The sequence below is a fragment of the Nonomuraea sp. NPDC054003 genome (genome assembly GCF_055585125.1).
Genome location: NZ_JBVJKR010000018.1, coordinates 1 through 175,697 on the forward strand (window position 1 = coordinate 1; position 175,697 = coordinate 175,697).

Annotated in this window: 158 protein-coding genes and 1 pseudogene; 78 read left to right on the forward strand and 81 right to left on the reverse strand. The window is 70.7% G+C overall.

Translation table 11 applies throughout. From position 1 onward, the window contains the following. Positions 1-89: 89 nt before the first annotated feature. Positions 90-908 carry an amidase domain-containing protein gene (locus tag ACZ6YG_RS36745; protein WP_466020519.1) on the reverse strand — a complete coding sequence of 273 codons (819 nt, stop codon included), beginning with the start codon at positions 906-908 and terminating at the stop codon, positions 90-92. 320 nt (positions 909-1,228) lie between these two features. Here ACZ6YG_RS36745 and ACZ6YG_RS36750 point away from each other — a divergent pair, with 320 nt between their 5' ends. Continuing rightward, positions 1,229-2,911 (forward strand): hypothetical protein, encoded by a 1,683-nt coding sequence (locus ACZ6YG_RS36750; protein WP_466020520.1) that lies wholly within the window; start codon positions 1,229-1,231, stop codon positions 2,909-2,911. A gap of 64 nt (positions 2,912-2,975) precedes the next feature. Here ACZ6YG_RS36750 and ACZ6YG_RS36755 read toward each other — a convergent pair whose 3' ends face one another. The 6 genes from ACZ6YG_RS36755 to ACZ6YG_RS36780 form a co-directional block, all read right to left on the reverse strand. Continuing rightward, complete coding sequence (locus ACZ6YG_RS36755; RefSeq protein ID WP_466020521.1) at positions 2,976-3,587, reverse strand: methyltransferase family protein; 612 nt, start codon at positions 3,585-3,587, stop codon at positions 2,976-2,978. Position 3,588: 1 nt separating this feature from the next. After that, entirely contained in the window at positions 3,589-4,251 is a 663-nt protein-coding gene (locus tag ACZ6YG_RS36760; protein ID WP_466020522.1) for a cation efflux transmembrane domain-containing protein, read from the reverse strand. Then, a complete protein-coding gene (locus tag ACZ6YG_RS36765) occupies positions 4,248-4,622 on the reverse strand; it encodes an ArsR/SmtB family transcription factor (RefSeq protein WP_148036263.1) in 375 nt (124 codons plus the stop codon). The genes ACZ6YG_RS36760 and ACZ6YG_RS36765 overlap by 4 nt, the downstream gene beginning before the upstream one ends. Positions 4,623-4,690: 68 nt before the next feature. Continuing rightward, positions 4,691-5,554 carry a universal stress protein gene (locus ACZ6YG_RS36770; RefSeq protein ID WP_397196619.1) on the reverse strand — a complete coding sequence of 288 codons (864 nt, stop codon included), beginning with the start codon at positions 5,552-5,554 and terminating at the stop codon, positions 4,691-4,693. A gap of 83 nt (positions 5,555-5,637) precedes the next feature. Beyond that, complete coding sequence (polX, locus tag ACZ6YG_RS36775; protein ID WP_466020523.1) at positions 5,638-7,356, reverse strand: DNA polymerase/3'-5' exonuclease PolX; 1,719 nt, start codon at positions 7,354-7,356, stop codon at positions 5,638-5,640. A gap of 112 nt (positions 7,357-7,468) precedes the next feature. Further along, positions 7,469-7,891 (reverse strand): CBS domain-containing protein, encoded by a 423-nt coding sequence (locus ACZ6YG_RS36780; RefSeq protein ID WP_148036260.1) that lies wholly within the window; start codon positions 7,889-7,891, stop codon positions 7,469-7,471. Between the two features lie 182 nt (positions 7,892-8,073). Here ACZ6YG_RS36780 and ACZ6YG_RS36785 point away from each other — a divergent pair, with 182 nt between their 5' ends. Further along, the gene (locus ACZ6YG_RS36785) at positions 8,074-8,712 is read left to right on the forward strand and encodes a phosphoribosyltransferase (RefSeq protein ID WP_466020524.1); all 639 of its coding nucleotides are present in this window, start codon (positions 8,074-8,076) and stop codon (positions 8,710-8,712) included. Positions 8,713-8,715: 3 nt separating this feature from the next. Here the strand turns inward: ACZ6YG_RS36785 and ACZ6YG_RS36790 are convergent, their stop codons facing one another. The 5 genes from ACZ6YG_RS36790 to ACZ6YG_RS36810 form a co-directional block, all read right to left on the reverse strand. Next, the gene (locus tag ACZ6YG_RS36790; protein WP_466020525.1) at positions 8,716-11,622 is read right to left on the reverse strand and encodes an FAD-binding and (Fe-S)-binding domain-containing protein; all 2,907 of its coding nucleotides are present in this window, start codon (positions 11,620-11,622) and stop codon (positions 8,716-8,718) included. A 99-nt stretch (positions 11,623-11,721) separates the two neighbouring features. Then, on the reverse strand, positions 11,722-13,485 hold the full coding sequence (locus tag ACZ6YG_RS36795; RefSeq protein WP_466020526.1) for a glycoside hydrolase family 15 protein: 1,764 nt from the start codon (positions 13,483-13,485) through the stop codon (positions 11,722-11,724). 18 nt (positions 13,486-13,503) lie between these two features. Further along, entirely contained in the window at positions 13,504-14,601 is a 1,098-nt protein-coding gene (locus tag ACZ6YG_RS36800) for an enolase C-terminal domain-like protein (RefSeq protein ID WP_364231721.1), read from the reverse strand. A gap of 40 nt (positions 14,602-14,641) precedes the next feature. Further along, the gene (gene xynC / locus ACZ6YG_RS36805) at positions 14,642-16,357 is read right to left on the reverse strand and encodes a glucuronoarabinoxylan endo-1,4-beta-xylanase XynC (RefSeq protein WP_466020527.1); all 1,716 of its coding nucleotides are present in this window, start codon (positions 16,355-16,357) and stop codon (positions 14,642-14,644) included. Between the two features lie 165 nt (positions 16,358-16,522). Continuing rightward, the gene (locus tag ACZ6YG_RS36810) at positions 16,523-17,566 is read right to left on the reverse strand and encodes a LacI family DNA-binding transcriptional regulator (protein ID WP_219545524.1); all 1,044 of its coding nucleotides are present in this window, start codon (positions 17,564-17,566) and stop codon (positions 16,523-16,525) included. Between the two features lie 345 nt (positions 17,567-17,911). On the opposite strand from ACZ6YG_RS36810, the gene ACZ6YG_RS36815 reads away from it, so the two are divergent. From ACZ6YG_RS36815 to ACZ6YG_RS36835, 5 genes are all read left to right on the forward strand, one after another. Further along, positions 17,912-19,933, forward strand: a complete 2,022-nt coding sequence (locus ACZ6YG_RS36815) for an RICIN domain-containing protein (RefSeq protein ID WP_466020528.1) — start codon at positions 17,912-17,914, stop codon at positions 19,931-19,933. Between the two features lie 57 nt (positions 19,934-19,990). Next, positions 19,991-21,442 carry a non-reducing end alpha-L-arabinofuranosidase family hydrolase gene (locus tag ACZ6YG_RS36820; RefSeq protein ID WP_466020529.1) on the forward strand — a complete coding sequence of 484 codons (1,452 nt, stop codon included), beginning with the start codon at positions 19,991-19,993 and terminating at the stop codon, positions 21,440-21,442. 78 nt (positions 21,443-21,520) lie between these two features. Beyond that, positions 21,521-22,600, forward strand: a complete 1,080-nt coding sequence (locus tag ACZ6YG_RS36825) for a FecCD family ABC transporter permease (protein WP_466020530.1) — start codon at positions 21,521-21,523, stop codon at positions 22,598-22,600. Further along, positions 22,597-23,370, forward strand: a complete 774-nt coding sequence (locus ACZ6YG_RS36830) for an ABC transporter ATP-binding protein (RefSeq protein ID WP_397196613.1) — start codon at positions 22,597-22,599, stop codon at positions 23,368-23,370. The genes ACZ6YG_RS36825 and ACZ6YG_RS36830 overlap by 4 nt, the downstream gene beginning before the upstream one ends. Before the next feature lie 13 nt (positions 23,371-23,383). Further along, complete coding sequence (locus ACZ6YG_RS36835; RefSeq protein WP_466020531.1) at positions 23,384-24,382, forward strand: ABC transporter substrate-binding protein; 999 nt, start codon at positions 23,384-23,386, stop codon at positions 24,380-24,382. Between the two features lie 15 nt (positions 24,383-24,397). On the opposite strand, the gene ACZ6YG_RS36840 is transcribed toward ACZ6YG_RS36835, so the two are convergent. The 3 genes from ACZ6YG_RS36840 to ACZ6YG_RS36850 all read right to left on the reverse strand — a co-directional run bounded on the left by ACZ6YG_RS36840 (position 24,398) and on the right by ACZ6YG_RS36850 (position 27,208). Continuing rightward, positions 24,398-25,057 (reverse strand): TetR/AcrR family transcriptional regulator, encoded by a 660-nt coding sequence (locus tag ACZ6YG_RS36840; protein ID WP_466020532.1) that lies wholly within the window; start codon positions 25,055-25,057, stop codon positions 24,398-24,400. A 4-nt stretch (positions 25,058-25,061) separates the two neighbouring features. Further along, positions 25,062-26,339 carry an MFS transporter gene (locus tag ACZ6YG_RS36845; RefSeq protein ID WP_397196610.1) on the reverse strand — a complete coding sequence of 426 codons (1,278 nt, stop codon included), beginning with the start codon at positions 26,337-26,339 and terminating at the stop codon, positions 25,062-25,064. Between the two features lie 68 nt (positions 26,340-26,407). After that, positions 26,408-27,208, reverse strand: coding sequence for an alpha/beta hydrolase family protein (locus ACZ6YG_RS36850; RefSeq protein ID WP_271276068.1), 801 nt, complete (start codon positions 27,206-27,208; stop codon positions 26,408-26,410). A 114-nt stretch (positions 27,209-27,322) separates the two neighbouring features. On the opposite strand from ACZ6YG_RS36850, the gene ACZ6YG_RS36855 reads away from it, so the two are divergent. Then, complete coding sequence (locus ACZ6YG_RS36855) at positions 27,323-28,444, forward strand: PucR family transcriptional regulator (protein ID WP_466020533.1); 1,122 nt, start codon at positions 27,323-27,325, stop codon at positions 28,442-28,444. Here the strand turns inward: ACZ6YG_RS36855 and ACZ6YG_RS36860 are convergent. The 5 genes from ACZ6YG_RS36860 to ACZ6YG_RS36880 form a co-directional block, all read right to left on the reverse strand. Then, a complete protein-coding gene (locus ACZ6YG_RS36860; protein ID WP_397196607.1) occupies positions 28,416-29,810 on the reverse strand; it encodes a carboxylesterase/lipase family protein in 1,395 nt (464 codons plus the stop codon). The genes ACZ6YG_RS36855 and ACZ6YG_RS36860 overlap by 29 nt on opposite strands. Before the next feature lie 40 nt (positions 29,811-29,850). Next, a complete protein-coding gene (locus ACZ6YG_RS36865) occupies positions 29,851-30,312 on the reverse strand; it encodes a hypothetical protein (protein ID WP_148034948.1) in 462 nt (153 codons plus the stop codon). A 129-nt stretch (positions 30,313-30,441) separates the two neighbouring features. Beyond that, positions 30,442-31,620, reverse strand: a complete 1,179-nt coding sequence (locus ACZ6YG_RS36870; protein ID WP_271276064.1) for an MSMEG_0565 family glycosyltransferase — start codon at positions 31,618-31,620, stop codon at positions 30,442-30,444. Beyond that, entirely contained in the window at positions 31,617-33,167 is a 1,551-nt protein-coding gene (locus ACZ6YG_RS36875) for an FdrA family protein (protein WP_271276063.1), read from the reverse strand. The genes ACZ6YG_RS36870 and ACZ6YG_RS36875 overlap by 4 nt, the downstream gene beginning before the upstream one ends. Continuing rightward, a complete protein-coding gene (locus ACZ6YG_RS36880; RefSeq protein ID WP_222709210.1) occupies positions 33,164-34,117 on the reverse strand; it encodes an amino acid kinase family protein in 954 nt (317 codons plus the stop codon). Before ACZ6YG_RS36880 ends, ACZ6YG_RS36875 begins: the two co-directional genes overlap by 4 nt. Positions 34,118-34,213: 96 nt before the next feature. On the opposite strand from ACZ6YG_RS36880, the gene ACZ6YG_RS36885 reads away from it, so the two are divergent. The 3 genes from ACZ6YG_RS36885 (at position 34,214) to ACZ6YG_RS36895 (ending at position 36,700) form a co-directional block, all read left to right on the forward strand. Beyond that, complete coding sequence (locus tag ACZ6YG_RS36885; RefSeq protein WP_466020534.1) at positions 34,214-34,888, forward strand: hypothetical protein; 675 nt, start codon at positions 34,214-34,216, stop codon at positions 34,886-34,888. Positions 34,889-35,067: 179 nt separating this feature from the next. Next, a complete protein-coding gene (locus ACZ6YG_RS36890; protein ID WP_466020535.1) occupies positions 35,068-36,237 on the forward strand; it encodes an MSMEG_0568 family radical SAM protein in 1,170 nt (389 codons plus the stop codon). Beyond that, positions 36,206-36,700 (forward strand): MSMEG_0567/Sll0786 family nitrogen starvation N-acetyltransferase, encoded by a 495-nt coding sequence (locus tag ACZ6YG_RS36895; RefSeq protein WP_148034942.1) that lies wholly within the window; start codon positions 36,206-36,208, stop codon positions 36,698-36,700. Before ACZ6YG_RS36890 ends, ACZ6YG_RS36895 begins: the two co-directional genes overlap by 32 nt. 32 nt (positions 36,701-36,732) lie before the next feature. On the opposite strand, the gene ACZ6YG_RS36900 is transcribed toward ACZ6YG_RS36895, so the two are convergent. Next, positions 36,733-37,686, reverse strand: a complete 954-nt coding sequence (locus ACZ6YG_RS36900; protein WP_466020536.1) for an AIR synthase related protein — start codon at positions 37,684-37,686, stop codon at positions 36,733-36,735. A gap of 83 nt (positions 37,687-37,769) precedes the next feature. On the opposite strand from ACZ6YG_RS36900, the gene ACZ6YG_RS36905 reads away from it, so the two are divergent. Genes ACZ6YG_RS36905 through ACZ6YG_RS36930 form a run of 6 tightly spaced genes read left to right on the forward strand, consistent with a single transcriptional unit; the run spans position 37,770 to position 44,801 of the window. Then, positions 37,770-38,606 carry a phosphosulfolactate synthase gene (locus tag ACZ6YG_RS36905; RefSeq protein ID WP_466020537.1) on the forward strand — a complete coding sequence of 279 codons (837 nt, stop codon included), beginning with the start codon at positions 37,770-37,772 and terminating at the stop codon, positions 38,604-38,606. Next, positions 38,603-39,517, forward strand: coding sequence for an XcbA family protein (locus tag ACZ6YG_RS36910; RefSeq protein WP_148034939.1), 915 nt, complete (start codon positions 38,603-38,605; stop codon positions 39,515-39,517). Before ACZ6YG_RS36905 ends, ACZ6YG_RS36910 begins: the two co-directional genes overlap by 4 nt. Then, the gene (locus tag ACZ6YG_RS36915) at positions 39,514-40,716 is read left to right on the forward strand and encodes a class-II fumarase/aspartase family protein (RefSeq protein ID WP_219545508.1); all 1,203 of its coding nucleotides are present in this window, start codon (positions 39,514-39,516) and stop codon (positions 40,714-40,716) included. Before ACZ6YG_RS36910 ends, ACZ6YG_RS36915 begins: the two co-directional genes overlap by 4 nt. A 53-nt stretch (positions 40,717-40,769) precedes the next feature. Continuing rightward, positions 40,770-41,801, forward strand: a complete 1,032-nt coding sequence (locus ACZ6YG_RS36920; RefSeq protein ID WP_466020538.1) for a 1-aminocyclopropane-1-carboxylate deaminase/D-cysteine desulfhydrase — start codon at positions 40,770-40,772, stop codon at positions 41,799-41,801. Then, positions 41,798-43,381, forward strand: a complete 1,584-nt coding sequence (locus tag ACZ6YG_RS36925) for a lyase family protein (RefSeq protein WP_466020539.1) — start codon at positions 41,798-41,800, stop codon at positions 43,379-43,381. The genes ACZ6YG_RS36920 and ACZ6YG_RS36925 overlap by 4 nt, the downstream gene beginning before the upstream one ends. Continuing rightward, complete coding sequence (locus tag ACZ6YG_RS36930) at positions 43,368-44,801, forward strand: oxamate carbamoyltransferase subunit AllG family protein (RefSeq protein WP_148034929.1); 1,434 nt, start codon at positions 43,368-43,370, stop codon at positions 44,799-44,801. Before ACZ6YG_RS36925 ends, ACZ6YG_RS36930 begins: the two co-directional genes overlap by 14 nt. A gap of 40 nt (positions 44,802-44,841) precedes the next feature. Here ACZ6YG_RS36930 and ACZ6YG_RS36935 read toward each other — a convergent pair whose 3' ends face one another. The 5 genes from ACZ6YG_RS36935 to ACZ6YG_RS36955 form a co-directional block, all read right to left on the reverse strand. Next, positions 44,842-45,255 carry an OsmC family protein gene (locus tag ACZ6YG_RS36935; RefSeq protein WP_187281463.1) on the reverse strand — a complete coding sequence of 138 codons (414 nt, stop codon included), beginning with the start codon at positions 45,253-45,255 and terminating at the stop codon, positions 44,842-44,844. 80 nt (positions 45,256-45,335) lie between these two features. Next, positions 45,336-46,169, reverse strand: a complete 834-nt coding sequence (locus ACZ6YG_RS36940; protein ID WP_148034931.1) for an amidohydrolase family protein — start codon at positions 46,167-46,169, stop codon at positions 45,336-45,338. After that, a complete protein-coding gene (locus tag ACZ6YG_RS36945) occupies positions 46,169-46,660 on the reverse strand; it encodes an MSMEG_0572/Sll0783 family nitrogen starvation response protein (RefSeq protein WP_148034932.1) in 492 nt (163 codons plus the stop codon). The genes ACZ6YG_RS36940 and ACZ6YG_RS36945 overlap by 1 nt, the downstream gene beginning before the upstream one ends. A gap of 42 nt (positions 46,661-46,702) precedes the next feature. After that, positions 46,703-46,957 (reverse strand): hypothetical protein, encoded by a 255-nt coding sequence (locus ACZ6YG_RS36950; RefSeq protein WP_148034933.1) that lies wholly within the window; start codon positions 46,955-46,957, stop codon positions 46,703-46,705. 1 nt (position 46,958) lies between these two features. Further along, a complete protein-coding gene (locus tag ACZ6YG_RS36955; protein WP_333485759.1) occupies positions 46,959-48,314 on the reverse strand; it encodes an FAD-dependent oxidoreductase in 1,356 nt (451 codons plus the stop codon). 130 nt (positions 48,315-48,444) lie between these two features. On the opposite strand from ACZ6YG_RS36955, the gene ACZ6YG_RS36960 reads away from it, so the two are divergent. Continuing rightward, entirely contained in the window at positions 48,445-49,020 is a 576-nt protein-coding gene (locus tag ACZ6YG_RS36960; protein WP_148036247.1) for a helix-turn-helix domain-containing protein, read from the forward strand. 51 nt (positions 49,021-49,071) lie between these two features. Here ACZ6YG_RS36960 and ACZ6YG_RS36965 read toward each other — a convergent pair whose 3' ends face one another. Then, positions 49,072-49,956, reverse strand: coding sequence for a sulfotransferase family protein (locus ACZ6YG_RS36965; RefSeq protein ID WP_148036246.1), 885 nt, complete (start codon positions 49,954-49,956; stop codon positions 49,072-49,074). Positions 49,957-50,272: 316 nt separating this feature from the next. On the opposite strand from ACZ6YG_RS36965, the gene ACZ6YG_RS36970 reads away from it, so the two are divergent. The 7 genes from ACZ6YG_RS36970 (at position 50,273) to ACZ6YG_RS37000 (ending at position 56,909) form a co-directional block, all read left to right on the forward strand. Continuing rightward, positions 50,273-50,539 carry a hypothetical protein gene (locus ACZ6YG_RS36970; RefSeq protein ID WP_271280234.1) on the forward strand — a complete coding sequence of 89 codons (267 nt, stop codon included), beginning with the start codon at positions 50,273-50,275 and terminating at the stop codon, positions 50,537-50,539. Positions 50,540-50,668: 129 nt separating this feature from the next. Further along, on the forward strand, positions 50,669-52,327 hold the full coding sequence (locus ACZ6YG_RS36975) for a PQQ-dependent sugar dehydrogenase (RefSeq protein ID WP_466020540.1): 1,659 nt from the start codon (positions 50,669-50,671) through the stop codon (positions 52,325-52,327). Between the two features lie 9 nt (positions 52,328-52,336). Further along, on the forward strand, positions 52,337-52,837 hold the full coding sequence (locus tag ACZ6YG_RS36980) for a DinB family protein (protein WP_219545501.1): 501 nt from the start codon (positions 52,337-52,339) through the stop codon (positions 52,835-52,837). A 40-nt stretch (positions 52,838-52,877) separates the two neighbouring features. After that, positions 52,878-54,500, forward strand: coding sequence for a lysine--tRNA ligase (lysS, locus tag ACZ6YG_RS36985; RefSeq protein WP_271280237.1), 1,623 nt, complete (start codon positions 52,878-52,880; stop codon positions 54,498-54,500). Further along, positions 54,497-55,021 carry an AAA family ATPase gene (locus ACZ6YG_RS36990; protein WP_466020541.1) on the forward strand — a complete coding sequence of 175 codons (525 nt, stop codon included), beginning with the start codon at positions 54,497-54,499 and terminating at the stop codon, positions 55,019-55,021. Before lysS ends, ACZ6YG_RS36990 begins: the two co-directional genes overlap by 4 nt. Before the next feature lie 172 nt (positions 55,022-55,193). After that, positions 55,194-55,919, forward strand: a complete 726-nt coding sequence (locus ACZ6YG_RS36995) for a glycosyltransferase family 2 protein (protein ID WP_466020542.1) — start codon at positions 55,194-55,196, stop codon at positions 55,917-55,919. 18 nt (positions 55,920-55,937) lie between these two features. Next, a complete protein-coding gene (locus tag ACZ6YG_RS37000; RefSeq protein WP_148036240.1) occupies positions 55,938-56,909 on the forward strand; it encodes a ketopantoate reductase family protein in 972 nt (323 codons plus the stop codon). Here ACZ6YG_RS37000 and ACZ6YG_RS37005 read toward each other — a convergent pair. After that, a complete protein-coding gene (locus ACZ6YG_RS37005; protein WP_148036239.1) occupies positions 56,875-57,402 on the reverse strand; it encodes a DUF6886 family protein in 528 nt (175 codons plus the stop codon). The two genes, ACZ6YG_RS37000 and ACZ6YG_RS37005, sit on opposite strands and share 35 nt — an antisense overlap. 83 nt (positions 57,403-57,485) lie before the next feature. Between ACZ6YG_RS37005 and ACZ6YG_RS37010 the strand changes: the two genes are divergently transcribed. Continuing rightward, complete coding sequence (locus tag ACZ6YG_RS37010; RefSeq protein WP_364231789.1) at positions 57,486-57,950, forward strand: hypothetical protein; 465 nt, start codon at positions 57,486-57,488, stop codon at positions 57,948-57,950. A 102-nt stretch (positions 57,951-58,052) separates the two neighbouring features. Then, positions 58,053-59,954, forward strand: a complete 1,902-nt coding sequence (locus tag ACZ6YG_RS37015; RefSeq protein ID WP_466020543.1) for a sensor histidine kinase — start codon at positions 58,053-58,055, stop codon at positions 59,952-59,954. Positions 59,955-59,961: 7 nt separating this feature from the next. Here the strand turns inward: ACZ6YG_RS37015 and ACZ6YG_RS37020 are convergent, their stop codons facing one another. Together ACZ6YG_RS37020 and ACZ6YG_RS37025 are read right to left on the reverse strand one after the other, a co-directional pair. Beyond that, entirely contained in the window at positions 59,962-60,702 is a 741-nt protein-coding gene (locus ACZ6YG_RS37020; RefSeq protein ID WP_466020544.1) for an MBL fold metallo-hydrolase, read from the reverse strand. Between the two features lie 10 nt (positions 60,703-60,712). Next, entirely contained in the window at positions 60,713-60,853 is a 141-nt protein-coding gene (locus tag ACZ6YG_RS37025) for a hypothetical protein (RefSeq protein ID WP_187281584.1), read from the reverse strand. Between the two features lie 341 nt (positions 60,854-61,194). Here ACZ6YG_RS37025 and rho point away from each other — a divergent pair, with 341 nt between their 5' ends. The 3 genes from rho (at position 61,195) to ACZ6YG_RS37040 (ending at position 65,189) form a co-directional block, all read left to right on the forward strand. Next, positions 61,195-62,268: a transcription termination factor Rho gene (gene rho, locus ACZ6YG_RS37030; protein ID WP_466020545.1), complete on the forward strand. Its 1,074-nt coding sequence runs from the start codon at positions 61,195-61,197 to the stop codon at positions 62,266-62,268. 61 nt (positions 62,269-62,329) lie between these two features. Then, positions 62,330-63,271 carry a putative RNA methyltransferase gene (locus ACZ6YG_RS37035; RefSeq protein ID WP_466020546.1) on the forward strand — a complete coding sequence of 314 codons (942 nt, stop codon included), beginning with the start codon at positions 62,330-62,332 and terminating at the stop codon, positions 63,269-63,271. 151 nt (positions 63,272-63,422) lie between these two features. Further along, on the forward strand, positions 63,423-65,189 hold the full coding sequence (locus ACZ6YG_RS37040) for a prolyl oligopeptidase family serine peptidase (RefSeq protein ID WP_271279593.1): 1,767 nt from the start codon (positions 63,423-63,425) through the stop codon (positions 65,187-65,189). Here the strand turns inward: ACZ6YG_RS37040 and ACZ6YG_RS37045 are convergent. Beyond that, positions 65,186-66,676: a PP2C family protein-serine/threonine phosphatase gene (locus ACZ6YG_RS37045; RefSeq protein WP_466020547.1), complete on the reverse strand. Its 1,491-nt coding sequence runs from the start codon at positions 66,674-66,676 to the stop codon at positions 65,186-65,188. The genes ACZ6YG_RS37040 and ACZ6YG_RS37045 overlap by 4 nt on opposite strands. Positions 66,677-66,853: 177 nt before the next feature. Here ACZ6YG_RS37045 and ACZ6YG_RS37050 point away from each other — a divergent pair, with 177 nt between their 5' ends. Further along, a complete protein-coding gene (locus ACZ6YG_RS37050) occupies positions 66,854-71,029 on the forward strand; it encodes a HAMP domain-containing protein (protein ID WP_148036233.1) in 4,176 nt (1,391 codons plus the stop codon). A 2-nt stretch (positions 71,030-71,031) separates the two neighbouring features. Next, complete coding sequence (locus ACZ6YG_RS37055; RefSeq protein WP_148037228.1) at positions 71,032-71,661, forward strand: response regulator; 630 nt, start codon at positions 71,032-71,034, stop codon at positions 71,659-71,661. A 4-nt stretch (positions 71,662-71,665) separates the two neighbouring features. Here ACZ6YG_RS37055 and ACZ6YG_RS37060 read toward each other — a convergent pair whose 3' ends face one another. Together ACZ6YG_RS37060 and ACZ6YG_RS37065 are read right to left on the reverse strand one after the other, a co-directional pair. Continuing rightward, positions 71,666-72,874 (reverse strand): NYN domain-containing protein, encoded by a 1,209-nt coding sequence (locus ACZ6YG_RS37060; protein ID WP_148037229.1) that lies wholly within the window; start codon positions 72,872-72,874, stop codon positions 71,666-71,668. Positions 72,875-73,058: 184 nt separating this feature from the next. Continuing rightward, positions 73,059-77,555 (reverse strand): zf-HC2 domain-containing protein, encoded by a 4,497-nt coding sequence (locus tag ACZ6YG_RS37065; RefSeq protein ID WP_466020548.1) that lies wholly within the window; start codon positions 77,553-77,555, stop codon positions 73,059-73,061. Positions 77,556-77,664: 109 nt separating this feature from the next. On the opposite strand from ACZ6YG_RS37065, the gene pyrE reads away from it, so the two are divergent. Then, entirely contained in the window at positions 77,665-78,198 is a 534-nt protein-coding gene (gene pyrE / locus ACZ6YG_RS37070; RefSeq protein WP_466020549.1) for an orotate phosphoribosyltransferase, read from the forward strand. Here the strand turns inward: pyrE and ACZ6YG_RS37075 are convergent. Beyond that, a complete protein-coding gene (locus tag ACZ6YG_RS37075) occupies positions 78,173-78,568 on the reverse strand; it encodes a hypothetical protein (protein ID WP_148036231.1) in 396 nt (131 codons plus the stop codon). The two genes, pyrE and ACZ6YG_RS37075, sit on opposite strands and share 26 nt — an antisense overlap. Before the next feature lie 328 nt (positions 78,569-78,896). Here ACZ6YG_RS37075 and fbaA point away from each other — a divergent pair, with 328 nt between their 5' ends. The 3 genes from fbaA (at position 78,897) to ACZ6YG_RS37090 (ending at position 81,746) form a co-directional block, all read left to right on the forward strand. After that, entirely contained in the window at positions 78,897-79,919 is a 1,023-nt protein-coding gene (gene fbaA / locus ACZ6YG_RS37080; protein ID WP_148036230.1) for a class II fructose-bisphosphate aldolase, read from the forward strand. Positions 79,920-79,953: 34 nt separating this feature from the next. Continuing rightward, positions 79,954-80,364 (forward strand): DUF3151 domain-containing protein, encoded by a 411-nt coding sequence (locus ACZ6YG_RS37085; protein ID WP_148036229.1) that lies wholly within the window; start codon positions 79,954-79,956, stop codon positions 80,362-80,364. 98 nt (positions 80,365-80,462) lie between these two features. Further along, a complete protein-coding gene (locus ACZ6YG_RS37090; protein WP_219545489.1) occupies positions 80,463-81,746 on the forward strand; it encodes an adenylosuccinate synthase in 1,284 nt (427 codons plus the stop codon). Positions 81,747-81,753: 7 nt separating this feature from the next. Here ACZ6YG_RS37090 and ACZ6YG_RS37095 read toward each other — a convergent pair whose 3' ends face one another. Beyond that, entirely contained in the window at positions 81,754-82,401 is a 648-nt protein-coding gene (locus tag ACZ6YG_RS37095) for a GNAT family N-acetyltransferase (protein ID WP_466020550.1), read from the reverse strand. Between the two features lie 85 nt (positions 82,402-82,486). Here ACZ6YG_RS37095 and ACZ6YG_RS37100 point away from each other — a divergent pair, with 85 nt between their 5' ends. Together ACZ6YG_RS37100 and ACZ6YG_RS37105 are read left to right on the forward strand one after the other, a co-directional pair. Continuing rightward, positions 82,487-82,855, forward strand: a complete 369-nt coding sequence (locus ACZ6YG_RS37100; protein WP_466020551.1) for a GNAT family N-acetyltransferase — start codon at positions 82,487-82,489, stop codon at positions 82,853-82,855. Positions 82,856-82,910: 55 nt separating this feature from the next. Further along, positions 82,911-83,816, forward strand: a complete 906-nt coding sequence (locus ACZ6YG_RS37105; protein ID WP_466020552.1) for a glycerophosphodiester phosphodiesterase family protein — start codon at positions 82,911-82,913, stop codon at positions 83,814-83,816. Here the strand turns inward: ACZ6YG_RS37105 and corA are convergent, their stop codons facing one another. After that, entirely contained in the window at positions 83,817-84,827 is a 1,011-nt protein-coding gene (gene corA, locus ACZ6YG_RS37110; protein WP_261809017.1) for a magnesium/cobalt transporter CorA, read from the reverse strand. Between the two features lie 496 nt (positions 84,828-85,323). Between corA and purD the strand changes: the two genes are divergently transcribed. The 5 genes from purD (at position 85,324) to ACZ6YG_RS37135 (ending at position 91,427) form a co-directional block, all read left to right on the forward strand. Further along, positions 85,324-86,538, forward strand: a complete 1,215-nt coding sequence (purD, locus tag ACZ6YG_RS37115) for a phosphoribosylamine--glycine ligase (protein WP_466020553.1) — start codon at positions 85,324-85,326, stop codon at positions 86,536-86,538. Continuing rightward, entirely contained in the window at positions 86,535-87,371 is an 837-nt protein-coding gene (locus ACZ6YG_RS37120) for a phosphoribosylaminoimidazolesuccinocarboxamide synthase (RefSeq protein WP_466020554.1), read from the forward strand. The genes purD and ACZ6YG_RS37120 overlap by 4 nt, the downstream gene beginning before the upstream one ends. A 78-nt stretch (positions 87,372-87,449) precedes the next feature. Then, positions 87,450-88,715: a UDP-N-acetylglucosamine 1-carboxyvinyltransferase gene (gene murA / locus ACZ6YG_RS37125; protein ID WP_466020555.1), complete on the forward strand. Its 1,266-nt coding sequence runs from the start codon at positions 87,450-87,452 to the stop codon at positions 88,713-88,715. Between the two features lie 201 nt (positions 88,716-88,916). Continuing rightward, positions 88,917-90,206, forward strand: a complete 1,290-nt coding sequence (locus ACZ6YG_RS37130) for a GTP cyclohydrolase IIa (protein WP_148036221.1) — start codon at positions 88,917-88,919, stop codon at positions 90,204-90,206. A 273-nt stretch (positions 90,207-90,479) separates the two neighbouring features. Further along, positions 90,480-91,427, forward strand: a complete 948-nt coding sequence (locus ACZ6YG_RS37135; RefSeq protein ID WP_148036220.1) for an EamA family transporter — start codon at positions 90,480-90,482, stop codon at positions 91,425-91,427. On the opposite strand, the gene hisC is transcribed toward ACZ6YG_RS37135, so the two are convergent. From hisC to ACZ6YG_RS37165, 6 genes are all read right to left on the reverse strand, one after another. Next, on the reverse strand, positions 91,414-92,475 hold the full coding sequence (hisC, locus tag ACZ6YG_RS37140; protein ID WP_219545483.1) for a histidinol-phosphate transaminase: 1,062 nt from the start codon (positions 92,473-92,475) through the stop codon (positions 91,414-91,416). The two genes, ACZ6YG_RS37135 and hisC, sit on opposite strands and share 14 nt — an antisense overlap. Before the next feature lie 45 nt (positions 92,476-92,520). Further along, on the reverse strand, positions 92,521-93,186 hold the full coding sequence (locus ACZ6YG_RS37145; RefSeq protein ID WP_148036218.1) for an NUDIX hydrolase: 666 nt from the start codon (positions 93,184-93,186) through the stop codon (positions 92,521-92,523). Between the two features lie 38 nt (positions 93,187-93,224). Continuing rightward, positions 93,225-95,018: a DUF4434 domain-containing protein gene (locus tag ACZ6YG_RS37150; protein ID WP_466020556.1), complete on the reverse strand. Its 1,794-nt coding sequence runs from the start codon at positions 95,016-95,018 to the stop codon at positions 93,225-93,227. Positions 95,019-95,028: 10 nt separating this feature from the next. Further along, entirely contained in the window at positions 95,029-96,120 is a 1,092-nt protein-coding gene (locus ACZ6YG_RS37155) for a glycosyltransferase (RefSeq protein WP_148036216.1), read from the reverse strand. An 18-nt stretch (positions 96,121-96,138) separates the two neighbouring features. After that, a complete protein-coding gene (locus ACZ6YG_RS37160) occupies positions 96,139-97,386 on the reverse strand; it encodes a nucleotide sugar dehydrogenase (protein WP_281429411.1) in 1,248 nt (415 codons plus the stop codon). Positions 97,387-97,516: 130 nt separating this feature from the next. Further along, complete coding sequence (locus ACZ6YG_RS37165) at positions 97,517-99,154, reverse strand: glycosyltransferase family 4 protein (RefSeq protein ID WP_261809016.1); 1,638 nt, start codon at positions 99,152-99,154, stop codon at positions 97,517-97,519. A gap of 103 nt (positions 99,155-99,257) precedes the next feature. On the opposite strand from ACZ6YG_RS37165, the gene wecB reads away from it, so the two are divergent. The 3 genes from wecB to ACZ6YG_RS37180 all read left to right on the forward strand — a co-directional run bounded on the left by wecB (position 99,258) and on the right by ACZ6YG_RS37180 (position 102,960). Further along, positions 99,258-100,388: a non-hydrolyzing UDP-N-acetylglucosamine 2-epimerase gene (gene wecB / locus ACZ6YG_RS37170; protein WP_466020557.1), complete on the forward strand. Its 1,131-nt coding sequence runs from the start codon at positions 99,258-99,260 to the stop codon at positions 100,386-100,388. 65 nt (positions 100,389-100,453) lie between these two features. Further along, positions 100,454-102,490, forward strand: coding sequence for a glycosyltransferase family protein (locus ACZ6YG_RS37175; RefSeq protein ID WP_466020558.1), 2,037 nt, complete (start codon positions 100,454-100,456; stop codon positions 102,488-102,490). A gap of 59 nt (positions 102,491-102,549) precedes the next feature. After that, entirely contained in the window at positions 102,550-102,960 is a 411-nt protein-coding gene (locus ACZ6YG_RS37180; RefSeq protein WP_271278360.1) for a DUF302 domain-containing protein, read from the forward strand. A 22-nt stretch (positions 102,961-102,982) separates the two neighbouring features. Here the strand turns inward: ACZ6YG_RS37180 and ACZ6YG_RS37185 are convergent, their stop codons facing one another. Further along, complete coding sequence (locus ACZ6YG_RS37185; RefSeq protein ID WP_219545478.1) at positions 102,983-103,630, reverse strand: hypothetical protein; 648 nt, start codon at positions 103,628-103,630, stop codon at positions 102,983-102,985. Positions 103,631-103,924: 294 nt separating this feature from the next. On the opposite strand from ACZ6YG_RS37185, the gene ACZ6YG_RS37190 reads away from it, so the two are divergent. The 5 genes from ACZ6YG_RS37190 to ACZ6YG_RS37210 all read left to right on the forward strand — a co-directional run bounded on the left by ACZ6YG_RS37190 (position 103,925) and on the right by ACZ6YG_RS37210 (position 109,289). Continuing rightward, positions 103,925-105,646, forward strand: a complete 1,722-nt coding sequence (locus tag ACZ6YG_RS37190) for an NAD(P)-binding protein (RefSeq protein ID WP_345482733.1) — start codon at positions 103,925-103,927, stop codon at positions 105,644-105,646. A gap of 227 nt (positions 105,647-105,873) precedes the next feature. Then, positions 105,874-107,976 (forward strand): sensor histidine kinase, encoded by a 2,103-nt coding sequence (locus tag ACZ6YG_RS37195; RefSeq protein WP_466020559.1) that lies wholly within the window; start codon positions 105,874-105,876, stop codon positions 107,974-107,976. Then, positions 107,973-108,377 carry a roadblock/LC7 domain-containing protein gene (locus ACZ6YG_RS37200; RefSeq protein ID WP_148036208.1) on the forward strand — a complete coding sequence of 135 codons (405 nt, stop codon included), beginning with the start codon at positions 107,973-107,975 and terminating at the stop codon, positions 108,375-108,377. Before ACZ6YG_RS37195 ends, ACZ6YG_RS37200 begins: the two co-directional genes overlap by 4 nt. After that, positions 108,374-108,736, forward strand: a complete 363-nt coding sequence (locus ACZ6YG_RS37205; protein ID WP_148036207.1) for a DUF742 domain-containing protein — start codon at positions 108,374-108,376, stop codon at positions 108,734-108,736. The genes ACZ6YG_RS37200 and ACZ6YG_RS37205 overlap by 4 nt, the downstream gene beginning before the upstream one ends. After that, the gene (locus ACZ6YG_RS37210) at positions 108,717-109,289 is read left to right on the forward strand and encodes a GTP-binding protein (protein WP_148036206.1); all 573 of its coding nucleotides are present in this window, start codon (positions 108,717-108,719) and stop codon (positions 109,287-109,289) included. The genes ACZ6YG_RS37205 and ACZ6YG_RS37210 overlap by 20 nt, the downstream gene beginning before the upstream one ends. Here ACZ6YG_RS37210 and ACZ6YG_RS37215 read toward each other — a convergent pair. From ACZ6YG_RS37215 to ACZ6YG_RS37230, 4 genes are all read right to left on the reverse strand, one after another. Next, positions 109,286-109,672 carry a DUF742 domain-containing protein gene (locus ACZ6YG_RS37215; protein WP_148036205.1) on the reverse strand — a complete coding sequence of 129 codons (387 nt, stop codon included), beginning with the start codon at positions 109,670-109,672 and terminating at the stop codon, positions 109,286-109,288. The two genes, ACZ6YG_RS37210 and ACZ6YG_RS37215, sit on opposite strands and share 4 nt — an antisense overlap. Then, on the reverse strand, positions 109,669-111,948 hold the full coding sequence (locus ACZ6YG_RS37220) for a sensor histidine kinase (protein ID WP_466020560.1): 2,280 nt from the start codon (positions 111,946-111,948) through the stop codon (positions 109,669-109,671). Before ACZ6YG_RS37220 ends, ACZ6YG_RS37215 begins: the two co-directional genes overlap by 4 nt. Before the next feature lie 62 nt (positions 111,949-112,010). Further along, on the reverse strand, positions 112,011-112,763 hold the full coding sequence (locus ACZ6YG_RS37225; protein WP_466020561.1) for a DUF998 domain-containing protein: 753 nt from the start codon (positions 112,761-112,763) through the stop codon (positions 112,011-112,013). A 54-nt stretch (positions 112,764-112,817) separates the two neighbouring features. Then, a complete protein-coding gene (locus ACZ6YG_RS37230; protein ID WP_148036202.1) occupies positions 112,818-113,525 on the reverse strand; it encodes a TetR/AcrR family transcriptional regulator in 708 nt (235 codons plus the stop codon). 83 nt (positions 113,526-113,608) lie between these two features. On the opposite strand from ACZ6YG_RS37230, the gene ACZ6YG_RS37235 reads away from it, so the two are divergent. After that, on the forward strand, positions 113,609-114,856 hold the full coding sequence (locus ACZ6YG_RS37235) for a saccharopine dehydrogenase family protein (protein ID WP_148036201.1): 1,248 nt from the start codon (positions 113,609-113,611) through the stop codon (positions 114,854-114,856). On the opposite strand, the gene ACZ6YG_RS37240 is transcribed toward ACZ6YG_RS37235, so the two are convergent. After that, positions 114,845-115,030, reverse strand: a complete 186-nt coding sequence (locus ACZ6YG_RS37240) for a hypothetical protein (RefSeq protein ID WP_148036200.1) — start codon at positions 115,028-115,030, stop codon at positions 114,845-114,847. The two genes, ACZ6YG_RS37235 and ACZ6YG_RS37240, sit on opposite strands and share 12 nt — an antisense overlap. A 59-nt stretch (positions 115,031-115,089) precedes the next feature. Then, entirely contained in the window at positions 115,090-115,539 is a 450-nt protein-coding gene (locus tag ACZ6YG_RS37245) for a MarR family winged helix-turn-helix transcriptional regulator (protein WP_261809014.1), read from the reverse strand. 61 nt (positions 115,540-115,600) lie between these two features. On the opposite strand from ACZ6YG_RS37245, the gene ACZ6YG_RS37250 reads away from it, so the two are divergent. Further along, complete coding sequence (locus ACZ6YG_RS37250) at positions 115,601-116,110, forward strand: VOC family protein (RefSeq protein WP_148036199.1); 510 nt, start codon at positions 115,601-115,603, stop codon at positions 116,108-116,110. Positions 116,111-116,170: 60 nt separating this feature from the next. After that, on the forward strand, positions 116,171-116,437 hold the full coding sequence (locus tag ACZ6YG_RS37255; RefSeq protein ID WP_148036198.1) for a hypothetical protein: 267 nt from the start codon (positions 116,171-116,173) through the stop codon (positions 116,435-116,437). Here ACZ6YG_RS37255 and ACZ6YG_RS37260 read toward each other — a convergent pair. Continuing rightward, on the reverse strand, positions 116,434-117,726 hold the full coding sequence (locus ACZ6YG_RS37260; RefSeq protein ID WP_466020562.1) for a TIGR04013 family B12-binding domain/radical SAM domain-containing protein: 1,293 nt from the start codon (positions 117,724-117,726) through the stop codon (positions 116,434-116,436). The genes ACZ6YG_RS37255 and ACZ6YG_RS37260 overlap by 4 nt on opposite strands. A gap of 175 nt (positions 117,727-117,901) precedes the next feature. Further along, positions 117,902-118,825: a prolyl aminopeptidase gene (pip, locus tag ACZ6YG_RS37265; RefSeq protein ID WP_466020563.1), complete on the reverse strand. Its 924-nt coding sequence runs from the start codon at positions 118,823-118,825 to the stop codon at positions 117,902-117,904. Between the two features lie 389 nt (positions 118,826-119,214). Here pip and ACZ6YG_RS37270 point away from each other — a divergent pair, with 389 nt between their 5' ends. Further along, positions 119,215-119,400 (forward strand): hypothetical protein, encoded by a 186-nt coding sequence (locus tag ACZ6YG_RS37270; protein ID WP_219545470.1) that lies wholly within the window; start codon positions 119,215-119,217, stop codon positions 119,398-119,400. Here the strand turns inward: ACZ6YG_RS37270 and ACZ6YG_RS37275 are convergent. Then, entirely contained in the window at positions 119,397-121,412 is a 2,016-nt protein-coding gene (locus ACZ6YG_RS37275) for a CehA/McbA family metallohydrolase (protein ID WP_466020564.1), read from the reverse strand. The two genes, ACZ6YG_RS37270 and ACZ6YG_RS37275, sit on opposite strands and share 4 nt — an antisense overlap. Positions 121,413-121,690: 278 nt before the next feature. Between ACZ6YG_RS37275 and ACZ6YG_RS37280 the strand changes: the two genes are divergently transcribed. Next, a complete protein-coding gene (locus ACZ6YG_RS37280; protein WP_148036195.1) occupies positions 121,691-122,680 on the forward strand; it encodes an LLM class flavin-dependent oxidoreductase in 990 nt (329 codons plus the stop codon). On the opposite strand, the gene ACZ6YG_RS37285 is transcribed toward ACZ6YG_RS37280, so the two are convergent. Next, positions 122,630-123,100: a nitroreductase family deazaflavin-dependent oxidoreductase gene (locus tag ACZ6YG_RS37285; RefSeq protein ID WP_466020565.1), complete on the reverse strand. Its 471-nt coding sequence runs from the start codon at positions 123,098-123,100 to the stop codon at positions 122,630-122,632. The genes ACZ6YG_RS37280 and ACZ6YG_RS37285 overlap by 51 nt on opposite strands. 100 nt (positions 123,101-123,200) lie before the next feature. Between ACZ6YG_RS37285 and ACZ6YG_RS37290 the strand changes: the two genes are divergently transcribed. The 3 genes from ACZ6YG_RS37290 to ACZ6YG_RS37300 are packed head-to-tail and all read left to right on the forward strand — an operon-like array spanning position 123,201 to position 125,953. Continuing rightward, positions 123,201-124,328: a sensor histidine kinase gene (locus ACZ6YG_RS37290; protein ID WP_466020566.1), complete on the forward strand. Its 1,128-nt coding sequence runs from the start codon at positions 123,201-123,203 to the stop codon at positions 124,326-124,328. Next, complete coding sequence (locus tag ACZ6YG_RS37295; RefSeq protein WP_466020567.1) at positions 124,325-124,918, forward strand: response regulator transcription factor; 594 nt, start codon at positions 124,325-124,327, stop codon at positions 124,916-124,918. The genes ACZ6YG_RS37290 and ACZ6YG_RS37295 overlap by 4 nt, the downstream gene beginning before the upstream one ends. A gap of 45 nt (positions 124,919-124,963) precedes the next feature. Next, positions 124,964-125,953, forward strand: a complete 990-nt coding sequence (locus ACZ6YG_RS37300; protein ID WP_466020568.1) for a hypothetical protein — start codon at positions 124,964-124,966, stop codon at positions 125,951-125,953. Here the strand turns inward: ACZ6YG_RS37300 and ACZ6YG_RS37305 are convergent. Then, positions 125,932-126,483 carry a CGNR zinc finger domain-containing protein gene (locus ACZ6YG_RS37305; RefSeq protein WP_466020569.1) on the reverse strand — a complete coding sequence of 184 codons (552 nt, stop codon included), beginning with the start codon at positions 126,481-126,483 and terminating at the stop codon, positions 125,932-125,934. The genes ACZ6YG_RS37300 and ACZ6YG_RS37305 overlap by 22 nt on opposite strands. 86 nt (positions 126,484-126,569) lie before the next feature. On the opposite strand from ACZ6YG_RS37305, the gene ACZ6YG_RS37310 reads away from it, so the two are divergent. The 3 genes from ACZ6YG_RS37310 (at position 126,570) to ACZ6YG_RS37320 (ending at position 129,723) form a co-directional block, all read left to right on the forward strand. Continuing rightward, on the forward strand, positions 126,570-127,823 hold the full coding sequence (locus ACZ6YG_RS37310; protein WP_466020570.1) for an MFS transporter: 1,254 nt from the start codon (positions 126,570-126,572) through the stop codon (positions 127,821-127,823). A 112-nt stretch (positions 127,824-127,935) separates the two neighbouring features. After that, positions 127,936-129,051, forward strand: a complete 1,116-nt coding sequence (macS, locus tag ACZ6YG_RS37315; protein ID WP_466020571.1) for a MacS family sensor histidine kinase — start codon at positions 127,936-127,938, stop codon at positions 129,049-129,051. A 21-nt stretch (positions 129,052-129,072) separates the two neighbouring features. After that, the gene (locus ACZ6YG_RS37320) at positions 129,073-129,723 is read left to right on the forward strand and encodes a response regulator transcription factor (RefSeq protein WP_364231858.1); all 651 of its coding nucleotides are present in this window, start codon (positions 129,073-129,075) and stop codon (positions 129,721-129,723) included. A gap of 6 nt (positions 129,724-129,729) precedes the next feature. Here ACZ6YG_RS37320 and ACZ6YG_RS37325 read toward each other — a convergent pair whose 3' ends face one another. Beyond that, positions 129,730-130,020, reverse strand: a complete 291-nt coding sequence (locus ACZ6YG_RS37325; protein WP_148036186.1) for a YiaA/YiaB family inner membrane protein — start codon at positions 130,018-130,020, stop codon at positions 129,730-129,732. A gap of 133 nt (positions 130,021-130,153) precedes the next feature. Here ACZ6YG_RS37325 and ACZ6YG_RS37330 point away from each other — a divergent pair, with 133 nt between their 5' ends. Next, the gene (locus tag ACZ6YG_RS37330; RefSeq protein WP_466020572.1) at positions 130,154-131,029 is read left to right on the forward strand and encodes a hypothetical protein; all 876 of its coding nucleotides are present in this window, start codon (positions 130,154-130,156) and stop codon (positions 131,027-131,029) included. Positions 131,030-131,039: 10 nt separating this feature from the next. Here ACZ6YG_RS37330 and ACZ6YG_RS37335 read toward each other — a convergent pair whose 3' ends face one another. The 3 genes from ACZ6YG_RS37335 to ACZ6YG_RS37345 are packed head-to-tail and all read right to left on the reverse strand — an operon-like array spanning position 131,040 to position 132,898. Then, positions 131,040-131,495 carry a nuclear transport factor 2 family protein gene (locus ACZ6YG_RS37335; protein ID WP_219545459.1) on the reverse strand — a complete coding sequence of 152 codons (456 nt, stop codon included), beginning with the start codon at positions 131,493-131,495 and terminating at the stop codon, positions 131,040-131,042. Positions 131,496-131,511: 16 nt separating this feature from the next. Beyond that, positions 131,512-132,423 (reverse strand): pyridoxamine 5'-phosphate oxidase family protein, encoded by a 912-nt coding sequence (locus ACZ6YG_RS37340; protein WP_466020573.1) that lies wholly within the window; start codon positions 132,421-132,423, stop codon positions 131,512-131,514. A gap of 22 nt (positions 132,424-132,445) precedes the next feature. Then, the gene (locus ACZ6YG_RS37345; protein ID WP_148036182.1) at positions 132,446-132,898 is read right to left on the reverse strand and encodes a VOC family protein; all 453 of its coding nucleotides are present in this window, start codon (positions 132,896-132,898) and stop codon (positions 132,446-132,448) included. Between the two features lie 113 nt (positions 132,899-133,011). Between ACZ6YG_RS37345 and ACZ6YG_RS37350 the strand changes: the two genes are divergently transcribed. After that, positions 133,012-133,602 carry a CGNR zinc finger domain-containing protein gene (locus ACZ6YG_RS37350; protein WP_466020574.1) on the forward strand — a complete coding sequence of 197 codons (591 nt, stop codon included), beginning with the start codon at positions 133,012-133,014 and terminating at the stop codon, positions 133,600-133,602. Positions 133,603-133,610: 8 nt separating this feature from the next. Here the strand turns inward: ACZ6YG_RS37350 and ACZ6YG_RS37355 are convergent, their stop codons facing one another. Continuing rightward, on the reverse strand, positions 133,611-135,743 hold the full coding sequence (locus ACZ6YG_RS37355) for a DEAD/DEAH box helicase (protein WP_466020575.1): 2,133 nt from the start codon (positions 135,741-135,743) through the stop codon (positions 133,611-133,613). Positions 135,744-136,112: 369 nt separating this feature from the next. On the opposite strand from ACZ6YG_RS37355, the gene ACZ6YG_RS37360 reads away from it, so the two are divergent. The 3 genes from ACZ6YG_RS37360 (at position 136,113) to ACZ6YG_RS37370 (ending at position 137,756) form a co-directional block, all read left to right on the forward strand. After that, positions 136,113-136,298 carry a hypothetical protein gene (locus ACZ6YG_RS37360; protein WP_148036179.1) on the forward strand — a complete coding sequence of 62 codons (186 nt, stop codon included), beginning with the start codon at positions 136,113-136,115 and terminating at the stop codon, positions 136,296-136,298. 110 nt (positions 136,299-136,408) lie between these two features. After that, on the forward strand, positions 136,409-137,161 hold the full coding sequence (locus tag ACZ6YG_RS37365; RefSeq protein WP_466020576.1) for a DUF899 family protein: 753 nt from the start codon (positions 136,409-136,411) through the stop codon (positions 137,159-137,161). Positions 137,162-137,273: 112 nt separating this feature from the next. Next, on the forward strand, positions 137,274-137,756 hold the full coding sequence (locus ACZ6YG_RS37370) for a hypothetical protein (RefSeq protein WP_466020577.1): 483 nt from the start codon (positions 137,274-137,276) through the stop codon (positions 137,754-137,756). Between the two features lie 231 nt (positions 137,757-137,987). On the opposite strand, the gene ACZ6YG_RS37375 is transcribed toward ACZ6YG_RS37370, so the two are convergent. The 16 genes from ACZ6YG_RS37375 to ACZ6YG_RS37450 form a co-directional block, all read right to left on the reverse strand. Continuing rightward, the gene (locus ACZ6YG_RS37375; RefSeq protein WP_466020578.1) at positions 137,988-138,974 is read right to left on the reverse strand and encodes a phosphotransferase family protein; all 987 of its coding nucleotides are present in this window, start codon (positions 138,972-138,974) and stop codon (positions 137,988-137,990) included. A 270-nt stretch (positions 138,975-139,244) separates the two neighbouring features. Continuing rightward, complete coding sequence (locus ACZ6YG_RS37380) at positions 139,245-139,874, reverse strand: histidine phosphatase family protein (RefSeq protein ID WP_466020579.1); 630 nt, start codon at positions 139,872-139,874, stop codon at positions 139,245-139,247. An 11-nt stretch (positions 139,875-139,885) separates the two neighbouring features. Continuing rightward, entirely contained in the window at positions 139,886-140,737 is an 852-nt protein-coding gene (locus ACZ6YG_RS37385; protein WP_148036174.1) for a sulfite exporter TauE/SafE family protein, read from the reverse strand. Beyond that, a complete protein-coding gene (locus ACZ6YG_RS37390; protein WP_466020580.1) occupies positions 140,734-142,125 on the reverse strand; it encodes an MBL fold metallo-hydrolase in 1,392 nt (463 codons plus the stop codon). Before ACZ6YG_RS37390 ends, ACZ6YG_RS37385 begins: the two co-directional genes overlap by 4 nt. Next, positions 142,122-144,422: a xanthine dehydrogenase family protein molybdopterin-binding subunit gene (locus tag ACZ6YG_RS37395; protein WP_466020581.1), complete on the reverse strand. Its 2,301-nt coding sequence runs from the start codon at positions 144,420-144,422 to the stop codon at positions 142,122-142,124. Before ACZ6YG_RS37395 ends, ACZ6YG_RS37390 begins: the two co-directional genes overlap by 4 nt. Further along, positions 144,419-144,895: a (2Fe-2S)-binding protein gene (locus ACZ6YG_RS37400; RefSeq protein ID WP_148036171.1), complete on the reverse strand. Its 477-nt coding sequence runs from the start codon at positions 144,893-144,895 to the stop codon at positions 144,419-144,421. The genes ACZ6YG_RS37395 and ACZ6YG_RS37400 overlap by 4 nt, the downstream gene beginning before the upstream one ends. Next, a complete protein-coding gene (locus tag ACZ6YG_RS37405; RefSeq protein WP_466020582.1) occupies positions 144,892-145,764 on the reverse strand; it encodes an FAD binding domain-containing protein in 873 nt (290 codons plus the stop codon). Before ACZ6YG_RS37405 ends, ACZ6YG_RS37400 begins: the two co-directional genes overlap by 4 nt. After that, entirely contained in the window at positions 145,764-146,378 is a 615-nt protein-coding gene (locus ACZ6YG_RS37410) for an SRPBCC family protein (RefSeq protein ID WP_466020583.1), read from the reverse strand. The genes ACZ6YG_RS37405 and ACZ6YG_RS37410 overlap by 1 nt, the downstream gene beginning before the upstream one ends. 13 nt (positions 146,379-146,391) lie before the next feature. Further along, positions 146,392-146,778: a RidA family protein gene (locus tag ACZ6YG_RS37415; RefSeq protein WP_271276650.1), complete on the reverse strand. Its 387-nt coding sequence runs from the start codon at positions 146,776-146,778 to the stop codon at positions 146,392-146,394. Continuing rightward, positions 146,775-147,596 (reverse strand): sulfurtransferase, encoded by an 822-nt coding sequence (locus ACZ6YG_RS37420; RefSeq protein ID WP_466020584.1) that lies wholly within the window; start codon positions 147,594-147,596, stop codon positions 146,775-146,777. The genes ACZ6YG_RS37415 and ACZ6YG_RS37420 overlap by 4 nt, the downstream gene beginning before the upstream one ends. A 2-nt stretch (positions 147,597-147,598) precedes the next feature. Next, positions 147,599-148,372: an ABC transporter ATP-binding protein gene (locus ACZ6YG_RS37425; protein ID WP_466020585.1), complete on the reverse strand. Its 774-nt coding sequence runs from the start codon at positions 148,370-148,372 to the stop codon at positions 147,599-147,601. Next, positions 148,369-149,169 carry an ABC transporter ATP-binding protein gene (locus ACZ6YG_RS37430; protein ID WP_148036166.1) on the reverse strand — a complete coding sequence of 267 codons (801 nt, stop codon included), beginning with the start codon at positions 149,167-149,169 and terminating at the stop codon, positions 148,369-148,371. Before ACZ6YG_RS37430 ends, ACZ6YG_RS37425 begins: the two co-directional genes overlap by 4 nt. Continuing rightward, positions 149,166-150,194 carry a branched-chain amino acid ABC transporter permease gene (locus tag ACZ6YG_RS37435; RefSeq protein WP_148036165.1) on the reverse strand — a complete coding sequence of 343 codons (1,029 nt, stop codon included), beginning with the start codon at positions 150,192-150,194 and terminating at the stop codon, positions 149,166-149,168. The genes ACZ6YG_RS37430 and ACZ6YG_RS37435 overlap by 4 nt, the downstream gene beginning before the upstream one ends. Next, positions 150,191-151,066, reverse strand: coding sequence for a branched-chain amino acid ABC transporter permease (locus ACZ6YG_RS37440; protein WP_148036164.1), 876 nt, complete (start codon positions 151,064-151,066; stop codon positions 150,191-150,193). Before ACZ6YG_RS37440 ends, ACZ6YG_RS37435 begins: the two co-directional genes overlap by 4 nt. A 3-nt stretch (positions 151,067-151,069) precedes the next feature. Then, complete coding sequence (locus ACZ6YG_RS37445; RefSeq protein WP_148036163.1) at positions 151,070-152,251, reverse strand: ABC transporter substrate-binding protein; 1,182 nt, start codon at positions 152,249-152,251, stop codon at positions 151,070-151,072. Positions 152,252-152,308: 57 nt separating this feature from the next. Beyond that, the gene (locus ACZ6YG_RS37450) at positions 152,309-153,100 is read right to left on the reverse strand and encodes an MBL fold metallo-hydrolase (protein ID WP_466020586.1); all 792 of its coding nucleotides are present in this window, start codon (positions 153,098-153,100) and stop codon (positions 152,309-152,311) included. Between the two features lie 326 nt (positions 153,101-153,426). On the opposite strand from ACZ6YG_RS37450, the gene ACZ6YG_RS37455 reads away from it, so the two are divergent. The 3 genes from ACZ6YG_RS37455 (at position 153,427) to ACZ6YG_RS37465 (ending at position 156,606) form a co-directional block, all read left to right on the forward strand. Then, positions 153,427-154,095 carry a TetR/AcrR family transcriptional regulator gene (locus tag ACZ6YG_RS37455; protein ID WP_148036161.1) on the forward strand — a complete coding sequence of 223 codons (669 nt, stop codon included), beginning with the start codon at positions 153,427-153,429 and terminating at the stop codon, positions 154,093-154,095. 103 nt (positions 154,096-154,198) lie between these two features. Continuing rightward, positions 154,199-155,860: a class I adenylate-forming enzyme family protein gene (locus tag ACZ6YG_RS37460; protein WP_466020587.1), complete on the forward strand. Its 1,662-nt coding sequence runs from the start codon at positions 154,199-154,201 to the stop codon at positions 155,858-155,860. After that, positions 155,857-156,606: an SDR family oxidoreductase gene (locus ACZ6YG_RS37465; protein WP_466020588.1), complete on the forward strand. Its 750-nt coding sequence runs from the start codon at positions 155,857-155,859 to the stop codon at positions 156,604-156,606. The genes ACZ6YG_RS37460 and ACZ6YG_RS37465 overlap by 4 nt, the downstream gene beginning before the upstream one ends. A 14-nt stretch (positions 156,607-156,620) precedes the next feature. Here the strand turns inward: ACZ6YG_RS37465 and ACZ6YG_RS37470 are convergent, their stop codons facing one another. Then, positions 156,621-157,466 carry a TetR-type transcription factor C-terminal domain-containing protein gene (locus ACZ6YG_RS37470; protein WP_364231898.1) on the reverse strand — a complete coding sequence of 282 codons (846 nt, stop codon included), beginning with the start codon at positions 157,464-157,466 and terminating at the stop codon, positions 156,621-156,623. 108 nt (positions 157,467-157,574) lie between these two features. Between ACZ6YG_RS37470 and ACZ6YG_RS37475 the strand changes: the two genes are divergently transcribed. From ACZ6YG_RS37475 to ACZ6YG_RS37495, 5 genes are all read left to right on the forward strand, one after another. Further along, a complete protein-coding gene (locus ACZ6YG_RS37475) occupies positions 157,575-158,609 on the forward strand; it encodes a phosphotransferase family protein (protein ID WP_271276641.1) in 1,035 nt (344 codons plus the stop codon). 1 nt (position 158,610) lies between these two features. Further along, complete coding sequence (locus ACZ6YG_RS37480; RefSeq protein ID WP_148036157.1) at positions 158,611-159,816, forward strand: acyl-CoA dehydrogenase family protein; 1,206 nt, start codon at positions 158,611-158,613, stop codon at positions 159,814-159,816. Positions 159,817-159,895: 79 nt separating this feature from the next. After that, on the forward strand, positions 159,896-161,182 hold the full coding sequence (locus ACZ6YG_RS37485; RefSeq protein ID WP_466020589.1) for an AfsR/SARP family transcriptional regulator: 1,287 nt from the start codon (positions 159,896-159,898) through the stop codon (positions 161,180-161,182). Positions 161,183-161,349: 167 nt separating this feature from the next. Continuing rightward, positions 161,350-162,273, forward strand: a complete 924-nt coding sequence (locus ACZ6YG_RS37490; RefSeq protein ID WP_466020590.1) for a LamG domain-containing protein — start codon at positions 161,350-161,352, stop codon at positions 162,271-162,273. A gap of 66 nt (positions 162,274-162,339) precedes the next feature. Beyond that, positions 162,340-165,126 (forward strand): AfsR/SARP family transcriptional regulator, encoded by a 2,787-nt coding sequence (locus ACZ6YG_RS37495; RefSeq protein ID WP_466020591.1) that lies wholly within the window; start codon positions 162,340-162,342, stop codon positions 165,124-165,126. A gap of 6 nt (positions 165,127-165,132) precedes the next feature. Here ACZ6YG_RS37495 and ACZ6YG_RS37500 read toward each other — a convergent pair. From ACZ6YG_RS37500 to ACZ6YG_RS37510, 3 genes and pseudogenes are all read right to left on the reverse strand, one after another. Continuing rightward, a pseudogene (locus ACZ6YG_RS37500) lies at positions 165,133-165,450 on the reverse strand (TY-Chap domain-containing protein); the annotation flags it as partial. A gap of 21 nt (positions 165,451-165,471) precedes the next feature. Then, positions 165,472-166,380, reverse strand: coding sequence for an ROK family transcriptional regulator (locus ACZ6YG_RS37505; RefSeq protein WP_466020592.1), 909 nt, complete (start codon positions 166,378-166,380; stop codon positions 165,472-165,474). A 305-nt stretch (positions 166,381-166,685) separates the two neighbouring features. Beyond that, positions 166,686-167,117 (reverse strand): hypothetical protein, encoded by a 432-nt coding sequence (locus ACZ6YG_RS37510; protein ID WP_466020593.1) that lies wholly within the window; start codon positions 167,115-167,117, stop codon positions 166,686-166,688. Between the two features lie 320 nt (positions 167,118-167,437). On the opposite strand from ACZ6YG_RS37510, the gene ACZ6YG_RS37515 reads away from it, so the two are divergent. Then, on the forward strand, positions 167,438-169,753 hold the full coding sequence (locus tag ACZ6YG_RS37515) for an NACHT domain-containing protein (RefSeq protein WP_466020594.1): 2,316 nt from the start codon (positions 167,438-167,440) through the stop codon (positions 169,751-169,753). A 70-nt stretch (positions 169,754-169,823) separates the two neighbouring features. Here the strand turns inward: ACZ6YG_RS37515 and ACZ6YG_RS37520 are convergent, their stop codons facing one another. Then, positions 169,824-170,759: a hypothetical protein gene (locus ACZ6YG_RS37520; RefSeq protein WP_148036150.1), complete on the reverse strand. Its 936-nt coding sequence runs from the start codon at positions 170,757-170,759 to the stop codon at positions 169,824-169,826. Between the two features lie 152 nt (positions 170,760-170,911). On the opposite strand from ACZ6YG_RS37520, the gene ACZ6YG_RS37525 reads away from it, so the two are divergent. After that, complete coding sequence (locus ACZ6YG_RS37525; protein ID WP_466020595.1) at positions 170,912-171,574, forward strand: DUF6461 domain-containing protein; 663 nt, start codon at positions 170,912-170,914, stop codon at positions 171,572-171,574. Between the two features lie 595 nt (positions 171,575-172,169). Here ACZ6YG_RS37525 and ACZ6YG_RS37530 read toward each other — a convergent pair. Then, positions 172,170-174,152 carry a hypothetical protein gene (locus ACZ6YG_RS37530; protein WP_466020596.1) on the reverse strand — a complete coding sequence of 661 codons (1,983 nt, stop codon included), beginning with the start codon at positions 174,150-174,152 and terminating at the stop codon, positions 172,170-172,172. A gap of 913 nt (positions 174,153-175,065) precedes the next feature. Between ACZ6YG_RS37530 and ACZ6YG_RS37535 the strand changes: the two genes are divergently transcribed. Beyond that, positions 175,066-175,697 (forward strand): helix-turn-helix domain-containing protein (locus tag ACZ6YG_RS37535; RefSeq protein WP_466020597.1); only part of this gene is annotated, 632 nt, incomplete at its 3' end.

Here is a 175,697-nt window from a genome sequence, read left to right on the forward strand (position 1 = left end):
CAGCCCGAGCAAGGCCGGCCATCTCTGCAAGGCCATTGCCGTCCTTCAGAACCACCGCGTTGCTCAAGCCGCCTGAGGATGAAAAAGGGTCACTGGTCGGGGAGTGTCCGGTTCTCGCCTGGCCAGGAGCCCGTCTCCGCCCAGCCTCCGGCCTTGACTATCTGCGACAGGAAGTTGGTGCAGTCGCCGCCTTCACCGCCGTAGGTCCGGTAGTTCGGGTTGTAGTTGCTCCAGTATTGGAGGGCGTATCTCGTCATCGCGCCGTAGTCGTAGGCGAGTGTGGAGTTTCCGGGAGCACGATAGGTGGGGGACGATTTGTCGGGCACCGTGCCCTGGGACGTCGTCCGTGGCCGGGATGTGCTGCTGAGCTTCTTACTGGATGGAACGGCTTTGGACGGTACGGTTCCTGCGGTGCTCGGGTAGGTGTCGGGAGCGAGGTCTCCCACGCGGATATCCGGCGCGTCATGGCTGAGCACCCACTGGCTTCCTTCCAGGGTGTACGTCAGGGTGTGACGCAGCTGGTATTGCTCGGCCTCCGGACTGCCTGGCGTCGTGCGGGCGTAGAACAACGTGGTGTTCTCGGTCAGCTTGACCGTCGCGGTCTTGCCGCTGGTCGATATCTGCGTGTCGGAGACGGTGACCTCGCCCCGGCTGTGCCCGCCGTTGGCTGATCTCAACTTCTCGCGGCGTACGTCGATCGCGGCGGAGTCGGCTCGGAGCGTCTCCTTGAGCTGCTCGCTCGCCGGCGTCGCGTGGAGTGCGGTGCCCCGCGAGTCGCCGGTCAGTTGGGCGACTCGCGATTTGAGGTACATCAGTGCGGCGGTTTCGAGGTCTTCGGCCGAAGCGTGTGTGTCGGCCGAATATGCGGGTGTGCTGATTGCCATCAGACAAGCGGTGGCCGCGGCCACCCATAAGTGCCGTTTCCTTGTACGCACGATGCCTCCCAGTAACTATTGTCATGACAACCCGTTGATCGCTTCGTAAGGATCTCTTGCGAGGGGATATCCGTCAACACTGCGCATGCCGGAAAACGCATGTCGGTGCCGCATGGACGAGTAACCGTCCGGGGCGGCCAGGGGTCAGCTCCGGTGGTCAATCCTTGATCCGTGCCGCGCTAAGATCATCCATGCTTCCGGATGGTTTCTGGCGGGTTATCAGGATTGGATTAGTAGGTCTGGTTCTTGCGGCGACGGTCGCGGGCCTGCTGATCGGTGATGCCTGGCTCTGGGTGGCCGTCGAATGGGCGCCGCCGGCTTATGCGGGCTTCTCCGGGCGAGAAGGGTTCGACACCCCGACGGTCGTGGCGCTGCTCGTGGCCGCCCCGGTGAAGGCCGCGTTCCTGTGGCTAATCCTGCGCGCTCCTGCGCGGGGGCCGCTCGACCGCCGGGAGAAGGCGCTGCGCGGGCTGCTGTATCTGGCGGTGGCGGACAGCCTCGTGCTGTGGTACCCGATCGCGCTGCTCCCCGACGCGGTCGACACGGCCTTCCAGCTCGCACTGTGGGCCGCGATCGATGTTCTCTTCCTGCTCGTCATCCGCTGGCGGTCCGGCATGCTGCGGGCGGCGGCCGGCGCGATGTTCGCCGTCGAGCTGGTCGTGATGACCGACGAGCTGCTCGACGACCTCGACCTCCCAGAGCTCGGCGCGGGCGGCAACGTCGTACCGATCTTGATGCTGGGCGGAGTGGCGGGGATCCTCATCACGGTCATCGGGCAGTGGCGCGACGGCCGGTGGAGCCGTGGCACGCTGACCGCCGGTTGGCTGTCGGTGGGCGTCTACGCGCTGGTGCTCCCGCTCGACATTCTCCTCGACATGATCCACACCGACGGTCTGGCGGTGTCGGTCCTGATGGAGGCGGTGACCCTCGTCAGCACCGTGTGGATCGCGGCGACCGCCCGTGAAATGCCCAAGGAGGACCGCCTGGCGGACCTTCCGCCCGCGCGGCAGCGCGCGATCCGCGTCGCGGTGGCGGCCGTGGCCGTGCTGCCGGTCATCGCGCAGATCCACCCGGAGCAGGCCGCGCACCTCACCCACACCGGCTGGTCGATGGACTGCTATGACCGGCCCAGCTTCGGCGACCTGAAACCTGAGGAGCGCGAAGCCGCGTTCCTGTGCCTGGCGCGGAGCAGAGACGGCGGGGTTCCGCCCATCTTCCCGGACAGCCTGTCGGACCAGGGCGTCCTCTCGTACGCGCGAGCACTGTGCCGTGCGAAGGACCGCGACGAGCAGACGGCGATCCTGACGCGGGCCGGGAGCGCGCGGCCCGCGTGGGGCGCCGACCCGTGGGACCTCGTCTACGTCTGCCCGGAGATCATCGGCGCGACCCATCCCGAGCTGCTGCGGTCGACCGCGGAGAAGAAGGCGGCGAGCGACGCCTACCTCGCCGAGAGGAACGCGAGTTGCCGCGACCCGTGGCCCCGGACGAAGGGTGTCGTCCAGGCCACGGCCACCTACTTCCTGTTCGCCGACGGCGATGCCGGATATCTGGTCCACGATCCCGGCGACCCGGCGGCCGGCGAGGCGGCGGAGCGGGCGACGGACAAGGTCTACGACGACAGCGCCGGCATCGGGGTGGCCCGCAGCGCGGTGCTCATCGGGCACGTCGAGGACGTCATCGATCTGTGCCTCACCGTGAAGGCCCTCCGCACCGCGCCGCCCCGGCGGACGGCCGGGTGGGATCAGGTCAACGAGGTGCCGATCGTCAGCCGCAGCGGCCGGCTCACCGTGCCGGAGATGGGCGACGGAGAGGTGGGCGCGGGTGCCCCGATGCCGAACCTGGCGATCGCGGGGAAGGGCCGCTACCGGCTCCGCGTCTACGTGCGGGTCGGCGAGGCGGGTGAGGAGCACCTCGTCGTGGTGTTCCCCGGCGCGTCGAGGAAGAGAGTCGAGCTGAAGCGGTGGACAGCTCGGTGATCGCGATCTCCGGTGCGATGGCGCTGCCGACCACGTGGAAACGCCGAGATCTCGTCCATCGTCGTCAGGAGGTGTGCGGCATGCGGCCGATGCCGGGCAGGAAGCGGCCGACGCGCGCCGCGTACCACAGATAGGCGGCGCCGTGCACGCGCCGGAGATACGGTTCTTCGACGGCGCGGACCTGCAGCTCGATCGCCACGACGGCCAGAACCAGCGCGGCCAGGGAGATCAGGTTGGGGACCATGGCGGCCAGCCCGGCAGCGGTGGCGATCATGGCGGTGAAGATGGGGTTGCGCGCGAGGGCGAAGGCGCCGGTGGTGACCAGGTCGGTGGTCTCGCTCTCGGCCACGCCGATGCGCCAGGAGGCGCCCATCGAGGTCTGCGCGGCCAGCGTGGCCGCCACTCCGAGCAGGGCCAGCACTGTTCCGGCCGCCTGCAGGGGCCGCTGGTCGATGCCGGGCAGCGGCGGCAGGCCGGCCAGGGCTGCGGTCGGCCCGGCCGCGCCGGCGGCCAGAGCGGCGACGAACAGGAGTTTCGCCCACCACTGGACGCTGCCACGGGCGAGGGCTGCACCGCGGAAGCCGGCGTCTCCGGTGCGGCGCCACTGCACCCAGCTGCGCAGCCCGAACGCCAGCAGGGCCCAGGCGAGATAGATGACCAACGCGGTGACGGGCATGTCAGTCTCCCGGGCAGGAGCAGCCGGGGGCGCAGGCCTGGGTGGTCACGCAGCAGGCGTGGCCGCGCCAGGCGTCGCGGCCTTCCTTGACCGCGACGGCGGCGATGACCAGGGCGGCGATCGGGTCGGCCCAGGACCAGCCGAAGGCGCTGTTGAGCGCCAGGCCCACGAGCAGCACGGCGGACAGGTACGTGCACAGCAGCGTCTGCTTGGAGTCGGCCACCGCGGCGGGGGAGCCGAGCTCGCGGCCGGTGCGGCGCTGCGCGGCCGACAGGAACGGCATGATCACCAGCGACAGCGCGGCCAGGACCAGGCCGGGGGTGGAGTGCTCGGCCTCGCCGCCGCCGAGCAGGGCGCGCCCGGCGTCGAAGGTGACGTAGGCGGCCAGCGCGAAGAACGAGACCGCAATGACGCGCAGCGCGGCCTTCTCCCGCTTCTCGTGGTCGGCGGCGGAGAACTGCCAGGCCACCGCGGCGGCGGAGGCGACCTCCACCACGGAGTCGAGACCGAAGCCGATCAGGGCGGCGGAGGAGGCGACGGCTCCGGCGGTGATGGCCACCACGGCTTCGATCACGTTGTACGTGATGGTCGCGGCGACCAGGAGCCGGACGCGGCGCCGCAGGACGTCCCGCCGCGCCGGGACGGTGACGTTCGGCGCGGTCACGACACCGTCTCCCCGGCCTCCCGTACGGGACACAGCGCCACGGCGTGGCCGGTGGCGGCCAGCAGCTGCTCGGCCGAGGCGAGCAGGTCCATCAGCTCGGGCCGGGTCAGGGAGTAGAAGGACTGGCGGCCTTCGGCGCGGTAGCCGACCAGGCCGCAGTCGCGCAGGCAGGCCAGATGCTTGGACACCGTGGACTGGGCCAGCCCGAGCTGGGTGGTCAGGTCCACCACGCGGGCCTCGCCGCGCGCGAGCCGCTGCACGATGCGCAGCCGGGTCTCGTCGGCCAGGGAGTGGAACATCGCCGCCGCCGGGGAGACGCCGGCGGCGATGTCCGCGCTGACACAACGGCCACCATCAGAATCAATCGCCATATGGCGATGATAGCCCGATACCACGATGCATATGCAAGAGGCACGGGCTGCGCTCCTGAGCGGGCTGGTCAGCCGGCTCGCCCGCGCGGCCGTACGACGGCGACCGGGCAGGAGGCGTAGTGAAGCACCCCGTGGCTGACCGAGCCGAGCACGGCTGAGCGGATCGCTCCCCTCCCCCGGGAGCCCACGACGACCAGGTCGGCACGCACGGACGCCTCGCACAGCGCCGCAACGGGATTGCCGCGGTAATCCGAAACGGTCGCGGCCACGCCGGGATGCCGCTCCGACCATGGCGACAACATCCTCTGGACCTCTTCCCGCCGCGCCTCGGCGATGATGTCGAAATCCCGTGGGAAGCCCCGGCCCAACCTGCTCGACGGCAGATCCCAGGCGTGCACCACCCGCAGCCGGGCACCATGCGCCTCCGCCTCCTTGAAGGCGTAGTCGATGGCCGGGTGTTCGGGATCCTGAGGATTCAGGCCGGCCACGATCTCGCCCCGCATCATCGCGGGTGAGCCACGGACCACCACCACAGGACCCGCTGCGTGCCCGGCGAGGCCCAGGGCCACCGAGCCCAGCAGGAGCCCGGTGAATCCGCCCAGGCCGCGACTGCCGACCACGATGGCCGAGGCCTCGTCGGCCTGCGCACGCAACACCTCGGCGGTATCACCGTAGAGCAGCTCGGTGCTCACGCGGACGGTGCCGCGGAACCCGGCGGCCACCGCTGCGGCCTCCTGCAGCTGCAGCTCACCTTCCTCACGCGCCGGGTCGTCGGCTGAACGCTCGTATGCCCGCCCGCCGTGGACGAACGGCTCTACGACGTGGACGATACGCAGGTCGCAATCGCGTCGGGCCGCGTCGTCGGCCGCCCACACCACCGCGGCCAGCCCTCCCCGGGAACCGTCCACCCCTGCGACGATCGGTTCGGCCATGTCATAGCCCCCTCCACTCGGTTCCGCCGACCGCCTCGGCAACCGGTCGAGCACGTACGCACCACCTGTCCGATGCCGGGCGGTCACCCTGACCGGAGGAACTCCAGCAGCCGGTCGACCGGCCAGGTGTTGATGACCCGTCCGGCCGTGAGCCAGCCCCGCTGCGCGGTACCGACGCCGTACCGCATGTTGCCCAGGTGCGGGACGGCATGCGCGTCGCTGCCGATGGCGAAGAGCACGCCGAAGTCCAGCGCTCGCCGGACGAGGCCGGCGGGCAGGTCGAGGCGGTCGGGAAAGGCGTCGATCTCCAGAGCCGTTCCGGTGCGGGCGCACGCCCGGAAAACCTCATCCCAGTCCGCGTCGACCGGTTCGCGGCTGCCGATGATCCTGGCGGTGGGATGGCCGATGATCTTGACGTACGGATTCTCGCAGGCCCGGACGATGCGCCGGGTCATCTCGGCCCGCGGCTGCCCGAAGTGCGAATGCACCGCCGCGAGGCACAGATCGAACTCCGCCAGGAATTCCGCCGGCCAGTCGACGTCTCCCTCCGGATCGATGTTCAACTCGGTGCCGTGCAGCAATCGCAGCTCCGGGTAGTCGTCTGCCAGCCGGCGGACCCGTTCACGTTGAGCCAGGGCCTTCTCGCGGGTCATCCGCTGCATGTACAGGTTCGGGGCGTGGTCGGTCACCGCGTAGTAGCCGTAGCCGCGCTTGGCCGCCGCCGCGACCATCTCCTCCAGCGGCGCCACCCCGTCGGTGAGATCAGTGTGGGTGTGCAGGTCGCCGCGGATGTCGGCCTCGCTGACCAGCACGGGCAGTTCTCCCCGGAGCGCGGCCTCGATCTCGCCGCTGTCCTCCCGAAGCGTCGGCGGGATCCATGGCAGGCCGAGCCGGCCGTAGACCTCCCCCTCGTCGGCCGAGACGATCCTCTCTCCGGTCTCCACGTCGAACAGGCCGTACTCCGAGAGCTTCAGCTTCTGGTGCAGTGCGATCTCGCGGGTGTGGATGTTGTGGGGCTTGGAACCGGTGAAGTACTGCAGTGCCGCCCCCCAGGAGTCCTGGTGAACCACCCGCAGATCCACCTGGAGGCCGGCGGGGGTGCGGATCGAGCTCTTGGTGCCGCCACTCGCGATCACTTCGGCGGCGAGGGACGAGCCGGTGAACGCCGCCATCAAAGCCGCGGAGTCCCCGGACGTGGCCAGTACGTCGACATCGCCGATCGTGTCCTTCATGCGGCGCAGCGATCCGACGAACGAACACCGCCGGCAGCCGCCGATCGCCGACAGTTCCGCGACGACCTGCTCGGCGACGCCCATCGCGACATCGATGTGGACGCGCCGGCCCGTCTTGTTCATCAGCTCGATGCCGTGGAGCAGGTTCTCCTCCGTCTTCGCGCCGAATCCGCGCAGCCCGTGCAGGTTCCCGGCCCGGATCGCCTCCTCGAGCGCCTCGACCGAGCCGATCCCGAGTTCCCCGTAAAGGACCATGGCCTTCTTCGGACCGAGTGAGGGAATCGTCGTCAACCGGCGTACTCCGGCCGGCACCTTCACCCGGAGTTCCTCCAGTTGGTGAATGACACCGGTCTGGCGGAACTCCTCGATCTTCCCCGCGATCGACGTGCCGACATTGGGTATGTGGCGCAGTCCGGCCGCGTCGAGGTAGGTGATGTCCTGGGCGTACCCGCCGACCGACCGCGCCGCCTTCTCGTACACCCGGACCTTGAACGCGTCGCCCCCGGTGATCGCTATCAGGTCGGCGTACTCCTGCAACAGCGCGGCGACCTCGTCGTTGATCCGATCCATCTGAAGCACCTCGTTCCGTGCGGCCGGGTCTCATGGACCGCCGGCGCGGCGGGGCCGCCCGCGCGGACGCGGGCGGCCGCCGCGCGTCAGAGATCACCCTGGCGCAGCGGTTTCAGTGAGAGGTCGCCGAGATCGCTTCCACCAGTACGCCGACCTTGTCCTCGGGCAGCTTCGCCGCGAGATCGGCCTGGCTGATGATGCCGACCAGTTCCTCGTTCTCCAGCACCGGCAGCCGGCGGATCTTGTGCTCGGCCATCTGGTGCAGGACTTCCTCGATGTCCGCGCTCGCGTCGATCGACCACACCTGCTCTGCTTCGATGAGCTGCCCGGCGGCGAGCGTGGCCGGGTTCTCGCCTCTCGCGACGCACTTCACGACGATGTCGCGGTCGGTGATGATGCCCTTGAGCCGTCCCTCCTCGCAGACCGGCAGCGCACCGACGTTCATGTCCGTCATCCGGCGCGCCGCCGTGTCGACGGTCTCGTTGATCTGAAGGCATTCACAGCCATGGTGCATGACATCACGCGCTGTCGTCATGTCGCTTCCTTCCCTGTGACGTCCCCTTCGATGTCGTGCTACTCAGCCCGCGGCCCGTGAAACCCGCCGGAAGCATCTTTGACCTGCAATTTCTGCAGCATCCCCATCAAATTTTTGCCGACCGGCCGTGGTGAAGGGGCGTCGAGGTGGGGAGGGTGGCAGCGAACTCAGGAGGTGGACCGGTGTTCGTCGATCGTCATGACGCGGGTGTCCGTCTGGCCGAACGAGTGAGGGAAGCCGTCAGCGACGAGAACGTGGTCGTCGTGGGGCTGCCCCGAGGGGGCGTGCCGGTGGCCTTCGAGGTGGCCCGGGCCCTGGGCGCGCCGCTGGACGTGATCGTGGTCCGCAAGCTCGGGGTGCCGTTCCAGCCCGAGCTGGGGTTCGGCGCCATCGGGGAGGGGGGCGTACGGGTGATCAACGCGGGGGTCGTCCAGATGGCGCATCTGACGCGGGGGGAGATGGCCGGCGTAACCGAGGACGAGCAGGCCGAGGTCATGCGCCGCGCGAGCCGCTTCCGCCGTGATCGGGCGCCGGTCGACCTGGCGGGCCGTACGGTCGTCGTGGTGGACGACGGGATCGCCACGGGTGGCACGGCCCGGGCCGCCTGTCAGGTGGCTCGTGCGCACGGAGCCGGGCGGGTGATCCTGGCGGTGCCGGTGGGCCCGCCGGAGACGATCGAGAGCCTGCGCGCGGACGCCGACGAGGTGATCTGTCTGGAGACGCCGGCCGATCTGTTCGCCATCGGGTTCTGGTACCGCGATTTCACCCAGACCACGGACGACGAGGTGATCGAGCTGCTGGGGCGGTCCACAGGCGGGTGATCCTCAGGCTCGGGCGAGGAGTTCGGCCAGGTGCAGCGGGCGGTGCCGGGTTCCGGCGTGTTCGATCTGGGTGCGGCAGCTGAAGCCGTCGGCCAGGACGATCGTGCCCGGGTCGCTCTGACGGATGGCGGGCAGCAGCTCGTGCTCGGCGCAGGCGAGTGACGTGCGCAGGTGACCGGCGGTGAAGCCGAAGTCGCCGGCCAGGCCGCAGCAGCCGCCGACCGTGCGCAGCTGGACCCCGGCCTGCCGGAGCACCTGCTGATCGGCCTCGTAACCGAGGATGGCGTGCTGGTGGCAGTGCGGCTGGGCGACGGCGGCGAGGTCGATGCGCGGCGGCCGCCAGCCGTCGGTGCCGGTGAGGAGCTCGGCCAGGGTCCTCGTCTGCTCGGCCAGCCGGGTGACGTCGCGGTCGCCGGGCAGCAGGTTCGCGGCGTCGTCCCGGAAGACGGCGGTGCAGCTGGGTTCGAGCCCGACGATCGGGATGCCACGCCGGAGCAGGGGCGCGAGCGTGTCCAGGGTTCGTCGCAGCACGCGGCGGGCGATGCCGAGCTGCCCGGTGGAGATCCAGGTCAGCCCGCAGCAGAGGGTGCGCGGTGGGACGAGCACCCGGTAGCCGGCGCCTTCCAGGACGGTGACGGCCGCGGCCGCGATGCGCGGGGCCAGGTTGTCGGTGAAGGTGTCGGGCCACAGCAGCACCTCGCCGCGTTCGCCGCTGCCGTGCGGCCCCCGTCGGCGGTAGGCGTCGCTGAAGCGGATCCCCGCGAAGGACGGCAGGGGCCGGGACGGCTCCATCCCGCCCAGCCGCTTGACGAGCCGGGCCAGGCCGGGCGCGTGGGTCACGGTGTTGACCAGGCCCGGGGCGAAAGAGGCCAGCCGCGCCCACACCGGCAGCCAGCCCATGCTGTAGTGGGCGGCGGGCCGGAGCCGGCCCGCGTAGTGGTGGGCGAGGAACTCGGCCTTGTAGGTGGCCATGTCCACACCCACGGGGCAGTCATGCTTGCAGCCCTTGCAGGCCAGGCAGAGGTCGAGGGCGTCGTGCACGGCGGTGGAGCGCCAGCCGTCGGTCACGGCGGAGTCGCGGTGCCCGTTCAGCATCTCGAACAGCAGCCGGGCACGCCCTCGGGTGGAGTGCTCCTCCTCCCCGGTGGCCCGGTAGGAAGGACACATGACGCCGCCCTGGTGGCTGCGGCACTGGCCGACGCCGACGCAGCGCATCACGGCCCGCTGGAAGCTGCCCTGGTCGTCGGGGTAGCCGAACTCGGTCTCGGGCTCGGCGGGCGTCCAGGCGCTGCCCAGCCGCAGGTTCGTGGTGATCCCGTACGGGGAGACGACCTTGCCGGGGTTCATCCGGTCATCGGGGTCGAACACCGCCTTGACCTGCTGGAAAGCGCCGACGATGGTGGGCCCGAACATCTTGGGCAGCAGCTCGGCCCTGGCCTGGCCGTCGCCGTGCTCGCCCGACAGGGAGCCGCCGTAGGAGACGGCCAGATCCGCGGCCCGGTCCAGGAAGGCGCGGAAGGCCGCCACGCCGTCGGCGGTGAGCAGGTCGAACGGTATGCGGGTGTGCACGCAGGCATGGCCGAAGTGGCCGTACAGCGCGGCGTCGCCGTATCCGAACTCTTCCAGCAGGCGGCGCAGGTCGCGCAGGTAGTCGCCGAGGCGGTCCGGGGAGACGGCCGAGTCCTCCCAGCCGGGCCAGGTGTCGGGCATGCCGGGGCCGCGCGCGGTGGCGCCGAGCCCTGCCTCGCGCAGCTCCCACAGCTGCTGCTCGGCGGCGGGGTCGTCGAAGAACGCCACGTCCGGGGCCTGCTCGCCGCGGCCGAGATCCTCCACGAGGGCGCGTGCCCGCTGGTCGGCGTCCTCCTGGTCGTCGCCGGTGAACGACACCATCAGCCAGGCGCCGCCTTCCGGCAGACGGGCGACCGCCTGCCGGTGCATGTGTTTGCGGGTCTCGTACCCGACGAGCTTGTCGTCGATGCCTTCCAGCTGGAGCGGCCGGTGCGCGGTGATCCGCGGCACGGCGTCGGCCGCCGCCGCGATGTCGTGGTAGCCGAGCACGAGCAGGCTCTGCGCGGCCGGCACGGGCACGAGCGCCAGTTCGGCGCGGAGCACGGTGACCAGGGTGCCTTCGGAGCCGACCAGGGCGCGGGCCAGGTCGAACGGGCCGCCGGGCAGCAGTTGGTCGAGGTTGTAGCCGGAGACCCGGCGTGGGATGTCCGGGTATCGGCGGCGGATCTCGTCCGCGTTCTCGCCGGCGATCTCGCGCAGCCTGCGCAGGATCTCGGCCGGGCGGCCTCCCTCCGCGGTGATCCGGTCGTACTCCTCGTCGCTCGTGGGGCCCACCCACATGCGCGTCCCGTCGTAGGTGAGGATCTCCAGCCGGACGACGTTGTCGGCGGTCTTGCCGTACAGCTGGGCGGTGGATCCGCAGGAGTTGTTGCCGATCATGCCGCCGAGCGTGCAGTGGGAGTGCGTGGACGGGCGGGGGCCGAACATCAGGCCCGTCGGTGCGAGCCGCCGGTTGAGGTCGTCCAGCACGATGCCCGGCTCCACCACGCAGGTACGGGCCCGCTCGTCGACGGAGACCAGGCGGTCGCAGTACTTGGACCAGTCGATGATCACGGCGGTGTTGCAGGTCTGGCCGGCCAGGCTGGTCCCGCCGCCGCGTGAGGTGATCGGCGCCCGGTGCTCGCGGCAGACCGCCACCGCGACGGCCGCGGCCTCCACCGTGCGCGGCACGACGACGCCGAGGGGCACCTGCCGGTAGTTGGAGGCGTCGGTGGAGTAGGCGCCCCGGCTGCCGGGGTCGAAGCGGACCTCGCCGTCCACCTTGGCGGCCAGGTCCCGTTCCAGGTCGCGGACCCGCACGTAGGGCTGCCGGCTCCTGAGGCCGGAGTCGGGGCGTGTCATCACTTTGAGCGTTTCCGCGACGATACGGGTCACGCCTGCGGTCCTGCCCTGCCCGCCGGAGCGGAATGCTGACGAATGTGGAAAGACTTCGCACGGGTGTCAGGGGGCGGCCAGCGCGGCGGCGGTGTTGATGACGGACACGTGGCTGTAGGCCTGCGGGAAGTTGCCGATCTGCCGACGGCGGGCGGTGTCGTACTCCTCCGAGAGCAGCCCGACGTCGTTGCGCAGGCCGAGCAGCCGGTCGAACAGGTCGCGCGCAGGCCGACGGCGGCCCAGCATCGCCAGCGCGTCGGCCAGCCAGAACGAGCAGGCCAGGAAGATGCCCTCGCGGCCGGGCAGCCCGTCCACGCCCTCGTGCTCGGGCCGGTAGCGGAGCACGAAGCCGTCCTCCACCAGCTCGCGCTGGATCGCGTCCACGGTCCCGGCCACGCGCGGGTCGTCCACTGGCAGGAATCCGAGGCGGGGGATGAGCAGCAGCGCGGCGTCCAGACCGGTGGAACCGTAGTACTGGGTGAAGGTGCCGCGGCCGGCGTCGTAGCCCTGCGCGCACACCTCGTCGTGGATCTCGCGGCGCAGCGCCCGCCACCGGTCCACCGGCCCGCCCAGCCCGAACGCCTCCACCGCCTGGACCATCCGGTCGGCGGCCACCCAGGCGAGGATCTTGGAGTGCACGAACTGCCGACGCGGGCCGCGCATCTCCCACAGCCCGTTGTCGGGCCGCCGCCAGACGCCTTCGAGATAGTCCATGATGCTCCGCTGCAGGTCCCACGCCTCCTCTACCACCGCGAGCCCCGACTGCCTGGCCAGGTGCAGACAGTCGAGGGTCTCGCCGTACACGTCGAGCTGGAACTGGCCGCTGGCGGCGTTGCCGACGTTGACGGGGGACGAGCCCTCGTAGCCGGGCAGCCAGTCCACGCTCCATTCGGGGATGCGCCGGGCCCCCTCGACCGTGTACATGATCTGCAGGGCGGCCGGATGCCCGGCGACGGCGCGAAGCAGCCAGTCCCGCCAGGCGCGGGCCTCGGCGTCGTAGCCGGCCGACATGAGCGCCTGCAGGGTGAACGAGGCGTCGCGCAGCCAGCAGTAGCGGTAGTCCCAGTTGCGGGAACCGCCGATCTGCTCGGGCAGTGACGTGGTGGCGGCGGCGACGATCCCCCCGGTCGGCGCGTACGTGAGGGCTTTGAGCGTCAGCAGGCTGCCGCGTACGGCGGCGCCGTCGTCGCCCCGGTAGCCGCAGCCGCTGATCCAGTCGCGCCACATGCGCTCGGCTCCGGTCAGGGACTCCTGCGCGTCGATGGCGTCCGGGCGCGGCAGCCACGAGTGCTGCCAGGTCAGGACGAACGGCACCCGGTCACCTGGCCCGACCGTGAACTCCGCGGTGGTGCGCCGGGCGTCCTCGTCGACGCACAGAGGGACGGGAGTGCGCAGCCAGGCGGCATCGGGCCCGGCCACGGCGGCGAAGAGGCCGTGCTCGTAGCGCAGCCAGGGCTCGTCGCGCCCGTAGTCGAAGCGGAGCATCAACTCCATCCGCATCCCGACCCGGCCGCGCACGCCCTCGACGATCCGGACCACGTCGGGCGCCTGCCCGCGCGGCGGCATGAAGTCCAGGATCCGCACCGCGCCGCCGTCGCACTCCCATGTGCTTTCCAGGACCAGCGTGTCGTCCAGGTAGCGGCGGGAGGAGCACGGGCCGCCGGACGCCGGAGCCAGCAGCCACCGGCCCGCACCGGGCTCGCCCAGCAGGGCGGCGAAGCAGGCGGGAGAGTCGAAGCGCGGCAGGCACAGCCAGTCGACGGACCCGTCACGGGCGACCAGGGCGGCGGTGTGCATGTCCCCGATGAGGGCATAGTCCTCGATCCGCATCCCGGTCACCTCCTGGTCCTACGCGGTGCGGTACGGCCGCGCGGCGTCGGCGCGCAGGGTCAGGCCGTGACCCGGTTCCCCGGTGACCGGGCCTGCCAGCCCGCCGGTGGGGTCGGCGGCCCCGTCGAACAGCTCGGCCTCGATGCGCTGGTGGTCGTGGAACCACTCGATGTGCCGCAGGTTGGGCGTGGCGGCGGCGGCCGGCAGGTGCAGGTTGGGCGCGCAGTGCGCGGAGACCTGCAGATTGTGCCCGGCCGCGACCGCGCAGGCGGCGAACCAGCCGGTGTAGCCGCCGCAGCGGGTGGCGTCGGCCTGGAGACAGTCGACCGCTTCCGCCTGGCACATGCGGGTGAAGTACGCCACGTCGCTCCCGTACTCCCCCGCGGCCACGTCGGCGGTGACCTGCCCCCTGACCAGCCGCAGGCCGGCCAGATCGTCGGAGGAGACCGGCTCCTCGAACCAGCGCACGTCGTGCTCGCGCATCTGCTCGGCCTGCCGGACGGCCTGCTTGGCGGTGTAGCCGCCGTTGGCGTCGACGTACAGCTCGGCGTCGCCGCCGATGACGCGCCGGGCCAGCGCGATCCGGTGCAGGTCGCGGTCGGGTCTGGCGCCGGACGACTCGCCGATCTTGATCTTGACGCGGCCGATGCCCAGCTCGTGGACCCAGTGGGTGAGCTGCGCGACGGTCGCGTCATCGTCATAGGTGGTGAAACCGCCCGACCCGTACAGCGGCACCCGCTCGCGGGCCATGCCGAACAGCCCGGCCAGGGACGTCCCCAGCAGTCGCGCCTTGAGATCCCACAGCGCGACGTCCACGGCAGAGACGGCGTACCCGGCGACGCCGGGACGGCCGGCGTTGCGCACCCGGCGGATCATGGACGCCCAGATCGCCGGGATCGCCAGGGCGTCCGCCCCCGTGACCACCTCCGCCAGGACGTCGCCGATGAATCCGGCCGCGGCCGCGGGCGCGTACGTCCATCCGGTCCCCGTCATGCCCTCGGCGCGGACCGTGGCGACGACCAGGGTCGTGGCGTCCCAGGCGAGGGTGCCGTCCCCTTCTGGCTGGTCGGTCGGCACCCGGTAGGCGGCGGCGGTCACCCCCTCGATCCTGCTCATGTGAGTGCGTGCTACCCCGTCCTACCTGGACAAACGGGCGTCAGCCGGTCCGCACGAGCTGCCACTGCTGGTTGTTGCCGCCCCAGTCGTCGTACTGGACGATGTTGGCGTTGTCGGCGGTGGAGGCGCCCTGGACCTCCAGGGCCTTGCCGCTGTTGCGGTTGATCAGGCGGAGGTAGCCGCCGGAGTCGGCCGTCCGCCACTGCTGGTTGGCGCCGTTGTGGTCGGCCCACTGGACGATGGAGGCGCCGTTGGCGGTCGACCAGTTGTAGACGTCCAGCACCTTGCCGGAATGGCGGGACTTCAGGCGGTAGTAGCCGCCGCCCGAGTCGACGAACTGCCATTGCTGCTGGTTGCCGTTGTTACGGGTCCACTGGGTGATGCGGCCGCCGTCGGCGGTGGACAGGTTGTAGACGTCCAGGGCCTTGCCGCTGTTGCGGTTCACCAGGACGTACCAGGCACTGGTGTCGATCCCGCCAGGGGACCCGGTCACGCCGGTGACGAAGGTGGTCACGCTCCGGGCGGGGAGCGTGACGGTGAAGGAGCCGTTGGACACGCCGGTCGTGCCCTGGGGCGCGACGTTCCTGCTCGCGTCGGTGAGCCAGGACGAGACGCTGGACGCGGTGCCGTTCGCCAGGGTGAACTGCTGGCTCACCCCGGAGGTTCCCTTGTTGATGGCGACGATGACGACCGTGGAGTCACCGCCCCGGTAGGCCGAGACGTAGACGTTCGACGCCGGGTTCGCCGTGGCCTCGATCCGCACGTACCCGGGGCGGACGAACCTGGCGAACTGCGCCATGTTGGCGCCGCGCTTGCTGATCTGGCCGTCCTCCCGCATGGGGCCGTACCCGCGCCGGATGTACCACCAGATGTAGGCCTGGAACTCGGCGTCCACCATGGCGCGGTGGATGTGCTCCCCCACGTCGAGCGCCTGGGGCCAGAGGTCGGCCGAATCGCTGCTGTTGGGGTAGTAGACCTCGGTCATCCAGAGCTCCTTGCCCGCGCCCTTCTGCTTGAAGAGGGGGTACGGGAAGTTCGCGAACGACGTGCCGTAGAGGTGAGCGCCGATGATGTCCACGTTGGCGAGCGCCGAGGGGTCGTTGAGTATGGGGTCCGACATGTTCTTCAGGTACTGGAAGGACTCGGGCGCGATGACCCTGGTGCCGATCGAGCCGGCGTTCTCCCGCAGGAAACGCACCATTTCGGCGGGAGTCCACCACGTCCATTCGTGGGCGTAGTCGGGCTCGTTCTGCACCGAGATGCCGTACAGATTCACCCCGTTGTTCCGCAGGAACCCGTTGAAGTCGTTCAGGTGCTGGGCGTAGGCGCCGTACATGTCGTACCTGAGGCGCCGGGCGTTGGTCTGACTGCCGCGTACGAAGGTCTCGACCATGTGGGCGGGAGGGTTCCACGGCGAGGCGATGACGGTCGCCCCGAGCTCGATCGCGCGCCGCGCCGTCGCCAGGTCACGGCTCCAGTCGGCCTGGTTCTCGGGGACGGGGATCCTGAGCACGGAGAACCCCAGGCGGCCCTCGCCGGTGCCGAACGCCGTGTCCCGCTGGGCGGCCGTCAGGTCGCCGATCCAGGCGGAGTGGGTCATGCCGCCGAAGCCGCGGATCGTCTGCCGCCCCGCCGACGGATCGATGACCGCCGCGGCGGCGGCCGTCGCCCCCGCGGGCCGCGCCGTGGCCGCGATGACGGGCAGGGCTCCCATCGTGGCCAGCATGGTCCTCCGGCTGACGGGTCCGTTCCGCATGTTGCCTCCTCTTTTGGGAGCGCTCCCATTTCGGCGTACGCACGTACATGTCGGGGAGGGAAGGACTATCTCGGAGCGCCGAGTGTTCGCGCTAACATCTCTGGCTGGAAGGTAGAGCCCTCACCCCGGCGCGTCAACCGTTCACCGGAAGAAACTTAACCAAGATCATGACCGGAGGGCGGCCGTGCTCTGGCGGACCACGAGTTCGGTCCCCAGCTCCACCCGCTTCTGCTGCAGCGTCTCCCCCTCGGCCAGGCTGATCAACATGGTCGCGGCCGTGGCGCCCATCTCGCGCAGAGGCTGGTGGATGGTCGTGAGCGGCGGCTGCGCCCAGCGCCAGACCGGCATGTCGTCGAAGCCGATCACGCTCAGGTCGTCGGGAATGCGGAGCCGCAGCTCGTGGGCCGCGTGGTAGACGCCGATGGCCTGACCGTCGTTGGCGGCGAAGATCGCGGTGGGCGGCTCGGGTAATTTCATCAGCTGATGAGTGTGGGCCACCCCGTCCTCGATCTGAAAGTTTCCCTGACGGATGAGAGCCGGGTCGATCGGCACACCCGCGGCGTCGAGAGCGGCGCGGTAGCCGTCCAGCCGGGCCCGGCTGGAGAGCGCGAACGAAGGGCCGGTGATCATCGCGATGCGCCGGTGGCCGAGTTCGAGCAGGTGACGGGTGGCCTCCAGGCCGCCGCTCCAGTTGGTGGCGGCCACGGACGGCACGCCGAGCCCCGGATTGCCCGCCGGATCCAGCACCACCAGGGGGATCTCCTGGGTCGCGAGGCGCACGCGCTGATCCTCCGCCGGCCCGGAGAACACGGTGATCACACCGGCGGGACGGCGGGTGAGCAGGTCGCCGATCCATTTGGGCTCGGGAGTGTGCCGGCCGCCGAGCTCGGAGACCACCACGCTCAGGCCGTGGGTCCAGGCGACCCGCTGGACCCCCTTGACGATCTCTATCGGGTAGTCTCCGGCGAGCTCGTGGAAGACGACCTCGATGAGGCTCGCGGGTTTGATGCGACGGCGCTGCCGGCGGTAGCCGTGTTCCTCGATGAGCCTTTCGACCAGCGCGCGGGTCGTCGGGCCCACCTCCGAGCGACCGTTGATGACCTTGGAGACCGTGGCGGTGGACACTCCTGCCAGCTCGGCCAGCTGAGTCAGGGTCAGTGGTACCGAAGGTGCCGATTCGCCGATGGGGGGTTCTCCGGTCGAGGCCATATCCGGAGTTTATCCAGGTACTTTTCGGTCGCCTCTCGGAGAGGAAGCAAGTTAACCCGGCGCCTTCGTGGTTCACGGGGGCTGTTCTCTGAAACTTTCACACACGGGTGTCCTGCCGTGTGCGCTCCTTTCCGGCGAATGCGCAGGCGAAGCGACATCCGGACGGCGACACCCCTGTGCGCGAGTGGTGGTCCCTCGTTGACGACGGACGGGGGCATCGGATGTACTCCGCGACAACGTACTCGTCGAAGAAGGCCGCGCGGTTTCACGCGGCAGAGTGTTAGCGCTAACAAGTTTCGTGGTGATTTTCGTCCAGGCAAGCGGCCAACGGCTCTGGAGGTCTCTGTGAGGCGCGTGCTCGCGGTTCTCTCGTCACTGCTGCTGGTGGGCGTGTTCCTCACGCCACAGGCGTCGGCCGCGACGGTCGACACCAACGCCTGGTACGTCCTGGTCAACCGCAACAGCGGCAAGGCCCTGGACGTCTACAACCTGTCCACCGCCGACGGCGGCCGCATCACCCAATGGACCCGCAACAACGGCAACCAGCAGCAATGGCAGTTCGTCGACTCGGGCGGCGGCTACTACCGCCTCAAATCCCGCCACTCCGGCAAGGTCCTCGACGTCTACAACTGGTCGACCGCCAACGGCGGTGCGATCGTCCAGTGGGCCGACCACAACGGCACCAACCAGCAATGGCGGCTCGCCGACAGCCCGGACGGATACGTGCGGCTCATCTCCCGCCACAGCAACAAGGCACTCGAAGTCCAGAACGCCTCCACCGCCGACAACGCCAACATCGTCCAGTACGACGACTGGGGCGGCAACAACCAGCAGTGGCAGCTCGTCCCGATCGGGAGCGACCCGAATCCGGGCGGCACCTACACCAACCCGGTCGTCTGGCAGGACTTCGCCGACGGCGACATCATCCGGGTGGGCGACGCCTACTACTACTCGGCCTCGACGATGCACTACTCGCCTGGCGCGCCGATTCTGCGCTCCTACAACCTGGTCGACTGGGAGTACGCCGGGCACTCGGTGCCGAGGCTCGACTTCGGCTCGGGCGCCTACGACCTCAACGGCGGCCGGGCGTACGTGAAGGGCATCTGGGCCTCGACCCTGAACTACCGGCCCAGCAACAGCACCTACTACTGGATCGGCTGCGTCGAGTTCAACCGGACGTACGTCTACACCGCCTCCGCCGTGGACGGCACGTGGAGCAAGCGCTCGCAGATCAACAACTGCTACTACGACGCCGGCCTGCTGGTCGACACCGACGACACCATGTACGTCGCGTACGGCAACGGCACCATCAGCGTCGCCCAGCTCACGGCCGACGGGCTCGGCCAGGTCCGCGCCCAGCAGGTGTTCCAGACCCCGAGCAGCGTCGGCACCCTGGAGGGCGCCCGCTTCTACAAGCGGAACGGCTACTACTACATCTGGCTGACCCGCCCCGCCAACGGCCAGTACGTGCTCCGCTCCACGTCGCCGTGGGGTCCGTACGAGATGCGCCAGGTCCTGCTCGACATGCCCGGCCCCATCCCCGGCGGCGGCGTCCCCCATCAGGGCGGGCTCGTCCAGACCCAGAACGGCGCGTGGTACTACATGTCCTTCGTCGACGCCTACCCCGGCGGGCGGGTCCCGGCGCTCGCGCCGATCACCTGGAACGGCGACTGGCCGACCGTGCAGACCGTCAACGGCGGCTGGGGCGTCACCTACCCGAAGCCGAACATCCAGACCAGCCGGACCGTGGCATCCATGATCGGCCCCGACACCTTCACCTCGGGCAGCCTCGGGCACCGCTGGGAGTGGAACCACAACCCCGACACCAGCCGCTTCTCCACGGGCAACGGCCTGCGCCTGCAGACCGCGACCGTCACCGGCGACCTCTACAACGCCCGCAACACGCTGACCCACCGCATCCAGGGCCCGTCGTCGACGGCGACGATCGAGCTCGACTACTCGCAGATGAGCAACGGCGACCGCGCCGGGCTGGCCATGCTGCGCGACCAGTCGGCCTGGATCGGCGTCAAACGCGACAACGGCGTCAACCGGGTCGTGATGACCAACGGGCTCACCATGAACAGCTCGTGGCAGACCACGGGCACCGGCACCGAGGCGGCGAGCGCGAACATCTCGGGCGGCCGGCTCTGGCTGCGGGTCAGCGCCGACATCCGGCCCGGGTCCGGCAGGCAGGCCCGCTTCTCCTACAGCACGAACGGCAGCGACTTCGTGAGCCTCGGCCCGGCCTTCGCCCTGAACAACGCCTGGCAGTTCTTCATGGGCTACCGCTTCGGGATCTTCAACTACGCCACCCAGTCACTCGGCGGCGCGGTGACCGTGCGCCGCTTCGACCTCACCACCCCTTGACCTCGACCCCTTGACCTCGACCCCTTGACCTCGACGCAGAAAGGCGCGAACCCGTCCATGAAGAACAGATTCCTGGCCGTCCTCGCGACGGTGGCCGCCTTACTGGCGAGCCTGCTCGTCGCCCTTCCCGCCGCCCACGCCGCCACCGTGGACACCAACGCCTGGTACGTCCTGGTGAACCGCAACAGCGGCAAGGCCCTGGACGTCTACAACCTGTCCACCGCCGACGGCGGCCGCATCACCCAGTGGACCCGTAACAACGGCAACCAGCAGCAATGGCAGTTCGTCGACTCGGGCGGCGGCTACTACCGCCTGAAGTCCCGCCATTCCGGCAAGGTGCTGGACGTCTACAACTGGTCGACCGCCAACGGCGCCTCCATCGTCCAGTGGGCCGACCACAACGGCACCAACCAGCAGTGGCGGCTGGCCGACAGCCCGGACGGATACGTGCGGCTCATCTCCCGCCACAGCAACAAGGCACTCGAAGTGCAGGGCGCCTCCACCGCCGACAACGCCAACATCGTCCAGTACGACGACTGGGGCGGCAACAACCAGCAGTGGCAGCTCGTCCGGGTGGACGGCGGCGGCGGCGACCCGGGCCAGTGCGACCTTCCCTCGACGTACCGCTGGACGTCGACGGGCCCGCTGGCGCAGCCGAAGTCGGGCTGGGTCTCGCTCAAGGACTTCACCGTCGCCCCCTACAACGGCAGGCACCTCGTCTACGCGACGACGCACGACACGGGCACCAGGTGGGGCTCGATGAACTTCAGCCTGTTCACCAACTGGTCGGACATGGCCTCGGCCAGCCAGAACACGATGTCGTCCTCCACCGTCGCGCCCACGCTCTTCTACTTCGCCCCCAGGAACATCTGGGTGCTCGCCTACCAGTGGGGCAGAACCGCCTTCTCCTACAGGACGTCGAGCGACCCCACCAACCCGAACGGCTGGTCGTCGGAGCAGCCGCTCTTCTCCGGAAGCATCTCGAACTCCGGAACCGGCCCCATCGACCAGACGCTCATCGGTGACAGCACGAACATGTACCTGTTCTTCGCCGGCGACAACGGCAGGATCTACCGGGCCAGCATGCCCATCGGGAACTTCCCCGGCAATTTCGGCACCACCTCGACCGTGATCATGAGTGACACGACGAACAACCTGTTCGAGGGCGTCCAGGTCTACAAGCTCCAGGGCCAGAACAAGTACCTCATGCTCGTCGAGGCGATCGGCTCGCAGGGCCGCTACTTCCGCTCGTTCACGGCCACCAGCCTGAACGGTTCGTGGACGCCGCAGGCCGCCACAGAGGGCAACCCCTTCGCCGGCAAGGCCAACAGCGGCGCCACCTGGACCAACGACATCAGTCACGGCGAGCTGGTCCGCGCCAACGCCGACCAGACCTTCACCGTCGACCCCTGCAACCTGCAGCTGCTCTACCAGGGACGCAGCCCCAACTCCGGCGGCGACTACGGGCTCCTGCCCTACCGCCCGGGTCTGCTGACCCAGCAGCGCTGATGGCGTGACCCCGAAGGCGGGCCCTGCACAAGGGCCCGCCTTTGACATGCCGTGCCGCTTCCCTGATGATAAGCGGCAATGAAAACGGTTTTCGTTCCTAAGTGGCCGTCCGAGGCACGCGAAGGCCCGCGCGTCGGCGTGATCGTCGTGTCGCTGGCCGTCGCCCTGGCGGTGTCGGTGCTGCTGGCGATCGGCTCGGGGGCCGCGGCCGTGCCTCCCGGCCAGACGCTGCGTTACCTGTGGGCGGCCGTCACCGGCGGTGCGATCTCCGCCGAGGAGATCACGGCCTACCAGATCATCTGGCAGGTCAGGACGCCGCGGGTGCTCCTGGCCGTGCTGGTGGGAGCCGGGCTCAGCGCGGTCGGCGTGGCGGTCCAGGCCATGGTGCGCAACGCGCTGGCCGACCCGTTCGTCCTGGGGGTCTCGTCAGGGGCGTCGGCCGGGGCCGCCCTGGTCACGGTGTCCGGCGGGCTGGCCGCGATGGGGATCTACGCGGTCTCCGCGGGCGCCTTCCTCGGCGCGCTGCTCGTCTCGGCCCTGGTCTACCTGGTCTCACGTCGAGGCGGCGGGCTGGAGCCGCTGCGCCTGGTGCTCACCGGGGTGGCGATGGCGTTCGGGTTCCAGGCGGTCATGAGTCTGATCGTCTACTTCGCCCCGGACGGCGAGTCGACCAGCACCGTGCTGTTCTGGTCGATGGGCGGCCTGGGCGGGGCGACGTGGGGAGCGCTGCCGGTGGTGACGGTCGTCACGACCGTCTCCGTCGTGGTGCTGCGGCGGCTCGGCCGGAGTCTGGACGTGCTGGCCCTGGGCGACGAGACCTCGATGAGCCTGGGGGTGGACACCGAGACGCTCCGCCGCGGGCTGTTCGTCCTGACCTCGCTGCTCACGGGCGCGATGGTGGCCGTCAGCGGCGCGATCGGGTTCGTCGGGCTGGTGATGCCGCACGTGGTGCGGCTGTGGGTGGGGGCCGCGCACGTGCGTGTGCTGGCCGTCGCGCCGCTCGCCGGCGCCGTCTTCATGGTCTGGGCCGACCTCATGGCGCGGACCGTGGTGGCGCCGCGCGAGCTGCCGATCGGGGTGATCACCGCGCTGGTCGGCGTGCCGGTGTTCGTCACGCTGCTGCGCCGGCGCGGCTACCTCTTCGGGGGCCGGTCATGACGGCCGACCTGAAGGTGGACGGCCTGTCGGTGTCGCTGGGCGGCGTCACCGTCGTCGAGAGTCTTTCGCTCGCCGTCGGGCCCGGCCAGGTCGTGGGGCTGATCGGGCCCAACGGCTCGGGCAAGACGACGGCGTTGCGGTGCGTCTACCGGGCGCTGCGGCCGTCGCGCGGCGCGATCTGGATCGACGGTCAGGACCTGTCCGCCATGACGCTGCGGGACAGCGCGCGCGTGGTCGCCGCGCTCACCCAGGAGGGAGGCGCGGATCTCGACTTCACGGTCGAGGAGGTGGTCGCCCTCGGCCGGGCCCCGCACGTACGGGGCAACCAGGCGCTCGGCCCGCGCGAGCGGGAGCTGTGCCGGCAGGCCATGGAGCGGATGCAGGTCCTGCACCTGGCGGGCCGGGGGGTGTTGTCGCTGTCCGGCGGCGAACGCCGGCGGGTGCTGGTCGCCCGCGCGCTCGTCCAGGAGCCGCGGCTCCTCGTCCTGGACGAACCGACCAACCATCTCGACCTGCGCCACCAGATCCGGCTGCTGTCGATGCTCAAGGGCTCCGGCCTCGGCGTGCTCGTCACCCTGCACGACCTCAACCTCGCCGCCTCCGCCTGTGACCACCTGGTCGTGCTCGCCGCGGGCGAGGTCGTCGCCTCCGGCACGCCCGGCGAGGTCCTCACCGAAGCTCTCCTGCGCGACGTCTTCGACGTCGTGGCCAGCGTCGTCCCCCATCCCCTCACCGGTGTGCCGCAGGTGCTCTACGACCTCGGCCCATGAAAGGAACCACCGCATGATCGCGCGTACGTCCCGCTCCCTCCGTCCGATGGCCGCCGTCCTGACCGGGACACTCCTGCTCGCCGGCTGCGGCGCGCGGATCCAGGACGGTACGGCGTCCGTACGGAAGGTGACCGTCAACCGGTGCGGCGAGCAGGTCGAGTACACGACGCCGGCCCGCGCCGTGGTGTACGAGGCCGGCAGCGCCGACAAGCTGTTCGCCCTCGGTCTCACCGAGCACGTGCACGGCTACGTCATGCCGCCCGCGAACCCTCCGGTCGAGGAGTCCCCCTGGGCCGCCGAGTACGCCGAGGTCGAGTTCCTCAGCGACGACCTGCTCAACCGCGAGCTCGTGGTGGACGCCAAAGCCGACTTCGTGGTCGCCGGATGGCGTTCGGGCTTCAGCGACCAGCGCGGCATCACCCCGGCCATCCTCGACGGGCTGAAGATCCAGAGTTTCATGCACGCCGAGTCGTGCTTCAACTATCCCGGCCACCCCGAACGGGTCACCCCCTTCGAGGGCCTCTACACCGACCTGGAACGCCTCGGCCGGATCTTCGGCGTCGAGGACCGGGCACGGGCCCTGGTCGCCGGATACCGGGAGCGCGTCGAGGCGGTGCGGGCGCGGGCGCCGAAGGGCGACCCCGTGCCGGTCTTCCTGTACGACTCCGGCACCGACAAGCCCTTCACCGCGGGCGCCCAGGTGCCGCCCAACGACATCATCCGCTTCTCCGGCGGCCGCAACGTCTTCGCCGGCCTGGACGCCCGCTGGAGCGAGGTGACCTGGGAGGCGGTGGTCGAGGCGCGGCCGGAGGTCATCGTCATCCTCGACTACGGCGACAAGCCCGCCCGGGAGAAGATCGCGTTCCTGAAGGAGTTCCCCGCCACCAGCGCACTGCCCGCGGTGGTCCACAACCGCTTCTACGTCCTCGACTACAACGAGGGCATCAGCGGGCCGCGCAACATCGACGGTCTGGAAGGCTTCGCCGCCTACCTCCGCGACCTGGAACGGTGACCGGGCCCACCGTCGTCAGGGGCGCCCCGCCAGGGTCAGCCGCAGGGCGAACTCCGCGTAGGCGTCCGCGACCTCCTCGGGTTCGTACGGCATGGCGGAGTCGTACCAGTTGGCCACCCGCATCCCCATCCCGCTGATCGCCGTGACCGCCAGGAAGGCGTCGGGCACGTCGAAGACGCCCTCGCTGATGCCCTCGTCGAGGATGTCGATCAGCAGCTGGCGGCCGTCGGCGCGGAGCATGAGCGCGGGGCCGGCCAGCTCGGCGGAGAGGGCGTGCAGTTCGTTGTTGGCGACCACCGCGAGCATGGGGAACTCGGCGTGGACCAGGACGTGCGCGCGGGCCACGCGGCGCAGGCGCGCCTCGGGGTCCGCCGGCCCCGCGGAGGCCGCCTCGACGAGCCGCCGGTGGTGCTCCTCGTGACCGATGCGGACCAACTCCGCCAGGACGTTCTCCTTGGCGGGGAAGTGGGAGTAGAGGGTCGCCGAGCGGATCCCGCAGGCCGTTCCGAGGTCGCGGATGGACGTGCCGTAGAAGCCCCGCTCGGCGAAGAGCAGCAGCGCCTCGCGCAGGATCCGGCCGGAGGTGCCCTCCAGCAGGACGTGCTCCGGGAGCCGGACCTGGGAGGCGGCGAACCGTCGCTGGGTCGCGAGTGCTGCCGATCGATCGTTAGTCACGACCTCATTCTGCCGTGAGGTCGCTCCGGCTGGTCTCCTTCAGCGCCAGCGTGCAGGCGAGCGACACCAGCAGCGAGGCGCAGACGTAGGCCGCGACGGCCCAGATCCCCCAGGCGGCGAGCAGGGCGGTGGCGATCAGCGGGGCGAGGCCGCCGCCGAGCACCGCGCCGATCTGCCCGGCGACCGAGGCGCCGCTGAAGCGCACGGCCGTCGGGAACTGCTCGGCGATGAAGGTGATCAGCGGCGAGTACATGATGGTCACCAGGCCGAAGGCGAGCGCGTAGGCCAGGTAGATCAGGGTGGCACCGCCGGTGGCCAGCATGGCGAAGAAGGCGAAGCTGAACAGGGCGGTCAGGGCGGAGCCCGTCACGATCATCGGGCGGCGGCCGAAGCGGTCGGAGAGGCTGCCGCAGAGCGGGCCGAAGACGATCACCATGACCGAGCCGATGGCCACCGCGACCAGCGGCACCTGCGCCGGGTGCCCGAGCTGGGTGGTCAGGTAGGAGCCGGCGAAGACGAGCAGCACGTAGAAGATGACGTAGAAGCCGAAGCCGGTGCCCACCCCGAGCAGGACGGTGCGGGTGTGACGGCGGAAGACCTCCAGGATGGGCGCGCTGTGGCGGGTGCGGGACCCGGCGAAGACCGGGCTCTCCGGGGCGGAGGCGCGGATCGCCAGGCCGACGAGCACGAGCACCGCCGAGAGCAGGAAGGGGATGCGCCAGCCGTACGAGAGGAAGTCGGTCTCTTCCATGCCGGCCACCGCCATGATCGCGATCGTGGCCAGGAGCAGGCCGGCGGGTCCGGCGGCGGGGATGAAGCTGCCGATGTAGCCGCGGCGGTGCCGGGGCGCGAACTCGGTGGTCATCAGCACCGCGCCGGTGACCTCGCCGCCGTAGGAGAAGCCCTGGATGACCCGGAGGGTGACCAGGAGCACCGGCGCCCAGATGCCGATCGTGGCGTAGGTGGGGAGCAGGCCCATCGCGGTGGTGGCCAGGCCCGCGACCAGGAGGGTCATGACGAGCATGGACTTGCGGCCGATGCGGTCGCCGTAGTGGCCGGCGACGATCGCGCCGACGGGACGGGCGATGAAGCCGATCGCGAAGCCGGCGAAGGCGACGAGGGTGCTGACGGTCGGGTCGGAGCTGGGGAAGAAGAGCGTGTTGAAGACCAGGGCGGTCATGAAGCCGTAGAGCAGGAAGTCGTACTGCTCGATGACGGTGCCCACGAAGCTGCCGATGGTCACCCGCAGGAGGGCGGGTCTTGGCCGGCTTTCGACGGTCATGGGGGGGTTCCTTTCCGAGCGATCGATCGGTAGGGCGAGCGTAGCCTACCGATCGATCGGCAGGAAGATCAGCGGGGGACGCGGGCGTTGCGGCGGACATCCGACCAGGTGACGCTGTCGACGCAGATGCCGCAGTTCGGCCCGTAGAACAGGGCGCGGGCCTGGAGGTCGTCCATGAGCTGGAAGCGCCACCAGGCGGTGGTGGGCGCGGCGAACGGGCCGGGGTCGCCGACGACGGTGAAGTGGTCGGCGCCGCGCACCTCGCCGTAGATCGCCGGGATGTGGTCGGCGGCGTTGTAGAACGCCTTGACCAGCGCGGGCCAGACGATGGAGTCACGCTGGCCGGCCATCAGGAACGCGGGGCCGTGGACGTCGTCGATGTCGGCCAGCGGGCCCGGCTGGATGGGCAGGATGGTGTCCACGCGGGAGTCCGCGCCGACGACGATGGCGGCCGCGCCGCCCTGGGAGTGTCCCGAGGCGCCGATGCGGGTCAGGTCGACCTTGCGGTGGAAGACGCTCGACGGGTCGGCGTCGCGCTGGGCGAGGGCGTCGATCCCGGCGCGCATGGAGATGCCGAGGTTCGACATCGGGGTGTTGGCGGCGGAGACGATGAAGCCGTGGCTGGCCCACTGCAGGAGCAGGTCGCGGTAGACGAGCGGCGCGCCGCCCGTGCCGTTGCCCCAGACGATCACCGGGTGCCGGCGGTCGCTCCCGGCGATGTCGCGGGGGTAGTAGAGGGTGTTGACCGCGCCGATCTCGACGGCGGTGGCGTAGGGGCCGGGTGCGCCCCAGTTCGTGGTCGCGGCACTGGCGGGAGCCGTGCCGAGGATGAGCACGAGGAGCAGGGGGATGAGCAGGCGTCTGAACAAGGCGGCCTCCTGGCTGGGGGTTCACCCGCCATCCTGGTTGCGCCGGGAGCCGCCGTCTTTGCGCACTTGGGGCAAGGATTGACGGTGCGGTTTGGGCAATGTGACGATCCCGGGATGTCCGACCTCCACAGCCGGATGGCCCCGAGGGTGCGGGAGCTCACTTCCGCGGTGGTCGCCCGGTGCGCCGCCGAGATCCCGTTCTACCGGGACCTGCCGCCGGAGATCCTGAGCGGTGAGGTGACCCGTTCGGTCTCGGCCGTCCTGGCGATGCTGCTGCGCACGCTCCGCAGGCACGACGCGGTGGGGCCGGGCGATCTGACGCGCATCATCGAGTGGTCGGCGCGCCGGGCCGAGGAGCGGCTGCCGCTGGAGGCGGCGGTGAGCGCCTACCTCATCGGCGCCGAGGTCTGGTGGCGGGCGCTGACCGAGGCGGCCGGGCCCGGCGAGCTGGCCGAGGCCGGTGAAGGGCTGCTCGGCTACCTGCGTACGGCGATGCCCGCCGTCGCCCTGGCCCACCAGCAGGCGCAGGAGGACATCAGGAGCGAGGACAAGCGGGTGCGACGGGCGCTCATCGGCGCGCTGCTGAGCGGCCGGCCGTACGAGAGCCTGGCCGAGGCGGCGGGCGTGGAGGTGGGCCAGGCGCACGAGGTGGTGCTCTTCGACTTCGGGCAGCCCGCGCCGCCGGCCCGGCTCGTGCAGTCGGCGATGGACGCGCACACCGGGTCGCTGGTGCTGATGGACCACGTCGACGGGGTCGCGCTGCTGCCTGACGGGTGCCCGCCGGAGCCGCTCGCGGACAGGCTGGCCGACGTCGTGGGACGGCCCCTGCTCGTCGCCGCGGCCCTGGCGGAGGAGCCCGCGCGCATCCCGGAGGCGGCGCGGGAGGCCCGCGCGGTGATGGAGCTGGTGCGCAGGCTCGGCAGGCCGCCGGGCCTCTACCGCTTCGACGACGTGCTGCTGGAGCACCAGCTCGCGCGGCCGGGCGCGGGCCTGTCACGGCTGGCCGCCAAGCTGGCGCCGCTCGACGGCCATCCCCACCTGCTGGAGACGTTGCGCGCGTTCGTCCACCGGGGGCACAACCGCCGCCGGACCGCGCTCGACCTGCACATCCACCGCAACACGCTCGACTACCGGCTGCGGCGGGTGAGCCTGCTGACCGGGCTGGACCTGGCGGTGCCCGCGCAGGCGCGGCTGCTGGAGGCGGCGGTCACCGCTCGCGATCTAGCCAGATCCTGAGCTCCTCGTCCCTGGGGGCGTGGACGACGCCGGAGCCCGGCGAGTCGAAGACCATGACGGGCCGGGAGGAGTCCCACCGCTGCCAGCCCGGGTCGCCGGTCTTGGCGAAGGCGACCCAGGCCCGGTGCATGGCGTCGGCCAGCTCCTGCGGGGCGTCGTCGCCGGCCAGCTCACGGCAGTGCCGGAGGTTGTCGAAGACGAAGCCGATCTCCAGGCCGTGGCATGCGCCCAGGTCCATGACCGGTGAGCGCCAGGCGAACTCGTAGACGTGGGCCCGTTCCACGGAGTCGGCCAGGCGGTTGAGCGGGCCCCGCATGAGCAGGTCGGTGGCCATCTCGCCGAGGATCTCGCCGGGCCTGGCACCGGGCCGGGCGGACCGGTAGAGCCGGGCGGCGCGGGCGGGGATGCGGAACTTCAGCAGGGCCAGGCGCAGGGTCAGGCGGCTGACCCGGTCCACGGCGCCGGTGGGCACGAACCAGAGGCGGTACTCCTCCCGGTTGGCGCCGATGAGGAGGTCGGCCTCGACCGGGGCGGCCCCGGGCTCGGCCACGATGTGGAAGGCGGGGCCGCCGGTGATCGGGTTCGCCTTGCCGACGACCTCGGCCTGGGTGTCGAGCAGCCGCTCGCGGTCGACGGCGGCGAAGGCCCCGGCCGTGGCGGGCACGCCCAGCTCGGCCGCCATCAGCTTGACGATCTTGGCGGCCTCCTCGCGCGTGGCCGTGTGCGGGGGGCCGCTCTGCATGATCGCCCGGTGGAACAGCCTCTTCGCCCGCGGGCTGGTGAGCAGCGCGCCGATGCTGATCGCCCCCGCCGACTCGCCGAACACGGTGACGTTGCCGGGGTCGCCGCCGAAGGCCGCGATGTTGTCGCGTACCCATTCCAGCGCGGCGACCTGGTCGAGCAGGCCGCGGTTGTCCGGCGCGTCCGGGAAGACGCCGAAGCCCTCCACGCCGAGCCGGTAGTTGATCGAGACCAGCACCACCCCGTCGCGGGCGAAGGCGTGGCCGTCGTACAGCGGCATGCTCGACGAGCCGTTGCGCAGGGAACCGCCGTGGATCCAGACCATCACCGGGCGGGCGCCGTCGTCCACGCCCGGTGTCCAGACATTCAGGTTGAGGCACTCGTCGCCGGGGATCGGCTCCTCGGGGATGAGCCGGTCGAGCGGCGGCCGGTAGGGACGCTTGGGCGCGGTCGGCCCGAACCGCAGCGCGTCACGGACCCCCTCCCAGGGGCGCACGGGCGCGGGGGCGCGGAAGCGTTCGGCCCCGAAGGGCGCGGCCGCGTAGGGGATGCCGCGGAAGACCGGGATCCCGTCCTGGAGGTGGCCACGCACCTTGCCGTGCCGGGTGACCGCGATGATGTCCATGGCCCGAATCCTACCGATCGATCGGTCGGAAACAAGGCGCCTACAGGCCGGTCATCACGAGGCTCATGTAGTACCAGTAGCCGCTGCCGAAGATGTGCTGCGGGATCTCCTGGACCTCGCCCGTGGCGAGCGTGGCGCAGGTGAAGCCCCAGGCGGTGACCGAGCCGAGCACGTCGCCCTGGCCGACGACGGGCAGGGTGACCTCGCGCAGGCTGAACAGCGCCGACCCGGTGGTGCCGATGGTGGTGGCCGGGTTGGCGAAGTTGCCGGAATAGGCGCGGTCACCGTTGTTCATGGCGACGTACCGGCCGCCGCCGGGGTACATGTACCCGGCGAGGTTGATCCGGATCTCGTCGCCGTTGTTCTCGTCGGTGTCGTAGGCGTCGACGAAGTTCAGCTCCACCCGGCAGGTGCCGGCCGTGCTCGTCGCGGCGGCCGGGGCCGCGGACACGGCCAGGCCCACCGTCAGCGCCAGCGCGAGGACGAGCTTGTGAGATCGCATGCCGTTACTCCCTCTGGTCGACCGGCGTTCCATGGCGAAACGCGGGCAACCTCAGGGTGCGGCAGGCGGCGCGGCAGGTCAGTGGCCGAATGCACACTCCGTCCGTGCCCTTCGGCGCGGTGAGCGGTGTCAGTGTGCGGTGAGCGCCTCCGGGCTGCCGGCGTACAGCTCCAGGTGCCGGCGGGCGCTGGCGGTCCACGTGTAGCGGTCGGCCAGGCTCAGGCCCGCGGTGCGGAGCCGGGCGCGGAGGGCCTCGTCGTCGAGCACGGCCGAGAGCGCGTCGGCCAGCGCTCCCGCGTCGCCGACGGGGGTCAGCAGGGCGTCGCGGCCGGGGACCAGCCACTCCCTGAACACCGGGATGTCGCTGGTGACCACGGGAAGACCGGCCGCCATCGCCTCCAGGGCGGCCAGGCCGAACCCCTCCTTCACGGAAGGGAACGCCAGCACGTCCGCCGCCGCGTACCACGCCGCCATCTCGTCCTCGGGCACGGTGCCGAGTTCGACGACGTCCTTGCCCAGGGTCAGGCCGAGGGCGTCCAGGCTCGCCAGCACCTTCTCCCTGTAGGCGCGGTGGTCCTGGAAGGAGTGGCCGCCGAGCACGGCCAGCACGGGCGGCGGCGTACGTTCGCCGACCAGCCTGGACAGCGCGGCCACCAGCGTGTCGCTGCCCTTGCGCGGCTCGATGCCGCCGACGGACAGCAGCAGCGGCCGGTCGGTCGCGCCGACCCGGGCCCGCAGCCGTGCCACGACCTCCGGGGAGTGCCGGCTGTAGCGGGCCGGATCCACGCCGTTGGGCACCACGTCGGCCAGGACTCCGTAGTCCTCCCGCAGGATGTCCTGCCAGATCTTGGTGACCACCAGGATCTGGTCCGGCTCCAGGATGGCCTGGCGCTGGCAGTCCATCAGGATCTCGCTGTCGAAGTCGTCCACGTGGTGGACGGTGCGGACGACCCTGCTGGGGATCCCGGCGTCGCGCACGCGGGCCGCCGCACGGGCCGCGATGCAGTCCTGGGTGTGCAGGATGGGGTAGGCGGGGGCGAGGTCGGCAAGGGCCGCCTCCAGGGCGTCGATGTTCGCCGCGACCTTCTCCTCCAGCCCGCCGGTGGTGACGGGCGCGGTGACGACGTGGGTCGGGGCGGCGACCGGCCGGAAGAACCCCTTGCCCGGGTCACCGAGGCCGATGATCAGGACGTCCTGGCCGAGCGCGTGCATCGCCTCGCCCAGCGCCAGCGTGTGCGCGACGCCGCCCCTCGGCCGGGTGCTGTAGGTGATCAGGGCGACGGGAGGAAGGCGGAGGTGTTCTGTCACCGGTGGGACTCCGTTAGTTCAGGGCGGCGGCTCGCGATGGCCGCCGCCGTGTACGCGGCGCGCGCCGCGGTCTCGGTCACCAGGCAGCCGATCCCCTCCAGCGTCGCGCGCTGCCTGGCGTAGCCCTGGGGATCGGTGTCGGAGCCGAGGACGTACGCGACGACCTGCGGGCCGCCGTCGGCCATGATCTCGCCGAGCACCGGTGCGAGCTGCCCCGCCGGGTCCTCGTGCGAGCCGTAGCCGAGCACCACGTCGAGCAGCACCACCGCGACCTCGGGATCGCGGGCCTCCTGGCGGAGGATCTGTATGCGGTTGCCGGGGTCGATCATCGGATGCGGCCTGCCGACGGTGTACTCCTCCGCGCCCAGGTCGAGCAGCACGTTCGAGCCGGGCGGGGCGGGGACCGTGTTGCCGGGCAGGAGCGGCTCGTTGGAGTACACCTCGCCCAGCAGCTCGTTGATGATCACCTGGGCCTCGTAGCAGAGCGTTCCGCCGGAGTAGTAGCCGCGGACGGTGCGCCGCTCGTCGCCCAGGGCGCCGAGCCGCTCCTCCACCTGGGCGCGCAGGCCTTCGGAGGTGGCCGGAGGGGTCTTACCTGCGAGCCGGGCGGCGGTGAGCGCGCCCTCCTCCAGCGTCCGCGCCATCCGCACCCCGGACGGCGGCTCCATCTCCGAGAGGCCGAGGAACGCGGCCACCGCCGGGGTGGACCCGCACTCTTCCAGCACGCTGTGGGCGACCGCCTCGCTCGGCGGCTTGGACACCAGCAGGATCACCTCGGTCTCGGGGTCCTCGTCGAGAGCGCGCACGGCCGCCTTGGCCATCCGCCCGCCGATGGCCTCGGACAGGTCACGGCCGCCGACGCCGATCACGTGCGAGACGCCGACGCCCCAGCGGTCGAGCAGGGCCGACACCTCCTGCGCCCCGGTGCCGGCGGCGGCGACGACGCCGACCGGCCCGCGGCGTACCGCGTTGGCGAACCCGAGACCGGTGCCGGAGATCACCGCGGTGCCCGCCCCCGGCCCCATGACCAGCAGGCCGAGCTCGTTCCCCCGCTTCTTGAGCTCCGCTTCCTCGTCCAGCGAGACGTTGTCGCTGAACAGCAGGACGTGCAGCCCCTGGGAGAGCGCGTGGTGGGCCTCCAGCGCCGCGTAACCACCGGGCACGGAGACGATCGCCACGGACGCGTCCGGCATCTGCGCGACGGCTCCGCTGACGGTGCGGGGCGCGGCGGCGGCGGCCTCACCGGACTCGGCGCGGGCGTCCTCGAACGCGGCCTGCTCGCCGGCGGCGAGCGCGGCCTCCGCCGCGGCCTCGTCACCGGCGCGCACGGCGAGTACGAGGTCGTTCGCCCCGGCCTGGCCGACGGACTCCGCGCCGAAGCCCTCGGCCTCCAGGTTCTCCCGGCCTGAAGGCGTCGCCATCACGGCACCCGCCCAGGTGACGCCGCCCTGTTCGGCCATGACCGAGGTGGCGACGAGCAGCCGGAGCGAGTCGAGGTAGGTGTCACGGACGACGCGGACGCGGGCGAGGTTGTCGTGGGTGCTCATGCGATGCTCATTGCTTCTTCGCTCATTGCTTGCTCGGGAACGATGTGCGTGCCGACACGGTTCTGCGGGTCCAGGGCTTCGAGCATGCGCTCCGCCGAGGTGATGACGGTGGTCCCGCCGCTCTCCCGTACGAAGTCGGTGGCCGCCCGGATCTTGGGCCCCATGCTCCCGGCCGGGAACTGGCCCTCGGCGAGATACCGCTCGGCCTGCGCGAGAGACAGCTCGTGGACGGCGCGGGCCCGCGGGGTGCCGTAGTCGACCATGACCGCGTCGACCCCCGTCACCAGGATCATCATCGTGGCCTTGAGTGATCCGGCGAGGCGCGCGGCCGCCGAGTCCTTGTCGATCACGGCGTCCACGCCGTGATAGCGGCCCTGATCGTCACGGGCCACGGCCACTCCGCCGCCGCCGGCGGCGAGGACCACCTTGCCGGCCGCGAGCAGGGGCGTGACCGCGGACAGCTCCAGCATCTCGGTGGGATGGGGCGAGGGGACCATCCGCCGGAAGCCCCGCCCGGCGTCCTGTCTCATCTCCCAGCCGCGCCGCTCGGCCATGGCCGCGGCCTCCGTCTCGGTGAAGAAGGGGCCGATGGGCTTGGTGGGCGTACGGAAGGCGGGATCGTGCGGGTCGACGACCATGTGCGAGATGAGGCCGACGGCCGTGCCGGGCCCCCGGATGGTGTCGATCGCGCGCACCAGGACGCTGCCGAGCTGCCCTTGTGACATCGCGTTCAGCGAGTACAGCGGCTGCGGTGGCACCAGATCGACGCTCCCCTCCTGTTGGATCGCCAGATGGCCGACCTGCGGGCCGTTGCCGTGGACGACGACCACCGACCAACCCGCCTCGCACAGGTTCGAGATCCCCGACGCCATCTGGGCGGCGTTGCTCTCGATCTGCTCGGCTGTACCCGGCTGATCCGCGCGGGTCAGGGCGTTACCGCCGACAGCCACCACAGCTACGTTGCTCACTGCTTGGTCGCCCCTACCTCAATATCCGATACTAGATGTAACGTTTAGTATAGTGAACTGTCCAGGAGGAAATATCAAATGTCCGAGACTGAGGGTGTGCGGGACCCAGGACCCGCACCCGACGCCCGGCAGGCCGCGAGCGAGCTTCTCCGCCTCTGGACCGCGGCCGCGGAGCGGGCCTTCGCCGGAAGCGCCCACCAGCCGGACATCTACCTCAGGACCACGCGCCTGGTCGGCGCGGTCGCGCAGCGGCTCCGCGAGTCCGGGCGGGGCCTCGAACCGCTGGTCGAAGCCTGGGCCGAGCACCGCGAGCTGGTTCGCCGGGTGGTCGAGTCCAGCGAGCTGCTGACGTCCGACGGCCTGGACGTCGAGGCCGTCGCGGGCGCCGCGTTCGCGATGCGTTACCGGGAGGCGCTCGAGGAGGTCACGCTGGACGACCGCCTGGCCGCCCTCGCGCAGGCCGCCCCGGGCGCCGGATGGCTGGTGCTGGAGGAGTCCGGCTACCGTCCCGGGGACCCGTTCGTCCCGTACCGGCGGCTGGAGGTCGACCCCGCCACCGGGCGGGCGCTGCTCGTGACGACGCGACCGGACGAGACGTTCACCGCCTGCGTGCACACCGTCGAGCGGGGGCGCATCGACCTGGAGACCGGCCGGCTCGCCTCAGGCGAGCCCGGCGACGGGGGACACGTCCTTCACGAGGCCGCCTCCGCGGAGGAACGGGAGGTGTGGGTGACCCGGCTCAAGGACTCCTGATGAGACACGCCACAGACCGGGCGATTGTGGGCATACCCGGTCATTCACTGACGCCTAGTTGCCACTCCCTACATTCTTTCTATAGTAGTCAAAGAGTAGTTTCCTATAGTAAATGCGTCATCCTTCATGGCGGTCTAGCCGAGCACCGTTAAGAGTCGGCCCGGACAAGGAGCCACATCATGACCGAGGCACCCGACACCCACCGGACCCTCGACCAGGAGGAACTCGCCGAGTTGATCGCCCGGTTGCAGAGCCGGGGGTTGCGGACCGAGATCTCCATGGAGGCGCGGAAGGGCGGCGCCGGTCCCGCCGACGCGGGGATGCTGTGGATCGACGGAAGCCCGGCCACGGTTCCCACCACGGCCGACTACGTGCGTGACTCCCCGTACGCCCTGCGGCAGGAGGACGACGGTTTCGGCATCTACGAGGGCTCGGTCCGGTTGGCGGACGCGGCGTTGGCTCCCCGGCCGAAGTACTACGACTTGAAGACGGCCGACGGCGTCCCCTACTGGCAGATCGCGCTCATGCACCTGGACTCCATGGCCAGCACGGTGCTGCAGACCTGCGCCTACTGGGGCAACTCCGACCAGTGCACGTTCTGCGGGATCGGGGTCTCCCTCGCGGCCGGTCGCACGATCGCCAAGAAGACGCCCGAGATGCTCGCGGAGGTGTCGGTGGCGGCCCGCGACCTGGACGGCGCCGTCGACGCCACGCTCACCACCGGCAGCACCGCCACCCCGGACCGCGGCGCCCTCTACGTCGGCAGGTGCGCCCAGGCCGTGAAGGAGGCGTCCGGGCTGCCGGTGCAGGTCCAGTTCGAACCCCCGTCCGACCTCGACGTGATCAACCGGGTCCGCGACATGGGCGTGGACTCCGTCGGCATCCACGTGGAGACCTTCGACCCCGAGGTGCTCGCGCGGGTCGCGCCGGGCAAGGCGCGCTGGGGCGTCGAGGCGTACTTCTCCGCCTGGGAACGCGCGGTCCGGGTCTTCGGCGAAGGACAGGTCTCGACGTACGTGATCCTCGGCATGGGCGAGGACCCCGACCTCACGGTGGACATGTGCCGCCGGGCGGTGGACATGGGCGTCTACCCGTTCATCGTCCCGCTGCGCCCGGTCCCGGGCAGCCTCATGGAGGACGAACGGCCCCCGTCAGCGGACTACGTCGAGGGGATCTACCGGCAGGTCGTCCCGCACATGCTGCGACGCGGCCTCACCGCCACCGGGGTCATGGCGGGATGCGCACGCTGCCAGGCGTGTTCGGGGCAGGCCGCCCTGGAACGTGCCGGTTCTGGTTCGACGAAGGGTGGGGTGCCCGATGGGCGCGTCTCTCTCCCGCTCGTTTTCTGACCAGGCCGCGCCGCATCACGTCTGCCGTACGGTGACGGCGGCGGAGGAGCTGGAGGAGCACCTCCGGATCCGGCGATCGGTCTTCGTGGCGGAACAGTCGCTGTTCGAGCAGACCGACCAGGACGAGTTCGACCGCGATCCCAGCGTCCACCACGTGCTCGCGTTCGCCGACGGCGTGCCGGCCGGCACGGTCCGGCTGTACCGCTACCCCGCGCCCGACGGCGAGAGGCTGTGGAAGGGGGACCGGCTCGCGGTGCTCCCGGAGTATCGGCACCTGTGGCTGGGGGGCCCGCTGGTCAGGTACGCGGTGGAGACCGCCGCGGCCGCCGGCGGCGCGCGCATGATCGCGTACGTCCAGCTCGGCAACGTGAGCTTCTTCCGGCGGCTCGGCTGGTCGAAGGTGGGCGGCCCGGTCGCCTACGTCGGCGTGCCCCACCAGCAGATGAGCATCGACCTGACGTGATCACTTCGTACGTCAGGAAGGCCGGGCATGTGTCAGCGGCCCAGCCGGGTGACGGACTCCTCGTTCAGGTCGAAGACCACCACCGAGCCGGAGGCGTCGCGCAGGCGCACCTCGCCGGTGTCGTCGAGGGTGCCGAGCCGGCGCGCGGTCAGCCCTCGCGCGGTGAAGGCCTTGGCGCACTCCTCGACCCGGTCGTCAGGCGCCGTGAGCAGGAAGGCGAAGCAGGGGAAGCAGGACAGCCAGTCGGCGACCGGCACGCCCTCGGGCACGGGGAGCTCGTCCATGTCCACCTGGACGCCCAGCCTGTTGGCCTCCAGCAGCATGGCCAGCGAGCCGATCATGCCGGCCATGCTGACGTCCTTGGCGGCCACCGCCGCGCCCGACTCCGCCACCTCGGCGAGGGCCCGGACGTCGCCCGCCAGGCGGTCGCCCCGCTCGTCGAACGACGGGAAGAACAGGAAGTCGTCGCGCATGCGCCCGTCGAGGCAGCAGGCGAGCATCAACGCCTGGCCGGGGGCGGCGTGCGTGGCCGACAGCACCTTCTCCGCGGTGCCGAGACCGAACGCCGACAGGCTCGGCGGGCCGTCGCTCTCGGTGAGGTGCCCGCCCACCACGGGCACCTGGTAGGTCTCGCCGGCCCACTTGAGGCCCTCCAGGATCTTCCTGGTGACCTCGCGCGGGCCGACGATCGTGTCGACGATCGCGAGAGGACGGGCGCCCATGGCGGCGAGGTCGTTCACGTTCGCCAGGACGGCCGCCACCCCGGCGCCGTAGGGGTCCTTCGCGACGAAGGAGGGCAGCATCGCCTCCCCGCCGACGATCAGGTTGCGCCCGCGATCGTGCACGACGGCTCCGTCGTCGCCGGGACCGGACCACCAGTCACCGCCGCCGAACACGTCGGTGACCGCCCCGATGGCGCTCTTGGCCGTCACGCCCGGAAGGCCGCGCAGCCGTTGTGCCAGGTGGTCGAGGTCGTTGATCGGCACGATGAGTTCTCTTCCATGCGGTGGGTGGCGCCGGCAGACAGAGCAGGCGCTGAAGACGTCATTCTAGTGAGGAAGCCTTTCCCGTGACAGGACACCCCGTTCGCTACCGTGAAGCGTCGCGCGGCCAGACATCGCAGGTCGCCGGCTTTCTCACCCTTCCGGAGCGCACGACCAAGCCCCGCCGGCGCGGCATCTCGCACGTCCTCGACAACGGCATGTCGGTGGCCGAGGCCGAGCTCCGGCTGTCCTCCGCCGCCGCGAGCATCGACGTGTGGAAGTTCGGCTGGGGCACCGCCTACATCGATCCGGCGCTGGACGCCAAGCTCGACCTGCTGGCCGCGCACCAGGTGCTGGCCTGCACCGGGGGGACCCTGCTGGAGGTGTCGTGGCAGCAGGGCGTGCTCGACCGGTTCATGGACTGGGCCGAGTCGGTGGGGTTCCCGTGCATAGAGGTGTCGTGCGGCTCGGTGGCCATCCCGCGCGACGACAAGAACGCGATGATCAGCGCGGCGGCGTCCCGGTTCGTCGTGCTCTCGGAGATCGGGGTCAAGAACCCCGACACGCCTCCTTCGGCCCGGCAGTGGGGCGCCGACGCGCGGGCCGACCTGGAGGCGGGCGCGCGCTGGGTGGTGACCGAGGGGCGCGAGAGCGGCACCGTCGGGCTGTACGACCCGGCCGGCGAGGTGCGCACGGAGATCGTCGACGCGGTCGTCTCGGCGGTGGGCCTGGAGAACGCCCTGTTCGAGGCGCCCCTTCGCGCGCAGCAGGCCTGGCTCATCCGGCGTTACGGCGCGAACGTGAACCTCGGCAACATCGCTCCGGCCGACGCCCTGGCGGTCGAGACGCTCCGGCTGGGGCTGCGCTCCGACACCATGGGAACTTTCCCTCCGCACGACGCAGGACTGGAGGATTCACCATGATCCCGCATCAGTATCGAACCGTGGCGTTCACCGACGTCCCGGTGGATCTCGACGAGCGTTCCCTGCGGGAGTTCTTCCTGAGCCGTCAGGTGTATCGCAGGACCCGGTTCGTGGTGGCACGCAACGACGACGGACTGGCCCTGGTCGAGGTCACCAAGGCAGGCGAGGAGGAGCTGTTCGTCGACGTCACCGACGTGCGCGTGCTGGCGTCGCCCCAGGAGACGATCCTCGTGGACCGGGCCGACATCGACACCGCCGTGCCCAGCCAGCTGCTGCGCGCGGCGTCCGGGATCGCCGACGCCCCGCGCTGCGTGGTCGTCCGCGGCCGTTACGGGCACGTCAACTTCATGCTGGACGCCGTCCCGCGCCGGGTGCACGTGCTCGACGTCGCCCCGCCCTGGCCGGCCAAGCTGGTCGACCAGGTACGGCGCGTCCTCGACACCGCCGAGGAGCTGCCGGCGACCGAGTGCGTGTCAGAGGTCGTCGACCTGGAGGAGATGGCCGCCCGCGAGCCGGCCGGCCACTACCTGCTGCCGTGCCGAGGGGGCGGCATCACGGTCCCCGGGGCGGAGGTCTCCTATCTCGACGAGGTGCCGCCCGAGGCGGACTGGCTGCTGCTGGGCTGCGCCCGCTCGCGCGCCATCCACGACCACTTCTATCCGGATCGGGCGGCGGGCGTGACCCAGGTCGACATCTGCCCGGCCGCGCTGGCGGCCAGCAGGCCGCTCCCTCCCGGCGAGGCCCGGCTCACCAAGTGCTGCCTGCTGGAGGAGCACATCGAGACCCGCGGCGACACGGTGGTGGTGCCCTGGGGAGCGTCGTTCACCCTGGTCTCGGCGGGGCTGGCCGCCGCCTCGGACCTGGCCGAGGAGCTTCGTACCACCGAGGAAGGGCGGGAGAACGCGACGTGAGCGCGCGCATCTCGGACTCGACGGTCTACTCGCACCTGTGGGGCACCGACGAGCTACGGCAGATCTTCGACGAGCGGGGCCGCCTGCAGGGGTGGCTCGACGTGCTGGCCGCGCTGGCCAGGGCGCAGGCGGCGGAAGGGCTCATACCCGCAGGGGCCGCCGAGACCATCACCGCCGAGCTGCGCGTCGACCGGCTCGACCTGGACCGGGTCGCGCGCGGCACCCGCGAGACCGGCCACTCGACCCTGGGCCTGATCCACGAGCTGCGCCGGGTCCTGCCCGAGCCGGCCCGCGAGCACGTCTACGTCGGCGCGACCGTCCAGGACGTCACCGACACCTGGACCTCGCTGGCGACGCGCGCGGTCGGCGGCATCGTCTGGCGCGACCTGCGCCGGATCGAGGACCGCCTGCTCGACCTGGCCGTGGCGCACCGCGACACCCCGATCGCGGGCCGGACGCACGGCCAGCCGGGGGCGCCGGCCACCTTCGGCTGGAAGGCGGCGTCCTGGGCGGACGAGATCCGGCGGCACCTCGACAGGCTGCGCGAGGGCGCCCCGCGGTGGCTCGTCGGGCAGCTCGGCGGCGGCATCGGGACCCTGGTCGCGTACGGCGACCGCGGACTCGCCGTACGGGCCCGCTTCTGCGCCGACCTCGGGCTGGCCGACCCCGTCATCTCCTGGCTGAGCGCCCGCGACCGGATCGCCGAGTTCGGCGGCCTGCTCGCCCTGGTCACCGGCACGCTGGCGCGGATCGGCGAGGAGGTGTACGAGCTGCAGCGCCCCGAGATCGGCGAGCTGGGCGAGCCGCGTCCCGAAGGGGTGGTCGGCAGCATCACGATGCACCACAAGCGCAACCCCGAGGGCAGCGAGCACCTGAACACGCTGGCCCGGCTGGTCAGGGCCAACGCCGGGGTGCTGCTGGAGTCGGTCGTCAGCCAGCACGAACGTGACGGGCGGGCCTGGAAGGCCGAATGGGTGGCGCTGCCCGAGGTGTGCCTGCTGTCGGGCACGGCGCTCAGGCTCGGGGTCCAGCTCGTCGAGGGACTCGAGGTGCGCTCGGACCGGATGGCGGCCAACCTGCGCACCCACCTGGGCGGCACCCAGAACCCGTCCGACGCCGGCGCGGCCGCCGCCATGGTCGACCTCGTGGTGGCCCGCGCCCGCCGCGCCAGGTCGGAGGAGTCGCCTTCATGGCCGTGACACCGGATCACCGGGAGAACCAAGGGGTGGCACCGCCTCGGGCTGAGCTGGCCGTGTTGCCCACTCCCCTGGTGGAGGCGCCACGGCTGGCCGAGGCGCTGGGCGTGCGCGGGCGGATGCTGCTCAAGCGGGACGACCTCACCGGCTTCGCGGTGGCCGGGAACAAGGCGCGTCAGCTGGAGATGCTGATCGCGGCCGCCCGTGAGTCCGGGGCGCGTGTGCTGGTGACCGGCGGGACGCCCGGTTCGAACTTCTGCCAGGCCGCGGCGGCGGCCGCCGCCTGGGCGGGCCTGCGCTGCGTACTGATCTACGCCGGATCACCTCCCCAGACCTCGCACCCCAACCTGCTGGCGGCCCGCCACTGGGGCGCGGAGATCCGATGGACCCACGACCCTGACCGCGCCTTCGTCGACGTCGCGATCGAGAGAGCGGCCGGCGAACTCGGCCAGGCCGCCTTCGCCGTACCACGCGGCGGCGCGACCCCACTCGGCGCGACCGGCTTCCACCTGGCAGCCCTCGAACTCTCCACCCAGCTCGTACCCCAAGCCGCGCCCCAGCCCGGGGACCAAACCGCGGCCCAGCACGGGCCTCACTCTGAGGGCCGGTCCGGGGCACAAGCCGGGGCTCACGTTGAGGGCCGGCTTGTGGGGCCTGTTGTGGTTGTCGTGGCGGCGGGGTCTGGGGGGACGCAGGCCGGGCTGGTGTCCGGGGCCGTGGCGTCGGGGCGCCGGATGCTGATTCGTGGCGCCTCGGTCAGCCGGCCGCCGGACGAGACCGCGCGGCGGATACTCGAGCTCGGCGAGGGATGCGCCCGGCTGATGGGGACCGAGATCCCGGAGGCGTCCGATGTCGTGGTGGAGGACGCCCGAGGCCCCGGGCACGCCCGCCCCTCGGAGGAGGGCGAGCGCGCCGCGCGGCTGGCGCTGCGCGCCTCAGGGGTCGTCCTCGACCCGGTCTACACCGCGAAGGCGCTGGGCGCCCTCCCGCGCATCCTCGGCGAACGACGCCACGACCCCGACCTGACCACAGTTCTCTGGCACACCGGCGGCCTGCTCGACGCCGTCGCCGGATGGGAGGCACGATGATCGACGACGGACTGCCGTCCGCACCCTCGGCGCACCACCGGGGCGGGCTCGACCGCCTGGGCCCACCGGTGGAAGGCCCGGCCCAGGAGCTGATCGACAGCGGGTTCGCGCTGGAGAACGCCGACTCGCCGCTGCTGCACGCGGGCCTCAACCTCGCCGACCTCGCGCACCTCGTCGATCTGCACGAACGCGGGGTGGTCCCCTACAGCGCCGCCGAGCAGCTCATGCGGGTGCTGCTCCGGGCCGTGCGCACCCCGGCCGAGGACTTCCCCTACGACCCGGCGTTCGGCGAGCCGTACAACTCGCGGGAGCGGTACTTCACCGCCCAGATCGGTGATGACGCCGGGTGGCTGCACGCCGGCCGGCCGCGGCGCGAGGCGGTGCGCATCGCCCTGCGGCTGCACGTGCGGAGCGTCCTGGAGGACCTGATCGAGGCGTCGGCGGAGCTGGCGCAGGCCATCGCGAAGGTCGCGGCGGGCAACAGCACGACGTGGCTGCCCGACCAGACCTACCTGCAGCACGCGCAGCCCTCCACGTTCGGCCACTACCTGGTCAGCTTCGCCTACCCGGTCCTGCGCGACGCCGAGCGGCTCATGGACGCCCTGGCCTGGGTCAACACCAGTCCGGGCGGGGCGGGCTGCGTCAACGGGAGCCGGCTGCTGGCCGACCGGGGCAGGGTCGCCGAACTGCTCGGCTTCGAGGGTTTCATCCAGCACACGCGCGACGCCATGTGGCAGATCGACGGGCTCATCGCGGCGCTGTCGCACGCGTCCAGCCTGCTGACCACGCAGAGCAAGCTGGCCGAGGACCTGGAGATCTGGGCCAGCAACGAGTTCGACTACATCACCATCGCCGACGGGTTCAGCCGTTCCAGCGTGCTCATGCCGCAGAAGCGCAACCCGTACGCCCTCTCGATCATCCGCGGCGCCTCCGGCACCCTGATCGGCCGGCTCACCGGGTTCCTCGCCGTCAGCAAGAGCCCGTCGGCCCGCAGCGACAACCTGATCTACGCGTACGGCGAGATCCCCCGCGCGCTGGACCTGGCGCTGCGTACGACGAGGCTGACCAGCGGGGTCATCCGCAGCATGACGGTGAACGCCGACCGGATGTGGGAGGCCCTGGAGTCGGGCTTCAGCCAGGCGACCGACCTGGCGGAGTTCGTCATGCAGACCTGCCGGGTGGACTACCGGACCGCCTACCAGGTGGTCGGGATCGCCGTGCGGGAGGCGAGCAGGGAAGGGCTGCGCGGCATCGACCTCGACGCGGCCCGGCTGGAGTCCGCCGCCCAGCAGTACGCCGGGATCTCCCTCGGGCTGGAGGGCCGGGACCTCACCGAGATCCTCGACCCCCGGCACATCGTGGAGACGCGGACGCTGGCCGGCGGGGCGGCCCCGCCCGTGGTCGAGGCGATGGCCGCCGACTGCCTCGCGGAGGCGACCGCGTTGCTGGGCCGCGCGCGGACCGCGCGTGCCTCGTTCGAGCACTCCGAGGCCGCGCTGGTCGCGCTCGCGGAGAACTTCATCAAGGGGGACCCCGCCGAGGGGAACGACATCAAGGGAGAAACCGATGAACGCCACTGATACCGCCACCCCGGTGCGCCTTCCCGGGGAGGTGAACGTCGTCAACATCGGCCTGCCGCTGTTCGCCGAGGCGATCGCCGAGCAGAAGCGCCCGGTGGTCCAGGTCGACTGGCGGATTCCCGGTGGCGGTGACGCCGAGGTGGTCGCGGCTCTTCGCCGCCTCTACGGCCGGCACGCGGCGACGATCGACGCCGCCAACAAGGAGGTCTTCCGGCGGCTGGACCGGGGCGCGCCGCAGCTGGTCGGCGTGCGGACCGCAGGCGAGGTGATCCCGATCCTGGCCGAGGGCCGGGTGCTCCTGCACTGCGGGCCGCGCATCGCGATCGAGGACACGGTCGACCCGTTGCGCCGCTCGATGCGCGCCGCGGTCTGCGCCGAGGGGTGGGCGCGCGACCCCGATGAGGCCGACGCCCTGCTCCTGGACGGTTCCGTACGGCTGGAGCCGGCCAACGCGCACGGCGTGGTCGTGCCGATGGCGACGGCGATGGGGCCGGGCACGCCCGTGTGGGCCGTCGAACTCGCCGACGCCGGCGTCACCACCTACGCGCCGATCGGCCAGGGGCCCGGCGACGTGGCGTGGTTCGGCCGCGACACCCCCGGCGCGATCGACCGTCTGGTGCTGCTGCGCGAGGTGGTCGGCCCGGTGCTGGCCGCCGCCCTGGCCGAGGCCGGGCCGGTCGACGTGATGTCGCTGGCGGCGCAGGCGGTCGCCATGGGCGACGACGTGCACGTCCGCACGCAGGCCGCGACCAACCTGCTGCTGCGCAACCTGCTGCCCGCGCTGGTGTCGGGCGACCACCCCCGCCGGACGGAGGCGGCGACGTTCCTCTCGGGCAACCACCTGCTGTTCCTCACGCTGGCCATGGCCGCCGCCCGGGCGCTGACCGCCTGGGCCGCCGAGGTCGAGAACAGCTCGGTCGTGACCGGCATGGCACGCAACGGGACCGACTTCGCCGCCTGGCTGGCCGGGCCGTCCTCCGACTGGCACCTCGCGCCCGCGCCGATGGTGGAGCGCGCGCTCTACCACCCGGGGCGGAGTGAGGCGGACGCCGCCCCGGACATCGGGGACAGCTCGGTGCTGGAGCTCGTGGGCCTCGGCGGCGCGGCCGCGGCCGGTTCGCCGGCTGTGGCCCAGATCGTCGGGGGGACCATGGCCGCCGCCGCCGAGCTGACCACGCAGCTCGACCAGGTGTGCGTGGGCAACTCCAGCCGGTTCATGATCCCGGTGTGGGGGATGAAGGGCTCACCGGTGGGCGTCGACGTGCGCAAGGTCGTCGAGCTCGGCATCACCCCGCAGGTGACGACGGGGATCCTGCACAACGCCGACGGCAGCGGCCAGGTCGGCGCCGGTGTGGCCACGGCGCCGGTCCAGGCGTTCGTCGACACGATGATGGCGCTGGACGCGAAGCTGGGGGGCTGACCCGGAGGCGAGGCGTGCTCCGCGCGGGGCGCGCCTCGCCTCAGGCGCAGATGTCTGCCTGCCGTACGTCGATCTTGGGGACGTGGGCGAGCGTGTTGGAGACGTAGCAGACCCGGGAGGCCGGGGCGAGCAGCGGTTCCAGCTCCTCGATCGGCAGGCTGGTGTTCACGGTCAGCCTGATCTCCTTGAAGCGCGGGCCGTCGTACTCGCCGACCGCCGACACCTGGAGGTCGGGCAGTTCGATGCCGCGTTTGCGCGCCGACCACGCCAGCGCCAGCGCGTAACAGGACGCGAGCGACCCGAGGAAGTAGTCGGTCGGCATCGGGCCGGTGTCGGTTCCGCCGGCCTCCGGGGGCTCGTCCACCGGGAACGAGAACGCCCCGGCCGTGACGGTCGCCCGCCAGTCGCCCTCCCACTTCGCGATGACTTCTTGCGATTCTCCGGATCTTGCCAAATCTGCTCCCTTGGTGCAGCGCATAGATGAGAGACCGCGGGCCCCGGGGCGGCGCCCCGGGACCCGCGGCCCCCTGTGAGTCAGCTGTACAGGCGGTCGAAGTTCTCGTTGAAGACGAGGTCCGCCAGCTCACCGTCGCCGACGGCTTCGATCATGCGGTGGTACTCACCCGCGAAGTCGCCCCACGGCAGGTCGGAGGCGAACAGCACGCGGTCGCCGCCGATCCCGCGCCGCTCGATCTCCTGCGCGAGCCAGTACGGAGCGAACCCGACGGACCAGGTGAGGTCGGTGTAGACCTTCTTGCCGGCCTCGATCCAGTCGAAGAACCTCGTGCCGATGAGCTTGATGTGGCCGCTCACCCCGCCACCGAAGTGGACCAGGTGGACCGGCGTCTCGTCGGCGTACCGGTCCACCAGCTGGCCGACCTTGTCGATGTCCGACTGCGCACCCGGCGAGGTGTGCACGTGGACGACGAGGTTGTTGGCCTTGGCGGCGGCGAAGATCTTGTCCAGCTGGACCTGGCACTCGGCGTCCTCGACGGACCCGCCGAGCAGGAAGCTGATCTTGAGAGCCTTCACCCCGGTCTCGCCGACGAGCGTCAGGGCCTTCTCGGTGAGCTCGGCGTCCTGCGGTCGCGGAGACGCCCACACCGCGGCGCGGAGCCGGTCGTCCCTCGCCGCCGCCTCGACGACGAGCTCGTTGAGCTCGAACGAGTGCTTGGGATCGGGGACCCCGTAGTTCGGGATCACCAGCGCCCGCTCGGTGCCCTCCGCGTCCAGGTCGGCGAGCAGTTCGTCGACGGTGGCGCGGGCCTTCACGTCCGGGTTGACGGGCGGTCCGCCGTAGAACGGGAAGGCGGGCAGAACTCCGATGTGCCGGTGGGCGTCAGAGTGCCGCGATGGTGCTTTCGTCATCACATGGTCCAAGTGTTGAGCTGGAAGTGGCCCTCCCGCCATGCCGTCAGGGCGGAGTCCAGGACGTCGAGCGGGTTGAACGCCTTGATCCCCGGGATCAGGTCGTCCTCCCGCATGCCGTACAGCGCGCCCATGGCGAAGCGGCAGGCGTAGATCGTGGCGCCCTCGTCCAGGAGAGTCTGGAGCTGCCTGTTGACCGCCAGGTTCCCCGGGAACCCCTCCTTGCCGACCGCGGGGTAGCCGCGACCGGCGGCGCCGAGCAGCACGGCGGGGCCGTAGAGGACGACGGTCAGCTTGAACCCCTTGCGCTGCAGGCGCGTGGACGTCATCAGGTTGACGAGGGAGACGGACCCTTCGAAGGGCACCGAGTGGATGAAGACCGTGGCCTTCTGACCCTCTTCGGCCCGGATGTCTTCGAAGACCTTCTCGCTGGTGTCCCAGAGAACGTCGCCTTCGGCGGGAGTCGCGACGGTTACCGTCTTGGTGGACATGTCACTCCTTTGTGAATAACTCGCTCTATGGTTTGTCGGCTGTCAGACCGCGGGTCCCTTTCGCGGCGGTTGCTGCTTCCACTGCTTCTGGTGGCTCCCCGGCATGCGCGCGATGACCGCGTTGCGCAGCTTCAGAGGCAGCCGGTGGAAGACCGGGACGTAGATCCGGCGCCAGAAGATCTCGACGCCGCGGGGCGGCAGAGGACGGGTGGCGCCGAGACGAGCGGCCACCTTGTCCTGCGCGTCGATCATCAGGTAGTGCTCGGACGTCTGGCGTACCCAGCGAGTCAGCCCCATCTCACTTCCCCAGCTTCGACAGGGCGTTCTGCGCCGCGAGCGAGATGGGCTCGTTGAGCGCGCCGATCGGCGGGCTGTAGACGTTCTCCATCGTCGCCAGGTCGTTGATCGTGATCCCGGTGCGCACGGCCATGGCCAGGAAGTCGGCGCGTTCCTTGATGCCCTCGCCGCCGACGAGCTGGGCTCCGATGAGCCGCAGATGCTCGGGCTCGGCCAGGAGCTTGACCTTGACCGGCTTCACGTCGGGGTAGTAGCGCGCCCGGGAGATGCCCTGCGCGTTGCCCACGACGAAGGGGACGCCGAGCGCGGTCGCCAGCGTCTCGCTGAAGGAGACCCCGCCGATCATCCACTTGCCGGCCACCATGCCCCAGGGCACGTAGACGGCCTGGTACTCGCGGGTGCCGCCCGCGGCGTTCACCCCTGCGACCTTGCCCTGCGCGTAGGCGTGGCTGCCGGAGAGCCCCTGGATCGGCACGTTGGAGACGCCGTGCGGGATCTCGGTGCAGTCGCCGGCCGCGTACACCCCGCTCACCGAGGTGCGCATCCGGCCGTCGACGATGAGGCCGCCGCTCATGCCGGTCTTGAGACCCGCGGCGGTGGCGAGCTCGACGTTGGGGACCTTCTTCGTGGCGACGACCACCAGGTCCGCCTGGATGCCGCCCTGCGACGTGGTGACCTCGCGCAGCTTGCCGCCGTCGCCGACGAAGCCGGTGACCTTGGTGTTGAAGTGGAGCTTGGCCCCCATCTCGATCCAGGACTCCTGGACCGGCTCCATGATGTCCGGGTCGGTCGCGGACGACATGGCCCAGGGGGCGGGGTCGACCAGGTGGGTCTCGATGCCGCGGTGGGCGAGCGCGGTGACCATCTCGGCTCCCAGCGGCGTCGCCTCGTCGACGACCGCGGTCTTCACCGTGTCGAGGACCTTGTCCCACTCCATCGCCTGGCGGATGTTCTTGACGTAGTAGATGCCGCCCAGGTCGCTGTTCGGCACGTCCGGGTCGGCGTAGTCGAAGCCGGTGGCGAGCACGAGCGAGTCGTAGCGTTCGACGGTGCCGTCGGTCGTGGTCACCGTCTTGGCCTTGACGTCGATGCTCGCGACGGTCGTCTCGTAGCGGATGTCGATGCCCTGGTCGACGTACTGCTGCTTGGTCGCCATGAACAACGACTCGAAGCTCGCGATCTCGCGGCCGTGGACGTAGGGAATCCCGCAGGGGCTGTACGCGGCGTCCTCGTATCCGGTGAAGACGATGACCTCCGCGCTCGGGTCCGTGCCCTTGGCGGCACCCGCGGCACCCATCCCAGCGGCTCCACCGCCTACAACAACGATTCGCCTGGTCATCTCCCGCTCGTCTCCCATCGGAACGCACCGCGTTGAGCATGCTCAAATTTCTATTCACCATACTTGACGTAGCTCTGAGGTACCGTCAAGGTGTGTACAAGGACTGGTTGAGAACCCGAGAAACGCGTGAGTTTGGCGGAGGGTCTGCGTGATCGCACGAGTGGCCGAAGTCGTCTCCGGTATCGGCCCGAAGATCAAGTCACTCCGCAAGCAGAACGGCTACTCGCTTCAGTCACTTGCCGAGCGCGCCGATGTGTCGGCGGCGACGATCCACAAGATCGAGCAGTCGGACATGGTCCCCACCATCACGACCCTGCTCAAGATCGCCGGAGCGTTCGAGCTCCCCGTGTCCTACTTCGTCGAGGACGACGACGACCACCTGCCGACGGTCCACACCCGGGCCGCCAACAGGCGCCCGATCTACACCTCCCACGCGGGGCTCGATCTGGCCGGGATCACCGGCCCGTACGGCGACTTCCTGATGGCGGCGGCCGTCGCGACGGTCCTCCCCGGCGCGAGCAGCGGCAGCAAGCCGATGGGACACCCCGGCGAGGAGCTGCTCTACGTGATGTCGGGCAAGCTGGCGTTCACGGTCGCCGACACCGCTTACATGCTGGGCGCCGGCGACTCGCTCCACTTCCGCACCCAGCAGCCCCACTCCTGGCGCAATCCGGCGGAGGAAGACTGCGTGGTCCTCTGGATGGCGCTGCGCCCGCAGCAGTGAAGCCGTGCGTCTCCTCCCTGGAGACGCACGGCTTCCGTCGTGCTGGTGACGTCAGGCGTAGCCCCACGCGCCGGCGTACTTGGCGAGCCGGGGCGAGAGCGTGGCGGTGCCGAAGGTGCGGGCCGGCTGGATCCGGCCGGACTTGATGTTGTCGCTGCGGTCGCCCAGGTTCGGCAGGTACCTGCCGTGGTCGTGCTTGCCGTAGTCGAGCATCTCCGGCTCCCACGGCACGCCCAGGTAGTCGCAGACCTCGCGGGTGACCCGCTCGGGCTCGGCGGTCAGCTCCTCGTAGCGGAGCGTCAGGCCGTCGAGGGTGGTGCGGGCCTTCTCCAAGGGCTTGAAGTACTTCAGCGCGTTGGCTTCCAGGGCTTCGCGCGAGCTGGTGTTGCCCTTGCGGTTCTCCAGGGAGGAGACCACGCCCTCCGGGTGGCGCAGCAGGAAGAGGAACTTCGCCTTCGGCCAGGCGTACTTCAGCCGCTCCCAGGTGAAGACGTTGCCCGGGGTCTTGTCGACGATGACGTCCTTGCCGCTGCGCTGCAGCTCCAGGTGGAGGATGCGGTCCCACAGCACGTGCTCCAGCTCCACCTGGTCCAGGCCGAGCTCCAGCATGGATTCCTCGGAGAAGCCGGGGGCCGGCTGCACCCTGAGCGTGCGCAGGTGCAGCTCGTGCGGGGCGCGGACGCGGGAGTGGCTGTTGAGCAGGCTGCGCAGGAGCGTGGAGCCTGAGCGGACCGAGGCGATCACGAAGACGGGCGACTCCACCTGGCGCGGCATGATCGGGACGCTGTAGTCGACGACCTGCACGCGTTTCGGCGGGCGGGGGGAGTCGGCACTCCTCGGCCTGTTCGCGTCCATCGCCTTGGCCGGTTTCGGGGGACGCAGCGCCTCACCCAGAAGCCGAACCCTTCGCCTGATGCCGGTTTTCACGACGCTCATGCGCGACCTGCCGCCTTTCCGTCCGCGTGCTTCCCTCTCCCCCGATTCGGGCGTCCGGAACAAGAGTTACGGTCGCCGTAGTGCGACAAACGTAACTTAAACGGTAGATAACGGCAAAAATCCCCCATGTCAGCCCCACTCGTCCGCGGGGAGATCGTCGGCGGCGTCTGGGCCGGCATCACATACGTCCTTACCTGGGGAGGGTCCCGACAACCTATCTCCGCACCCCCCGCACGGCTATCCGAACGGCTACTACTCCCAGGGAACCTGGAGCCGCCGCTAGCATGCCGGTACGGCGATCAGAAGGAGATCAGCGATGCCCCAGCACTCCCCGGTCCGTCGCACCCCCCTCGACGCGGAGGAACGGGCCCGCGCCGAGGCCGGCTTCGCCTCCCTGGTCACCGAGCACCTCCTCACGAGCGGCCGGTTCAGGGTGAGCGCCGACACCCCGGAGATGGTCGACCTCTTCCAGGGCGTGGCCCGCAGGGTGGGCGAGCGGCTCGGACGGCCCGTGGTCAGCTACGCCAACGGCCGATACATCGTGATCGCCTTCAGCCAGGAAGAGACCGCCGCCCTGGCCTGAAAGTTTCACCTCCAAGACAGGCGTCGTCGCAGGTCGCGGGCTCTGACCTGCCGCGGTCGTTGAGGTCTCGCGCCACCGGTGCCTACGGTGCTGGCGTCCGCATACGACGATCCCGCCAAGGAGCCCGTCATGCGCGCCCGTCTCGTCCCCGCGCTCGTCATGGCGCTGGTCGCCCTGGTCCTCAGCGCCCCCGGGGCGCGGGCCCAGGTGGTCGGCGGGTTCGACTTCGATCGGGCGGAGGTGTCCGTCACGGGGCTGCAGGTGCCGTGGGGGCTGGCCTTCCTGCCCGACGGCAGCGGGCTGGTCTCCGAGCGCAACACCGGGCGCATCATGCGGGTACGCCCCGGCCAGGCGCCCACGCAGGTCGCCACGGTCGCCGGGGTGAGCGCCTCGGGTGAGAGCGGGCTGCTCGGCATCGCGGTCAGGGACGGCTGGGTGTACGCCTACTTCACCAGCACCGCCGGCGACAACCGCCTGATCAGGTTCGAGCTGACCGCGCCGCAGACGCAGACCGTGATCCTCTCCGGGGTGCCCAGCGCGGCGATCCACGACGGCGGCCGCATCGCGTTCGGTCCCGACGGCATGCTGTACGTGGCGACCGGCGACGCCGGCACCACCTCGAACGCGCAGAACCTCAACAGCCTCGCGGGGAAGATCCTGCGCATCACGCCCACCGGCGCGATCCCCGCCGACAACCCGTTCCAGGGCTCCCGGGTCTGGAGTTACGGTCACCGCAACGTCCAAGGGCTGGCCTGGGACGCGCAGGGCAGGATGTACGCGACCGAGTTCGGCCAGAACACCTGGGACGAGGTCAACCGGATCGTCGCGGGCGGCAACTACGGCTGGCCCACCTGCGAGGGCGCCTGCGGCAGCGGTTCCTTCCGCAGCCCGATCGTCACCTGGACCACGGCCGAGGCGTCGCCGAGCGGTCTCGCGTACGCCAACGGCACGCTCTTCGCGGCGGCGCTGCGCGGCCAGCGGCTGTGGGCCGTGCCGCTGAACCCGGACGGCACGGCGGGCACCCCGCAGGCCGAGTTCACTTCCGAGTACGGGCGGCTGCGCGCGGTCGCGGTGGGCCCCGACGGCTGGCTCTGGGTGGCGACCAGCAACCGCGACGGCCGCGGCAACCCGGTCGCCCAGGACGACCGGATCGTCCGCGTCCCACCGGCCTCGACCGGGGGCGACACCACCCCGCCGACCGCCCCGGGCAACCTGACCGCGACGGGCACGACGGCCACCGCGACCACCCTGACGTGGGCCGCCTCCACCGACGACACCGGCGTCACCGGTTACGACGTGCTGCGCGCGCCGGGCTCGTCGGGCGGCTCGTTCGCCCAGGTGGGCACCGCCGCGACCACGACCTTCACGGCCACCGGGCTGACGCCGCAGAGCACGTACCGCTTCCAGGTCCGCGCCCGCGACGCGGCGGGCAACCTCTCCCCCGTCTCCGGCACGGTCACCGTCACCACCACCACGGGCGGCACCACGGGCGGATGCGCGGCGGTGGCCACCACCCAGACGCAGTGGCCCACCGGTTACGTCGTCCAGCCCGTCACGGTGACCAACACCGGGACGTCCCCCATCACCGGCTGGCGGGTCACGGTCACCCTGCCGGCCGGGCACCAGATCACCGGCTCGTGGAACGCCGCCAGGTCCGGCGCGGTCTTCGAGAACGCCCCCTACAACGGCGCCCTCGGCCCCGGCCAGAGCACCACGTTCGGCTTCCAGGCCACCCGGTCAGGCGCCGACGCCGGGCTGCCCTCCGGCTACGCGTGCGAAGTGCGCTAGCTTGCCCGGATGGAACGGACACCACCCATCTTCACCGGTGACGAGCGCGCCGTGCTCAACAGCTGGCTCGACTGGCAGCGCGAGACGCTCGCCGCCAAGTGCGCCGGGCTGAGCGAGGAGCGGCTGCGCGAGCGCGCCGTGCCGCCGTCGGGCCTGTCCCTGCTCGGCCTGGTCAGGCACATGGCCCACGTCGAGCGGGCCTGGTTCCGCCAGATCATCGACGGCGAGGACGTGCCGCGGCTGTGGGGCAAGGACACCCGCCAGGACGCCGACTTCGACGAGGTGGACACCGCCTCGGCCGAGGAGGCGTTCGCCACCTGGCGGGCCGAGATCGCGCGGGCCCGGGAGATCTCGGCCGCCCTGCCGCTGGACGCGCTCGCCAAGCGGCAGCGCCACGGCCAGGACGTGTCGCACCGGCGCACGCTGATCCACCTCATCCAGGAGTACGCCCGCCACAACGGCCACGCCGACCTGCTGCGCGAGCGGATCGACGGCACGACCGGGGAATAGCGCGTTGGCCTCGGCCCCGGGGAACCGCAAGAATGGCGCGATGAGCGTGGCTGACAGCACGGAGACCGACTGGGTGTCCAGGTTCGCGGATGAGGTGATCTCCGAGGCGGAGCGCCGCGCGCCGGGCGAGCCCATCGTGTGCGCCTCGGGCCTCAGCCCGTCGGGGCCGATCCATCTGGGCAACCTGCGCGAGGTGATGACCCCTCACCTGGTCGCCGACGAGATCCGCAAGCGCGGGCACGCGTGCGTGCACCTGCTGTCGTGGGACGACTACGACAGGTTCCGCAGGGTGCCGGCCGGCGTCGACCCGTCGTGGGCCGAGCACGTGGGCAAGCCGCTCAGCTCGGTGCCCGCGCCTCCGGGCAGCGACCACGCCTCGTGGGCCGACCACTTCAAGGCGCCCATGATCGAGGCGCTGGCGGAGCTGGGCGTCGACTACCGGGGCATCAGCCAGACCGAGCAATACACCTCGGGCGCGTACCGCGAGCAGATCCTGACCGCCATGCGCGAGCGCGAGAGCATCGACGCGGTGCTGGCGCGCTACCGCACCAAGCAGGGCGAGGAGCGGCCGGGCGCCTATTACCCCTATCGCCCGTACTGCGAGATGTGCGAGCGCGACCTGACCACGGTCACCGCCTACGACGACGACACCACCGAGCTGGCCTACTCCTGCGCGTGCGGGTTCGGGGAGACGGTGCGGCTGGCCGAGCACGACCGCGGCAAGCTGGTGTGGAAGGTCGACTGGCCGATGCGCTGGGCGTACGAGGGCGTGGTGTTCGAGCCGTCGGGCGTCGACCACCACTCGCCCGGCTCGGCCTGGGTGGTCGGCGGGGAGATCGTCGGCCCGGTGTTCGGCGGCGAGCGGCCGATCGGGCCGATGTACGCGTTCGTCGGCATCACCGGCATGGCCAAGATGAGCAGCTCGAAGGGCGACGTGCCGACCCCGGCCGACGCGCTGCGCATCATGGAGGCGCCGGTGCTGCGCTGGCTCTACGCCCGCCGCAAGCCGTCCCAGTCCTTCAAGGTCGCCTTCGACCAGGAGATCCAGCGGCTCTACGACGAGTGGGACGCGCTCGGCCGCAAGGTCGCGCAGGACGAGGCGCAGCCGGCCGAGCTGGCCGCGCACGCCAGGGCCGTGCGCACCTCGCGCGGCCCGCTGGCCGCCACCCCCCGGCCCGTGCCCTACCGGACTCTCGCCTCCATCGCCGACGTCACGACCGGCGACACCGGCCAGATCGGGCGCATACTCGGCGACCTCGACGGCGTCGCCGCGCTCGACGAGGTCCGGCCGAGGCTGGACCGGGCGCAGGCGTGGATCGACACGCACGTGCCCGCCGACCAGCGCACGCGGGTGCGCGAGTCGCCCGACGAGGAGCTGCTGGGCTCGCTCGGCGAGGACGAGCGCGAGTCGCTGCGCATGCTGACGGAGGGCCTCGACGAGCACTGGTCGCTGGAAGGGCTGACCACGCTGGTGTACGGGGTGCCGAAGCTGCGGGCCGGGCTGGCGGCCGACGCCAAGCCGACGCCCGAGGTGAAGGCGGCGCAGCGGGCCTTCTTCGCGCTGCTCTACCGGCTGCTGGTGGGCCGCGACACCGGGCCGCGGCTGCCGACGCTGCTGCTGGCGGTGGGCGCCGAGCGGGTCCGCAAGCTGGCCGGCGTGTGAGCGCCGTCTACCTGATCACCGGCATCCAGGCGGCCGGCAAGTCGACCGTGGCGCAGGCGCTCGCCGAGCGGCTGCCCAGGGCCGCGCACGTGCGGGGAGACGTGTTCCGCCGCATGGTGGTCACCGGCGGCGTGCCGATGACCCCCGGCGCCGGCGATGAGGCGGTGCGCCAGCTCCGCCTGCGTTACCGCGTCGCGGCCGCCGCGGCCGACCTCTACGCCAGTGAGGGGTTCACCGCCGTGGTGCAGGACGTGGTGCTCGGCCCCGACCTGGAGCTGTTCACCCGGCTGGTGACCACCCGCCCGCTGATGGTGGTGGTGCTCGCGCCGGACGCCGCCACCGTGGCGCGTCGGGAGGCGGAACGCGCCAAGACCGCCTACGGCGCGTGGACCGTGGCCGAGCTGGACGCGGGGCTGCGCCGCGACACGCCGCGCATCGGTCTCTGGCTCGACACCTCCGCGCAGACCCCCGCCGAGACGGTCGACGAGATTCTGGCCCGTACGAACGAAGCCTCGATCTAGCGCATGGGACGGCTCGTTGTCAAGCCGTCATGACCGGATGGACGTTCGCCGGTAAGAACACCTTTTTCCGTATATGTTCGCAGGTCACGGAGTGGTCACCGACACAGAGATCCGCGACTGATGCAAGGCGTCGTCAAGTGTCTTGCATGCGCGTGAAGGGATCTTTGCCTGCATGAACGAGCAGCCCTTCCCCGCCACCGTCAGCGTCATCGTCCCGGCGCTGAACGAGGCAGACAACCTCCCCCACGTCTTCGCCACCCTACCGGCCTGGATCGACGAGGTGATCCTGGTCGACGGCGACTCGACCGACGACACGGTGGCGGTCGCCCGCCGCCTCCGCCCTGACCTGCGCGTGGTCGCGCAGACCCGGCGCGGCAAGGGCAACGCCCTGATCGAGGGAGCGGCGGCGGCGAAGGGCGACATCATCGTCATGATGGACGCCGACGGATCGACCGACGGCCGCGAGATCCGCTCGTTCGTCAACGCGCTCGCCGCCGGCGCCGACTTCGCCAAGGGCTCGCGGTACGCGCCGGGCGGCGGCTCCGACGACCTCAGCCCGCTGCGCTCACTCGGCAACCGGGCGCTCACGGTCCTGACCAACCTGATGTACGGGACGCGCTACACCGACCTGTGTTACGGCTACAACGCGTTCTGGGCACGCCACCTCGACGCGCTCGCCCTCGACTGCGACGGCTTCGAGATCGAGACCCTGATGAACATCCGCGCCGCGAGGGCCGGCCTGGTCACCAGGGAGGTGCCCAGCCACGAGCGCTGCCGCATCCACGGCGAGAGCAACCTGCACGCGCTGCGCGACGGCTGGCGGGTGCTGAAGACCATCTTCCGGGAGCGATTTCGCGCCGCCACGGCCTCCCCGGCCGAGGTGGCGCTCGCCAAATGAAAGGTGACACCTCCTAACATGCGATATATCGTGATCGGCGCGGGAGCGGTGGGCGGCACCATCGGGGCCCGGCTCCACCAGGGCGGCCACGACGTGCTGCTGGTGGCACGCGGAGCCCACTACGAGACGCTGCGCGAACGCGGCCTGCGCCTGATCACCCCCGGCTCCGACCAGGTCATCGACATCCCCGCGACCGACGGCCCGGTGCCGGCGCGCGACGGCGACGTGCTGATCGTGGCCACCAAGTCGCAGGACACGGTGGCCGCGCTCGACCCGTGGCCCCGCCACCTGCCGGTGGTGTGCGCGCAGAACGGCGTGGCCAACGAGCGGACCGCGCTGCGCCGGTTCGAGAGGGTCTACGGCATGTGCGTGTGGCTGCCGGCCCTCCACACCGAGCCCGGCGTCGTGGCCGCCTACGGGTGGCCGCGCTCGGGGCTGCTGCACGTCGGCCGCTACCCGTACGGCTCCGACGAGCTGGCCAAGCAGATCGCCACCGACCTCGACCGCAGCCACCTGGTCGGGGTGACCTCCACCGAGGTCATGCGGTGGAAGCACGGCAAGCTGCTGACCAACCTGACCAACGCCGTCGAGGCGCTGTGCGGGCCCGACCCCGCCGCCCGGCCCCTGCTGGACCAGGCCAGGGCCGAGGGCGTCGCGGTGCTGGAGGCGGCCGGGATCCCGTACTCGACGCCGCGGGAGGAGCGCGAGCTGCGCGGCGACCGCGTCGACATGCGCCCGATCGGCGGCGAGGCGCGCGGCGGCGGCTCGTCCTGGCAGAGCCTGGCCAAGGGCTCGGGCTCCATCGAGGCCGATCACCTCAACGGCGAGATCGTCCTGCTGGGGCGCGAGCTGGGCCTGCCGACCCCGGTCAACGAGGTGCTGCAGCGCGAGGCCAACCGGTTCGCCCGCGAGCGGCGGCGGCCGGGCTCGATGACGGTCGAGGAGCTGACCGCGCTCATCGGCGCGCGTTCCGCATACGGATTCCGCTGAACTCCAGGCTGCTGCCGATCACCTCCTCCCAGAACGGCCAGAGGCTGTCGAGCAGCCGGAGCTGGATGCCCGCCCGCTCGTGCAGCTCGACCAGGTCGCCCACCGGCTCGGGCGGGCCGAGCGGCGTCACGGGCACCGTGGACACCACGGCGTGCGGCGGGTCGCCGATGGGCGCGAAGCCGTCCGCGGGCAGCCGGTAGGCGTAGAGCCTGGTCTCCAGCATGGGCCTCAGCCAGCCGTACTCGATGGCGTGCACCCGGTCACCGCAGCCCGCGCCGATGATCCGTACGGCGTCCTCCGCGGTGGTCCCGGGCCCCGTCCAGGCCAGCGCCCGCGGGCAGGCGCGCGGAAACCAGTAGTCAGGGCACCGGTCGGCCCCCACCGCCCACACGTACGGCTCGCTCTGCCTGGACGTCGGCGCCACGTGGGGGACGAACCGCTCGATCGTCGGATCCTCCGAAAAGTGCAGAACCTCGCCGGGATCGGGTCTCATTCCTTGATCCTCGCGCATATCCCCACGCTCCTTGGGCAGTTGGACGTCGCTTTGACGACAAGGGGTGAGTGCAGATGATCTTCATGGGTCTGTTACTGGTGATTCTCGGCGCCGGCGCGGCCATCCTGGTCCTCGCCGAGGAAGGCACGAGCTACAACCTGTTCGGCTACACCTTCCAGCCGAACCACGTCGAGATGTTCCTCGCCGGCGCGGCCGCGGCCGCCGTGCTGCTGCTCGGGCTGTGGCTGATCGCGCTCGGCTCGCGCAGGTCCGCCAGGCACCGCCGCGCGCTCCGCGGCGCGCGGGCCGACGCCTCCCACCGGGTGGCCGAGCTGGAGAGCGAGAAGCGCCGGCTGCAGGAGAAGCTGGAGAAGGAGCACGCGGCGAACCAGCGCACCGCCGCGGACGAGCGCGCGGCGGACCGACGCACCGCCGCCGACGAGCGCGCGGCGGACCGGCGCACCGCCGCCGAGGAGCGCGCGGCCACGGCCGAGCGCGCCGACGACGACCGCCTCGTGGCCGGCCGTCCCGAGCAAACCAGGCGATGACCGCTCCGGGCGCGGGGGCGTCGAGCCCCCGCGCCGGCGCATGACCCCGGATCGCGCTGGGGTGTAATCTGCGAGGCGCCCGCACATGCCTCCGGAGGTCGCATGCCCCCCACACGTGGCCGTCCCATCGCGATCAAGCTGCTCATCCTCCTGCTCGTCCCGCTGACCTCCCTGGTCGGGCTCTGGGCGTTCGCGGCGGGTCTGACGGCGGGCGACGGCATCCAGATGCTGGAGACCGACAAGCTGACCACCAACCTGGCCGAGCCCTCCAGCGAGCTGACCACTCACCTGCAGAACGAACGGCTGTCCTCGATCCAGTTCATCTCGGCCAAGCGCAATCCGGAGACCCTGTTCCTCCAGCGCACGCTGACCGACGGAGCGGCCAAGGAGCTGCGCGAGCTGGCCGGGCGGCAGGAAGACCTCACCCCCGCGATGAGCGCCCAGCTCAACGCGCTGTTCAGGCAGCTCGACCGGCTCACCCAGATCCGCCGCGACGTCGACGCGCCCAACCCGTCCCAGCTCGACCTGATCAACGGCTACAACCAGATCGTCGACGCCTCCTTCCGCATGTACGACGCCCTGGTCCTGGTGCCCGACCTGGCCCTCTACCGCAACGTACGGGCGCTGGCCATGCTGGCCGAGGGCAAGGAGATGCTCTCCAGGGAGCGCGCGATGATCGCCGTGGTGCTCAGCCGGGGCCGGGTGACCAGCGCGGAGCGTGAGGCGTTCGCCGAGTGGGCGGCGACCAGGCGGCTGCTCTACTCGCAGGCCCTGACGCAGCTCGACGGCGAGCTGCGCACCCCCTACCAGGAGCTGATCAGCTCTCCCCTCTACCAGGAGTTCCTGGAGGCGGAGGACGCGATGCGGGGCCAGGCCGTCGTCAACGGCCTGCCGACGGAGGCGGCCACCTGGCCGGTCGACGCCAACAACCTGTGGAAGGCCGTCGAGGCCAACCAGCGCACCACCAGCGCCGCGTACGCGCAGCGGCTGGCGCCCGCGGCCAACGGCATCCTGATGAAGATCGCGGTCGCGGGCGGGGTGGGCCTGCTGGCGGTGCTCGCCTCGATCCTGCTGTCGCTCCGCTTCCGCAAGCGGCTCGTACGCGAGCTCGCCGGGCTGCGCGACGCCGCCACCCACCTGGCGCAGGTCCGCCTGCCCGAGCTGGTCGAGCAGCTGCGCACCAGCGCCAAGCCGCCGGTCGGCACCGCGGTGGAGCCGCTGGAGGTCAAGGCGGAGACGTCCGAGGTGCACGACATCGTGCACGCGTTCAACGACGTGCAGTCGACCGCCGTCAACGCGGCGCTCAGCCAGGCCAACCTGCGCCACGGCGTCAACCAGGTCTTCGTCAACCTCGCCCGCCGCAACCAGTCGCTGCTGCACCGCCAGCTCATGCAGCTCGACGGCATGGAGCGGGGCACCGAGGACCCGGTGATGCTGGAGGACCTGTTCAAGCTCGACCACCTGACCACCCGCATGCGCCGCCACGCCGAGAGCCTGATCATCCTCTCCGACCAGCAGCCGGGCCGGGGCTGGCGCAACCCGGTGCCGATCGTCGACGTGCTGCGGGCGGCCGTGGCGGAGGTCGAGGAGTACCAACGGGTCGAGGTGCTGCAGCCGCCGCCGGTCTCGCTCCTGGGCACGGCCGTGACCGACGTGGCCCACCTGATGGCCGAGCTGGTCGAGAACGCGACGCTGTTCTCGCCGCCGCGCACCCGCGTCGACCTGCGCACCACCTCGACCCCTCACGGTCTGACGGTCGAGGTGGAGGATCGCGGGCTCGGCCTGCCCCGCGAGGAGCTCGACCAGCTCAACACGCGGCTGGCGGAGAAGCCGGAGTTCGACCTGGCGCAGAGCGACCGGCTGGGCCTGTTCGTGGTCGGCCGGCTGGCGTCGCGTCACGGCATCAAGGTGACGCTCGCGCCCTCGCCCTACGGAGGGCTGACCGCGCGGGTGATGCTGCCGGCGAGCCTGCTGGCCGATCAGCCGGTGCTCGCCGGCCGGTAGATCACCTTCAGAGCCGTACGAACGGCTCCTCGAAGTGGGCGGTGGCCAGCAGCGCCCGCTCGGCCCGCAGCCCGGCCAGCACCTCGGCCCGGGTGGCGGCCGCGCGCTCCTGGTCGTCGTCGTAGACGTAGCGCACGGCCGGGTCGGCGAGCTGCGCGGGGTGCAGCACGAGGTCGCCGGTCATCGCCAGGTCGCCGAGCCGCACGATCTGGTGGCCGGGCGTGTGGCCGGGGGTCAGGTGGACACGCACGCCGGGCGCGACCTCGGCGACGCCGTCGACCACCTGGAGCTGGCCCTTGATCACGTCGATCACCTGGTGGAGCATGGCGCCGCCGGCGGCCTCCAGCTCGGCGTCCTGGAGCACGTAGCGGGCGTTCTCGAACACGGGCCGGCCGTCGGCGACGGCCCCGCTGGCATGGTCGCTGTGCAGGTGCGTGAGGATCACGGTGCCGACGTCGGCGGGCGCGACGCCCGCGGCGGCCAGTTCCCCGGCCAGCGAGCCGGGGACCGGCGCCCAGCTGGACGCCGGTGAGTCGGTGCCGCCTATGCCGGTGTCGACCAGGGTCAGGCGGCCCGCGTGGTCGCGGAGCAGGTAGCAGTGGAAGTGGAGGATCCACGGCTCTTCCGGGAGGTCCGCTCCCGGGAACGTCTCGGCGAGCGGGCGTCTGATCGCCTCGCCCATGGGGCCGACGGCGTCGCAGAGGGGTGTCACCTCGACGCCGGCCACGTGCAGCGGTTGGTGGGGCATACGCCCCAGATTAAGCGGCTACGGGCTGGCGCGGAACGAACTCGTTCTCCAGGTCCGCGGCGAAGACCGCGCGCCGGCAGGTGGCGCACCGGTACATGATCGGGCCCTCGTCGAGCTCGTTGTGGCATCGCGGGCAACGGGTGCTGTTCATGTCATCCCCCAAGGATCGTCTGCGTATAGGTAACCTCGCCGTCATTGCAAAGGTCCTGCAGGGCGCTTGCGGATTCCATGTCCGGATCGGACAGGACGGCGAGAAGAACATTGTTACGGTCCACGGCGCGTTTCACGCGCGAAGACACGAGAATGCCCCGGGAATAGCCCGAGAGGGCTAGACGTTTCATGGGCAGCGACGTGTGGTACGTTGCCGGTGGCGTTCGAGCTCAAGCTCCGCCGCTCTCCTCCCTCCCGATCTGCCCCTTCCGCGGGCCTCGGGTTTCCTCACCTACGCGCGCCGGTGCTTCTCTTACCGGCATGCCCTCAAAGGGGTTCATCATGTCTGTTCACGTCATCAGCGGCTTGCTGGACGTGCGGGACAAATCCGCATTCCTCCGCACCCGCCATCTACCCAGCTCCGGTGACCTGCGGCTGACCGCCGACCGGGTCAAGCAGCTCGGGCTCCGTCCCGGCGACCACGTGACCGCCAAGGTCGACGGCGGCAGGCTCGTCGAGGTCGAGACCGTCAACGGCGAGAGCCACTGGCGCGACCGGCCGCGATTCGCCGAGCTGACGCCGGTGCATCCCGACGAACGGCTCCACCTGGAGACCGAGTCGCTCAGCACCCGGGTCATCGACCTGTTCGCGCCCATCGGCAAGGGCCAGCGCGGGCTCATCGTGGCCCCGCCCAAAGCCGGCAAGACCATGGTCCTCCAGGCCCTGGCCGCCGCCGTCACACGGAACCATCCCGAGGCGCACCTCATGGTCCTCCTGGTCGGCGAGCGGCCCGAAGAGGTCACCGAGATGCGCGCCGGCATCCAGGGCGAGATCTTCGCCTCCACCTTCGACCATCCCGACCGCGACCACACCGCGATCGCCGAGCTCGCCGTCGAGCGCGCCAAGCGCCTGGTCGAGCAGGGCCGCGACGTGGTGCTGCTGCTCGACTCGCTCACCCGCCTGGCCCGCGCCTACAACAACACCGCGCCGGGCAACGGCAAGACGCTCAGCGGCGGCCTCGACGCCGCCGCCGTCTACGCGCCCAAGCGGTTCTTCGGCGCCGCGCGCAACGTGGCGGGCGGCGGCTCGCTCACCATCCTCGCCAGCGCGCTCGTCGACACCGGCTCGCGGCTGGACAACAGCCTGTACGAGGAGTTCAAGGGCACCGGCAACATGGAGCTGCACCTGGTGCGCGACCTGGCCGAGCGCCGCGTGTTCCCGGCCGTCGACCTGGACGCCTCCGGCACCCGCCGGGAGGAGATCCTGCTCCCCGCGCGGGAGCGGCAGGTGGTCTGGCGGCTGCGCCGCTCGCTGACGGGCCTGGAGCGCCACCAGGGCATGGAGATGCTCGTCGGCAAGCTCCGCGAGACCGCGTCCAACGCCGACTTCCTGGTCCGGGCCGCCGCCACCGTCTGACGGCGCTGTCTGACGGCCCCTCGGCGCCCAGGCGCGACAGTAGGCCGCGACAATGGGCCGCATGCTGGCCGACATCGCCGAACACCTCGCCTGCCCCGTCTGCGGGCAGTCAATGCGGCTCGACCCCGGCGCGCTGCGCTGCCCCCGGGGCCACTCCTTCGACGTGGCCAGGCAGGGTTACGTGAGCCTGCTCGTCGGGTCCCGCCCGCCCGGCACGGCCGACAGCGCGGAGATGGTCGCCGCCCGCGACGCCTTCCTGTCCGCCGGTCACTTCGCGCCGCTGGAGAGCGCGCTGGCGGAGGCGGTCTGGAGCGCCCATGCCGAATCGTTCTCACACTCGCCTGACGGCGGGCGCGCGAAGGCGTACGGTGGTTCTGGCCATGGGGCCGAGCCGGTCATCGTCGACGCCGGCGCGGGCACCGGCCACTACTCGGCGGCCGTCCTCGACGCGGCGGGACGCGGCGTCGTGATGGCGTTCGACGTGTCCAAGCACGCCGTGCGGCGGGCCGCCAGGGCGCACTCCAGGGTGGGGGCGTTCGTGGCCGACGTGTGGCGGCGCCTGCCCATCGGAGACGGGGTCGCCGACGTGGTGATGAACGTGTTCGCGCCCAGGAACGGGCCCGAGTTCCGGCGGATCCTGCGGCCCGGTGGGCGCGTCGTCGTGGTGACGCCCGCGCCCGGCCACCTCAGCCCGCTGGTGGAGGAGCTGGGGTTGCTGTCCGTCGACGCCGGCAAGGAGCAGCGGGTGGCGCGGAGCCTGGAGGGGTTCGCCGAGGTGGAGCGGCGGATGGTGGCGTTCGACATGGCGCTCGGGCCTGACGAGGTCCGGGCCGTGGTGGGGATGGGGCCGAGTGCGTGGCACCTGGGCGAGGAGGAGCTGGCGGAAGGGATAACGCGAGTTTTCTCCCGCAATAACGCGAAAAGGCTAGAAAAAGTGGTTACGAAGGCAGAGTTCCACCTATCTACCTTCGAAGTGACACCTGGCGCAAGGTCACCCTCTTGACGGGCATCTGAGACTGGTGTTACTGATGGGGCGTTTAGTACCAAATTCCCCCACATTTCCGGAGTATTTCCGCGACGCAAGCGCAATACTGGACGGCAACCCGTTGCCGATGAGGACGGCGAGGGGCGCCCATGGGAGGGGAGCGCGGCGGATGAAGGCCGAGGAACGCTGGCAGGCCAGGTTCCGCGCGTCGCGCATGTCGCTGCCGTCCTACGCCCCCCTGGCCCCGAACCGCTCGATCTACCGCTCCAACGCCACCGGCACATGGGAGGTCTACGCCTGGGACCGCGCGAGCGGCGCCACCCGCCAGGTCACCGACCGGCCTCTGGGCACCGCCCACGCCGCGATCGACCCCGCCGGCCAGTGGATCTACTGGTTCGACGACACGGACGGCGACGAGTTCGGCATCTGGCGGCGCCAGCCCTTCTTCGGCGGCCCCGACCAGCCCGTCGCTCTGGGAGCGCCGCCCGGCCAGCCGGCCGGCATCGCGCTCTCGTCCACCGGCCTGGCCGCGATCAGCCTGGCCAGCGAGGGCACGTTCCGCATCCACCTGGTGCGCGACGGCGAGCACGTCAAGATGCTGTACGAGCACGGCGAGGCCGCCTGGGCGGCCGGCATGTCGATGGACGGCGAGCTGATCGCGATCAACCACGGCGAGTACGGCGACTTCCGCCACCCCGCGCTGCGCGTCGTGCGCCAGTCCGGCCAGGTGGTCGGCGAGCTGTACGACGGCCCCGGCATGGGCGTCGTCGGGCTCAGCTTCGCCCCGGCGCCGGGCGACTCCCGCCTGCTCGCCCTGCACGAACGCCGCCGCCGCCAGGAGCCGCTGGTCTGGAACCCGGTGACGGGCGCGCGCCGGGAGATCTGGCTGAAGGACGACGGCGAGATGACGGCCGAGTGGTACCACGACGGCCGCGGCCTGCTCATCCAGCGCGGTCACCGGGCCCGCAGCCACCTCCTCCGCTACGACCTGGCGGGCGGCGGGCTGACGCTCATCGAGACACCGCAGGGCGTCATCGAGGAGGCGCGCCCGCGCCCCGGCGGCCACGTGGAGTACTCCTGGTCCAGCGCCTCGCGCCCGCCGGTCATCCGCTCGACCAGCGGCCAGGTCGTGCTCAACCCCGGCGGCCCGGCCGCGCCACCGAGCGTCCCCCTGGAGGACCTGGACGCCGAGGGGCCGGGCGGGCGCATCCACGCCCTGGTCTCCCGCCCGGAGAACGGCGCCGCCCCGTTCCCCGCGGTCTTCCTGCTGCACAGCGGCCCGACGAGCCACGACAGGGACGCCTTCTCCCCCGAGGTGGCGGCCTGGGTGGACGCCGGTTTCGCGGTCGTCCGGGTCAACTACCGCGGCTCGACCGGCTACGGCTCGGCCTGGCGCGACGCGCTGCACGGCGACGTCGGCCAGATCGAGCTGGCCGACGTGAACGCGGTGCGCACCGCCGTGGTCGAGGCCGGCATCGCCGACCCCGACCGGCTCGTGCTGGCGGGCACCGCCTGGGGCGGCTACCTCACGCTGCTCGGCCTCGGCACGCAGCCCGGCCTGTGGGCCGCCGGCATCGCCGCCGTGCCCATCGCCTGCCACCGGACGTCGTACGAGGACGAGGCCGAGAGCCTGCGCGCCTACCACCGCGCGCTGCTCGGCGGCTCCCCGGAGGAGCAGCCGGAGCGCTACGCGGCCAGCTCCCCCATCACCTACGTCGACCAGGTGAAGAGCCCCGTGCTGATCCTGGCCGGCGAGAACGACACCCGCTGCCCGCCGCGCCAGATCCAGAAGTACGTGGCCCAGCTCGAACGGCACGGCCACGAGCACGAGGTCTACACCTACGACGCCGTACGGAGCAACCTGGTGGTCGCGGAGCGGATCGCGCAGACGGCGCTGCAGCTCGACTTCGCCCGCAAGCACCTGGGCCGGCGCTAGCGGGCGCGCAGCACCAGGATCGCCAGGTCGTCGGCGCTGGGCTCGGTGGCGAAGTCGGCCGCGCCCCGGCGGATGCGCTCCGCCACCGCCTTGGCCGACAGCCCCGCGCACTCGGCCAGCATCTTGGCCAGCCCGCCCTCGTCGTCGAGCAGCCGGCCGCCCGAGCGTCGCTCGGTGACGCCGTCGGTGACCGCCAGCAGCACGTCGCCGGGGTCGAGGTGGACGACGTCGACCTCGAAGACCACCTCGGGGAAGACGCCCAGCAGCGACTGCGGGGTGGTGATCGACTCCACGACGCCGCTGGGCTTGAGCCGCAGCGCCTCGGGGTGGCCCGCCGAGACCAGCCGGACCTCCAGGCCGTCGTCGGCCGGGGTGATGTCGCCGTGCAGCAGGGTCAGGAAGCGGGCCCGCTCGCCCTCTTCGAGGATGGCCTGGTTGAGCCTGCCGAGCACGGCCGCGACCCCGTAGCCCTCGCGGGCCAGCAGGCGGAGCGTGTGGCGGGCCAGGCCGGTGACCGCGGCCGCTTCCGGGCCGGTGCCGCAGACGTCGCCGATGGCGAAGCGCCACGAGTCGTCGCCGGCCTTGAACACGTCGTAGAAGTCGCCGCCCACCTCGTTGACCTCGCCGGCGGGCTCGTACACCACGCCGTAGTCGAGGCCGGGCACCTCGGGCTCGTTGGGCGGCAGGAGGCTGCGCTGCAGGGCGCGGTTGGCGGCGGCCTGCTGGGCGTAGACGCGGGCGTTGTCGGCGGCCAGCGCGGCGCGCCTGCCGATGTCCTCGGCGAGCTGGATGGCCTCGTCGGGGAACCGGTCGGGCCGGCCCAGGCACATCACGCCGAGACCTCGGCCGCGGGCGCTGAGCGGGACCGCGAGCACCTCGTTGTCGCCCAGGTGGAAGGTGGAGCTCATCCGGGTGCCGACGGCGCCGACGTCCAGATCGCTGAGCTGCTCGCGCAGCCCGTCGATCCTGGCCTCGTCGGCGTGCCACAGGTAGACGAGGCGGAGCGGCGAGGAGGCGGCGTCGGCGGTGTAGACGGCGCACCAGCTGCTCAGCCGCGGCACCACGACCTGGGCGATGATGGCGGGGACCATGTCGGGGTCGAGGGTGCCGGCGAGCAGGTCGCTGGCGTCAGCGAGGAATCCGAGCCAGTGGGGCCCGCGCCCGCTCTGCCGCTGCCACTCGACGGCTCCCGAGCTGTCGTGCGCGCCAGGTAGCGTGAGTCTGGCCCAATGGACACGGGAATCACCCGAGAAGGTGATCCCCCACTCGTCGACATGGACGGAGGGAGCTTTCTGATCACCATGTGAGGTGTTCCGCTGCTTCACCTCCACCTGGACGGAGCCGCCCAGGTGTCGCCAGAGCATCTCGAAAGGCTCGTCCACGACCTGCCCCGCGAGATCGCCGGCGATCTGCTCGGCGACATGGAGCATGCCGCCGGTGGCCCACGCGGTCATCACCTCGCGCGTGAACCTCATCGCGTCGGTCACAGCCGACTCGCCCGCCGCGAACGTCGCAGCTAGCACCGCATGGGGAGAAGCAGTCATCCTCTCGTGCCTACCACACTTCCCGTTGACTTGGGGTAAATCCAAGGACAGGACTACGAGCTACTCATCGTGACAGACTTGAATCACTCGCCGGAGTCCCCCGCGAGTGAAGGAGGCCCCATGACCACGGCCAAGGCCGCGCCAAGTCCTGAGGAGAGGACATATACCGAGGCGGATCTCGTCCCGATCCTGGAGACCCTGTTCTCATGGCGTGACGGCGACTTCCGGCGCCGGGTCCCGTATGCCCCTCCGGGCATCCTCAGTGAGGTGCGGTTGCTGCTCAACGAGGTGGCCGACCGCCGCGAGCACCTCGCCAACGAGCTGACCCGGGTGCGCAAGGAAGTGGTCAAGGAAGGCCGGTTCGGCGAGCGGCTGACGCCCGGCCCCGGGGTGGGGGCCTGGGCGGAGAGCGTGGAGTCGGTCAACATGCTGATCGACGCGCTGGTGAGCCCCGTGAGCGGCGCGGCCGACGTCATCGACGCGGTCGCGAAGGGTGACCTGTCGCGGCGGATCGACCTCGACCGCTCGGCCCGCGGCGAGGTGCGCCGGCTGGGCAAGGCGATCAACGGCATGGTCGACCAGCTCGCCCTGTTCAACTCCGAGGTGACCCGGGTGGCCAGGGAGGCCGGCACGGAGGGCCGGCTGGGCGGCAGCGCCAACCTGCGCGGCATGTCCGGCAGCTGGCGCGACCTCACCGAGGCGGTCAACACCATGTCGTCCCGCGTGGCCGCGCAGGTGCGCGACATCGCCGTGGTGACCACGGCGGTGGCCAAGGGCGACCTGAGCCGCAAGGTGACGGTCGACGCGGTGGGCGAGATGTTCGAGCTGAAGAACACCGTCAACACCATGGTCGACCAGCTCTCGGCGTTCGCCGAGGAGGTCACCCGCGTCGCCCGCGAGGTCGGCACCGAGGGCCAGCTCGGCGGCCAGGCCCAGGTGCGCGGCGTGTCCGGGGTCTGGAAGGACCTCACCGACAACGTCAACTTCATGGCCAACAACCTGACCTCACAGGTGCGCAGCATCGCCACCGTGGCGACGGCGGTGGCCCAGGGCAACCTGTCGAAGAAGATCACCGTCGACGCCCAGGGCGAGATCCTGCAGCTCAAGGACACCCTCAACACCATGGTCGACCAGCTCTCGTCGTTCGCCGACGAGGTCACCCGCGTCGCCCGAGAGGTCGGCACCGAGGGCAAGCTGGGCGGCCGGGCCGAGGTGCAGGGCGTGTCGGGCGTCTGGAAGGACCTGACCGACAACGTCAACTCCATGGCCAGGAACCTCACGTACCAGGTCCGCAACATCGCCCAGGTGACCACCGCGGTCGCCAACGGCGACCTCACCCGCAAGATCGACGTAGACGCCCAGGGCGAGATCCTGGAGCTCAAGTCGACCATGAACACCATGGTCGACCAGCTCTCCTCGTTCGCCTCCGAGGTGACCCGCGTGGCCCGCGAGGTCGGCACGGAGGGCCAGCTCGGCGGTCAGGCCCAGGTGCGCGGCGTGTCCGGGGTCTGGAAGGACCTCACCGACAACGTCAACTCCATGGCCAACAACCTGACCTCTCAGGTGCGCCAGATCGCCGCGGTCTCCTCGGCGGTGGCCCAGGGCAACCTGTCGAAGAAGATCACCGTCGACGCGCAGGGCGAGATCCTGCAGCTCAAGGACACCCTCAACACGATGGTCGACCAGCTCTCGTCGTTCGCCGACGAGGTCACCCGCGTCGCCCGAGAGGTCGGCACGCAGGGGCAGCTCGGCGGCCAGGCCCGCGTCCAGGGCGTGTCGGGCGTCTGGAAGGACCTGACCGACAACGTCAACTTCATGGCCAACAACCTGACGTACCAGGTCCGCAACATCGCCGAGGTGACCACCGCGGTCGCCAACGGCGACCTCACCCGCAAGATCGACGTCGACGCCCAGGGCGAGATCCTCGCCCTGAAGACCACCATCAACCGGATGGTCGACCAGCTGTCCTCGTTCGCCTCCGAGGTCACCCGCGTGGCCCGCGAGGTCGGCTCGGAGGGCCAGCTCGGCGGCCAGGCCCGGGTCGAGGGCGTCGAGGGCACGTGGAAGCGGCTCACCGAGAGCGTCAACGAGCTGGCCGGCAACCTGACCACCCAGGTGCGCGCCATCGCCACCGTCACCAGCGGCGTGGCCCGCGGCGACCTGACCCGCTCGATCGCCGTCGAGGCGCAGGGCGAGCTGGCGGAGCTGAAGGACAACATCAACTCGATGGTGGCCAACCTCCGCGAGACCACCCAGGCCAACCAGGAGCAGGACTGGCTCAAGTCCAACCTGGCCCGCATCTCCCGGCTCATGCAGGGTCACCGCGACCTGTTCGAGGTGGCCAAGCTGACGATGAGCGAGCTGACGCCGCTCGTGTCCGCACGGTACGGCGCCTTCTACTCGGTCGATCCGGAGAACGAGCGCGAGCTGCTGCTGATCGGCGGCTACGGCGTCCGGCCCGACCGCGGGCCGCGGGCGAAGTTCGCCTTCGGCGAGGGCATCGTCGGCCAGGCCGCCGCCGAGGGCCGCCACATCGTCCTCGACGACGTGCCGCCGAAGTTCATCACCATCGACAGCGGCCTCAGCCAGTCGACGCCCGCGCAGATCGTGGTGCTGCCGATCCTGTTCGAGAACCGCGTGCTCGGCGTGCTGGAGCTGGCCTCCTTCAGCCCGTTCGGAGAGGTCCACCTCGACTTCCTGACGCAGCTGGTGGAGAACATCGGCGTCACCATGAACACGATCATCGCCAACTCCCGCACCGAGGACCTGCTGACCGAGTCCCAGCGCCTCACCCGCGAGCTGCAGGAACGCTCCGACGAGCTGCAGCGCCAGCAGGAGGAGCTGCGCCGGTCCAACGCCGAGCTCGAGGACAAGGCGGCGCTGCTGGCCAAGCAGAACCGCGCCATCGAGATCCAGAACTTCCAGATCGAGCAGGCCCGCCGCACCCTGGAGGAGCGCGCCGAGCAGCTCGCCGTCTCCTCGCGCTACAAGAACGAGTTCCTCGCGAACATGTCCCACGAGCTGCGCACCCCGCTCAACAGCCTGCTCGTGCTGGCCAAGCTGCTGACCGAGAACGCCGAGGGCAACCTGACCCCGCAGCAGGTCGAGTTCGCCCGCACCATCCACGGGGCCGGGTCGGCGCTGCTCCAGCTCATCAACGACATGCTCGACCTGTCCAAGGTCGAGGCGGGCCGGATGGACATCCACCCGACCCAGGTGTCGCTGCCCAAGACGATCGACCTGCTGGAGGCGGCGTTCGGGCCGCTGGCGGCCGACAAGGGGCTGGAGTTCAGCGTCGAGGTCGACCCCGACCTGCCGCAGGAGCTGCGCGCCGACGAGCAGCGGCTCCAGCAGGTGCTGCGCAACCTGCTGTCCAACGCGGTCAAGTTCACCCCCAAGGGCGAGGTGAAGCTGCGGGTCGTCCCGGCCTCCCCGGACGTCGACTTCGACGACGACTCGCTGCACATCGCGCACGACCTGCTCGCCTTCCAGGTGATCGACACCGGCATCGGCATAGCGCCCGACAAGCGCGACGTCATCTTCGAGGCGTTCCGTCAGGCCGACGGCACCACCAGCCGCAAGTACGGCGGCACCGGTCTGGGCCTGTCGATCTGCCGCTCGATCGCGCGCCTGCTCGGCGGCGAGATCCACGTCGACAGCGAGCTGGGCAAGGGCAGCACGTTCACCCTCTACCTGCCGGCCACCTACATCGGCCCGCTGGCCGTCAGCGCCGCCGAGGGGCCGCGCAGCAGCGGGCAGCAGGTCGTGACCGCCTCCGTCGAGGAGCCGCCCACGATCCCCGAGGCGCCCGGCCTGCCGCTCGACCTGCCGCTGCCCGAGCTGGTCGAGGCGCCCGTCGAGACCAGCCAGTGGCAGGGCGACGACCCGCTCAGCGGCGCCAAGATCCTCATCGTCGACGACGACATCCGCAACGTCTTCGCGCTGACCAGCGTGCTGGAGCGACACGGCTCCACGGTCGTCTACGCTGAGAACGGCCGCGAGGGGATCGAACAGCTCGAACGGAACGAGGACGTCGCGCTCGTGCTGATGGACATCATGATGCCGGAGATGGACGGCTGGGCGACGACCTCCGCCATCCGGCGCATGCCCCAGTTCGCCGACCTGCCGATCATCGCGCTGACGGCCAAGGTCATGCGCGGCGACCGGGAGAAGAGCATCGCCTCCGGCGCCTCCGACTACGTGCCCAAGCCCGTCGACGTCGACCGCCTGCTGGAGCGGCTGCGCGGGTGGCTCAGCCGGGGCCGGGCCGCCGACTCTCCGGCCGAAGGGGCGTGACGATGCCAGACCGGGCCAAGATCCTGCTGGTCGACGACCGGGAGGAGAACCTCATCGCGCTGGAGGCGATCCTCAGCTCGCTCGACCTGGTGCCGGTGCGCGCCAGGTCGGGTGAGGAGGCGCTGAAGGCGCTGCTCAACACCGAGTTCGCGCTGATCCTGCTGGACGTGCGGATGCCCGGCATGGACGGCTTCGAGACGGCCGCCCACATCAAGCGCCGCGAGCGCACCAGAAACATCCCGATCATCTTCCTGACGGTTGTCGACAGCGCCCCCGACTACGCCTTCCGCGGCTACGCGGCGGGCGCCGTCGACTACCTCACCAAGCCCTTCGACCCGTGGGTGCTGCGGGCCAAGGTGTCGGTGTTCGCCGAGCTCTACAACATGAACAAGCGCCTGGCCGAGCAGGCGGCGCTGCTGCGCGAGCGGCTCGGCCACGAGCTGCCGCCGGGAGCCGGCGACCAGGCGTCGGTCCTGCCGGAGCTGTCCCGCCGCCTGCTGGCGGTCGAGGAGGAGCTGTCCCGCGTGCGTGAGCTCGCCCAGCAGTCCGACGCCTCCGCGCTGCGGGCCCCCCTCACCGACCTCACGGACCGCGTCACCCGGCTGCGCGCCGGCTTCGACGCCCTGACCTGACCGGTCAGCTGCGGGCGCGCTCCAGCGCGTCCCAGAACCCCCTGCGCAGGGCGTGACGGACCTCGTCGTGCAGCAGGAAGTCGATCGGCAGCGACGACCCCTGCAGCAGCCTGGCCTCCAAGTCGGACGGCATCCGGGGCTTGCGCGCCAGCACCGCCTCCAGCCAGAGGGCGGGCGCGTCGCGGGCCACGGACTCGCCGAAGTCGTGGCCCTCGCGGTGGGCCGCCTTGACCGCGTCGGCCAGCGTCGTGGCTCCCGAGGAGGACGAGGCCGGCTGCTGGGTCACCGGCGCCGGCTGCGGCCCCGTGTAGGGCCCGAGCTGCTGATAGGTGCCCGCGCTCGACGGCGAGGAGAACTGCCCGGTGGTCGGCGACTGCTGCGGCAGCTGCCCGGTCGCCGGCGCGGCCGGCTGCTGCGGCACGGGCGGGTCGGCGGGGAAGGTGTACGAGGGCAGCGACGGAGGCTGCGACTGGGCCCGGCTGGGCGGGGGACTCGCCGGCTGGGGCTGGCTCGCGGAGGAGTGCGGGGCGGCGTGGCTGCCGGTGCTGGCCGGGGCCGGGGGCAGCGAGCCGGTCGAGGAGGCCGGGGGCAGCGATGACGGCGCGGGCGCGGCGGGCAGCGAGTGTGAGCCGTGGCCGTTGCTCATCGGCTGGTGACCGTTGACGGCCTCCGACGACCCGGTCACCAGCGTCACGTACGGCCGCAGATGACCGGCGCCCAGCTCGATGAGGTCGTCGCACTCCTGGCGCAGGGAGCGCGAGGCGGCCCAGCTCCCGTCGGCGGCGATGTGGACCACGGTCAGCCGGACGCCGAGGTCCTGCGCGTCGCAGACGACCTGGGTGAGGTCCTCGTCGCCGCTCACCACGACCGCGTCGCAGATGGCGTTGTTGCGCGCCAGCGTCATCAGGTCGCGGTGGACCTGCGCGTCGACGCCCTCCCGGCGGCCGGGCCTGATGCGGGACAGGCGGAGCTTGAGACCGGGGATGTCGGCCAGCACGTCGTGCTCGGAGGTGCGGCGCCCCTCGATCGTGGCCTCGTACCAGTAACAGCGCAGCAGCGGCAGGCCGGTGCGCTCGCGGGACAGGCTGGACATCAGCTGCAACAGCCCGGGATAGTCCCACGACACCGACTCGCGATGGCGGGTGCCATGCACGGCCATCGCGCCGTCCGCCAGCAGATAGCCGGCGTCGACGAACAGCGCGCAGCGATCCACTGACACCGCCCCTTTCGTGGTGGTCCGACGTGCTGGCTCTGCACCGTCAGAGCCGGACTCGGCGGCCCTGTCCCAGGGTAATGAAAGCGGGTGATCGCGCGAGGGTGAATCCCGACGATTCGCCCCTCGACCGGCGTTAAGCCAGACCCGTTAGGCGAACCGTACCAGTTTGTCCTGGTCACCGTCACGGTCGCGCACGAACGCTCACCGCAACGACCCCGAACAGCACCACGCCCTCCTTCCCTGTGATCGTCAAGCTGGGACGGTGCCCCAGGACGTGGCTCACCGTGTCGACATCGACACCGAACGTCGTGCCGACCGAGGCGTCGCCCGCGTCACGGTCGCGGACCTCCGGCATGACCCGGCCGTCGCCCGCGCCGCGATTGCCGCCCTCCGGCGTGACCGGGCCGTGGCCCGCATCGCGGTCGCCGCCCTCCGGCGTGCCGGCCGAGCCGCTGCCTGCGTCGCGGCTGCCGCGCTCCGGCCTGACCCGGCCGTCGCCCGCGCCGCGATTGCCGCCTTCCGGCGTGACCGGGCCGTCGCCCGCATCGCGGTCGCCGCCCTCCGGCGTGCCGGCCGAGCCGCTGCCTGCGTCGCGGTTGCCGCGCTCCGGCGTGACCCGGCCGTCGCCCGGCGACACCCGGTCGCCGCGCAGGCCGGCGTCGCCTGCCCAGGCGACCAGTTCCACCCGGGCGGGGGCGCCGGCGGGCTCCAGTCCGCCGAGCGGCAGCCGCAGCGCCGGGTTGTCGCCGCCGACGATCCGGGTGTCGTCGAGGACGACCGCGTTGCCGTACGGGGCGGCCGGGTCGGTGGTGACGACCACGAGGCTCCAGCCGGCGTGACCCCGCGTGCCCATCGGCGGGTCCGCCGCCCACCACTCACCGTTCTTGGCGGCGCTCGCCGCCAGTCCTGTGACGTCGGCGTACGCCTGGTAGGCGGGGCCGTGGGGCAGTTTCTGCCAGGCGACCCGGCTGGGCCGTACGGTCACGTAGCGGCCCCTGCCGGGCGGCTTCAGCTTGATCGGCCCTGCGCCCTCGGCGGTGGCCGACCAGTAGAGCCCCGCCCAGAGGATCCGGCCGCCCTGGGGCAGGTCGAGCCGGGCGGCGCTGGAGGCTTTCGTTTTCCGGGACCTGTCGAGGTCGAGCGGCTCCAGGTCGCCGTCGCGGTGCTCACCCCCGGGCCGCTCCGCGCACCCCTGACGCTTGTCCGGGCACGTCAGCAACCCGTTCCCCACCGCCCTGACCGTCACCTTCCCGTCGGCGGCGAACCTGGCCGGCGCTCCCCCTTCCCACACCCCCACCGGCGCCCGCGCGCTCAACCTGAGCGCGCCCGCCTCCACCCGCAGCCTGGGCCCCTCCCCCTCCGGAGCGTCCCGCGCCACCCGCACCCGCAGGAACACCGACGCGACCTTCCCCGCCGCCAACGGCGCCCTGGCACACCGCACCCCACCTCTGACGGCCCGGCACGCCCACCCACCGGCCCGCCCTTCCCTCACATCCCCCACCCACTGAACCGCTGCCCGGCCGTGGGTCTCCGCTTTGTCCCCCCACTGGACCGTCGCCCGGTCCTCGGTCTTCGCTTTGCCCACCACCCACTGGACCGCCGCCCGGTCCCCGAGCTCCGCCTTGTCCCCCCACTGAACCGCCGCCCGGTCCTGGGTCTCCGCCTCGTCCACCACCCACTGAACGGCTGCCCGGTCTTCGGTCTTCGCTTTGTCCACCTTCCACTGGACCGCTGCCCGGCCCTGGGTCTCCGCCTTGTCCCCCCACTGGACCGTCGCCCGGTCCTCGGCCTCCGCCTCGTCCACCACCCACTGGACCGCCGCCCGGTCCCCGATCTCCGCCTTGTCCCCCCACTGAACCGCCGCCTGGTCCCCAGCCCCGGTGGCACTCCCCCACAGCCGTCCCAGCGAACCGGCCCCCTCCTGTGAAGGCTCGCGCGGGGCAGCGGGTGGTAGGACGCCTCCGCCCACGTCGGTGCCCGCACGATCCGCGGCGCCCTCCTGCGCACGCGCGAATCCGCTCGCTGCCTCACCTTCGTGCCAGCGCATGGCAGCAGGTAGAAGAACACCTCCGGCGAGGTTGGTGACCTCACGATTCACGGCAGAGCTTTCCTGCACCTGGCTCGCATATCCATCCGCCAGAGAACTTGCTGAACGCCCGCGTATTACGGCGAGTGGGAGAACAGTCCCGCCTCTACCTGCGCTTACGTCGACGCCCCCACGGTCCTCGGCCGTGCCCTCCTGCGCCCTCACGGATCCACCCGCAGGAGAACCGGCCGTCTCCGGTGGAAGTTCGTGCAGTGCGGCGGGGAGGAGAACACCCCAGCCCACTGCGCCCAGGTCGGCGGCTACCCCGCGCGTATGCATAGGGATGGCGTTTCCTGGGGTGAGCGTGCCGTCATCACGGGGCGATACCTCGGAGGTGTCCCATCCTTCGGTGTCCGTGTCTGTCGAGCTCTGAGAGAGCCGGGAGGCGGCATGCCTTTCCGCCGCCACCCACTGGACCGCGCCGGGCTTTCCCGGGACGGTCCATGGGGTTTCCGCGATCGGGCTCGTCTGGGGGACGAGGGTGACGCCCGGAGGCAGCTCGATGGCGGCGTAGATGTCCCGGGTCGGCGCATTGCCGATGTTGCGGACGCGCATGGCCACGATGCCGTCCTCGCCCCGTACCAGGGAGCCCATCGCCGCTACGGAGGCGCGCAGGCGGGCCGTCCTGCGCTCGCTGGACGCCCCCACCCGCTCGCGCTCCGGACGGCGGGCGCGTTCCCCTCCAGCCTCGTCCGAGGAGGACCGGGCGCGGTCCCTCCTCGGCTCCCCGGACGAGGAGCCATCGCGATCCCGACCGGACGAGGAACCACCGCGATCCCTTCTGGCCTCACCGGACGAGGAGCCGGCACGCTCCCGATCAGGCGTGCGTGACGAGGACCCGGCGCGATCCCTTCTCGGGTCACGGGACGAGGAACCACCGCGATCCCGGTCAGGCATGCGTGACGAGGAACCACCGCGGTCCTCTCCCGGGTCACCGGACGAGGAACCGGCACGCCCTCGATCAGGCCCACCGGGTGAGGAACCACCGCGATCCCTTCTCGGCTCACCGGAGGAGGAACCACCGCGATCCCGGTCAGGGTTGCCGGACGAGGAACCGGCACGCTCTCGGGCAGGCCGGCCGGGTGAGGAACCGTCGCGGTCGGCGCTGGCCTCGCTGGACGAGGAACCCGCGTGCTCTCGGTCAGGCGGGCCCGTACGGTCGCGGCTCGCCTCGTCGGGGGAGGCACCGGTGCGGTCCCCGCTGGCATGGTCGGGCGGGGAGCCGGTGTGGCTTCCGTCGGGGTCGTGGGGTGGGACGAGGGCGGGTGGCCGGCCCTCGGGGACGCCTGCGCGGGACGGGCCGTGCGGGCCCATCGCTGACGGCCGGTCAGCGGTGCCTGCCTCGCCGTGCAAGCCCGAGGCCTTGGAGTCCGACGGCGAGGCGGCGGCTGGGGTCCCCGAGCCTTGCGTGCCCGTGTTCTGGGGGGCCGCGTCCGACGGGCCGGCGGACTTCGAGCCTTGGGAACCCGTACCGCTGGAGGACTGCGTTTGCGCACCAGAGCCGTCCGCGACGGAGCCGCCTGGGCCGGATCCGTCTCCACCCGAGCCATCCGAACCTGGGCCGTCCGCGCCTGACCTGTCGCCGCCGGAACCGTCCGAACCCGAGCCGCCCGTACCGCCCGCACCCGTATGGGAGAGGTTCTCGCCGTACAGGCCGACGTGGTCGTACTGGTCGGCGGCGGAGCGGGGGTGGGCGTCGGGGCGGGCTCCCACGTCCTGGCCCGACACCACGGCGAAGGCCGCCGCCACCGCCATCACCGTGGCCGCCCCGCCCGCCACCGCGACGTGCGTCCGCCGCATCCGGCCCAGCGTCCGCCGGGGAGCGGGGGCGGGCCGGGACAGAGCCTCCAGATAGCCGGCGGCCGCGTCGCCCAGCACCAGGGGCCCGATGACCGTGCGCAGCCCCCGGTTGACGTCGGTGAGCTCCCGCAGGACGGTGTGGCAGTTGGGGCAGTCGCGCACGTGCTCGTCCACCGACCGCGAGTCGCGCCGGGTCAGCCCGCCGCGCACGTACGCGCCCAGCTTGCCGATCACCGCCTTGCACTCGGGCGGCGGCGACCCCGTCAGGTAGAGCTGCAGGTACGCCTGCCGCAACCCCTCACGAGCCCGATAGGCCAGCGCGGAGACCCCGTTGGCCGACAGCCCGAGCAGCGGCGCCACGTCGGCGGACCGGGCGTTCTCCACCTCGGTGTGCCACAGCACCGCCCGCCACCGCTCCGCCAGCGACAGGTAGGCCTGGGCGATCAGCGACCCCTCCAGGCGGGCCGACGCCGGGTCGGCGGGCATGGCGGTGTCGGACAGCTCGATCTCGCCCGTCACGCGGGTGCGGTCGTGGACGGTGCGCCGGACCACGATCAGCAGGTAGGTGCGGAAGGCCGACGCCGGCCCGCCGCCACGGCCCACGTGGTCGAGCACCCTGGTGAACGACTCGGCGACGACGTCCTCGACCTCCGCCTCGCCGTACACGAGCTGCCCGGCCAGGGCGCGTGCGGCGGCCACGTGACGCTCGTAGAGCTGCCCGTACGCGGTGGCATCACCCCCTCTGACGGCATGCAGCAGGTATGCGTCGCTCTGCGGTGTTTCCACACTCATGGTGACCTCGCGGTTACGAACCGTTGCCCGTGCAGTCATTCCGCACTCACGCCCATGGCTAAACCGAGCGCGTCTCTTTGCCGTCGAGGACCGGCTCTAAGCTGAACCCATGAGCGACCGTGACAGACTGCTGGCCGAGATCGAGAAGAAGGCCGTCGTGCACGGCCGGGTGGTGCTCTCCTCAGGGCAGGAGGCCGACTTCTACCTCGACCTGCGCCGCATCACGCTCGACGCCACGGCGGCCCCGCTGGTCGGCGGCGTGCTCCTCGACCTGACAGCCGACCTCGACTACGACGCGGTGGGCGGGCTCACGCTGGGCGCCGACCCGGTGGCGACGGCCATGCTGCACGTCGCGGCGGCGCGCGGGCGTTCGCTGGACGCGTTCGTGGTGCGCAAGGCGCAGAAGGCCCACGGGATGCAGCGCCGGATCGAGGGCCCCGAGGTGAAGGGCCGCCGGGTCCTCGTGGTCGAGGACACCTCGACGACCGGCTCGTCCCCGCTGACGGCGGTGGAGGCGCTGCGCGAGGAGGGCGCCGAGGTGGTCGCGGTGGCCACGATCGTCGACCGGGGCGCCGCGGCCAGGATGGCCGAGGAGGGCCTCGACTACCGTTCCGCCTTCACTCTGGCGGACCTCCGACTGTGAACGCCTCCCGCTCCCCCTGCTCGCCCCGCGGCCGGAGGGTGCCGTTCTCGGTGACGCGGACGGTGCCGGCGTCGGAGATCACCACGTCCAGCTCGGGCTCGAAGTAGCTGACCTCCTCGCCCTCGGTCATCTCGCGATGCTGCAGCACGTCGCCGCCGGGGACCCGTACGGTGACGAGCGGGCAGGTGGCGGCCACGCACTCGATGCGCACGGTCGGCACCGGAGCGGTGACCGTGGGCGTGGCGGACGTCCGCTCGGGCGCGGCGTCCTCTGTGTCGAGCGAGTCGAACAACGCCCGCCCGCCGATGACCAGCAGCACCACGAGGGCCGCTGCCGCCAGGACGGCGAGCGCCAGTCGGGCGAGGCCCATCGGATCTGACCTGTGGCGTCCCACGCGCCGAGACTATCCAATGGTAAGACGGCTTTCCCGATGTGTTTCGAATGCCGACGGCCGACACCGCAACCGGGATGGTCAGCTTCTCGGCCGTGAACGACCGAGCTTGCGGCTCCTCACCGTCCATGGCTTCGACGGTTCAGCCGCTTCAGCAACCGCTTAGCCGATGTGGTCTGCTTGGCCTGCAGGCGGCGGCGCAGCCGCCCTCCCAAGCTGCCGTTTCCTCCCGGACGTGAACGCCCGCGGGGTTCCATGCCGGATTATGCTGAACAGCGCGAAGCCGTTACTTCTAGGGAGATGACTCATGCCCATCGCGACTCCTGAGGTCTATGCGGAGATGCTCGATCGAGCGAAGGCAGGCGGGTTCGCCTATCCGGCGATCAACGTGACCTCTTCCCAGACGCTGAACGCCGCTCTTCGCGGCTTCGCCGAAGCGGAGAGCGACGGCATCATCCAGGTGTCCACGGGCGGCGCCGAATACCTGTCCGGTCCGACGGTCAAGGACATGGTGACCGGTGCGACGGCGCTCGCCGAGTACGCCCGGGTGGTGGCCGCGAAGTATCCCGTCACGGTGGCGCTGCACACCGACCACTGCCCCAAGAACAAGCTCGACGGTTTCATGCGCCCGCTCGTCGACATCTCGCTGGAGCGGGTGTCGAAGGGCCTCGACCCGCTGTTCCAGTCCCACATGTGGGACGGCTCGGCCGTGCCGCTGGAGGAGAACCTGGAGATCGCCAAGGAGCTCCTCGACAAGTGCGCCCGCGCCCGGATCATCATGGAGATGGAGATCGGCGTCGTCGGCGGCGAGGAGGACGGCGTCGTCGGCGAGATGAACGAGAAGCTCTACACCACCACCGGTGACGCGCTGGCCACGGCGGAGGCCGTCGGCCTGGGCGAGCAGGGCCGCTACATGCTCGCCGCCACGTTCGGCAACGTCCACGGGGTCTACAAGCCGGGCCACGTCAAGCTGCGGCCGAGCGTGCTGAAGGAGATCCAGGAGGCGGTGGGCGGCAAGTTCGGCAAGGAGAAGCCGTTCGACCTGGTCTTCCACGGCGGCTCCGGCTCGGCGCTGGAGGAGATCCACGAGGCGATCTCGTACGGGGTCGTCAAGATGAACGTCGACACCGACACCCAGTACGCCTTCACCCGGCCGGTGGCCGACCACATGTTCCGCAACTACGACGGCGTGCTGAAGGTCGACGGCGACGTCGGCCAGAAGAAGACGTACGACCCGCGTTCGTGGGGCAAGTCGGCCGAGACGGGCATGGCCGCCCGCGTCACCGAGGCGTGCGAGCACCTCAAGAGCAGTGGGACGAAGCTCTCCTAGCCACGAAGACGGCCCGGCGGGTATGACTTGTCCTATGGATAACCTTCTCGCCGGGCCGCCCCCGACGCAGCTGCCGGACACGCCCGAGGCCAGGGAGGCCCTCGATTCCGGCGTCAAGGCCTCCGACGTGGCCGCCCGTTTCCCCGCCTACCCGGCGGCCTGGGCGGCGCTCGCGGAGGAGTACTTCGCCCAGGGCCACGCCGTCACCTCCTACGCCTTCGCCCGCACCGGCTACCACCGCGGGCTCGATCATCTGCGCCGCAGCGGGTGGAAGGGGCATGGGCCGATCCCGTGGGAGCACGAGCCCAACCGCGGGTTCCTGCGCTGCCTGTACGCGCTGAGCCGGGCCGCGCAGGCGATCGGCGAGAAGGACGAGGCCGAACGGTGCCTGCAGTTCCTCAAGGACAGCAGCGAGAGCGGCTATGACGCGCTGACCAAGGGGTAGCTCTTGGGACGATAAGCCCCACTCGGGTAGTCTCTCCACGCAAGAGCCCCTGTCGCGCTTGCGCCAGGGGTTTCGTTTTGTGTTCGGGAGACTTCACCATGCCGGCTGCCGTTCTCGTGGGTGCCCAATGGGGCGATGAGGGCAAGGGCAAGGCCACCGACCTGCTCGGTGGCGACGTCGACTACGTCGTCCGTTATCAGGGTGGCAACAACGCGGGCCACACCGTGGTCATCGGCGACCAGAAATACGCGCTGCACCTGCTGCCCACGGGCATCCTGTCGCCACACGTGGTGCCGGTGATCGGCAACGGTGTCGTGATCGACCCAGGGGTGCTGCTGGGCGAGATCGACGGCCTGGCCAAGCGGGGCATCTCCGCCGAGCGGCTGCTCATCTCGGCCAACGCGCACCTGATCATGCCTCACCACAAGGCGCTCGACAAGGTGACCGAGCGTTACCTGGGCAAGGCCAAGATCGGTACGACCGGCCGCGGCATCGGCCCGGCCTACGGCGACAAGATCTACCGGGTCGGGGTGCGGGTGCAGGACCTGCTCGACCCCGGCATCCTGGCCAAGAAGATCGAGGTGGCGCTGGGCGAGAAGAACCAGGTGCTCACCAAGGTCTACAACCGGCGCGGCATCGAGGCCGAGGCGGTCGTCGAGGAGTATCTCGGCTACGCCGAGCGGCTCAAGCCGCACATCGCCGACACCTCCCTGGTGCTGAGCAAGGCGCTGGACGAGGACAAGTTCGTGCTGCTGGAGGGCGGTCAGGGCACGCTCCTCGACATCGACCACGGCACCTACCCGTTCGTCACCTCCTCCTCGCCCACCTCGGGCGGCGCCTGCGCCGGCGCGGGCATCCCGCCGAACCGGCTCACGAAGGTGATCGGCATCCTCAAGGCCTACACCACCCGTGTCGGTTCCGGCCCGTTCCCGACGGAGCTGGAGGACGAGATGGGCGAGTGGCTGCGCCGGACGGGCGGCGAGTACGGCGTCACGACCGGCAGGAACCGGCGCTGCGGCTGGTTCGACGCGGTGATCGCCCGCTACGCCACCCGGATCAACGGCGTCACGGACTTCTTCCTCACCAAGCTGGACGTGCTGTCCGGCCTGGAGCGGATCCCGGTGTGCGTGGCGTACGACGTCGACGGGACGCGGCACGACGAGATCCCGATGACGCAGACGGAGTTCCACCACGCCAAGCCGATCTACGAGGAGCTGCCGGGCTGGCAGGAGGACATCACGGGCGCCAAGACGTTCGAGGACCTGCCGCCGAACGCCCAGGCGTACGTGCGCGCGCTGGAGGAGATGAGCGGCGCGCCCATCTCCGCGATCGGCGTGGGCCCGGGCCGCGACCAGACCCTGGTGATCCGTTCCCTGGTCTGACCAGCGGTCAGCCGGTGAAGACCGCCGCCGTCATGGGCGAGCGGAGCCGCCAGCCGAGGCTCTCGTAGAGCTTCCTGCCCTCCGGGGTGGCCACCAGGACACCTGTGGTGGCGCCCCGGGAGACGGCGGTGGCGGCGAGCGTCTTCATGACGACGACGCCCAGGCCGCGGCGGCGGTGGTTCTCGGCGGTCTCGACCCGGTCCACCACGGCGGCCCAGCCGGCCGTGGCGAGCTGGCCGCGGGCCGCTATCTCGCCCGCGTCGGTCAGCAGGCGGGCGACGGTGACGCCGGCCCGGGTGGTCACGGCCAGCGTGTAGCCGGGCGGCGCCGCCGCGTGCTCGCGGGCGAGCGTGCCGGTCATCAGATACTCGGGAGGGTCGATGGCCCAGCCCGGCGGCAGCCAGGGGGCGATCAGCTCGGCCGGGGCGCAGAGCTTCAGCCAGGTGCCCGGCACCGTGATCGCGGACGTCAGCCGCTGGATGAGGGCGGGCGTCGGGTCGGGGACGACGTGGCGGGCGACGTGGCCGGGCAGGCCGGTGTCCACCCGCAGCCCCCAGGGCTCGGTCACGGGCGGCGGGGTGCCGCGCGAGACCGTCCACCCGTCCACCCAGGCCCGTACGGTGTCGAGCCGGGTGGATTCGAGAGCCTTGGTCATAGTTGCTCAGCTTATTGCAATATTGTTGTATTTTTTGCCAAAAAACTGGGTGCACAGTGGGGTAACGCCTGCTTAACCTCCTCCCATGGACATCCGTCGCGTCACCCGGTCCGAGGCCGTCGAGGAGGCCGGTCACCTCTTCGACGCGGCTCCCCAGAGGTTCGCGGACGAGGGCTGTCATCTCCTCGTCGCCTACGTGGACGGGTTCCCCGCGGGGATGGTGACCGGGGTGGAGATGACGCACCCCGGCAAGGGCACCGAGATGTTCCTGTACGAGCTCTCCGTGGACGACCGCTTCCGCGGCCGCGGCATCGGCCGGTCACTGGTCACCGCGCTCGCCCGGCTGGCCCGCGAGCGGGGCTGCCAGGGGCTGTGGACGGCCACCGCGGAGGACGACAGACCGGCCGGCGACGGGGACCAGGCCGTCCACACCTGGGAATTCGGCCGGCCGTAGCTCCGGTCGGGCGTGGCACTGCCTGAACACGGCCCGCGCCAGATAGGGTCCCGGTGTGCGCGTTGAGATACATGGTCATCGGGGGGCGAGGGGCCTCTGGCCCGAGAACACGCTGCCCGGAATGAGCCGGACGATGGAGCTCGGGGTGCACGCTCTGGAGCTCGACGTCGCGCTCACCGCCGATCGCCGGCTCGTGCTCACGCACGACCTGACGGTCTCCGCCGTCACGAGCGCCGACACGCGACCGGTCGCGCCGGACGACCCGGCTTTCCCGTACGTCGGGAAACCGATCAACTCGCTCACCCTCGCGCAGCTCCGCACGCTCGACGTGGGGGTGCGCTTCCCGCGCCATCCGCAGGACCCGTTCGCGCTGACCCAGGTGGCGATGCCCGAGACCCGCATGCCCACGCTCGGGGCCGTGCTCGGGCTGGTCAACGCCTACCAGGCGGCGGGCGTACGGCTGCACATCGAGCTGAAGTCCGACCCGACGCGGCCCGCGCTGTCGGCCGCCCCCGAGGAGTTCGCCGAGCTGGTGCTCGACGAGCTCGACCGGCACGGCAGGCTGCACAACGCCGCGATCCTGAGCTTCGACTGGCGGATCATCTCGCGGGTGGCCGAGCTGGCGCCCGACGTCCGACGCTTCGCGCTGGTCGAGCTCGACACCCTCGGCTGGAACGGCCCGCTCGGCGACGACGTCCCCGCCGCCGCCCGCGCCGCCGGCGCCACCACGCTCTCGCCCGAGCACGTGATGGTCGACGAGCGGCTCATGGCCCAGGCCGCCGCGGCCGGGCTCGACGTCGCCGTCTGGACCGTCAACGACACCACGCTCGGCGCCCGCATGCTCGACCTCGGCGTCTCCGGGATCGTCACCGACTATCCCGACCGGATGCGCGAGCTGTGGCGGGAGCGCGGGCTTGAGCTGCCCGAGCCGGTCGGGCCGCTCAAGCCGGTCGGCGTCTGACTAGAGCCAGCCGTTGCGGCGGAAGCCGCGGTGCAGCAGCACGCACACCGTGACCATCACGGCCAGCACCGCGGGATAGCCCCACACCTGGCGGGTCTCGGGCATGAAGTCGAAGTTCATGCCGTAGATCCCGGCGATCATCGTCGGCACCGCCAGGATGGCCACCCAGGACGAGATCTTGCGCATGTCCTCGTTGGCCAGCGCGTTCGAGCGGGCCAGCGCGGCCTGCAGGATCGAGCTGCACAGCTCGTTGGACGACTCCACCTGCTCGCACACCCGTGCCAGGTGGTCGCCGACGTCGCGGAAGTATTCGCGCATGTCGGAGGGGATCACCCGGCGCTGCGGCAGCGCGGCCAGCGGCGCCTGCAGCGGGGTGACCGCCCGCTTCAGGTCGAGCATCTCGCGCTTGAGCTGGTAGATCCGGTTGATGTCGCGGGAGCTGACGTCGGCGAACACCGTGGCCTCGACGTCCTCCAGCTCCAGCTGCATGAGGTCGGCGACCTGGAGGTAGCGGTCGACGACGTGGTCGGCGATCGCGTGCAGCACCCCGGCCGGGCCGCGGGCCAGCAGGTCGGGACCGTCCTCGATGCGCTCGCGCACCTCCGTCAGCGGGCAGTGCTCGCCGTGGCGCACGGTGACCACGAAGTCGGGGCCCAGGAAGATCATGATCTCGCCGGTGGCGATGATCTCACCGGCGGGCTCGGCGCTGTCGAGGTACGCGATCGTCTTCAGCACCATGAACATCGAGTCGCCGTAGCGCTCGACCTTGGGGCGCTGGTGCGCCTTGACGGCGTCCTCGACGGCGAGCGGATGCAGCCCGAAGACCTCGGCCAGCCACTCGACCTCCGGCGCCGCCGGCTCGTGCAGGCCCACCCAGACGAACGCCTTGGCGCCCTCGGTGATCCTGTTGTGCCGGCGGACCAGCTCCAATGACTCGACGATGCCCGCGGCCCGGGTCTTCTCGCCCTCGATGTACGCGGCGTACTCCACGATGGAGTCGACAGGTGGCACGCACGCCTCGGTCACGGTCTGGAGACGCTGACGCGGCTGGTGCCGCTGAACGGGGTGACGGTTGATGCGACGGAAAAGCGTGGACGAGCGCATGGCAGTCCCTTTCCGCCCGACCTGGCACGCTCCACGCGCGTGATGCGACATCACCTCTTAAAAACGGGAATGCGTGGAGGCACGATCAGGCTGCCGGATTGGAGTGGTCGGGGGTATTCGAGATGTACGTGAACGAGCACGTACTGCTGGGATCACCAGGATTCATCCCGGACCACCTCCAATCACACGAGAAGCCATAAAGCCGCCCCAATTTACCACGGGGCGGGGAACGCACCTGACTGTACTAGCCTGACGGCCGCCGGATCCGGTAGAAGCTGCCGAAGAAGCCGGGACCCTTCTGGCATGTCCCGGCAGCTTGCTTCTGCCCCCGCCGCGCCCTTCCAATCCAGCCCCCCGAGGGGCTGAGGGGGGCGCGGGGCGCCGGGGCTGCGAGAATGGGCGGGTGCGCGTACTCGTTATTGGTTCCGGAGGGCGGGAGCACGCCCTCTGCCGTTCGCTCAGGCTGGATCCGCAGGTCACCGAGGTGCACTGCGCGCCCGGCAACCCGGGCATCGGGCAGGTCGCCGAGCTGCACGCCGTCGATCCCGTCGACCCGGAGGCGGTCGCCGGGCTGGCGAAGCGGCTGGGCGTGGATCTGGTGGTCGTGGGCCCGGAGGCGCCGCTGGTCGCCGGGGTCGCCGACGCCGTGCGGGAGGCCGGCATCGCCTGCTTCGGCCCGTCCAGGCAGGCGGCGATGATCGAGGGCTCCAAGGCCTTCGCCAAGGAGGTCATGCTGGCCGCCGGGGTGCCGACGGCCGAGGCGCGGGTGTGCGACAACCCCGACGAGGCCGCGGCGGCGTGCGCCGAGTTCGGGGCCCCGTACGTGGTCAAGGACGACGGCCTGGCCGCCGGCAAGGGCGTCGTGGTCACCGGCGACCTGGAGGAGGCGCTGCGCCACGGGCGGGCGTGCGGGCGGGTGGTGATCGAGGAGTTCCTCGACGGGCCCGAGGTGTCGCTCTTCGCGCTCTGCGACGGGAGCACGGCGGTGCCGTTCCAGCCGGCCCAGGACTTCAAGCGCGCCTACGACGGCGACGCGGGCCCCAACACGGGCGGCATGGGCGCCTACACGCCGCTGCCGTGGCTTCCCGAAGGGCTCACCGAGCAGGTGATGCGCGAGGTCGTGCACCCGACGATCGCGGAGCTGGGCCGGCGCGGGCTGCCCTACCAGGGGGTGCTCTACGTGGGGCTGGCGCTGACCGCCAAGGGCCCGAAGGTGGTGGAGTTCAACGCCCGGTTCGGCGACCCGGAGACGCAGGTCCTGCTCGACCGGCTGGAGACGCCGCTGGGCGGGCTGCTGATGGCGTGCGCGACCGGCGAGCTGGGGCTCGACCCGGTGTTCAGGCCGGGCGCGGCGGTGACCGTGGTGCTCGCGGCCGAGGGCTATCCGGCCGCCCCGGTCAAGGGCGACGCGATCACCGGGCTGGAGCCGACGGACGACGCGTACGTGATCCACGCCGGCACGGCGCTGAAGGACGGCGAGCTGGTCTCGGCGGGCGGCCGGGTGCTCAACGTCGTCGGCACGGGCCCCGACCAGGAGACCGCCCGCCGCAACGCCTACGAGCTGGTCGAGCGGATCCGCATGCGCGGCGCCCACTACCGGACGGACATCGCCGGATGAGACACCTCCACTCCGGCAAGGTCCGCGACCTCTACGAGACCGGTGAGGGGACGCTGCTGATGGTGGCCTCCGACCGGATCTCGGCCTTCGACCACGTGCTCGAGTCCGAGATCCCCGGCAAGGGCGCCATCCTCACCCAGCTGTCGCTGTGGTGGTTCGACCAGTTGCGTGACGTGGTGCCCAACCATGTGGTGTCCGCGGGGCCCGACACGCGCAGCGTGCTGGTGAAGCCGCTCAAGATGGTGCAGATCGAGTGCGTGGCCAGGGGCTACCTGACGGGTGGCGGGCTGAGTGAATACCGCGCCACCGGCGCGGTGTCGGGCATCCCGCTGCCGCCGGGCCTCGAAGACGGGTCGCGGCTGCCCGAGCCGATCTTCACACCGTCCACGAAGGCGCCCGCGGGTCAGCACGACGAGCCGATCCCGTACGAGCGGGTGGTCGCGGAGGTGGGCGAGGAGACCGCGGCGGAGCTGCGCCGCATCACGCTCGCGGTCTACGCGCGGGGGGCGGAGATCGCCCGCGAGCGCGGCATCATCGTCGCCGACACCAAGATCGAGCTTGGCTACGACGCCGACGGCGTGCTGACGCTGGGCGACGAGGTGCTGACGCCCGACTCGTCGCGGTTCTGGCCGGCCGACCAATGGGAGCCGGGCCGGTCGCAACCGTCCTATGACAAGCAATATGTCCGCGATTGGCTTACTTCGCCGGAATCGGGATGGGACAAAGATTCCGGAACTCCACCACCGCGGCTGCCCGATGTCGTGGTCGAGCGCACCCGCGATCGATACCGAGAAGCGTATGAGCGCATCACCGGGGTTGCCTTTACAGGATGATTCGGCCGGGTCAAGTGGTGTTACCGGCTACTGTTGGCCGGGCCTAGCCTCACGCTGAACTCTCAAGGAGCCGCCCGAATGGTCCGTTACCGCGTGCGCGGTGGCAACCCCCTGCGTGGAACCGCTTTCATCCAGGGCGCCAAGAACGCCGTGCTGCCGATGATCGGTGCGGCTCTGCTCACGGCCGAAGGCCGCACCGTCCTGCGCAACGTACCGATCATCGAGGACGTGCGCCGCGCCGTCGAGCTGGCCGAGGCCGTGGGCGCGTACGTCGAGCTGCACGAGTCCGAGCGCACGCTCGTCATCGACGCCTCCCGGCTGACCAGCCCGGTGCTGCCCGCCGAGATCGCCCGCCGGTTCCGCGGCTCGGTGCTCTTCACCCCCGCCCTGCTCCACCGGCTGGGCGAGGCGGTCGTGGAAGGCGTCGGCGGCTGCAACCTCGGCAGCCGCAACCTCGACTTCCACTACCTGGGCTACAAGCGCCTGGGCGCGGTGGTCGACGAGGGCGAGACGGTGATCCACGTCAAGGCGTCCGGGCTGACCGGCGCCACCCTCTACCTCGACACCCCCTCCCACACCGGCACCGAGAACCTCATCATGGCCGCCGCCCTGGCCAAGGGCACCACGGTCATCGAGAACGCGGCGCTGGAGCCCGAGGTCCTCGACGTGATCGACATGCTCACCAAGATGGGCGCGCGGATCAGCGGCGGCGGCACCGGCTTCATCACCGTCGAGGGCGTCGAGGAGCTGCACGCCGTCGAGCACACGGTGATGCCCGACCGGCTCGACGCGGGCGTGTTCGCCATGGCCGCGGCCATCACGCAGGGCGAGGTGAGCCTCGTCGGCACCGGCCTCGACCTGGGGGTGGTGCGCTACAAGCTGGAGCAGATGGGCGTCGACTTCGCCCGCCAGGGCGCGGTGCTGCAGGTGCGGTGCGACGGGCCGCTGCGGCCGATCAACATCATCACCGACACCTATCCCGGCTTCGCCACCGACCTCCAGTCGCCGATGATGACGGTGGCCGCGCTGGCCGGCGGCACCAGCTACATCCACGAGCGCATCTTCGACGGCCGCTTCGCGCTGGCGGGCGAGCTCAACAAGATGGGCGCCAACGTGGAGGTCGACGGCAGCCGGGCGATCGTGCGCGGCGCGACCCCGCTCACCGGAGCCGGCGTAACCGCTCACGATCTGCGTTCGGGTATAGCGCTGGTGCTCGCCGGACTGGCCGCCAATGGCGAGACCGTCATCGACTCCGGATACCTCATCGATCGCGGTCACGCACATCTCGCGCCCCGAATGCGAGCTCTCGGCGCGGACATTACACGAGAGATTTCTGAGCGTTGATAACGGCTGGAAAAACCCCGTTGAGCTGCTGATACATCTTCTCGGGCGGTCAACCAGAACGTCTTTCCGGAAAAGTCGGGCGTGACATTACGGCCCCCGCGAGCGATCGTTCCAAAAGAGAGCACTGCAACGGATCGCAGGATGGGACGAACATTGGTCGAGAGGGCGGAAGAAACTTCCCGAGTGTCACGCCCGGGCGCTATGACACCGGATCTCACCATTGGCGTGGTCGGACCTCATGACCTGGTGGAGCGGGTCATGTTGATGGGTCACGCCGCAGCGCCGCTTCCCTGCCGCCTGGTGGCCGCCGCCTATCGCGACGAGCAGGAAGCGCCCGACAAGGTGACACGGCTCGGTCCCGGCGTCGACGCCTGTCTGTTCGCCAGCCCGGTGCCCTACGACCTGGCCAGGCGTTCCGGCGTGCTGACGATGCCCGCCACGTACGTGCAGGTCGGCGGGGCGGCGTTGATCGCGGCACTGGCGAAGGCGGCGCTGGACACGCGGGTGGACCCGCAGCGGGTGAGCGTCGACGTGGTCAGCCGGGCCGATGTCGAGGAGGCGTACACCGACCTCGGCATCCCGGCGGCGGACGTGCACAGCCGCGACGAGCCGGGCGCCACCGGCACGATCGCCGCCTTCCACGAGCGGCTGTCCCGCCAGGGCACGACCACGGGGGCGCTGACGTGCCTTCCCGCCGTGGCCGAACGCCTGCAGGCGGCGGGGGTGCCGGTCATCAGGATCAGGCCGACGTCGGCGGCCATCCGCACGGCGCTGCACACCGCGGCGCTGCTCGGCGCGCACCACCGGCTGGAGGAGTCACAGCTCACGGTCGTGCTGGTGGAGGTGCCGACGCTGCGCGAGCCGGTGCGCCGGGCGGCGCCCCGCCACTGGCGCGACGAGCTGCGGCTGTCGCTGCACCGGCTGCTGGTCCAGGAGGCCAACCGGATCAACGCCACCGTCTGGCCGATCGACGACCACAGCTATCTGGTGACCGCCACCAGAGGCTCGGTCGCGACGGCCACCGACGGGTTCAGGGTGCTGCCGTTCGCCGCCAGGATCCGCGACGAGCTGGGGCTGGCGGTCGAGGTGGGTGTGGGCATGGGTCGCACCACCCACGACGCCGAGTCGCACGCACGGGCCGCGCTGGCGCGCACGCAGGCGGGCAAGCAGGCGCAGGGGTTCGCGGTCGACCGGGAGGGCCGGGCGCTCATCCCGGCCCCGCGGATGCCGCCGACCGGCGCGGCCGCGCTCAAGCCCAAGGGCGTGGAGGTGCTGTCGCGGCTGGCCGCCAAGCTGGAGGGCGGCGACACCGTGGTGGACGCGGAGGGCGCGGGCAAGATGCTGGGGGTGACGCCGCGTACGGCGCGGCGGCTGCTGCGCACGCTGGTTGACGAGGGACTCGCGTGGCCGTTGCCGCCCAACCGCACGCCGCAGCCGGGCCGGCCGCGCCAGCTCTACCGCCTCATCGTGGAGAAGCTGGGGCCCCGCTGACGTCCATGGGCCGGGCCCGCCGCCCTTCCTTCCCCCCTCCGGCGGCGGACCGGTTCATGGACTGTCTACTTCTGGTTGATTCGCGGTTGGGGCGTGGAGAGACGGGTATGAATTTCGTCGCCCCCGATCGATGGGATTCGGACGGGGGCGCCAACCGTTCTGGGGGCGCCCCGCCGACCATCACCCGTCCGGGCCGAAGCCCGGGGGTTCCCACATCTCAACGTCTGATACCCGCATGCGCTCTGTCGGCGGCGAGGACTATCGTCATGAGTCATGACAGCTGACACACCTGACCGGCGGGTCTCGCTCGCCGTGTGGACGGCGCTGGGCATCGTCTACGTGGTCTGGGGTTCCACCTACCTCGGCATCGCCATCGTCATCGAGACGATGCCGCCCATGTTCAGCGGCGCCATCCGCTTCCTCTCCGCGGCGCTGCTGCTGGGCGCGTTCCTGGCCATCAGGAAGGGCCCCGCCGTCTTCCGGATGACGCGGCGCCAGTTCGGCAGCGCGGCGCTGGTCGGGCTCCTGCTGCTGACGGGCGGCAACGGCATGGTGGCCGTCGCCGAGCAGCACATCTCCAGCGGCCTCGCCGCGCTGCTCGTGGCGTCCGTGCCGCTCTGGCTGGTCGTGTTCAGGATCGCGGTACGCGACAGGCCGATGGTGCTCACGCTGGCCGGGGTGCTGGTCGGGTTCGCCGGGGTGGCGGCCGTGTCGCTCAGCGGCGGCGGGGCGAGCGGCAGCGCCACCGGGATCGCGGTCATCCTGCTCGCCTCCGCGTCCTGGTCCGTCGGCTCGTTCCTGTCGGGACGGATCGCGATGCCGGCCAACACGTTCGCGGCCAGCACCGTCGAGATGGTCGCCGGAGGCCTCGGCATGGTCGCCGTCGGCGCCGTGGCGGGCGAGCGGCTCGACCCCGCGCTCGTCTCCGGCCGCTCCTGGGCCGCGCTCGCGTATCTGATCGTGATCGGCTCGCTGGTCGGGTTCACCGCCTACACGTGGCTGCTGGGCAACGCGCCGATCTCGCTGGTGTCGACGTACGCGTACGTGAACCCGATCGTGGCGGTGATCCTCGGCGTGCTGGTGCTGCAGGAGCAGGTGACCGTGCAGATCCTGCTGGGCGGGCTGGTGATCCTGGTGGGCGTCGCCCTGGTCGTGTCGACGGAGCGGCGACGCCCCAAGAAGGCCCCCGAGCCGGCCGCGGCGGTGTCTACGCCTTCATGAAGGCGGCGGCGGCGGTCAGGAAGGCGTCGTTGGCCTCCGGGTCGCCGATGGAGACCCGGGCGCCCTCCCCCGCGAACGGCCGCACCGCGACGCCCTCGGCGGCGCAGGCCGCGGCGAAGTCCATGGTGCGCTCGCCCAGCCGCAGCCAGACGAAGTTGGCCTCCGTCGGCGGCACCTCCCAGCCCTGGGCGATGAGCGCCTCGCGGACCCGGGTGCGCTCCTTGACCACCCGCTCCACCCGCTCGAGCAGCTCGTCCTCCGCCGCCAGCGACGCGATGGCCGCCACCTGGGCGAGCTGGTTGACCGCGAACGGGATGATCGTCTTGCGTACGGCGGCCGCGACCGGCTCCTGCCCGACCACGTAGCCGACGCGCAGCCCCGCGAGCCCGTACGCCTTGGAGAACGTGCGCAGCACGCAGACGTTCGGCCGGTCGCGGTAGAGAGTGAGGCCGTCGGGCACCGACTCGTCGCGGACGTACTCACGGTAGGCCTCGTCGAGCACCACCAGCACGTGCTCCGGCACCCGGTCCAGGAACGCCACCAGCTCACGCTCGCGGATCGAGGTGCCGGTCGGGTTGTTGGGGTTGCACACGAACACCATGCGCGTCCGGTCGTTGATCGCCTCGGCCATGGCGTCCAGGTCGTGGTCCTCCCCGGCCAGCGGCACCCGTACGGACGTCACCCCGGCCAGGTCGGCGAGGAGCGGATAGGCCTCGAACGACCGCCACGCGTAGACCACCTCGGCGCCCGGGTCGCCGACGCTCTCGAACAACTGCTGCGCCACCGTCACGGACCCCGCGCCCAGCGCGATGTGCTCCGCCGGCACCCCGAACCGCTCCGCGATCGCCTCGGTCAGCTTGACCGCCCCCGGATCGGGATAGCGGTGGATCAGCCGCGCCCCCTCGGCGATGGCCTCCACGACGGACGGCAACGGCTCGTAGGGCGACTCGTTGGACGACAGCTTGTAGGACCGGCCGTCGGGCGTCATGACGGCCTTGCCCGGCTTGTAGGCCGGCATGGTGTCGAGGATCGGGCGGAAACGAGGCATGTCCATACGATAGGCCAGCCCCCGCCAGGGCATCACCGGCCCTGGTCATTCCTTGAGCGAGCGGAGCATCGGGGGGTGCAGGAGCTCGGCGGGGCCGCGGCGGTAGAGCTTGGCGGGGCGGCCGCCGTCGCGGGTCGTGGTGGCGCCCGTCTCCACGAGGAAGCCCTCCGCCTTGGTGACCTTGCGGTGGAAGTTGCGCGGGTCGAGCGTGCGGCCCCAGACGATCTCGTACACCCTCCGCAGGTCGGCCACCGTGAACTCCGGCGGGCAGAAGGCGGCCCCCAGCGAGGTGTATTCGAGCTTGGCCCTGGCCCGCTCGACCCCGTCGAGCATGATGCGGCGGTGGTCGAAGGCCATGACGGCGAGGGATTCGACGGGCTGCCAGCTCATGTGGGCCTTCTCCGAGGCCGGCAGGTCGGGGGCGATGCCGAGGTAGGCGACGCTGAGCACGCGCTGGCGGGGGTCGCGGTCGGGGTAGCCGTAGGTCTGGAGCTGCTCCAGGTGGACGGGGGCGCCGGGGAGGCCGGCGCGCTCCGACAGGATGCGCTGGGCGGCCGCCGGAAGGTCCTCGTCGAGCTGGATGAACCCGCCGGAGAGCGACCAGCGGCGCAGGAAGGGCGGGTTGTCGCGACGCCAGGTGAGCGCGCTGAGCGCGTGGTTACGGACCGTGAGCACGACCAGGTCGACGCTGACCGGAATGCGCGGGACCATGCAGGCACGTTACACGCTGCCGCACGACCTGGTGACCGTCAGGTGTCGATGCGGACGTGCAAGGGCTCGCTGGTCGACTGCCCGGACGGGATCTTGACCTTGATGCGGACCCACTCCCCGGACGGCACCCGGCTCCAGTCGAAGGGCACCCAGGCCGTCTGCATGTGCTCGGGCAGTTCGTCCAGAGGGTCCTCGTCCAGCCAGCCCACCTCGGAGACGACCAGGTCGGCCGTGCCGCCCGACCACTCGACGGTGACGGTGCCGTCCTTCAGGTTGTAGCCGCGCACCTCCACCCCGTCCTCGGGGGCGCGGGCGCGGCGGATGGCGTCGACCGCGATCGGCCGCTGCCAGTCGCGCATGATCTCCGACTCCACCGACGGCGACCCGCAGGTCATGAAGTCGCTCCACATGTACGAGACGATCTTCTGGACGTAGCGGCCCGCCATGGCCACGGCCTGGTCGAGTCGCTTCTTGTCGGTCTTGCCGCGGGTGCCGTGGGCCGCGCAGGGCTCGTCGCCCGACGGCTCGAAGGCTTCGACGTTGGCCCAGAGCTGCACGTCGTGGCCGCCCTCGATCATCTCCTCGCGGGCCGCCGCCATCTCGCGGTAGTAGTCGCGGGTGGAGCCGTGGTAGGCGGTCTTGTAGGTGGTCTCGCCGACGACGGGGCGCAGCCGCTCGTCCACCTCGTCGCCGCGCTCGTCCGGCCAGTAGAGGCCGACCTTGCCGGTGCCGCGGCTGTCCTGCGGGGCGATGATGCCGACGCCGGTCCGCGCCAGCGCCTTGAAGCCCTCGGCGACCTGCGCGGGGGTCTGGCCGAAGGCGACGCGCTTGCGGGCGTCGAGATAGGGGCTGATCAGGATGGGCTTGCCCGGCAGCTCCTGGCGGACGATGCGGTGCTGGTCGGCGTACACCTCAAGGGTGGGGTTGTCGGCCAGCGTGTCGGCCATCTGCACCTCGAACGGCTGATAGACGCCGCCGAGCGACTGCCGCTCGGCGAAGCGCGCGCCGTAGTCCTGGAGGATGCGGCGGGTGACCGTGGTGAGGGTGCCGATGTGCTTGCGGTTGGCCCTGATCGGGCTGGCGGGGTCGCGCGGCGCCAGCGGCAGCGCGGGGAAGACCTGCACGCCGAACTGGTCGCCGAGGTCGAGCAGCTTGGTCAGGCTGTCTTCCGGCGAGCCGGCGATGAGGATCAGATCGTACGTGGAGCCCTTGGAGAAGTCGCAGGTCGGGTCGTCGGAGCCGTCCGGCGGGGCGATGAGGCGGAAGTAGGTGCGCTTGCCGCCGTCGATCGAGCGTTCCATGGGCTGACACCTGAACAGGCCGTCGCCGAACGACTCGTCGGTGCGGTAGACGTACACGCGCCCGATGCGGTTGTCGGGGTGCGCCTCCTTGAGGTCCCGCTCGGCGGACTCGTAGCAGCTGACCCCGTCCTCCTCGCACGCCTTGTAGAGGGAGTCGACCTCGCCGTCGCGGGTCTTGACGCGCCCCTTGCGGTCGACGGTGCGGAACTGCAGGCCGTAGCCGATCCTGATGACCGTGTCGCCGCCGACGCGGTGGATCTCCTGGAGCTGGCTGCGCCAGGTGCACGGGTTGGACGTGGGGGTGATCCAGTAGCCGGTGACGGCGTAGGGCGCCTTCTCCTGGGTCTCGAACGTTCCACAGGGGTCGGTGAACTCGCTGACCATCGGCGTCGGCTGGACGCGCGTCGGCGAGGCCTCGGCCTGTGGGGTGGCGGACTGGAGGGGTTCGTCGTCGCCGACGGGCAGGACGACGATCACCGCCGCGACCGCGGCCAGGATCGCTGCCCCCAGGAGGACGAAGAGCCAGCGCACGTTGGGAACCCTACCGCCGCTTCACCCCGGCCCAAGCTTCGAGCTGGGCGACGAATCGCTTGGCCGAGTTGGGCCAGTGGTGGTTGGCGCGGGCGGCGGCGTAGCCGCGCGCGCCCTGGGCACGGCGCTCGCGCACGTCGTCCCTGAGGGTCAGCACGGCCTGGGCCACCGCCTTCGGGTCCTCCCACGGCACCACGACGCCGCTCTCGTAGCGGTCGACCAGCTCGACGGCGCGGGGTGAGGGGGTGGTGATGACGGGGATGCCGTGCGCCATGTACTCGATGATCTTGGTGGGCATGGAGTGGCGGTAGTTCGGTTCGTCGTGCAGCAGCGACAGGCCGGCCAGCGCGCCGTCGAGCCGCTTGAGCGCCTCGTCGTTCGGCATGAAGTCGCGCCACTCCAGCACGCCGTCGTGCACGGCCTTGTTGAGCACCAGGCGGCTCTGCGGGTCGGCGTAGCCGATCAGCTCGACGGCCACCCGGTACGGCTGGAGCAGCCGGGCCACCTCGATCGCCTCGAACACGCCGCGGGCCCTGGACAGCCAGCCCAGGTAGACGATCCGGTCGTCGCCCGGCGGGGTGACCGAGTCGGGCACCCAGGTCTCGTTGGGCACGATCAGGTGGGCGTGCTTGAACCGGCCCGCGTACGCGGTCTCGGCCAGCAGCAGGTGCAGGTTGCGCTCGGCGATGCTCTCCAGCATCCGGGCGAGGAACCGTACGGGCGGGCGCAGCAGCGACGGCAGCCACGGCTTGAGCGAGAGCGTGGCCGGGGTGTCCTCGTGCACGTCCCACACGACGGGCGGCCGGTTGCGCATCCCCCAGACGGCGAACAGCAGCTCGGGGTCGTGGATGAGGGCCAGGTCGACCTTGTCGCGCATGCGCTTGAACAGCCTGCGCGCGGCCCACATGGCGGAGATCCGCTTACGCTGCACCGCTCTGGGCAGGTCGACGCCGGTCACCCAGGGGCGGGGGACGACTCCGTGGGCGGTGTAGGAGGCGGCGTACGTGACCTCATGACCGGCATCCACCAGGGCGCGGATCTGCCGGTGCAGGATCCTCGCGTCCTCGGGGTTATGCACCACCGTCATGACGAGCACGTGCACGCGCGTTGCCTCCGGTCGCTACAGCCGCTCGACGCGTTCACCCTCGGTGAGCACACCGCGGGTGTCGAGCACGAGCCTGGCCTTCGCCTCGACCATCCCCAGGTCGAACGCGGCGTGCTGTTGCAGCAGCACCGTCACGTCGGCATCGGCGACGGCCTCGGCCAGATCTTCCTCACGCCGCACGGGCGTGCCGTCCACTGACCACTCCTTGACGTGCGGGTCGGCGAACGTGAGATCGGCGCCCAGCTCCAGCAGCGCACGCGCCACGGGCAGGGCCGGGGTCTCGCGTTCGTCGGCGATGTCCGGCTTGTATGTGACGCCGAGCATAACGACTCTGGCGCCGTTCACCGCCTTTTTGTGTCTGTTGAGCAGACGTTGCACACGGGCCACCACGTAGGACGGCATCCGCTCGTTGATCTCCTGGGCCAGTTCGACGAACCTGAACGGGTAGCCGAGCTTGCGGACCGTGTAGGAGAGGTACGAGGGATCGACCGGTATGCAGTGGCCGCCGACGCCGGGGCCGGGCAGGAACTTGTGGAACCCGAACGGCTTGGTGGCGGCCGCCTCGATGGCCTCCCAGAGGTCCACGCCGAGCTCGTCGCAGAAGATCGCCATCTCGTTGACGAGAGCGATGTTGACGTGCCGGTAGGTGTTCTCCAGCAGCTTGGCCATCTCCGCCTCGCGGGTGCTGCTGACCGGCACGACCTGCTCGACGAAGCGTCCGTAGAAGGCGGTGGCCCGGTCGCGGCAGGCGGGCGTGTAGCCGCCGACGACCTTGGGGGTGTTGCGCAGGCCGTACTTGGGGTTGCCCGGGTCGATGCGCTCCGGCGAGAAGGCCAGGTGGAAGTCGACGCCGGCGGTCAGCCCCGAGGACTCCAGCAGCGGGCGGACCAGCTCGTCGGTGGTGCCCGGCCAGGTCGTCGACTCGAGCACGACGAGCGTGTCCTTGCCCATGTTGCGTGCCACGGTCTTGCTGGCGCCCTCGACCGCGGACAGGTCGGGCCTGTGGTCCTCGTCCAGCGGGGTGGGCACGCAGATGACGATCGTGCTGCACTCGGCCAGGACCGTCTCGTCCAGCGTGGCGGTGAACCCGTTGGCCAGCATGTGGTCGAGATCGGCGTCGGTCAGGTCATCGATGTAGGACTGCCCGGCCTTCAGAGCGTCGACCTTGCGGGGGTCGACGTCGAGGCCGACGACCTTCAGCCCGGCGGCCACCGCCTCTTTGGCGAGGGGCATGCCGACGTAGCCGAGGCCGATGACAGCCAAGTCGATTTCTGTCACAGCTGTGCCTTAGAGAGCCGGATACAACACTTCATGGTCGCAAAGGTTATCTCAAGTCCACCTAGCTCACGCCTAATGCGACGGAACCGATCAGAACAGACAGCCCAAGAGAAGGTCATCTTTCCGCAAGGCTCCTGTACAGGGCTTGATAAGTCTCGGCAACGCGGCTCCACGTGCGCTTCGCGGCCACTTCCGCACGGCCCGCCTCGCCCATCTCGGCCCGCTTGGCGGGATCGTCGGCGAGCGCGCCCAGCGCCTTGGCGAACTCGCCCGGGTCGCCGGCGGGCACGAGCATGCCCGCGCCGTCGCTGCCGACCAGCTCCGACAGCGCCGGCAGGTCGCTCAGCACGACCGGCTTGCCCAGCGCCATCGCCTCGACCGGCTTGAGCGGCGTGACGAGCCTGGTCACCCGCAGGTCCTCGCGCGGGCAGACGAAGATGTCGATGGCGTCCTGCGCCTGCAGGGCCTCCTCCGGCCCCACCCGGCCGGGCAGGATCGCGTCGGACAGCCCCAGCTCGGTCACGAGCTCCAGCAGGTTCTCGCGCTCGGCGCCGTCGCCGACGATGAGCACCCGCACCGGGTTGCCCTGGTCACGCAGGAGCGCCGCGGCCCGCAGCAGGGTGGCGAAGCCCTCGTACGCCACGATGCTGGAGACCGAGCCGACCACGATCTCGCGATCCTCGATGCCCATCTCGCGGCGGAACGAGGCCCCGTCGTACTGGGCGGTGAGCAGCGAGTCGTCGACCGCGTTGGGCGCCAGGTGGATCCTCTCGCGGGGGACGCCGCGCTCGACGATCTCCGTGGCCATGGTCTCGGCCAGCGTGACGACCGCGTCGGCCTCCCGCATCAGGAACGCCTCGCGCTCGCGCTGGAGCACGTGGCGCTGGCTGCCCACCCGTTTGGGGTCGCGCGAGGCCCAGGTCTCCTCCAGGAACCCGCGTACCTCGTACACGAACGGGGTGCCCGTGCGGTCGCGCACGGCGTGCGCGACCGAGCCGTTGCGGTGGTCGGTGGCGGCGTGCAGCACCTGCGGGCGGAGCTGGGTGACGAGCTTGGTGACCGCGTCGGCGCCCTTGATCATGCGGCCGCGCATCTCGAACGGCACCTCGCCGCGCCCGTCGGGCAGCATCCGGTAGTAGGGGACGCCGTCCAGCTCCTCGTACGGCGCCGCGTCCGCGTGGCCCTGGAGCATGGGGAAGCCCCAGCTGGTGACCACGTGCGGGTCGAGCCCCGCGGCCTTCTGGGAGGTGACGATGCGGTGGGTCCTGACCGTGTAGCCGGCCTGGGTGTACGGGAGCGAGTTCGTGATCAGGTGGACCACGCGCCCGGCGACCCGCTCCAGGATGGCCACCTTGGGGCCCGGCGGGATCGGGTCGGGGCTGATCGCCTCCAGCTCGCCGCGGTAGTAGGCGGCCCTGCGCTTGACGAACGGGTATTTGGTGAAGGGTTCGAGCACCTCGGCGGCCATGCTGACGCGCCCGGAGTCCCAGTGTTCCTTGGCTTCGTCCCACGGCGCCCTGATCATGCGCATGCCCAGCTTGCGGACGACGCGGCGGGCGCGGCGCGCGGCGGGCCAGGCCACCTTGCCGATGACCGGTCGCAGGCGCGGCGGCATCGCGTCGGCGGCCGCCTGGGCGGCCCGGACCGGGTCGGCCCTGACCTTGGTCACGACCACGCGGGAGACGATGATCGGATGCTGGATGAAGCCCTTCAGAAGCCCACCGACGCCGGCACGGGCGGACTTCGCGGACACCCCAGCGGAACTTTTCGAGGAGTCTTGAGGACTGGCGTCGGATGCCACGCGGTGACCGTACCATAGGCAGCGTTTTTTCCCTTCCGCTATGAAAGGCGAGGTCATGGGGGACAACGTCCTGGTGCTGCACGTTCTGGGAGCCCGGCCCAACTTCGTGAAGGCGGCCCCGGTGGTGCGCGCGCTCGGCGAACTCGGCGTGCGGCAGGGCATCATCCACACCGGCCAGCACTACGACGCGCTGATGTCGGACGTGTTCTTCGCGGACCTCGGCCTGCCCGACCCGGTGGCGAACCTGGGGGTGGGCTCCGGCAGCCACGCCAGGCAGACGGCGGCCCTGCTCGTCGGCCTGGAGGACACCTTCCAGGAGCACGACCCGGACCTGGTCGTCGTCTACGGCGACGTGAACTCGACGCTGGCCGCGATCCTCGTCTGCGCCAAGCTCGACATCAAGACCGCGCACGTGGAGGCCGGGCTGCGCTCGTTCGACCGGTCCATGCCGGAGGAGGTCAACCGGGTCGTCACCGACTCGCTGTCCGACCTGCTCTTCGCCACCTCGCCCGACGCGCTCTCCCACTTGGCGGCCGAGGGCGTGCCCGCCTCCAAGGTGCACCTGGTGGGCAACCCGATGATCGACAGCCTGTTCTCCGCGCTGCCGTCGCTCGACCCGGCCCCGGTGGTGGAGCGGCTGGGCCTGCCTGAGCGGTACGCGGTCGCGACGCTGCACCGCCCGGCCAACGTGGACACCCCGGAGGCGGCGCGCGAGCTGGTCTCGGCGGTGCTCGACGTGGCCCGCCAGATCCCGCTCGTGGTGCCGATCCACCCGCGTGGCCGCACCCGCCTGGCCGAGGCCGGGCTGGTCGACGGCCCCTCGGTGCGCGTGGTCGACCCGCTGGGCTATGTGGACTTCCTCTCACTCGTCCGGGGCGCCGCGCTGGTCGTCACCGACTCCGGGGGCGTGCAGGAGGAGACCACCATGCTGGGCGTGCCCTGCCTGACCGTGCGGCCCAACACCGAGCGCCCGGTCACGATCACCCACGGCACGAACCGGCTGGTCACGCCCGCCCTGCTGCCCGCGGCGGCGGAGAAGGCGCTGGCCGACGGGGCGGTCACGCCCTCCGGTGAGCTGCCCCCGCTGTGGGACGGCGCCGCCGGGCCGCGCATCGCCCGGGTGATCTCCGCGTGGCTGAAGGGGGACAACCTCTCCCCCGCCGCCCAGGGGGCGCGTTCCGAGTAACCCCACTTTTCGTACGGATCTCGCCGTACTATGACATACCCCGCACCAGCGTTAGGCGATGCCCCATGGCCGAAACCCCTGAAGAGCCCACGTTCCAGCGCCTCGGACCGGTGAACTGGCTGCCGGAGGAGCGCAAGGTCGTCGAGCGCCACGAGGCGGAGATCAGGGAGCTGCGCCGCAGGCTGGAGATCGCGGAGGCCAAGGCCGCCTACGCCGCCTGGAAGCTGGAGGCCACCCAGGCCAAGCGGACCTTCAAGCTGGGCGAGGCCATCGGGTCCAGGAGCCCCGGCAAGATGCTGGAGGCCGTCAGGTCCAGGGACCGCGCGCCGAAGGCGCCGATGCCGGTCAACGAGGCCATCGAGCTCGCGAACCACAGGGCGCCCGAGGTCAAGGTGCCGGCGGTCAAGTGGCCGGCGGGGCCGGTGAACCGTCCCGACCTGAAGGTGGCGGTCATCCTGGACGACTTCTCCAGGATGGCCTTCCGCTACGAGTGGGACCAGATCGAGTTCGGGCTCAAGGACTGGCCGGAGATCTTCGCGGCGAAGCGGCCGGACCTGCTGTTCTGCGAGTCGGCCTGGCACGGCAACCAGGGCCGCTGGCGCTACCAGATGACCGGCACCAACGCGCCCAAGGAGCCGCTGCGTGACCTGGTCTCCTGGTGCAGGGCGGCGGGCATCCCGACGGTCTTCTGGAACAAGGAGGACCCGCCGAACTTCGACTTCTTCATCGACACGGCCAAGCTGTTCGACTACGTGTTCACCTGCGACGGTGACATGTTGCCGAAATATCGCGAAATTCTGGGCCACGACCGGGTGGACGTGCTCCAGTTCGCCGCCCAGCCGCGCGTGCACAACCCGGTCCAGCAGCGGGAGGGCCGGCTGCACGACGTGGTCTTCGCCGGCATGTACTTCCGCGACAAGCACCCCGAGCGCCGCGAGCAGATGGAGACCGTGCTCGACCCGGTGCGCGAGCTGGGCCTGCACATCTTCGCCCGCAACGGCGAGGTGGACGAGAAGTACGCCTGGCCGGAGAAGTACCGCCCGCACATCGTGGGGGAGCTGCCCTACGACCAGATGCTCGCCGCGTACCGGATGTACAAGGTCTTCCTGAACGTCAACTCGGTGCTCGAATCGCCGACCATGTGCGCCCGCCGCGTGTTCGAGCTGTCGGCCTGTGCCACCCCGGTGGTGTCGGGCTGGTCGCGGGCCGTCGAGGAGACGTTCGGCGACCTGATCCCGATCGCCCGCGAGCCGATCGAGTCGTACAACCAGGTGCTGCACCTGATCAACAGCCCTGAGCTGCGCGCCCGGCAGGGGCATCTGGCGATGCGCGAGGTGTTCGACAAGCACCTGTTCACCCACCGCGTGGACCAGATACTCCAGCTGCTCGGCCGCCCGGCGACGCCGCGGTCGCGGTCGATCTCGGTGGTGCTGCCGACCAACCGCGCCGCCCAGATCGAGCACGCGATCTCGTCGGTGGCCAAGCAGATCCACCGGCCGGTGCAGCTGATCATGGTGCTGCACGGCCTGGACATCGACCCGGTCGTGGTGGCCGACAAGGCTCGCATGGCGGGCATCACGGACGTGACCGTGCTCCCGGCCGACCCAGGGCTGTCGCTGGGCGCCTGCATGAACCTGGGCATCGACGCCGCCGAGGGCGAGCTGATCGCCAAGATGGACGACGACAACCTCTACGGCGAGCACTACCTGTCGGACCTGCAGCGCGCCTTCGACTACACCGAGGCGGAGCTGGTCGGCAAGGGCGCCCACTACTCGTTCTTCGAGGGCTCCAACACCACCATGCTGCGCCTGCCGGGCCTGGAGCACCGCTACTCGTTCCTGGTGCAAGGCGGGACGTTCCTCGGCAAGGCGGACATGTTCCGCACCTACCGCTTCCCCGACCTGACCCGGGGCGAGGACACCCACCTGGTCCGCCGCCTCAAGGAGGACGGGGTCAAGATCTACTCGGCGGACCGGTTCAACTTCGTCTACTGGCGCAGCGCCGACTCGGCGATGCACACCTGGCAGGCCGACCACATCAAGCTGACCAGGAACGCCCAGTTCTCCTTCGTCGGCCGTCCTGATGACCACGTGCTGATCTGACGGCGTGTTGCGGGCGCCGTGCCGTGCACCCGGCAGGGAGCCGTGCCTATGGTGGCGCGATGAGGGACGATTGCGGCCTGGTGACGATCAGCGGTCACGAGGCGTTCGACAAGACGGTCGACGACGTGTGCGCGGCGGTGACCGCGGCCGGCTACCACGTGTTCGCGCGGGTGGACCACACGGAGAACGCGGTGCGGGCCGGCAGGGAGCTGCCCCCGACCACGCTGGTGCTCTTCGGCGAGCCCACCGTCGGCACCGACCTGATCGCGGAACGCCGCACCGCGGCCATCGACCTGCCGTCCAAGATCCTCGTCTGGCAGGACGGGGACGCCGTGCGGCTGACGTACAACACCGCCGACTGGCTGGTGCGCCGCCACGGCGTGGAGCGGGAGGGCGCCGCCGCCGCGCGGACCCTGGAGGAGGCGACCGAGCAGATCTGCCGGCGGACGGCGGCCTCCGCGCGCGCGTAGGCGGCGGCTGGGTCTCCGCGGCTCAGACGGCGGCCCGCGAGAGGTTCTGGTCGGCGAGCTTGCCGAGCTCCATCAGGCCGGCTCGTTTCACCTCGCGGCCGACGACCATGAGGCTCATGACGAGGGTGCCGCGCCTGATCGTGACCGTGCCGATCTGGGCCTGCCGGTCGCCGCCCGACGCGGTGGTGAGGTAGGCGCGCGACTCGTCGCCCTGCTTCGGCATCTTCAGGTCGCGGGTGCGGTAGACCACGTCGATGCCGCGCACGTGGGCGTGGTACGCGTCGCACTCGCTGGGCAGCGGGCCGGGGAACACCCCGGCGGGCAGCGAGACCACGGCCTGGGTGATCGACCCCTTCGGCGAGGCGAACCCGACGACGGCGGCCGGGGCCTTGGCGACCTCCGGCTGGGCCACGTCGAGCAGGGCCGCGCCCGCGCACTCGGGGTGGTCCAGCTTGGCCTGGCGGACCGACTCCAGGCCCTGTCTGGTGGACCGGAGCGTGCTGTAGGTGCCGACCTCCGGGCCGTACGCGACCTGCATGCCCTTGGGCGCCGGCAGCAGCGCGGCGCGGAGCTTGGCCGCCTCGGCGGGCTTCGGGGCGGACGCGGGCGGCGGGGTGGACGCGGCGGGCGCCGCGGCCTTCTCCGAAGAGCAGCCCGCTATGACCGTCATGCTTAGAAATGCGGCGGAAAATGCCTTAAGCATGAGTTCTCCATTTCACTTCAACGGCATCGGGTAGACGCTAAAGGAAACGCGCGCCGCGCGAACCGGCAACGGCGCTATCCACCGGATTCAACGCATTCGACAAGACCGCCCAACCCACCTTCTAGCAGCGACTACGGCCCGCGCTCGGCGAATCGGACGGCATTTACCCAACGGCATTCACCGTCACATGTAGCGCAAAGACTCAGCCACCCGCAGCGCGGCGCCATTGGCCTTTTCCGGCGAGTCCCGATGATCGGCCCCATGGGGGACATCGGCCGTTCGGCGGCGGGACGCGAACTGGGCATGGGGCGCGCCATCTCGCGCCGCGACTTCTTCGACGGGGTGGCCGTGACGGCGGGCGCCGCGGCCCTGGGCGCCTCGGGAGGAGCCGGAACGGCCTATGCCGCCTCGTCGGCCCCGGCGGCGCCGGCGTTCCGCGGCAACACCTCCCAGGCGCTCGGCGTGCTCCACGCGCTGCGCGACGGCCGGTTCTGGCAGCAGGCGGACCCGCCCGTGCCGACGGGGGAGGCCTACGACCTGGTGGTGGTGGGGGCCGGGCTGAGCGGGGTGAGCGCCGCCCACGAGTGGCTGCGCCGCCATCCCGGGGCGCGCGTGCTGATCCTGGACAACCACGACACGATCGGCGGCCACGCCCAGCGTCCCGGCTCGGGTTCGGTGGCGGCGCCCGTGACCTGGACGCCGGAGTTCCGCGAGCTGCTCGACCGGCTGGGCGTCGTGGCCGCCCCGTGCCAGGAGTGCGGCGCCGACGACAGCGTGATGTGCGACCGCGAGACGTTCCCCGTCGAGACGCTGGTGTCCACCGGCGCGAGCGCCGCCGGGTGGATCGGCCGCCTGCCCGTCGCCGACGCCGCCAGGCAGGACCTGATCCGCCTGCACACCGACCCGCCCGACCCGTTCCCCGGGCTCGGGCCGGAGGCCAAGCAGGAGCGCCTGGCCGACCTCACCTACTCCCGCTACCTGCTGGACTCGCTGCGGGTGCACCCGGACGCCGAGCGGTTCCACCGGACCCTGCCCAGCGCCTCCTGGGGGTACGACACGCGTGTCCTGGGCGCGGTGGACGCCTGGGGGCTCGGCTACCCGGGGTTCGGCGGGCTCGGGCTGGACGAGGGCAAGCCGTCGCGGTTCAGCGCGCCCACGATCGCCAAGGAGTGGGGCGTGACCGGCCGGGTGGCGCACCTGCCCGGCGGGGTGCACGGGCTCGTCCGGGCGATGCTGGACGCGATGGGCGGCAGGGCCAGGTTCCGGCTGTCGAGCCCCGTCGTGTCCGTGCGCAACGACGGCCCGCCCGAGACCGCGACCACCGCCACCGTCGGCTACTTCGACGGCCACGAGGTCAGGTCCGTCGGCGCCGGGGCGGTGATCCTCGCCTGCTGGCACTCCGTCGTCCCGTACCTCGTCCCCGACCTGCCCGGCGCGCAGCGCACGGCGCTGCGCGCGGCGGTGAAGACGCCGCTGGTGGAGGCCGTGGTGCGGCTGCGCAGCGCGGACGCCTGGCGGCGGCTCGGCGTCTCACGCACCCGCTGGACCGGCGCGTACTGGTGCATGAGCGAGCTGACCCACCACTCCGGCGACGGCGTCACGGCGCGGCTGGTGGCCGCGCCCTCCCGTTCGGAGCTGGGTCCCGCCGAGGGGGCGGCCGCCGGGCGGCAGGCGCTGCTGCGCACCCCGTACGCGATGCTGGAGTTCGGGGCGCGCGACCAGCTCGCGCGGCTGCTCGGCGCCGGCGGGTTCGATCCGGGCAGGGACGTCGAGGCGGTGGCGGTCTACCGGTGGGGTCATGGGTACTCGCCCGAATACTGCCGTCCGTGGCACGGGTTCCATCCCGACGGGCCGTCGCCGGCCGAGGCGGCGCGCAGGCGGTTCGGCCGGATCGGGCTGGCCGGATCGGACGCGGCTCCCTCTGCCAGGGCGGACGCCGCCGTCACCGCCGCTCATCGGGCCGTCGGGGAGCTCTCAGGGTGAGACGGAGCGGTAATACCCTCGTGTCCTACTCGGTACCTTCCTGGGGTCCGCTTCGGTAATCGCAGAAAACATCCCTGTTCCTCCCACTGCGGCGGATGCTTAATCGGTGCTAGTCTCCTGTGCGATCTTCCGGAGGTGTATTTACACAGAGGTTGTGGAAATGCCCTCGACTCCGAGGTTGGGACATGGGCTCGCAAAACCGGTCAATTCGGTTCAAGATCTTTATATTGCTGCTGTTACCCCTCCTGTCCTTGAGCGCGCTCTGGGGCTTCGTGCTCAACCTCACTGTGAGCGACGGATGGTCGTTGCTGCGCGGCGACTCCCTTCACCAGACGGTCGGCGTCACCTCCACTGAGCTGGGCGTCGAGCTCCAGGCCGAGCGGGAGCGCTCACTTCTCAAGCTCACGGACGGTGAGCCCAGCGCCGAGCTCGGCGAGCAGCGCGCCCGCACCGACACCGCGGTCGACGCCTTCCGCGAAGCCGTCATACGGGCCGAGGACGACCTCACCGACGACATGCGCGCGCCGCTCAACACCGTGCAGGCCGAGCTGTCGCGGCTGCACGCCATCCGCTCGGGCATCGACGGCGGCTTCAGCACCAGGATGCTCGGACTCAACGAGTACAACCGGCTGCTCGACGCCATGTTCCGGTTCTACGACCACCTCGCCCCCGCCCCCGAGCTGACCATCTACCAGCAGGTCACCGCGCTGCAGACGATGAGCAACGCGCACGAGTTCCTGCTCAGGGAGCACGCCCTCGTCCGGGCCGCCCAGCTCGACGGCCGGCTGATCGAGCCCGAGGCGGCCGCCTTCACCGAGTACGCCTCTTCCAGGAAGTTCCTGCACGCGCGCGGCCTCGCGGGTCTCGACGTCGAGCTGCGCCAGCCGTACGAGGAGCTCTTCAAGAGCCAGACGTTCCTGACCTTCGCCACCATGGAGGCCCGGGTCATCAGGTCCGGCGCGCCGCCGCCCGACGGCGGGAGCTGGAACGACAACACCGGCAAGGTGATCACCGAGCTGGAGAGGATCAACGGCCTGGCGGCCGAGGAGCTGGGCGGCAGGGCCGCCGGCGCGGTCACCGCCACCAGGGTCCAGATCGGCGTCGCCGGCGGCGTCGGCCTGGTCGCCGTGCTGGCCTCGATCATCATCTCGGTGCGTTTCGGCCGCCGGCTCGGCGCCGAGCTGGCCGGGCTGCGCTCGGCCGCCGTCGAGCTGTCCGAGCAGCGGCTGCCCGACCTGGTCAGGCGGCTCAGCAGGGGCGAGGAGGTCGACGTCGCCCAGGCGGCCAGACCGATCCAGGTCAGCGGCTCGGCCGAGATCAGCGACGTGGCCGGCGCGTTCGGCGCCGTCCAGGCCACCGCGGTGCGCGCCGCCGTCGGCCAGGCCGCGCTGCGCCGCGGGCTCGGCCAGGTCTTCCTCAACCTGGCCCGGCGTAAGCAGGGCCTGCTGCACCGCCAGCTTTCGGTGCTCGACGGCATGCAGCGGCGCACCCACGACCCGGACCAGCTGGAAGAGCTCTTCCGGCTGGACCACCTGACCACCCGCATGCGGCGGCACGCGGAGAGCCTGATCATCCTCTCGGGCTCCGCCCCCGGACGGGCCTGGCGCAAGCCGGTGCCGGTGATCGACGTCGTCCGGGCGGCCATCGCCGAGGTGGAGGACTACACCCGGGTCGACGTGGCCGGCATGCACGGCAGCGCGGTGGACGGCTCGGCCGCGGCCGACCTCACCCACCTGATCGCCGAGCTGGTGGAGAACGCCACGATCTACTCACCGCCCGACACCACGGTCCACGTCCGCGGCGACCGGGTCAGCAACGGCTACTCGGTCGAGGTGGAGGATCGCGGGCTCGGGCTGCAGCCGGAGGAGTACGACGCCTACAACCGCGTCCTGACGGAACCTCCGGAGTTCGACCTGGCCGACAGCGACAGGCTCGGCCTGTTCGTGGTCGCCAAGCTGGCCCAGCGGCACGCCATCAAGGTGCTGCTGAGGCGATCACCGTTCGGCGGCACCACCGCCATCGTGTTCGTGCCGGACAGGCTCGTCACCGACCAGCAGGAACTGCCCCCCGCCAAGAACGACGGGCTGCCCTCGCTGCCGGGCCGGACCAGGAAGAAGGCCCTGGCGGTGGTCAGCGGCACGCACGCGGGCTTGCCAAGGCGGGTCCGGCAGGCCACATTGTCATCCCGGCTCAAGGACGGCCAGCCGCCCGAGCCGGAGCCCGAGCGGAAGAACGAACGCTCTCCCGACGAGGTACGCGACCTGTTCTCCGCGTTCCAGCGGGGAACCCAGCGCGCCCGAGAAGAAGCTGATGAGGAGGGGGAGGCATGAGTGTGCCGACGACCAACACCGGTGAGCTGAACTGGCTCCTTGACGACCTGACGACCAGGGTGGGCGCGGTCAGGCAAGCGGTCATCCTGTCGACCGACGGCCTGGCCGTCGGTTACTCCAAGGGTCTGACCCGCGAGGACGCCGAGCATCTGTCCGCCGTGGCCGCCGGTTTCCAGAGCCTGGCCCGGGGCACCGGCCGCCATTTCGGCGGCGGTGACGTACGCCAGACCATCGTGGAGATGGAGTCCGCGTTCCTGTTCGTGACGGCGGCGGGCCAGGGCACGTGCCTCGCGGTGCTCGCCGACGCCAACGTCGACGTGGGCCACATCGCCTACGAGATGGCGATGCTGGTCAAGCGGGTGGGCCAGCACATCACGACCAACCCGCGAGCCATGCCATGAGCGATACCCCGCAGTGGTTGGACGAGGACGCGGGGCCGATCGTGCGGCCCTACGCCCTCATCCGAGGTCGTACGAGGTCGTCGGGGGACAATCTCGACCTCGTCGCGACCGTCCGCGCCGTGGGGGAAGCTCCGGGCAGCCTCTCCCCCGAGCAGTCGCTCATTCTCCGGGCGGCTCGCAACCCGATCTCGGTGGCCGACGTGGCCGTCGAGCTCGATCTGCCTGTCGGCGTCGTCCGGGTGCTGCTGGGCGACCTGCGTGACCAAGGCCTCATCTCGGTGTCGGCCCCCTCAGCGGCGGGATCGCGCCCGAGTGAGGGCATTCTCAAGGAAGTGATCAATGGACTCCGTGCTCTCTGAGGACCCCGTCGCGCTCAAGATCCTCATTGCCGGGGGCTTCGGCGTGGGCAAGACCACCCTGGTGGGGTCGATCAGTGAGATCAGGCCGCTGCGCACGGAAGAGGTGCTGTCCGACCGCGGGGTCGGCGTCGACGACCTCGACGGCGTCGAGGCCAAGACCACCACGACCGTGGCGATGGACTTCGGCCGCATCACGATCCGCGAGGGCCTGGTCGTCTACCTGTTCGGCACCCCCGGCCAGGAGCGGTTCTGGTTCATGTGGGACGAGCTGTCCTACGGCGCGCTGGGCGCGGTCGTGATCGCCGACACCCGGCGGCTGACCGACTGCTTCCCCTCCGTCGACTACTTCGAGCAGCGCGGCACGCCGTTCGTGGTGGCCGTCAACTGCTTCGACGACGCCGAGCAGCACAGCGTGGAGGACGTGCGCATCGCGCTCGACCTGGACCCGGACGTGCCCGTGATGCTGTGCGACGTGCGGCGGCGCAACTCGGCCAAGGAAGTCATGATCACCCTTGTCGAGCACTCGCTGCGCACGCTGACCACGACAGGTTAGAGCGCGCGCAGCCCGTTGATCACTTCACGCAGGAGGCTCTCCGTAGGCGTCGCGGCCTTCGACCGCGGCGCCTTCACCACGACCAGGCCGTAGTCGATCAGGTCGCCGATCAGCACCCTGACCACCGCCACCGGCAGGTCGAGCTCCCCCGCGATCTCGGCGACCGGCCTGGCGTGCTGGACCACGCAGTTCAGCAGCCGCCGGTGCTGGGCGCCCAGCTCCGCGTTCGCCGGAGCCGGCTGCCCGGTGAGCGACACGGTGGCCAGCATGTCGAGCACGGTGGACAGCGCCTTGGCCGCGGGCCTGGTGCGTCCGCGGGTCACCGCGTACGGGCGCACGACCGGCCCGGCCTCCTCGTCGACCCACTCACGCTCGCGACTCACGATGGCGTCCCCCCGTCCTGGTCACTGTCCTGACGTCCGCGCTGCCAGCCCGACTGGAGAGACGAGAGCAGGGCCCTGGTCTCCTCGGGCGAGCGCTCCTGCGCCGGCTCCCGCGGCTCCTCCGCGACCGGCGCGCTCTGCTGCTTGAGCCGCTCCGGCAGGTTGGCCTGGCGGACCCGGCGGGGCAGCCCTGATCCCCCCGACGACTCGGCGTTGCGCTTGGCGGTACGGACCCGGCGTGGCAGCTCGCTCGGCCCCGGGCCCGCGGGAGGCCGGTTGTCCTGCGGAGCGCTCTGCGTCTCCGTGCCCTCCCTGCTCTCTCTGCTCTCCCTGCCTACCACCGACACCGTGACGGACTCCAGCTCGGGCGGCTCCGGCGTCCGGATCGACGGCATCTGCTGGACCAGTTGCACGGGCACCAGCACGATCGCCGTGGTCCCCCCGTACGGCGAGGGCTTGAGCGTGACGCTCACCCCGTGCCTGGCCGCCAGCATGCCGACCACCGCGAAGCCGAGCTGCTCGGTCCGCGCAGGGTCGAACTCGGGCGGGCTGGCCAGCCGCCGGTTGACGGCCTCCCTGGCCTCGTCCGTCATGCCGAGCCCGCGGTCCTCGACCTCGACCGCGAAGCCCTTGCCGACCAGCTCGCCGCGGACCGACACCTCACTGCCTGGCGCGGAGAAGGTGGCCGCGTTCTCGATCAGCTCGGCGAACAGGTGCATGAGGTCGGCCACCGCCTCACCCGGGATGCCGCACTCCGGCATCGGGTAGACGCGCACCCGGGTGTACTCCTCGACCTGGCCCGCGGCCCCGTTCAGCATGTCCTCGACGCCGATGACGCCGCGCCAGCGCCGGCCGGCCGCGCCGCCGGACAGCAGCACCAGGCCCTCGGCGTGCCGGCGCATGCGGGTCGTCAGATGGTCGAGCTTGAACAGGCTCTCCAGCGCCTCCGGCTCCTCGGTCTGCCGCTGCATCTCGTCCAGCAGCTTGAGCTGGCGCTGGACCAGCGACTGGCTGCGCCTGGCCAGGTTGCGCAGCGCCTCGGCCACGCCCTCGCGCAGCCGGGCCTGCTCCAGCGCGGCGTCGACCGCGGTGTGCCGGACGCTGTCGAACGAGGCCGCCAGGTCGGTCACCTCGCTGGTGGCGCCCGCCTCCACCTCGATCGGCGGCACCTCGGCGGCCTGGTCCACCGGCTCGCCGCGGCGCAGCTTGGCGACCACGCCGGGCAGGCGCACCTCGGCCAGCTCCTGCGCGGAGCCGCGCAGCGCCGCCAGCTCGCGGGAGAGCCGCCGGCCGACCCGTACGGAGACGACGACGGAGAAGACGACCGCGATGAGCCCGAGCGCGCCCGCGACGGCGGCGCGCACGATGATGACCATGCCGGCGGGCTCCATCCGGGCCAGCAGGATGTCACCGGCCGTGTAGAGGCCCTGGGTGTACTCCTCCAGCACCGGCTCGACCTGGCCCCGCCACACCTGCAGGTCCACCGGCTGGCCGGAGACGTACGAGTGCAGCAGCCGCTCCATGGAGCCGTAGTTCCCGGTGGCGGCCATCCTCTCCAGCGGGGCCCGCATCTCGGGGTCCAGGTTGGCCATGACCTTGGGGAAGAGGTACGTGCGCGCGCCGTCGATGCCGGCCAGCAGGTGGATCTCGGCCATCGTCCACCCGTCGCCGCCGGGGACGGCGTTGCCGGCGACGATCAGGGCGTGCTCGCGGCTGAGGAGCTCGCGCACCTGCGCGGCCATGATCAGGGCCTGCGACTGCCGGGACAGCTCGACGTCGGTGCTGACGGTGAAGGCCGCGTACAGGCGGTCGATGGCGTCCGGGATGGTGGCGTACTCGGTGATCAGGGCGTGCGGGGTCAGCGTCCGGCTGTCGACCTTGCTCCTGATCTCCGTCAGCCGGTCGACGGCCTTGAAGACGTCGGCGAGCTGCGTCTTCATGTCGTCGTCGAGCGCCGCCTGGGTGTCCTCGGACAGCGCGCCGTCGGTCAGGTTCTTCCTGACCCGGTCCACCGTGGCACGGGCGTCGGCCAGCTTCTTGGCGTTGACGGGAGCGCCGGACAGCAGCTCGGCGGAGGCCAGGCGCTCGGCCTGGAGGTTGACCACGAGGAAGTCGGCGTGATCGATGATCCCGGTCCAGAAGGTCTCGACCTTGAGGAGGTTCAGCGCCTCCCTCGACGTCGTGCTCGCGGCGAATCCCCAGAGCGCGACCAGGGAGACCAGCGGGATGACGAGCAGCGTCGAGATCTTGAATCGGATGGATCTGCCCGATGCCATGACACCTGCTCCCGGTTAGAAGATCGCGGGAGAGAATAGCACTCATCGAGGCCGAGATAAGATCAACTAGCGATAAATCTGTGATATGTCGTGATTTTGACTGTGGTACTGACCCAGACCACGCGCACCAACCATGCTGCCAGCACGGCCAGCAACGCCACCTCCGCGCCCAGCAGCGCTCGTTCCACCAATCCGATCATGACCCGCTCCCCGGGCAGCGCCACGTACGTGATCGCCAGCACCCCGAGCCCGCCCGCCAGGGCCAGCCACTCGACGACCCTGGCCACCGGCCGCCACACGGGGTCGCGGGCCAGCCTGGGCACCAGCAGCGCCCCCGCCGCCGGCAGGCTGACGAACGCCGCGATCGACACGTACTGGTGAACCTGCGCGGCGAACGTCGGGTCGGCGCCGAACGGTGTGGTCGGGACGGCCGCCGCCACCAGCAGCGCGCCCGACCACACCAGGAGCAGCCTCTCCGGCATCCCCCTCACCGGAGCCCCCACAGACCGCAATCCCGCCAGCAGCGCCAGCGAGCCCAGGGCCACCACCGCCATCGCGACCTCCGTGACGCCCCCGCGGTCGGCCACGGCGTACTCGCTCACGGTCACGTGCAGCGGGTTCAGATCGGAGTCGAGTTGCGCGAACCCGATCCCGGCCACGCCGGACACGATCGCGGCGAGCGCGACGAGCGGGTAGGCCCGGGAACCGGCGGGGAGTCCGCCCGCCGGCCGCCCAGCCACGCCCCCGCGCGGCCGGCGCCCCTCCACGTCGGCATCGGCCTCGGTGGCGGGCAGTTCCTCGGTGACTCCGGTCATGGCAGAGAGTCTTCCGGGAGGACGGCGCCGCGACATCCGGCGTCGTCCCTTACCTCACCCTGACCGATCCCTGAGTTGCCGGGCCGCGCTGTCGAGGAGCATGTCCAGGGCCGCCGGGTAGCCGCTGTCGTTCATCCTGGCCACCAGGAGGGGCGCCGTGGCGGCGATGTGGGGGTGGGTCTCGGCCGGGAGGCGGGCGTAGGTCTCGCGCCAGACCTCCTGGTCGGCCTGCCGTGCCGCCTCGGGCAGCGCCAGGGAGGCGGCGTCGAGCACGGCGAAGGCCAGGCTCTGGTCGATGAAGGCGTGATAGACCCGCACGGCGTCGGGGTCGGGGAAGCCCTCGGTGCGCAGGATGCCGAGGATCGTCTCGTCCACCGCCACCTCGTGCGGGCGGCCCGCCACCCGGCTCGCGGTGAGCACGGCCGCCTGCGGGTGCGACAGGTAGGCCCGGTAGATGCTCAGCCCCAGCGCCCGCAGGTCGGCCCGCCAGTCGCCGGTCGCGCGCCAGCTCTCCAGCGCCGCGGCGAACAGCGCGTCGGCGATGGCCAGGGTCAGGTCGTCCATGCCGCGGAAGTAGCGGTAGATCGTGCTGGCGTCGGCGCCCAGCGCCAGCCCCAGCCGCCTGGCCGTCAGGCCCGCCGCGCCGTGCTCCTTGAGCATGCGCAGGGCGGTGGCGATGATCAGCTCGTGGCTGAGCACCCGGCCCTGCCGGGTGGGCCGGCGCCGCCGTCGTGCCGCCTCGGGCACTACGCGCTTCGGCATACCTCTCCTTATGCCAACACCATTGACGTTGATGAGCGTACTCGTCTTTGCTTGAAGGGCACCCCCCGCAACCAGGAGAGATCATGCGTATTCTTCTTGTGGGCGCCGGCGGTGTGGGCACCGCCATCACCCGCATCGCCACCCGCCGCGAGTTCTTCGACCATATGGTGGTCGCCGACTACGACATTTCCCGGGCTCAGGCGGCCGTCGCCGCGCTCGGCCCCGGCGAGACCCGCTTCACCGCGGCCGCGGTCGACGCCTCCGATACCTCGGCGGTCGCCGGCCTGCTTCTCGGCCACCGGTGCGACGTCCTGCTCAACGCCACCGACCCCCGCTTCGTGATGCCGCTGTTCGAGGCGGCGCTCGCGGGCGGGGCGCACTATCTCGACATGGCGATGTCCATGTCCAGGCCGCACCCCGAGCACCCGTACGAGCAGGTCGGGGTAAAGCTCGGCGACGAGCAGTTCGCCCGCGACGGCGACTGGCGGCGGGCCGGCCGGCTGGCGCTCGTCGGCATGGGCGTCGAGCCGGGGCTGTCCGACGTGTTCGCCCGCTACGCCGCCGACGAGCTGTTCGACGAGATCGAGGAGATCGGCGTACGCGACGGCGGCAACCTCACCGTCGACGGCTACGAGTTCGCCCCGTCGTTCTCCATCTGGACCACGATCGAGGAGTGTCTCAACCCGCCGCTCGTCTACGAGCGCGACCGGGGGTGGTTCACCACCGAGCCGTTCAGCGAGCCGGAGGTGTTCGACTTCCCCGAGGGCATCGGCCCGATCGAGTGCGTGAACGTCGAGCACGAGGAGGTGCTGCTGGTGCCCCGCTGGGTGGACGCCGGGCGGGTCACCTTCAAGTACGGGCTCGGCGAGGACTTCATCTCCAGGCTCAAGACCCTGCACGAGCTGGGCCTGGACGGCACCCGGCCGGTCACCGTGCGGACCGACCGCGGCCCCGCCCGGGTCTCGCCGCGCGACGTGGTGGCCGCCGTGCTGCCCGACCCGGCCGAGCTGGGCGACCGCATGCACGGCAAGACCTGCGCCGGCACCTGGGTGAAGGGCGTCAAGGACGGCCGGCCGCGCGAGGTGTACCTCTACCACGTGGTCGACAATCAGTGGTCGATGCGCGAGTACGGCTCGCAGGCCGTGGTCTGGCAGACCGCCGTCAACCCGGTCGCCGCGCTGGAACTGGTCGCCGGCGGCACGTGGCGGGGCGAGGGCGTGCTCGGCCCCGAGGCGTTCCCGCCGCGCCCGTTCCTGGACCTGCTGGAGGAGTACGGGTCGCCGTGGGGCCTGCGCGAGCAGGAACCCGCCGGAGTGGGGTCAGAGGCCTGACGGGTCGCGGCCCACGCTGATCTCCTCGGCGATGCGCCGGATGTCGGCGCCGGTGAAGCCGGGGGCCTGGGGCAACTGCCGCAACAGCGCGTCGATCACCACGGGCACCGGCTGGCCGGCGAACCGGCCCGCGATGCCGTGAACCGTGCGGAACAGCGCCTCTTCGTCGTGCATCCCCGTCTCCTCATACGACTACCCGGGACACGGTACGACGGGGCGCCGACAGTTTCCGGCTATCGCTTCAGCGTGTCCCGTACCGTGGCGCAGATCTCATGCAGGCTGCCGGCCTGCTCGGGCGTGAGCACGTCGAACAGGACGCGGCGCACCTCCTCGACGTGACCGGGCGCGGCGGACTCCAGCGCCGCGAAGCCCGTGTCGGTGAGCACGGCGATGTTGCCGCGCCGGTCCTCGGGGCAGCGGTCGCGGCGGACCCAGCCGCGCTCCTCCAGCCGGGCCACCGCGTGCGAGAGCCGGCTCTGCGAGCTCTGCGCCTTCGCGGCCAGCTCGCTCATCCGCAGCGCGCGCCCCGGCGCCTCCGACAGCGCCACCAGGATCATGTAGTACGCGTGCGGCATCCCGGCGTCGCGCTGCAACTGCCGGTCGAGCGCCTCATGCACGAGCTGGGTCGCCGCCATGAAGCTCCGCCAGGTGCGCTGCTCTTCGTCGTCCAGCCATCGGGTCACATCTGACAATTTACTTGAACTCTCATATACTTGGGGACGAATCCGGCCAAAGGAGATCATCATGCCCGTCCAGCGGCTCAATCATGCGGTCCTGTACGTTCGGGACGTCGAGCGCAGCGTCGCCTTCTACCGCGAGGCCCTCGGCTTCGAGCCGGTCATGGAGATGCCCGGCGCCGCGTTCCTCCAGGCGGCCGGCTCTTCCAACGACCACGACCTGGGACTGTTCCAGATCGGCGCGCAGGCCGGGCCGTCGCCCGCCGGGCGCACCGCCGTCGGGCTCTACCACCTGGCGTGGGAGGTCGACACGCTCGACGAGCTGGAGCGCGTCGCCGCCAAGCTGAGCGAGCTCGGCGCGCTGGTGGGCGCCTCCGACCACGCCACCACCAAGGCCCTCTACGCGCACGACCCCGACGGGCTGGAGTTCGAGGTGTCCTGGCTGGTGCCGGCCGACATGATCGACGACGAGCTGCTCGCCGCCAGGACCCGCGTCCTGCCGCTCGACCTGGCCGCCGCCAAGGAGCGGTTCGGCGCGCGCACGCGCGGCGGCGTCGGAGTGTCGATCCCGGTCTGACGTGATCGGGCGGGTACGGGTTACCGTGGTGTTAATCCGATTCCCCTCCTGGAGAACGTCATGCCGAGGGATCCAGACCACGTGCTCGACGCCATCGACGGCGTCGTCGACGAGTGGGAGACGCTGAGCGCCGACGCCATGCGCTGGGCGCCGCCCGAGGACAAGAGCGACGACCTGCTGCGCGAGGTGAGCGAGATCTTCGGGCCGCTGGCCAACGCGCTCACCCAGGCGTTCCGCCCGCTGGGCGACGCGGTGAACCGCGTCCTGGACGACCTGCTCCCCGACGACGAGGGGCCCGCCTACGACCAGGACGACGACGAGCGCTAGCCCGTCCGGCGCCGGCGGGTCCGGCGCGGGTAGGCCTTGGCGGTCTCGGCCAGCCTCGCGGCGTGCTCGGCCTGCTTGCGCCAGTGGCCGTAGGCGTCGCCGCGCTGGGCCAGCCGGTCGAGCTCACGCACCGTGGCCAGGGGGATGAACGCGGGCTCGGCGTCGCGCCACGGAGTGCCCGGCAGCGGCATGAAGGTATGGGTGTGGATGCGCGCCCCCAGGTCGGCCAGATCGGCGGCCAGCCTGAGCGAGGCCTCCTGATCGTCCTCCTGCTCGCCCGGCATGCCGAAGATGAAGTCGACGTTCGGCCGGAAGCCGTGCTCCACCGCGATCCGCACCGCGTCGCGTACGGGTGAGGTGTCGTGGCCGCGCCCCGAGGCCGCGAGCACGCGGTCGGAGCCCGACTGAGCGCCGATGATCAGATTGTCGTTGGCCACGTAGCGCTTGAGCAGCCGCATGGCCTCGGGCGTCACGTGCTCGGGCCGCACCTCGGACGGGAAGCTGCCGAAGAACACCCGGCCGTGCGGCGGCAGCTCCTCCTTGACCCCGGCCAGCAGCTCCTCCACGGCGTCCAGGTCGGGGCTCGGACCCGGCGACCCGTACGAGAGCGAGGTCGGCGTGATGAACCGGACGTCGCGCAGCCCGTGTCCGGCCATCTCCCGCACGTGCTCGCGCACGCTCGCCACCGACCGGTGGCGGAACTGGCCGCCGAACATGAAGGGCGTCTGGCAGAAGCGACAGGTGTAACGGCACCCTCTGGTGATCTCGATCGGCCCGAACCGCCCGCGCCGGGCCCGGAAGGACGGGAACGCGTCCAGCGGGAGCTGCGGCGCCGGGCGGGTCCGCAGCGCGACCCCGTCGGCGTCCCTGAGCGCGAGCCCGGGGACGCCCGTGAGCGGGTCGCCGCCGCGCAACGCCTCGACGAGCGCGACGATCGTCGACTCGCCCTCGCCGACGCCGGCCAGGTCCCACCCGGCGTCGATGACCTGCTGCGGCTCGGCGGTGGCGTGCACGCCGCCCGCGATGTGCAGGACGCCGTCCCGGTCTGCCAGCGCCCGCACCGCTGCCAGCTCGGCGGCCATCGCGTCGGCGTCGGGCGAGTAGAACGACCACAGGACCAGCACTCGATCGGCCCGGCTGGCGGCGATCTGCGCCGCCGTCTCCTCGACGGTGGTGCCGAGGCGCAGCCCGTGCTCGACCCCCGCGATCTCCAGCGCGGCGAGCAGGGCGTGCACGCCGTAGGTCACGGCCTTGCGATATCGGACCACCACGTCAACAGCGAGCGCCACGCCGTGCAGCGTAGCCGACGGCCACCCGGATGTGCGGCGCGCGCCGTTCACCCGGGATCGTCGTGGGGTCCTTCCCGACAGCCACCCAGGTGTGCGACGCGCCCGTTCACCCGGGATCATCGCGGGGTCCTTGCCGACAGCCACCCAGGTGTGCGACGCGCCCGTTCACCGGCCCTTATCGGGCGAACCGCTCGACCGCCGCCTTCAGGGCGTCGCGCATGCCCGGCTGACCGCCGCTGTGGCCCGCCTCCTCGACGATCACCAGCTCGCAGCCCGGCCACGCTCTCGACAGCTCCCACGCCGTCCGCAGCGGGCTGCTCAGGTCGATCCGGCCGTGTACCAGCACGCCGGGCACGTCGCCCAGCTTCTCCACCCCGGCCAGGATCTCGCCGTCCTCCAGCCAGGCGTGGTTGCTCCAGTAGTGGGTGACCAGCCGCGCGAACCGCATCCGGAACCGGGGGTCGGCGTAGCGCGGGTCGGGCTCCTGGTCGGCGCGCACCCGTACGTGGGAGTCCTCCCAGTCGCACCAGTCGCGGGCCGCCTTCTCCCGGACGGCCGGGTCGGGGTCGGCGAGCAGCCGGGCGTAGGCGTCGACGAGCCGCCCGCCACCCGGGGCGCCGTCGCGGAACCGCTCCCATTCCCGGGGGAAGTAGTGGCCGACGCCCTCGGTGATCCACTCCACCTCCCACCGGGTGGTGGTGGCGACGCCGGACATGACGATCTCGGTGACCCTGTCGGGGTGGCGGATCGCGTAGGCCAGGCCGAGAGTCGTCCCCCACGAGCCGCCGAACAGCATCCACCGGTCGATGCCCAGGTGCTCGCGGAGCAGCTCCATGTCGGCGATCAGGTGGTGGGTGGTGTTCACGGACAGGTCCGTGTCGTGGTCGGCCGCGTCAGGCGTGCTCCTTCCACAGCCGCGCTGGTCGAACAGCACGACCCGGTACTTCTCCAGGTCGAAGAACCGCAGCCAGCCGGGACCCGCCCCGGAGCCCGGACCGCCATGGACCACCACGGCCGGTTTCCCACCGGGCGCGCCGTGGACCTCCCAATGCACGTGGTTGCCGTCGCCCACGTCAAGCATGCCGCTCTCATTGATCATGACCCCATCCTCACCCCTTCTGAACGGAGACCGCCTCACACGCAGAGTCCAGGGGCGAACAGTCCGCTCCCTGCTCGACGGGAACGGCCTCACACACGGGGTCCGGGGGCTGGGGTCGATATCGCGCCGTCCCCTTCCTGTTTGACGGAGGCCGCCTCACACCAGGTCCAGGGGCTAACCGTCCGCTCCCGGCTTTGACGGAAACCGCCTCACACACGGGGTCCGGGGGCGGGAGCCCCTGGCAAGGGGGTGTGGGGGAGCTTGGCTCCCCCGCAGAGCGCAGCCCGAGTCGGGGTCGCGCGCAGCGCGCTGACTTGCGAGGACCTTGATGTCGGCTCGGGCATGGAAAACCGCCTGATCTTGTCGGTGGCGGCTGCCATAGTGAGGGAGTGTTCCACACCTCCTCCCTAGTCCCCTGCCATGTCCGTCACCTGCCCGGGGGCGCCATCGAGCTGATGCCGATCGTGCTGCCGATGACCCTCACGGCCGCCCAGCGCCGCAGCCTGGCCGCCGTCCTCCTGGAGGGTCTCGACGACGACACCGCCCCCGCCGGCGCGGACCTCTGCCTGGCCTAACCGAGCCTGGCCCGGTAGACCTGCCGCGCGCGGTCGTAGAGCGCCACGTGGTCGTCGTACTGGTCCTTGGTCGCGAAGACGCCCGACTCCCGCAGCACCTCCTCCAGCCGGTCCAGCCAGTCCAGGCACCACCGCACGTCCTCGGGCCGCGCCACGCGCGTGCCCGCCACGTTCAGGTAGACCGGGCTCGTGTGCGCGTACGCGCCGCTTCCGTGGAAGCTTCGCGGGTGCGGCCCTCCGGTGGCGACCGCGACCACGTACGTGGGCTCGCCCGCGGTCAGCGTGGCCGTGAGGCGGCCGGGCGGCCCCTGGGCCACCACCCCGTCGGCGGTGCGGATCTCCAGGGTCTCGACCTCGGGCCCGACCGAGGTGACGGTGATCTCGACGTGCTCCCCTGGCGCCAGGTCCAGCGTGTCGCCGGGGCCGTGGCCGTTCACGGTGAGGTCGAGCCACGGGCCGGTGGTGGCGAACGTGCGCCCCATGAGGATCGCCTCGGCGAACGACTCGGCGGTGAGCGGGCCGTCCACCCGCGCGTACACCCGCTCCCACCCGGGCGGGCCCGACGAGGTGCCGCGGTGGCAGAACGACAGCACCGCGTCGGTGCCGGCGGTCACCGTCAGCCGGTTGCCGGCCCCGATCAGGCGCCGGTAGACCGCGGCCGTGGCGCTGATCGACGAATGGTTGAGCACGTCCAGCGTGTCGATCAGGCCGAGCGCCGCGTCGGCGACGATCTCCCTGGCCGAGCAGTTGCGCCCGCGCCGCACCGCTGCCTCCGGCGGGTCGGTGTCGGAGACCGGCAGGTGGAACGGGTGCCCGTAGCCGAGCACGGCGCCCATCTCGTGCAGTTCCTCGCAGGCGACCGCGTTCGGGGGCCAGTCGGCGTCGCCGGAGAAGCCCGTGTGGAAGCGCTCGGGCAGCCCGCGCAGCCCGAAGGCGCCGACGTGGCCGACCAGGTCGTTGCGGTACTCCACGCCGATCCTGGCCAGGTGGCGCCCGTCGGACCACGGCAAATCGCGGCCCAGCCAGTGTTCGAGCGCCTCCCGGTCATAGACCCGCGCGCTCGCCACGTTCCCGGCCACCAGGTTGAGCACGTGCAGGTCCTCGCCGTGCTGGGCGGCCGCGGCCAGCTCGGGTGCGGCCGGTTCCTCGCCCATCCAGTTGAGGTGGACGTGCATGTCGCCGCCGTACCAGCCGTGCGCCGCCGCGTCGTACAACCGCTCGGGGGTCAGCTCGACCAGCGTCTCCCCGCCCGCGGCCGGGGTCAGCGCGACCTCGGACTCGGCGTACTCCATGCCCCTGGTGACCGTCACCGTGATCGGCTCGGCGGGCACGGCCACCACCAGGTCGTCGCCGTGGAAGTACGCTCTGCCGTGCCCGTCGACCTTGGGCGGGGCGCCTTCGGGATACCAGCCCTGCCCGCCGGCCGACGTCACACTCCATCGGCACGGGAACCCGGCGCGCAGCCGCACCGCCGCCGCCTCCGCCCGCCTGGTCAGCGGCGCCAGATCGACCGGCGCCCCGTCGGCGACGACCTCCCGCCGCACGCCGACGATCTTCGCTCCGCGTGGCTGAATCTCGTACGCGTCGCCGTCCACGAGCACCGTGACCGGCTCGTCCCGGCTCGAGTCCAGCAGCAACCACGTACGGCCTGGCTCGTCACCGAGCACCACCCGCGCGCGGGCCTCCAGCGTGACCGCGCCGGGCCGCAGCCGCAGCGCGGGCAGTGAGGTGAGCGCTTCGCCGCCGAGCGCGTCGCGGACCACCCGGTCGACGTCCACCTCGCCCATCCGGTCGTCGATCTCGTCCTCGGACGCCCCGGGCAGGCGCTCGGCGAGCTGCCGCATCCCGGTGGCCCAGTAGTCGTGGCTCCGGTCGAGGAAGACGGTGGCCCATGCCTGGACCACGTACGACAGCGGCTCCTCGCCCCAGCACACGCCGTGCCGATCGCGGAGGTCCCGGTAATCGGTCAGCGCGCGGGCGACAGTCTCGGGAAGCAGCGGATCGTCACACATCGGACACTCCTCGAAGTCACCGACATCGTGTCACGAAACGCTGGACCCGTCAGGTACTTACCACCCACCGCCCGACTGCACGGCCGAGACGACCACGGCGAGCCCACTCATCCCGACCATCCCGATGATGACCATAAGGGCGACGATGCGACGGTTCACATGGCGGATGCTACCCGGCGTCCAGGGAGAAGACGGCCAGGCCAGGAGGAGGTGCGCCGGAAATAATGGGACCCGGGCACCGGTTACCTTTTGGTACCCGCTAAGGAAAGGTACGTCCCATGCCCCTGCCTCTCTCCATTCTCGATCTCGCGTACATCGGCAAGGGAGAGACCGCCGCCGACAGTTTCGCCGCCAGCGTGGAGCTGGCGCGGCGTGCCGAGCAGTGGGGATACCGGCGCATCTGGTATGCCGAGCACCACAACATGCCCTCGATCGCGTCCTCGGCCACCAGCGTGCTGATCGCGCACGTGGCCGCGCGGACGAGCACCATCCGTCTCGGCGCCGGCGGCGTCATGCTGCCCAACCACTCCCCGCTGACCATCGCCGAGCAGTACGGCACGCTCGCCACGCTGCACCCCGGCCGGATCGACCTGGGCCTCGGGCGGGCGCCCGGCAGCGACCAGAAGACCATGCGGGCGCTGCGCCGCACGCCCTCCTCGGCGGACAGCTTCCCGCAGGACGTGCTGGAGCTGCAGGGCTACCTGACCGGCGACTCCCGCATCCCGGGCGTGGACGCGACACCGGGCAAAGGCACCGACGTGCCGCTGTACATCCTCGGGTCCTCGCTGTTCGGCGCGCAGCTCGCGGCCATGCTCGGGCTGCCGTACGCGTTCGCCTCGCACTTCGCGCCCGCCGCGCTGGAGGAGGCGGTCGCGCTCTACCGGCGCGAGTTCAAGCCGTCCGCCCAGCTCGCCGAGCCGTACGTGATCGCCGGCGTGAACGTGATCACCGCCGACACCAGGGAGAAGGCGGAGGAGCAGTTCCTGGCCGCCAAGCGCAACCGGGTGAGTCTCCTGCTGGGCCGCGAGCGTGAGTTCACCGCCGAAGAGGCGGACATGATTTTGGAGTCGCCCGCCGGCCAGCAGATCCTCCAGATGACCAAGTACTCGGCCGTCGGCACGCCCGGCGAGGTCAAGGAGTATCTGGGCCGGTTCGCCGAGCATGTCGGGGCCGACGAGCTCATCACGGTGTCGGCGGCCCCCGACCGGGAGGCCTGGCTACGCTCCTTCGAGCTTCTCGCCGAGGTCCAGGGCCTCGTCCCCGCCTGACGGCTCCAGGATCACCAGCGGGATGTCCCGGTCCGTTTTGGACTGGTACGTGTCGTACGTCGGGAACACGGTGGCCATGCCCGGCCACAGCTCCTTCTTCTCCTGCTCGGTGGCGGTGCGGGCGCGGGCGGCGAACCTGTCGGCCCGCACCTGCACGGTGACGTCCGGATCAGCGGTCAGGTTGAGATACCAGGCGGGGTGCTGCGCGGAGCCGCCGTTGGAGGCGACGAGCAGGTAGCGGTCGCCGTCCTGCCCGTAGATCAGCGCCGTGCGGCGCAGTTGCCCCGACTTCCTGCCTCGGGTCGTGAGCAGCAGCGTGGGCAGCCCCTGGAACAGGTGCCCGCTCTCCCCGTCCGTCTCCACGTAGCGGCGGATGTGCTCGGCCACCCAGCCCGTCGGGCTGTCGATTACCTCGTCCATGCGATCAAGTGTGGGACTTCGACCGGGGTTGAGGTCAAGTCGCCCAGCCCATGACATTCGTCAGGTCTGCGCCCGGAGTCCCCCGATTAGGGTGATCGGCATGAAGGGCCGGCTCTGGACCTCCGTCTACCTCGCCGTCCTGGTATGGCCGCTCCCCGGCTTCCTGTCCCGCTCGCCGTCCGCCGCCGAGGTGGCGCTCGTGGCAACGGGGCTGGTCTGCTTCGCCGCGCTCTACCTCCGGGTCGTGTGGACGGCCCTGGACCGCCCGCACGGGAACGCGACCCCGTACGCGCTCGTCCTCCTGTACGCGGCCGCGGCCGGACTGGCGCCGGCGCTGGGCGAGCTGTGGGTGTTCGCCGCCTCCTTCTTCCTGATCACGGCGCTGGCGGCGACTCTGCCCGAGCGGGCCATGCCGGCCGGGGCCGCGCTGACCGTCGGAGGCGTCGCGGTGGCGCTGCCGCTGCTGGGCGCGTCGCTCGCGGACAGCTGGTGGATCCCGCTGCAGGCGGCGGTGTTCGCCGGGGCGATGCGCGCCTTCCTCGCGCTGAGCGCCGCGAACCGTGCCCTGTCCCGGGCGAACGCCGAGGTGGAGCGGCTGGCCGTGGACAACGAGCGGCTGCGCTTCGCCCGCGACATGCACGACATCCTCGGCCACAGCCTGGCGGTGATGACGTTGAAGAGCCAGCTCGCGGGCAAACTCCTCACGGCGGACCCTTCACGGGCGGCTGCGGAGATCGGGGACGTCGAGGACCTGTCCCGTCAGGCGCTGTCGGACGTGCGCGACGCGATCGCCGGCTACCGGGAGCTGTCGCTGCCGGACGAACTCGACGGGGCCCGGCGGGCGCTCGCCGCCGCCGGCGTGCCCGTGGAGGTGTCCGCCGAGCCGGTCCCCGCGGAGGTGGAGCCGGTGCTGGCGTGGGTGGTGCGGGAGGGCGCGACGAACGTGGTCCGGCACAGCCGCGCCCGCCGGTGCCGCATCGGGCTGGGGACCGCCGGCGGCGAGGCGTACGTCGAGGTCACCGACGACGGCCGCGGCTCCGCCCCCGGCGACGGCGGCACCGGGCTGCGCGGGCTCGCCGAACGGGTCGAGCTCGCGGGCGGCACCCTGCACGGCGGACCGGCCGAGCACGGCGGCTTCCGCCTGCACGCCCGTGTCCCTCTGCCGGCCCGCCCGCCCCGGGAAGACGCCGTTCCCCGGCCCCGGCCGCCTGCGAAAGGAAGCCCGTGATCCGCGTCCTGCTCGCCGACGACCAGCATCTCGTACGGGAGGCGCTCGCGGCATTGCTCGGCCTGGAGCCCGGCATCGAGGTCGCCGGCCAAGTGGGCCGCGGGGACGAGGTGGCGACGGCGGTCGCCGCGGCGCGGCCCGACGTCGTCCTGCTCGACATCGAGATGCCGGGCGGCGACGGCCTCACCGTCGCGGCCGGGCTCACCGGCGTACGGGTGATCATCCTGACGACGTTCGGGCGGCCCGGTTACCTGCGGCGCGCCATGGACGCCGGCGTCGCCGGTTACGTGGTCAAGGACGCCAGGGCCGGGGAGCTGGCCGACGCGATCCGCCGGGTGCACGCCGGTGAGCGGGTGTTCGACAGGAAGCTGGCCGCCGCCAGCCTCTCCGAAGGCGCCAACCCCCTCACCGGCCGCGAACGCGACGTGCTGCGCGCCGCCACCGAGGGCGGGACGATCGCCGACATCGCCCGCCGTCTGTACCTGTCGGACGGCACCGTACGCAACTACCTGTCGTCGGCCATCGGCAAGCTCGGCGCCCGCAACCGGGCCGAGGCGGCACGCGCCGCGGAGGCCAAGGGCTGGCTCTGACGAACGTCACTACCGGCCGCCCGCCGCTCTCGCGACGCTGGTGACATGTGGAAACGCGTCGCGCCCGCGCTCGGGCTCTTCTTCCTGTCGCCGCTCATCGGCGAGTTCCTGCTGGGCAACCTGCCCGTCACCATGCTGGTCGCGCTGATCACCATGGCCCCGCTGTACGGGGGCGGCGCGCTGCTCGTCCGCGAGCTGGCCCGGCGCCGGGGCGTGGGCTGGCCGGGCATCGTGCTGCTCGCCGTCGCGTACGGCCTGATCGAGGAAGGGCTGGTCACCCGATCCCTGTTCAACCCCGGCTTCGCGGGGATGGACCTGCGGTCGTACGCCTGGATCCCCGGCGTGGAGGTGAGCGCCTGGTGGACGGTGTTCGTGCTGGGCGTCCACGTGGTGGGCAGCATCTGCGTGCCGATCGCCGTCATGGAGTCGCTGGTGCCCGCCCGCGCCTCGGAGCCGTGGCTGCGCCGGCCGGGCCTGGTGGTGGCGGGGGTGCTGCTCGTGCTGGGGGCGGCGGCCTCGGCGGTGTTCGCGACGGATCCGTACGATCCCGGGTTCGGGCGGCTCGCGGGCGTGGCCCTGCTGGCGGGCCTGCTGGTGTTCCTCGCCCTGCGCCGCCGCTCCCCCGCCGCGCCGGGCACCATCCGGTCCGGACGGGGGCCCGGAGGCTGGGCGGTGCTCGCGTTCTCGCTGGCGGCCGGCGCCGCGTTCTGGCTGCCGGTGATGAACGTGGACGCGCTCGGCGCCTGGCTGGTCACGGCCATCCACCTGGCTCTGTACACCACCGTCTGCGTGCTGGTCGTGCGCTGGTCCGGGCAGCCGGGGTGGGGTGTGTGGCAGCGGTTCGGGCTGGCGGCGGGCGGCGTGCTCACCTACGCCTGGCACGGGTTCCCGCAGCCTCCGGCCGTCCCCACCGATCCGATGGCCGACCTCATCGGGAACCTCGTCTTCGCGGTCGCGGCGGTCGCCCTGCTCGTCACCGCCGCCACGAGAATCCGCTCCCACGCCGCGGGCCGCTACGTCGAGTGGGTGGCGTAGTAGCGGCGGGACTTGTCGCGGCTGCCGCACGTCGTCATGCTGCACCAGCGGCGGCGCCGGTTCCTGCTCGTGTCCAGGAACAGCCACACGCATGACGGGCAGGCGCCGAGCCGGTCCAACGGCCCGTGGGTGAGCAGCTCGACCGCCGATTCGGCGACCTCCCACAGCAGCACGCGCACCGTACGGGGATCCTCCCACCGCAGCCGGTAGGTGTCGCCGTCCTCGTCGAGCCGGGCGTGGCCGGATCCCTCGGCGTAGGCGGCCATCAGCGCGGCGAGGTCCTCCCGGGGCGGCTGCCCGCCGTAGGCGAGCGCCCAGAACACCCGGAAGACGGCCTCCCGCAGCTCCCGCGCCTCGGGCAGAGCCTCCGCCAGCCCGGCCGGATCCTCGACGGCCAGGCCGACGGCGCCTGCCCAGGTCAGGGCCTCCTCGGGCGTCGCCAGCCAGTCCCGCTCGGCGACGGGGCGGGCGTTGACGGTGTTGGCGAAGTCCAGACAGAGCGCGTTCCCGACCAGTTCCACTGCGGTCATGCCCTCCAGTATCTCACCAATCAATCCCGATTGACAGGTGAGATCGCGCAGTCTTACCGTTCAACCTACTTTGAAAGGTGAGACCTATGCGCATCCTTCCCGCGTCGCTCGGCCGGTCGTTCAACGGCCTGTGGTTCGGCACCGGCGCCGCGAACCTCGGTGACGGCATGGCCCTGTTCGCGCTGCCCCTGCTGGCCCTCGCCGTCGGCGCCTCGCCCGGCGGGGTGGCGGCCGTGACGACCGCGCTCACCCTGGCCTGGCCGCTGTTCGGGCTGCACGCTGGCTGGATCGTCGACCGCGTCGACCGGCGCGCCCTACTCACCGGAGTCAACCTGGCCCGCGCCGCCCTCCTGGCCGGCCTGACCGCCGCCCACCTCGCGGGAGTCCTCTCACTCCCGCTGATCATCGCCGCGGCCGTCCTGCTCGGCGTCGCGGAAACCCTCGTCGACACGGCGCTGACCTCGACCATCCCGCGAGTCGTGCCCCCCACCGCGCGCGGTCGCGCCAACGCCCGCGTCGAAGCCACCATCAACGTCACGAACCAGCTCGCCGGCCCGCCCCTCGCCGGCCTCCTGGCCGCGACCACCCTCGCCCTGGCTACCGGCGCCAGCGCCGTCCTCTACGTCCTGGCAGTCGCTGGCATCCTCGTCATGACGCTCTCCCCCGTACCGGCCGGCGCCGGCACGCCCCACCCCGACCGGCCCCGTGACGGCCTGGTCGCGGGCCTGCGCTACCTCTGGCGCCAGCCCGTGGTGCGCACCCTCACCCTCTACACCGCCGTGATGAACGTCGTCTGGGCCGCCGCCACCGCCCTGCTCGTCGTGTACGCGGTCGCCCCCGGCCCGCTCGGCCTCACCACCACCCAGTACGGGCTCCTGCTCACCGCCATGGCGGTCGGCGGCCTGGTCGCGTCGGCCGTGGTGGAGCCGCTGCGCCGCCGCTTCGGGGTGACCACCCTGCTCATCGCCGACGCCGCCGGCACTGTGCTCCTGGTCCTGCCCGTCGCCGTGGACGCCCCCGCCTGGGCGGTCGCCGCCGGCGCGGTGGTGGCGGGCGCCGGGTCGAGCATCTGGCGCATCCTCGTGGCCACCATCCGCCAGAACCTCTCCCCGCCCGAGCTGCTGGGCCGGGTGTACGCGGCCTCACGCGTCCTCAGCTGGGGCGTCCTTCCCCCGGGCGCGGCCCTGGCCGGAGTGATAGCGGAGCTGTGGGGGGTGCGCGCGGCGTTCGTCCTCGCCACGGTGCTCGCCCTGGTGGTGATGGCGGCCTTCATCCGCTACGCACTCCGCACCGACCTGTCGGCGGCCGTCGAAGCCCCCGACGAAACCGTCAAGGCATGACCGACGAACCCGGTCGCACGGTGGCGATCGTGATGGTGAGTGTCATCCGTTAGGCGGCGCCCGGGGGCGGGTCACCATATAGTCGGACGCCGATCGAGCGTGATGGGGTCGTATGGAGATCGAGGGGTCGTTCTGGCGGGCGATCGCGGTCTACCGCGTCGCCTCCCTGGTCTACGCCGCGCTGCTGCTGGCGACCGCCGGCGGTTACCAGCGTCCGCTCGCGGGCTGGCTCGTCCTCGGTGTGATGGCGGTCTGGACGGTGGTCACCACCGTCGCGTACTCGACCGTGAGAAGCCGCAGGCTCCTCACGGTGGACGTCCTCGTCACCCTCGGCTGCCTGCTGGCCTCGCCCTACGTCCAGGGATCCCAGGCCGGGCAGGCGGGTCTGATGCCGGTCACGGCGACCTGGGTCGGCGCGCCCGTGCTCGCCTGGGCCGTCTACGGCGGGCGGCGGGCGGGCGCGGTCGCGGCCGTCGTCCTGTCGCTCGCCGACCTGTGGCTGCGCGGGCTGCACGAGTTCAACCTCTCCGTCCCGGTCAACGGAGCCGTCCTGCTCATCCTCGCCGGGGCCGTCGTCGGGCACGTGGCGCGGCTGACCAAGCAGGCGGAAGAGCGTCTTCAGCAGGCCGCCGAGCTGGAGGCGGCCAACCGGGAACGCGAGCGGCTGGCCCGCGGGATCCACGACTCGGTCCTCCAGGTCCTGGCGCTGATGCAGCGCCGCGGGCAGGAGATCGGCGGGGAGGCCGCCGAGCTGGGACGGCTCGCCGGAGAGCAGGAGGCGGCGGTACGGGAGCTGATCCGCAGCGGCCCGGCCCCGGCGGCACAGGACAGCGCGGGCCTCGTCGACGTGGGCGCCCGCTTACGCCGGTTCACCACACCGGCGGTCACCGTCTCGGCGCCGGCCACCCCCGTGCCGCTCCCCGCCCGTCAGGCCGACGAGGTGGTCGCCGCAGTCGGCGCGGCGCTCGACAACGTCCGGCGGCACTGCGGCGAGGACGCCAGGGCCTGGGTCTTCGCCGAGCACGACGGCGACACGGTGACCATCACCGTGCGCGACGAGGGCCCCGGCATCCCCGCCGGACGACTGGAGGAGGCCGAGACGGAGGGCAGGCTCGGCATCGCGCAGTCCATCAAGGGCCGGATCGCCGGCGTCGGCGGCACCGTCGGCTTCACGTCCGTGCCCGGCCAGGGGACCGAGGTCGAATTCGTCATCCCCGTCCGCACGTGAACCCGGGTCTACAGTTACGGCATGACCAGCGCACTGCGGGTGATGGTGGTGGACGACCATCCGATGTGGCGGGACGCGGTCGCCCGCGACCTGGAGCACGCCGGCTACCAGGTGGTGGCGACCACCGGCGAGGGCCGCCAGGCGCTCCGCGTCGCCGGCGCCGTACGCCCCGAGGTGGTCATCCTCGACCTGAGGCTGCCCGACCTGCCCGGCGCGGAAGTGGCCAGAGGGCTGGCCGCGTCCGAGCATCCGCCCCGCGTCCTGATGCTGTCGGCGAGCGGCGAGCACGAGGACGTGCTCGAAGCCGTCAAGGCCGGCGCCTCCGGCTACCTGGTCAAGTCGGCGAGCCGGGAGGAGTTCCTCGACGCCGTCAAGCGCACGGCCGAAGGGGAGCCGGTCTTCACCCCCGGCCTGGCCGGCCTGGTGCTCGGCGAGTATCGCCGCCTCGCCACCCAGCGACCTTCCGACGACGGCCCCCGCCTCACCGACCGCGAGACCGAGGTGCTCCGCCTGGTCGCCAAGGGCCTGTCGTACAGGCAGATAGCCGAGCGGCTCGTCCTCAGCCACCGGACCGTGCAGAACCACGTACAGAACACCTTGAACAAGCTCCAGCTCCACAACCGCGTCGAACTCGTCCGATACGCGATCGAACGCGGACTCGACGAGGCGTAGACCGGCTCAGAGATTGTCGACCTTGAACGGGTCGTGCTCGGAGAGCAGCTTGTCCAGGCGCGCCTGGTCGACGCGGCTGGCCGTGTTCGCCGCCTCCTGCCGATCGCGCACGCACTTGGCCAGACCGAACGCCGACGTCACCGTGTAGAGCACGGCGACCGCCAGGAACGCGCGGACCCAGGGGTTGACCGGCAGGAAGACGATGCCGATCCCCACGCTGCCGAGTGCGACCGCGAAGGAGATGACGCATTGCGCGTAGTAAGCGGCGGTCATGGTGGGCTGGACTGGTTTGGTCATGCCACCCAGCGTCCGGCACGGACCGGGCGCCCGCCTGAGTACGCGTACCCAATCCCGCCTGAGTAGCAGGCACTGCCGTGACGATGACGGCCCCGTTACGATCGCCTTGGAAGCATTGCCGTAGCGAGGACATATGCCGGTGAGACGATGGACCGCCCTGGCGACCGCCGTACTGATCGCGTCGGCACCGTTCGCCACAAGTCCCGCCGCCGCCCAGACAGGCGCCCCGGATCCGGCGCGCGCTCTCAAGCGGCAGCTCGGGAACAAGCAGGGCGTCCGGATCTCCGAGACCAGCCGCTACTTCTTCGGCGGGAAGTCGACGGTCTCCGGGAACGGGACCCGGATCAAGGGCCGTCTCCGGCTCGCCCCGTCGGGCCCGGCGGCCGCGGACTACACCTGGTGGGACCTGCCCTCGGCCAAGACGAAGAAGAAGCCGGAGCTCCACCGCGTGATCCGCGTCGGTGCGGACGTGTACGTCGACGCCGGCCAGTATCCCGGGCCGACCCCGGAGGGCAAGGAGTGGATCCGATACCCCTCGAAGCACAGGGGGAGCATGGGCCGGGACATGGATCGGGACGCGAGCCTACAGCCGATCAGCGTGTACGACCCGTCCACGCTGAAGGCCGTGCTGAAGCGCTCGGCGAGCAAGCCCGTCTCCGGCGGATTCCTGTACTGGGGCGCCATGAGCTACAAGGACCTGCGCAAGGTCTCCAAGGGCGCCGCCATCAGCTGGACCTCCGGGCGGCCGATCAGCGGGAAGAACAAGGGGAAGATCGCCTGGCGCCTCTGGACCGGCCGTGACGGCCTCCTCAAGCGCCTGACCACCACCGACACCGCAGGAACGGGAAAGAAGCCGCCGGTCAAGCGGACCGACACACGCTACACCGGCTGGGGGTCCCGCGTCGTCGTCACCGCCCCGCCCGCCGATGAGGTCATCGACGAGCGTGACCTGCTGGAGTACGTCCGCGAGCAGAACGCGCACATCCCGGAGGACGAGAAGAACTCCTGAAGCGGGCGTGTCACCTGAGCGGGATGGACCGGCCCAGCTCGTCGGCCGGGCGCGAGCCGGAGATGCGCCGCTGCTCCTCGGTGATGGCCACGTCGTTGATGCTGGCCTCCCGCCGCCGCATCAGCCCTTCCGCGTCGAACTCCCAGAGCTCGTTGCCGTAGCTGCGCCACCACTGTCCGTCGGCGTCGTGCCATTCGTACTGGAACCGGACAGCGATCCGATCGTCGGTGAAGGCCCAGAGCTCCTTGCGGAGCACGTAGTCGAGTTCCTTCTCCCACTTACGGGTCAGGAAGGCGATGATCTCGTCCCGGCCGGTGATGAACTCGTCGCGATTGCGCCAGACCGAGTCGGGAGTGTAGGCGAGGGCCACGCGGCGCGGGTCGCGGGTGTTCCAGGCGTTCTCGGCCGCCTGGACCTTGGCGCGGGCGGTCTCGGCCGTGAAAGGCGGGACGGGTGGCGGGGTCATGCGTACTCCTTGGTGATCAATGTGCGGTGGCGGAAGAAGCCTCTTTGCTTCCTTCCGGGTTGAAGCGGGAGTATTCGCCGAAAGCCCAGCGCTGCCCCATACCGCCGGAAATCTGGACCACCCGCTCGACGGAGAAGTCGACGAGCCGCTTGGCGCCGGGGACTGTCGCGGCCCTGTCAGGGTCCCAGTCGACGCGGGCGCGGCCGGTCAGGTGCAGCGTGTCCCCGTTCTCCCAGTCGAGGAACAGCAGCCCGCAGCGGGGTTCGAGTTCGAGGTTGCCCAACGTCATGTACATGGCGTTGCCCGTGTAGTCGGGCCAGGTCAGCCGCCGGTCGCCGGTCACGGTGACGAAGCCGGGGTTGCCGCCCCGATGCGACGCGTCCGCGCCCTGGCCGGGCGCGTAGGTGCCGATGAAGAACGTGTCGGCGCCGGCGATCCACCGCTGCTGCCCGGCGGTCAGCTCGCCGCCGGCGACCGCTTCCCCTCGTACCGTCTCGTTGACGTACGTACGAGTCTGGATGTATTTGGGGCAGTTGGAATACACCTGTGCTGTACGCACCAGCAGCCGGTCGCCATCTCTGCCGGCTCGCCCGTTGACGCGCATCCGTTTGCGGCTGCCGGGCTCGATCATGAGCATGCCGATGTCCCGCTCGGCGTCGAACAGGCCCGCGAGCGGATCCCCGGCAGCGGGGAGCCGCCCGACGACGAGCGTGCGGTCGTCGGGCGCGGCGATGAACCCGGGCGGTCCGGTGATCACGCCGGTCCAGGCCGCGCCGGCGTCGTCGGCGGCCGCGACCACCACCAGCCGCTGCCGGCCGGCGAAGTCGGCGGCCACCGGCGGGACGGTCGCGCCGACGCGGGCCGACCCCCATCTGTCGCGGGTCAGACCGGCGCGGCGCTGCACCGTGTGTTCACCTTGGTGGAGCATGGTCAGTTCCTTCCGCGCGGTATCAGAAGAAACCGCAGGTCGGCGCGCCCTGCGTCGGCGCGGGCGCGGTGTCGGCGCCGGTCGGCGCGTAGATCTCCAGGCGGATGCCGTCCGGGTCGGTGAAGAACACGCCGCCGGAGGAGGCGCCCTCCCCGTGCGGCACCACGCCGTCGTAGACGAGCGGCACGCCGAGGTCGCGCAAGGTGGCCTCGGCACGGCGCACCGCCTCGATGTCGGGCACCTGGAACGCCAGATGGTGCAGTCCGGGCCGGTCGGCGGCGAAGCCGCCGTCGCTCTGCTGCCACAGCGTCACCATCAGCCCGCCGTCCCGGCCGAGGAACGCGAACCTGCGATCCCCCTCGGCCTGCTCGCCGAGGACGTCGAAGCCGAAGACCTGGCGGTAGAAGGCGATGGAACGGGTTAGATCAGTCACGTTCAGGCCGACGTGCCCGGTCTTCAGGACCGGAGCGTTCATGCTGGACCTCCCTTGCAGGCGACCGATCTAACGGCCGCATTAGTCATCATCCATTAGAATGGTTGCGGAGGTTTCTTACGGTGTCAAGCGGAAGGAAGCATTAGAAAGTGGACGTGGCACAGCTCCCCGGCGGCGGTGCTCCCCTTCTCGGCGAGCCACCTCCGCTCGAACTCGCCAACACCGCCTACGCGGTCCGCGGCCGCCTCCAGGACGGCCTGCTGACCGTCGAGCACCTGACCGCGTGGCTGCGCGACCTGCGCCCGCACCTCGCCGTCCCCGTCACGGACGCCGACCTCCAGGACGTGGGCGAAGGCGACCTCCAGCTCGCCAGGGAGCTCCGGGACGTCATCCGGGCCCTGGCGGCCGCCGCCGTAGCGGACCACGACCCCGATCCGGACACCGTCACGACCCTCAACCGTCATGCCGGCCTGGCCCCGCGATGGCGGGAGCTGCGCACCGCCCCCGAGCCGCACACGACGGTCCGCAGCACCGGCCGCCCGGTCACGGCGGCCCTCGCCGCCCTGGCCGAGGAGGCCGTCGTCCTCTTCGCCGGGCCGGCCCGGCACGAGGTGCACGCCTGCCACGGCCCCGGCTGCGTGCTCTACTTCCTCCGCGACACCCCCCGGCGCGAATGGTGCTCAGCCGGCTGCGGCAACCGGGCCCGAGCCGCGCGCCACTACGCCAAGAAGAAGACCGCCGAATAGGACCCGTGTCACCCTTCGGCCAGGCGTCGCCGCTCCTCCCTGACGATCTGCTCGGCCAGGGTCTCCTCCGAGATGTCGATGGCGTCAGGCGTCGACTCGGCGAGATGGCTGCGCCTGGCGTAGGCGTCGAACAGCGTGGCCTTGGCGTTCATGATCTCCAGCAGCCGCTCGTCCATGCTGTCGGGCGTGAGAAGGCGGTGCACCTGCACGCGCCGCACCTGGCCCATGCGGTACGCGCGGGCCACGGCCTGGCTCTCCATGGTCGGTTTGACCTGGGGCTCGCAAATGATCACAACGGATGCCGCCTGGAGGTTGAGCCCCACCCCGCCCGTCTGGATCTGCGCGAGCAGCACCGCGTGACCCCGGGCCGCGGTGAAGGCGTCGATCACCCCCTGACGGCGTTCCGGCGCCAGCTCGCCGCTGAGCGGCCCGTGGACCGGAGAGCCGAGGGCCTGGCCGACGGCGGCGAGCACGTCGCGGAAGTAGGAGAACACCACGACCTTGAGCTCCGCCTCGGCCGCCTCGTCGACCAGTTCGCGCAGCCGTTCCAGCTTGGCGGACTTCTCCGGCACCGCGTAGGCCGCGCGGCGCATCGTCATGAACCTGCCCGACGCCACCGCGTCCCGGTAAGCCTCGGCGTCGGCCGTACTGAACTCCTCCCACTCGTCCATGTGCACCAGATCGGGCAGCTCCGTGACCACGTCCTGCTGGTTGCGGCGCAGGTAGACGGGCGCGACGGCGCGCCGGAACGCCTGCGCGCTGTCATTCGCCTCGACCGTGCCGAACAACCCCGGCTGGAGGTAGTCCACGAGGGAGCGGAACTCCTCGATCCGGTTCTCCATCGGCGTGCCGGTCATGAACAGGACCCTGCCGACCCTGTCGCACCACCCGGCCACGGCCTTGGAGCGGCGGGCCTGCCGATTCTTCACGTAGTGCGCCTCGTCGACGACGAGCACCCCCACCCGCGGCTCGATCTCCAGCGTGTGCAGCCCGGCGTACGTCGTGACCGCGACCCCGCCGCGTTCGAGCCACGCGGCGTGAGCCAGGCGGCGATCGTCGCCATGGAGCCGATAGGTCTTGAGCGAACTGCGGGTCTCGATCTCGCGCAGCCAGTTGACCAGCACGCTCGCCGGGCAGACCACCAGGGAATGCGTCGTGCCCCGCGCGTGCAGGTGAGCCATGACGGCGATCGCCTGGATCGTCTTGCCCAGCCCCATGTCGTCACCGAGGATCACCCGGCGCTGGGCGAGCGCGAACCGGGCGCCGAACGCCTGATAGCCGCGGAGCGAGACCCGCCGCAGGGTGTCGTCGAGCTCCTGCTCCCTGACCCGCTCGGCCAGATCGCCGGGCAGGAAGCCCTCGGCGGCGGCCCGGTCCGACGGCGCCAAGGCGGAGAGCTCCGCCAGCAGGTTGTAGTAGTCGGCCGCGTGGATCTCGAAGTCGATCCACGCCAGGGCCCCGTCCGGCGGCGGGCGCAGCAGGTCCGTGGTCGCCTGGGCGATGAGCAGCCTGGTCTCGGTCTCGTCGGCCAGCAGGGCGGCGATCCGCTCCACGGCCCGCGCGGCGCGGGCGCGGCGGCGGCTTCCCGACAGCAGCCTGCGCAGCCAGTTGCCGATGGGGCGAGCCTGGGGAATCAGCTCTCTCAGCCTTCCCCCGACCGCCTCGGCCGTACGACGGGCGCGGGGCAGCTCGGGACCGACGGCGACCAGCCGGTGCAGCGCCAGGAGCAGCCGGGTGGTCTCGGCGTCCCGGTCGTCGACGTCGATGTGGACGGTGCGGGACCGCCTCGTGGCGAGCGCGATGCCCTCGGCCGCCTTCTGCGCCTGCTTGCGGGTCTGCGGCCCGACTCCCGGCAGCTTCTGCAGCTCGTACGGCATCGCTCGCAGAACGCTCCGTACGGTGGTGTAGCCGGCTTCCTCCAGCGCCCCGATCCGCAGCCGGCCGCTGGTGACGTCCTTCAGCCGGGACACCGGCATGGCGTCGAGTTCCGCCTCGGCCTGCCGGTCGCGGAGCGGTCCGAGAGCATCGCGGACCTCGGCGACCGCTCGTTCGTGCTCGACCACCAGGTCTCGCGCGTCGCCCAGCAGCCGCCGCGCGCGCCGTAACAGGTCTCGAACATCCCCGGCAGAGGGTGGTTCCATAGGTCAGAACGTATCTTCCCCAGTCCGAGATCGTGTCCCGCTGCTTGGGCGGGTGCCGACCGGGTAGTTTGACCAGGTTTCGACGCATCTGACCGAAGGGATGCCATCATCGGCAGCGACGCTTTCTCTCCGTGGGAGGACCGGCCGAGGCCGGCGCGCCGCCGCGTCACAGAAGCGGCGATCCTGAGCACTCGTGACCACACCCGGGCCGACGTCGCCCAGTGGACCTGCCCGCACGACCGGCACGCCGGGCACGGCTGCGTCACCTGCTACCACGCCTCGGCCGACGCCGACCCGGCCCTGCCGCTGTGGGAGGTCGCGGCCTGGTTCACCACCGAGCGGCCGATCCCGATCAGGGCACTGCAGGACGTGCACCGCCACGACCGCGCCCTCACCCTCACCCAGCCGTCGACCCCCCTCGTCTACCTCCTGACCGCGCAGGTGAGAGCCACCTTGGCCGCGGAGGCGGTGGCGGGCGTCGTGGGCTTCCTGGTGCAGAACCGGCACATCGTCGACGCGTTCACCGTGACGGAGATCCGCGCCACCCACTCCTAAAACCTTTCCAAGCCCCGGCCGCGACGAGTTCCGGCCGGGTCGCGGGTCTGTTCTCATGACCGCCATGGCGTCGTACGACGCCGCCCGTCACGAGGACCACGGAGGACACCATGACACTGCCCGGCCGCCCGCCCGTCGTCGACCTCGCCACCTGGCAGGCCGCCCGTGACAAGCTCCTGGTCCGCGAGAAGGCCCACACCCGCGAGGGCGACGCCATCGCCGCCGCCCGCCGCCGGCTGCCGATGGTGGAGTTCGACGGTACGGTCGAGGTCGTCGGAGCCGACGGCCCGGTCCCGTTCCTGGACCTGTTCCAGGGCCGCGACGAGCTCGTGGTCTACAAGCACATGTGGCACGACGGCGCGCCGCACCAGGGGCAGTGCGAAGGCTGCACCGTCACGGCCTGGCACCTGAAGGACGCCGTCTACCTCAACGCCCGGGGCGTCTCGTTCGCCATCCTGACCACGGGCGTCTGGGACGAGGTGGCCCCCTTCGTCGACTTCATGGGCTACACCCAGCCCTGGTACTCGGTGCGCGACGTGGACGAGCCGGTGGGTGGAGAAATGGGGCACATCACCTGCTACCTGCGCGACGGCGACCGCGTGTTCCTGACCTACACCACGACGGGTCGTGGCATCGAGTCCGCCGACGGGTCCTTCGGCCTGCTCGACATGACGCCTTACGGCCGCGGCGAGGCATGGGAGGACAAGCCGGAGGGCTGGCCCGAGGGGCGCCACGCCTGCTGGTACTGGCGCTCGGACGCGGACGGCAACGCCACCTGGGGCCCCACCAGCCGCCCCGCACCGCAGTGGACCCGCCCCGGCGCGACCCCGGTGGACACCCTCGGCCGCCAAGGCGACCACTGACCGGCTGGATGGCCTTTTCCTACCCGTACAGTGATCGAACGGCGGCAACCGCGACCTGCATTCCTTGCAGGCCGGTCAGCGTGGAGACCGCCGGCGAGGAGCGGCACCGGACATGAGCGACACGCCTGCCACCGACGGCCGCGGGACGGTCGGCGTGTTCCTCGTCCTCGCCGCCGCGTTGACGATCGTCTGGGCGACGGGTTCATGGCTCGGCAAGATGTTCGACTGGACGCACCAGGGCTTCGCGTCGGCGTCCCTCGTCCAGCTCGCGGGCTACCTCATCGGCGGTGCGCTGCAATACTTGGCGATCTTCTCCTGGCCCGTGCTGCTCGCCCGGACGGGGCGGACGCTGTCCCGGCGTCGGTACACGGCCATGAGCGGCGTCCTGTTAGGCGCCGGGCTCACCACCTTCGCCCTGACGTTATGGTCGCGTGGCGACGCCCCGGTCACGACCTGGCCGCACTGGCTCCTGCTCGGAGTGACGGTGCAGGGGACGCTCGCCGGACTCGCCGGGCTCGGCCACTGCGCCTGTCTCGCCCGGAAATCACGAATGGCGGATCGACAGCCACCTGCGCGAGGAGATCGATCTGCTTGAGGCCGGCCGCAAGCAGATCACGCAACTCGCCGCCGTAGGTCGTCTGCTATCTCGATCGGCTTCGGGAGATCGGGGCGTCAGAGCGGGTGGTGGAGGCCGAGCGGGACGACTGGATCCTGGTCGCGGCCCGGTGGCCCGATCACATCCGCGTCCCGGCCGCCCCACCGCTGGAGGTGAGCGGGATCGGGAGCGCGGGTTACGCCGCGCACCCGGCACAGAAGCGGGTCACTGTCACACGAGCAGCGCCTCGAGCTCCGGAAGGCGGCCGAACATGTCGGGGAGGCCGCGCACGCCGTTGCCCACGGACTCGTGCGACAGCGCGAGGGCAGGGCCGGTGCTCGCCTCGACACCGGCGAGGCAGCGGAGGATGTTCCACCTCGTGAACCCCAGCCAGCCGCCGATCATGAACACGAACCAGCTTGGACCCGACGGCGGCAGCGCTCCGCCCCCCGCGACGTAACCGTCGAGTACCGAGCGGAAGATGGTGGGCTCGATGTCGTCGAAGCCAGATCCCTTCGCGAGGCTCAGCGCGGTCGAGCCGAGCTCACTGGCCAGGTCGAGCATCCCCGAGAGCTCCCAGTCGAGCACCACCGGTCGACCGTCTCGAGCGAGCAGGTTCCACGGTTGGATGTCCTTATGGGTCAGCACGACGGGGCCTGGCCGTTCGCAGGTGTCGACGAAGTGGGCGATCGCGAGGAATGTCTCGACGTGGGAGGCGAGTTCATCGGCCCACGGTTGTCCGGTCGACGCCGCCCGCTCGGCGAGTTCGGGCCAGTCCCGTGACGTCGGGTCCTCGATCGACACGTGGGTCCACTCGACGTCGAGTGCGTGGATGCGTGCGAGGATCTCACCGATCTCGAACGCGTACGCCGCCGACACCGGTGCTTCGGGCACCTTCTCTCCCTCGACCCACCGGTGGACGAGCGTGTGGTGGCTGGCCGAGATCGGCTCTGGCATCGGGATGCCGGCAGCGAAAGCCGCCCGCTCGAACCTGAACACGTCCTCGACGTGGTAGGTCCAGCGGCGGTCGACGAGGTTCAACTCCTTCACCGCGAACGACCCCTGGTCGGTGTCGAGCCGGTACAGCCGGTTGGCCGACCCGCCCTGGACACGGATCATCGGCCCGATCGGCGCGCCGAGATGCGAGAGGTTGGAGGGCACGTCGTCGTCCGCGGTCACCCCACGTAATCTAGTCGCTTTGATCACCAACCCGTCCAACGCAGCCTTCACCGCAGGGCAGGTGCTACTTCGTTTTGCTGCCGGGACCCCATCAGGTCAGGGCCATATCCGCCCGATTTTCCGCGAGCACTCCGGGGACCCGGGCCCCGGCGAGAAGAGCCTCCATGCTGCACGACGTGCCGCCGCCGGCGACCGCCCGCGCTTGGGCATGGACGGTGTGGCCACACCTGATGTCGGGGTCGAAAATGCAGGCGTTCTCGCCCGACGACCGTCCGCGGCGCTGCCGAGACTCACGGACTGGACAGCAGCTCAGCGGTAGGTCCGTGACGCCCCCAGGTGCGCGTGCTCGTTGTACGACAGCAGGCTCAGCCCTGAGGAGCCCGCCAGCACGGCTGTGATGGACGCGTTCACCATGACGCGGTTGAGTGCGACGACGCCGGTGGCCGGGACCTCCAGGAGCGAGCCTGCCGTGGCGGCGATGACGCCGGCGGAGGTCACCACGACAGCGTCCTGACCAGGCGCGAGACGGCCGGGGATGGCGTGCAGCGCCTCGACCGCGGAGCCCGCGAAGGTGTCCCATCCTCCCGGGTGGCCTTGCTCGATCCACTGCTTGAGTGCCTGGTCGAGGTGGGTCTGGAACTGGCGGCTGTCGCCGGTGGTGTGCGAAGTGCCATCGTCCAGGTACCGGCGGACGAGCCCGAGGTGGTCGTACTCGTTCCAGCGCGGATCCTCGACGGGGACGGCGGCCGGCAGGCCGAGCAGCGCGGCGGTGTCCTTCTGCCGGCGCAGCGACCCGGAAACGAGCAGCGGCTCGCGCGCCCGGCCCAAGAGCTCCTGACCGACGAGCCGGGCCTGGTGACGGCCGAGCTCGCTCAGGGCGTCGTAGTCCGCCGCGCCGAACGACGCCTGCCCGTGCCTGACGAGATAGATCACAGCCATCGCAACTCCACCTATGACACCGACGTGCTGCGGGCACGCACCGTCCACACGCGCCACGCACCGGCCACGAGTCCCACCGCGGCCAGTATCACCATGCCAGGGAGCAGCCCGCCGGGCGGCGCCGCCTGCTCCAGCAGCACGAACGCCCCCATCACCAGCACGAACCAGCCGAAGACGCTCCGCAGCCGGGCTTCGGGGATCCGTCCGGCGAGCCAGCCGCCGAGCACGCTGCCGAGGATGGCGGCCGCGGTGACGCCGATGGCGAGGTTCCAAGCGATGGAGACGCTGGTCAGGTAGCCGGCGAGGCCGGCGAAGGACTTCATCGCGATCACGATCAGCGAGGTGCCGACCGCGGCGGCCATCGGCAGCCCGCCGAGCAGCGCGAGGGCGGGGACGACGAGGAACCCTCCCCCGGCGCCGACCAGTCCGGTCACCAGGCCGACCACCACGCCGTCGATCAGGGCGCGGACCACGGCCACGTCGCCGCGGGCGTGCGCCGGTTCGGTACGCCGGGCGCGGAGCATCGCGATGGAGGTGGCGACCATCATCAGCGCGAAGCCGATCAGCAGGAGCCGCCCGGGTACGTAACCGCCGAGTATGCCGCCGCCGAAGGCGCCGACCATCCCGCCGGCGCCGAAGAGCACACCCGTCCGCCACCGGATCCGGCCCGCGCGGGCGTGGGTGACCGCCCCGGCGACCGAGGTGGCGGCCACGACCAGCAGGGAGGTGGCGATCGCCTGCTTCGGCTCCAGCCCCGCGACGTAGACCAGGATCGGCACTGTCAGGATCGAGCCGCCACCCCCCAGAGCGCCGAGCGCGACGCCGACCAGTAATGAGAGCGCCAGCACGACGGCGAGGGTCATGCCCCTCCGCTCGTCACCGTGAGGCCGGCGCCCGCCGCCTCGCCGAAGTGGTCGTCGACCGCCACCACGTCCCGGCCCGCCGCGGCGAGCAGCGACGCCGCCACCGAGGCGCGGTAGCCGCTCTGGCAGTGGATCCACAGCTCCCCGCCGGGCAGGTCCGATGACCGCAGCTCGTGCAGCGGCGCGTTCACCGCGCCCTCGATGTGCCCGGCCTCGAACTCGTCGGTCCGCCGTACGTCCAGGACCACGACCGGCCGCTCCCGCAGCACCTCGGCGAGGCGGCGGAAGTCGGCCTGGCCGAAGGCGGCCGGCTCCCGGTCGCTCCACTGACCGGGACCTCCGGTGGCCGCGGCCACCGGACGGTCGATGCCGATCCGTACCAGCTCGCGCTGCGCCTGTGAGACGTGCTCGGGCAGTTCGCCCAGCAGGGTGATCGGGGTTCCCCAGTCGAACAACCAGCCCAGGTTGGTCGCGAACGAGCCGTCCAGCCCGAAGTTGAAGCTGCCCGGCACGTGGCCGGCCGCGAAGGCCGTCCTGTTCCGCAGGTCGACCACCCACTCGCCCGCGTCGACGCGGCGCCGGATCTCCTCCGGCGTCGCCTCGCGCGGGAACGTCAGATCGGGCCGCTCAGGACCGGCGCTGTTCAGCGACGCCATGTGGACGTAGTACCCCGGCCAGTCGCCCAGCCCTTCCAGCAGCTGCCGGACGTAGGTGTCCTCGTCGTGCAGCAGCACGGGGTTGGTGGAACGCTCCATGCCGATGGTGGACTCCGCGGCGTCGGACTGCGTGGCCGAGCAGAACGAGCCGAACCCGTGGGTCGGGTAGAGCAGCGCGTCGTCCGGCAGCAGCTCGCGCAGCCGCCGCGCCGAGCCGTGCTGCAACCGGGCCAGCCGGTCGGTGTGCTCCTCGCCCAGCAGGTCCGGCCGCCCGGTCGAGCCGTAGAGCAGCGACCCTCCGGAGAAGACCGCCAGCCCCTGCCCCGAGTGCCGGTCGTGCAGCACGTAGGAGAGGTGGTTGAAGGTGTGCCCCGGCGTGGCCACGACCTCCACCCGGATCCGGTCCCCGATCCCGAGCGACTGCCCGTCGTGGAGCGGCTCCCGGTCGAAGGCGACCTCGTCCCTGTCGTTGAGCAGGTACGCCGCGCCGGTCTCCCTGGCCAGCGCGAGCCCGCCGGTGACGTAGTCGTTGTGGACGTGGGTCTCGAACACGTGCGTCAGCGACAGGCCCTCGCGGTCCAGCACCTCCAGCACCCGGTCGATGTCGCGCTGCGGGTCCACCACGAACGCCACCGATCCGTCGTGCACCAGGTAGCTGCGGTCACCCAGGCTCGGGGTGTCGATCGGCACGATCGACAGCGTCCGTTGCGGGGTGACGCCGGTGGGGGTCATGCCCGGCCCCCTTCGTCGACGCACTTCAGCACGCGTTCGGCGAGCATCGGCAGGGTGGTGGGCCTGGCGCCCACGGCGTCCTCGACCGCGCTGGCGATCGTGGCCGCGCACGGCCCGATCGGCGGCTCCCCGATGCCCCGCGCGTTGAACGGCCCCACGCCCTCACCGGACTCCAGGACCTTCACCTCGATCTCCGGGCAGTCGGCGGCCGTCGGGATGGCGTACTGGTAGAAGGCGCCGGTGAGGTTGACGGCCTCGTCGTACACGATCCGCTCGGACAGGGCGTATCCCAGGCCCTGCACGACCGCGCCCTCGATCTGGCCGCGCACGCTGAGCGGGTTGATCGCCCGGCCCACGTCGTGGGCGGCGACGTAGCGCAGTGGCCGCACCTCACCGGTCCGGGTGTCGACCTCGATGTACGCCGCGTGGGCCCCGAAGGTGAAGTCCGGGACGATCCGCTCGGAGTCGATCAGCTGGGTCACCGGCTTCGCGGTGGGCGCGAAGTACGTCTTCATCGCGTTGATCGCCACGCCGTTCGCCAGGCACATCGCCACGACCTCGGCCAGCGGCACCACCCCCTCAGGCGTGAGCACGCCGCCCTCGGCGAGCGTCAGGTCGTGCTCGGCACAGCCGGTCGCCTTCGCCACGCCCGCCACCAGCTGGGCGCGGAGCTCGCGGGCCGCCGACAGCACGGCGTTGCCGGACATGTAGAGCTGCCGGGTCGCCGTGGTCCGTCCCGCCAGCGGGGTGCGCGCGCTGTCGCCGAAGTGGACCGTGACGTTCTCGATCGGCACGCCCAGCACCTCGGCGGCGATCTGCGCCAGCGACGACACCTGGCCGCCGCCCACGTCGGGCACGCCGCAGCGCACCACGACGCCGCCGTCGCGCTCGCAGCCCACCCATGCGGAGGCGGAGTCGTTCATCCACGCCACCCGCCCGTACGGCTGCACGTTGCACGCCAGTCCCAGACCCACCCGGTGCTCGGGTGAGGACGGCTCGGGCCGGGGGCCGATCGCCTCCATCACCGCGTCGATGCACTGCGGCAGCCACACGGCGGTCTCGATGGGCTGTCCGGCGGGGATCCGGTCGCCCGTCTTGAAGGCGTTGCGCTTGCGGACTTCGACGCGGTCCCGGCCGGCCGCGTCGGCGACCTTGTCGATCTGCGCCTCGTAGCCCAGCACCGGCTGCATCCCGCCGAACCCGCGGAACGCCGAACCCGGCGTGTTGTTCGTGTAGGCCGCGCGCGAGCGCACCCGTACGTTGTCGCAGCGGTACGGCCCGGCCGCGTTCAGGGTGATGTACAGCAGCACGAAACCGCTGAGCAGCGGGTAGGCGCCCGCGTCCGAGACGATGTCGATGTCGTGGGCCAGCAGCTGGCCGTCCTCGGTCGCCGCGGTCCGGTAGCTCATCCGCACCGGGTGCCGCTTGGCCCGCGCGGTCAGCGACTCCTGCCGGCTCCAGGTCATCTTCACCGGCCGGCCGGTCCGCTGCACCGCCAGCGCGATGTACGGCTCGACGGTCATGTCCTCCTTGCCGCCGAAGCCGCCGCCGAGGTACGGCGCCTGGACGCGCACCTTGGAGTCCGGCAGCCCCACGACGTGCGCGATGCGCCGGTAGTGCTCGATCTCCTGCGTGGAGACCTTGATGTTGATGACGCCTTCGTCGTCCAGCCACCCGATGCCGGTCTCCGGCTCCAGGTAGGCATGGTCGACGACCTGCGCCTCGTAGCGGCCCTCCACCACGATCGGCGCCTCGGCGAACACCTTGTCGACGTCGCCGCGGTCGATGTTCCACTCGCTGAGCAGGTTGCCGCCCTCGTGCACCCGCGCCGAGCCGGACTCCAGGGCGGACTCCGGGTCCGAGACCACGGGGAGCGCGTCGTACTCGATCTCCACCAGCGCCTCGGCGGCGGCCAGCGCCCGCGTGTTCTCGGCCACCACCAGCGCGACCGGTTCGCCGTGGTAGCGCACCCGCTCGGTGGCCAGCACCCAGGACGGCGGCAGCGGCCGCCCCTTGATCCCGGCGGTGTTGGTCGGGATCTCGTTGTTGGGCACGTCCTCGCCGAAGAGCACGGCGACGACCCCGGGCACCGCCAGCGCGGCGGTCGCGTCCTTGGCCACGATCCGCGCCGAGGGCAGCGGCGAACGGACCAGGCGGGCGTAGAGCTGGCCGGCGACGTCGAAGTCACCGGCGTAGCGGGTCTTGCCGAGCAGCTTCTCGCGCGAGTCCTGCCGCTTCACCTCGGTGTTGACCACGCGGGTCGTCTCCCGGGCGCGGCTCGGGACGGTCTCCGTCATCGGGTCGCCCCCTCCTCCGCCGCCTTGACCACGGCGTCCACGATCGCCTGGTAGCCGGTGCACCGGCAGAGGTTGCCGTGCAGGTGCTCGCGCACCTTGGCGGGCGTGACCTCGTCGCCGGAGCGGAGCAGCTCGACGGCCGACATCAGCATCCCCTGCGTGCAGAAGCCGCACTGGGAAGCGCCGGTCTCCCAGAACTTCGCCTGCAGCGGGCTCAGCTCCTCGCCTTCGGCCAGGGACGCGCTGGTCTCCACCCGCGCGCCGTCGACCTGGACCGCCAGGGTGGTGCAGCCGGTCGCCGACCGGCCGTCGACGAGCACCGTACAGGTCCCGCAGGTGCCCTCGTTGCAGCCCTCCTTGACCTCGTAGGCGTGGGCCTGCTCGCGCAGCCAGCGCACCAGCGTGGTGTCGGCGGGCGCGTGACCGGTGACCTCCTTGCCGTTGAGTGTCATCCGGGTCTCGACGTGGCTCATGCCTGTTCCCTCCTCGCGTCGGCGCAGGCGTCCCTGACCGCCCGCACCGCCATCGCCTCGATCAGCCGGGCCCGGTCCGCACCCTTGGTGTACGGGTCGTCGGCGACGTCGAGAGCCGCGGCCAGGCCCGACATCACCCGCTCCGCCTCCGCGACGGTGACACCGGTGAGCCGTCGCTCGACCGCTTCCAGCCGGAGCGGCCGGTCGGCGGCGCCGGTCACGGCGACGGCCGCGCTGCTGATCCGGTCGCCGTCCAGCGCGACGCCCGCGGCGGCGGAGGCCAGGGCGAAGTCGCCGGCGCGGCGTGAGTACTCGTGGAAGCCCCACCCGTGGCGCGGGCGCAGCGGTATCCGGACCGCCGTCACCAGCTCACCCGAGCGGAGGTCGGTCTGGTAGTAGCCCAGCGAGAACTCCCGCGCCGGGCGCCACTCCTGGCGGCCCAGGCTCTCGACCCGGTAGTCGGCCTCCAGTACGTGGCAGCTCACCGGCAGCTCGGCCGCCGCGTCCCCGTGGGAGACCGAGCCGCCGATGGTGCCGCGGTTGCGGATCCGCCGGCTGCCGATGTGGGCCGCGGCCATCGCGAGCAGCGGCGCGTGCTCGGCGATCAGCGGGTCGGTGGTCAGTTCGGCGTGGGTGACCGCCGCGCCGACGACGAGGTGTCCGCCGTCGACGCCGATCGTGCGCAGCGCGGGGATGCCTGACACGTCGACCAGGAACGCGGGCGCGGCCAGGCCGAGGTTCATCATCGGCACCAGGCTCTGGCCTCCCGAGATCGGGCGGGTGTCCTCGCCTCCCTCGGCGAGCAGGGTGAGCGCCTCGGGGACGCTGCGGGCCCGCTCGTAGGCCATCGTGGTGAGTACGTCCGACATCAGCGGGTCTCCCTCCTCCCGACGCTCCGGCCGAGGAGGAAGGCGAGGACCAGCGCCACCAGGCCCGCGGCCGCGCCGGCGAGCTGTTTCTTGGGCACCAGCGAGCCGTCGAGCAGGTTGATCGGCTCGGCCTCCACAGCCGGGGCGACCGGGCTGCCGGCGGCCGGGGCGGGCTCGTCGATCCTGGAGGCGAGGCTGTCGGCGAACTGGCGCATCAGCTTCGAGCTCACGTCCTTGATCGGCCCCTGCCCGAGTTGGGCGACTCGGCCGGTGAGGCCCAGGTCGGTCGCCAGGGTCACCTGCGTACCGCCGGGGACCTCGGTCAGGCCGGCCTTGATCTTGGCCTTCACCGTGCCGCCGCCGCGGCCGTCGCGGCCGCCGACCTCGATGGTGGCCACCTTGTTCACCTCGTCCTTGACGAGGAACCTGGCCTCACCCGTGTAGGTCATGTTCATCGGGCCGATACGCAGCGCCACCCGGCCGGTGAGCGCCTCGCCCTCGACGGACTCCACGGTGGCGCCGGGGACGCAGGGGGCGACCCGGCCCAGGTCGGTGAGGAACTCCCACGCCCGCTCCGGGGTCGCGGGCACGACGAACTGGTTGTCGATGCGCACGGTGACTCCTCCCTTACTTACTGCCGGGTTCGCGGGCCACGGCGATCGCCTGGACCTCCAGGCGCCACGCGGGGTTGAGGAACCCGGAGACCTCCACGACGGTGCTGGTGGGCCGGTGGTCGCCGAAGAACCGGGCGCGGACCGCCGAGACCTCGGGGCCGTCGGCGACGTCGCGCAGGTAGGTCGTGATCGACACCACGTCGGACATCGCCAGGCCCTCGTCGGCCAGGCAGCCCTCCAGGTTGGCGAAGACCTGCTCGGCCTGGGCGACCAGGTCGTCGGCGGGCAGGGTGTCGCCGTTGCGGTCGACCGGCACCTGCCCGGAAACGAAGCACAGGCCGGCCGCTGTCATGGTCTGGACGTAGGCGCCGAGCGGCGCCGGGCCCTTTCGCTGGTTCATCCGTGCCTCTGGATCGGGTTGTCGGCGTGCTGGGACCATTCGGACCACGAGCCGTCGTAGAGGGCGAGGTCGCTGAAGCCGGCGTCGCGCAGGGCGATGAGCACGGCGGCCGCGGAGACGCCCCCGCCGCAGTAGAGGACCGCGGGGCGGTCCTTGTCCACGCCGGCGTCGGCGGCCAGCCGGGCGACTTCCTCGCCGCGCCTGAAGCGGCCGTCCTCCCCGATCAGGCTCGGGGAGGGGAGCCGGTTGGCGCCGGGGATCCGCCCCTCGGAGGCCGCGAAGGTCTCCTCCATCCGGCAGTCGACCAGCGTCACGTCGTCGCGGCCGAGCAGCGCGCGGACCTCGTCCATCTCCCGGCGCATCCCCTGCGGGGCGCCGGGGCGGTAGTCGCGCGGCTCCGGGCGGCCGTCGGCCTGGTCCGTGGAGACCTCGAGGCCGGCCGCCTGCCAGGCGGGGAAGCCGCCGTCGAGGATCGCGACCCGCTGGTGGCCGTGGTGCAGCAGCGCCCAGGCCAGCCGGGAGGCGGTGAACAGGGAGTTGTCGTCGTAGGCGACCACGAGGGTGTCGTTGCCGACGCCCAGGCGTGACATGGCCTTGGCGAACTCCTCGGGCTCAGGAAGCATCCCCTCGACGCCGTCGACGGTGGTGCCCCAGTCCTCGATCCAGTCGGCGTGCACCGCGCCGGGGACGTGGCCGGCGGCCCACATGTCCCGGCCGCCGGGCCCGTCCGCGAGCGAGGCGCGGGTGTCGACGACCCGGACGTCCGGCCGGCCGAGCATCTCGGCCAGGGCCGCGGGCTCAAGGTAGATCTGGTTCATCCTCATGCTCCTAGGTAGATCGCTTGCACCCTCGACGAGCGGGCGAGGTCGGCGGCGGCGCCTTCCTCGACGATCCGCCCGGTTTCGAGGACGTAGGCGTGGTCTGCCAGTTCGAGCGCCAGGTTGGCGTTCTGCTCGGAGAGCAGGATCGTGTAGCCCTGCGCGCGCAGCGCGACCAGCGCCTCGTAGATGCGGTTGACCAGCACCGGGCTGAGCCCCATCGACGGCTCGTCGAGGACGAGCATCTCGGGCCGGGCCATCATCGCCCGCCCCATCGCGAGCATCTGCTGCTGGCCGCCGGAGAGCAGACCGGCCTTGCTGTCAGTGCGCTCCCTCAGCTCGGGGAAGAGGTCGAAGACCTCGCCGAGCTTCTCGGCGTCCCGCCAGCCGCCGGGACGCCGCACCGCGCCCATCCGGAGGTTCTCGAGCACCGTCAGGTCGGCGAAGACCCGGCGGCCCTCCGGCACGAGCGCGATGCCGTGCCGTGCGATGGCGTGGGTGGGCAGCCCGGCCAGGGACTCGCCCCGGAAGGTGACCTTCCTCGACCCGCTGGGCTGGAGCCCGAGTATGCCGCGGATGGTGGTCGTCTTGCCGGCGCCGTTGTTCCCGACCAGGCAGGTGACCTGGCCCGGCAGCGCCCGGAAGCTGACGCCGTGGACGACCTCGACGCGGCCGTAGCGGACCGTGAGGCCCTCCACGACGAGGCCCTGGGTCTGGACGTGCTCCCCGGCCCGCTCGTGGACGCCCGCCCGGGTGTTGGTGTCCATGCTGCTCATAGCGTGAGTTCCTCGCTCTTCGCGTGGCCGGGGCCGAGGTAGGCCTCGATCACCCTCGGGTCCTTCTGGACCTCGGCCGGCGACCCCTCGGTCAGCACCCGTCCCTGGTCGAGGACGACGACGTGCTCGGAGATGCTCATCACCAGCTTCATGTTGTGCTCGATGAGCAGCACCCCGATGCCCTCCTGGGCCATCCCGGCGATGGTCTCGGCCAGCGGCATGGCACTGGCCGGGGGCAGCCCGGCGGCGGGCTCGTCGAGGACGACCACCTCCGGCTCCATCGCCAGCACGCGGACCATCTCGACGAGCTTCGCCTCGCCGAAGGGCAGGGACTCCACCAGGGAGTCGGCCCGGTGCTCCAGCCCGAACTTGCGCAGCAGAGCCCGTGCCGACTCCTCGGCCTCCCGCTCGTTGCGCCGGGTACGAGGACCACGGATCAGGTCGCCCAGGTGGCTGCCCTTCTGCCGGGAGTACGCTCCCATCGCGACGTTGTGCAGCACCGTCATGCCGGTGAAGACCTCCAGGTTCTGGAAGGTCCGCCCCAGGCGGTGGCCCGCGCGGGCGACCGCCTTGCCGGCCGGCAGTTCGGCGCCGTTGACGAAGACCTGGCCGGCGTCCTGCGTGACGAAGCCGGAGATGACGTTGGCCAGCGTGCTCTTGCCGGCGCCGTTCGGCCCGATCACCGCGGTGATCGATCCCGCCGGCGCCCGCAGCGTCACGTCCTTCAGCACCTGCAGGCCGCCGTATGCCTTGGACACGCCGGTGACCCGCAGGCCCTGGCGCTCGCTCGTACTCATGCCCGCACCACCTCCTGGTCCGGCTTGGCCTGTTCGGCCGCCTCGCGCTTGGCCCGCTCGCGGCGGTCCTCGCGGCGCGCGGCCAGCTCGCCCGCGAGGCCACGGGGGAAGAGCTGGATGGCGATCAGGAAGATCACGCCCATGATCAGCGGCTCGTAGTCCGCGTAGTCGGCGGCGAACACCTCGATGCCCGTGAGCAGCAGCGCTCCGAGGATCGGGCCGATCATCCGTCCCGCCCCCGAGAGCACGAGGGCGACGACCAGGAGGACGGCCATCATGAAGTCGAAGGTGGAGGGGCTGATGAAGCGGGAGTCGAAGGCCTCCAGCGCCCCCGCGACGCCGGCGTAGAAGCCGCTCATGCCGAACGCGAGCAGGCGCAGCTTGAACGGGCTGGCGCCGGCGGCCAGGGCCGCGGGCTCCGAGGCGCCGTAGGCCCGCAACGCCCGGCCGGTACGCGACACCAGCAGGTTGTGGGCCACGATCGCGCCGATGATGGCGAGCAGCGCGACGAAGCCGTACTTCACGATCGGCTCGGTGAACTCGAAGCCGAACACCGAGAACGGCGGGATGCCGACCAGGCCGTTGGGCCCGCCGGTGAGCTCGACCATCCGCCCGAAGAGGAGGAAGAGCACGAACCCGGCGCCCAGGGTCGCCATCTTGAAGTAGATCTCCTTCAGGCGCATCGACATCATGCCCACCAGCAGCGCCGCCAGGGTCACCACCACCGGCGCGATGACCAGCGCGAGCACGGGCGGCACGTCGAAGCGCACCGCCGCGATGCCGGCGGCGTAGGCGCCGAGGCCGAAGAATCCGGCCTGGGCCAGGGAGATCATCCCGGCCATGCCGTTGATGAAGTTCAGGCCGGTCAGCAGGATCACGTAGATCGCCATCCGGGTCCAGATGTGCAGCGCGTAGTCGGTCGCCATCAGCATCGGGAGCAGGAGCAGGAGACCGATCGTGATCCACAGCTCCCAGGAGTTCGTCCTGCCCAGGGAGCGTGGCAAAGCGCTGAGACGACTGCTCATGTGCGCACCGCCCGGGCCGTGCCGAACATGCCGGTGGGCTTGAAGGTCAGGATCGCGAGCAGCACCACGAAGGCGACCACGTCCGCGTACGCCGACGTTCCGTACCCCGCCACGACCGCCTCGGCGACGCCGAGCAGCAGGCCGCCCGCCAGCGCGCCCTGCGGGTTGCCGAGACCGCCGAGCATCGCCGCGGCGAAGCCCTTGAGACCCAGCAGGGTGCCGGAGTCGAACGACATCACGGTCAGCGGGGCCAGGCCCGCGCCGGCCACGGCGCCGAGGGCCGCCGCGATGACGAACGCCCAGCGGGCCGTGGTGCGGTAGGAGACGCCGAACGTCTGCAGCGTCTCGGAGTCTCCCGCGGCGGCGCGCAGGGTGGTGCCGAGCTTGGTCCGCCGGAAGAACAGCGTCAGCGCGACCACGACCAGTACGGCGAGGACGAGGTTGAGAATCGTCTGCCGGCTGGTCGAGGCGCCCAGGATCCGCAGCGACTCCGAGCCGAGCACCGAGGGCAGCGCATAGGTGTCGCGGACCGAGATCAGCATCGCGGCGCCCTTGACGATCACCGCGATGGCGATCGTGGCGATCGTGATGGCGGCCGGCGTCCGGAGGCGGCCGAAGCCGAGCAGCCCCATCTCCGTCAGCAGCCCGAGCACGGTGGTCACCGCGATCGCGACCAGGATCGCGACGAAGATCGGGACGTCCCACGCCTCGTAGAGCATGGCGGCGCTGAGTCCGCCGACCATGACGTACTCACCCTGGACGAAGTTGATGGCTCCGGTGGCGTTGAAGATGACGCCGAAGCCCAGGGCGACGATCGCGTAGATCGCGCCCACGCTGAGCCCCGAGAGCAGGACCTGGATGAAAAGATCCATGGCTCACTCCGCCGGGACGAATCGCGAACCGTCCCACTGGACGACGGCGACGTCGTCGGCGGTCAGCCCGCTGTGGTCGTCCGGGGTGAACTTGAAGACGCCGGTCACGCCCACGTGGGACCCGAGGCCCTCGATCGCCTTGGCGACCTTCTCGCCGTCGGGGTCGCCGCCGGTCGCGCGCAGCGCCTCGACCGCCACCATCATCGCGTCGTAGGCCTGGCCCGCGTAGACGTTCGGCTGCTCCCCGGCGTACTTCTCGGCGTAGCTGGTGGCGAAGTCCTCCATCGCCGCCTTCTGCTGGTCGCTGTCCTCGGTCTTGTCCCAGATCGGCAGCTTCGGCGAGACCAGGATCGTGCCCTCGGCCGCCGCGCCGGCCTGCTGCATGTAGCGGTCGTCGACGAAGCCGAAGCCGTGCATCACCATGACGTCACGGTCGGCGAGCACGCTGCGCACGTTCTTGAGGAACGTCACGCCGGAGGGCTGGATGGTCCAGGCCAGGTAGGCCTGCGGGTCGTTGCCGGCGAGCCGCTTGACCTGGGGGGTGAGGTCGTTGGCGGCCGGGTCGAAGGCCGCGGTGAACACCTTGATGCCGGCCTCGGGGGCGAGCCGCTCGAGCTCCTCCTGGGCCGACTGCCCGAAGCTGGAGGTGTCCGGCATGAACGCGACCCTGGTCACGTCCTTCGCCTTCCAGTACTCGATCAGCTTCTCGATCATCACCGTGTCGTTGAACGTGGTCTTGAAGGTCAGCCGGTGGTCCGCCGCCGGCTCCACGATCTGACGGGCTCCCTCGGTGGCGATGAAGGTGATGCCCTTGCCGCTGGTGATGGGGTCCATCGCCAGCGCGATGCCCGACGAGCCGCCGCCGCCGACGACGAGTTCCACGCCGTCGCTGTCGAGCATGCGGTTGGTCTGCTGCACGGCGGTGGAGGTGTCGCCGGCGGGGTCGTAGAAGACCCACTTGATCTTCTTGCCGTCGATGCCGCCCTGGCTGTTGACCTGCTCCACGGCCAGCTCGGCACCCTTGCGCATCTTGTCGCCCAGCTTCGCGCCAGCCCCCGAGACGGAGAACAGGGTCCCGATCGTGATAGTGTCGTCACCGCCGCCGGCCCCGGAGCTGCCCAGACCGCAGGCAGACGAGGCGAGGAGGGCCGAACCGGCCAGCAACGCGAGGATCTTCTTCCTCATCGGATCTCCTTGATCCGGGAGCCGCTCCACGGCTCCCGATGGGTGGCTAAAGGCGGATCACTCGGGAAGGGTCCCGATGCGACCCATGTCGAACGCCTCGCTCATGTGGAGCGGCAGCACGTTGTCGCCGCCGATCTCCTTGATGCGGACCATCTGGTCGTAGGCCTCGAACAGGTCGGTGTGTCCGCCGGGGGGGATCACCTTGAAGTGCTCCGACTCCTCTTCCGAGGGGTAGAAGTTCTCCTTGAGCACGCACATCCCGGCGATGACGTAGGTGCCTTCGGAGGTCTTGACGATCGCCGACTGGCCGCCTTGGGTGTGGCCAGGGGTGAGGATGAGGTCGAAGCCCTCGGCGATCTGGTGGTCGCCGTCGAGCTTGGTCAGGCCCATGTCCTCGATGCGCTGGTAGTGCTCGGCCGGGGCGAACGACGTCGCGAACATCTCGTGAGAAGGGGTGTTGTCCCACTCGGCGCGCTGGACGAAGATCTCACTGTCGCCGAACGGATCCATGGTCATGCAGTGGTCCCAGTCCAGGTGCGTCAGGACCGTGACGTCGATGTCGGAGGCCTTCATCCCGCGCTCGCGCAGGTGGGACTCGATCGGCTTGACGTCGACGACGTCGGCGAAGACCTGGCCGACGTGGACGAGTTCCCTGTCGACCGGGCGGATGTGCTGGTTGTAGTCGTCCGCGCTGCAGCCGACGTCGATGAGGGCGGCGAAACCGGGCTTGCGGATCAGCCAGGCGACGTAGGGGACGTCGATCGCGACACCCGCGTTGTGCATGTAGGTGAAGCGACTCTTCTCTCGGTGCGGACCGTAAGCCACGACCAGCGGCTCAATGGTGAACAACTCGATCCTCCTCAGGGGGCCGTGCAGGCATCTGCTCGGGTGAGACGACCGTCGTCCTGGAACTGAACACTCAACCAGCCCGTAGTGGAACTGAACGATCAAATAGCAGCGAAAAACGTTTGGGGGGGCTCGCCTCCGCGTCTGTGCGCTGGACACTAGCCGAGAAATTCCGATTGCGGTAGTACTAACTGTATGCGCAAATAGTTTTCGCCCGAAACAAGCCCGGCGACGCTCGTGAGCCTTAGGCTGGGCGACACAAGGTCCCCCGTAACCGCCGAGGGCGCGACGGGCACCTCACGGGGAAGCACACGACCACGAGGACAGGGATGAAGACGACACGGCAGACGCCGGTGGCGGGGCCACCTGCGAAGCGTGCCCGGAAGGTCCGCGACGCCGAGCGGTCACGGATCGCGATCCTCGACGCCGCGGAGCAGCTCTTCGCCGACTTAGGCTTCCAGGGCGCCTCGCTGGCGGCGATCGCCGAACGGGCCTATGTCTCGGTCGGGCTGCCGGGCTACTTCTTCGGCTCCAAGGAGGACCTCTACCACGAGGTGCTGCAACGGGTCTTCGAACGGCGCGACGCGGCGCTCGAGTTGGTGGCGACCGAAGCCGAGCAGCTCCTGGAGGCGTCACCCGGCGACGGGGAGGCGGCGCTGCGCCGGCTGATCGGCGGCTATGTCGACTTCCTGCTCGACAACCCGACCTTCGTCTCTCTGCTCACGCGCGACGCGCTCGAACGCGTCGGCCGGCGCGAGGGGCAGCCGCGGCACTCCCAGCGATTCGCCGACCGGATGATCAGGATCATGGCCCAGGCCGGCGTGGTGGAGGCGGACGAAGCCCCCGAGCAGCTCTTCCTGAGCCTGATCGGGATGTGCTACTTCCCTCTTGAGCACGACGCGACCATCGTGGCCGGCATGGGACAGCGGGCCTGGGCGCAGGCGTTCCAGGAGAAGCGGGTGGCCCACATCGTGCGGCTGCTCCGCCCGTCCGCCTAGCTCTCTCCGGGGGGCCGGTCCCGGTACGCACCGGGCCGCCCTGTATACCTAACACCGACCGAACGATCACTCAGTCTCCATCGCAGACCGGGGAGGTAGCGGGATGAACGAGAGACGCTGGACGGCGCTCTACCCACAGGCGGTGACGGACGCCCGGCCCGTCGGCCACACCTCGCTCGCCGAGGCGTGGCGCGAGCGGGTGCGACGGGAGCCGGACGCCCGCGCGCTCGCGTACTTCGACGGCGCCATGACCGTCCGGGAGGCCGACGAGGCCAGTGACGCCCTCGCGGCCGCGTACCGCTCCCTCGGCACCCGGCACGGCGACCGGGTGGGGATCTACTTGCAGAACATCCCGCAGTTCGCCCTCTCGTTCCTCGCCCTGTGGAAGCTCGGGGCGACGGCGCTGGTGCTCAACCCGATGTACCGCGGCCAGGAGCTGCGGCGGCTGATCGACGACTCCGGCGCGGTCGGGGTCGTCTGCGCCGACGCCGACGTGCCGCAGGTCTCCGAGACCCTGTCCGGCAGCTCGGTGCGCTGGACGGTGAGCACCTCTCCCCTCGCCTTCCAGACCCGCGACGACCCTCGGGTGTTCGGTGAAACCGAACGGAAGGCGCCCGCCTCGCACGGTGACCTGGAGGAGCTGATCGAGCGGTTCCGGGGCGACGTCGTGGAGTCGCCGGAGCTGACACCGGACGACGTCGCGCTTCTGACGTACACCTCCGGCACGACCGGGCCGCCCAAGGGCGCGATGAACACGCACGGCAACGTGCTCTCCGTCGCCGCCGGCTTCGCCACGTGGGTCGGCCTCCGGCCCGGCGACGCGGTGTACGCGATGGCGCCGCTGTTCCACATCACCGGCTCGGTCATCAACGCGGTCATCGCGATGATGCATGACGCCGTGCTCGTCCTGACCGGCCGGTTCCGTCCCGAGGTGGCGATCGACGCCTTCGTCGAGCACCAGGTGACCTTCACCATCGGGTCGATCACCGCGTTCAACGCGATCTACCAACTGCCGCACGCCTCGCGGGAGCATTTCGCGTCGATGAGGTCGGTCTACAGCGGCGGCGCCCCGATCCCGCCGTCGACCATCGAGCGGTTCCGGGAGCGGTTCGGCGTCTACATCCACAACGTCTACGGGATGACCGAGACGTCCTCGGGGGTGATCGCCGTGCCGCTGGGCGTGGAGGCGCCGGTGGACGAGGCGAGCGGGACGCTCTCCATCGGCGTGCCGCTGCCCGGCCTGGACGCGCGGGTCGTGAACGCCGCCGACGAGCCGGTCGGACCGGGCGAGCAGGGCGAGCTGGCGCTGCGCGGGCCGCAGGTGGTGCCCGGCTACTGGCGCAAGCCCGAGGCGACCGCCTCGACGATGCCCGGCGGATGGCTGCACACCGGCGACGGGGCGATCATGGACGCGGCGGGCTGGGTCTACCTGGTCGACCGGCTCAAGGACCAGATCAACACCTCCGGCTACAAGGTCTGGCCGCGCGAGGTCGAGGACGCGCTCTACGCCCACCCGGCGGTGCACGAGGTGGCGGTCGTCGGACGGCCGGATGACTATCGAGGGGAGACCGTCGTGGCCTACGTGTCACTCAAGGCCGGAGAGTCGGCCGAGGAGAAGGAGCTGATCGCTTTCACCCGGGGGCGGCTGGCGGCCTACAAGTGCCCGCGCGAGATCCACCTCGTACCCGACCTGCCCAAGACGCAGACGGGGAAGATCCGGCGCAACGTCCTGCGGGACGGCGACGGGCCGGGGGCCGGCCAGTGACCGGGTCTCCGCGCCTGGCGGGGCGCGTCGCGATCGTGACCGGGGCCAGCCGGGGGATCGGCCTGGCCATCGCCGAACGGCTCGTCGCCGAGGGCGCCCGGGTGTGCGTCACGGCCCGGAAGCCGGAGCCGCTGGAGGAGGCGGCGGCGTCCTTCCCGGAAGGCTCGGTGCTGCCCGTGGCCGGCCGGGCCGACGACCCGGAGCACCGGTCCGAGGTGTTCTCGCGCGTGCTGGCCGAGTGGGGCCGGCTCGACGTCCTGGTCAACAACGCGGGCATCAACCCGGCGTACGGTCCGCTCACGGACCTCGACCTGGACGTCGCCCGCAAGATCATGGAGGTCAACGTCCTCGGCACCCTCGCCTGGACCCAGGAGGCCGTCCCCCACGGCGTGGGCTGCGTGGTCAACGTGACCTCGGTGACCGGGGACGTGCCGTCGGAGGGGATCGGGATGTACGGCATCTCCAAGGCCGCCGTCTCCCACCTCACCCGGACCCTCGCCGCCGAGCTCGGTCCGGACGTACGCGTCAACGCCGTCTCACCGGCGGTGATCAAGACACGGTTCTCCCGTGCCCTGTACGAGGGCAAGGAGGCGGAGACCGTCGCGCGGTACCCGATGAAGCGGCTCGGCGCCCCCGAGGACGTCGCCGGCGCCGTCGCGTACCTGGTGTCCGACGACGCCGCCTGGGTGACCGGCCAGATCCTCACCCTCGACGGCGGTCTGCTGGTCGCCGGAGGGACCGCCTGAGCGGCGCGGCGGGGTCAGCCGGCCCGCAGCAGCGCGACCGCGTAGTCGGCGTACCGCCGGGCCACCTGCTCCGCCGACAGCGGGCCGTCGGGGCGGAACCACGACGGCAGCGAGGTGCACATGGTCGCGACGGCGCGGGTCGCGGTCCGCACGTCCGCCGGTGCCCCGCCGTCCACGGCCACCGCCCTCCGCGCCTGCTCGTCGAGGAGGTGCTGCACCTCGTCGCGGAGCGCGGTGATCCGGGCGCGCTCCGCCGGGGCGAGGCTGCGCATCTCGCTCGCGCCGAGAAAGGCCAGGTCGGCGCGGAGCGCGTGGAACAGCGCCAGGGCCTCGACCATCCGCGCGAACCGCCCGAGCTCCCCCCCTTCCCCGTCGGCTGTCTCGTCGCGCGCGGCGATCAGCCGCCACCGGATGTCGGCCATGGTCAGGTCGAGCAGCCGCACCAGCATGTCCTGCTTGCTCGTGTAGTGGTGGTAGACGCCGGCCACGCTCAGCCCGGCCTCGGCGGCCACCTCGCGCATCGTGGCCGCGTGGTATCCACGGGCGACGAAGACCCGCAGCGCCGCGGCCAGCGCCGGGTCGAGCCCCAACGCCCCGAAGGCCCGCCAGTCGTCTCCCCCGGGGCCGGCCGCGGCGGGCTCCGGCACCCGCACCGGGTCACCGCCCAGCAGCCGCGCCGCCGGAACGTCCAGGACCTGGGCCACCTCGCCCAGCCGGTCGACCGTCAGCGGGGTGCGCCCGGTCTCGAGAGCGCTCATCGTCGCCGGGCTGACGCCGACGCGCGCCGCCAGCGCACGCAGGCTCAGCCCACGCGCGAGGCGCGCGGCCCGGATGGCGGCGCCTGGTGTGTGTTCAGCCATACCGAACACACTACTCCACCACGCCCGCCGATTGCGCTGGTTAAAGGTGTTCGCTCACTGAGGGACCCCGCCTTTGGCGACTGAACGCACGTTCGGTATCATGCGCTCATGAGCAGCATCGACCCCGCCGCCCTGACCGGTCTCGACCGGCTCGCGCCGGCCCTGGCCGAGGCCACCGAGGACGACCGCTGGCGCTCCTGCACCGCAGAGCTGATCATCGGCGGGAAGAGCAATCTGACCTTCACCCTGCGCAGCGACGCCGGCGAGCTCGTCCTGCGCCGGCCGCCGACAGGACACCTGCTGCCGAGCGCCCACGACATGGCCCGGGAGGCCAGGGTCCAGCGCGGGCTCGCCGAGACGGACGTGCCGGTGCCCCGCATCGTGCTGGTCGACGAGGGCGACCTGATCGGCGTCCAGTTCTACGTGATGGAGAAGGTCCCCGGACACGTCGTCCGCGACCGGACGCCCGACGGCTGGGCGGAGACGCCCGAGGAGCGGCGGGCGATGTCGTTCGCCCTCGCCGACACGCTGGCCGCCCTGCACGCCGTCGACTACGACGCGGTCGGCCTCGGCGACTACGGCCGCCCCGAGGGTTTCATGGCGCGTCAGGTCCGCCGCTGGTCCGGCCAGTGGGACAAGAGCCACACCCACGAGGTCCCCGAGATGGAAGAGCTGGCCCGGCGCCTGGCCGCCGACGTGCCGCAGCAGCAGCGCGCCACGATCGTCCACGGCGACTTCCGCACCGACAACGTCGTGTACGACGCCGGCGACCCGGCGCGGATCAACGCCGTCCTCGACTGGGAGCTCTCGACGCTCGGCGACCCCATGAGCGACGTCGCCCTGCTGATGCTCTACTGGCGTGAAGCCGGCGACGACGGCCTCAGCCTGGTCCCGGGCGTCTCGCACCTGCCGGGCTTCCCCACCCGCGCCGAGATGCTCGACCGCTACGCCACCGCGGCGGGCGTCGACCTCGCCGACCTGACGTGGTACCAGGCGTTCGCCCACTTCAAGTTCGCCGTCATCGTCCAGGGCGTCGCCGCGCGCTCCAAGGCCGGCGCGATGGGCGGCCAGGACTTCGGCGACCTCGACGACCTCGTCCTCCGGCTGGGCGCCGAAGGGCTCGACCACCTGAAGGAGCACTGACATGGACTTCGCTCTCTCTTCCAAGGCTCAGCGGACCTGCGACGAGATGTGGGACTTCATGCGGTCCCACGTGTTCCCGGCCGAGCCCGTGTGGGCGGCGTACCTCGCCGAGCACGGGCCGCACGAGCACCCGCCGGTGATGGAGGACCTCAAGGCGGAGGCGCGGCGCCGCGGCCTGTGGAACCTCTTCCTGCCCAAGCTCTCGGGGCTCTCCAACGTGGAGTACGCCGCCGTCGCCGAGATCTCCGGCTGGTCTCCGGTGCTCGCCCCCGAGGCGATCAACTGCCAGGCGCCCGACACCGGCAACATGGAGACCCTCGAACTGTTCGCCACCCCCGAACAGCGTGAGCGGTGGCTCGAACCACTCCTGGAAGGGCGGATCCGCTCGGCGTTCGCGATGACCGAGCCCGACGTCGCCAGCTCCGACGCCACCAACATCCAGACCCGGATCGTCCGCGACGGCGACGAATACGTCATCAACGGCCGAAAGTGGTTCATCACCGGCGTGGCCGACGCCCGCTGCGAGATCTTCATCGTGATGGGCAAGACCGACCCCGACGCGGAGACGTACCGCCAGCAGTCGATGGTGCTGGTCCCCCGCGACACCCCCGGCCTCACCATCGAACGGCACCTGCCGCTCTTCGGCTACCAGGACCAGCACGGCCACTCCGAGATCGTCTTCCGCGACGTCCGCGTCCCGGCGGCCAACCTGCTCTCGGGCGAGGGCGACGGCTTCATGATCTCCCAGGCCCGTCTGGGGCCGGGCCGCATCCACCACGCCATGCGCGCCATCGGCATGGCCGAGCGGGCCCTCGCCCTCATGGCCGACCGGGCCAAGAGCCGGGTCGCGTTCGGCAAGCACCTCGCCGACCACGCCAACGTGCAGGACGCCATCGCCCAGTCCCGCATCGACATCGACCAGGCCCGGCTGCTCGTCTACGACGCCGCCTGGAAGATCGACCAGCACGGCGCCAAGGGCGCCCGCAAGGAGATCGCCGCCATCAAGGTCGCCGCCCCCGCCATGGCCTGCGCCGTCATCGACCGCGCCATCGAGCTGTTCGGCGGCGCGGGCATCTCCGACGACACCCCTCTGGCGTACTTCTACGCCTGGGCCAGGGCTCTGCGCATCGTCGACGGCCCCGACGCCGTCCACCGCCGCACCATCGCCCGCATGGAGCTCAAGCGCACCCCGCCGTACGTGGGGTGAGCGGTTGCTGAAACCCGCCAGCGAGAAAATCCGCCGGATCGTTAGAATTCCGGATCTCCGCTGACGACGGGAGCTTCGCTTGAGGCTGGAGATCAGGTTGCTCGGCCCGCTGGAGGTCGAGGCCGACGGCGACACGGTCAAGATCGTCGGAGAGCGACGGATCGGCGTGCTGGTCCGGCTCGCCCTGAACGCGGGACAGGCCGTACCCGCCGAGCTGCTTCTCTCCGACGTGTGGGCGAGCAGCACCGCCGCCACCGCCGCCAAGCAGTTGCACATCGTGGTCTCGAAGCTGCGCGAGGCGTTCGCCGCCCACGGCGGCGCGGAGGCCATCGAGACCGTCCCCGGTGGCTACCGGCTCGCGGTCGAGCGGGATCAGGTGGACGTCCACGCCTTCGCCCGCCTGTCCATGCAGGCCCGCGCCGCCCGTGCGGAGACCGCCGACGCGTTGTTCCGCGGCGCGTTGGAGCTGTGGCGGGGGCCGGCGCTGGCCGAGGTGGACGCTCCCTGGGCGGGGATCGAGGCGGAGCGGCTGGAGGCGGAGCGGCTGACCGTGCTGGAGGACCATGCCGAGCTGCGCCTGGCCGCGGGTGACCACCGAGCCCTGGCCGGCGACCTCGCCGGGCACGTCCGGGCGCACCCTCTTCGGGAGCGTCCCGCCGCCCAGCTCATGCTCGCCCTGTACCGTGACGGGCGGGCACCCGAGGCGCTCGACGTCTACCAGCGCCTGCGTCGCGTCATGGTCGGTGAGCTGGGCGTCGAGCCCGGCGCCGAAGCACGCCGGCTGCACCAGGCCATCCTCGTCAAGGATCCCGTGCTTGACCTGCCTGAGGTGCGGCAGATCACGCCGACCGCTCCGGCGGGGCTCCCTGCCGACATCCAGGAGTTCACGGCGCGGACGGCCGAAGTGGAGCGACTGCGCGCCGACCTGGCGAGCGACGCCGCGGTCATCGTGATCGACGGGCCCGGCGGCATCGGCAAGTCGGCGCTCGCCGTACATGTCGCTCATATCGTCGCCGAGCGCTTCACCGATGGCGTCATCTACGTCGACCTGCGTGGTTCCACTGCCGGGCTCGCCCCCCTGGCCCCGATCGAGGCGCTCCGCCGCCTGCTGCGTTCCCTGGGTCTGGACGGCGCCGCCGTACCCGCCGGCACCGAGGAGGCCGCCGCCCGCTACCGCTCGCTCACCGCCGCGGGCGACCTGCTGGTCATCCTCGACAACGCGCACGACGTACGCCAGGTCCGCCCGCTCATCCCGGCCGGGCGGGGCTGTCGCGTCCTGATCACCAGCCGGGATCCGCTGGCCACCCTGAACAACGCCCGGCACCTGCACCTCGGCAGACTCGACGAGCGTACTCACGTGGGGTGATTCGTAACGGCACGAGGGACGGGTATGCCGGGAGCATGTACCGCCGTGATCGTTTTTCACCATCTGCCAGGCCTGATAGAGGCCATGCCGCCGTTTCCTACTCCGCCGCCGCGCAAAGACCTACGACCCGGACCATTCTGGCCGCGGCGGCCCTGGGCGTCTCGACGGTGTGCCTTCCGCATCCGGCCACGGCGGGCTCCCCCGGCCTGAGCGCCTACGACGCGCTGGTGCTCTCGCACCGCCCGGTCGCCTACTGGCGACTGTCGCACCCCTCAGACGGTACGGAGAGCGACCGCACCGGCAACGGCCACAAGGGGACCTTCCACGGCGTCACCAGCACGGTCCGCCTGCCCAACCAGGACGGCGCCGCCGTCTTCGACGGCTCGTCAGGATATTTCGAGATTCCCACCGCCAAGCAGTTCCACATCTCCACCACGGGCGCGTTCACCATGGAGGCGTGGATCAGGCCGCACACTCTCCAGTTCGCCGACGGAAACCAGACCGGCTACGTCCACTTCATGGGCAAGGGCACGAAGTCGGGCAGCGGCGGCGATCGCGAGTGGGCGGGTCGCATGTACTCGAAGGTGAACAAGGAGAACCGGCCCAACCGCATCTCCGGCTACGCGTGGAACCTCGACGGCGGCTTCGGCGCCGGGGCGTTCGTCCAGCAGCCGGTCAAGGTCAACGAGTGGATCCACTACGCCGTCACGTTCGACACCTCGGAGGGCGCGTACGGCAAGGTCCGGATCTACCGCGACGGCGCGCTGGCGGGCACGGACAACCTGGTCTATCGCCCCGGCACGGACGACGAGGTCGTCATCAGGCCCAAGCCGGGTCCGGCGCCCGTCCGGGTCGGCACCCGCGACGGAGGGTCCTCCTTCAAGGGGGCGATCGGAAAGGTCGCGCTCTACGACCGCGAACTCTCGGCAGCGGAACTGCGCTCGCACTACGCCGCGATGACCGGACCGGCCACGCCGGACCTCGACTCTGACGGCGTGGGCGACGTCTTCTCGGCCGCCACCCGGACGCCGACCGTCTGGACCGGCAGGGGCGGCAACAGGGTCGGCGCCGGCCGGGCACCCTATCTCTGAGGAAAGCCGCCGGACCGTCGCGAGACATACCGGCGATATACCGCACTCTCGTACATTCCTTCCCTGATGACACTGGAGATCGGGTTCCTAGGGCCCTGGCAGATCAAGGTGGACGGGCAGCCCGTACGACTGGCGGGCCGCCGCCGCGTCGCCGTGCTGACGCGCCTGGCGCTGGACGCCGGCCGGCCCGTCACCACGCGTCAGCTCGTCGCCGACGTCTGGGGGCAGACCCCGCCCACCACGGCCGGCAAGCAGCTCCACATCGTGGTGTCGAAGCTGCGTGACGTGCTCACCCCCGGCGCCATCGTGACCGTGCCCGGCGGCTACCTGCTGGACCTGCCCCGCGCGCAGATCGACGCGCACCACTTCACGCTGCTGGCCGGCCAGGCACGGACGGCCCGCGATCGGGGCGAGACGGGCACGGCCGACGGGCGGTTCCGGCAGGCGCTGGCCCTGTGGCGGGGGCGGGCCCTGGCCGAGCTGGACGACCCGTGGGCGCAGGCCGAGTCGAGGCGGCTGGAAGAGGAACGCCTGGCCGTCTTCGAGGACCACATCGATCTGCGGCTGGCCGCGGGCGACCATCACGCGGTGGTTGCCGACCTCGCTCCGCACGTGCGGGCCCACCCGCTGCGGGAGGGACCGCGCGCCCAGCTCATGCTGGCGCTCTACCGGGCGGCCCGGCCGGCCGAAGCGCTCGCGGTCTACCAGGAGGGGCACACCGCCCTGGTCGAGGAGCTCGGCCTCGAACCGGGCGCGCGGCTGCGCCGGCTGCAGGGCGCCATCCTCACCAGGGACCCCGCACTCGACCTCGCCGCACCGGCGCGGTCCAGCATGATCATCCCCGCTGAACTGCCCGCCGACACCCGGTCGTTCACCGCCAGGCAGGAGGAGGTGAAGTGGCTGCGTGAGGCGCTGCTGCACGCGGACGTGGCCGTCATCGACGGGCCCGGCGGCGTGGGCAAGTCGGCCCTCGCCGTTCATGTCGCGCACACGATGTCCGGACGGTTCCGCGACGGCGTCATCTACGTCAACCTGAACGGCGCCACCCCCGGACTGCACCCCCTGCCCGTGCTCGACGGCCTGGGCCACCTGTTGCGGTCGCTTGGGTTGGACGGCTCCGCCGTACCGGCCGACGTGGAGGGCGCGGTCGCCCGCTACCGGTCGCTCACGGCGGCGGGCGAGCTGCTCGTCATCCTCGACAACGCGCTCGACGCCCACCAGGTACGGCCGCTCGTCCCGGCGGGCGCGCGCTGCCGGACCGTCATCACCAGCCGCGCCGCCCTGACCACGCTCAACGACGTCGGCGACGTTCGTCATCTGCACCTTGCCGGGCTCGCCGACCGGGATGCCGTCACGCTGCTCTCCAGGATCGCCGGTCCCGACCGCGTCCAGCGCGAGCCGGAGGCCGCCGCGGAGATCGCCGGCCTGTGCGGCGGCTTCCCCCTGGCCGTCCAGGTCGCCGCCGCCCGCTTGGCGGCCCGGCCCGACTGGCGGCTGGCCGACCTCGCCGGCCGCCTCGCCGACGCCACCCGGCGCCTGGACACCCTGCAGTACGACGACCTGGCGGTACGCGCCAGCATCGCGGTCAGCCACCGGCACCTCCGCGAGGAGCCCAGCGGCCACGACGCCGCGTACGTTCTCCCACTCCTGGGCCTGCTCGACACGCCGACCCACACCCCGGCCGCCACGGCCGCCCTGGCCGGCTGGCCCGAGCCACGGGCGGAGGCGGCGCTCCGACAACTCCACGGCACCCGGCTCCTGGAAGCCGTGAGCCGCGACCGGTACCGCTTCCACGACCTCATCCGCCTGTACGCCAGAGAACAGGCCGCCGGCGAGCTGTCCGAGACGGACCGCGCGGCCGCGCTCCACCGCGGGTTCCACCACTACCTGGCCACGGTCAACACCGCCACACAGCTCGTGCACCCCCAGGTGCAGAATCCCTATTACGGGGCGGAGCAGCCCGGCGTCGCGCTCGCCGACGCGCGGGAGGCCGGCGAATGGACCGAGGCGGAGCGGGACAACCTCCTCGCCGTGACCCATCAGGCGATCGAGTCCGCCGACCCGCCCGTCGCCCTCGGACTGGCCCTGGGACTGCACATGCCGTTCAACTACCGCGGCTGGGTCACGCACCTGGCCGACGTCCACCTGCACGCGATCGAGGTGGCCGCCCGGTGCGGCGACTGGGCCGGTCAGGGGCAGGCGGGCAACTACCTGGGGTGGGTCTACCGCGACCAGGGGCGCCACGAGCAGGCGATCGAGCAGCTGGAACGGGCCGCGGTGTGCTGGGAAAAGGCCGCCCTGCCGCACCGGAGAGCCGGATCCTTCAACAACCTGGGCATCATCAACACCATGCTGGGACGGCTCGACCTCGCCCACACCCACCTGTCACGGGCCCTGGCCATCGCCGAGGAGATCGGCGACGGCTACGCGCGCGGGGCCATCCTCAACAACCGCGCGCACGTATTCTACCGGCAGGGCCGGTTCGATGACGCCATAGCCCAGGCGAAGGAGGCGACCGCGGTGTGGACCGGCACCCTGTACGGGGAGGGCCTGTCCCGCGCGACCCTGGCCCGCGCCTACATGCACGCCGGGCGCCTGGAGGAGGCGGCCGACACCTACAGGGTGGCGCTGACGCTCCTGCGCGAAGGCGGATACCGCATCGGCTACGCCGTGGCCTCCTGGTGGTCCGGCCAGACCCTGCACACCCTGGGCCGGCCCGCCATGGCGTGGAGGGACTGGCACGGCTGCTTCACCGCACTGCTGGAGTCCCGCCTGCTGACCCGCTCGGAGGTGGACGAGCTGCTCGATCAGCCTGTTCCGGACATGCCGCGGCCGATCAGGAACATGCTGTAGGACCACTCACCCGGTTTCGCGCAGTCCCGCCACCGCCATGGCCGCGACTCGGCGGTAATCCTGGAGGGCCGGCCGTTTGAACTCCACCCACCAGTTGTCGACGTGGCCAGGGTCCGGCAGCTGCCATCCGGTGCGGGGGATCGCGCGCCAGCCGGCGGTGTCGGGTCGTGACTCTGGTTCCAGATAGGCATCGCCTGTGAGCTCGGCGGCCAGCAGCTCATCGAGCTTGCAGAACTGCGCGAATCTGGGCGAGGCGGCCGGATGCTTCTCACTGATCACCAGGTACGAGGTGTCAGGCGCATCCGAGAGTTCCGTCGCCAGGCTCTCGGCGAGATCTGCGAGGGCTCACTGTGCTGTGGAATCGAGTGCGTCCAACGGGCCGGCCAGGACGCGGGAGAAAGCGAGTTCCACAGCGCCGACCAATGAGGCGTCATAACGCAGCATCGAGGTGCGCAGCCCCACCCGTCGGGAGACGGGCAGGACACTGGCCGCCACCCTCGCGCGGACCTGGGGTGCCGCACCCTGGTAGATGTCGCCGAGTGTGCCGCCGAAGGGATTAACGATCATGTGCCCGAGTTCGGCGCCGTAACCGTCGTCCCCGCCCAGCAACCTGCCGCCCACGATGATGCCACCACCCACCCCGACATCCCCATGCAGGTAGACCAGATTCTGGTGGCCGATGCCCGCTCCGCGTTCAAGCTCGGCCAGCGCACCCAGGTGGGCTTCGTTGCCGACAGCCACGGGCAGCCCCAGCCCCAGCCGATGGCTGAGCGCGGGCCCGAAATCCAGGTTGGTCCAGCCCACGTTGGGAGCCAGGAGCACCATCCCGTCGGCGGCCCTGACCAGACCGCAGTACGACGTGCCGACCCCGAGGCACCTCGCGCTCCGGGGCGCCGCGTCCACGAGCTCGCGGCCGAACCCGGCCAGCACACCGACCACCTCGTCGAGATCGGCATGCCTGCGCCGCCGGGGCGCCTCCCTGCGCTCCAGCACCAGACCGCCGAGCCCGACCCTGGCGGCGACCAGCCGATCCACCGCCACATCGAAGGCCAGCACATACCACCGGCCGCTCTCAGGCCGCACCACCAGCGACGGCCGACCCACCCGGCCCGTCGTACCCGAAGCCTCCTCGCGCACCAGACCCGCAGCCGTGAGCTGTGTGGCCAGCGCCAGGATCGTGCTGCGGTTCAGCCCCAGCCGGTTCGCCAGCGCCGCACGCGAGATCGCCCCTGCCAGATGCACCTGCCGCAGCACCGCCCCAAGATGGTGTCTGCGAATTTCCTCCTGCGGAGTGTCGCCCCTCACGACACTGATAGTGCCATATACCAAGAACGCGCACGAGGCACCGGGAAGCGGTTGTCGGCGTATCCTTTTTTCTAGTAGAGGCGAGCTCGCGCAAACCTATCTACGACCTGCCTGCGTGATACTGGAGAAAACAATTCCGCAAAAATTCAAGCGTCGGATGCGATGGGTCTTGCACGTGATTTCAAGTTGTACGACTTGCCTTAGCGCTCACGACAGGCCCGATCGGCTGCGGGTTTGCTTTTCAGGAGGAGCTCTTACCTCGTGAGCTTCACGGCGAACACAGGGAACGAGTACTCGACCTGCTCATCCGGGCCGGCCGCCTCCTCAGCGGAGACTTCCCGCAGATCAGCCCACGGCACCACACCCGGATGTACATCAGCAGCCATCAGGGCAAGCACAGGAGCGGGATCGTCCACGCAGCGGAACCGCCCTCCGAACGGCAGGTCATCCGGCTCGACCGAAGCCACCGAACACCGCAGCTGACCGGCCTGCTCGTCATACCAGGCATAAAACGTCACCGGCCCGACAGCATCGACGAACCGTGCGCCGAGCCGCTCACCAACCGCGACAAGAGCCCGCTCAACGGGCCGCACGTCGAAACCCTCCGCGTCGACGGCGAACGCCACCAGATTGCTGCGCGCCGCCGCATTCACATTCCCTCGGTTGAGGATCAACTCCTCGTCCACGAAGGACAACACGGACTGCGCGAGACCGTCCGACACTCACTATCTCCGCTCACCGACACGTTCTTGGACGAGTGCGACTATCCCACGGGTCAGACCACCGGGGCCATCCGTCGCTCTTCCCGATCCTCATCAGGCGACGTTCGGTCAACGACCAGGATTGTGCCTGGACACGCGCGAGGAAGGTTCCCAGCGTAAAATGAATCCAGCCAGGCCACCCCGTATTGGGGAGACGGCTATGCAATCAGCTTCGCCGGCGAATAACGGGTTAATCGGATGGGTGGGTTGCCGTGGGTTATCGGCGCAGGCCTGCAGGTCGTTGGGTGCTCCTGCTCCTCATTGCCGCAATCGTCACACTTCTGCTATGGGTGGGCCTGACCGTCTTCAACAACGGAATGGATGCGGGCAACCATGTCGCGGGAATCGCTTCCGCGATCTTCGCAGCGACGGCCTTGTACCTCCAGGTTCGATCGTCGCAGTCGCAGTCCCAGACACGTCCGGACGCGACCGACACGGATATACGGGTCGAGTCCACGGCCCGTGTTCTGGCCCTGCGCGTGCAGGAAATCAGCCAACAAGAGGAACGCAACTGGCGCATCGGCGATCCATGGGCGCTGCGGGTGCGATGGCGCACCGCCTCTGATGACGTGGTCGACCACTGGGAGAAGATCCAAGCCTTCACGGCCGACGGCGGTGACAGACCTCTGCCGCTGACTGGCGATCTCCCCGGCGTTCACAGCCTCTACCAGAGTGTCCCCACCGGCCGCCTGGTCATCATCGGCCGGGCCGGGGCGGGGAAGACCGTACTCGCCCACCGGCTGATCCTTGAGTGTTTCAACCACCCTGGCGATTCGCTCCGCGTACCGGTGTTGTTCAGCCTCGGCAGCTGGGACCCGAGCCGCACCGGCCTGCACGACTGGCTGGCCGACCGGCTCATCGGCGACTACGCCTTTCTGGAAGGTGTCGACTCCACCGGGACCCCGTTGGCCAGAGTGCTGCTGGAAAGCGGACGGATCCTGCCGGTGCTGGACGGCTTCGACGAGATCCAGCAGCATCACCACGGTGCGGCCATCAGCGAACTCAGCCGTTTCGACGGGCCGTTGATCCTCACCACCCGGCCTGACGAATACGCGGCCGCGGTCAGTGCCACCAGAGCGCTCAGCAGGGCTGCCGCCATCGAACTCGAAGACCTCGCCCTCGACGATGTCCAGCGCTACCTGCAGGCCGTCAGCGGCAAGACCCGCACCGCCCAATGGGAGTCGGTCTTTTCGCACGTACGCACCCGTCCCGACGACGTCGTCAGCCGGAATCTCGCCGCGGCCCTGAGCACACCGCTTCTGGTCATGCTCACCCGTACCATCTACAACGAAACACCACACCAAAACCCCACGGACCTACTCGACGGCGGCCGGTTTCCCACCCAGGACGCGCTCGAAGAACACCTCTTCAGCGCTTACCTCACCGCCCTCTACGACCCACGCCGCACCGTCCGGTCCGGCGCCGGAAGGGCGACCTGGACCGACCACCAGGCCCGGCACTGGCTCGGCCACCTCGCCGACCACCTCGCTCGGCTCAACACACAGGACCTCACCTGGTGGCGACTCGACGCCACCCTCCGCCGCCGGACTCGCGTCCTCGTCACCGGCCTAGTGGCCATGCTGGTGGGCGGGATCGTGGGCGTTCTGAGCTACGTCGTCGCCAATCAACTGTCTGGGGCGCCGGTCGGAGGGGCCCAGTTCCGTGAAGGACTGCTGGAAATGGGAACCGGCCTCGTCGCGGGCCTCGCCGCCGGACTCCTGAACGAGACCAGGACCAGGCGCGGAGGCACTGGCCGGAACCCCGAACGGTTGCGCCTGGGTCCTTCCCGGCAACCCCTTCCCGCACGATCGCGGGTTCTGCGCGGGATCGGCGTCGAACTCGTCATCGGGCTCTCGGCCGCTCTCCTGTTCTCGCTCGCCTCCTGGCTTATCTGGGGCGTCGCGGACGACGACCCCTCGAACTCTTCCGCCAGAAATTTCGTGTGGGCCTTCGCGCCGTGGCTTCACATCACAGGCACAGCCATTTACGTGGCGGCCGGTCTCATCCTCGGCTTCCTGGTCGGAATCTCGTACGCGTTCGTGAACGCGGTCGTGTACGTGTTCAGCGGGCCGAACGACCGGAATTCCGCGGTGAGTCCCTGGGACTTACTGTCCATGGACCGTGGGGTGACGCTTTTCCGCGTCGGCATGGTCGGATTCGCGGTCTTGCTGATGAACTTCGTCCTGGTGGGCAATCAGTACGGCGACTTCCCGAGTGCAGCGTTCCTGAGGCAGGGCCTCCTCTACGGCCTGCTGTACGGATCCTTCGCCGCCCTGACCCGGCTCGTCCTCTCGGCGTGGGGAGGCTGGCTGCTCTTCGCACGCTTGTGGCTCCCGCTCTGCGGCCGGCTGCCATGGCGGCCGAAGCTCTTCCTCGATGACGCTTACGACCGAGGCGTACTGCGGCAGTCCGGCGCCGTGTACCAGTTCCGCCACGTCAGGCTCCGCGACCATCTTGTCGACCAGCACCGCACCGAAGGCCGCGGCGTCCCGGAAGAGCCGGCGGCCCCACGTACGGCAAACGACCACGTGGCTGAGCAGGAAGCGCCGGAACAGGTCTGACGTGCGAAACGCATGGGTTGTCGAACAGTGCGATATGAATCACGGACGCTCACCGGCGATCGGTCGTCGCTCACCGAGTAACGAGATCTTCGAAACCCAGCTTCAGCCAGCTCTGCCCCACGACGACATGAAGCTCACTGCCTCTACCCAGCACAGTCGCCGTCCTGGGCACCGGTCGCCCGTTGGGCATCACCAGCCATGCGGGACGATCCACCGAAAAGGCTTCTCCTCGAATGCTCCCAGCGACCAGCCGGCACCGGTTCCCGCCATAGCCGCCGACGAAAACGACTCGATCATCGGCGACCACAAGAGCCTGAGCGCCGCGCACCTCCGTGAACCAGCCGGCGATCGCCGCAGCTCGGATTCGCACGATGGGGAAATTGGTGTAGTAGTAGGCCCAGGCATCCTCCCCCGCCACATTCAACGCGTAGCAGTCGAAGATCCCACCGAACTCTCGGTCGTACGGAAAACGCCACGCGATGTCCAGGTCAGACCGAAAGCGAATCAGTCCAGCGGAGCCGATAGGTGCAGGGCTGTCCGCCTCTCCCCATCCGCGGCTGCCGCACACCCCTTCGTCGAAGTAGCTCACCCATATCTCACCGGAAGGCGTCGTCTGCACGTCTTCAATTCCGTCTCCCAGCACACCCTCTCGCCGGCGCTGCCCGTCGGCATCGTAGATGGCGGCGTTGCACTCGGCAGCCCCGTTACGCCAGCGGCACCGCGCACCCACCAAGAGCACGCCCCCGTCCGGCAGCGGCTGGGCAATGAGGTGCGCGAGTGACTGCCCGGCGATGGGCACCATCGTCGCCCGGTGAGAACCGTACGTGGCGACATGCACCGAGACGGGCGCGGCCGTACGTGAATCGGGGAAAGACGCCCCACTTGGTTCGACAGTCCGAGCGGTCAGCGCTTCGGCGTTCTCCCGCGACGCCCACACGACAACAAGTTCTCCCTCGGGACCCGCCGCCGCACTCACCAGCTCCGCACCCTGGAATGGTGCGACCAAGTCCGCATGGTGCCGCAGCCTCGCAACGCCCGCCTTCCGGCTTCTCCCGCTTCGGCCTCGCATGGGGGACACATTATTGATGGCTTGGCTGGATCGTGACTGGCCGCCGATCTCGAAGCTGATTGTCGGTACGGCCTGCCACCATGTCCCGCATGACGACATCCGACCCCTTGGCCCAGTTCCAGTGGCTCAACGTGTCCGAGAGCTCGGGCGGCGGCGCACTGGGCGTGATCTTCAGCGTGGCCTTCTTCCGCGGGCTCGATCCGGCGGAGGTGGTGCGCCGCTTCAGCCGCGGTGAGAGCTCCGGCCATGAGTCGGACTTCGGCGAGCTCAGCGACAAGGCCTACGAGTTCGTCGACAAGACAGACGGTGGGTATGGCGGCGGCTACGTGGGCGTCCTCAAGGCCGGCGAGTGGTGCGTGGCCATCGAGCCCCACGGTTGGATGGTCACGCTCCACGAGGTGGTGACCGAGCTGTCGCGGGGTTGTGAGGTGCTGGCGGTCACCCGGCACGACTACGCCGCCGAGCACAGTTTCGAGTACGCGATCGACGGCACGGTTGTCACCGGTTACCGACTACGACACCCGCACGAACGCTACGGCTCCGACCCTGACCGGCTCAACGGCTTTATGCGGGAGCTGGGCATGGGGCTGGACAAGCCGGAGGACGAGGCCGCGTGGGACGCCGCTTGGGAGGACAACTACGACACCGCTGTGCCAAGGGGCTTCGCCCTGGCGGCGAAGGTCACGGGGGTGCCGTTCAGGCCGGACATGCTCGACCGCCCGATGCTCGTGGGGCCTATTTTGGAAAAATGATCGTTTGTGCCATCCAGCAGCACTCTCTACTCGGAGTACCACCTGACCGCCCTGGCGGTGCCAGGGGGTTGCCTCCCACGAAGGCGTGGGAGGCGGTCAGGGGCGGGGTCTAACCGCCGACCTTCCGCTTTTCAGGCGGAGCAATCACCCTGATCGGGTGATCGAAAACGTGATCAAGCGCGCGTGTCCAGTGCCACGCATGCGTCGGCCTGAGAGGACGTTGCTATCAGTGCTGCTGTCACCTCAGCCAAGAGCACCGGGTGCCGGTGCCCGACAACGGAGGGCCCCGGCGTCGATCGCCCCGACCATCTTCGTCGAGAAGCGAAGTGAGCGATCGTCACGGCTTTGACACTGTCGGTCGCCCCAAGGGGTTCGCCTAGAACGTCTGCCGGAAGCTGATTACTAGGCCTCTCTAGCCGGGGCGATTAATCCCAATCTGGACGCTCTCATCCCAGCCGCAGCAGGTGCCACTGCAAGCGACCCGTCGAGCGGTGATCCGACCGCAGGCCATGCACCCGATAGGCCAGGAGGTGACGATCCTTCGAAGAGTTGCCGACATACTCCTAATGAGCGGTCGCCACCGACCGCATGACCTTCAATCACTGACATCAGTCTCGGCAGCGGCGGACTTTAGTGAGATCTTCAGGGATGAAGATATAGATATATCATGCATGATCGCAGCCAAACGCCTACACAAAGCACCCTCAGTAGACTGTGCAGTCAGGAGCAAATATAGCTCGCTGACACTAGTTTTTAGCACTCGGATATCTTCACCAATTAGCGTCACTTCAACCCGTATGATGGCATTCTGCAGATTATGTCGAGCGCGTTCAACCGCACGTACAGCATGATGAAGATTGCGTACCGACTCCAGCTGCTCTTCGGATTTGTGCGAGTAATCCGAGAGATCCAAGCCCTTCTGCTCATAGTGGCTTGATGCTATACGCTCGTATTCGTCACAGTAACGAGAGATCGCTGACCTCCCGATACCGCCACCATCGCAAGCTGCAAGTCCCTCCAAGGACTGGCTATAAAGACTCCACGCCTTCTCGTAGAAGCCGATAGCGACACTCCAATCAAATGTGAATTCCGCCATGGCACCGAGAGTTTTCATTACATTACCTTGGCCGGCCCAATCCCCAATTTTTTCATACTTGTCAGCGATTCGCGTATACAAGTCTACAATATGGTTGATATCGACACTGCTGACTAGCTCGCCTTTTCGAGCGTTGCAGTGCTTCACAATAGTGTTGAGTCCCCACGGGATGGGGGCATCACGTACGTGTTCCGCCGCCTGATATAGATCAGAGTGAGGGCCATAATCGTTTCTATGATAGAGCAGGTCCGCTAGACCATTCGAAACATATGCGCAGCCCAATCCATCTTCCATAGAGCGAAGCAAGCGATCAATTTCCATGTATACGTTTGCAGTATGAACCCATCTATCGCCATCGGCGGCTACAGCACTAAGACTTCGCGCCACCTGCGCTCTGCCGTCCAAATCTTCAATCGAGATGTACAGCTCCCAAGCACGTTGAAATAATTCAGCAGCAGTCGCATAATCGCCTTCGGCGTAGGTAATATCACCTAGCCCTTTGAGTGCATTAGCCTGGCCCTGTACATTTTGAGCTCTCTCGCAGAGCATCAGAGCTTGGCGAAAAGCGGTCTTTCCAACAGTAAACTTATCGCCCCAATAGGCATGCTCCCCAAGAGCAAGGGAATCAGTCGCCTCTGCGTACGTCAGAGCATGCTTGATGAATTCTTCGCAAGCATACCACTCGCCCTCTTCATATTGCTTCAAGTCGACTAAGTAGTCGAATACATCTACCGCCTCTTCTCCCGCGAGTAGGGCCGCTGTCCCGTAGCGAGGGCGCGTTGCCCACTCCCACGCATCTTCAATCGACTCTGGCCTCAGCCGATGACCACCCGCGTCGGCTAGAGGCATCTCATGTAGCTGATCCAACAATGCGCGTGGAATAGGTCCGAGAAAGCCGGCCCTCCTGCAATCAATAGCAGCTGATACGAGTGCGGCGCCTCTTGGATTAACTCCGACATCCCACGCATTTTCATAGTCAGATTGGAGAGCAGGACCCGCCGCCAAATATTCTGCTACGCCAAATGTGGCGCTATGCTGAAGCGCCATCGCGATGCGTGGATCTTTAAGTAGAGCATGAGCACAGTCTAGCTCCTTTTGGCTGAACTTCCTCCGAATTCGAATTTGATATGCCTGCTCGAATATCTCTCGTATATGGCGTTCAGGTTGTGGACCTGCGCCATCAGTTTGCGGGTCTCCTTGCAAAAGACGCGCTTGTTCAGCTGAGCGAATGGTTGCCAAGATTACTCTAGCAGGACCGGTTTCACTCAGCAGGCGGGCGATATCCGTTTTTGATAACCCGCCAGGACGCAAGTAGAACTCCAGGTCATTCAACCATAGAACCGCTTTTCGGCATCGTAAAGCGTACGTGATGGCGACACTCAGGCCGTCTACCCCACGCGGTGCGATCAAGGTATGGTTGCGAAGCATATGGCGCATGGCCTCAAATGCAGCACGCGACTTACCTGCGGTGGAGTCTCCCACGACCAGAATGAATCCACCTTCTTCGAGTTGTGCGCGCAGCTCCGAGTCAATATCTCGAGCTATGTAAGGAGGTACGTGCGCTTTGCGCCTCCCGCGATTTTGAAGCGGGATGGACGGGTGGATTCCAAGTGCGATTGGATCAGTAAGCTTCCGCACCTTAGGAGGGACCCCGCTCCTAAGAGTCAGACATTCGTCTCTGAGCTTTTGAGCCACGTCGTCTCTAAAGGAGACAACCCTTTTATAGCGGTCCTGCCAAATGCCCGCAAGTACAAGAACTATCGCCGCGCCGGCCGCGGCTCCGCCAAGAATCCACGGACTATTTACCTTAGCCGCTGCAAGAATAGCGGGAACTGCGGCTACTAGAGTTAGCACTGAGACGATTATGAGAATTTTACTCTCTCGCCACCGGCCGCCGTCCACTTGCTACTCTCTCACCATTGGGTCAGCCATAACAAAGCCTTCAGGCCCATCTATAAGCAACAAGAAGTTCCTGGCGATCCTATTCGCACTTTTCCGGGCTACGTATTTTATGTCATGGGTAGACGCTGTAGTTAGAAGTACCAATACACATACCAGCTTACGGCACGCGTCATACCCTAGATGATGAAGCGCACGTACCTAGGTCTAGCTTGTACCAGTCAATCTGCCAAGAGCAGCATGCGAATCCTCGCGTCGCTCCTTAGCTTCCGATCACGATGGTCGCGCGCGTTGGCGGTGCTGGCCGAGGACCGGCCGGAGAGCCGCAGCGCGGCCAGCGACCGCCTCACGCGCGGCAGGCCGCCGCAGACGGGCTGCCCTTGATGACGTGCAGATAAGTTGCTTTCTGGGCTGCCCGTAGCTGTGTCGGGTCTCATGACGTTCGTGACACATCGTGCTCAGGACATGCGTGACACTTCGCTGAGTGCTGGTGGAGTTGAGCGTGGTCGAGCAGCGGTATCAAGCCGTGCTGCAGGTGCTGTCAGGGGCGAGTGTCACCGAGGTCGCCCGCCGATTCGGAGTCTCCCGTCAGGCCGTTCATCGATGGCTGGGCCGATACCGCGATCAGGGGCTGGCCGGGCTGTCGGACCGCTCCTCGCGCCCGCGGTCCTCGCCGGCCCGGACACCGGCCGCGGTGGAGGCGCTGATCTGCGAGCTGCGGCGTAACCATCCCCGCTGGGGAGCCCGCCGGCTGGTCTGGGAACTGACCCGCCGCGGCTGCCCCGGGCCGGTGCCGTCGAAAGCGACGGTGCACCGAGTGCTGGTGCGCCACGGGCTGGTGCAGGTCACCCCCCGAGGCCGGCGACGCGAGGACTACACGCGCTGGCAACGCTCGGAGCCGATGCAGTTATGGCAGATGGACATCGTCGGCGGGATCATGCTGGCCGACGGTACCGAGTGCAAGATCGTCACCGGGGTCGACGACCATTCCCGTTACTGCGTCGCCGCCACCGTGGTGGCACGCCCCACCGGGCGGGCCGTCTGCCTGGCCCTGGCCGACGCTCTGAGCCGCTACGGCATCCCCGATGAGCTGCTGACCGACAACGGCAAGCAGTTCACCGCCCGGTT

What these genes read in the sequence shown, in the direction of transcription:
- ACZ6YG_RS36755 (WP_466020521.1), bottom strand. Translation starts at nt 3,587, where the DNA reads ATGCCCGTCACCGCGTTGGTCATCTATCTCGCCTGGGCCCTGCTGGCG.
- ACZ6YG_RS36765 (WP_148036263.1), bottom strand. Translation starts at nt 4,622, where the DNA reads ATGGCGATTGATTCTGATGGTGGCCGTTGTGTCAGCGCGGACATCGCC.
- ACZ6YG_RS36770 (WP_397196619.1), bottom strand. Translation starts at nt 5,554, where the DNA reads ATGGCCGAACCGATCGTCGCAGGGGTGGACGGTTCCCGGGGAGGGCTG.
- polX (WP_466020523.1), bottom strand. Translation starts at nt 7,356, where the DNA reads ATGGATCGGATCAACGACGAGGTCGCCGCGCTGTTGCAGGAGTACGCC.
- ACZ6YG_RS36780 (WP_148036260.1), bottom strand. Translation starts at nt 7,891, where the DNA reads ATGACGACAGCGCGTGATGTCATGCACCATGGCTGTGAATGCCTTCAG.
- ACZ6YG_RS36790 (WP_466020525.1), bottom strand. Translation starts at nt 11,622, where the DNA reads ATGACACGCCCCGACTCCGGCCTCAGGAGCCGGCAGCCCTACGTGCGG.
- ACZ6YG_RS36795 (WP_466020526.1), bottom strand. Translation starts at nt 13,485, where the DNA reads ATGCGGATCGAGGACTATGCCCTCATCGGGGACATGCACACCGCCGCC.
- ACZ6YG_RS36800 (WP_364231721.1), bottom strand. Translation starts at nt 14,601, where the DNA reads ATGAGCAGGATCGAGGGGGTGACCGCCGCCGCCTACCGGGTGCCGACC.
- xynC (WP_466020527.1), bottom strand. Translation starts at nt 16,357, where the DNA reads ATGCGGAACGGACCCGTCAGCCGGAGGACCATGCTGGCCACGATGGGA.
- ACZ6YG_RS36810 (WP_219545524.1), bottom strand. Translation starts at nt 17,566, where the DNA reads ATGGCCTCGACCGGAGAACCCCCCATCGGCGAATCGGCACCTTCGGTA.
- ACZ6YG_RS36820 (WP_466020529.1), top strand. Translation starts at nt 19,991, where the DNA reads ATGAAGAACAGATTCCTGGCCGTCCTCGCGACGGTGGCCGCCTTACTG.
- ACZ6YG_RS36825 (WP_466020530.1), top strand. Translation starts at nt 21,521, where the DNA reads ATGAAAACGGTTTTCGTTCCTAAGTGGCCGTCCGAGGCACGCGAAGGC.
- ACZ6YG_RS36830 (WP_397196613.1), top strand. Translation starts at nt 22,597, where the DNA reads ATGACGGCCGACCTGAAGGTGGACGGCCTGTCGGTGTCGCTGGGCGGC.
- ACZ6YG_RS36835 (WP_466020531.1), top strand. Translation starts at nt 23,384, where the DNA reads ATGATCGCGCGTACGTCCCGCTCCCTCCGTCCGATGGCCGCCGTCCTG.
- ACZ6YG_RS36845 (WP_397196610.1), bottom strand. Translation starts at nt 26,339, where the DNA reads ATGACCGTCGAAAGCCGGCCAAGACCCGCCCTCCTGCGGGTGACCATC.
- ACZ6YG_RS36855 (WP_466020533.1), top strand. Translation starts at nt 27,323, where the DNA reads ATGTCCGACCTCCACAGCCGGATGGCCCCGAGGGTGCGGGAGCTCACT.
- ACZ6YG_RS36860 (WP_397196607.1), bottom strand. Translation starts at nt 29,810, where the DNA reads ATGGACATCATCGCGGTCACCCGGCACGGCAAGGTGCGTGGCCACCTC.
- ACZ6YG_RS36865 (WP_148034948.1), bottom strand. Translation starts at nt 30,312, where the DNA reads ATGCGATCTCACAAGCTCGTCCTCGCGCTGGCGCTGACGGTGGGCCTG.
- ACZ6YG_RS36875 (WP_271276063.1), bottom strand. Translation starts at nt 33,167, where the DNA reads ATGAGCACCCACGACAACCTCGCCCGCGTCCGCGTCGTCCGTGACACC.
- ACZ6YG_RS36885 (WP_466020534.1), top strand. Translation starts at nt 34,214, where the DNA reads ATGTCCGAGACTGAGGGTGTGCGGGACCCAGGACCCGCACCCGACGCC.
- ACZ6YG_RS36890 (WP_466020535.1), top strand. Translation starts at nt 35,068, where the DNA reads ATGACCGAGGCACCCGACACCCACCGGACCCTCGACCAGGAGGAACTC.
- ACZ6YG_RS36895 (WP_148034942.1), top strand. Translation starts at nt 36,206, where the DNA reads ATGGGCGCGTCTCTCTCCCGCTCGTTTTCTGACCAGGCCGCGCCGCAT.
- ACZ6YG_RS36910 (WP_148034939.1), top strand. Translation starts at nt 38,603, where the DNA reads ATGATCCCGCATCAGTATCGAACCGTGGCGTTCACCGACGTCCCGGTG.
- ACZ6YG_RS36925 (WP_466020539.1), top strand. Translation starts at nt 41,798, where the DNA reads ATGATCGACGACGGACTGCCGTCCGCACCCTCGGCGCACCACCGGGGC.
- ACZ6YG_RS36930 (WP_148034929.1), top strand. Translation starts at nt 43,368, where the DNA reads ATGAACGCCACTGATACCGCCACCCCGGTGCGCCTTCCCGGGGAGGTG.
- ACZ6YG_RS36940 (WP_148034931.1), bottom strand. Translation starts at nt 46,169, where the DNA reads ATGACGAAAGCACCATCGCGGCACTCTGACGCCCACCGGCACATCGGA.
- ACZ6YG_RS36945 (WP_148034932.1), bottom strand. Translation starts at nt 46,660, where the DNA reads ATGTCCACCAAGACGGTAACCGTCGCGACTCCCGCCGAAGGCGACGTT.
- ACZ6YG_RS36950 (WP_148034933.1), bottom strand. Translation starts at nt 46,957, where the DNA reads ATGGGGCTGACTCGCTGGGTACGCCAGACGTCCGAGCACTACCTGATG.
- ACZ6YG_RS36955 (WP_333485759.1), bottom strand. Translation starts at nt 48,314, where the DNA reads ATGGGAGACGAGCGGGAGATGACCAGGCGAATCGTTGTTGTAGGCGGT.
- ACZ6YG_RS36965 (WP_148036246.1), bottom strand. Translation starts at nt 49,956, where the DNA reads ATGAGCGTCGTGAAAACCGGCATCAGGCGAAGGGTTCGGCTTCTGGGT.
- ACZ6YG_RS36970 (WP_271280234.1), top strand. Translation starts at nt 50,273, where the DNA reads ATGCCCCAGCACTCCCCGGTCCGTCGCACCCCCCTCGACGCGGAGGAA.
- ACZ6YG_RS36975 (WP_466020540.1), top strand. Translation starts at nt 50,669, where the DNA reads ATGCGCGCCCGTCTCGTCCCCGCGCTCGTCATGGCGCTGGTCGCCCTG.
- ACZ6YG_RS36980 (WP_219545501.1), top strand. Translation starts at nt 52,337, where the DNA reads ATGGAACGGACACCACCCATCTTCACCGGTGACGAGCGCGCCGTGCTC.
- lysS (WP_271280237.1), top strand. Translation starts at nt 52,878, where the DNA reads ATGAGCGTGGCTGACAGCACGGAGACCGACTGGGTGTCCAGGTTCGCG.
- ACZ6YG_RS36995 (WP_466020542.1), top strand. Translation starts at nt 55,194, where the DNA reads ATGAACGAGCAGCCCTTCCCCGCCACCGTCAGCGTCATCGTCCCGGCG.
- ACZ6YG_RS37000 (WP_148036240.1), top strand. Translation starts at nt 55,938, where the DNA reads ATGCGATATATCGTGATCGGCGCGGGAGCGGTGGGCGGCACCATCGGG.
- ACZ6YG_RS37005 (WP_148036239.1), bottom strand. Translation starts at nt 57,402, where the DNA reads ATGAGACCCGATCCCGGCGAGGTTCTGCACTTTTCGGAGGATCCGACG.
- ACZ6YG_RS37010 (WP_364231789.1), top strand. Translation starts at nt 57,486, where the DNA reads ATGGGTCTGTTACTGGTGATTCTCGGCGCCGGCGCGGCCATCCTGGTC.
- ACZ6YG_RS37015 (WP_466020543.1), top strand. Translation starts at nt 58,053, where the DNA reads ATGCCCCCCACACGTGGCCGTCCCATCGCGATCAAGCTGCTCATCCTC.
- ACZ6YG_RS37020 (WP_466020544.1), bottom strand. Translation starts at nt 60,702, where the DNA reads ATGCCCCACCAACCGCTGCACGTGGCCGGCGTCGAGGTGACACCCCTC.
- ACZ6YG_RS37025 (WP_187281584.1), bottom strand. Translation starts at nt 60,853, where the DNA reads ATGAACAGCACCCGTTGCCCGCGATGCCACAACGAGCTCGACGAGGGC.
- rho (WP_466020545.1), top strand. Translation starts at nt 61,195, where the DNA reads ATGTCTGTTCACGTCATCAGCGGCTTGCTGGACGTGCGGGACAAATCC.
- ACZ6YG_RS37035 (WP_466020546.1), top strand. Translation starts at nt 62,330, where the DNA reads ATGCTGGCCGACATCGCCGAACACCTCGCCTGCCCCGTCTGCGGGCAG.
- ACZ6YG_RS37040 (WP_271279593.1), top strand. Translation starts at nt 63,423, where the DNA reads ATGAAGGCCGAGGAACGCTGGCAGGCCAGGTTCCGCGCGTCGCGCATG.
- ACZ6YG_RS37050 (WP_148036233.1), top strand. Translation starts at nt 66,854, where the DNA reads ATGACCACGGCCAAGGCCGCGCCAAGTCCTGAGGAGAGGACATATACC.
- ACZ6YG_RS37055 (WP_148037228.1), top strand. Translation starts at nt 71,032, where the DNA reads ATGCCAGACCGGGCCAAGATCCTGCTGGTCGACGACCGGGAGGAGAAC.
- ACZ6YG_RS37065 (WP_466020548.1), bottom strand. Translation starts at nt 77,555, where the DNA reads ATGAGTGTGGAAACACCGCAGAGCGACGCATACCTGCTGCATGCCGTC.
- pyrE (WP_466020549.1), top strand. Translation starts at nt 77,665, where the DNA reads ATGAGCGACCGTGACAGACTGCTGGCCGAGATCGAGAAGAAGGCCGTC.
- ACZ6YG_RS37075 (WP_148036231.1), bottom strand. Translation starts at nt 78,568, where the DNA reads ATGGGCCTCGCCCGACTGGCGCTCGCCGTCCTGGCGGCAGCGGCCCTC.
- fbaA (WP_148036230.1), top strand. Translation starts at nt 78,897, where the DNA reads ATGCCCATCGCGACTCCTGAGGTCTATGCGGAGATGCTCGATCGAGCG.
- ACZ6YG_RS37085 (WP_148036229.1), top strand. Translation starts at nt 79,954, where the DNA reads ATGGATAACCTTCTCGCCGGGCCGCCCCCGACGCAGCTGCCGGACACG.
- ACZ6YG_RS37090 (WP_219545489.1), top strand. Translation starts at nt 80,463, where the DNA reads ATGCCGGCTGCCGTTCTCGTGGGTGCCCAATGGGGCGATGAGGGCAAG.
- ACZ6YG_RS37095 (WP_466020550.1), bottom strand. Translation starts at nt 82,401, where the DNA reads ATGACCAAGGCTCTCGAATCCACCCGGCTCGACACCGTACGGGCCTGG.
- ACZ6YG_RS37100 (WP_466020551.1), top strand. Translation starts at nt 82,487, where the DNA reads ATGGACATCCGTCGCGTCACCCGGTCCGAGGCCGTCGAGGAGGCCGGT.
- ACZ6YG_RS37120 (WP_466020554.1), top strand. Translation starts at nt 86,535, where the DNA reads ATGAGACACCTCCACTCCGGCAAGGTCCGCGACCTCTACGAGACCGGT.
- murA (WP_466020555.1), top strand. Translation starts at nt 87,450, where the DNA reads ATGGTCCGTTACCGCGTGCGCGGTGGCAACCCCCTGCGTGGAACCGCT.
- ACZ6YG_RS37130 (WP_148036221.1), top strand. Translation starts at nt 88,917, where the DNA reads ATGACACCGGATCTCACCATTGGCGTGGTCGGACCTCATGACCTGGTG.
- ACZ6YG_RS37135 (WP_148036220.1), top strand. Translation starts at nt 90,480, where the DNA reads ATGACAGCTGACACACCTGACCGGCGGGTCTCGCTCGCCGTGTGGACG.
- hisC (WP_219545483.1), bottom strand. Translation starts at nt 92,475, where the DNA reads ATGCCTCGTTTCCGCCCGATCCTCGACACCATGCCGGCCTACAAGCCG.
- ACZ6YG_RS37145 (WP_148036218.1), bottom strand. Translation starts at nt 93,186, where the DNA reads ATGGTCCCGCGCATTCCGGTCAGCGTCGACCTGGTCGTGCTCACGGTC.
- wecB (WP_466020557.1), top strand. Translation starts at nt 99,258, where the DNA reads ATGGGGGACAACGTCCTGGTGCTGCACGTTCTGGGAGCCCGGCCCAAC.
- ACZ6YG_RS37175 (WP_466020558.1), top strand. Translation starts at nt 100,454, where the DNA reads ATGGCCGAAACCCCTGAAGAGCCCACGTTCCAGCGCCTCGGACCGGTG.
- ACZ6YG_RS37180 (WP_271278360.1), top strand. Translation starts at nt 102,550, where the DNA reads ATGAGGGACGATTGCGGCCTGGTGACGATCAGCGGTCACGAGGCGTTC.
- ACZ6YG_RS37185 (WP_219545478.1), bottom strand. Translation starts at nt 103,630, where the DNA reads ATGACGGTCATAGCGGGCTGCTCTTCGGAGAAGGCCGCGGCGCCCGCC.
- ACZ6YG_RS37190 (WP_345482733.1), top strand. Translation starts at nt 103,925, where the DNA reads ATGGGGGACATCGGCCGTTCGGCGGCGGGACGCGAACTGGGCATGGGG.
- ACZ6YG_RS37200 (WP_148036208.1), top strand. Translation starts at nt 107,973, where the DNA reads ATGAGTGTGCCGACGACCAACACCGGTGAGCTGAACTGGCTCCTTGAC.
- ACZ6YG_RS37205 (WP_148036207.1), top strand. Translation starts at nt 108,374, where the DNA reads ATGAGCGATACCCCGCAGTGGTTGGACGAGGACGCGGGGCCGATCGTG.
- ACZ6YG_RS37210 (WP_148036206.1), top strand. Translation starts at nt 108,717, where the DNA reads ATGGACTCCGTGCTCTCTGAGGACCCCGTCGCGCTCAAGATCCTCATT.
- ACZ6YG_RS37220 (WP_466020560.1), bottom strand. Translation starts at nt 111,948, where the DNA reads ATGGCATCGGGCAGATCCATCCGATTCAAGATCTCGACGCTGCTCGTC.
- ACZ6YG_RS37225 (WP_466020561.1), bottom strand. Translation starts at nt 112,763, where the DNA reads ATGACCGGAGTCACCGAGGAACTGCCCGCCACCGAGGCCGATGCCGAC.
- ACZ6YG_RS37230 (WP_148036202.1), bottom strand. Translation starts at nt 113,525, where the DNA reads ATGCCGAAGCGCGTAGTGCCCGAGGCGGCACGACGGCGGCGCCGGCCC.
- ACZ6YG_RS37235 (WP_148036201.1), top strand. Translation starts at nt 113,609, where the DNA reads ATGCGTATTCTTCTTGTGGGCGCCGGCGGTGTGGGCACCGCCATCACC.
- ACZ6YG_RS37240 (WP_148036200.1), bottom strand. Translation starts at nt 115,030, where the DNA reads ATGCACGACGAAGAGGCGCTGTTCCGCACGGTTCACGGCATCGCGGGC.
- ACZ6YG_RS37250 (WP_148036199.1), top strand. Translation starts at nt 115,601, where the DNA reads ATGCCCGTCCAGCGGCTCAATCATGCGGTCCTGTACGTTCGGGACGTC.
- ACZ6YG_RS37255 (WP_148036198.1), top strand. Translation starts at nt 116,171, where the DNA reads ATGCCGAGGGATCCAGACCACGTGCTCGACGCCATCGACGGCGTCGTC.
- pip (WP_466020563.1), bottom strand. Translation starts at nt 118,825, where the DNA reads ATGATCAATGAGAGCGGCATGCTTGACGTGGGCGACGGCAACCACGTG.
- ACZ6YG_RS37275 (WP_466020564.1), bottom strand. Translation starts at nt 121,412, where the DNA reads ATGTGTGACGATCCGCTGCTTCCCGAGACTGTCGCCCGCGCGCTGACC.
- ACZ6YG_RS37280 (WP_148036195.1), top strand. Translation starts at nt 121,691, where the DNA reads ATGCCCCTGCCTCTCTCCATTCTCGATCTCGCGTACATCGGCAAGGGA.
- ACZ6YG_RS37285 (WP_466020565.1), bottom strand. Translation starts at nt 123,100, where the DNA reads ATGGACGAGGTAATCGACAGCCCGACGGGCTGGGTGGCCGAGCACATC.
- ACZ6YG_RS37290 (WP_466020566.1), top strand. Translation starts at nt 123,201, where the DNA reads ATGAAGGGCCGGCTCTGGACCTCCGTCTACCTCGCCGTCCTGGTATGG.
- ACZ6YG_RS37300 (WP_466020568.1), top strand. Translation starts at nt 124,964, where the DNA reads ATGTGGAAACGCGTCGCGCCCGCGCTCGGGCTCTTCTTCCTGTCGCCG.
- ACZ6YG_RS37305 (WP_466020569.1), bottom strand. Translation starts at nt 126,483, where the DNA reads ATGACCGCAGTGGAACTGGTCGGGAACGCGCTCTGTCTGGACTTCGCC.
- ACZ6YG_RS37310 (WP_466020570.1), top strand. Translation starts at nt 126,570, where the DNA reads ATGCGCATCCTTCCCGCGTCGCTCGGCCGGTCGTTCAACGGCCTGTGG.
- macS (WP_466020571.1), top strand. Translation starts at nt 127,936, where the DNA reads ATGGAGATCGAGGGGTCGTTCTGGCGGGCGATCGCGGTCTACCGCGTC.
- ACZ6YG_RS37320 (WP_364231858.1), top strand. Translation starts at nt 129,073, where the DNA reads ATGACCAGCGCACTGCGGGTGATGGTGGTGGACGACCATCCGATGTGG.
- ACZ6YG_RS37325 (WP_148036186.1), bottom strand. Translation starts at nt 130,020, where the DNA reads ATGACCAAACCAGTCCAGCCCACCATGACCGCCGCTTACTACGCGCAA.
- ACZ6YG_RS37330 (WP_466020572.1), top strand. Translation starts at nt 130,154, where the DNA reads ATGCCGGTGAGACGATGGACCGCCCTGGCGACCGCCGTACTGATCGCG.
- ACZ6YG_RS37335 (WP_219545459.1), bottom strand. Translation starts at nt 131,495, where the DNA reads ATGACCCCGCCACCCGTCCCGCCTTTCACGGCCGAGACCGCCCGCGCC.
- ACZ6YG_RS37340 (WP_466020573.1), bottom strand. Translation starts at nt 132,423, where the DNA reads ATGCTCCACCAAGGTGAACACACGGTGCAGCGCCGCGCCGGTCTGACC.
- ACZ6YG_RS37345 (WP_148036182.1), bottom strand. Translation starts at nt 132,898, where the DNA reads ATGAACGCTCCGGTCCTGAAGACCGGGCACGTCGGCCTGAACGTGACT.
- ACZ6YG_RS37355 (WP_466020575.1), bottom strand. Translation starts at nt 135,743, where the DNA reads ATGGAACCACCCTCTGCCGGGGATGTTCGAGACCTGTTACGGCGCGCG.
- ACZ6YG_RS37365 (WP_466020576.1), top strand. Translation starts at nt 136,409, where the DNA reads ATGACACTGCCCGGCCGCCCGCCCGTCGTCGACCTCGCCACCTGGCAG.
- ACZ6YG_RS37370 (WP_466020577.1), top strand. Translation starts at nt 137,274, where the DNA reads ATGAGCGACACGCCTGCCACCGACGGCCGCGGGACGGTCGGCGTGTTC.
- ACZ6YG_RS37380 (WP_466020579.1), bottom strand. Translation starts at nt 139,874, where the DNA reads ATGGCTGTGATCTATCTCGTCAGGCACGGGCAGGCGTCGTTCGGCGCG.
- ACZ6YG_RS37385 (WP_148036174.1), bottom strand. Translation starts at nt 140,737, where the DNA reads ATGACCCTCGCCGTCGTGCTGGCGCTCTCATTACTGGTCGGCGTCGCG.
- ACZ6YG_RS37390 (WP_466020580.1), bottom strand. Translation starts at nt 142,125, where the DNA reads ATGACCCCCACCGGCGTCACCCCGCAACGGACGCTGTCGATCGTGCCG.
- ACZ6YG_RS37395 (WP_466020581.1), bottom strand. Translation starts at nt 144,422, where the DNA reads ATGACGGAGACCGTCCCGAGCCGCGCCCGGGAGACGACCCGCGTGGTC.
- ACZ6YG_RS37400 (WP_148036171.1), bottom strand. Translation starts at nt 144,895, where the DNA reads ATGAGCCACGTCGAGACCCGGATGACACTCAACGGCAAGGAGGTCACC.
- ACZ6YG_RS37405 (WP_466020582.1), bottom strand. Translation starts at nt 145,764, where the DNA reads ATGTCGGACGTACTCACCACGATGGCCTACGAGCGGGCCCGCAGCGTC.
- ACZ6YG_RS37415 (WP_271276650.1), bottom strand. Translation starts at nt 146,778, where the DNA reads ATGAACCAGCGAAAGGGCCCGGCGCCGCTCGGCGCCTACGTCCAGACC.
- ACZ6YG_RS37420 (WP_466020584.1), bottom strand. Translation starts at nt 147,596, where the DNA reads ATGAACCAGATCTACCTTGAGCCCGCGGCCCTGGCCGAGATGCTCGGC.
- ACZ6YG_RS37425 (WP_466020585.1), bottom strand. Translation starts at nt 148,372, where the DNA reads ATGAGCAGCATGGACACCAACACCCGGGCGGGCGTCCACGAGCGGGCC.
- ACZ6YG_RS37430 (WP_148036166.1), bottom strand. Translation starts at nt 149,169, where the DNA reads ATGAGTACGAGCGAGCGCCAGGGCCTGCGGGTCACCGGCGTGTCCAAG.
- ACZ6YG_RS37435 (WP_148036165.1), bottom strand. Translation starts at nt 150,194, where the DNA reads ATGAGCAGTCGTCTCAGCGCTTTGCCACGCTCCCTGGGCAGGACGAAC.
- ACZ6YG_RS37440 (WP_148036164.1), bottom strand. Translation starts at nt 151,066, where the DNA reads ATGGATCTTTTCATCCAGGTCCTGCTCTCGGGGCTCAGCGTGGGCGCG.
- ACZ6YG_RS37445 (WP_148036163.1), bottom strand. Translation starts at nt 152,251, where the DNA reads ATGAGGAAGAAGATCCTCGCGTTGCTGGCCGGTTCGGCCCTCCTCGCC.
- ACZ6YG_RS37455 (WP_148036161.1), top strand. Translation starts at nt 153,427, where the DNA reads ATGAAGACGACACGGCAGACGCCGGTGGCGGGGCCACCTGCGAAGCGT.
- ACZ6YG_RS37460 (WP_466020587.1), top strand. Translation starts at nt 154,199, where the DNA reads ATGAACGAGAGACGCTGGACGGCGCTCTACCCACAGGCGGTGACGGAC.
- ACZ6YG_RS37470 (WP_364231898.1), bottom strand. Translation starts at nt 157,466, where the DNA reads ATGGCTGAACACACACCAGGCGCCGCCATCCGGGCCGCGCGCCTCGCG.
- ACZ6YG_RS37475 (WP_271276641.1), top strand. Translation starts at nt 157,575, where the DNA reads ATGAGCAGCATCGACCCCGCCGCCCTGACCGGTCTCGACCGGCTCGCG.
- ACZ6YG_RS37480 (WP_148036157.1), top strand. Translation starts at nt 158,611, where the DNA reads ATGGACTTCGCTCTCTCTTCCAAGGCTCAGCGGACCTGCGACGAGATG.
- ACZ6YG_RS37495 (WP_466020591.1), top strand. Translation starts at nt 162,340, where the DNA reads ATGACACTGGAGATCGGGTTCCTAGGGCCCTGGCAGATCAAGGTGGAC.
- ACZ6YG_RS37525 (WP_466020595.1), top strand. Translation starts at nt 170,912, where the DNA reads ATGACGACATCCGACCCCTTGGCCCAGTTCCAGTGGCTCAACGTGTCC.